183 protein-coding genes and 1 riboswitch (2 of these 184 running past the window's edge) are annotated in these 230,686 nt (G+C 63.2%); of the genes, 81 read left to right on the top strand and 102 right to left on the bottom strand.

All coding sequences use genetic code 11. The annotated features are described in order from the left end of the window. A protein-coding gene (locus SH412_RS19725) for a DinB family protein (protein ID WP_336519731.1) crosses the window boundary here: on the top strand, window positions 1-467 show its 3' portion. It extends 19 nt beyond the left edge of the window; only the last 467 of its 486 coding nucleotides appear in the window; its start codon lies off the left edge, out of view; its stop codon occupies window positions 465-467. A 75-nt stretch (window positions 468-542) separates the two neighbouring features. Here SH412_RS19725 and SH412_RS19720 read toward each other — a convergent pair whose 3' ends face one another. The 3 genes from SH412_RS19720 to SH412_RS19710 all read right to left on the bottom strand — a co-directional run bounded on the left by SH412_RS19720 (window position 543) and on the right by SH412_RS19710 (window position 3,300). Further along, entirely contained in the window at window positions 543-1,451 is a 909-nt protein-coding gene (locus tag SH412_RS19720) for a DUF1559 domain-containing protein (RefSeq protein ID WP_336519730.1), read from the bottom strand. 78 nt (window positions 1,452-1,529) lie between these two features. Next, window positions 1,530-1,922 (bottom strand): hypothetical protein, encoded by a 393-nt coding sequence (locus SH412_RS19715; protein ID WP_336519729.1) that lies wholly within the window; start codon window positions 1,920-1,922, stop codon window positions 1,530-1,532. Between the two features lie 301 nt (window positions 1,923-2,223). Further along, window positions 2,224-3,300: an FmdB family zinc ribbon protein gene (locus SH412_RS19710; protein WP_336519728.1), complete on the bottom strand. Its 1,077-nt coding sequence runs from the start codon at window positions 3,298-3,300 to the stop codon at window positions 2,224-2,226. Between the two features lie 232 nt (window positions 3,301-3,532). Between SH412_RS19710 and SH412_RS19705 the strand changes: the two genes are divergently transcribed. Genes SH412_RS19705 through SH412_RS19695 form a run of 3 tightly spaced genes read left to right on the top strand, consistent with a single transcriptional unit; the run spans window position 3,533 to window position 9,148 of the window. After that, window positions 3,533-4,708: an ROK family transcriptional regulator gene (locus SH412_RS19705; protein WP_336519727.1), complete on the top strand. Its 1,176-nt coding sequence runs from the start codon at window positions 3,533-3,535 to the stop codon at window positions 4,706-4,708. Window positions 4,709-4,728: 20 nt separating this feature from the next. Next, window positions 4,729-7,671 (top strand): DUF1553 domain-containing protein, encoded by a 2,943-nt coding sequence (locus SH412_RS19700; protein ID WP_336519726.1) that lies wholly within the window; start codon window positions 4,729-4,731, stop codon window positions 7,669-7,671. Then, window positions 7,661-9,148: a DUF1501 domain-containing protein gene (locus SH412_RS19695; protein ID WP_336519725.1), complete on the top strand. Its 1,488-nt coding sequence runs from the start codon at window positions 7,661-7,663 to the stop codon at window positions 9,146-9,148. The genes SH412_RS19700 and SH412_RS19695 overlap by 11 nt, the downstream gene beginning before the upstream one ends. A gap of 131 nt (window positions 9,149-9,279) precedes the next feature. Here the strand turns inward: SH412_RS19695 and SH412_RS19690 are convergent, their stop codons facing one another. From SH412_RS19690 to SH412_RS19680, 3 genes are all read right to left on the bottom strand, one after another. Next, complete coding sequence (locus tag SH412_RS19690; RefSeq protein ID WP_336519724.1) at window positions 9,280-10,233, bottom strand: endonuclease NucS domain-containing protein; 954 nt, start codon at window positions 10,231-10,233, stop codon at window positions 9,280-9,282. Between the two features lie 417 nt (window positions 10,234-10,650). Further along, on the bottom strand, window positions 10,651-11,655 hold the full coding sequence (locus SH412_RS19685) for a DUF1559 domain-containing protein (protein ID WP_336519723.1): 1,005 nt from the start codon (window positions 11,653-11,655) through the stop codon (window positions 10,651-10,653). A gap of 626 nt (window positions 11,656-12,281) precedes the next feature. Continuing rightward, window positions 12,282-14,249 (bottom strand): FAD-dependent oxidoreductase, encoded by a 1,968-nt coding sequence (locus SH412_RS19680; protein WP_336519722.1) that lies wholly within the window; start codon window positions 14,247-14,249, stop codon window positions 12,282-12,284. 542 nt (window positions 14,250-14,791) lie between these two features. Between SH412_RS19680 and SH412_RS19675 the strand changes: the two genes are divergently transcribed. From SH412_RS19675 to SH412_RS19660, 4 genes are all read left to right on the top strand, one after another. Continuing rightward, window positions 14,792-15,799 (top strand): DUF1559 domain-containing protein, encoded by a 1,008-nt coding sequence (locus tag SH412_RS19675; protein ID WP_336519721.1) that lies wholly within the window; start codon window positions 14,792-14,794, stop codon window positions 15,797-15,799. A 219-nt stretch (window positions 15,800-16,018) separates the two neighbouring features. Then, entirely contained in the window at window positions 16,019-16,408 is a 390-nt protein-coding gene (locus SH412_RS19670) for a carboxypeptidase-like regulatory domain-containing protein (RefSeq protein WP_336519720.1), read from the top strand. Then, on the top strand, window positions 16,405-16,971 hold the full coding sequence (locus tag SH412_RS19665; protein WP_336519719.1) for a hypothetical protein: 567 nt from the start codon (window positions 16,405-16,407) through the stop codon (window positions 16,969-16,971). The genes SH412_RS19670 and SH412_RS19665 overlap by 4 nt, the downstream gene beginning before the upstream one ends. Window positions 16,972-17,057: 86 nt before the next feature. Next, on the top strand, window positions 17,058-17,531 hold the full coding sequence (locus SH412_RS19660) for a hypothetical protein (RefSeq protein WP_336519718.1): 474 nt from the start codon (window positions 17,058-17,060) through the stop codon (window positions 17,529-17,531). A 15-nt stretch (window positions 17,532-17,546) separates the two neighbouring features. On the opposite strand, the gene SH412_RS19655 is transcribed toward SH412_RS19660, so the two are convergent. Next, entirely contained in the window at window positions 17,547-18,671 is a 1,125-nt protein-coding gene (locus SH412_RS19655; protein WP_336519717.1) for an NAD(P)/FAD-dependent oxidoreductase, read from the bottom strand. Window positions 18,672-18,698: 27 nt separating this feature from the next. Beyond that, window positions 18,699-19,994, bottom strand: a complete 1,296-nt coding sequence (locus SH412_RS19650) for an SAM-dependent methyltransferase (RefSeq protein WP_336519716.1) — start codon at window positions 19,992-19,994, stop codon at window positions 18,699-18,701. Between the two features lie 403 nt (window positions 19,995-20,397). Here SH412_RS19650 and SH412_RS19645 point away from each other — a divergent pair, with 403 nt between their 5' ends. Continuing rightward, window positions 20,398-21,840, top strand: coding sequence for an oxidoreductase (locus SH412_RS19645; RefSeq protein ID WP_336519715.1), 1,443 nt, complete (start codon window positions 20,398-20,400; stop codon window positions 21,838-21,840). 56 nt (window positions 21,841-21,896) lie between these two features. Continuing rightward, window positions 21,897-22,655, top strand: coding sequence for a TerC family protein (locus SH412_RS19640; protein ID WP_336519714.1), 759 nt, complete (start codon window positions 21,897-21,899; stop codon window positions 22,653-22,655). Window positions 22,656-22,684: 29 nt separating this feature from the next. Here SH412_RS19640 and SH412_RS19635 read toward each other — a convergent pair whose 3' ends face one another. The 16 genes from SH412_RS19635 to SH412_RS19560 form a co-directional block, all read right to left on the bottom strand. Further along, a complete protein-coding gene (locus SH412_RS19635) occupies window positions 22,685-23,167 on the bottom strand; it encodes a GreA/GreB family elongation factor (protein WP_336519713.1) in 483 nt (160 codons plus the stop codon). A 212-nt stretch (window positions 23,168-23,379) separates the two neighbouring features. After that, window positions 23,380-23,544: a hypothetical protein gene (locus SH412_RS19630; RefSeq protein ID WP_336519712.1), complete on the bottom strand. Its 165-nt coding sequence runs from the start codon at window positions 23,542-23,544 to the stop codon at window positions 23,380-23,382. Window positions 23,545-23,547: 3 nt separating this feature from the next. After that, the gene (locus tag SH412_RS19625) at window positions 23,548-23,931 is read right to left on the bottom strand and encodes a Uma2 family endonuclease (protein WP_336519711.1); all 384 of its coding nucleotides are present in this window, start codon (window positions 23,929-23,931) and stop codon (window positions 23,548-23,550) included. A gap of 149 nt (window positions 23,932-24,080) precedes the next feature. Continuing rightward, window positions 24,081-25,217: a Gfo/Idh/MocA family protein gene (locus SH412_RS19620; RefSeq protein ID WP_336519710.1), complete on the bottom strand. Its 1,137-nt coding sequence runs from the start codon at window positions 25,215-25,217 to the stop codon at window positions 24,081-24,083. A gap of 232 nt (window positions 25,218-25,449) precedes the next feature. Further along, complete coding sequence (locus tag SH412_RS19615) at window positions 25,450-26,487, bottom strand: sugar phosphate isomerase/epimerase family protein (protein ID WP_336519709.1); 1,038 nt, start codon at window positions 26,485-26,487, stop codon at window positions 25,450-25,452. Between the two features lie 27 nt (window positions 26,488-26,514). Continuing rightward, the gene (locus tag SH412_RS19610) at window positions 26,515-27,117 is read right to left on the bottom strand and encodes a Uma2 family endonuclease (RefSeq protein WP_336519708.1); all 603 of its coding nucleotides are present in this window, start codon (window positions 27,115-27,117) and stop codon (window positions 26,515-26,517) included. 236 nt (window positions 27,118-27,353) lie between these two features. Then, complete coding sequence (locus SH412_RS19605; RefSeq protein WP_336519707.1) at window positions 27,354-28,112, bottom strand: hypothetical protein; 759 nt, start codon at window positions 28,110-28,112, stop codon at window positions 27,354-27,356. An 86-nt stretch (window positions 28,113-28,198) separates the two neighbouring features. After that, on the bottom strand, window positions 28,199-29,422 hold the full coding sequence (locus tag SH412_RS19600; protein ID WP_336519706.1) for a class I mannose-6-phosphate isomerase: 1,224 nt from the start codon (window positions 29,420-29,422) through the stop codon (window positions 28,199-28,201). A 150-nt stretch (window positions 29,423-29,572) separates the two neighbouring features. Continuing rightward, window positions 29,573-31,192 (bottom strand): hypothetical protein, encoded by a 1,620-nt coding sequence (locus tag SH412_RS19595; protein ID WP_336519705.1) that lies wholly within the window; start codon window positions 31,190-31,192, stop codon window positions 29,573-29,575. Next, the gene (locus SH412_RS19590; protein WP_336519704.1) at window positions 31,189-32,937 is read right to left on the bottom strand and encodes a complex I subunit 4 family protein; all 1,749 of its coding nucleotides are present in this window, start codon (window positions 32,935-32,937) and stop codon (window positions 31,189-31,191) included. Before SH412_RS19590 ends, SH412_RS19595 begins: the two co-directional genes overlap by 4 nt. Window positions 32,938-32,946: 9 nt before the next feature. Continuing rightward, entirely contained in the window at window positions 32,947-34,803 is a 1,857-nt protein-coding gene (locus tag SH412_RS19585) for a proton-conducting transporter transmembrane domain-containing protein (protein WP_336519703.1), read from the bottom strand. After that, a complete protein-coding gene (locus tag SH412_RS19580) occupies window positions 34,800-35,213 on the bottom strand; it encodes a hypothetical protein (protein WP_336519702.1) in 414 nt (137 codons plus the stop codon). Before SH412_RS19580 ends, SH412_RS19585 begins: the two co-directional genes overlap by 4 nt. Before the next feature lie 27 nt (window positions 35,214-35,240). Next, window positions 35,241-35,990 (bottom strand): hypothetical protein, encoded by a 750-nt coding sequence (locus SH412_RS19575; RefSeq protein ID WP_336519701.1) that lies wholly within the window; start codon window positions 35,988-35,990, stop codon window positions 35,241-35,243. 71 nt (window positions 35,991-36,061) lie between these two features. Next, on the bottom strand, window positions 36,062-37,015 hold the full coding sequence (locus SH412_RS19570; protein ID WP_336519700.1) for a hypothetical protein: 954 nt from the start codon (window positions 37,013-37,015) through the stop codon (window positions 36,062-36,064). Then, window positions 37,012-37,356: a hypothetical protein gene (locus SH412_RS19565; RefSeq protein WP_336519699.1), complete on the bottom strand. Its 345-nt coding sequence runs from the start codon at window positions 37,354-37,356 to the stop codon at window positions 37,012-37,014. Before SH412_RS19565 ends, SH412_RS19570 begins: the two co-directional genes overlap by 4 nt. A 116-nt stretch (window positions 37,357-37,472) precedes the next feature. Then, window positions 37,473-39,008, bottom strand: a complete 1,536-nt coding sequence (locus SH412_RS19560; protein ID WP_336519698.1) for an OmpH family outer membrane protein — start codon at window positions 39,006-39,008, stop codon at window positions 37,473-37,475. 171 nt (window positions 39,009-39,179) lie between these two features. Here SH412_RS19560 and polA point away from each other — a divergent pair, with 171 nt between their 5' ends. The 11 genes from polA (at window position 39,180) to SH412_RS19505 (ending at window position 54,155) form a co-directional block, all read left to right on the top strand. Continuing rightward, window positions 39,180-42,290, top strand: coding sequence for a DNA polymerase I (gene polA / locus SH412_RS19555; RefSeq protein WP_336519697.1), 3,111 nt, complete (start codon window positions 39,180-39,182; stop codon window positions 42,288-42,290). Window positions 42,291-42,346: 56 nt separating this feature from the next. Further along, the gene (locus tag SH412_RS19550; protein WP_336519696.1) at window positions 42,347-43,615 is read left to right on the top strand and encodes a glycosyltransferase family 4 protein; all 1,269 of its coding nucleotides are present in this window, start codon (window positions 42,347-42,349) and stop codon (window positions 43,613-43,615) included. A 226-nt stretch (window positions 43,616-43,841) separates the two neighbouring features. Continuing rightward, the gene (locus SH412_RS19545; protein WP_336519695.1) at window positions 43,842-45,491 is read left to right on the top strand and encodes a hypothetical protein; all 1,650 of its coding nucleotides are present in this window, start codon (window positions 43,842-43,844) and stop codon (window positions 45,489-45,491) included. 417 nt (window positions 45,492-45,908) lie between these two features. Next, window positions 45,909-46,454: a 3-hydroxyacyl-ACP dehydratase FabZ family protein gene (locus tag SH412_RS19540; RefSeq protein ID WP_336519694.1), complete on the top strand. Its 546-nt coding sequence runs from the start codon at window positions 45,909-45,911 to the stop codon at window positions 46,452-46,454. An 88-nt stretch (window positions 46,455-46,542) separates the two neighbouring features. After that, window positions 46,543-47,298 (top strand): 3-oxoacyl-[acyl-carrier-protein] reductase, encoded by a 756-nt coding sequence (fabG, locus tag SH412_RS19535; RefSeq protein WP_336519693.1) that lies wholly within the window; start codon window positions 46,543-46,545, stop codon window positions 47,296-47,298. A gap of 205 nt (window positions 47,299-47,503) precedes the next feature. Further along, on the top strand, window positions 47,504-47,890 hold the full coding sequence (locus SH412_RS19530; RefSeq protein ID WP_336519692.1) for an acyl carrier protein: 387 nt from the start codon (window positions 47,504-47,506) through the stop codon (window positions 47,888-47,890). 171 nt (window positions 47,891-48,061) lie between these two features. Continuing rightward, window positions 48,062-48,553, top strand: a complete 492-nt coding sequence (locus SH412_RS19525; protein WP_336519691.1) for a 3-hydroxyacyl-ACP dehydratase FabZ family protein — start codon at window positions 48,062-48,064, stop codon at window positions 48,551-48,553. Between the two features lie 107 nt (window positions 48,554-48,660). Next, on the top strand, window positions 48,661-49,944 hold the full coding sequence (gene fabF / locus SH412_RS19520) for a beta-ketoacyl-ACP synthase II (protein ID WP_336519690.1): 1,284 nt from the start codon (window positions 48,661-48,663) through the stop codon (window positions 49,942-49,944). A 32-nt stretch (window positions 49,945-49,976) separates the two neighbouring features. Then, the gene (locus SH412_RS19515; protein WP_336519689.1) at window positions 49,977-50,951 is read left to right on the top strand and encodes an alpha/beta hydrolase; all 975 of its coding nucleotides are present in this window, start codon (window positions 49,977-49,979) and stop codon (window positions 50,949-50,951) included. A gap of 104 nt (window positions 50,952-51,055) precedes the next feature. Next, window positions 51,056-52,321: a glucuronyl esterase domain-containing protein gene (locus SH412_RS19510; protein ID WP_336519688.1), complete on the top strand. Its 1,266-nt coding sequence runs from the start codon at window positions 51,056-51,058 to the stop codon at window positions 52,319-52,321. A 418-nt stretch (window positions 52,322-52,739) separates the two neighbouring features. Beyond that, window positions 52,740-54,155 (top strand): FG-GAP repeat domain-containing protein, encoded by a 1,416-nt coding sequence (locus SH412_RS19505; protein ID WP_336519687.1) that lies wholly within the window; start codon window positions 52,740-52,742, stop codon window positions 54,153-54,155. Between the two features lie 40 nt (window positions 54,156-54,195). Here SH412_RS19505 and SH412_RS19500 read toward each other — a convergent pair whose 3' ends face one another. Together SH412_RS19500 and SH412_RS19495 are read right to left on the bottom strand one after the other, a co-directional pair. After that, window positions 54,196-56,604, bottom strand: coding sequence for a glycoside hydrolase family 2 protein (locus tag SH412_RS19500; RefSeq protein WP_336519686.1), 2,409 nt, complete (start codon window positions 56,602-56,604; stop codon window positions 54,196-54,198). 329 nt (window positions 56,605-56,933) lie between these two features. Then, a complete protein-coding gene (locus tag SH412_RS19495; RefSeq protein ID WP_336519685.1) occupies window positions 56,934-57,974 on the bottom strand; it encodes a polyprenyl synthetase family protein in 1,041 nt (346 codons plus the stop codon). Window positions 57,975-58,186: 212 nt separating this feature from the next. On the opposite strand from SH412_RS19495, the gene SH412_RS19490 reads away from it, so the two are divergent. The 5 genes from SH412_RS19490 to SH412_RS19470 all read left to right on the top strand — a co-directional run bounded on the left by SH412_RS19490 (window position 58,187) and on the right by SH412_RS19470 (window position 62,641). Beyond that, complete coding sequence (locus SH412_RS19490) at window positions 58,187-59,392, top strand: alpha/beta hydrolase (RefSeq protein WP_336519684.1); 1,206 nt, start codon at window positions 58,187-58,189, stop codon at window positions 59,390-59,392. 34 nt (window positions 59,393-59,426) lie between these two features. Further along, the gene (locus tag SH412_RS19485) at window positions 59,427-59,678 is read left to right on the top strand and encodes a hypothetical protein (RefSeq protein ID WP_336519683.1); all 252 of its coding nucleotides are present in this window, start codon (window positions 59,427-59,429) and stop codon (window positions 59,676-59,678) included. A gap of 230 nt (window positions 59,679-59,908) precedes the next feature. Further along, window positions 59,909-60,922, top strand: coding sequence for a sulfotransferase (locus SH412_RS19480; protein WP_336519682.1), 1,014 nt, complete (start codon window positions 59,909-59,911; stop codon window positions 60,920-60,922). A 146-nt stretch (window positions 60,923-61,068) separates the two neighbouring features. Continuing rightward, window positions 61,069-61,482, top strand: coding sequence for a hypothetical protein (locus tag SH412_RS19475; RefSeq protein ID WP_336519681.1), 414 nt, complete (start codon window positions 61,069-61,071; stop codon window positions 61,480-61,482). Window positions 61,483-61,519: 37 nt separating this feature from the next. Next, a complete protein-coding gene (locus tag SH412_RS19470; protein ID WP_336519680.1) occupies window positions 61,520-62,641 on the top strand; it encodes an SGNH/GDSL hydrolase family protein in 1,122 nt (373 codons plus the stop codon). 103 nt (window positions 62,642-62,744) lie between these two features. Here SH412_RS19470 and SH412_RS19465 read toward each other — a convergent pair whose 3' ends face one another. Together SH412_RS19465 and SH412_RS19460 are read right to left on the bottom strand one after the other, a co-directional pair. After that, window positions 62,745-63,314 (bottom strand): hypothetical protein, encoded by a 570-nt coding sequence (locus SH412_RS19465; RefSeq protein ID WP_336519679.1) that lies wholly within the window; start codon window positions 63,312-63,314, stop codon window positions 62,745-62,747. A gap of 107 nt (window positions 63,315-63,421) precedes the next feature. Further along, a complete protein-coding gene (locus tag SH412_RS19460) occupies window positions 63,422-64,141 on the bottom strand; it encodes a hypothetical protein (RefSeq protein ID WP_336519678.1) in 720 nt (239 codons plus the stop codon). A 588-nt stretch (window positions 64,142-64,729) separates the two neighbouring features. Here SH412_RS19460 and SH412_RS19455 point away from each other — a divergent pair. Then, window positions 64,730-65,080, top strand: a complete 351-nt coding sequence (locus tag SH412_RS19455; RefSeq protein WP_336519677.1) for a hypothetical protein — start codon at window positions 64,730-64,732, stop codon at window positions 65,078-65,080. 139 nt (window positions 65,081-65,219) lie between these two features. Here the strand turns inward: SH412_RS19455 and SH412_RS19450 are convergent, their stop codons facing one another. After that, the gene (locus SH412_RS19450) at window positions 65,220-65,957 is read right to left on the bottom strand and encodes an alpha/beta hydrolase (RefSeq protein WP_336519676.1); all 738 of its coding nucleotides are present in this window, start codon (window positions 65,955-65,957) and stop codon (window positions 65,220-65,222) included. A 208-nt stretch (window positions 65,958-66,165) separates the two neighbouring features. Between SH412_RS19450 and rsmA the strand changes: the two genes are divergently transcribed. The 7 genes from rsmA to SH412_RS19415 all read left to right on the top strand — a co-directional run bounded on the left by rsmA (window position 66,166) and on the right by SH412_RS19415 (window position 72,941). Continuing rightward, window positions 66,166-67,071, top strand: coding sequence for a 16S rRNA (adenine(1518)-N(6)/adenine(1519)-N(6))-dimethyltransferase RsmA (gene rsmA, locus SH412_RS19445; protein ID WP_336519675.1), 906 nt, complete (start codon window positions 66,166-66,168; stop codon window positions 67,069-67,071). A 78-nt stretch (window positions 67,072-67,149) separates the two neighbouring features. Next, complete coding sequence (gene guaB, locus SH412_RS19440; protein WP_336519674.1) at window positions 67,150-68,634, top strand: IMP dehydrogenase; 1,485 nt, start codon at window positions 67,150-67,152, stop codon at window positions 68,632-68,634. After that, window positions 68,612-69,649 carry a hypothetical protein gene (locus SH412_RS19435; protein WP_336519673.1) on the top strand — a complete coding sequence of 346 codons (1,038 nt, stop codon included), beginning with the start codon at window positions 68,612-68,614 and terminating at the stop codon, window positions 69,647-69,649. Before guaB ends, SH412_RS19435 begins: the two co-directional genes overlap by 23 nt. 165 nt (window positions 69,650-69,814) lie before the next feature. Then, on the top strand, window positions 69,815-70,213 hold the full coding sequence (locus tag SH412_RS19430) for a hypothetical protein (RefSeq protein WP_336519672.1): 399 nt from the start codon (window positions 69,815-69,817) through the stop codon (window positions 70,211-70,213). A gap of 191 nt (window positions 70,214-70,404) precedes the next feature. After that, on the top strand, window positions 70,405-70,659 hold the full coding sequence (locus SH412_RS19425; protein ID WP_336518717.1) for a hypothetical protein: 255 nt from the start codon (window positions 70,405-70,407) through the stop codon (window positions 70,657-70,659). Window positions 70,660-70,747: 88 nt separating this feature from the next. Then, window positions 70,748-71,998, top strand: a complete 1,251-nt coding sequence (locus SH412_RS19420; protein WP_336518718.1) for a hypothetical protein — start codon at window positions 70,748-70,750, stop codon at window positions 71,996-71,998. A 214-nt stretch (window positions 71,999-72,212) separates the two neighbouring features. Continuing rightward, a complete protein-coding gene (locus SH412_RS19415) occupies window positions 72,213-72,941 on the top strand; it encodes a DUF4058 family protein (protein ID WP_336519671.1) in 729 nt (242 codons plus the stop codon). Between the two features lie 135 nt (window positions 72,942-73,076). Here the strand turns inward: SH412_RS19415 and SH412_RS19410 are convergent, their stop codons facing one another. The 5 genes from SH412_RS19410 to SH412_RS19390 form a co-directional block, all read right to left on the bottom strand. After that, window positions 73,077-73,382 (bottom strand): hypothetical protein, encoded by a 306-nt coding sequence (locus SH412_RS19410; protein ID WP_336519670.1) that lies wholly within the window; start codon window positions 73,380-73,382, stop codon window positions 73,077-73,079. A gap of 79 nt (window positions 73,383-73,461) precedes the next feature. Continuing rightward, window positions 73,462-74,310 carry a formyl transferase gene (locus SH412_RS19405; protein ID WP_336519669.1) on the bottom strand — a complete coding sequence of 283 codons (849 nt, stop codon included), beginning with the start codon at window positions 74,308-74,310 and terminating at the stop codon, window positions 73,462-73,464. Window positions 74,311-74,552: 242 nt separating this feature from the next. Further along, window positions 74,553-76,199: a DUF4198 domain-containing protein gene (locus SH412_RS19400; protein WP_336519668.1), complete on the bottom strand. Its 1,647-nt coding sequence runs from the start codon at window positions 76,197-76,199 to the stop codon at window positions 74,553-74,555. An 8-nt stretch (window positions 76,200-76,207) separates the two neighbouring features. Continuing rightward, the gene (locus tag SH412_RS19395; RefSeq protein ID WP_336519667.1) at window positions 76,208-76,648 is read right to left on the bottom strand and encodes a hypothetical protein; all 441 of its coding nucleotides are present in this window, start codon (window positions 76,646-76,648) and stop codon (window positions 76,208-76,210) included. 113 nt (window positions 76,649-76,761) lie between these two features. After that, window positions 76,762-77,655, bottom strand: coding sequence for a DUF1559 domain-containing protein (locus SH412_RS19390; protein ID WP_336519666.1), 894 nt, complete (start codon window positions 77,653-77,655; stop codon window positions 76,762-76,764). Window positions 77,656-77,954: 299 nt separating this feature from the next. On the opposite strand from SH412_RS19390, the gene SH412_RS19385 reads away from it, so the two are divergent. Beyond that, a complete protein-coding gene (locus tag SH412_RS19385; protein ID WP_336519665.1) occupies window positions 77,955-78,398 on the top strand; it encodes an Ig-like domain-containing protein in 444 nt (147 codons plus the stop codon). A 123-nt stretch (window positions 78,399-78,521) separates the two neighbouring features. Then, window positions 78,522-79,331, top strand: a complete 810-nt coding sequence (locus SH412_RS19380) for a hypothetical protein (RefSeq protein ID WP_336519664.1) — start codon at window positions 78,522-78,524, stop codon at window positions 79,329-79,331. A gap of 77 nt (window positions 79,332-79,408) precedes the next feature. On the opposite strand, the gene SH412_RS19375 is transcribed toward SH412_RS19380, so the two are convergent. From SH412_RS19375 to SH412_RS19330, 10 genes are all read right to left on the bottom strand, one after another. Beyond that, on the bottom strand, window positions 79,409-80,494 hold the full coding sequence (locus tag SH412_RS19375) for an alpha/beta hydrolase family protein (RefSeq protein WP_336519663.1): 1,086 nt from the start codon (window positions 80,492-80,494) through the stop codon (window positions 79,409-79,411). A 272-nt stretch (window positions 80,495-80,766) separates the two neighbouring features. Beyond that, on the bottom strand, window positions 80,767-81,213 hold the full coding sequence (gene tnpA, locus SH412_RS19370; RefSeq protein ID WP_336519662.1) for an IS200/IS605 family transposase: 447 nt from the start codon (window positions 81,211-81,213) through the stop codon (window positions 80,767-80,769). A 292-nt stretch (window positions 81,214-81,505) separates the two neighbouring features. After that, window positions 81,506-82,630 (bottom strand): DUF4350 domain-containing protein, encoded by a 1,125-nt coding sequence (locus SH412_RS19365; RefSeq protein WP_336519661.1) that lies wholly within the window; start codon window positions 82,628-82,630, stop codon window positions 81,506-81,508. After that, window positions 82,627-83,634 carry a hypothetical protein gene (locus SH412_RS19360; protein ID WP_336519660.1) on the bottom strand — a complete coding sequence of 336 codons (1,008 nt, stop codon included), beginning with the start codon at window positions 83,632-83,634 and terminating at the stop codon, window positions 82,627-82,629. Before SH412_RS19360 ends, SH412_RS19365 begins: the two co-directional genes overlap by 4 nt. Beyond that, on the bottom strand, window positions 83,631-84,488 hold the full coding sequence (locus tag SH412_RS19355) for a hypothetical protein (protein ID WP_336519659.1): 858 nt from the start codon (window positions 84,486-84,488) through the stop codon (window positions 83,631-83,633). The genes SH412_RS19360 and SH412_RS19355 overlap by 4 nt, the downstream gene beginning before the upstream one ends. After that, entirely contained in the window at window positions 84,478-85,518 is a 1,041-nt protein-coding gene (locus tag SH412_RS19350) for a stage II sporulation protein M (RefSeq protein ID WP_336519658.1), read from the bottom strand. The genes SH412_RS19355 and SH412_RS19350 overlap by 11 nt, the downstream gene beginning before the upstream one ends. After that, window positions 85,515-86,402, bottom strand: a complete 888-nt coding sequence (locus tag SH412_RS19345) for an RDD family protein (RefSeq protein ID WP_336519657.1) — start codon at window positions 86,400-86,402, stop codon at window positions 85,515-85,517. The genes SH412_RS19350 and SH412_RS19345 overlap by 4 nt, the downstream gene beginning before the upstream one ends. Window positions 86,403-86,545: 143 nt before the next feature. Further along, window positions 86,546-88,591 carry a hypothetical protein gene (locus tag SH412_RS19340; protein ID WP_336519656.1) on the bottom strand — a complete coding sequence of 682 codons (2,046 nt, stop codon included), beginning with the start codon at window positions 88,589-88,591 and terminating at the stop codon, window positions 86,546-86,548. 207 nt (window positions 88,592-88,798) lie between these two features. Further along, on the bottom strand, window positions 88,799-89,683 hold the full coding sequence (locus SH412_RS19335) for a hypothetical protein (RefSeq protein WP_336519655.1): 885 nt from the start codon (window positions 89,681-89,683) through the stop codon (window positions 88,799-88,801). Window positions 89,684-89,861: 178 nt separating this feature from the next. Beyond that, entirely contained in the window at window positions 89,862-90,830 is a 969-nt protein-coding gene (locus SH412_RS19330; protein WP_336519654.1) for a sulfotransferase, read from the bottom strand. A gap of 305 nt (window positions 90,831-91,135) precedes the next feature. Here SH412_RS19330 and SH412_RS19325 point away from each other — a divergent pair, with 305 nt between their 5' ends. The 3 genes from SH412_RS19325 (at window position 91,136) to SH412_RS19315 (ending at window position 97,912) form a co-directional block, all read left to right on the top strand. Further along, window positions 91,136-94,192: a PSD1 and planctomycete cytochrome C domain-containing protein gene (locus tag SH412_RS19325; protein ID WP_336519653.1), complete on the top strand. Its 3,057-nt coding sequence runs from the start codon at window positions 91,136-91,138 to the stop codon at window positions 94,190-94,192. Between the two features lie 185 nt (window positions 94,193-94,377). Further along, window positions 94,378-95,850 carry a DUF1501 domain-containing protein gene (locus SH412_RS19320; protein ID WP_336519652.1) on the top strand — a complete coding sequence of 491 codons (1,473 nt, stop codon included), beginning with the start codon at window positions 94,378-94,380 and terminating at the stop codon, window positions 95,848-95,850. Window positions 95,851-96,328: 478 nt separating this feature from the next. Then, a complete protein-coding gene (locus SH412_RS19315) occupies window positions 96,329-97,912 on the top strand; it encodes a RuBisCO large subunit C-terminal-like domain-containing protein (protein WP_336519651.1) in 1,584 nt (527 codons plus the stop codon). A gap of 158 nt (window positions 97,913-98,070) precedes the next feature. Here the strand turns inward: SH412_RS19315 and SH412_RS19310 are convergent, their stop codons facing one another. The 3 genes from SH412_RS19310 to SH412_RS19300 form a co-directional block, all read right to left on the bottom strand. After that, window positions 98,071-98,616, bottom strand: a complete 546-nt coding sequence (locus SH412_RS19310) for a phosphonate degradation HD-domain oxygenase (protein WP_336519650.1) — start codon at window positions 98,614-98,616, stop codon at window positions 98,071-98,073. A 162-nt stretch (window positions 98,617-98,778) separates the two neighbouring features. Continuing rightward, window positions 98,779-100,119, bottom strand: a complete 1,341-nt coding sequence (gene bioA, locus SH412_RS19305; RefSeq protein ID WP_336519649.1) for an adenosylmethionine--8-amino-7-oxononanoate transaminase — start codon at window positions 100,117-100,119, stop codon at window positions 98,779-98,781. A gap of 133 nt (window positions 100,120-100,252) precedes the next feature. Next, complete coding sequence (locus SH412_RS19300) at window positions 100,253-100,534, bottom strand: ferredoxin family protein (protein ID WP_336519648.1); 282 nt, start codon at window positions 100,532-100,534, stop codon at window positions 100,253-100,255. Window positions 100,535-100,927: 393 nt separating this feature from the next. On the opposite strand from SH412_RS19300, the gene SH412_RS19295 reads away from it, so the two are divergent. The 5 genes from SH412_RS19295 (at window position 100,928) to SH412_RS19275 (ending at window position 108,869) form a co-directional block, all read left to right on the top strand. After that, a complete protein-coding gene (locus SH412_RS19295) occupies window positions 100,928-101,509 on the top strand; it encodes an RNA polymerase sigma factor (RefSeq protein ID WP_336519647.1) in 582 nt (193 codons plus the stop codon). Window positions 101,510-101,991: 482 nt separating this feature from the next. After that, the gene (locus SH412_RS19290; RefSeq protein ID WP_336519646.1) at window positions 101,992-102,477 is read left to right on the top strand and encodes an MraZ N-terminal domain-containing protein; all 486 of its coding nucleotides are present in this window, start codon (window positions 101,992-101,994) and stop codon (window positions 102,475-102,477) included. Between the two features lie 722 nt (window positions 102,478-103,199). After that, window positions 103,200-104,111 carry an alpha/beta fold hydrolase gene (locus SH412_RS19285; RefSeq protein WP_336519645.1) on the top strand — a complete coding sequence of 304 codons (912 nt, stop codon included), beginning with the start codon at window positions 103,200-103,202 and terminating at the stop codon, window positions 104,109-104,111. Between the two features lie 213 nt (window positions 104,112-104,324). Continuing rightward, window positions 104,325-106,727 (top strand): polymorphic toxin-type HINT domain-containing protein, encoded by a 2,403-nt coding sequence (locus SH412_RS19280; RefSeq protein WP_336519644.1) that lies wholly within the window; start codon window positions 104,325-104,327, stop codon window positions 106,725-106,727. 69 nt (window positions 106,728-106,796) lie between these two features. Beyond that, on the top strand, window positions 106,797-108,869 hold the full coding sequence (locus SH412_RS19275; protein ID WP_336519643.1) for an FAD-dependent oxidoreductase: 2,073 nt from the start codon (window positions 106,797-106,799) through the stop codon (window positions 108,867-108,869). Between the two features lie 256 nt (window positions 108,870-109,125). Here SH412_RS19275 and SH412_RS19270 read toward each other — a convergent pair whose 3' ends face one another. The 5 genes from SH412_RS19270 to SH412_RS19250 form a co-directional block, all read right to left on the bottom strand. Beyond that, the gene (locus SH412_RS19270) at window positions 109,126-109,455 is read right to left on the bottom strand and encodes a rhodanese-like domain-containing protein (RefSeq protein WP_336519642.1); all 330 of its coding nucleotides are present in this window, start codon (window positions 109,453-109,455) and stop codon (window positions 109,126-109,128) included. Beyond that, the gene (locus SH412_RS19265; RefSeq protein ID WP_336519641.1) at window positions 109,452-110,402 is read right to left on the bottom strand and encodes a cobalamin-binding protein; all 951 of its coding nucleotides are present in this window, start codon (window positions 110,400-110,402) and stop codon (window positions 109,452-109,454) included. Before SH412_RS19265 ends, SH412_RS19270 begins: the two co-directional genes overlap by 4 nt. 32 nt (window positions 110,403-110,434) lie before the next feature. Continuing rightward, window positions 110,435-111,049, bottom strand: coding sequence for a DUF6580 family putative transport protein (locus SH412_RS19260; protein ID WP_336519640.1), 615 nt, complete (start codon window positions 111,047-111,049; stop codon window positions 110,435-110,437). 104 nt (window positions 111,050-111,153) lie between these two features. Further along, a complete protein-coding gene (locus tag SH412_RS19255; RefSeq protein WP_336519639.1) occupies window positions 111,154-111,486 on the bottom strand; it encodes a hypothetical protein in 333 nt (110 codons plus the stop codon). Between the two features lie 49 nt (window positions 111,487-111,535). Beyond that, window positions 111,536-112,423, bottom strand: a complete 888-nt coding sequence (locus tag SH412_RS19250; RefSeq protein WP_336519638.1) for a DUF1559 family PulG-like putative transporter — start codon at window positions 112,421-112,423, stop codon at window positions 111,536-111,538. Between the two features lie 187 nt (window positions 112,424-112,610). Next, window positions 112,611-112,809: riboswitch (cobalamin riboswitch) on the bottom strand. Window positions 112,810-113,156: 347 nt separating this feature from the next. Between SH412_RS19250 and SH412_RS19245 the strand changes: the two genes are divergently transcribed. The 4 genes from SH412_RS19245 (at window position 113,157) to SH412_RS19230 (ending at window position 116,847) form a co-directional block, all read left to right on the top strand. After that, on the top strand, window positions 113,157-114,206 hold the full coding sequence (locus SH412_RS19245; protein ID WP_336519637.1) for a DUF1559 family PulG-like putative transporter: 1,050 nt from the start codon (window positions 113,157-113,159) through the stop codon (window positions 114,204-114,206). Window positions 114,207-114,459: 253 nt separating this feature from the next. Continuing rightward, entirely contained in the window at window positions 114,460-115,503 is a 1,044-nt protein-coding gene (locus SH412_RS19240; protein WP_336519636.1) for a DUF1559 domain-containing protein, read from the top strand. A 99-nt stretch (window positions 115,504-115,602) separates the two neighbouring features. After that, window positions 115,603-115,803, top strand: coding sequence for a sulfur carrier protein ThiS (thiS, locus tag SH412_RS19235; protein ID WP_336519635.1), 201 nt, complete (start codon window positions 115,603-115,605; stop codon window positions 115,801-115,803). Between the two features lie 207 nt (window positions 115,804-116,010). After that, on the top strand, window positions 116,011-116,847 hold the full coding sequence (locus tag SH412_RS19230; protein WP_336519634.1) for a thiazole synthase: 837 nt from the start codon (window positions 116,011-116,013) through the stop codon (window positions 116,845-116,847). 59 nt (window positions 116,848-116,906) lie between these two features. Here the strand turns inward: SH412_RS19230 and SH412_RS19225 are convergent, their stop codons facing one another. From SH412_RS19225 to SH412_RS19205, 5 genes are all read right to left on the bottom strand, one after another. After that, a complete protein-coding gene (locus tag SH412_RS19225; RefSeq protein ID WP_336519633.1) occupies window positions 116,907-117,467 on the bottom strand; it encodes a hypothetical protein in 561 nt (186 codons plus the stop codon). Beyond that, a complete protein-coding gene (locus tag SH412_RS19220) occupies window positions 117,454-117,663 on the bottom strand; it encodes a hypothetical protein (RefSeq protein WP_336519632.1) in 210 nt (69 codons plus the stop codon). The genes SH412_RS19225 and SH412_RS19220 overlap by 14 nt, the downstream gene beginning before the upstream one ends. A 97-nt stretch (window positions 117,664-117,760) precedes the next feature. Next, on the bottom strand, window positions 117,761-118,393 hold the full coding sequence (locus SH412_RS19215; protein ID WP_336519631.1) for an NYN domain-containing protein: 633 nt from the start codon (window positions 118,391-118,393) through the stop codon (window positions 117,761-117,763). Between the two features lie 181 nt (window positions 118,394-118,574). Continuing rightward, on the bottom strand, window positions 118,575-118,811 hold the full coding sequence (locus tag SH412_RS19210) for a hypothetical protein (RefSeq protein ID WP_336519630.1): 237 nt from the start codon (window positions 118,809-118,811) through the stop codon (window positions 118,575-118,577). Between the two features lie 766 nt (window positions 118,812-119,577). Continuing rightward, window positions 119,578-121,467, bottom strand: a complete 1,890-nt coding sequence (locus SH412_RS19205; RefSeq protein WP_336519629.1) for a DUF3732 domain-containing protein — start codon at window positions 121,465-121,467, stop codon at window positions 119,578-119,580. A 123-nt stretch (window positions 121,468-121,590) separates the two neighbouring features. Here SH412_RS19205 and SH412_RS19200 point away from each other — a divergent pair, with 123 nt between their 5' ends. Then, window positions 121,591-122,622, top strand: coding sequence for an IS630 family transposase (locus SH412_RS19200; RefSeq protein ID WP_336518647.1), 1,032 nt, complete (start codon window positions 121,591-121,593; stop codon window positions 122,620-122,622). 119 nt (window positions 122,623-122,741) lie between these two features. Here the strand turns inward: SH412_RS19200 and SH412_RS28665 are convergent, their stop codons facing one another. The 3 genes from SH412_RS28665 to htpG all read right to left on the bottom strand — a co-directional run bounded on the left by SH412_RS28665 (window position 122,742) and on the right by htpG (window position 126,782). Next, window positions 122,742-123,224: a three component ABC system middle component gene (locus SH412_RS28665; RefSeq protein ID WP_419555745.1), complete on the bottom strand. Its 483-nt coding sequence runs from the start codon at window positions 123,222-123,224 to the stop codon at window positions 122,742-122,744. 20 nt (window positions 123,225-123,244) lie between these two features. Continuing rightward, window positions 123,245-124,504: an ABC-three component system protein gene (locus tag SH412_RS19195; RefSeq protein WP_336519628.1), complete on the bottom strand. Its 1,260-nt coding sequence runs from the start codon at window positions 124,502-124,504 to the stop codon at window positions 123,245-123,247. Window positions 124,505-124,901: 397 nt separating this feature from the next. Next, on the bottom strand, window positions 124,902-126,782 hold the full coding sequence (htpG, locus tag SH412_RS19190; protein WP_336519627.1) for a molecular chaperone HtpG: 1,881 nt from the start codon (window positions 126,780-126,782) through the stop codon (window positions 124,902-124,904). A gap of 494 nt (window positions 126,783-127,276) precedes the next feature. Here htpG and SH412_RS19185 point away from each other — a divergent pair, with 494 nt between their 5' ends. The 3 genes from SH412_RS19185 to SH412_RS19175 all read left to right on the top strand — a co-directional run bounded on the left by SH412_RS19185 (window position 127,277) and on the right by SH412_RS19175 (window position 133,199). Further along, window positions 127,277-130,321 carry a PSD1 and planctomycete cytochrome C domain-containing protein gene (locus SH412_RS19185; protein WP_336519626.1) on the top strand — a complete coding sequence of 1,015 codons (3,045 nt, stop codon included), beginning with the start codon at window positions 127,277-127,279 and terminating at the stop codon, window positions 130,319-130,321. A gap of 150 nt (window positions 130,322-130,471) precedes the next feature. Next, a complete protein-coding gene (locus SH412_RS19180; protein ID WP_336519625.1) occupies window positions 130,472-131,905 on the top strand; it encodes a DUF1501 domain-containing protein in 1,434 nt (477 codons plus the stop codon). Between the two features lie 229 nt (window positions 131,906-132,134). Beyond that, window positions 132,135-133,199 carry a DUF1573 domain-containing protein gene (locus tag SH412_RS19175; RefSeq protein WP_336519624.1) on the top strand — a complete coding sequence of 355 codons (1,065 nt, stop codon included), beginning with the start codon at window positions 132,135-132,137 and terminating at the stop codon, window positions 133,197-133,199. Window positions 133,200-133,287: 88 nt separating this feature from the next. Here SH412_RS19175 and SH412_RS19170 read toward each other — a convergent pair whose 3' ends face one another. After that, window positions 133,288-133,914 (bottom strand): hypothetical protein, encoded by a 627-nt coding sequence (locus SH412_RS19170; RefSeq protein ID WP_336519623.1) that lies wholly within the window; start codon window positions 133,912-133,914, stop codon window positions 133,288-133,290. Between the two features lie 202 nt (window positions 133,915-134,116). On the opposite strand from SH412_RS19170, the gene SH412_RS19165 reads away from it, so the two are divergent. The 3 genes from SH412_RS19165 to SH412_RS19155 all read left to right on the top strand — a co-directional run bounded on the left by SH412_RS19165 (window position 134,117) and on the right by SH412_RS19155 (window position 145,142). Then, the gene (locus SH412_RS19165) at window positions 134,117-141,337 is read left to right on the top strand and encodes a beta-ketoacyl synthase N-terminal-like domain-containing protein (RefSeq protein ID WP_336519622.1); all 7,221 of its coding nucleotides are present in this window, start codon (window positions 134,117-134,119) and stop codon (window positions 141,335-141,337) included. A gap of 90 nt (window positions 141,338-141,427) precedes the next feature. Next, window positions 141,428-142,591 carry a 3-oxoacyl-ACP synthase III gene (locus SH412_RS19160; RefSeq protein WP_336519621.1) on the top strand — a complete coding sequence of 388 codons (1,164 nt, stop codon included), beginning with the start codon at window positions 141,428-141,430 and terminating at the stop codon, window positions 142,589-142,591. A gap of 400 nt (window positions 142,592-142,991) precedes the next feature. Next, a complete protein-coding gene (locus tag SH412_RS19155) occupies window positions 142,992-145,142 on the top strand; it encodes an arylsulfatase (protein WP_336519620.1) in 2,151 nt (716 codons plus the stop codon). Window positions 145,143-145,278: 136 nt separating this feature from the next. On the opposite strand, the gene SH412_RS19150 is transcribed toward SH412_RS19155, so the two are convergent. From SH412_RS19150 to cphA (SH412_RS19135), 4 genes are all read right to left on the bottom strand, one after another. Next, window positions 145,279-145,689, bottom strand: coding sequence for a hypothetical protein (locus SH412_RS19150; RefSeq protein ID WP_336519619.1), 411 nt, complete (start codon window positions 145,687-145,689; stop codon window positions 145,279-145,281). Between the two features lie 116 nt (window positions 145,690-145,805). Beyond that, the gene (locus tag SH412_RS19145; protein ID WP_336519618.1) at window positions 145,806-147,050 is read right to left on the bottom strand and encodes an amidohydrolase family protein; all 1,245 of its coding nucleotides are present in this window, start codon (window positions 147,048-147,050) and stop codon (window positions 145,806-145,808) included. Window positions 147,051-147,197: 147 nt separating this feature from the next. After that, entirely contained in the window at window positions 147,198-149,849 is a 2,652-nt protein-coding gene (gene cphA / locus SH412_RS19140; RefSeq protein ID WP_336519617.1) for a cyanophycin synthetase, read from the bottom strand. A gap of 228 nt (window positions 149,850-150,077) precedes the next feature. Next, complete coding sequence (cphA, locus tag SH412_RS19135) at window positions 150,078-152,735, bottom strand: cyanophycin synthetase (RefSeq protein ID WP_336519616.1); 2,658 nt, start codon at window positions 152,733-152,735, stop codon at window positions 150,078-150,080. A gap of 698 nt (window positions 152,736-153,433) precedes the next feature. Between cphA (SH412_RS19135) and SH412_RS19130 the strand changes: the two genes are divergently transcribed. Then, window positions 153,434-154,087: a DNA-3-methyladenine glycosylase family protein gene (locus SH412_RS19130; RefSeq protein ID WP_336519615.1), complete on the top strand. Its 654-nt coding sequence runs from the start codon at window positions 153,434-153,436 to the stop codon at window positions 154,085-154,087. A 46-nt stretch (window positions 154,088-154,133) separates the two neighbouring features. On the opposite strand, the gene SH412_RS19125 is transcribed toward SH412_RS19130, so the two are convergent. Next, window positions 154,134-154,619, bottom strand: coding sequence for a helix-turn-helix domain-containing protein (locus SH412_RS19125; RefSeq protein ID WP_336519614.1), 486 nt, complete (start codon window positions 154,617-154,619; stop codon window positions 154,134-154,136). A 504-nt stretch (window positions 154,620-155,123) separates the two neighbouring features. Between SH412_RS19125 and SH412_RS19120 the strand changes: the two genes are divergently transcribed. The 5 genes from SH412_RS19120 to SH412_RS19100 all read left to right on the top strand — a co-directional run bounded on the left by SH412_RS19120 (window position 155,124) and on the right by SH412_RS19100 (window position 162,919). Then, window positions 155,124-156,566 carry a CmpA/NrtA family ABC transporter substrate-binding protein gene (locus SH412_RS19120; RefSeq protein ID WP_336519613.1) on the top strand — a complete coding sequence of 481 codons (1,443 nt, stop codon included), beginning with the start codon at window positions 155,124-155,126 and terminating at the stop codon, window positions 156,564-156,566. 59 nt (window positions 156,567-156,625) lie between these two features. Next, the gene (locus SH412_RS19115) at window positions 156,626-157,735 is read left to right on the top strand and encodes an ABC transporter permease (RefSeq protein ID WP_336519612.1); all 1,110 of its coding nucleotides are present in this window, start codon (window positions 156,626-156,628) and stop codon (window positions 157,733-157,735) included. Between the two features lie 190 nt (window positions 157,736-157,925). Continuing rightward, window positions 157,926-158,762, top strand: coding sequence for an ABC transporter ATP-binding protein (locus SH412_RS19110; protein WP_336519611.1), 837 nt, complete (start codon window positions 157,926-157,928; stop codon window positions 158,760-158,762). Further along, window positions 158,759-159,676: an ABC transporter ATP-binding protein gene (locus SH412_RS19105; RefSeq protein WP_336519610.1), complete on the top strand. Its 918-nt coding sequence runs from the start codon at window positions 158,759-158,761 to the stop codon at window positions 159,674-159,676. The genes SH412_RS19110 and SH412_RS19105 overlap by 4 nt, the downstream gene beginning before the upstream one ends. A gap of 516 nt (window positions 159,677-160,192) precedes the next feature. Beyond that, the gene (locus SH412_RS19100; RefSeq protein WP_336519609.1) at window positions 160,193-162,919 is read left to right on the top strand and encodes an MGH1-like glycoside hydrolase domain-containing protein; all 2,727 of its coding nucleotides are present in this window, start codon (window positions 160,193-160,195) and stop codon (window positions 162,917-162,919) included. Here the strand turns inward: SH412_RS19100 and SH412_RS19095 are convergent. The 3 genes from SH412_RS19095 to SH412_RS19085 all read right to left on the bottom strand — a co-directional run bounded on the left by SH412_RS19095 (window position 162,886) and on the right by SH412_RS19085 (window position 168,070). After that, window positions 162,886-165,846 carry a PVC-type heme-binding CxxCH protein gene (locus SH412_RS19095; RefSeq protein ID WP_336519608.1) on the bottom strand — a complete coding sequence of 987 codons (2,961 nt, stop codon included), beginning with the start codon at window positions 165,844-165,846 and terminating at the stop codon, window positions 162,886-162,888. The genes SH412_RS19100 and SH412_RS19095 overlap by 34 nt on opposite strands. A gap of 95 nt (window positions 165,847-165,941) precedes the next feature. Beyond that, on the bottom strand, window positions 165,942-166,964 hold the full coding sequence (locus tag SH412_RS19090) for a polysaccharide deacetylase family protein (RefSeq protein ID WP_336519607.1): 1,023 nt from the start codon (window positions 166,962-166,964) through the stop codon (window positions 165,942-165,944). After that, window positions 166,961-168,070, bottom strand: a complete 1,110-nt coding sequence (locus SH412_RS19085; protein ID WP_336519606.1) for a cysteine hydrolase family protein — start codon at window positions 168,068-168,070, stop codon at window positions 166,961-166,963. The genes SH412_RS19090 and SH412_RS19085 overlap by 4 nt, the downstream gene beginning before the upstream one ends. Window positions 168,071-168,267: 197 nt before the next feature. Between SH412_RS19085 and SH412_RS19080 the strand changes: the two genes are divergently transcribed. The 4 genes from SH412_RS19080 to SH412_RS19065 all read left to right on the top strand — a co-directional run bounded on the left by SH412_RS19080 (window position 168,268) and on the right by SH412_RS19065 (window position 170,738). Beyond that, a complete protein-coding gene (locus SH412_RS19080; RefSeq protein ID WP_336519605.1) occupies window positions 168,268-169,608 on the top strand; it encodes a Gfo/Idh/MocA family protein in 1,341 nt (446 codons plus the stop codon). A gap of 11 nt (window positions 169,609-169,619) precedes the next feature. Further along, window positions 169,620-169,808 carry a DUF542 domain-containing protein gene (locus tag SH412_RS19075; protein WP_336519604.1) on the top strand — a complete coding sequence of 63 codons (189 nt, stop codon included), beginning with the start codon at window positions 169,620-169,622 and terminating at the stop codon, window positions 169,806-169,808. 115 nt (window positions 169,809-169,923) lie between these two features. Beyond that, a complete protein-coding gene (locus tag SH412_RS19070; protein ID WP_336519603.1) occupies window positions 169,924-170,148 on the top strand; it encodes a hypothetical protein in 225 nt (74 codons plus the stop codon). Continuing rightward, window positions 170,145-170,738: a hypothetical protein gene (locus SH412_RS19065; RefSeq protein WP_336519602.1), complete on the top strand. Its 594-nt coding sequence runs from the start codon at window positions 170,145-170,147 to the stop codon at window positions 170,736-170,738. Before SH412_RS19070 ends, SH412_RS19065 begins: the two co-directional genes overlap by 4 nt. Window positions 170,739-170,759: 21 nt before the next feature. On the opposite strand, the gene SH412_RS19060 is transcribed toward SH412_RS19065, so the two are convergent. The 18 genes from SH412_RS19060 to SH412_RS18975 all read right to left on the bottom strand — a co-directional run bounded on the left by SH412_RS19060 (window position 170,760) and on the right by SH412_RS18975 (window position 195,487). Continuing rightward, window positions 170,760-171,731, bottom strand: a complete 972-nt coding sequence (locus tag SH412_RS19060) for a hypothetical protein (protein ID WP_336519601.1) — start codon at window positions 171,729-171,731, stop codon at window positions 170,760-170,762. Continuing rightward, window positions 171,728-172,558, bottom strand: a complete 831-nt coding sequence (locus tag SH412_RS19055) for a hypothetical protein (RefSeq protein ID WP_336519600.1) — start codon at window positions 172,556-172,558, stop codon at window positions 171,728-171,730. Before SH412_RS19055 ends, SH412_RS19060 begins: the two co-directional genes overlap by 4 nt. A 32-nt stretch (window positions 172,559-172,590) precedes the next feature. After that, window positions 172,591-173,448 carry a hypothetical protein gene (locus SH412_RS19050; RefSeq protein ID WP_336519599.1) on the bottom strand — a complete coding sequence of 286 codons (858 nt, stop codon included), beginning with the start codon at window positions 173,446-173,448 and terminating at the stop codon, window positions 172,591-172,593. Window positions 173,449-173,504: 56 nt separating this feature from the next. Next, entirely contained in the window at window positions 173,505-175,658 is a 2,154-nt protein-coding gene (locus SH412_RS19045) for a M56 family metallopeptidase (RefSeq protein ID WP_336519598.1), read from the bottom strand. A 33-nt stretch (window positions 175,659-175,691) separates the two neighbouring features. After that, window positions 175,692-176,111: a BlaI/MecI/CopY family transcriptional regulator gene (locus tag SH412_RS19040; RefSeq protein ID WP_336519597.1), complete on the bottom strand. Its 420-nt coding sequence runs from the start codon at window positions 176,109-176,111 to the stop codon at window positions 175,692-175,694. 168 nt (window positions 176,112-176,279) lie between these two features. Next, on the bottom strand, window positions 176,280-177,137 hold the full coding sequence (locus SH412_RS19035) for a hypothetical protein (RefSeq protein ID WP_336519596.1): 858 nt from the start codon (window positions 177,135-177,137) through the stop codon (window positions 176,280-176,282). A 112-nt stretch (window positions 177,138-177,249) separates the two neighbouring features. After that, window positions 177,250-178,152, bottom strand: a complete 903-nt coding sequence (locus tag SH412_RS19030; protein WP_336519595.1) for a hypothetical protein — start codon at window positions 178,150-178,152, stop codon at window positions 177,250-177,252. Between the two features lie 28 nt (window positions 178,153-178,180). After that, a complete protein-coding gene (locus SH412_RS19025; RefSeq protein ID WP_336519594.1) occupies window positions 178,181-180,745 on the bottom strand; it encodes a glutamine amidotransferase in 2,565 nt (854 codons plus the stop codon). A 58-nt stretch (window positions 180,746-180,803) separates the two neighbouring features. Next, entirely contained in the window at window positions 180,804-181,673 is an 870-nt protein-coding gene (locus SH412_RS19020; protein ID WP_336519593.1) for a hypothetical protein, read from the bottom strand. 76 nt (window positions 181,674-181,749) lie between these two features. Then, complete coding sequence (locus tag SH412_RS19015) at window positions 181,750-183,228, bottom strand: hypothetical protein (protein WP_336519592.1); 1,479 nt, start codon at window positions 183,226-183,228, stop codon at window positions 181,750-181,752. Between the two features lie 45 nt (window positions 183,229-183,273). Beyond that, on the bottom strand, window positions 183,274-185,637 hold the full coding sequence (locus tag SH412_RS19010; RefSeq protein ID WP_336519591.1) for a DUF4175 family protein: 2,364 nt from the start codon (window positions 185,635-185,637) through the stop codon (window positions 183,274-183,276). Window positions 185,638-185,674: 37 nt separating this feature from the next. Next, window positions 185,675-187,762 (bottom strand): BatA domain-containing protein, encoded by a 2,088-nt coding sequence (locus SH412_RS19005; RefSeq protein ID WP_336519590.1) that lies wholly within the window; start codon window positions 187,760-187,762, stop codon window positions 185,675-185,677. A 107-nt stretch (window positions 187,763-187,869) separates the two neighbouring features. After that, window positions 187,870-188,766 (bottom strand): DUF58 domain-containing protein, encoded by an 897-nt coding sequence (locus tag SH412_RS19000; RefSeq protein WP_336519589.1) that lies wholly within the window; start codon window positions 188,764-188,766, stop codon window positions 187,870-187,872. A gap of 16 nt (window positions 188,767-188,782) precedes the next feature. Next, window positions 188,783-189,649: a hypothetical protein gene (locus tag SH412_RS18995; RefSeq protein WP_336519588.1), complete on the bottom strand. Its 867-nt coding sequence runs from the start codon at window positions 189,647-189,649 to the stop codon at window positions 188,783-188,785. Further along, window positions 189,646-190,677 (bottom strand): AAA family ATPase, encoded by a 1,032-nt coding sequence (locus tag SH412_RS18990; protein WP_336519587.1) that lies wholly within the window; start codon window positions 190,675-190,677, stop codon window positions 189,646-189,648. Before SH412_RS18990 ends, SH412_RS18995 begins: the two co-directional genes overlap by 4 nt. 50 nt (window positions 190,678-190,727) lie before the next feature. After that, window positions 190,728-192,413, bottom strand: coding sequence for an EF-hand domain-containing protein (locus tag SH412_RS18985; RefSeq protein WP_336519586.1), 1,686 nt, complete (start codon window positions 192,411-192,413; stop codon window positions 190,728-190,730). A gap of 139 nt (window positions 192,414-192,552) precedes the next feature. Further along, complete coding sequence (locus SH412_RS18980) at window positions 192,553-193,854, bottom strand: DUF1501 domain-containing protein (RefSeq protein WP_336519585.1); 1,302 nt, start codon at window positions 193,852-193,854, stop codon at window positions 192,553-192,555. A 58-nt stretch (window positions 193,855-193,912) separates the two neighbouring features. Continuing rightward, entirely contained in the window at window positions 193,913-195,487 is a 1,575-nt protein-coding gene (locus SH412_RS18975) for a DUF1549 domain-containing protein (RefSeq protein WP_336519584.1), read from the bottom strand. A gap of 245 nt (window positions 195,488-195,732) precedes the next feature. Between SH412_RS18975 and SH412_RS18970 the strand changes: the two genes are divergently transcribed. Then, the gene (locus tag SH412_RS18970) at window positions 195,733-196,233 is read left to right on the top strand and encodes a DUF1569 domain-containing protein (RefSeq protein ID WP_336519583.1); all 501 of its coding nucleotides are present in this window, start codon (window positions 195,733-195,735) and stop codon (window positions 196,231-196,233) included. A gap of 75 nt (window positions 196,234-196,308) precedes the next feature. Here the strand turns inward: SH412_RS18970 and SH412_RS18965 are convergent, their stop codons facing one another. Further along, window positions 196,309-197,388, bottom strand: a complete 1,080-nt coding sequence (locus SH412_RS18965; RefSeq protein ID WP_336519582.1) for a formylglycine-generating enzyme family protein — start codon at window positions 197,386-197,388, stop codon at window positions 196,309-196,311. Between the two features lie 380 nt (window positions 197,389-197,768). Between SH412_RS18965 and SH412_RS18960 the strand changes: the two genes are divergently transcribed. Continuing rightward, entirely contained in the window at window positions 197,769-197,897 is a 129-nt protein-coding gene (locus tag SH412_RS18960; protein WP_336519581.1) for a hypothetical protein, read from the top strand. Next, complete coding sequence (locus SH412_RS18955) at window positions 197,897-198,391, top strand: hypothetical protein (protein ID WP_336519580.1); 495 nt, start codon at window positions 197,897-197,899, stop codon at window positions 198,389-198,391. The genes SH412_RS18960 and SH412_RS18955 overlap by 1 nt, the downstream gene beginning before the upstream one ends. Here the strand turns inward: SH412_RS18955 and SH412_RS18950 are convergent. The 12 genes from SH412_RS18950 to SH412_RS18895 all read right to left on the bottom strand — a co-directional run bounded on the left by SH412_RS18950 (window position 198,373) and on the right by SH412_RS18895 (window position 212,581). Beyond that, window positions 198,373-199,773, bottom strand: coding sequence for a PepSY-associated TM helix domain-containing protein (locus SH412_RS18950; RefSeq protein ID WP_336519579.1), 1,401 nt, complete (start codon window positions 199,771-199,773; stop codon window positions 198,373-198,375). The two genes, SH412_RS18955 and SH412_RS18950, sit on opposite strands and share 19 nt — an antisense overlap. 61 nt (window positions 199,774-199,834) lie before the next feature. Continuing rightward, window positions 199,835-200,314 carry a hypothetical protein gene (locus tag SH412_RS18945; protein ID WP_336519578.1) on the bottom strand — a complete coding sequence of 160 codons (480 nt, stop codon included), beginning with the start codon at window positions 200,312-200,314 and terminating at the stop codon, window positions 199,835-199,837. 142 nt (window positions 200,315-200,456) lie between these two features. Beyond that, the gene (locus SH412_RS18940; RefSeq protein ID WP_336519577.1) at window positions 200,457-201,368 is read right to left on the bottom strand and encodes a DUF1559 domain-containing protein; all 912 of its coding nucleotides are present in this window, start codon (window positions 201,366-201,368) and stop codon (window positions 200,457-200,459) included. Between the two features lie 218 nt (window positions 201,369-201,586). Beyond that, a complete protein-coding gene (locus SH412_RS18935; RefSeq protein WP_336519576.1) occupies window positions 201,587-201,766 on the bottom strand; it encodes a hypothetical protein in 180 nt (59 codons plus the stop codon). Between the two features lie 66 nt (window positions 201,767-201,832). Then, a complete protein-coding gene (locus SH412_RS18930; RefSeq protein WP_336519575.1) occupies window positions 201,833-202,549 on the bottom strand; it encodes a tetratricopeptide repeat protein in 717 nt (238 codons plus the stop codon). 659 nt (window positions 202,550-203,208) lie between these two features. After that, entirely contained in the window at window positions 203,209-203,586 is a 378-nt protein-coding gene (locus SH412_RS18925) for a low affinity iron permease family protein (protein ID WP_336524174.1), read from the bottom strand. 750 nt (window positions 203,587-204,336) lie between these two features. Next, complete coding sequence (locus tag SH412_RS18920; RefSeq protein WP_336519574.1) at window positions 204,337-204,939, bottom strand: sulfotransferase domain-containing protein; 603 nt, start codon at window positions 204,937-204,939, stop codon at window positions 204,337-204,339. Between the two features lie 27 nt (window positions 204,940-204,966). Next, the gene (locus SH412_RS18915; RefSeq protein ID WP_336519573.1) at window positions 204,967-205,803 is read right to left on the bottom strand and encodes a hypothetical protein; all 837 of its coding nucleotides are present in this window, start codon (window positions 205,801-205,803) and stop codon (window positions 204,967-204,969) included. Window positions 205,804-205,807: 4 nt separating this feature from the next. Further along, entirely contained in the window at window positions 205,808-205,993 is a 186-nt protein-coding gene (locus SH412_RS18910; protein WP_336519572.1) for a hypothetical protein, read from the bottom strand. A gap of 18 nt (window positions 205,994-206,011) precedes the next feature. After that, window positions 206,012-208,060 carry an alkaline phosphatase family protein gene (locus SH412_RS18905; protein ID WP_336519571.1) on the bottom strand — a complete coding sequence of 683 codons (2,049 nt, stop codon included), beginning with the start codon at window positions 208,058-208,060 and terminating at the stop codon, window positions 206,012-206,014. Beyond that, complete coding sequence (locus tag SH412_RS18900) at window positions 208,057-210,192, bottom strand: alkaline phosphatase family protein (protein ID WP_336519570.1); 2,136 nt, start codon at window positions 210,190-210,192, stop codon at window positions 208,057-208,059. Before SH412_RS18900 ends, SH412_RS18905 begins: the two co-directional genes overlap by 4 nt. Before the next feature lie 100 nt (window positions 210,193-210,292). Further along, window positions 210,293-212,581: an aryl-sulfate sulfotransferase gene (locus tag SH412_RS18895; protein ID WP_336519569.1), complete on the bottom strand. Its 2,289-nt coding sequence runs from the start codon at window positions 212,579-212,581 to the stop codon at window positions 210,293-210,295. A gap of 134 nt (window positions 212,582-212,715) precedes the next feature. Here SH412_RS18895 and SH412_RS18890 point away from each other — a divergent pair, with 134 nt between their 5' ends. The 5 genes from SH412_RS18890 to SH412_RS18870 all read left to right on the top strand — a co-directional run bounded on the left by SH412_RS18890 (window position 212,716) and on the right by SH412_RS18870 (window position 219,057). Beyond that, window positions 212,716-213,378 (top strand): site-specific integrase, encoded by a 663-nt coding sequence (locus SH412_RS18890; protein ID WP_336519568.1) that lies wholly within the window; start codon window positions 212,716-212,718, stop codon window positions 213,376-213,378. Window positions 213,379-213,702: 324 nt separating this feature from the next. Continuing rightward, window positions 213,703-214,476 carry a hypothetical protein gene (locus tag SH412_RS18885; RefSeq protein ID WP_336519567.1) on the top strand — a complete coding sequence of 258 codons (774 nt, stop codon included), beginning with the start codon at window positions 213,703-213,705 and terminating at the stop codon, window positions 214,474-214,476. Further along, window positions 214,463-215,296: a hypothetical protein gene (locus SH412_RS18880; protein WP_336519566.1), complete on the top strand. Its 834-nt coding sequence runs from the start codon at window positions 214,463-214,465 to the stop codon at window positions 215,294-215,296. The genes SH412_RS18885 and SH412_RS18880 overlap by 14 nt, the downstream gene beginning before the upstream one ends. Window positions 215,297-217,257: 1,961 nt before the next feature. Further along, window positions 217,258-217,443, top strand: coding sequence for a hypothetical protein (locus tag SH412_RS18875; protein WP_336519565.1), 186 nt, complete (start codon window positions 217,258-217,260; stop codon window positions 217,441-217,443). Between the two features lie 750 nt (window positions 217,444-218,193). Beyond that, window positions 218,194-219,057: an HK97-fold major capsid protein gene (locus SH412_RS18870; protein WP_336519564.1), complete on the top strand. Its 864-nt coding sequence runs from the start codon at window positions 218,194-218,196 to the stop codon at window positions 219,055-219,057. Between the two features lie 129 nt (window positions 219,058-219,186). Here SH412_RS18870 and SH412_RS18865 read toward each other — a convergent pair whose 3' ends face one another. Then, window positions 219,187-222,909, bottom strand: a complete 3,723-nt coding sequence (locus SH412_RS18865; RefSeq protein ID WP_336519563.1) for an ATP-dependent DNA helicase — start codon at window positions 222,907-222,909, stop codon at window positions 219,187-219,189. Between the two features lie 147 nt (window positions 222,910-223,056). Beyond that, a complete protein-coding gene (locus SH412_RS18860) occupies window positions 223,057-225,597 on the bottom strand; it encodes a helicase-related protein (RefSeq protein WP_336519562.1) in 2,541 nt (846 codons plus the stop codon). A 365-nt stretch (window positions 225,598-225,962) separates the two neighbouring features. Between SH412_RS18860 and SH412_RS18855 the strand changes: the two genes are divergently transcribed. The 8 genes from SH412_RS18855 to SH412_RS18820 form a co-directional block, all read left to right on the top strand. Further along, window positions 225,963-226,280: a DUF932 domain-containing protein gene (locus SH412_RS18855; protein ID WP_336519561.1), complete on the top strand. Its 318-nt coding sequence runs from the start codon at window positions 225,963-225,965 to the stop codon at window positions 226,278-226,280. After that, on the top strand, window positions 226,237-226,941 hold the full coding sequence (locus SH412_RS18850; RefSeq protein ID WP_336519560.1) for a DUF932 domain-containing protein: 705 nt from the start codon (window positions 226,237-226,239) through the stop codon (window positions 226,939-226,941). Before SH412_RS18855 ends, SH412_RS18850 begins: the two co-directional genes overlap by 44 nt. A gap of 57 nt (window positions 226,942-226,998) precedes the next feature. Beyond that, window positions 226,999-227,469 carry a hypothetical protein gene (locus SH412_RS18845; protein WP_336519559.1) on the top strand — a complete coding sequence of 157 codons (471 nt, stop codon included), beginning with the start codon at window positions 226,999-227,001 and terminating at the stop codon, window positions 227,467-227,469. An 83-nt stretch (window positions 227,470-227,552) separates the two neighbouring features. After that, complete coding sequence (locus SH412_RS18840; RefSeq protein WP_336519558.1) at window positions 227,553-228,119, top strand: hypothetical protein; 567 nt, start codon at window positions 227,553-227,555, stop codon at window positions 228,117-228,119. An 11-nt stretch (window positions 228,120-228,130) separates the two neighbouring features. Then, window positions 228,131-228,376: a hypothetical protein gene (locus tag SH412_RS18835; protein WP_336519557.1), complete on the top strand. Its 246-nt coding sequence runs from the start codon at window positions 228,131-228,133 to the stop codon at window positions 228,374-228,376. Next, on the top strand, window positions 228,369-229,223 hold the full coding sequence (locus SH412_RS18830; protein WP_336519556.1) for a RecB family exonuclease: 855 nt from the start codon (window positions 228,369-228,371) through the stop codon (window positions 229,221-229,223). Before SH412_RS18835 ends, SH412_RS18830 begins: the two co-directional genes overlap by 8 nt. Then, window positions 229,208-229,951, top strand: a complete 744-nt coding sequence (locus SH412_RS18825; RefSeq protein WP_336519555.1) for a hypothetical protein — start codon at window positions 229,208-229,210, stop codon at window positions 229,949-229,951. The genes SH412_RS18830 and SH412_RS18825 overlap by 16 nt, the downstream gene beginning before the upstream one ends. Window positions 229,952-230,550: 599 nt before the next feature. Further along, window positions 230,551-230,686 carry the start of a transporter gene (locus SH412_RS18820; protein ID WP_336519554.1) on the top strand. Its footprint extends 803 nt past the window's final position, so 136 of the gene's 939 nt are visible here — the first part of the coding sequence; its start codon is at window positions 230,551-230,553; its stop codon lies off the right edge, out of view.

Here is a 230,686-nt window from a genome sequence, read left to right as displayed (position 1 = left end):
GACTCTACGAATTTCTGGGAGGCTATGGGGCGTTGTTGACCGCCGACCTGAGCGATGACCAGCTCACGGTTCAGCCGTCGCCCGGGGTCAATCCGCCGCTGTGGATCCTCGGACATCTGTGCGTGGTCGCCGACGGGGGGCTGAAACTGCTGGGAGCGCCGCGACTCCGTCCGCTGACGTGGCATCGCGACTTCGGTCGTGGTTCGGAACCGGGCCGGCATCAGATCGCGACTCCCGGCCGGGCGGACCTGGTGGCGGCGTATCAGGAGGGGCACGGAGCGCTGACTCGCGCCGCAGCGGCTGCAACGGCCGAGTTTGCGAATGCACCGAATCAGACGGGAATTCTGCCGCAGCTCGGAACGCTGGGAGACCTGCTGGCGCACGTGCTGACCACGCACGAAGCGATGCATCTGGGGCAGCTTTCGGCATGGCGCCGGCAGATGGGGCTGACGGGCGTGCTGGCTTGAGGGAGGCTATCGCAGGGGCCGGGAGTCTTCGAGAAGACTCCCGGCCGTTCCTGGACCGTTCTCGTAACCGTGGAATCAGAAGTCGGACAGGACCTCGGCGCCCATCGTCGTGCCGAGACCGCGCCAGATGTTGAGGGCGATGTTTTCGGAGACGAACCGGACGCTGCCGTCGGCGAGCAGGGATTGCACGCCGCCGGTGTGACGGCTGCGTGAACCGTACATGGAGGGCTGCGTCGCCGTGGGCGTGCCGATGCATGGCGGATTCGCCGGCGTGTTGTTGCAGTAGCTGGTGGTGTAGACGACATCCGGCTGCGGGCTGTTGGGCGTGAGATAGGTCTCAAACCCGGAAGCATCGCCCCACCACGAGAAGCCCCGCAGATCCGAACCGACGCCCTGGCGGACTTCGCTGACCAGCAATGTGTTGCTGGTCCCGTCGACGATATCGCTCATGCGGTAGGCGACCGAAGGATTGCTGTTGCGGAATGGCGCGCCGCCAAAGACGACCCCGTTCAACGTGGCCTGCTGTGCGAGGCCGGTATTGCCGTAGTTCACGGCGTAGTTATGCGAAGTGATGCCGCCGATGGGGGCCTGCGGAATATCGCTTGGGCAGGTGTAGGCGGCGAATCGATGCTTCGTGACTGGCAGGTTGGTCGCGTTGCCATAACGGGCGTCGTCAACCGGGGTGCCGAATTTCCGGTTGTGATTGTAAAGATTGAAATACGCGGCCTGCTCGATGTAGGGCATGATGCCGACCTGCCAGGTCCCCCAGCAGCAACTGTAGGCGCCGACCGGCCACGTCAGAAAGACGTCGTGGTAGTTGTGCATCGCCAGGCCGATCTGCTTGAGATTGTTTTTGCATTGGGTCCGTCGGGCGGCCTCCCGGGCCTGCTGCACCGCGGGCAGCAGGAGTGCGATCAGGATTGCAATGATGGCGATCACAACCAGCAGTTCGATCAACGTGAAGCCTCGCTTCGATCTGAACATGACCTGACCTCCTTCAAAAATTTCGGAAACAACAACTGCTCCGCCGATTGGCGGCTTGACGACAGCGGATCGCATCCGTCACTGGGCCGGGATGTCGAAGACGAAGTGATTTTTCTTTGAGTCGGAGACGTCGATCGTCTCGCGGCTCTGCGTGTTGTATTTGGCCGGAACTCGCTCTTTGGCGAGCGGGGCGTTCATCGTGTCGCCCGGCATGGCATCTTGAATGGCTGCGCCCGCCTCCGGGGCGAAGATCATGATCCGGTATTGCCCGGCGGGAAGCCCCGCTTGCTTCGCGATCGCGAACTGTCCGCCTTTGATCAAACCGCCGCTTGCGATGCCCTTGTCGTCGAGGGGTTCGAACTGAATCGTTCCCTGGTCGAGGGGCTGACCGGCGAGCTTGACCTCGCCGGACAGGGCCTGTCGACGGAGCGGATCGCTCTTGCCGCAGCCAGAAGTCAGTAAAACTGCCATTAGAAGGAGGAAGATCCACGAATGCGCGCGAGGAATAACCAGCATCTCAGCTCTCTCAAATCGACAAATTGAGACATGAAAGACTGATGATGCCTCACATTCCCTTCACAATCAAGACTCAAATTCCGGGACAGAATTTTCCACGGACGGGAGGGAAGAATGTCTCACAGGATACAGCGAATTCGCGCCCCGTCGGGCTCGAATTCGGCCGGGGAACGAGTCGCACCGGCAGCGCGGGAGAATCGACCGGACGATGCTTCACAGGCGGCGCGGTTTCAGGCCGGCGACCGAACGGGGATGCTTAATAGTCCTCGTATTCGTCGCTCTTGGCCCGGCGTTTCCGACGTTTGGGACGATCGCTCCCCGAGCGATTGGCCGCCATGACGGCTCCGGCCAGGAGGGCAATTCCGCTGACGGCGGCAGCGACGAGTTTGCCGGCGCCGCGGGGAATTCGGACCCAGGAACTGCTGCCACTGCCAGACTCGGTCGTTCCGCTGGCAGAACCTGCCAGAGCTCCGGCCTGGGCCTGAGACGGGTGGCACTTCGGACAGGGAGTTCCCCCCAGGCTGGGGTCGGCGGTCCGAAAGGTATGGCTGCAATGCCGGCAGCGGTATTCGTACTCGAAGACCTGCCGGCCCCCTTCCCACCGCTCCTGCCGGGATCCGTCAAGCTGTTCGCGAATCTGCTCGAATGCGCGATTGGCACTTTGCCGGGCGGAGTTCATCGTTTCCTGCTGCCGCCGCTGCATGTCGGCCATCTGCTGGTGAGCTTGGCCTTGCGCATTCTGCATCCCCTGAGCGGCGTTGGATGGAGACTGGTGCGCGCCGGAAGGGCCTCCGGGTGAAAACGGGCTTCCGCCGAATGGCGATCCGCCCATTGGCCGGGAAAATCCGGGAGGCGGCCCGGGGAAGGCTCCGCGTCCCGGAGCCGTCGCCGCCGGGCTGGAAATGACTTCCGGCGCCTGACGAACGATCTTGGGAAACGCGAGTCGGGCGGCAGCGACGGCTTTTTCCAGTTCGTCTTTCCCGGGGCTGTAGGAGAGGCGTCCGTCCAGCGTTCGAATTGTCCGGACCGTTTTGTTTTCGTAGGTAAATAGAGCGCCCTGTTCGGTTTGAAAGCGAACGCCCTCGGGCTCGATTCCCAGCCACAAGCCGCGGAGGACCGTGCCGCTGGTTTTGCGGACGGTTGCGGGCATCGGCGGATCGAACGTGTGCCGATCGAGCGGCAGCAGTTCTTCGTCGGGTTTGACAGTCGTCGGTTCGGTGTGCGCGGCCGACGGCGGGATGGGCGTCGCCGGCGCCCCGAAGTCCTGCCCCTGCGCGGGGTGGCCCGTCAGCGTCATCAGGCCCAGAAGTCCGATCGAAGTGCAACGAATCATGGCCCGATCCCAGCTTGCAACGAATTTCCGGGCGCATGATGCGGCCTCGCGGTTTTGCGCGTCAATCGGGACTTCCCCGACCTGCGTGAAAAACCGCCAATTCGTCGAATGTCACTGGTGCAGTCTGCCAGACGCCTGCTGAGGAACGGCCAGGTTGTTGACTTCGTTCGCCAGAATTGCTAAACACTCGTTAGAAACTATGGCCCGCGTGGGCTTTTCAGGGAGCATCTCCGTGACCGGATCGGCCCTCCACACTGAAGTCGCTCCGAGCCTGCTGCGGAAGATCAACGATCGCCGCGTGCTGGAAGTGATCCGTCAGCTCGGGACGGCCTCGCGGGCGGACGTCGTGCGGGCTTCCGGACTTACGGCTCCTACGGTCTCCAAGGCGGTGGCGTCGCTGCTCAAAGGGGGGCTGCTGGAAGAACGCGACCAGGTCGCGCCGGGCGTCGGTCGCCCCGCCAGGGTTCTGCGACTCGCCTCCGAGCAGACCAGCGTCCTCGGCGTCGTGATCGACACCCCGACCTGCTGGGTCGGCGTCGCCGGTCTGAGCGGTGAGATCCTTCCCGCGAACGAATCGAGCTTTGCACTCCCGCCGACCTACGCGGGGTTGCTGTCTGCCATTGAGGCGCGGATTTCCCAGCTCGTGCAGCAGTATGGCAGCCCGCCCCGCGGGATTGGACTGAGCGTCCCCGGACAGGTGAATTCCTCGCTCCACGAGGTCGTCTTCTCGCCGAACCTGCACATGCTCGACGGCCATCGACCCGGCGTGGATCTGGCGGAGCGACTCGGGATCCCCTGTGCCATGCTGCAGGAATCGCATGCGCTGTGCCTGGGCGAGCGGATGTTCGGCGCTGCGCGGGGCCTCAAGAATTTTGCAATGCTCGACGTCAGCACCGGCCTGGGCCTGGGGGTTATGAGCGGCGGCCAGCTCCTGACCGGGCACAGCGGACTGGCCGGCGAACTGGGTCACATCACGGTCGATCCCGACGGTCTTCCCTGCGGCTGTGGAAACACCGGCTGCCTGGAAACCGTCGCCACCGACTCGGCTCTCTGCCGGCTCGTCTCGCAACGACTCGGACAGACGCTGAACATCGAGGACATCGTCCGGCGTGTGCAGGCCGGCGAACTTGACGTCCGCGAAGAGTTGCAGCGGACGGGAGAGTACCTGGCGATCGCGATCGCCGCGGCGATCAACATCTTCAATCCGTCGACCCTGCTGATCCACGGTCGGCTGTTCGAACTGGGGGACGACGTGTTCGCCCGGATCACTCAGCGGGCCCGGCAGCGCTCGCTGCAGCCGTCACAGGCTGACTGCCGCCTGCTGCGGGCGCGGGGCAGCAAACGCAAAGGGGCGATTGCCGGGATGCTCCAGCACTTGAATGACAGCCTGGCCCCCGCGTGGACATGACATTGCTTCGAGGTCCGACAATGCTCGCACTGACGCTCGCCCGACTGACTGCAATCTGCGGCACGATCGCCCTCGGCACCGCGGCCGCGGTCGCCGCCCCGCCCGATTTCGAACGGGAAGTGGCGTCCCTGCTCGTCCGTCGCTGTCTTGAATGCCACAACACACACGACGCCAACGGCGGACTTGTGCTGGCGAACGCCGATGGCCTCAAGCGGGGCGGCGACGGCGGCCCGGTCCTGACCCTCGACAAGCTGCACGCAAGCCCGCTGATCGAACGCGTCCTGGCCGGCGAGATGCCCCCGCCGCGACAGGGAAAGCCGGTCGTACTTCCCCCGGAGGAAGTGGCCGTGCTGAAGGGGTGGGTTGCGGCCGGCGCCCCCTGGCCGTCGGGGCGCACGCTTGATCTTTATGAGCGGACCACGGACGTCCGGGGCGGTCGCGACTGGTGGTCGCTGCAGCCGGTCCGTCGGCCGGCTGTCCCCGCGACGACGACGGCACAGAACCCGATCGACGCCTTCATCGCGCGGTCACTCATGCAGGCAGGCCTGGAAGCGGCCCCGCCCGCCGATCGCGCAACGCTTATTCGCCGGGCCTATGAAGATCTCTGGGGGCTGCCAGCGCCGGCTGAAGAGATCGAAGCCTTTGTCGCCGATCCACGACCGGAGGCGTGGGAGCTGCTCGTCGACCGTCTGCTGGCGTCGCCGCACTTCGGCGAACGCTGGGCGCGGTACTGGCTGGATCTGGTCCGCTATGCCGACACCAGCGGCTACGAGCGGGACCAGGAGAAGCCGGGCGCCTGGCGCTACCGCGACTGGGTGGTGCGGTCGTTCAATGACGATCTGCCCTATAACCGATTCGTCATCGAGCAGCTAGCGGGAGACGAGCTTCCGGACCGGACGGAAGATTCCGTCGTCGCGACCGGCTTTCTGCGGCTGGGAACCTGGAACGACGAGCCCAATGATCCGGAAGAATACAAGTACGATCGTCTCGAAGATCTGGTTCACGCCACGACGACGGCGTTTCAGGGGCTGACGGTCAAGTGCGCCCGCTGTCACGATCACAAGTTCGACCCCATTCCCCAGGTTGACTATTACCGGATCGGGGCCGCCTTCTGGGCCGGCCCGATTGAAGCCCGCGGAGGCGAGCTGCTGGGAGGGCCGTCGAAAGAGGAGCTGGGGAGCGATGCTCTGGGCTGGACGGATCTCTCGAAGACACCGCCGCCGTTGCGTCTGCTCGCAAAGGGCGATCCGCTCCGACCGAAGGACATCGTCGAAGCGGGCGTGCTGTCGTTTGCGCCGGAACTGGACCGGCCGCTCGATCCTCCGCCTGCCGGCAGCCGGACGACGACGCGCCGGCTGCAGCTTGCCGAATGGATCGCCGACCCGCGGAACCCGCTGACCGCGCGTCTGGCGGTCAATCGTCTCTGGCAGCACCACTTTGGGGCGGGACTGGTTCGTTCTCCGAACAACTTCGGCTACACGGGCGACAAGCCGACGCATCCCGAACTGCTCGACTGGCTTGCCGCGGAACTGGTTGACCACTCCTGGAGCCTGAAGCACATTCATCGGCTGCTGCTGACGAGCCGGGTCTATCAGCAGGCTTCGGTCCATCCGCGGGCGGCAGAGTTCCAGTTGAAAGACGCTGCCAATCGCCTGTGGTGGCATGCGGAGCGCCGCCGGCTGGATGCCGAAGCTCTCCGCGATCGCCTGCTTGTGGCCGGCAGCGGTCTCGACGACCGGCTGTACGGTCCCGGATTCCGGCCGACCGTCAGCAACGAAGGGCTCGAAGGGCTCTCGCGCAAAGCGGGCGCGTGGCAGGCGGCTCCCGAGGCCGAGCAGCATCGCCGGTCGTTGTATCTTTACTCGCAGCGGAGCCTCCTCTCGCCGTTTATGACGGTGTTTGACCTTGCCGATTCCACCCAGCCGTGCGAACAGCGGGATGTCTCGAACGTGGCTCCGCAGGCGCTGGCGCTGCTCAACAACGACTTCGTCCACGCACAGAGCGACGCCCTCGCCGAGCGGCTGCTGGCACACGGCGATTCGCCGGCCTCGCAGATCGAGTCGGCCTGGCGGATCGTACTCGGCCGCCAGCCTTCGGCGACGGAACTGCGGGCCGGTCTGGACCACCTGGAATCACAACGCCAGCGTTTCGTCGCTCAGCAGACCGTCAAACCGGCCGACGATCCGGTAGAGATGGCCTTGCCCGCCGCCGATGCGCTGACGCTGCATCTGACCGCCTCGACCGGCGTTGAACTGGATGACAATGGACGCGTGGCACGCTGGCTTGATCAGTCCGGCCGCGAGCACCACGCGGTGCAGTCCGATCGCAACAAGCGGCCCGTCGTCGCAAAACTTCCGGGCTCCGAACGACCCACCCTGCAGTTCGATGGAGAGGCCCGGTTTCTGAATTTCAGCGACGAGCTTCTGCCGCGGACCGAGTTCACGTTCGTCGCCGTCGCCAACGACCGCGCGAAACACACCAACCACCGCGAGATTCTCTCCAACTGGGCCTTCGGCCCCGATCTCGGCAAGACGATCTTCTTCGGGCTCACCGGCACGAATACCGTGCGACTGTCGGATGACTACATCGTCGGCGCCAACGGCGTGCAGACTTCGCAGACCGCCGTCTGGATGGCCCTTGCCGATGAACACGACGCCCAGGTCTTTCACAACGACCGGCTGATCGGCAACAAACGGGGTCCCCTCTCGCCGCGGAAGCTCGGCACGCCCTGGGTGATCGGCCAGCAGGGGAACATTCAGGGGGAATACTGGCACGGCGACATTGCCGAGATTTATGTCTTCGATCGCGCCCTGTCCGATGCCGAACGCCTCGGGCTCTGGCGGCAGCTCGCCCTCAGTTACGGCTTCACCGCCGCGGAGCCCGTCCGCAGCCCCGAATTTCTCGCCCTCGCGTCGCTCTGTCACGTTCTGCTCAACTGCAACGAGTTCCTCCATGTCGATTGAACCCACCCCCGGCAGGTCGCAGCAACCTCACACCCCGACGTTCCCCTGCGGACAGACCCGTCGGGAGTTCGTCTGGGAGATGGGCGCCGGGTTCGCCGGCGTCGCCCTTGCCAGTCTGCTCGACGGCCAGGGCTTTTTCACGCGGCAGGCGCGCGGCGCGACGGCCGAGAATCCACTGGCTGACCGGCCGAGCCAGCTCCCGGCCAAGGCGAAGCACGTCATTTTTCTGATGATGAACGGCGGTCCGAGCCAGGTCGATACGTTCGACTTCAAGCCGGAACTGCAGCGGTATGCGGGGCAGCCGTTGCCTGCCGGCCGCAAGTTCATCAACTCGGGGGGACGGAAGGTCGGTTTTCTGACGCCGGCGTTTCGGCCCTTTCGACCGGGGGGCGAGAGCGGGCTGCTGATCTCGGACTTCTTTCCCAACGTCCGCAAACACGCCGACAAGCTGGCGGTGATTAAGTCGTGCCACGCCGACAGCCACGCGCACGGTTCGGCCCTCGTGCAGATGAATACCGGAAAGACGCTCATCGGCCGGCCGTCGCTGGGGAGCTGGGCCGTCTACGGACTGGGGACCGAGAATCAGAATCTGCCCGGTTACGTGGTGATCCTCGACAAGCGGGGCGGGCCGATCGGCGGGCAGCCGAACTGGTCGAGCGGCTTCATGCCGTCGACCTACCAGGGAACGCTGTTCCGCCCGTCGGGCAATCCGATCCTCGACCTGCAGCGGCCGGGGCATATCACCCAGGAGATTCAGCGGGAACAGCTCGACCTGCTGGCGAAGATCAACCACGAACACCTCGCCAGTCGGCCGGGCGGAGCCGATCTCGCCGCGCGGATCAACACGTTCGAGCTGGCCTATCGGATGCAGGCCGCCGCTCCGGAGGCCGTCGATCTCGCCCAGGAAACGCAGGCCACGCTCGACTTGTACGGCGTGGGGAAACAGCCGACCGATGAATACGGCCGGAACTGCCTGGTGGCCCGCCGGCTGATCGAGCGGGGCGTCCGGTTCGTGCAGCTCTATTCGGGGGGCGGGCATCTCGAAGAGACGTGGGACGCTCACAAGAGCATCGAGACCAACCACGGGCAACACGCCGGCGAAGTCGATCAGCCGATCGCGGCGTTACTGACTGACCTCGAACAGCGCGGGCTGCTCGACGAGACGCTGATCATCTGGGGGGGCGAGTTCGGCCGAATGCCGTTCAGCGAAGGGCAGGGGGAGCCGGGGCGGAATCACAACCCCTACGGCTTCTCGATGTGGATGGCGGGGGGCGGGATCAAGGGGGGCATTTCTTACGGCGAAACGGACGACTTCGGTTTTGAGGCGGTCACGGACAAAGTCCACGTCCACGACCTGCATGCGACGATGCTGCACCAGTTGGGGCTGGATCACGAGCTGCTGACGTATTTTCATCAGGGGCGGGATGAGAGTTTGACGGATGTGGGGGGGCGGGTGCTGGGGGAGATTCTGGCGTGATTGGTCGGAAAGTAGTGCAAAGTGAAAAATGCAAAATGAAAAGTGCAAAGTTAGGCAGGGCGATTCGCTGAGTCTCCGCCTGACGATGCGCTGGCCGCCTGCGGCCTTGCATCGGTGACAATACCCCGCAATCAGGGCGAGTCCTTAAGTTTGAATGAGACTGAATAATATCGGACATCGATGTTGTTCGTCATTTCAATCGCGTATGCCAGTTTGGCATCCGAGTCGCGACAAATTACCAGTCCTCGAACGCTTTGCCCGTCTGAACAGAGATTTCTTTTAACCCATCCCATATACCGTAGAATTTGTCCCACGACTTGATCTGATGAACGCCCCTTCTTGAGTTCAATAACGACGAATCCGTTTGAATCTCTGGTGATCGCAAGAATGTCAATTGGACCGATGTCGGTTTGATATTGTTGTCCAAGCTCGCCATCCGGGTCTTGATAGATCTGAAGTTCGCCTTTGAAGATGCCCTGAAAATTGCTCACGATGAACTCCTCGAGATACTTCTCAAGGACAAACTCGCTGGGATCTTCAACTGCGCCATTCGATTTTGGCTGGAGCAGTTCGCGATCCAACTCCTCGCCGAGATCAGTACCTCCCAAGAACCCGCGGTACTGTTCTTCAGACACCTCAGACAGAGTTATCATTGGAAAAACGACTGTAGGGAAGCCTTTGTTCTGGGGTGAGTCATGCCATTCAACGCCAAGAGAATTGGGGTGTGAATAGCCCGGTGGTGATAAATGCGGATTCTTTCCCTGTGCAAAATAAGCCGTGCTGGTGACGGTTCCCAATCCGGCAAGTAACTTGCGACCGCGCCGGGCAAGGATGATGTCTCCCGGCTTGATCTCGTGATAGAAGTCCCAAAGCATGTTGGCAAAGAGTGATCGTGTTTGAGGCGGCCTCTCAGGATATGCAGAAGCAACCGCATCTTGTAACTCTTCGCGGGTCAATTTGGAGAAGTCTCCGAGCTCGCCCCAGCCGATGGAGATCACCTCATTAGTGCGATCGAATGACCAGACATTGTCGAACAAGTCGGCATGCTTTGATTCCACCGGAGCAATGACCCAATAACGTCGCATTGACGGACCCCAGGAGGATGAACTTAAATCAGATTCTGCGAATGATCGCGATGCCGCACGCCGAAACCCCGCGTGCTGATTCTAGCCGGCTTTGCCTCATCGATACAGACGTCTTGTCGTCGGTTGGTATCGTGTGAACAACCTCGCTGGAGGACTTGTCGATGACATTGACTGCTGAACAGTTCGTCGCCCTGCGGCGCGGCGAACCCGTGATGGTCTTTGACTCGGACGACGGCGCGGATTGAGTGCCGATGCCTTCTCAACGATGAAGGACGCGACGGAGAAAGTTCGGGCGAGGTCGAGCGCACTTTCAACGCCGCCGATACGGCCGAACTCATCCTGCGGTGAAGCGGGGCGATGTCGGTGTCGCGGATCAGAGCCTGGCACTTGTTGCGGGAGCAAATTGCCGCGCAAGCACTACGGGAAGCTGACGACTTCGCCGCCCTGCGTCGTCGACAGATTGCGGTAGATGGCTTGATCCATGTTTTCCGAGAGGAAGTGAACGGAGCCGTCTCCCATCAGGAAGTGACCGCCGCCGACGTGGTCGCTGCGAAAGTTGCTGGTGCGGTCGTTTCCGCCGGTGCAGTTGCTGAGAGCCGCCTCGTCGATGGATGTATCCACGACGGGCTTCAGGTTCATCGGCACGAAGGTCGTTCCATACAAACTCGCCGAAAACAGGCCGCTGGCGTTAAAGACCGTGCTGGCGGGCTGGGCGATCAGCCAGGCCTGTTCCGCGAGGAGCGGCTGGCCGGTGATCGGATGGTTGTGGCTCAGTTTCCAGTTGGAGCCCGAGGCGCCTTCGCCCATGGCGATAGTGTTGGTGGTCCCGTCGGTCAGGTCGCGCATGCGCGTCGTCAGATTCAGGTCGAACATCCCCTTGACGCTTGCCGGGATGTTCGCGGGAGCGTTGCACCAGTAGGGGGCCGCGCCGCGACAGAAGATGTAGTTGCTGATGGCGAACGTATCGCCCGACGGGTAGCCGAGCGAGCCGAGCAGGTCGTTGCGGACCGGATTGCCGCCGGTGTTCGACGGGCAGACGAACAGAGGGATGACCGTTCGCGCCACCGCGGCGCTCTGCTGCTCCCATTGGAGCGAATCGTTGTAGATCCCCTTCAGATTCGACTGTTCGAAGTAGGGCAACAGGGAGGTGATGGCGCTGCTGTAGACATCGACGCCGCCGAGCGTTCCCGGCGAGAATTTCGCGCACCCGCCGAGCGGAAACGTGTTGAACGCGTCGTGATAGTTGTGCATCGCCAGGCCGAACTGCTTCAGGTGATTCTTGCATTGCGTCCGCCGGGCGGCCTCGCGGGCCTGTTGAACGGCGGGGAGCAGCAATGCGATCAGAATGGCGATGATGGCGATCACCACCAGGAGTTCGATGAGCGTAAATCCCTGACGTCGACGGCCCGAGACGTGCAGCATGAGAAGCAATCCTTCGCAGGAGTCCACCAGTGGCAGCCGGTGCGGAACGCTCGCACGAAAGCACACTACCAGGCGCACAAAAGGGAATCCAAGCAAAAATCACGGGATTCCCGCCGGGGCAGCTTCACTGCTGCCGCGGGCGTCGATATGCCAGTCTTTTTCAGGCCGATCGCGAATCGCTGTTCGCCAGAGAAAGAGGCTTTCCGGCTCACTTTTTCTCTGGCTCTGAATCACTGGCAACAAATGCGAGGCGTGTTGTCTGTTCTCCGTGGACGACGCCCCGACATCTTCGAAGACCCTCACCCTGGCCGTCTCCCGCTGAAGACAGCGGGAGACGGGACAAGACGAAACGACGGACTGTTTCAGAATCGATGCCGCTGACTTGGAGCTTTGTCAGTGCTGAAATTGGGATTGCCATCTCCGTCACCCAAGAGCACTGGCGGACAAGCCGCCAGCGGCGCCCAGATTCCTGGCGTTGAAGCGACTCTCGACTTCCTCCGACAGCTCTTCCGCTGCGTCGTTGCGTCCTCGTCGCACCGTTGCGTGAAATCTTCTCTCTTCTGTCTTCTCTGCGAGTTCCTCTTCCCGCTACGACTCTGCGACTCTGCGAGAGGTCTTCCCTGCCATTACGCGTAGCAGCGCACCTCGTACACGCGAGCTTCTTCGCTTCCGTTGGTCGCTGTCACGTGCAGTCGCAGGCTGCGCACGGAGACCGGCTCGAACCTGTGTCGGCGGAGTCGCTGGTAGTTGCCGCGGACTTCGGTCAGCACTTTCTGGCTGCCGTCCGCCAGCGTGGCGATCAGTTCGTAGTCGCGAACCGTTTCCGGCTGCGGCGCGCGGACCATCCGCTTGGTCGCGCCGTCGCTCGCTGAGAGCGTCAGCTCGCGATGGAAGCCGGTGTCGAAGGTGAGCTGCACTTCGCCGAGCGTCTGCGGCTGATCCCAGGCTAGGTCGAGCCAGGGGCCGGTCCCATCCAGCGGGGCCGCCCAGCGGTGCTTCAGTTCGCCTTCCATGTCGCGGACTTCGCCGTCGATCACGTTCTCCGGTTTGGCGTCCTTGTAGACGGCCGACGCAGTGACTTTGGCTTTGCGGGCGAAGTCGTTCGAGTCTTCGTTCTTGCGGCCTTTGATCGTCTGGTCGTCGCGGAGGAGCGTCTGCGTCAGCTCGGTCAGGCGTTCGGGCTTGCGGGCGAACTCGTGCGGCAGCTCGCCGTGCTCCAGGCAGAGGGCCGCGGCGGTCCCCATCCCCTGTCCCATCACGGCGCAGGTCGCCATCACGCGGGTCGACGTGAACGCCACGTGCGAGCAGCTCGCGTTCCGGCCGGCCATCAGCAGGTTGCTGACATCCCGGCTGTAGAGGGAGCGGAAGGGGATGTTGTAGACCTCGCGCAGGCTGATCTGCACGCAGGGGCGGATCTCGAAGGCGTCGAAGCCCCCCGGCGGGTGATCGTCGAGCGACCAGCCGCCGATGGCGACCGCATCGTCGAAGTCGCCGTTGAAGCCCATCAGGTCCTGCTGGGTGAGGAGATGGTCGCCCTCGATCCGCCGGCTTTCGCGTTTGCCGGGGACCATGCCGACCCAGTCCATGCCCCAGTTCTCGGCCCCCTGGACTTCGCCACTGTTCTTGATGTAATCCCAGACGCCGGTGACGATCGCCAGGAGCTCGAAGCGAATTCGTTCGTTGTCGCGAATCGTGTCGAGCTTGCCGCCCCATTCGATCCACCAGTAGCCGTATTCCCAGCTCCCGACCGGCCGGAACCGCAGGTGCTTCTTTTCGATTTTCCGGGCCCACTTCGGCGGCGTGTAGGGGACCGGCTTGCCGTAGTCGCGGCCGGTAAAGAGCAGGCTGCTGCCGAGCGTCTCGCGGGTCGGCTTTTCGACGGCTAGCGATTCTCCCAGTTCCTGCCGGGACTCTGCGCCCCAGCGCATTTTCGCGCCCGCTTCCAGCGCCAGCCGGCTGTCGCCCGTACAGTCGGCATACAGCTTGGACGTAATGCGGTAAATGTGCTCGGTCTTATCGCAGCGGGCCAGGACCCGCTGGATCTGTCCGTCCTTCACATCCGCCGCGTAAACGACCGTATCGAGCAGCAGCGTCAGGTTGGACTCGCTGACGCACTTGTCGTAGAGGAGCAGGTCCCAGAGTTCCCACGAGCGGTGCGGGTTGTTGACGGCGTCTTCCAGCCGCAGCTCCTCAATGATCCCCCCTTCGCGCCAGCCCGGCCGGCTGCCGTGGTTGTTCGCCCCGACGATATGCATCTTCACTTCGCTGGAGGAATTCCCCCCCAGCCGCGACCGGTCCTGCACCAGGACGACCTTCGCCCCATGCCGGGCGGCTGCCAGGGCCGCACAGACTCCCGCCGGTCCGCCCCCGGCGACGAGCAGATCGCACTTCAGATCGACCAGCCGCATGTTCGGTTCGCCGGCAAAGCGCTCGGCGCCCGACGGGGCGATCGTTTCGAAGGCCGACCGGATCTCGTCCGGCGTCAGGTCGGCGGCGCCGGCGGACGGCATCAATTCTCGACCGTCGATCAACAGGCTGTATCCGGCCATGCCGGCCCCGAGGCCGGACAGAAAATTGCGACGTGAGACCGTCATGCTGTTCGCTCCTTGATGTGTCCCGCGCTGATTAGCGAATCTGGAGGATTTCAATCGCCTACAGCCTAGTCGCGAGAATCTTGCAGAGCAAATCCCAGTGCTGCGCGGCGAACGCTTCGCCCGACATGTCGAAGTCCCAATTTGACGCCCTTCGATCGCGATCCGGTACGGCGTTTGCGTTCGATGCTTGGCCAGCGACGACTTGGGCCAAGTCGAAGGCGGCGCCCGAATCGAGTCGTAACCCCTTCAGCCGTGATTCCATTCGAACGAGTTCTACCGTCCATGAATCCCGGAACGGCGTGCGAATGAACGTCGTCCGTATGTCGGAATCCCGGTAGCGAACGGACATCCCTTTCCCGGTTCACATTGCCTTAATCTTCAGCGTGTTTGCCTGCGGATATTGCATATCGGGAACGCGATCAGACCACGACCGTCCCCGAGGAAATTCTCCGATCTCGCCGGTGCTCACGCATGCGGATGCATCGATCTTTTGCCGTTTGTTCGATTCGTGATTTGTCCATTTTGTCAGGAGGAGAACGAGTATGAGAGTCCATCGTCGTGGTTTTACGCTGATCGAGCTGCTGGTCGTGATTGCGATCATCGCGATTCTGATCGCCCTGCTGCTGCCGGCCGTCCAGCAGGCTCGGGAAGCGGCCCGCCGGACGCAGTGCCGCAATAACCTGAAGCAGCTCGGGCTGGCCTGTTACAACTACGAAAGCACGTTCAGCCGCCTGCCGGCGTCGCGGATGAGCATCGGGTATTGCGTATACGGCTCTACCAACGGAAGCCGCCCCGATCCTCAGTCCAAGAATACCTCGGGACTGACGCTCCTCCTCCCGTTCATGGACCAGGCGCCGCTGTACAACAAGATCAACTTCTCGGGTGCGATGGGGACCTATGTCACGACAGGCAATCCGATGCCGGTGGGGTTGGATCCCGTCGCGACGGGTCACGCCGAACTGGCCAAGACCATCATCACCGCGTTCTTGTGCCCGTCCGATTCCGGTGCAACGATCCATTCTGACAGCAGCATCTATTACATGCCGGACGGCGGCGCCGATCCGTCGCGCTATTACGCCAAGTCCTGCTATGATTTCATCGTGCCGGACGAGCAGTTGTCCTACTGCAATCTGCACAATGCGACGACGATCGAAACGCGTTATCTGTTTGGCGACAACAGCTATGCAAGGCTCTCGTCCTGCACCGACGGGCTGAGCAATACCTTTGCGATGGGCGAACAAACGCTGGAGACTTACAACGGCAAGACTCCGGGCTGGCTGCATGCGGGATGGGTCTCTGTCGGGATTGACCCGGTCGGAAACTGGAATCTCACTTTTCCGGCGAAGGGAATCAACGTCTGGAAGTACAGCACAGCACCCGCGATTCCGGGACGGCGGGCTTCCTGGTACTCCTGCGCCAGCCTGCATACCGGCGGAGCGCATTTCCTGATGGGTGACGGCGGCGTGCGATTCGTTTCCGAGAATACCGATAATGGACTACTGGAGCGTCTCTCCAAGATGGCTGACGGCCAGGTCATTGGCGAATTCTAATTATCCGTTCGTCGTGTGGACGCGAGGGGTGGACCGGAGGATTTCCAAAAGATCCGCGGTCCGCTCCGGTCATCGCTCTGCGGCCGCAAAGAATCGCGGACAATCAGGCCCCGTTCTGATGGTGCTATCATGCCTTTGAGATTTTGCAGAATCACGTCCGTTGTCTTGTGCCTGAGTGGTTTCGTCTGCCTGGGCTGCGGGGGCGATGGACTCGACCGAGTGCCCATTACCGGCCTGGTGACGATGGAAGGGACGCCGCTGGCAGGCGCATCGCTCTATTTTGTCCCCGGCGAGGGTACGCCTGGAGAAGGCGCGATCGGGGCGTCTGACAAAGAAGGCTATTTCAAGGTCATCAGTTCCCGGCGAGATGACTCCGGAATTCCTCCGGGCGAGTACACCGTTCGGGTGAGCCGCCTGGTGATGCCCGACGGAACCGCGGTTCCCCCCGATGCGCCCGATGCGGATTTCCCTGAGAGCCGTGAATCGATCCCGAAACCGTACAGCGGAATGAATTCGCCGCTGAAGGTCACGATCTCCGCCGACGGCGGGGGGCTTGAGGTCAATGTGCCGGCCAAGCCGATCGATCCCAAGGCGAAGAAAAAGAAATGAAATCGAGTCCGGTCTCTCAACGATTTCCGGAGGCCGGCCCTCTGCGGCTCCCGAGCAAGGTTGCGGTCGTGATTGAACGAAGCAGGCGTCTCTTCAAGATCATCGGAGCGTTCGGCATCCTTGCGGCGGCAGGCTGCCAGGCGGAGCCTGCTTCCAGCTCAGCAGGGGCGACGACCGGCAGTGCGGCTGTGAAATCGTCCGTTGTCGCCGATTCGGGTCCGAGTGTCGTCGAACTGCAAAAGGCGGACGCGTTTGTCGATGCGGAGGGGATCGCCCGCTTCGAGATTCATTACAAGTTCACTTCGGGGGCTCCGACCAGGCATTACCTGTGCAATATCGTCTTTCCGAACATTGATCGGACCATTGCAAAGTTCATGTCCGCCAGCGAGCTCAGTCAGGAGGGGGCGTTCAAGACCGCGATCGAAGCGGGGGAAACGCCGCCCGATGCGTTCGAAGTCGTCCTGTCTGAGGCCGAATCTCCCGATGCCGGATTTCAGCCCATCTCAAATACGCTGGCCGGTCCCATTTTGAAGCTGGCCGCGGCCGATAAGCCGGCCCCCTGATTGCAGCGAGGCCGGGGGAATCGGTTTCGCAATGTGACGAAATCCGCCTTCACGGGACATTCAACACGCCGCTCGAAGCCCGCCAGATGGAGCCCCAGCTCTGCCAGGCGTTCGATGCCCTCGCGCCGGAGGGGAAGCTGCTGGTCCATATCCTCACTGCCGAGAAACCGGTCGCCGGCGAATTGAGCCTTCCCGGCCGGGCTGCGTATGTGAAGCACACTCCGGTCCGTACCGAGCTGCTGGCGGCCATCGAAGCCGCGGGATTCGCCGACGTTCAACTGACGACGCTCCGATCGGGCGCCTGCTTCGAACACGCCGGGCAGCCGCTCCGCGAAACGCAGATCGCCGCCCGCCGGCCTGCTGCCGAGAGCGATGAGCTCTGCACGGTGGTCTTCAAAGGCCCCTTCCACGAAGTGGCCGACGACGAAGGGCATGTCTGGCGTCGCGGCGAACCAACCGCGATTTCCCGTTCCCGCTGGCAGTCGCTGCAGGAGTCCGCCGTGGCGGATCTGTTTGTCGAGCTGCCGGAAGCGGCGCCGGTCAGTCATTGCGGGTTGTAAACGGGCATTGCAGCCCTACACGACGAGCGCCGGCTGCTGCACGTGCAGAAACCACCGGTCCAGCAGCACGTGCCGATGGAACCACCGCGACTGCATCAGCCGGGCGGCGGCCCATTGGCGCAGGCGCGGAGAAAACCGGTCGGTCCATCCGCCGCGCTTCGCTCCGGCTCCGAACCGGGCCATGCAACGTTCTTCGAGACGCTGCATCAGGGGGCCGGAATAGTCTCCGTTCGCCTGCACGATCAGTTCGCCGGCCAGCATCCCCGACTCGATCGAGGGACGGATGCCTTCGCCGCTCTGCGGATAGGCCAGCCCGATCGCGTCACCGATCAGCATCACGCCCCGCGGGACGTTGATCGGCGGCGCGAACCGCCGCAGCCGGTAGGCATGCCCCTTGAAGGCGTGCGGAATTTCCATCGTCAGCCGGCCGGTGTCGCGGAGGAACTTGACGAAGTCGTCGACATGGCTTGAAAGATTGCGCTCGTGTTCGCGTCCCAGGCCGATGTTGAGATAGTCTCCTTTGCGGACGATCCAGCCGTAGCCGGACAGATCCGGGCAGAAATACAGTTCCGGGAACTCGCCGGAAACCGGGAATGTCGCCCGCAACTCCTCGGGGATCAGAAACTCCGCTTCCTGCGCCAGCACGACCGGATCGTCGGTTGCGTCGTCGCGCTGCGCGACCAGCTTCGACACCGGGCAGAAATGTCCTCCGGCTCCGATCACCAGCCGGGCGGAAATCGCGTCGTTCGCAATCCACCGGTCCCCGTCCGCTCGCAAAGACTTGAGCGATTCCCCCAGCCGGAGCGGCGCTCCGGAGCGGTGCAGCAGGTAGTTGTCGAACTCGCAGCGGCGGATGCCGTAGCTGACCGGACGCTGGTAGTCGGTCCGGATCCCCCGGCGGCCGATCAGCCCGGTGATGAACCCCGTGAAGGGCTGCAGCACGTTCTCGCGAGCGAAATCCTCCGTGTCGATCTCCAGCGAGGCGATGATTGCCGGCGTAATCCAGCCGGTGCAGACCTTGTCGCGCGGAAACTGCGCCCGGTCGAGCACGACCACATCGATCCCATGTTTCCGCAAGTGCCGGGCGCAAGTCGAACCCGCCGGCCCGCCGCCAACAATCAGGACGTCGCACCGATCCATGGGAATCTCCAGCGCGTGCAGCGGCGGTCAGTAGCCGTTCCGCGGGGTTTCTTGGGCGGCCGTCAGCCGCGACCGCAAAAGTCCGTCGGATTTTGACGCGGCCCCCGACGGTCCTGCCAGATGTTCGTAAATGTCGGCGCGCGTCCAGGGAACGTCGTTGCACTCGGCCCGGTTAAAGTGGACTTGAAAGAGCTGCAGATAGCCGGATTCGAACGCGGCGATCGATGCCGCCAGGTAGAACCTCCACATCCGCACGAAGCGTTCGTCAAACATCCGCAACACCTCGCCGGCGCGCGCGTCGAAACGCTGCAGCCAGTGCCGTAGGGTCTGGGCATAGTGCATGCGGAGGTTTTCGACGTCGAGAACCGAGAATCCGTGCGGTTCGAAGATCTGCAGCATCTGCGAGAGGCTGGGAGGCTCCGCGCCGGGGAAGATATGCTTCGTCGTCCAGGCATCCAGCGGGCGGGCGACGTTCCGGCCGATCGTATGGATCAGGCCCCGTCCGCCGTCGCTGAGGACGCGATCAATCAGCCGCCCCAGCGTGTAATACTGGTCGACGCCGACGTGTTCGAGCATTCCCACCGAAACAAAGACGTCGAACTTGCCGGTCATGCTCCGGTAGTCGTCCTCGACGAACTCCACCCGGTCGGCGAGGCCCTCCCGCTGAGCCCGTTGACGGGCAAAGGCAATCTGCTCCTTCGACAGGTTGTAGGCGCGCACCCGGACGCCGTACTCGCGAGCCATGTGCAGTGCGAATCCCCCCCAGCCGCAACCCGCTTCGGCGACGACGTCCCCGGCTTTCAGTCGCAGTTTCCGGCAGATATGGTCGAACTTGGCGACCTGGGCCTGCTCCAGCGTGAATCGCGGATCCTCGTAGTACGCACAGGTGTAGGCCAGTTGTTCGTCGAGCCAGAGGCGGTAGAAGTCGTTCCCCAGATCGTAGTGGTGGTAGACGCTGGACTTGGATTCCGCGAGCGAATGGCCCTTGCGGCGCACCAGCCAATCCCGCAATGACCAGCTCGGACCACGCTCCCGTTCCAGCCGCCGCATGGCCTGCATCACCGAGGTCAGGACGCCCGGCAACTCTCCCTGAATCACGATCTCGCCCGACGAGAAGCCCTCGCCGAAGCCGAGTGAAGCGTCCCATAACAACCGGCGGAGGGCCGCCGGGGAGCGGAACTCGATCCGTCCGAGCGAGGACTCCTGCGGTCCCCCCACCTCGAACCCGTCCCACAGCGCCAGCCGGACGGGGGGGCCGCCCACGCCGATCCAGATCCGTTTCAGAAACTCCCGCTCCCAGCGATACGCCCCACGGTCAGCCATCAGAACGACTCCCGAAGACTGCAGGTTGGAAATCGAAGCGCAGACTCAACCCTGCCGGGAGACTGGCGCAGCCAAGTCCCGACATTCCACAGCACAGAGATCGTTTCCGATCCGGCCTCAAACAGTCGCGATCCATCGCTCGATGCAGTGTAACCCGTGCTGAACACGAGACTCCAGTGGTTGTTTTTCAAACTCCGATTTCATCGAGAAGACATCCGGCCATCAGCATACCAGTCCGCCCGCTCGGAGCAGTCGCTACGGCAGTCAAGGTCTGGCTGGCCTCTCCGGATTCACGCTCGCTCGATCATTCTGCCGAACCCGCAGCATGGCCCCGATCCGGATACAAGTCTATACTGGCACGGCAGATTGTGTCGCCGCCCCGCGTTCCCGAAAGCCCATCGGCATGGCCCGCTATTTCAAGTTCAAGTCTCCTGCGGAGCTGATTGCGGAGGCCCGTTCGCTGGGTGGCGATCTCGAACTTACGGAAGACATGACGCCGCTGTTTCGGCCGATCGCCGTCGGCGGGCGGACTGTAGCCAACCGGTTATGCGTCCAGCCGATGGAAGGGTGCGACGGAACGCTCGACGGACTTCCGGGCGAATTGACTGTCCGGCGCTACCAGCGGTTCGGGGCCGGCGGGGCCAAGCTGATCTGGGGCGAAGCCACCGCCATCGCCGACGAAGGCCGGATGAACCCCCGTCAGCTCTGGTTGCACGAAGGTTCCGCTTCCGCCATCGAGCAGATGCTCGCGGAATGTCGCAAAGCTCACCGCGACGCCTGCGGATCGGACGACGGGCTGCTCCTCGGATTGCAGCTCACGCACTCGGGCCGGTTCAGCTTTCGCAAACCCCTGATCGCCGTCCACGACCCGATCCTCGACCCGCTCACGCTCGACAAATCGACGGGCAAGCGACTGGACGCCTCCTGCCCGCTCCTCACGGACGACGACCTCAAGCGGATCGAAGACCAGTATGTTTTCGCCGCCAGGCTGGCGGCGAAGATCGGTTGCGATTTCGTCGACGTCAAACAGTGCCACCGGTATCTCCTTTCGGAGCTTCTCGCGGCGCGAACGCGACCTGGCGAGTATGGCGGCTCGCTGGAGAACCGCACCCGGCTCGTCCGGAACGTGGTAACCCGCATTCGGGAAGAGCTGCCGCACCTGACAATCGGCACGCGGATGAACGCCTACGACGGCATTCCCTATCGCGGCGACGGCGAGGAATTTGTCGGCACGCCCTGTCCGCACGAACTGCCGCTGACCTGCGCCTTCGGCGTCGATCCGCAGAACCATCTCGTTCCGGATACCACGGAGCCGATCCAGGTCGTCCGCTGGCTGCGCGACTGGGGCGTAGGCCTCATCAACATCAGCCTGGGAAATCCCTACGCCAACCCGCACGTCGTCCGACCGGCGGAGTTTCCCCCGATCGACGGCTATCATGCTCCTGAACACCCGCTGCTTGGCGTCCTGCGGCACTTTCAGATCGCCGGCATGATCCAGCAGGCCGTGCCGGACGTTCCGGTCGTGGGAAGCGCCTACACCTGGCTGCAGGATTACTCAATGCAGGCGGGTGCGGCGAACGTGGCCGCCGGCCGGTGCGCGTTCGTCGGTCTCGGACGGGGGACGCTCAGCCAGCCGGACTTCGCCCGGCAGCTCCAGGAACACGGCAAGCTGGAACGGAAGACGGTCTGCCGGACGTTTTCGTACTGCACGAACCTGATGCGGACCAAGGATCATCCGCTGGGCCAGTATCCGACCGGATGCCCGCCCTTCGATAAGGAGGTCTACGGCCCGCTGTGGAAAGAAATCGAAGCGAAGCGCAAAGCGGCTGCGCCGTCGGAATCGTGACCATCCGCGAGGCTGTGCAGCGTCTCTGAAATCCTCACCGGAAGTGAATTGCCCGCATGTCTGAACTGCTGACGACCGAGAATCTGATCGCGTTCCTCACGCTGACCAGCCTGGAAATCGTGCTGGGAATCGACAACATCATCTTCATCGCGATCCTTGCCGGTCGGATGGAAGAGAAGAAACGAAATCTGGCCCGGCAGCTCGGGCTGATGATCGCCGTGATCTCGCGAATCGGGCTGCTGCTGGCGATTGGCTGGGTGATGCAGCTCAAGGAGGAGCTGTTCGCGCTGTTCGGCCACGCGGTCACCGGCAAGGATCTGGTGCTGATGATCGGCGGCCTGTTTCTGATCGGCAAGTCGACGGTGGAGATCCATCACAAGGTCGAGGGGGAGCACGACAGCGACATGGCCACGGGGCCCAAGATGTCGATGGCGATGATGCTGGCGGAAGTGGCGGCGATCGACATGATCTTCTCGCTGGATTCCGTCATCACCGCGGTCGGCATGTCCAAGAGCGTCCCCGTCATGATCGCCGCCATCCTGACTTCGGTCGCCGTCATGCTCTGGTACTCGGGCTTCGTGGTGCGGTTCGTCGACCGGCACCCGGCGATCAAACTGCTGGCGCTGTCGTTTCTGCTGCTGATCGGCGTCCTGCTGGTCGGCGAGGGATTTCACTACGAAATCCCGAAAGGCTACATCTACTTCGCGATGGCCTTCTCGCTGACGATCGAGCTGCTGCAGATGCGCGCCGAGCACAACGCGCACCACAAGCCCAAGGTGTCGACGGGGGCCAGCGACGACGGCTCGGCCGTGTAGCGAGCCGTCGCACGCAGCGGTCCCGGGAACTACTCCGCGTCGTCAATCGCCAGAACTTTGTACCGCATTGTGCCGCGGGGGACGTCGACCTCGACCGTTTCGCCGACCTTCTTGTTCATCATGGCCTGCGCCAGCGGGCTGGAGGTCAGGATTTTCATGACGTCGGTCGTGTAGTCTTCTTCGCCCGGACCGACGAATTCGTACTGCTCTTCGTCGCCGCCATCAAGGTCTTTAACCGTCACGCGCGTGCCGAACGCCACGACCCCCTTGGGCATGTTCGCGCGGTCGACGATGTAGCAATCCGCGAGTTTCGTTTTCAGGGAGTTGATTTTGGCCAGGAGCATGCCCTGGGCTTCGCGCTGACCGTGGTACTCGGCATTTTCGCGGAGGTCCCCCTCGGCCCGCGCGTCGGCGATCGCCTGCGTGATGCGCGGCATCTCTTCCTGCTCCATACGACGCAACTCTTCCATGAGCCGGTCGTAGCCTTCCCGCGAAATCGGCTGTCGTTCCATCGGATGATTCTCCCCACACTCTGCGCATCGCAGACGCGGCGAATGCCGACGTGCCGCCCCCGAATTCAGGGGCGGGTCCGTCGGACGTTCGCAGTCAATCGGTCCAGACCAAAAACAAAGAGACGGGCGGCAAACAATGGCCGCCCGTGCTCGGAAGTGTTCAAAGTATACACGTGGGGGAGCGAAATCTCCACCCCCTGTTTGCCGGGAGATCAAGCGGAAGCCGGGACCGGAATCAAGTCGCCGATGTTCATCGACCAGCCGGGAATCAGCGAGGTCTCGAGCGTGTCGGCGGCCGTCAATTTCCGCACGGATTCGGGAGCCGTGTCGACTTCTACAAGGCGATCCTCCGGGCTGATCAGCCAGACCTCTTGCACGCCCTAGTGAAAGTATTCGCGGAGCTTGCGGGCGACGTTCTGATAGAGATCGTTCGGGCTGAGGACTTCGACGGCGAGATCGCGGACGACCGCCCAGTCGCCGGTCAGGGGCGGAGGGCCGTTCAATGGCCACGTTTCCGCCGAGAAAAACGCGACGTCGGGTCTCCTGTGAAGTCCATTTGCAGCGTCCAACACCAGGACGGTTTCGATCGCCAGCGTCCCGACCGGATGCGTGTCGATGTGACGCTGTAATGACAACAGCAGCCGGAGCGCGAGCCAGGATGCGAATCCTCCCACGTTTTTCTCCACGATCTGGCCATCGACGATCTCATACAACGAGTCGTCGGAAGGAAGGACCGGCGGATGCTCGGAAATGACGGATGCCACAGCAGTTTCCTGCTCAAAACGTGCGTACAGTCATTAGACCAATCGACGTCATCCCTATCAAGGCCGCTTCGCACCTCGCGAGGGCGCAGCAAAACAGCCAGGGGCCTGACGGTCCCCGGCTGCTGAACTCTCGAACCGGCAATGACCACTCAATCGATCGTCTGCCACGCGCCGTCGCGCGCGCTGTTGAGGACTGCGTCGCAGACTTTCTGAGTCTCCAGCGAATCGCGGAAGGTCGGGCCGATCGACTCGCCCTTCGCCACGCCCTGCAGGAAGTCGGCGACCTGATGCACGAACGTGTGTTCGTAGCCGATCTGCAGGCCGGGCACCCACCAGTGGCTCATGTAGGGGTGGTCGCTGTCGGTGACGTGGATCGACCGCCAGCCGCGGAGCGAGCCTTGGTCGCGGTGATCGAAGTACTGCAGCCGGTGCAGGTCGTGGAGATCCCACTTGATCGAGGCGTGCTCGCCGTTGATCTCGAACGTGTAGAGAGCCTTATGGCCGCGGGCGTAGCGGGTCGATTCGAACAGCCCGAGCGAGCCGTTGCCGAACCGGCAGAGGAAAGCGCAGGCATCGTCGATGCTGACCTTTTCGACCTTACCCGTGAGCGTGTGCGTCCGCTCTTTGATAAAGGTTTCCGTCATGGCGTTGACGGTGGTGATCCCGCCGTTGAGCCAGAGGGCGGTATCGATGCAGTGCGCCAGCAGGTCGCCCGTCACCCCCGAGCCGGCGGCCGCCGCGTCCAGCCGCCAGAGGGCATTCCCCCCTTGAGGCAGATCGGCGGAAATCGTCCAGTCTTGCAGAAAATTGGCGCGGTAGTGGAAGATTCGCCCGAGCTTGCCTTCATCAATCAACTGCTTGGCGAACGTCACGGCGGGCACCCGCCGGTAGTTGTACCAGACGGTATTGAGGACTTTGGCCTTCTCGACCGCCTGACACATTTCCTCGCCTTCGGCGACGTTCATCGCCAGCGGCTTTTCGCAGAGGATCATTTTGCCGTTGGCCGCCGCGGCGAGGGCGATTTCCTTGTGGAGATTGTTCGGCGTGCAGATGTCGACGGCGTCGATATCCTTCCGCTCGACCAGCTTCCGCCAGTCGGTCTCGACCGATTCGTAACCCCAGGTATTCGCAAACGTCTGCACCTTGGCGGCGTCGCGGGCGCAGACCGCCTGCAGAACAGGGGTGTATTCGAGGTCGAAGAAATTCGGCACCCGGCGATAGGCGTTCGAGTGCGTCCGCCCCATGAAACCGTAACCGACGAGACCGATACGAAGCGGCTTGGCCATCTGCTGAAACTCCTGAATTGCTCTAGAGAAAATCTTGATTAAGGCGCCAGGGCAAAGCAACGGATCAGGCCATCGCCCCGACAGGGAATCACTTTCAGGGGAGAATGAACGGTCGAGGCAGGAAAGGGGACAGCCCACCTTTATAGGATCTGAGCCTTATGGACTTTCTCCCTCATTTCTCCGTGTCCTCCGCGTCTCCGCGGTGGAGCCTCTTCACTCGTCTTACTGAAGCCTACGCTTCCCAGCCCGCAGCGTCGCGAACCTTCAGCATGACGTCCAGAATCGTGTTCCACGTCTGCGGATTCTCCAGCATCGCGTTGGGGAACATGCAGCCGTCCCAGCAGATGTGCTTGATTCCGCGCTCGGCGCCCCCCTTCAGCCAGTACCGCGAGCAGGCTACGATATTCAGCTTGCCGTTCGGATCGTCGGCGGGGCAGTGCCGGCCGGTCTTGTCGTGGCTGCCGGTGCCGTGGACCGACCCGTCGTTCTGAGCGACGTGGAAGTCGATGGTCCACGGCCGGAGCGCGTCGGTCATTTTCTCGTAGGCGGCCCAGAACTCGGCGTCCGTGTAGCCGGCCTTGAGCAGTGCATGCTCTTCGGCGTTGTAGCCCATCAGATACAGATAGGTATGGGCCAGATCGGCCTGGAAACCGACGGTCGATGGCATATCCACCGCTTCCAGCAGGTCGACCATGTCCTTCCAGGAATGCATGCCGGCCCAGCAGATCTCGCCTTCGGCAGCCAGCCGCTCGCCATAGCCCTGGGCGACCTTGGCCGCTTCACGGAAGGTCTCCGCGATCTTCGCGGTGTTCCCCTTGGGATCATCGCGCCAGTGAGCGGGACCGTCGGCGGCGTCGATACGGATGATGCCAGACTTCCGCACGCCGTGCTCGTTCAAAATCTTGGCGATGCGGCAGGCCTTATCGACCGCCAGCACGAACTTCTGACGGGCGTCCGGGCCACCCATCGCGGAATCGCCGACGGTGCCCGGCCAGACCGGCGCCACCAGCGAACCGACGGCCAGCCCGTAGCTGGCGATCTTGTCCGCCATCGCCCGCAGATCGGCTTCGCTGGCGTCGGGATCGGTATGCGGATGGAACAGGAACAGGTCGACGCCCTCAAACTTGCGGCCGTTGACGCTGGCGGCGGCTGTCAGCTTCAGCATGTGGTCGAGGCTGATTGGCGGATGGTCTGTGCCGGGCTCCTTGCCAACAAGTCCGGGCCACATAGCGTTGTGCAGACGGGGCAGCGCGTGTTGAGGCGTCGTCATGGAGCGGGTTCTCTCTGAGTCAGAGGGTCAGGCGGATTTGCGAGTGGTCTTTGATGGGAAAATGTCAGCGACGGCCAGGGTCAGACCCGGGAGGGCGGGGTCTTCGGGAATCGTCTGCCGGGAATTGTACATGACGGGCGGTGCGTCGGGACTATAGATCCGAACCGTTTCACAATCGGGATCAATGTACCAGACGACGGGCACTTTTGCGTCCAGAAGGTACTGAAGTTTCCTCGTCAAGTCGCCGTATTTATCCGAGGGCAGAAGGACTTCGACGGCGAGCCGCGGCGGAGAATCGTAAAGTGGAGGGTCATTCGGGGGGACGATGAACTTCTCGCCAATCCACACGCCACAATCGAGGTTCACAACTCTCTCTGGGGCGCGCGAGAGTCGGCAACGAGTTTCCGAAGCGTCAACGCCTCCCACCAGTTCAGGGCGATGTTCCAGCCAGGTCCACAGCAGGTAGCACAGGCGTGCGACCACCCGGCTCTGACGAGGGCCGCGTGCTTTCTTTCCGGAACGCAGATCAACGATCTCCCCGTCGATCAAAGCAAGCTCAGCATCCTCTGCCGCCTCCGCTTCGGCACGGAGAAAATCTTCCAACGTCGCGCGGGTCGAAGCCGTCACCATTGTGTATCTCAGATAGCAATGCTGAGCAATCTCAGCGCCGATCCAGACTGCAATTCAAGGAGATCTTACTTCTGTCCCGCATCGCTTTGGCAAGTCGGGAATGTCCGCCCAGAGATTTTTCAATCGGCAGTCGGTTGTCGCCCAGTCAAACGCCAGCCCTTACTTTGCGAGTTGAATTGTTGCGAGTTTCCAGTTAAGTCCCTCCAACTTGAGCAGCAATACGACGCTCCACCATTTCAGTCCATCCGAAAGCATCGTTGAAGCGCGGGGTTTTCGGGACGCGTTCCAAGACGAATTCCCACAACGGTGACTTCCCGGCCGATCTCATCGTCTTTCGGAATTCTCGGCGCGGTTGGTTCAAACTGACACGAAATCAAATCATCAGTTGTCGTCGCAAAGTCGATTTCCGTTAACCGGCTTGTACTTTCCCCATTGCCAACTTTTCGAACTGCCTTCACGATTCCAGTCACGACAACGTGAGGCGGATCCCAATAGTTCGGCGGGTGTTTGCGACTGAACTCTCCGGAACGTAGCTCCATTGAGAACTCGTCCGCGGTCATTTTGGGGCAAGGTTCTCCCGAAACAGACTCAATCGTACAGTCCGTCAGAGTAAACCACGATGATTCCAGTTCGCAGTAGTAGCCGAGAATCACGACTCTCTGATTTGGATAGACCGATTTCCACGGAGTCGTGTCGCCGAAAAGACAATTGACGACCGTAGTGTCTCGCTTGGGGCCGCACATCACAATATCCGCTTGCGGAGTCCTCGTTTCCAGATGCCTCTGAAACTGATAGACTTCGCCCGAAATCGCAACTCGCCTGCCCCTCAGTTTGTCGACCAGCCCCTTCTTGTCCCGTTCCCATTCGCTCAGGAACTGCTCGAAATCGTAATGCGGAACGTTCTCCTGCGCGGCATTGATGCGGAAAGAACGATGCGGCACTTCCTTTGATATTTCGTTAAGAAGAAAAGCTGTAATCGCCCCCGCAGCAATCACAACGATCCCGAATTGGACGAATCGCCGATTCGGCTTTGGGGGCGATGACGGAAGCTTAGATTCAGGCGAAGCCATTTGACGGCGACCTAACTCTTGTAAGTCCCTACTGCCGGAGCTCCCGGCTGCGCTTCCGGCCCGAAGTACCGCAGGCCGACCAGCGGTTCGCTGCCGGTGTTCTCGAAGACCACGCCGTCCGCCGCCGCCTTGGCGGTGACGAAGACTTCGTCTTCGGTCATCTGGCCGAAGCGGATCATCGCCGGCGTCTGCAGCTTCAGACCGTTGACGCGGCCTTCGCCCTGGACCGTGATCCAGCCGTAAGCGCCGCCGTCCTTGATCGTCACCTTCGCGCCCGGATTGACCGTCAGTTCCTTGGCGGTGAAGAGCTGCTCGCTCTTGATCCGGCCATAGACGATCCAGCGATCGACGTAACCGTCCTTGTCGCTCCCCGAAGCCACGATCGGCTCCAGGTAGTGGCTGTCCTTGAAGTTTGGATTGACGTTCCCTTCCCAGTCGAGCGCGTCGACCAGGTACTGATTGTCGTCGTGCTTCTCTTTGGGGAAGTCCTTGACCAGCAGCGAGCGGGGGACCGCCCGGCCTTCGACCATCGACTGGTACATGCCGAACACGTCGCTGCCCCACTGCGGTTCGTAGGTCAGCAGCGAACCGGGAGCGTGCAGAATGCACGGCGGAATCAGCCAGCCGGTGCCGACCTGCAGGCGGTAGGCTTTCGACAGATCGAGAATGCGGTTGTCGCCGTCGTTCCAGCGATTGAGACACTCGACAACCTGATCCTTCGTCGTCCCGGGCTCCAGTCCCATGAACGTGTAAGGAAAATTGTTTCCCACGTTGTTGAGCTGCGGCGGGAAGTAATAGCTCTCGGGCTTGCCTTCCTGCCCCACCAGCTTGGCCTGCTCGGCGTTCTGGTGCATGTGGTGCGGAATCGGCCCCATGTTGTCGAAGAACTTCGAGTAAACGGGCCACTTCTTGTACTTGCCCCAGATATGGTCGCCGACCATCTCCGCGCCCAGCTCGGCGACGGCGTCGCGCAGCAGGAACTTCTCGCCGCCGGCAACGCAGTAGCTCAGACCTTCGTCGTGGCTGCGGCCTTCGTTGGCGGCCTCGGTCGTCGAGGCGAACCAGCGTTCGTCAATGCCGCCGCGGTGCGTGCCGAGTGCGTAGTAATCGTGCGGGTGCAGTTTCAGCCGGCGGCCAGGCTGCAGGAACGAACGGGGCACCCAGGTCGGCGACAGGCGCAGCACGCCTTTGCCCTCGGACAATGCGGCAGACGCCAGGGACTTCACACTGGCCATGAAAACTCCTCAATCCGTCAGATGATGCGAAACTACGAAGCGTCCCGGCAATACGCCGGACGAAACCCTCGGCGGGACCGGACATTTTGACGAGCCCCGATGCGATTTGCAAAGCCTGTGCTCTCTGCAGCTTGCGGATCGAAATTTCGATCAGGATCCGTGCGGAGACTTCCCCGCGAATTCTCCGAACGGTCGCCCGCCTGGAACAGGCGCCCGTCCGTCAACGGAGCCCAGAGATTCGGCGGAACCGGGCCGTCCTGCCGGGTCAATCTGCCTCGCCACCGGACTGCGAACCCCGGCGAGCGACACCCAGCGGAGCAGCGGGGAGGGGTTCAGGCCCCCCGCGATCAGGACCGCCGCCAGCAGCCCGGCGGTGCTCGTGGCCAGCGTCAGCGGCGGCCGTTGCGGCCTGGCGAGAGGCGGCTCCAGCAGCAGCAGACGACACCAGCGGAAGATCACAGTGGCTGCGACTACCGTGGGAAGGACGAGCGCCAGCAGCAGCAGGCGGACGCCACCGTGCGGAGCGGGTTCCGAGGGCGACTGGACCGCAGACAGGCCCGATAGGAGAGTTCCCCAGCGCGACCAGCCGGCAAGGGACGGCCACAGTCCCATCAATGACACAGCGAAAACCAGCAGCAGCCCCGAACGGAGGGGCGTCAGCGAACCCCATCCGGTAAAGTCGGCCGCGTGTTCGATCGGACGATCCCACGGCCGCAACGACTGCCAGACTGCGGTGAACCCCAGCAAGGTGACCAGCGACGTGAGCTGAGTCAGCACTAGCCAGCCAAGTGCGCCGGGCTGCCCGGAATGACCGCCGACCGTATGGACCGGCAGAGCTTCGGCCGCGATCACAGCCGCCAGACCGGCGAGTTGCCAGGCCCAGAGAACTTGACCCAGCCCGAAGAGCTGCGATCGCAGACGGTCGTGGGCGGAGGCCAGCGCGCTGCCGCCGAATGAGGCCGCCAGGGCACAAACGATCAATATTGTGATGGCTGCCGGCTCAAGGCCGGCCAGCGTATCGACTTCCAGCCGCTGCAGCGTCGCGACCCCGGCGAGCTGCCAGAGAACGAGCCAGCAGGCCCCCCTCCAGAGCGGGACCGTCGTACCGCCGTCGAGGGTCCAGATCGACCAGGGAAGCACTCCCATCCGGAGACAGAGACCGGCGACAATCAGGACCGACGCGGCAGTTCCCAGGATCGAGGGACTGCCGACCGGGGGATGGTTTCCGTTGACGGCGTAGCTGTCGACGAACAGCGCCCGTGCCGACTCAAAATCCCAGGTTCCGGTCAAGTTCAGGAGCAATGCCGCTCCCCACCAGAAGAGCAGGCTGCCCAGCCACGCCGGCCACAGCCGTCGCGGCGCGGGAGTGGAGCGATCATCGATCAGTCGCAGACCGGCGACCGTCAGGCCGTCCAGGCAGACGCCAAGCGCCAGCCAGTCGCGAGCATGGCAGGCGACAACCACGAGACCCCCGGCGAGCGCCGCCACACCCGTGGCATGTCCGACCGATCCCCCTTGGCGGCGCCAGTCACGGGCCAGGAGCAGCGTGACTGCAACAACCGTAACAACAAGCAGATCCCACGCGGCGGTCAGACGACTGCTGTCGAATGCCGTCGAGACCGCGCTGGGTCGTAGCAGCGCGGCCGCTGCGGCAGTGACTGTCAGCAGTTCGAGAGGGGCAATCACACTCACGATGCGCCGCCTGACCGCGACGCACAGCAGGAGTCCACCGGCGAAGAGGTACAGAGCGGCCTCGGGGAAAGGCATCATTCCTCCTCCCCCCCGGCCTGGCCAGGAGCGACAACTCGTGGCGGCGGCACTTCATACGGCGAGACGGACAACGTCAGGCCGGATTTGAGGGTTTTCACAAAAACTTGCGGGGCCAGCGAGAGGCCCAGAGACACTGCCAGCAGCATGATCGCGGGGGCGATCTCGCGAAAGCCGAGATCCGGCAGCCGGCCGACGACCTGCGCATCCGAGGGCGAATCGGTTTCGGACGTGGACCAGGCGGCCTGCCGTCCGTCGGGAGCAATCGACATCCAAGACGCCGAGAACTGGAACCCCTGGAGCGGTTCGCGGAAGCGACCGAACAGCGTCCGCTGGAGGATCCAGATCGCTCCCCAGGAAAGACTAATCATCGCGGGCAGGAGGACAGTCAGCGGTCCGCCCGAGCTGGCGACGGCAGTCACGATCAACAGGAACGCGGCCCAGCCGCCAAGCCAGGGAAGTCCGGACAGGCTGAGCAGCGCGGCGCCGAGGCAGAGTCCGAGTCGTGGATAGTGGGCCGCCATACCGCCAAACGCGTCGATGTCGCGCGTGCGGTAGCGATCTTCGAGCGCGCCGATCAGCAGGAATGCCGCGGCCGGACTGCAACCGAGAGCCAGGTTGAGCAGGGCTCCGCCGGCAAAGCCGCTGCTGGACAGCGTCCAGAAACCTGCAACTTCGAGCTGCACGAGCGCCGCCGCCGCGCAGCCGACAAACCGGCGGAGATCGTTCTGTGCCAGGGCCACCAGTCCAAGCTGCAGAAATCCCAGCACGGCCAGTCCGCTGAGCCATGGCGCCCAGGCGACACACTCAGCGGGGAACAGCGGAGCCACGAAACGGAGCCATCCATAGAGTCCGACCTTCAGCAGAATCCCGGCGGCGAGTGCAGCGACCGGTGCGGCGGCCTCAGCGACCAGCGATGTCCACCAGGGATGCAGTGGAAACGCGGGCGTCAGGATCGCGAACCCGGCCAGCAGCGCCAGAAACAGGTACGGGGCGACGGCAAACCAGTGAATCGCCGTGGTTTCGCTCCACGTCGAAAGCCGCTGGCCATCCGCAATGAGCGTCGGCAGATCGAACAGCAGCGCCGTCCGGCGGGGATCGAGTTCGCCCCGAATCCAGGTCACGGAGATCACCAGTCCCGCCAGGCCCAGCAGAATCAGCGTGCCGCCAGCGGCATAGTACGTGGCGAACTTCATCGCAACGGCACGTCGATCCGCACCGCCCCACCAGCCGATCAGCAAAAAGAAAACGCCCGCCACGCACTGCAGTCCGATGGCGAACGGAACAACATCCTGGGCGGCAAACAACAGCATCGCGCCGGATGACAGGCAGAGGACGAGCACCTCGAACGCCGTCGATTCCTCCATCGCGGCAGGACGCCGGCTGGAGAGCACGGCACAGACGATCAGCGCGGTCGTCACCAACGGCCACAGGCTCAGACCGTCGACTCCCAGGCTGAAGCGAATATCCAGGCCGGTGATGCCGCCGGGCGCATCGATCGGGGCGTCCGCCAGCCAGAGGACCGTCGTCCGCATCTGCGGCGACGCAGCACGGCCGTCTTCGGACAACCGATCGTCGAAGCGGGCAGCCATCAGCAGGGCGAGCGCCAGCGTCAGAATCGCGTTCGAGCGGGCCAGTTGGCGAGCGATTGGCGCCGAACCAAAGTGCGCGAAGACCCCGGTCAGCACGGCTCCGATGAGGGGCAGCGCGACGAGGATCAGCGGCAGATGGTCGAGAACTGAGACCAATGAAGTTCCTCAGGGGCGAATCTGCAGCAATGTCATCAGCAGGGCTCCAGTGATCAGGACCGCGGCCAGGGCGTAGAACGACGGCTGCCCCGTCTGCAGTCGACGCAGTTCCCGACCGGCCCGCACCGGCATCCGGGCGAGCTCGCCGTAGAACAGGCCGTCCAGGACAAACCACTCGCAGAACCGCCCCAATTGAGCCAGAGCCCGGACCGGAACATTCACCAGCAGGAACACCGCTCCGTCCAGGTGGAGCCGCTGGCGACTGAGCCGGCTCAGAGAATCCCAGCCGGCGGCTCCCTTCGCCACGAATGGCCGCAGCAGGATCGCAGCAACCGCACCGAGCAGGACGGCTCCCGCGATCATCCCGCTGGAGACGAGCAACGGAGTCCATCCTCCGGCAGGTATTGCAGACAGCCGGAGCCAGGCCAGCGGGAACAGAGCCGCCATTCCAGGCAGCACCAGGATCCAGGCCGCCTGGTCGCCACGGGCACGAACGGCCGATCGCCGGGCGAGCAGGACTGCGGCGGCGCCCTGCAATGCAATCGCGATCCCCAGCGCGCCAGCGACGGCCATCCCGGGGAGTACCGGGCCCGCCTTCAGTGACTGAGACGTGGCACTTGGCGCGTACGGCAACCAGTTCACCTCCTGCCCGGCGACATTCAGCAGCAGTGGTCCTGCGACGAACATCACGGCCGGACAGAGCGCGAGAATTGACGTCGTCCAATTCGAGAATCCCTGCCCGGAGGTCGGCTGGCGGGCCAGGCGGAGCTCCGGAATTGTTCCGGCATCCACGCCTTCGACACGTCGCCAGAGCAGGACCCCGGCGCCCATCAGCCCCAGCCCGGCCAGCCCGCTGGCGCCTGCAAACTCCGGCGACAGCGCCAGCGCGGCCACCAGCAGACCTGAGTTTCCAGCAAGCAACCAGCCGACCATTCGTCGGGGAGAGGCCTGGCTGAGGGCGAAAAATGGAGCGGTCACCGCGGTCAACAGGCCCAGCCCGGCCGCGACCAGTTGCGCAGCGGGAGTTTCAGTGAGCCACGGCCCCGCCAGGACAAGCCAGCATAGTCCGGAGGGCCAGGCCGCAGTCGCGACAAGCAGCGTCGCCCGCGGATCAGGCCCTTCGGTGACTTCGTGCATCCAGTCGTTGAACGGCCAGAGTGCGGCTCTTGCCAGAGAACCCAGCACGAGGGCTGCCGCGATCACTCCGGGCAACGGCGGCAGTCGTTCGCCAACCTGCGCCAGCACCGTCGAGCTGTTCCAGTTCGACCCGACATCCACCGACGGCAACAACACAACAATCACAGCCAGGAGGAAGGCGTCGCCGACGAAACTGGTGACCAGCCACTTCCGCGCCGCCGGACCGGCCGTCGGGCGGACGGATCCGGCTCCCAATGCGCAAAATGTTGCGACGCCAACCACCGCATGGAGCAGCAGCATCAGCCAGAGCTCCGCCGCGAGCCACTGGGCGGCGCACGCGGCGTGTGCGGTTCCGAAGCACAAGAGATGCCATCGCGAACCCGATCCCTGGGAGTCCCGCATCGGCCCCGTCACCGTGAGCGCAGCCAGGCCCAGAATGCCTGCAACCCACCACAAACGAACCGGTTCGGCGCGCCACCACCAGTGGGCATTCCAGGCGACGCGACCCGGAACGCTGAGCCATGTCCCGGCGTTCCAGTCGACGGGAGCGGCGTCCGTTCTAACGACCATCCAGACCGCCAGACCGGCGGCCAGCCAATAACAAGAGGTCAAGCTGCGCGCCGCGAATCGCGAACTCTTCGGCGACGACAACCCGCTGGCGATCAGCGTACCAATCGCCGGCAACGTGACGAGAACCGCCAGAGAGACGACATCCGACGGGAACGTCATGACGGCCGCCCATCCTCGCCGGAACGATCGAGACCGGATATCGCGCTCTGCCGAAAACCGGTCATCAGTTCCGTCGACCAGTCTCGCAGGGGAACGCGATCGGCCAGGACGTCTTTCCCGGTGAAGTCGCTATCGACATCGCCGACTTCGGTCTCGTCGAGACCGTTGCCGCGGAGGCCGGCCCCCAGGACCAGGTAGACCGAAAGGACGGCCAGCAGGACGGGGATGGACGCGGTCGTCTCCACATCGGGATGCAGGAGTCGCGCCGCTCCGATCAGGATTGGCAGACCCAGCCAGGCGATGCTGAGGCTGACCAGTCCCGAACGACCGTCGCGGCGCAGCAGCAACCCCGCCACTCCCGTCGCGAGCAGGGTGGATCCCAGGAGCAGCGTATTGTTCCAGGCGCCCATGCGGTTCCGTGATGTTTCGAGGCGGAGTCAGGCCGGATTGATGTGCTGCCGATCCCCCGCCGCAAGATTCGAGTCGCTGCTCGTTACCCCCAGCATGCCCACGAAAAACAGGATTCCTAAAGTGCCGAGCAGCTCGGGGCGGGACCAGGCCGACACCCGTTGAGGGGCGGCCGCGAGAACCGGGAGTTCGGTTTCGGAAACGATATCACGCGGCAAAGCCGAATGCTGCCCTCCGGGCGAGACCCTGCCCGCCTCGTGAATTGCCGCCGAGTGAATCGCTCCCCAGATCCCCAGCGTGAGGCCGCTGAGCGCGGCAATCGTTGCGACAGGGGCGGGCGGAACGGGCTCGATCTGCTCCGCGCCCGCAACTTCCGCGACATCACGACTGTTTATGCTCGTCGCCCACCAGGGAAGGAAACCGCCGGCGCTGAGAATCATGGTCAGCGCCGCTCCCGCGGCCTCGCCCATCGCAAGCAGTGCGCCCGATACGGTCAGCACGACTGTCAGCCACGCCGCCAGGAGCAGCCGGGACGAATTTGCGCCGATTGCGAGAGCGGCCGTTCCGCAGCCGACGGCCAGCAGAATCGAAGTCGCCGACGAACCGGACGGCGCGGGAAGCTTCAATTGCAGGCCCAGCATCGCCAGATAGGCCAATAGCGAAAGGCCGGCCACAGACCGCCAACCCGCATGGCTTGCGGTCCAGCGCCACGCAACAACCGCTCCCCAGACCATCGCGGCGAGGACGATCAACCAGACCGGCAGGCGGGCTCCATCCATTGGCGGTCCTTCGGGGAAGTTCCGGGGCGGGTCGAAATGCGGAACTGCTGCTCGACCGATTCCCATTCAGACTACCGGACCGTGCGGCGACTGTCGCCAGCCGCATGCCCGGAATTCAGCCGGGCGAACCGTCTCGCGATCAGCACGCCGCACACGAGCACCAGCCATTGCGACAAGGCGACCAGCAATCGATCCTTCCCGAGTCCGTCGATCAGCGCGATCGTCAGCGGCCCGCCGGCCAGACCGATCAGCGTCGCAATCAGCCAGACTTCCGGGGAGGGAGTCCCCTTTCGCCAGCGCCAGACCGCCAGCGACAGCAGGAGCTCCAGGGCAAGGATTTTCCCCAGTAACACCAGACATTCCATCGTCGGACTGATCGACGAGACGCCGGGCAGCCGGCCGCCGCCCCAGAAGACGACGATTCCCAGACCGAACAGCAGCCAGCGCCGCAGGACTCCCGCGAGCCGGGACAGGCCGGGATCCGTTTCCACGGAATGCAGATCGGCGGTGCACGCCAGCAACCAGACGGCGGCGGCGGCGGGAAGCCAGAAAACAGACCACTCGGCGCGATCACCCCCGGTCCCCGTCAGTCCGCCCCACGCCGCGGGAGCGGACCAGGCAGCAGCGGCGCACCAGCCCTGCCAGGGCGCCGCCGTCCCGCGAGTCTCGCCACGCGCCTGCCGTGAGCACAAGTCGCTCAGGAGCAACAGCCCAAGACTCGGGATCCACGGCGCAACTCCGGAGATCGACAACCCCGGGATCGCGTCAGGTCGGAGCCAGCCATCCGGAAATGCGACCAAAGCCAGCCACGCGGCCGTCAGGCTGGCTCCTCCCCAGGCGACCGCGGACGGGTCGTGAATACCAGCCCCCCGGACGACCGACCAGCCGGAACGCCAGAGGAGACGACCGTCGAACCCGCGCGCCTGCTGCGGAGCCTCCGCCGTTCCGAGACGGAGCACTGCCGCGGCGCTCCAGGCCGCCAGCCACAGGATCACTGCCGTGGCCTGAAAAAGCTCCTCGTTCACGCGGCATCCCCCGGCGGCGATTCATCCGCCGTCGCTGGGAGACAGGCCAGCGCGAGCGGAACCGCCAGCCATGCCACGCCGGTCCAGGCCCCCTGCGTGGATGCGGTGTCATCGCTGGCGAAATTGGAGACCAGCAGAAGTCCTGCCGCAAGAATCGGCCACCCGGCGAGAAACAGCGGTTCGCCACCCGAACCGCGCACCGACACGACGGACGCAACAGTCCGGGTTTGCCAGTTCCGCCAGCGTCCGTCTGCCGCGACGCGGCGGACGGCGACGGCAGTGATCGCAGCGCCGGCGACGGCAGTCACCAGAAATGGCAGGAGTGACGACATGCGGAGCATGCTGTCACACCAGGTGGACTTTCGCCAGAGCGGACGGCTCCGCCATTTCGCGAAAACGCCCGGAGACTTCAGGACAATCTCCGGGCGTCCGATGGACCGTCGATAATCTGACCGGGCTATTTTTTCTGACCGGAAGTCACACCTGTCGACGTCTTCTGCGGCTGGGGGCGATTCCGGCTGCCGGTGCTCAGAGCGCCGGAGACCTGTCCCGTGCTGACCGTCGGCCGCTCCGGCCGACCGGCCTGCAGGTTAAACGGCTTTTCCTGGCCTGCCTGGAACAGACGGCGCTTCGGCTGGAATCCGACGTACGACAGGAACTCGTTCAACTTGATGATGTCAACGCCGTTGATGATGGCCTCCGCCTGCAGTCGCTTGGCTTCCTTGTTGATGGCGCGGGCGGCTGCCTTGTCGTCGTCGTTGACCAGCGTCGTTTCGTCCGGAATGTCGCCCAGAATCAGGAACTTCGTCTGTTCCGAAACGTGGCCGGCTTCCTCTTCCGTCAGAACATCGCCGTTCGCGTCGACCGGCTCTCCCTTGTCGTTGATCTCGTTGTCAAACTTGGCGTTGTTCACGGCCATAATCTGGTGCAGGGCTTCGCGATCGCTGCGTCCGTCGCCGTCGAGATCGATCAGACCGACGATGGAGAAGACTTCGACGCGACCCGGCTTCCAGAGCGGGGTGTAAATCAGGTCGCCCTGCGTGATCGGTCGCTTAAAATCTTCGTCAACGATCCGGGCTTCCGCCGTGGTCTGGTCGAGAATCCGCGTGACTTCGATCTTACCTTTCACATCCTGGGGACCGCGGGCGACGCCAGGCACGTCCTTGGCATAGACGCTGAAGCTGATCCGCGGACGGAGGAAATCCCGCTCGCCGAGGTTGATCCAGACCAGGTTGGTCGAGCTGTCCACGCGGACGATCTTGCCCTGCGCCTCGTCGAATGACTGACGCGTGGTATCGAGAAGCTGCCGCCGGAGACGTTCGATATTCGCAATCAGCTTCTGGACGTCTTCCGCCGCCTTCTTCCGCTCCGCTTCGCGACTGTCCTTCTCCTGCTGCAGTTCTGTCTGGGCCTGATTGTAATCGTTGCGGAGCTCCGTGACTTCCTGCTCTTTCTGATCGACCTGTTCTTTGAAGCGGGTCTGTTCGGTCGTCAGATCGGTCTTGGCTGTCTTGTACTTATCTTCGCTGGAATCGACCGTCTTCTGATACTGATCCCGCAGGGCGAGGAGCTCGGCGTTAGTCTTTTCGAGCGTCGCCTTGATATTGTCGCGATCGGCGATCGCCGTGTTCAGCGCTGTTCGCAACTTGTCGAGCGTGTCGAGACCGTTCGCTCCGCGGTGCTCGCCGCCAAGTTCGGCGAGCTTCTGATTGAAGAGTCCCACCACCGTGTTGGCGTTTGTCGGGTTCTGGGCATCGTAGGGTTGCTCGAGCAGCGCCCCCATCGCGGTCTTCATGGCCTGGACCGCCTCGTCAAGCTGACGACGGGCCGTCTCGCTGGTCTGCTTCTCGGCGCCCAGCGAGATCAGCGTCGCACCCTTCGTCGAGGCGTCCTTCACGGACAGATACGTCGTGATCCCGAGAATCACGGTCGTCAGGAAGAACGTGATTGCGGTGTAGTGGGGCCAACCGGGTTTGTTGGTAGCAGCCGCCATGTACTTGCTCCAGAGGGGTTCGCCATTCCGCCGTCGCGCCGGTGGAGAACCTCTGCATCAGATTGAAGATTCAGAATACGCTGCGATGTGACCGGAACTGGCAAAGCACACCGCTCCCCGCACGGCTCCTGATTCCGGGAGGATCTCCCCGGCTCAGGACTTCAGGGAGGCTTGAGTCAACTTCCCAGTCTGATCGTCTCGAATACGGTCGTCAAGAACTTTCGGGGCGCCCGAGGGGTCTGCGGGGCCGGACTTCGTCGATCGGCGGCGAATGTTCCGGTCGGAGCAGACACGCGGGCGCACGTCTCCAGACTCTGTTTCGACGAACCGGGCGGAGGACTCCGTTCGAAACCGGGAGCAAAGATCGACTCCGCCGCGAACTCGATCAGCGTACCGATTCTGACGGTGGCGCTGGTGGAAACGCGGCTGCGGCACCATAATTTCCTGCGAGACTTAAGTATTTACCGGGCTTCCGGTTCTGCCGTTGCTCCCCCATCGAGAACCGCCCCCATGGCCGAGACCGTCTATCTTGTCGACAGCTTCTCGCTGATCTTCCAGGTTTTCCATGCGATCCCCCCGATGACCAGCCCGGCGGGACAGCCCACAAACGCCGTGTTCGGGTTCAGCCGGGATCTGGTGACCCTGCTGAAAGATCATCGTCCCGGCTGGCTGATCTGCGCCTGGGATTCCTCCGGGCCAGGTGAACGCCTGGGGATCTTTCCGGATTACAAAGCCAACCGTGCGGAAATGCCCGAGGATCTGCGGCCACAGATCGGACTTGTCCGGGAAGTGATCGAAGCCTTTCGGATTCCGCTGATCGAGTTTCCGGGGTGGGAAGCGGACGACGTGATCGCCACGCTCACGCGGGAAGCGGTCGAGCACGGCCGGGATGTCCGCATCGTCACCAGTGATAAAGACGCACGACAGCTCCTCGGCCCGCAGGTCAAACTGTTCAATTTTCGCAAAAACAGCTACCTCGACGAAACGGGGCTGCTCGAGGACTGGGGAGTCCGCCCCGATCAGGTCGTCGATTTTCAGTCGCTCGTCGGTGACGCCGTCGACAATGTGCCGGGGATTCCGCTCATCGGCCCCAAAAAAGCGGCCCAGCTCCTGAAGGACTGGCAGACCCTGGAGGACGTGCTGGCCAATGCCGAGCATGCTCCCGGAGCCAAATTGCGGGAGAACCTGAAGAAATTCGCGGATCAGGCCCGCATGAGCCGGGAACTGGTCCGGCTGCGGACCGACTTGCCGCTGGTTTTCGACTGGGAAGCCTCTCGATGCACCCAGCCGGACGTGCATCACCTTCAGGATGTCTTCCGCCGCCTCGGCTTCCGCAAGCTCGTTGATGACGTGAAACAGTTTGCGCCGCCGGTGGCGAAGGTCGTCGCACGCGGATTATTTGACGACGAACCGGAATCGGAGCCGGCGCCCCAGCCCGAGCACCCGGGCCAGGTCGCTCAGGATCGATGCTGGGAGACCGTCGACACTCCGGAAAAACTGACAGCGTTCGTCACAGAGCTTTCGTCGCAAAGCCGCTTCTGCGTGGACCTTGAGACGACAGGACTCGATCCGCTGCAGTCGCGGATCGTCGGCTGGGCGTTCAGTTGGACGGCTGGAACCGGCCACTATCTGCCGGTGCTAGGCCCTGCCGGAAGCCAGCTTCTCAACCACGACGACGTGCTGAGATCGCTCCAGCCGATCCTGGAACGGGAAGACATTGAGGTGATCAATCAGAACATCAAGTTCGACTTGATCGTCTTGCGGGCTGCCGGGATCCGAATCCGGAATCTCGGGCTGGATCCGATGGTCGGAGACTATCTGCTCGACGCCGGAGCCAGGTCGCATAATCTGGAAACGCTGATCGATAAGTACCTGCATCGCCCGTCGATTTCGATCAAGGAGCTGATCGGCAGTGGTGCGAAACAGAAGCGAATGGACGAGATCGCCGTTGAAAAGGTCGCCGAGTACGCGACGGAAGACGCAGACTGCTCACTGCAGATCGCCGACCTGATCCGCCCGCAGCTTGAGGCCGATCACCTCTGGAAACTGTACTGGGATCTGGAACGACCGCTGATTCACGTCCTGGCGGATATGGAATATCGCGGCATCCGCGTCGACGCCGCAGAACTGCGGGCGCAGAGCGAAACGCTGACGCTCCAGCTCGAAACGCTGATGCACGAAATCCATGATCTGGCGGGCCATCCGTTCAACATCGACTCGCCGATTCAGTTACGGACGGTCCTGTTCGAAGAGCAGGGACTGCCAGTCCGCAAAAAGACGAAAACCGGCCCCAGCACCGATCAGGATGTGCTGGAAGAACTGGCAACGCTCCGCCCCGACAATCCCCTGCCGCTCAAAATCATCGAGCATCGGCAGATGTCGAAGCTCAAGGGAACCTACCTGGACGCGCTGCCGGCGCTGATCAACCCGCAGACCGGCCGGATTCACGCGTCGTTCAACCAGGTGGTCGCGGCGACCGGCCGGCTCAGTTCGAGCGACCCCAACCTCCAGAACATTCCCATCCGGACCCCGGCAGGACGCCAGGTCCGCAAAGCGTTCGTCCCGGAGAACCCCGACTGGCGGCTCGTGTGTGCGGACTATTCGCAGATCGAACTGCGGATGCTGGCCCACTTCAGCCGGGACCCGGTGCTGGTGGAAGCCTTCGCCAACGGCGTCGACATTCACACGGCGGTCGCGGCGGATGTGTTCGGAGTCGACCGGCAGGACGTCGACAGCGATATGCGCCGGGTCGCCAAGGCCGTCAACTTCGGCGTAATTTACGGACAAAGCCCCTATGGCCTGGCGGCGGCTCTGGGAATCACCCAGGACGACGCCGCCCGATTTATCGACGAATACTTCAGCCGGTATGCCGGAGTCGACGCCTTCCTGGATCAGACCCTGGTCGAGTGCGCGAAAACCGGCTATGCACGGACGATCCTCGGGCGACGGCGGGCGATCGAGGGATTGCGCTCCGAGCGGTCGCGCAATCGGACGATGCCGGAGCGGACTGCTATTAATACAGTCATTCAGGGCTCGGCGGCGGACCTGATTAAGCAGGCGATGATCCGAGTCCACAACCGGCTGGAGCGGGACCAACACCCGGCCCGCCTGCTGCTCCAGATCCATGACGAACTGGTGCTGGAATCGCCCGTGGACGCGGTTCCGTCACTGGTCGCGCTGGTGAAAGCAGAGATGGAACACGCGCTGACTCTCGACGTACCGCTGATCGTGGACGTTTCCGTCGGCCAGAACTGGCTGGACATCGAAGACGTTGAGAGTTGAGGGAAACGAACAGCGTCCGGCCACTGACGACGGACCACTGACGACGGACGAATCTCATGCGCATCGTGATCGTCACGGCCGGAGGCGCCGGCATGTTCTGCGGGTCGTGCATGCACGACAACACCTGGGCGCGGGCGCTCCAGCAGGCCGGACACGACGTGGTGCTGCTGCCGCTCTATACGCCCCTCACGCTCGACGAGGAGAGCCTGAGCGACCGCCACGTCTACGTCGGCGGCATTAACGTCTACCTGGATGCCCGGTTTCCCTTCTGGCGGCGGCTGCCGCGGATCTTCAAGCGCTGGCTCGACGCGGCGTGGATTCTGCGACTGGCGAGCCGCGGCAATGTGAGCAATAGCGCCCCCGAGCTCGGCGACCTGACGATGTCGCTGCTGCAGGGGAATCATGGTCCGCATCGGGCCGCCCTGGGGGACCTGAACCGGCACCTGCTGGAACTGGCGCCCGATGTCGTCTGCTTCAGCAATCTGATGCTCGGCGCGGGAGCATCCGCCCTGCGCAGTCACTTTCGGGGGCGGATCTGGTGCGTCCTGCAGGGGGACGACATCTTTCTGGACGCCTTGCCGGAACCCTGGCGGACGCAATCCTGGACCCGATTGCGGGAGATCACCGGCGACTTCGACGGCTTCATCACCCATAGCGAATACTACCGCCGGTTCATGGGAGAGCGGCTGAAATTGCCGCAGGAGCGGATTCATCGGCTTCCGCTAACGATCGATTGCGTCCGACACACCGGGACTCCGAAAACTCTGCTCGGATCGCCGCCGACCGTCGGCTACTTCGCCCGGATCGATCCGGCCAAGGGGCTGGATCTGCTGGTGGAGGCGATCGTCCTGCTGCAGCGCGAGTTCCCCGACGTCCGATTGCGAGCCGGAGGCTACCTCGGAGAGAGCCATCGGGACTTCTTTGATCGCGTCGGGAAACTTGCCGCCCCGCTCGGCGATCGGTTCCAATATGTTGGGAGCCCTGGCACGCTGGCCGCGAAGATTGGATTCCTCGAAGGACTCGACGTCTTTTCCGTGCCGACGCGCTACCACGAGCCCAAAGGGATTTTTCTGCTGGAAGCCTGGGCCAACGGGCTGCCCGTCGTTCAACCTGCGCACGGCGCGTTTCCCGAACTGGTCCGTTCCACGGGCGGGGGGCTGCTGGTGACGCCGGACGATCCCGCCGCACTGGCCGAGGGATTGGCGCAAGTCCTTCGCGATTCGGAGCTGCGCCGGACCATCTCGACTGCGGGAGCAGGCGGCGTCCGACGGCTGCACGACCTCTCGGCGCTGGCCGCCGCCACGACCTCACTCTGGTCGACCTGAAACGGAGCGTTCGCATCCCAACCGGCAGCCCCTGCCGGTGCGGCGCCCGCCTCCATCGATACGATCGATTCAGGCGACAATTTCGGAAACTTCCGAACAATCGATACAGCTTGCCGCGCCGCCCATCCGATACATGCGGCAGGCGCTGGATCATGCGCGCTGGCGGCGTCATCACTGACTCGCTCCTATCCCACATCGCGTGGTGTTCAAAGTCAGGGAACGACTGATGCGGACACGGAACTGGCTGTCACGTCTCCTCGGTGGAATGCTCGCACTGGCTGCGGGTGCAGAGCCGCTTTTGGCTCAACAAGGCCCCGAGGGCGCGTACTTTTACGATGGTCCGCCCGGTTACACCGGCGGCTATCCAGGAATGGAATCCCCCGGATTTCCACCCGGTGCTCAACCGTGGCCGGGGGTGTCGCCATACGCCGGGCCGGCGGTGGACCAGACCCGGTACGAAAACGGGAACTGGTTCCGCAAGCAGAGCTTCGGAGGGCGGAAATTCTTCTTCGACCTCGAAGCCCTCGTGACGCTGACCGGACAACCGCCCCACAGCCCCATCGGGGCCAGCGGCGTCAACCAGCTCATGGATCTTCCCGGGGTCCAGAGCCCGTTTCACAATCAACAGTTTTTTGAGAAGCCGTTCATCGATCTCGGGCCGAACCGGGAGAACAACACCGGTTCCACCGGCGGTGGCGGCGGCGGCGGGACGACAGGAACCCTCGACGTCCAGGTGTTTCCGAACCAGAACGTCGGAGTGATCGTCGAATCGCTCCTGACCGGCGGTCTGCGGGGCCGGTGGGGCTTCTGGAATCCGGACGACACCGGCTTCCTGATCTCGGGATTCTATACCGGCAATGCGCAGGCCGACCTGCTGCTCTCGGACCCGCTCCTGAATCTGGACCCGAACAGCTACGACAACATTGTGCCGGGAAGCTACAACTTCCACCTGCACGCCTGGATGGGGCTGCCGCTGGCCGGCTATGACTCGGACGGCGACGGCCAGCCGGGGACTGTGATCCCCTTCGACATCTCCGTTTATCTGCAGCTCAAGTCGCAGCTCTACGGAGGCAACGCGGACTACTACTTCAACAGCTTCGTGGACGGCGACTCCGTCAAACTCCGCGGGCTGGCCGGCGGTCGCTACATCAATCTGCAGGAAGACTTCCAGTTCGCCGGCGTCGACAGCGGCATGGGTTATACGATCCAGAACGCAACGGCCACGACGGGCAGCGGCGGCGGCACTGGCGGCGGTACGACGACGACTCAGCCCGTCGGCACCCCCACGACGTTCGAACCTCTCTTCAGCACGCCCGATGTGATGAAGTCCTATCTGCGATCCAATCTGCGGTCACAGCTCGGCGGCCCGGAGATCGGCGTGCGAATGGATCTCGGCGGCGAGGGCTTCTCCTTGTGGACCGAGACGAAATTCGGACTCCTGGCCAACAACGCCCGTCGCTATGTCGAGGGCTACAACATCGGCGACGCCTGGTCGTACATCCAGGATCCGGGCGTCATCGCCTATGACGCTCAGGGCAACGGGACTTTCGGCGGAGTTGGAACGGTCATGCCGCGGCACGATATCGCCGCGACCCGGTTCCGCCAGGAGAGTACGACGACTTATATTTCGCCCATGTTTGAACAGTCGATTAACGCTCGCTCAAAGATCTTCTCGTATCTCCCCGGCTTCCGGAAGTTGCGAGTCTTCAACGAAGCCAGCTTCCAGATCGGCTACACCTTCCTGTTGATCGGCGGAGTCTACCGGCCCAGCGACAACATCAACTGGGACGCGTATCCGGTGAATCCGAGCCTGGCGAACAATCGGTCGAAGTACTACACCAACAACCTGAGCCTCGGTTTTGAGTGGACGTACTAACGGACCTCGAACGCTTCCTGCGAATTTCCACGACGGGGTGCAGTTGCTGCGGCACTGCACCCCGTCGTTCGCATGGATGAGCCAGCCCGTTCAGAGCACTGGTGTCGCCGCCTTCTCGTGTTCTTGCGAGCATGTGCAACGGAGAATCACCTCCCAAGTTCCCGCAGATTCTCGCCCGACGCCGCGGGAAACCGCTCAAATCCTCCGCAACGCTTTTAGCCGTCACGCGTTGCAACGCAAAACCGCCTCAGGATCTTGGAATCCCCCAGGCTGGCCCGCAGGCTTTCTCCAGACTGCAAATCCTTTCCCAGTAAGCGGATTCGGCGAGATCCCCTTTCCTGCAGCTTGAGACGACCGGTCTTCCCGCCCGATGGTAGGGGGGAGTCGTGGTTGTGTGCGTTATGCGATTTCCCTAACATGGCTCGATTCTCCCGGCCGACGGCGCCGGGTTTTCTGCTCCGGGAATGGACTGGCATGCGGTTTCTGCTGATTGATCGCATTACCGAACTGACGCCTTACAAGTCGATCAGCGCGGTGAAGAATCTGTCGCTGGCGGAGGAATATCTGGCCGACCATTTCCCAGGATTCCCCGTGCTGCCGGGCGTTCTGATGCTGGAATCGCTGGTGCAGGCCGGCGCCTGGCTGGTGCGTTGCAGCGAGGATTTCGCGCACAGCACGGTGATGCTCAAGGAAACCCGGGCGGTCCGGTATAACAACTTTGTCGCGCCGGGCGATCAACTGCAGTTGCAGTTGACCGTCAAGAAAACAACCGGCAGTCTATGGGATCTGCAAGGATCGGGAACCGTCAACGGCGGATCGGCAGTCTCCGCGCGGATCACTCTGGAAGTGCTGAATTTGGCCGATCGGCATGCCGATCTCGCCCGAGCCGACGAATTGCAGATTCAGACCTGGCGGGAACTGTTGCCGCAGATCTGGCGTCAGCCGGTCGAACAGTCGGCCTGACCGGGTCGCGGGCAGGCCAGAGCCGCAAATATCACAAAGCCGGCGGAACAGCCGCAGCGCTGAAAATACTATTAAGGTCGAGCTTTCCATGAATCTGACAGGTCGTGTTGCGTTGGTGACTGGAGGCAGTCGCGGGATCGGTCGGGCCATTGTCGCCCGCCTGGCCGGCGCCGGCGCTAAAGTGGCGTTCGTCTACCAGTCGAACCAGGAGGCCGCGGAGGCGCTGGCCGCGGAGCTCAAGGCTCAGGGCTCCGAAGTTCTGGCCATCAAGGCCGATGTCAGCAGCAAAGAAGAAGCCGATCAGGCAGTCGAGCAGGTGACGACGGCCTTCGGACGCCTGGACATTCTCGTGAACAACGCCGGCATTACGCGCGACGGCCTGCTGGCCACGATGACTTCGGACCAGTGGCGGCAGGTCATCGACACCAATCTGACCGGCGTGTTCAACTTCTGCCAGGCGGCGACGCGGACGATGATGTCGCAGCGCTATGGCCGCGTCATCAACATGTCGAGCGTCGCAGCGGATTTTTCGAATCCCGGGCAGGTCAATTACGCCGCCAGCAAGGCCGGCATCGAAGGGTTTTCGCGGTGCATGGCGACAGAACTCGCCAAGCGGGGCGTAACCGTCAATTGCGTTGCTCCCGGCTTCATTGAAACCGATATGACCGTCGCCGTCGTGAATTCCTTCGGCGACAAGATCAAGCAGTCGATTCCTGTCCGCCGGCTCGGCAAGCCCGAGGACATTGCGAATGCAGTTCACTTCCTCGCCTCCGAAGAGTCGAGCTACATCACGGGGCAGACTTTGAAAGTCGACGGGGGACTGACGCTCGGCGGCATGGGATAAGCGCGGATCTTGAAGACGACTTGTTCGCGGCTCGGCTGGGGTGGTCGGACTGCGGGCGATCGAGTGCGAAAATTTTGTGGGTCAAACGGTCTGCTGCCTCGCCCCGGCAGGCTGCTGTTGACGAGTTAACTCGGCCGGGGCGGGAAAGATTGCACGAGCAGAAAGCGTCGACTGTCGACGCGACTGCCATGCAGGAGAATCTGGGATGACTCGCGACGAAATTCTGGACAAGGTGCGGAGCACGCTGGTCGATGCGCTGGGCGTTGACGACGACGAAGTCAGCCCCGAATCCACGCTGGTGGGCGACCTCGGAGCGGAATCGATCGACTTTCTCGATATCGTCTTCCGCCTGGAAAAGAACTTCAGCGTCAAGATTCCGCGCGGCGAGCTGTTTCCCGAAAACTTCGCGTCGGCCGATTCCACGTTCGTCAAGGACGGCGTCGTTACGCCGGAAGGCCTCGTCGAACTGAAGAAGCGCATGCCGCACGCGGACGTCGACTCGCTGGCGAAGGATCCGAAAGTGGAGAACATCCAGGATCTGTTCACCGTCACCATGATCGTGAACTTCCTGGAACGGAAGCTCGCGGCCTAAAGAGCTGCAACGCCGACGGCGGCAACGACGGCAACTCCTCGCGGCTCGTTGTGAGCACGCGAGGAGTTCCTCGAACTGCCGAAATGCATCAGCAATCGCAGGTGTTTCACCGCTTTGAACGGGCAGGCGCGTGAACATTGAGACCATTCTCGCCAACTGAAGACTGACCGCATGCGCTGGATGTGGATCGACCGATTCGTCGAATTCGAACGCGGGAAACGTGCGCGGTCGATCAAGAACGTCTCGTTGGCCGAGGAACACCTGCACGACCATTTCCCGGGCTTCCCGGTCATGCCGAACACCCTCATTCTGGAGGGGCTGGCTCAGACCGGGGGGATTCTGCTCGGGGAAGTCTACGACTTTGAACACGTGGTCGTCCTCGCCAAAGTGCCGAAGATGACCTTCCATAGCTGGGCGACGCCGGGCGATACCCTCACCTACGAAGCGGTACTGACCGACGTCCGTTCCGAGGGGGGCATGGTGGAGGTCAAGGCGACGGTCGGCGACCGGCTGGTGGCCGACGGGGAAATCGTGTTCGCCCACGCGAACGAATCCGCGGTCGGCGGGGTCAAGGTCGATCAGAGAAGTTTCGTCTTCTCCATGCGGCTTCTGGGAGTCCTCGACGTCGGGAAGGCCGGCGATGGAACGAATGCAGCGGGCTGACCGCGGTTGGTGAGCGACCGACCGCGGGTTAAACTGTACACGGCCAAAGCGACCGCCTGACTGGGGCGACGGTCGGCGATTGGTCGAACGAGAACACAGGTCAAACCATGAGACGGCGTGTGGTGGTGACGGGCATGGGCGTGATTACGCCCGTGGGAAACACCGTGGAGTCGATGTGGCAGTCGCTCCGCGAAGGGCGCAGCGGCATCGGTCCGATCACGTATTTCGACGCCAGCGGCTTCCCGACGCAGTTCGCGGCGCAGGTCAAGGGATTTGACCTCAGCGATTACGTCGACGATACCCGCCGCTTCGAATTCTCCGGCCGGAATATTCGCTTCGCCGTCGGGGCCGCCCGGCAGGCGTTCGACGATTCCGGTCTGGGGAGTCACGCCTACGATCCCGCCCGGTTTGGCGTCTATCTCGGAGCAGGCGAAGGCCAGCAGGACTTCATGCTCGTGATGAGTATGATCGCCGATTCTCAGAAGGACGGCCAGGTCGACCTGGAGGAGTTCACCCGGCGGGGGCTGGCCAGCCTCCACGCTCAGACGGAACTGGAGCAGGAACCGAACATGCCCGCCGGGCATCTCGCCAGCCTGTTCGACGCGCAGGGACCGAACCTGAACTGCCTGACCGCCTGCGCCGCCTCCAGCCAGGCCATCGGAGAAGCCACCGAGCTGATCCGCCGCGGAGACGCGGACATCATGCTGTCCGGCGGCGCGCACAGCATGATCCATCCGTTCGGCGTGACGGGCTTTAATCTGCTGACCGCTCTCTCCACGCACAACGAGAGCCCGCAGGAAGCGTCCCGCCCGTTCGATAAGGACCGCGACGGCTTCGTGCTGGGCGAAGGCGCCGGAATGGTGATTCTCGAAGAGCTCGAACACGCGAAGAAGCGCGGCGCCCGAATCCACGGGGAACTGATGGGTTATGGGTCCACTGCAGACGCATACCGCATCACCGATATTCATCCCGAAGGCCGCGGCGCCGTGGCCTGCATCCGGATGGCCATGAAGGACGCCGAGCTGAACCCGTCCGACATCCACTACGTCAACGCCCACGGCACCAGCACCGAGGTCAACGACCGGGTTGAGACCGCGGCGATCAAGCATGCGTTCGGCGAAATCGCCTACAAGACCCCGGTGTCGAGCATCAAGAGCATGCTCGGACACCTGATTGCCGCGGCCGGAAGCGTCGAAGCCATCACCTGCCTGCTGGCGATCCGCGACGGGGTCCTGCCGCCGACGATCAACTATCGGACCCCGGATCCCGATTGCGACCTGGACTACGTCCCCAACGCGGCCCGCGAGGCCCGCGTCAAGGCGGCGCTGTCGAACAGCTTCGGTTTCGGCGGTCAGAACATTTCGCTGATCTTTTCGGAGTTTCACGGCTAGTTTCCGGGCGTGATCGCACGAGGGTGTCGCGCGTGATCTGGTACGTGCTGTCCGCTGTTGCGGTGCTGGTCTTCGTCGACTTGCTGACCCGGATCTATTTCGGCCGGATCGTGCTGCGGCATTTCGAGACGAAGCCCGCTTTCAACATTGCCCCGTCCCCCGCCGACCCGCGCGGCGAACTGATCGAAATCCCTGCGTCTGGCGGGCTGACCCTTCGCGGCAGCCTGTATCGGCAGGCGTTTCGAACGCCCGTCGGACTGATCGTGTTCTTCCCCGAACTCGACGGCAATCACTGGTCGGCTCTCAACTATTGCGAAGCCCTGTTCGAAGCGGGATTCGACGTCCTCTCCGTCGACGTCCGCAATCAGGGAGACAGCGACTACGAACCCGGTTACGAGCCGCTGCAGTGGTTCACTTCCCGTGAAGCGGAGGACGTACGAAGCGTATTCCGCTGGATTGAGAACGAGTCCGAATTGAAGGCGCTGCCGCTCGGAGTCATGGGTGTCAGCCGCGGCTCAAACGCAGCCATGCTGGCCGCTGCGGAACATCCCTCTGTCAAAGCCGTCTGCTGCGAAGGGGGCTACCCGACCGCCGGCCTGCAATTGCGCTACTCGCAGCGCTGGGCGGTTCTATACATCCCCCTCTGGCTGGTCCGCATTCTGCCGGAGTGGCATTATCGATATACGCTGGCCCTCGTGCGCCTCATCAGCGAATGGCGTCGCGGGCATCGGTACGTGATGATCGAACGCATGCTCCCGCGGCTCCGCAATCGACCGGTGCTGCTGATCGGGGGCGAGCGCGACAACTATGTGCCGCCGGACGTCGTCGAACATCTGGCACAGCGGATCGGCGGAACCGCGACGCGCTGCTGGATCGTCCCCCGGTCGCGGCACAACGGCGGACGCGTGGCGGCTCGCGAAGTCTACGACCAGACGCTGCTCCGCTTTTTCCAGACGTCGTTCGGGCACGAGCCCTCCCGCGATATCGCAACGGCCCGGACGGCCTGACGCCGGCTTCACGTCCTGCCGAAGGTCGCCAGCCTCTTTCTTTCGCAGCCGTTCCCGGGGATGATGGGACCAGACCACTGGATTCCTCTTCTCGGAGTTTCGGCATGAGCCTGCGGATGTGGACGGTCTGGGCCGCTCTGGCGGCGGGAGCAATCGTGACACCTGCGAGCCAGGCCGAGGACCTGCCGCCACCGGATCAATTGCCGCCCCAGTCCGGGCTGCCCGATCCGCTCAAACTGCGGGACGGCACGCCGGTCGCCACGCAAGGAGCCTGGCTCGAACGGCGCAAACCCGAACTGCGGCGACTGTTTCAGCACTACATGTATGGCTATCTGCCCGCGCCCGCGCCGATCGAGGCGCGGGTGACGAAGACCGCCGACATTCTCGGCGGCAAAGGAACGCTGAAAGAAGTCGAGATCCGCTTCCCGACGCTGGGCGACAAGGCCCCGCGGATGCACCTGGCGATCTTCTTGCCGAAGGGAGTCGCGAAGGCGCCGCTGTTTCTGAGCCTCAACAGTTGCGGCAACATCGAGGCCCTCGACGATCCGGCCATCACCGACCACGCCGAAGTGTGGCGGCGCGAGAACTGCAAATCCGGCCAGCGCGGAACCGCGACGAACTTCTGGTGCGTCGAGTATCTGATCTCCCGCGGCTACGGTCTGGCCCTGTTCCACGAGAGCGAAATCGATCCCGACCGGCACGACTTCACCGACGGCATCCATCCGTTCGTTTCCGATCCGAAGGTCCCGGAAACGTCCCGCCCAGGCACCATCGCCGCCTGGGCCTGGGGCCTGCACCGGGCGATCGACTACCTTTCGACCGATGCCCACGTCGATCCGTTCCGAATCTGCCTGATCGGACACTCCCGACGCGGCAAGACGGCATTGTTCGCCGCTGCGATGGACGGGCGAGTGGCGCTGGTGGTTCCGCATCAGTCGGGAACCGGCGGCATGGCTCTCAGCCGCGACAGTCAGCAGGAAACCGTCGAGCGAATCAACCGCGTCTTCCCGCACTGGTTCGACGACGCCTTCGTGGCCTTCGGCGGCAACGAGAACAGACTGCCGTTCGACCAGCACTGCCTCGTGGCGCTGGTCGCCCCGCGCCCCCTGCTCGATACCGAAGGGGCTCAGGACGCCTGGGCCAATTTCCCCCGATCGCTGGAGTCCCTGCAGGCCGCCGACCCGGTCTACCGCCTGCTGGGAGTCACCGGCCTCCAGGGAACCGGCCTCGTCCAGAACGACGAGCCGATCGTCGGTCCGAATTTCGGCCGGCTGATGCAATACCGCCTCGACGAGAAGCACACGCTGAATCAGAAATTCTGGGAAAAGATCCTGGACTTCGCCGATGCGCAGTTGAAAGCATCCAACTAGCCGTCGCGCCGGGCCGGCGTCCGCCACTTCGACGAGCCCGGCGTCGAGCAGCCCTCGAAGTCTCTGCCAGAGAGCATCTGCAAACGACGGACTTGCGCGGCCCCGTGGCCTGAGTGCCGTCGCATCTGTCCGTCCGAGGGCGCGCGGCGCTGGAAGCGGCCGGTTAGAATCGCTTCCTGAATTCTCAGCAGCCGACGCAATCGTCGATCCACAGCAACACAGGATGGAACCGATGCCGGAATTGCAGTTGGCATTCCGTGAGCCACATCAATTCGCGAACGTCGCCCACGATCGCAGGCGGCTTTCGAAGCATCGCAACCTGCCATGGATTCTGGCCGGCCTGTTGTGCGCCGGATGCAATTCCGCCACAGGACCTGACACTCCGCCATCGGCCAAGGGCTCACGCTCAAATAGTGCAATGCCCGCGCTCAGCGAACGAGAGGTCTGGCAATTCTGCGGCGATTGCCATCAGTCTCCCGATCCGCAGAACTTTGCAAAGCGAGAGTGGCGCGAGGAGGTCGCCAAGGGCTACGGTTTCTATCGCGCTTCGGGTCGCGTCGATCTCAAACCTCCCCCTCAGGAAGCGGTCGTCGCATACTACATCGGCCTGGCGCCGGATGAAGTGGAATTGCCGTCAACGGGGCAGGTCGCCTTGAATGACGCGCCAAGTCCGATCGCATTTGAGGCGACGCCGCTCGACGTGGCGGAAGCCTCGCCCGCCGCCATCTCCCGGATCGAGCCCGACTCGTCCGTTCCTGGGCGATGGTGGTTCTCGGACATGCGCGGCGGGCAGGTCTGGGAGTTCGCAGGCTTGAACGAACCGCTCCGCAAGCGGTGGACCATTCCGAACCCCTGCGGCGTCTGCCGCATGAGACTCGGTCCCGACGGAACGCCGGGTTACGTGGCGGCCGACCTGGGAAGCTTTCGACCGGAAGATCATCAGCGCGGGGGCCTGTGGTGGATCCCAGATGGCCCGGACGCAATTCCGCGTCGCCTGGTGAGCGGACTGGGACGCGTCAGTCATGTCACTTCCGCCGATCTCGACGGAGATGGCGACGAAGACCTGGTCGTCTCACAGTTCGGCTGGCGCCGGACCGGCCGGCTGCAGGTCTTCTGGAACGACGCCCCCTCCGGCGAGTGGCCGCATCTGCGCGGGGCGGAGATCGATCCCCGTCACGGCGCCCTGCGGGCAGAAATCATCGATTTCGATGGCGACGGCCGCCTGGAGATCGTGGCGGCGTTTGCCCAGGAGTTCGAATCCGTCGAAGTCTATCGAATCCGCGAAGACGCCACTTTCGAACGCTTCACGCTCTACCGGGCGCCCGATCCTTCCTGGGGAACCAGTGATTTCGCCTTGGCGGACATCGACGCCGATGGAATGCTGGACGTCGTCGTCTGCCACGGCGACAGCTTCGATGGGGGACACCTGAGCCCGCACCAGGGAATCACCTGGCTCCGGCAGACCAGACCGATGCAGGTTGTCGAACGACAACTGGCGGCCATGCCCGGCGTCCACCGGGCGGTCCCCGCCGATCTGGACGGCGACGGCGATCTCGATCTGGCAGCCGTATCACTCCTGCCGGACCAGATCTTCAAAGGCGGCCGTCGACCGCGACTGGCGAGCGTCGTCTGGCTCGAGCAGCAACCCGATCTGAAGTTCGTTCCGCATGTCCTGGAATGGGACACCTGCCACCATGCAACATGCGCCGTCGGAGATGCGGACGGCGACGGCGCCCTCGACATTCTCGTGGGGCGGATTTCCTGGTCCGGGGCCGATCGCACAATCGGAACGATCTATCGAAATCGAGGCCCGTCGGCCGTCTCAGCCCCCTGACCGAAGTCAATCCAAGCTCGACAAACAAGACCGTCTTGCCCTACTCCGCCACCGCAAACCCCACGTCGATATACTGCCCGCCCCCCGTCTGATGGCAATGAACCGCCAGCGTGTTCTGTCCCTTCCGGAAGTGCTGCCGGGCTTGTTCCGGCAGACGGACGGTCTGGTATCCCGTCGTGTAGCCGACGACTCGCTTGATCAGCACGCCGTTGAGGTAGATCTCTGCATCCTCGTCGTGGTGGATCATCAGCCGTAACTGGCCGGCCGGGACTTCCTTCAGCTCGAACGAGCGCCGCGCCCAGATATCCGGCGTCAACCACTCCGTCCGGACCACCGTCCCGGGCGTCGTTTTCTCGCCGAAGCCACCCGGACCGGGTTTCCACGCGGAGTCGTCGAAGTCGGCCTTCGCCCAGTCGTCGCCCGCGGGCTTCTCCGTCGTGTATTTCCACGTCTGAGCGGATTCCTGTGACGTCGGCACAAGTGCGCGGACTTTCGGCGCCGGCCCCCACAGCTTGCGGTGGGCCTCGGCGACCGCTTTGACCGGGATCTTTTCCACGTCACGGTCGTAAGTCAGCAGCCCGTTGACTTCGATCTCCACGTCCGTAGTCTGCGTATAAATCGCGGCGGCAAGGCCGTTCTCGATCATCGGATGCAGCTTGTCGAGCAGGTCGAGATAGGCCTCGGCCAGGTCGGCCTGTGTCGTAAAACTGCGATAGCCCCAGTTCTTCTCGTCCTGCCAGGTATGCCCCTTCATCGGCAGCCCCAGGCCGCCGTATTCCCCCAGCACGGCCGCCCGCTCCGCGGTTGGCTTCGGCGCGAACGGGCCGGGGTAGCGATGGACGTCGATCACGTCGCCCACCGGAAAATCGTTCCCCCCCGACGCGCAGTTCACGAGCCGGCTGGGGTCGTACTCCTTCGTCCACTTCGTCACGGCGACCGTGTCGAACTGGCCCCACGCTTCGTTAAACGGAACCCACATCACGATCGACGGATGATTCCGCCGGGCGTCGATGATCGCCTTCCACTCCTTGCGATAGCACTCGGCCGATTCTACCGAACGAGTCAGCTCGGTCCCGTCGAACTTGCCGAACGGGTCCCACTTCGCGTTCGTGTCGCCGCTGGGCATGTCCTGCCAGACGAGCATCCCCAGTTTGTCGGCCCAGTAGTACCAGCGGGCCGGTTCGACCTTCACATGCTTGCGGATCATGTTGAAGCCGTACTGCTTCGTGATCTCGATATCAAACTTGAGCGCCTCGTCAGTCGGCGCGGTATAGAGCCCGTCCGGCCACCACCCCTGGTCGAGCGGGCCGTACTGGAACAGCGGTTTGTTGTTGAGGAGCAGGCGATTGACGCCGTGTTCGTCCTTGCCGAGAGAGATCTTGCGGAACGCCGAGTAGGTTTTCACCCAGTCGGCCATTGGGATCTGCGGCGCAGGCTTCGGTGCGAGCGGACCAGTCAGCTTGGGCATCCACTGCTGCGCAAAGCCTTCCAGGTCGGCATTTTTGTCGGATACCAGTGCAACATAGACATCGATCAGGTGCGGATGCTCGGGAGACCACCAGTGGCGCTCGATCTCGATTCCGCGCGTGTCGATGTCGATGACGTGTGGTTGATCGATTTCGAACTGCCAGCTCTTGCCGTGGAATCCGCCCGCTGGCGACTGACCAGCCCCGGACTTCGGCTGTGACGCCACATAGACTCCCAGCTTCCAGCCGGGTTGCGGATTGACGACGTCGGCGGCGATCGTCAGCGATGACTGATCGAGATTCGGCGTAATCGTCACGCCCCGGATGTACGTCTTTGGCACCGGCTCCAGCCACACCGTCTGCCAGATCCCCGTCACCGGCGTGTACCAGATCCCGTGCGGTTTCTGCACCTGCTTGCCGCGCGGCTGATAGCCGGCGTCGCTCGGGTCCCAGACGCGGACGACAATCTCGTGAGGCTTCGCACCGGACTTGGACAATGCCTCCGTAATGTCGAGCGAGATTGGATCGAAGCCCCCGCGGTGCTCGCCGACTTTCTCGCCGTCCACCCAGACGGTCGTCTCCCAGTCCACGGCCCCGAAGTGCAGCAGAATGTTTTTCCCCTGCCAGTGAGTGTCAGCAGGGAGGCTCACCGACCGGCGATACCACAACGCCTTGTCCGGGCCAACGAACTGCTTCACCCCCGACAGCGCCGACTCCACCGGGAACGGCACCAGAATCCTGCCGCTCCAGTCCGTCGGCTGCCCGGCGTCCTTCGCAACGATTGCGTATTCCCATAGCCCGTTGAGGTTCAACCAGTGCTCACGCACCATCTGCGGCCGGGGATACTCCGGATGGACCTTGTCCGGCGAGACATCCTTCGCCCACCGCGTCAGCACCGGATTGGGCGCGATCTTCCAGTCCTGGGCGAAGAGCGGTCCAGCAAACAAGCTCAGGGTTAGCGCAAGACCAACAGACGGGCGCATAAAAATCTCCTGCGGCGGATGCTCGGCGAAGTCGTTTCAGACTAGCGAGCAACCCGGCAGGAGTCGATGACGTTCCGGCCTGCAAAGAAACTCAATTTGTGACGGGGAACGTTCCATTGACGGCAGGGGGGGAATGTCGAATGTCGAAGGCGGAATGTCGAATGGAAGTCGTCGGGATGAGGACCTCCAAAGAAGCCCCGCCAGGGGCGGTTCATCGTGGCCCAGCGGCATTAGCCCTGGGCGGCCCCGCACAACCCCGCCGTTCCATGTCTGGCGATCAGCGATCAGCGATTCGCGATCAGCCCTCTTCTCCGGCTACTCGCTTCCCCTCAAAACTGCCTCTGCACCGCGAACTCCGCAATCTCCGCCAGAATCCGGCGGGCCTTCGACGGCGGGACGCAGTCGAGCTGCGATCGGGCGCCGGCTGCAAGCTGCAGCGCACGGTCGATGCTGTACTGCAGAGCGTCGCTCCGTTCGAGGAACGGAGCCAGCTTCTCCCGCGTCTGCTCGTCGGGGTGCGCCAGGAGCTGGCGGATTTCCGCGACGGCGGGCTCCCCCGCCGTCGCCAGCAGCCGGATGATCGGCAGCGTCAGCTTCTGCTTGGCAATGTCCGATCCCAGCGACTTGCCCGTGCTCCGCTCGTTGCCGGTCAGGTCGAGCACGTCGTCGGCAATCTGGAACGCCAGTCCCAGCGAACGACTGTACTGCTCCATCGCGGCGATGACGCCGGGCTCAGCGTCGGCGTACCGCGCGCCCAGCTCTCCGCAGACCGCGCACAGCTCGGCGGTCTTGCCGTCGATGATGCGGAAGTACGTCTCCTCGGTCAGGTCGAGGTTGCCCCGTTCCTTGATCTGCGACAGCTCCCCCTCGCAGACCAGATTGGTGGATCGACCGATGGCCCGGCAGGCATGCGTCGTCGACAGGCTGCTGGCCAGATGAAATGCGTGCGTGAACAAAAAGTCGCCAAACAGTACGCTGGTTTCATTGTTCCAGCGGGCATTGACAGTGGCGACATGCCGGCGGGTATCCGCTTCGTCGAGCACGTCGTCGTGAACCAGCGTGGCCAGATGGATCATCTCCACCACGGCCGCCAGCACCTTGTGCTCGTGGCGGATGCCGCCGCAGGCATCCGCCGTCAACAGCAGCAGCATCGGCCGCAGACGCTTGCCGCGGAAGCGGGTCACATGCTGTAAGATGTCGCTGACGTAAGGGTTTACGCTGCTCAGCTCTTCGACCAGAATCTGCTCGGCTTCGAGCAGATCGGGGCCAATCGCCTCTTCAACCAGCGTAAGAACGCCGGGAGACTTCGTCGGGGGATCACCTGCGGTCCGTTCCATCTTCGGCTGCACTCGGCGCGTGGAATGAGTCACCCGAGGGAGTCTAGCCGGAGCGGCTCATCGCCTCTCGGAATCTGAGAACCGCAACCCCCGTCGCGGGATTAACGCAGGTTAACCGCTGACCGGTAGAAACGCTACGGATCACGTTGTGCAAAGCCAGGCCGAGGGCGGTATCCTGCGAGAAACCGTCCCCGGCTGCGGGAAGCCCGGTTTCCCGTCCGCCGATCACCAGGAGTCACCCGCTCATGACGTCTCTCGTTCGCACCTGGTCGTGCCTGCTCCTGCTGGGAGCCGCCTGCTGTTCACCGCTGTCCGCCGCCGACGAGCCCGCCACCATCCTGCTCTGGCCGGACGGAGCCCCCGGCAAGGTCGGCGACGACGAGACTGACAAACCCCTCCTGTGGTACTACCCCGCCCCGCAGGACAAAGCCTGCGGCACGGCCGTCGTCGTCTGCCCGGGCGGCGGATACGGCGCCCTGGCCGTCGATCACGAAGGCGCTCAGGTCGCCCGCTGGTTCAACAGCTTCGGCGTCACCGCCTTTGTCCTCAAGTACCGGCTGGCCCCGCGCTACCGCCACCCGGCCCCGATGGACGACGTCCAGCGCGCCCTGCAGTACGTCCGGTCCAACGCCGGAAAGTACGAAATCGCCCCGCACCGGATCGGCGTGATGGGCTTCTCGGCCGGCGGCCATCTCGCCTCGACCGCGGCGACCAAGCACCTGGCGGCGCAGGCCGACAATCCCGATCCCGTCCGGCGGGTCAGCTCCCGGCCCGACTTCGCCGTCCTCTGCTACCCCGTCATTACCATGAGCGAACCGTGGGGACACGGCGGCTCAAAAAACAATCTCCTTGGCAAAGACGCCCCTCCGGCGCTGGCCGAACTGATGTCGAGCGACAAACAGGTCTCGGACCAGACGCCCCCGACATTTCTGTTCCACACGGCCGAGGACTCCGGCGTCCCCGTCGAAAACAGCCTGTCGTTCTACGCCGCCATGCGCAAGCACAAAGTCCCCGGCGAAATGCACATCTACCAGTTCGGTCCGCACGGCGTCGGCCTCGCCCCCGGCGACCCGGCCCTCTCGACGTGGAAAGAACGCCTGCACGACTGGCTGCGGAACTCGGGGTTCCTGGCGGACGTCAAACGTGCGGCCGTGAAAGGGCAGATTCGAGTCAACGGCCAGCCGCTCAAGTGGGGGCAGGTCCGCTTTACGCCGCGCGGAGCGCCAGAAAAGCCGGTCGCGTTCGCGATGATTCGAAACGGAAATTTCTCGCTGGGAGCCGGGCAGGGGCCGGTAACCGGGGAAAACACGGTAACGGTCCACACAATGGGAGACGTCGTCCCCCATCCGACGGTGGCGGACGCCACAGTCGTCGCCAGCACCGCCCGCGGACAGATTACGTTCGACGTGCGTGAGGCCAACAACGAAATGACCCTCGAACTGCCGGAATGATGCTGAAGTCTGCTGACAAAGGGAATCGTCGAAGATGTTGTTCGCCGTCTACGTAGTGTTCCTGGTGGCGCTGATCATCGGCAGCTTGTGCGCGTTGTTCTGGTTCGTGATGAACGAGGATCTGAATCTATCCGTCAAGATCTTCGCGATGCTGATCTTCGCCGCGCCGCTGGCCCTGCAGTTCTTCGATCCGCTGCCGGACAAAGTTCACTTCGCGATCCCCTGGGCCATCCAGGTCGCATTCATCGTCTGGTGGGCCATTCTGTACGACAAGGAGGCGGCGTGAGACGAAATTCGGGGCAATCCCTCATTCCCTGAATTCCGTGACGCTTTCGGCTGAATTCCGGGCTCAATCGGAGCCGATGGAAAAAAAGTCCCTCTCAATCCCCAGACTTGCGCTTCATCCGGGCCGCCGCCGCATCTGGGTTCTCAGTTGCCTGTTGCTTTGCGCGGCTACGGTCCGGTCCGCAAGGCACGTTCGTCGACGCTGCGCCAGGACCAACCTGGAGCAGGCTCATGGACGCGCCGGCGAAGACAATCCTGGTGACCGGATCGCACAGGTCGGGAACAACGTGGGTCGGCAAGGTCCTGGCCACCGCCCCGCAGACCGCGTATGTCCATGAGCCCTTCAATGTCATTCATCCCTGCGAATTGACATCGTTGCGGATGCAATACTGGTATCAGCGCTTGAACGGCGGTCCGGACCATCCCGACTGGCAGGAGTTTCACGACCTGCTCTCCTTCCGCTGGAATTCCCCGAAACTGGCCTGGAGCGATCTGCTGCATCCCCGGACTGCACTGCGCAAGCTCCGGACGAAACGGCGTCGGACGCGACTGTGCGATCGCTGCCGTCAGATCGTGCTGAAGGACCCGATCGCTCTCCTTTCCACCGAATGGCTGGCGGAGAATTTCGGCGTGCAGCCGGTAATCATGATCCGGCATCCCGCGGCCTTTGCCTCCAGCCTGCAGTTGAAAGGCTGGACCTTCGACTTTCAGAACCTGCTGGAACAGCCCGAGGCCATCGAAGAATTCTTTCCCGAAGAACGCGAAGCCATTGAGCAACAGTCCGAGCAGGGCCACGACGACCTGATCGGCGAAGGAGCATTCTTGTGGCGGCTGCTCCACAAAGTGATTCTGGAATTCCGCCGTCGGCATCCCGAGTGGATCTATCTCCGCCACGAAGATGTCTCACGGCATCCCGCTGAAGAATTCCCGCGGCTGTTCGACCGAGTCGGGCTGCCATACACCTCTCGGACCGACGACTTCCTGCGGCAGACTTCGACTTCGACGGATCCGCACATTCCGGGAGTCTCTACCTCCATCCACAACGTCGTTCGCAACAGCGCCGCAAATATTAACGTCTGGCAGCAGCGATTGACGGAGGAGGAGGTCGAGCGGATCCGGCGAATCACCGGCTCGACGGCCGACGCGTTCTATCGCAATGAAGACTGGCAGATCGCCCACGGCTCTTCTCCGTTTCAAAGTAGGGTGAGTCGAGTCCGCGAGGCTCACCTCTGCGATAACAACTGATGGTGAAAGACTCGACTCACCCTGCAGGTTGCCCAGACGGAACTTGGAAAGAGCCGTGGCTGATCGCCGCCAGCCCATTGCGTCGCAGTGAAGGTCGCGCGATGATTGCAGGAGTCTGACTTCCCGCAATCCCCACGGCGGCCCCGATGTCCGCGCCCGAGAGATCTCCGTTTCTCGACCACCTCGAAGCCGCGATCGCCCAGGCGGCGCGGCGCGAGCGTCTGTCCGCCCGTTGGCTGACCGTCTTTCTGATCCTGACGGTCCTCTCTATGGCGGCCTGGGTGCTTTGGATGGCATTTCTGGCAGGGCCGGTCGGCATCTTCGACCATCGCATCTTGATCATGGCGGGTTCCGGGCGATCGGTCGAATTCCATCTCGACTGGCTGCCCCAGGTCCTCCCCTGGGCGGTCGCCCTCTGTTACGGCGTCCTCGGCGCGGCAGTCCTGCTGCATTTCGCCCTCTTCCGCCGGCAGGCGCAGCAGCTCCGACGGCAGAAGTGCCTGGCGCTGCTCGTTGAACTCGAAGACACCGTCCGCCGCCGTGCGGCCGGCCCACCGTGACTGTTTCGCTCGTCCCGACAACCTTTGCGAGGTCTCCATGAAAATCGCCGTGCTCTGGAGTGTCTGCTGCCTGGCCCTCTGCGGTCCAGCCCTGAGCCACCTGTCGGCCCAGGACAAGCCCAAGGACGACGGCGTCCGCTGGATGGACGTCAAAGAACTCGGCCTCGAAGGGCAGGGCTGGACCGACACCAAAGCCCCCTACGACCGCCTCCCCGCGCGAGCCGAAGGCAAAGTCCGCGACGCCGTCTGGAATCTCAGCCGCCACTCGGCGGGCCTCTGCGTCCGGTTCGTCACCGATTCTCCGAAGATCCACGCGCGCTGGACTGTCACCAGTTCGAACCTCGCCATGCCCCACATGGCCGCCACTGGAGTCAGCGGCGTCGATCTCTACGCCCGCGACGACCGGGGCCGGTGGCGCTGGGTCGCCGTCGGCCAGCCGAAAGCCGTCACCAACGAAATCGTCCTGGCGCAGGGACTCCGACCCGGAAAACGCGAATACCTGGTCTACCTGCCCCTTTACAACGGCACCGCCTCCGCCGAAATCGGCGTGCCGACGGGGGCCTCGCTGGAGCAGGCCCCCGCCTATCCGCCCGAACGCGCGAAGCCGATCGTCTACTACGGCACCTCGATCACGCACGGCGCCTGCGCATCGCGGACCGGCATGGTCCACGCCGCCATTCTGCAGCGCCGCTACGATCGGCCCGCCATCAACCTCGGCTTCTCCGGCAACGGCCGGATGGAGCCCGAAGTCGGCGCATTCCTCGTCGAACTCGATCCCGCGATCTACGTCATCGACTGCTGCCCGAACATGAGCGGCGAAGAAACGGCCGCAAAGACGAAGCCGCTGGTCGAGCAGCTCCGCAAAGCCCGCCCCGAGACGCCGATCGTGCTGGTCGAAGACCGCCGCTACACCGACGCCTGGCTCAACGAGTCCAAAGGCCAGCGGAACGACGGCAACCACGCGGCCCTGAAAAAAGCCTACGAAGAACTGATCGCCGCCGGCGCGAAGAATCTCTACTACATCCCCGGCGACGATCTGCTGGGAGAAGACGGCGACGGCGCCGTCGACAGCTCCCACCCCAACGACCTCGGCTTCCTGCGCCAGGCCGACGCGTTCGACAAGGTCCTGGGCCCAGTGTTGAAGAGTGCAGGGCGGTAGCCGCATGCACGCCGTCAGCCAACAAAGAGAGCCGCACCCGACTTCCGGGTGCGGCTCTCTTTGACTCGATCGACAGGGGCTGAAAACAGCGTAATCGCCGTGGCTACTTCTTCGCGTCGCTCTTTTCGAGCTTGAAATCCGCCGTGTTCTGATTCGGCGCAACCGTGAATTTCAGTCCGCTGGTCGACGTCGAACCGTATCGAGACGGGAATGGGCCGCTTTCGCTGGCTTCCTTGCCGGATTTGCGATTGAGCTTAAGCTGCCCGGCCATCTGACTCGGGTCAACCGGCGCCGCATTCTCTGTATTGACGATCGGAGGCGCAATCTGCACCGAGTACTCTCCCACCGGTAATCCGCTCCCCCCGCCGTAGACGAGAGTGTACTTTCCGCCGTCTTGAATGACGCCCCCGGCGGTGTACCCTCCCGTGTCGGCAATGAACAGCACCTGGCAGCCAGTCGCGAGCGGCTGGATTTCGGGCAAGTCCCAGACCCGATGCCACCACGGCTGCGGGGCGTCGCCCGTCAGTGGTTCGTCGCAGCAGCGGTCGGTTTCGGGTTTGACGTTGACGACCGCTTGGCACCAGTCCGCGAGGATCAGAGCCCGCGCACGCTTCGAATGACCGAGCTGCCTGCCCCGCTTTCGAGCTTGGAACGCAGCACTTTGATCAGTCACCGGCTGGCTTCTATACGCACACACTTGCTGCGGGTGCTATCGTGTAATAAACAAGGAGAACACCAGCCCGGTCGTGCCAGGCTGGCGTTGGCTTTCAACTCGGATCGCTAGTCCTCTGTGTCGTAGACGACTTCTGTCTCACCATCCACGATCTTTTCCACGCGGAGACGTCCAGCACTGTAAGGTGGGGTTTCCCCGGTGCCATAGCCCGTAGGCATGAAGGACGCTTCAACGCCCATGGTTCCTACCTTCGTCCCAGGGGTTGTCAACCTCACATCTTGCCCGGCCGAGATATCGAATGGAACAATGTCATTCACTGCGGCAGCCTCTGTGAAGAAGACCACGATGTTGACTCCCTCCGTCCCAGTGTTAAACGTGGCAACAGTGGATCCGCCGCTCTGGACCTGGATACTCCACACTCCGGTAAACGCGCCACGAGTTCCTATCACTCGCGTCGATCCAACAGTGATGTCAAAACCCGCGGCCTGAAGAAGCCCCGGTGGTGAAGTCACAATGATCGACATCTGGCCGTCGATAAAGACGTTCGTATTTGATGGATTTGACGGCGCTTGAATCTCAAAATCGGCAGTCCCGGCTCCCGATCCCGTTATCGTATAAGTTCCGGTGCCAGTCATTGTCCCGGAAGCAGTATGAGTGCTGAATGCCTGCGCCCCAAGCATCGGTGAACCAGACCCGAGGTTGTATTGAATGTCTGCCGTGGCCGTTCCAAATATCGACCGCAGCATATCTGAATATGACGCTGATGCACTGACTGGGGGGCCGCCAACTGTAGAGTTTGAGTCAGTCCAGTAAGTCGGCGGATCCATCAAGAAATTCTTGGCCAGCCGAGATTCGGTTCCGCCGGTCTGTCTTACGCAATAAAGTGTTTCCGAACAATTCCCAATATTTGCAATCGAAATTGCAAACAGCAGAGCGGTCCAACGCAGTACTCTTATGTGCAGATCCTCCTGTTGAAGACATCGTAAGCCATAACGGAACTTTCTCGTTGCCAATCGTAGGTCCATGTATATATCAGCGGCTCAGGCGGCCGTAATTCGCTGCACACGCAAATGACCGACGGAGCGAAAGCGCAACACAACAACCGGGCTTCCAGCTAGGCACAACGCTGCCGGCCTAACCGGCAGGCGGCGCCCAGCAGCGACACAGAGACAAGCGATCAAAAGAACAAAAAAGCAGGGTCGCGTACGCTGCGCGAGGCATCCTTCGAACGAAGAGTCAAGACGAGAAGCACGATCAGATGCGATTAGATCTGGAAGCGACGGGAACGTTTTCAAAAACGAAGAATAATAGATGCCGCTGCCGGGCACGCTGGCAACGTAAACTGAACCGCAATCTGGATCGCGGTGTGATCAGAAAAAGCGAAGCCGAGTGGGAATATTTGGCAAAAATGCAAAATGCAGGATCCATCGGCCCTCCCCAGCTCCTTTCTGATGCAGGTTCACAAGATCCCTCCCTCGTTGAGACTGGGCACGACAATGGAGTCTTCGGGAACAAACCCCCACGGCCGGGTCGATGAGCGATCATACTTCCTGACGAAGGTTCCGACGGAGGAACCGGTCCGACAGGACTGGCCATCGGCGAATGTGATCGGCTATGCGCTGCGAGTGACGCAAGCAGGCAATGCACCGGAAACGGTCGAGGTGTGGTGCTACATCGCGAGTCGATATTTGAGCGGCAAGCGGTTCTCGGTGTCGCTGCTAAAGCGTCCCGGCCAACGACAGTCTCCGCGGCCTGATGAATCCTGACTTCCTGGCGGATGTCCTCACGCTGCAGAGGAATTGATATGCGCTGGCCGTTGGGTGGAGATGGTCTTTGTCTCAAGTGTTCAGGTGGGATCGCGTCGCGACTCTGTACAAAATGTCCGGCCCTCGGAAGCCCCCCCCCTCACACCAGCCGCCGCGATTCCCGTTCGAGACTCTCCCCCACGAACCGCACCACCCGGCCCGCCAGGTGATTCGCATACTCCCAGCCGAAGCCCCCGTGCGATTCCTCCAGCTCCCGCGCGCACGGGATCCCGCTCGATCCCAGCTTCCCGACCAGTCGCTCCGTCGCGTCGAAACAGTACGGGTCCGCCGGGTCCGCCGCCAGAAACTGCGACTTCGGCCAGTCCAGCGGATGGAGCTGCAGCATCGCCCCCGCCTGCCGCGCCCCTTCCCGGTCCGCAAAAATCTCGTCCAGCGTCAATCCGTGCCCGTACCACGTCTCCAGGTCCAGCTTCGGCGAGACCGCCGCGACCACCGGGTACTCCCGACCATATCGATACGCCAGTTGCAGCGCCCCCTGCCCCCCCATCTCGTATCCGCCCAGCGCCAGCATCCGCGGCGGCAGATTCCACCGCCCAGCCGTAAACTCCCGGACCGGACCGTGCAGAAACGCCAGCGGAGAAACAGCCACATCGAACGGGGGATAAACTCTGTCCAGCCACCAGCACCCCGGCCCGTGCGGGCAAAGGCACGGCAGCCGGTGTTCGGCCAGCGCCGCGGTCCACGCTTCGTTGCCCGCCAGCGTCAGCGAATCATACCCGTGCAGAAACAGCAGAGCCCGCCCCGCCGGGGCGACCAGGTCGTCCGGCTCCCACAGATCCGCGGTTTTCCCCGCAATTTCAACCAGCCGCCAGCCCATGCCACCCCAATCTCACGACCGAGTTTTTCCTGCCATCAACGATCGATGATCGACCATCGACGATTTTCCCACAGCCACGTTCGCAAAGCGAATCCCCGCTGGCTACAATTCTCGATTCAACATTCCACGGGGTTTGCCTGCCAATTCAATGAGAGACGCCGAGCGTCAGACGCGATCGCACCTGATAGCCTTGTTCCAGAGGCAGGGGTTGCACCCGCGCGGCGACCTGGGTCAGAATTTCCTCATTGATATCAATCTGATCGAGCTGGTCGTTCGCGAAGCCGAACTCAGCCCCGTCGATGTCGTCCTCGAAGTCGGCGCCGGAACTGGCAGCCTGACCAGCTATCTGGGCGCCGTCGCCGGGCATGTCGTCTCGGTTGAATACGACCCCAATATGTACGCCTTCGCCTCCGAAGCCACGTCGCACTACGAGAATATCACCCTCCTCAACTGCGACGCCCTGAAAAACAAGAATCACCTGGCCCCCGCCGTGCTGGAAGCGCTCGACGCCGCACTGGCGAAGGTGGGCGCGGTGACGGGTGCAGAACCGGTCGTCAAACTCGTCGCCAATCTCCCCTATCACGTCGGCACGCCGATCATCTCCAATCTGATCTCCACCGGCCTCCCCTGGGGCCGGATGGTCGTGACTGTCCAGTGGGAACTGGCCGTCCGCATGGCGGCGAAACCCGGCACGAGCGACTACAGCGCCCTGACCGTCTGGCTCCAGTCCCAGGCGAATCTCAAAACCATTCGCAAACTCCCCCCGTCGGTTTTCTGGCCCCGGCCCAACGTCGATTCGGCGATCGTCCGCATCGATCCGGCCCCGGAACGAACCGCGAATATCGCCGACAGGGAGTTTCTTCACACATTCCTGCGCGAAATCTTCACCCAGCGTCGCAAGCGTCTGGCGGGAGTTCTCGCATCAATGCATCGGGACCGCTGGTCGCGGGCGGAAATCGAGGCCCTGGTTCAGGCCGCCGGCATTCCGCTCGACGCCAGAGCCGAGCAACTGCAGGTCTCGCAACTGGTGGAACTGGCCAATCGTCTGGTCGTCAGCGCGGGAATGACGCCGCCCGCGGCCGGGCTTGACGGCGCTGACGCCGTGGAACAGTGACGGATCGATCGGGTTCGAGGAGCAGGGGACACTCCCGGCGGGCCATCGTCCGGGACGTGCCTAATTGGGGAGACTGACATGGAAGACCGCATCGTCTATCGCGGAGTGACTTTCGACGACGTCCTGCTGGAGCCCGGCTACAGCGAGCTGATGCCGTCGGACGTCGACGTCGCCACCCAGTTGACTCGCAACATCCGGCTCAACGTCCCCATCCTCAGCAGCCCGATGGACACCGTCTCTGAAAGCGATATGGCCATCGCCATGGCCCAGGAGGGGGGCATCGGCATCATTCATAAGAACATGCCCGCCGTCCAGCAGGCCCTCGAAGTCGAACGGGTCAAGCGCAGCGAGCACGGCGTCATCGTCGATCCCGTCACCCTCCCCCCGGAAGCGACCGCGTCGGACGCCTGGGAAATCATGGAGCAGCGGAACATCGGCGGCGTCCCGGTCACCCGGAACGGATTGCTGATGGGCATCCTGACCCGCCGCGACTTGAGGTTTTTACCCTCAAAAGACACGCCGATTTCCGAAGTCATGACAAAGGGAAAACTGGTTACGGCAAAAGAGGATACGACGCTTGAAGAAGCGCAGAGGATCCTGCTGGAAAATAAGGTCGAGAAACTTCTGCTGGTGGACGAAAATTATCAACTGAAGGGCCTCATCACGATCAAGGACATCGACAAAAACCTCCGTTATCCCCGGGCCAGCAAGGACGCCCGCGGACGACTCAGGGTCGGAGCCGCGATCGGAGTGTTCGATTACGACCGCGCAGCCTGCCTGATCGAGAACGACGTCGACGTCCTGTGCGTCGACAGCGCTCACGGTCACTCGCGGAATGTCATCGAGACCGTTAAAGAATTGAAAAAACGCTGGTCGATCGACGTGATCGCCGGAAATGTGGCGACAGAACAGGGGGCGCGAGATCTGGTGCGGGCCGGCGCCGACGCCGTGAAAGTCGGCATCGGTCCTGGATCGATCTGCACAACTCGCGTTATCGCAGGCGTCGGCGTCCCTCAGCTCTCCGCTGTAGCGAACGCCGCGAAAGCGGTCAAAGACTCTGACGTGCCAATCATCGCCGACGGAGGAATTCGATACAGCGGAGACATGGTCAAAGCTCTCGCGGCCGGCGCCCACGCCGTCATGCTCGGCGGCATGCTCGCCGGGCTCGACGAAAGCCCCGGCGAAGTCATCCTCTACCAGGGACGACGCTACAAACGCTACCGGGGCATGGGCTCTCTGGGAGCAATGGTCAAAGGAAGCAGCGAACGGTATCGCCAGGGACCCAGTGACGACGGGAAATCCTCACAAAAACTGGTCCCCGAAGGAGTCGAAGGTCGAGTGGCCTATAAGGGCTCGCTCCACTCCGTCCTGTATCAGATGATCGGCGGACTGCGGGCTGGCATGGGATATTGCGGCGTTCGCTCGATCGCCGACCTGCGCACGGAAGCCAGGTTCATTCAAGTCTCACCGGCCACGGTGAGGGAGAGTCATCCGCATGACATCACCATCACGGAAGAATCGCCGAATTACTCGGTGGAACATGTCCCTGTGGAGTCGGTCTAGCCTCCTGGCGACCGGCTCATGGCTCGTGCTGACCATGGGGCCGCTCGCCTCAGCCGCCCCCCCGCAGCCGCTCAACGTCGCCGCCGGACCTCTCGATGCGCTCCAGCAGCGCTCCGCCGAGGAACGCTGGCAGCGACTGAAGAACCAGTACCCGGCGACGGAAGCGGTCCGTCCGGATCAACGCGCGCTGCGCGACGGCGACTCCATCCGACGCATCCCGGACGACGACGAACCGCAGCTCACGCCTCCCGGCGCCGCCGAAATCGCGATCGAGAACCGGCAGTCCGCTCCCGCCACCCTGCCCGCGGAAGGTGACTCCGCCGATCTCCCCTTCCCCCTCCTTCCGTCCGAACCGGTCTGGATCGTCACAGTCGCTCCACCCGGCGAAAAAACCGCTCCGCCCGCCGAAGCGATCCCCGAAGCCCCCTCGGAACCCGCCGCGACTGCGCCGCAACCCGCCGAGGAAGCCGTCGGGCGAGTCGCAGTCCAGGAAGATCGCTCCCCCGTAACGACCCTCCAGGACGATCCGCTGGTGCGGAACGCGGCGCCCGCGGAGCTCCGCGTCAAGAAGATCGGCGAGATCCGCATCGGAGGCATCGCCATTCCCGACACCGAGTTGCGCGACTACTCGCGGCAGGAAGCCGAAAAGTACCATGTGTCGTTCGGCAACCAGACCTTCGTTCCGCGAAACTTCGTCCACGCCGCAGCAGTCTTCGACGCCCCCGACCTTTCGTACTACCCGCTCTACTTCCACGATCCCGCACTCGAACGCTACGGCCACACATACGGCGGCCCCATCCTGCAGCCTGCCGTCTCCGTCGCCAAGTTTGGCGTGCAGTTCATCGGACTGCCGTACCAGATGGCGATCGATCCCCCCTGGTGCCTCCAGTCCAGCCTCGGCTGGCTCGACCCGGGGGACTACAATCCGAAGCTGTGCTACCAGATCCCCTGGAACACCAAAGCCGCCCTCGTCGAGGCCGGAACCATCACGGGCCTGATCTTCCTCATCCCGTAACGCCGCCGCCACATTTCGACGCCACGACGCCCCGCTCCCCTGCCGACCCAGACAGGTGGGCGGGGCGTCGTCTTTGACCGGTCGGTCGGGTTGCAGCCGGCCCCGCGCGCGGGTATTCAGGGACAGAGACGCCGTACGTTTCCCCCTCCGCAGGATACGCCCGCCATGTCCGCCGACGACCCGGATCCCTCCTCACTCGCCAACCGGATTCTCCGGCGCGTCGACGAACTGATCCAGGAAGCGGACCGGCAAACCCGCCCGCTCGAAATCGACCCCTATCACTCCCAGCTCTTCGAGCTGTTCGTGACCGCGGACGGCGCCGGCTATACCCGCGAGGACGCCGAGGAAGATCTCACGCCCGACGGCCTCTGCCGAGCGCTGTCCGCTCGCTGGGGACTCACCGACGCCGCCCGCAACGCCGTCACCCGTCAAACCGGCCTGCCCCCCGAACACCTCGCCCGCATGCGACTCCTCTGGTCCGTCATGCGGATGTGGATGGAATGGACCTACGCCTGGCGACGCTGGGAAGAATTCCACCGACCGCAGCCGGATGCCAGCGAATAGGAAATGGGGAATTGCGAGTCGCCAGAGCAGAAGGCTGATCGCGATTCCTGTTTCGCGGACCGCCAGACACAGACCTCCTCCTTCCTAGGCGGAGCCTGGGCTGCGCGAAATCCGTCGTTTTCAGGGGCAATTGGCCTCGGCGAATCGTCGCGTTTTTGTTCCACTGGGCTTTTTGTTCAAGGAGGAACGTCATGACCTGCGAAACCAGCGAAACAGCCGTCGCCCGGTATTCGTCGCCGGCGGGCAAGTTGGTGCGGTTCTTCGAGCGGAGTCGCAATCGGTGGAAGGCGAAGTCCGGCCAGTGGAAGCGAACCTGCAAGCTCCTGCAGAACCAGACCCGCGCCGTCGAGAAGAGCCGCGCGATGTGGCGCACGCGGGCCGCCGCGGCCGAACGCCGCGCGGCGGACCTGGAACGTGAGATCGCCGCCTTAAAATCCGGGCGCTGACCGGGTCGCCGACGCAGCCCCTGGCCCCCTCCCGGACGCCGTCCGACCGGCCCATCATGCGTATTCGGCAGCGGCCATCGGCCTGACGTTGCAGTTCTGTCTGGCCGGAGCGGTCAGCTTTCGCGGCTGCCGGGCGGTGGTCGAACTGCTGCGGGACAGCCTGCCCCAGTTCCGGGGGGCTCCTGCGGCCAATACTGCGGAAGCGTGGCTGCTGCGGCTGGGACTGCACGAGTTGCGGCGGCCCAAGGAATTCGCCGCCGACTGGGTGTTCCTCGTCGACCACACGCTGCAACTGGGGTCGCGGAAGTGTCTGGTCATCGCGGGGCTGCGATTGTCGGCGTGGAAAGCGCTGACGGCGCCGCTGACGCACCAGGATCTGACGCTGCTGGCGCTGCAGCCGGTCGAAAAATCCAGCGGCGAGATCGTCCAGCGGCAGCTCGCGGCTGCGGCCGGGCTGGTCGGCGTGCCGGCCGCCATCCTCAGCGACGAGGGTTCGGATCTTCTCGGCGGCGCTCAGCGTTTCCGCGAACAGCACCCGACGACGCAGGTGCTGCACGACATCGCCCACAAGACGGCGATCGTGCTCAAGCACGAACTGCTCGCCGATCCGCGGTGGATCGCGTTCGTCAAACACTGCGGGCAGACGCAGCCACGGGTGAAGCAGACGGAACTCGGACACCTTGCTCCCCCCACGCAGAAAGTCAAAGGGCGTTACTTGAACTTGGGGCCGCTGATCGGCTGGGGCGCCCGCATGCTGCGGCTGATCGACACGCCCGCGGCCGAACGTCCCGCGGGTCTCGACCTGACGCGGCTCGAGGAGAAGTTCGGCTGGATCCGCGACTTCCGGGAGGCGCTCGTGGACTGGAACGACTTGCAGGCGGTCAAGGACCACATGCTGGAGTTCCTGCGCGTGGCGGGCTACCACGCCGCCGCCGGCGAGACGCTGCGCCGGCAACTGGAGACGGTGGCCCGAACGCCTGCCGGTGAGCGTGCGGCGGCGCGGCTGGTGGAGTTCGTGAGCGAGCAGTCGAGCGGCGTGCTCCCCGGACAGAGTCTGCCGGCCAGCAGCGAAGTGCTGGAATCGCTGATCGGCAAGGGCAAGCGTTTGCAGGGCCAGCACAGCCGCGGCGGCTTTACGAAACTGATTCTGGGGATGGCCGCGTCGGTCGTGCGGATCAGCGAGGAAAAGATCTGCGAAGCCCTGAACGCCGTGCGGCATCGCGACCTGCTCGCGTGGATCGACGACCACTTAGGCAAGTCGCTGACAGCCCAGCGCCGCCAGGCCCTCCCCGTCCTTCCAGGAACAAAAGCCGGATCAACCGGGACCGCCAACAATTGACGATTTCGCGCAGCCCAGGCGGAGCCTCGCTGCCGGAGAATCCCAGACGGAGCCTGGGAACCAGAGAGCGTTGGGAATTGTGCGTCACAATGGGGCGAGTCTGGACTTGCCCGGGAGAACGCAGTCGCCCGAAAAACGCCGCCGCGTTCGTCCGGTCGGGATTCTCCGTCGCCTGTCTCCGGGTAAACTTGCGGGCGACAAAGGAGACGCCCCGATGGCGATGCACAACTGGAAAACGGTGGACGCCGGGATCTTCCACGCGTTTCATCATGTCTGGATCAGTGCGCTGACCGATTTCCTGAACTCAGGGGCCTTGCCGGCGAATTATTATGCACTCCCCGAACAGATCGCGGCGGGTGTCGGTCCCGAGATACTCAGCCTGGAGTCTCGGCTGCCGACGAATCCTGAAGTGCAAAAGACGCTGACTCAACCCCGCCCGGTGACTCGCTTCACTGCGGAAACGGCGACCGAATTTTACCGGCGCAAGAAAAGCTCCGTTGTGGTGCGGCACGTCAGCGGCGATCGGATGGTCGCCGTGCTCGAAATCGTATCGCCGGGAAACAAGTCGACGCGCGACGCCTTTCGAGCGTTCGTCAACAAGGCCAGCGAACTGCTTGAACATCGCATTCATCGGCTTCTGATCGATCCGTTTCCGCCGACGAAGCGGGATCCCGAAGGCATTCATGCCGCGATCTGGGGCGAAGTCTCCGATAACCTGTTCCAGCCCCCTGCGGACAAGCCGCTGACGCTCGTGGCTTATGAAACCGGTTTGACGACGCGGGCCTGTATCGAACCGTTCGCCGTGGGCGATGCGCTGCGGGACATGCCGCTGTATCTCGAACCGGACCGCTATGTCATGACACCGCTCGAACAGACGTACGCGACGGCGTTCGCCGCCATGCCGCTCCGCTGGCGTCGCGTGCTCGAAGGAGAAGCGGCGTAGCGGATCAGGGCGCGACTCGAACCAGAACGTCTCCGGCGATTCGCGATTCCCCGCTCGCTGTTCGCTCCGTGACACGCAATCGCTTCAGTCGCAACGGCGACCAGTCATTGTCATCACGTGGTGCATCGTTCGAGGCTATGCAGACCGCCCGAAGAGCGACAGCATCACGTGCTGCTCCCAGGCGAGCACCAGCCCGGCGAACTCGGAACGCTTACCAAGCCAGAAGACCGGGCGATAGACGTCCTCCGCCATCAGATAAACCTGTGAATGTCCGGTTCGATTCGCAATCTCGATCGCCAGCGTCACGAACGGAACGGCCGAGAGAAAATAGACGGCCGGCAGCGAAACAACGAGCAGACACCACGCCCACCAGGGGCGTTTCCATCGCCAGACTGCGAACCGGGCGCTGCAGGAAACAGCCGTGGGCTTCGACTCGGACATATTCTTATGTCTCCAGGGCGCCTTCTACGAATTTGTCTCGTTCCCTATTCCCTACTCCCTATTCGCTCCGTTCCACCCGCTACTCAACTTCCCGCAACGCCTGCCGCCATTCTTTCAGCCGGATCAGTTCGCCGCCCCCTGCCACGAATTTCCCCACCTCCTGCGGCGTTGGAAAAGTGGTGTAGTCGCCGGCGCCGGGCTCGGACGGCTCGGGCGGTTGCGGCGTGACCTTGTCCTCCAGCCAGCGCGCCAGCAGATCGGCGCCGTCGCGGATCAGCAAGGAGTAGAGTCCAAAGGCCGACAGGCCCGCGGGAATCTCGCGCGATTCCTGATGCAGAATCCGCCCGCCGTCGATCTCGGGGGAGACTTCGTGGAGCGTCAGGCCGGTGGTCGTCAGACCGCGCTGAAGAGCGCGGAAGATCGGATCGGGGCCGCGCAGCTCCGGCAGCAGGCTGGGATGCATGTTGATGCACGCTCGGCCGGCGATGGCGCAGACTTCCGGGCCAATCTTCTGATTGAAAAAGAACGACGCAATGACATCCGGCTGCAGCTCCCGCAGCCAGTTCCGCGTGGCGGCGGCATTGATGTCCTCCAGACGGCGGACTTTCGCGCCGCTGCGACGCAATCCCCCGGGACGGCGAGTCAATTGCAGCAGTGACCAGGCGATGTCCGACTGCAGCGCATTGTACGCGAGGTACCGCCAGCCGGTGCGGACCCGGAACGTATGTATGGCCGCCAGCTTGCTCTTGTTGCGATAGATTCGATCGGTCAAGCCGACGCCGACCAGTTGGAGATCTGCGGCGGAGAGGCGGTTGATGATCTGCGCGCCAAACAGACCGGGAGACGTCAACAGCACGACGCGCAGGGCGGGGTTGCGGGCAGGAGTCGGTTCGGGAGGACTTGAAGACTGGGTGTGCAGCGTTGACACGGCGGGCTCACGGTCGACAGGGAAGTGACGCAGACCGTGCACGACTCCAGTCGTGGTGAATCACAGGTCCGCCGACCAGCAGCGTATTGCGTGCCGGGTCACTGAACCAGCGAGTCTCTCAAAAAGCACACGCCCGCGGGCTCGGTTCCCGCGGGCGTGCTGGTCTCGGGGCGAGCGCGTCCCGAGAATCGGAGGCAGATCAAATTGCACAGACAGGAATGTCTGTGTCACAGCGCCAGTCGTCAGTTCTTCGTTGCAGCCGGGAGAGCCTGCACGTTGAGCAGTTCCACCTTCTCAAACTTGCCAATTTTCATGTTGGCGCCGCCGACCATCACCAGATGCTGCTCGTCGACCGGCAGCATGCGGTGGAAGAAGCGGGCGGTGGGGGTCTCAGCGATCACTTCCCACGCAGCGCCGTCGGCCGACAGCCGCTGGAGGCTCCCCTTGATCGTGCTGACGTAGAGACGTCCTCCGGTGGCGAACGCCGAGGCGCCGAAGCCGGTCATGCCGTCTTCGCCCACCAGGCTCGGCCCCTGCGACCAGGCGTTCGTTTTCGGATCGAAGATGTCGACGCGGGTCGTCGGACCGCCCTCTTCCTGCATGCCGCCGATAACGTACAGCTTGCCGTTCTGTTCGGCGAGCGCGAGCGCCCGGCGGTGGAACGACGGGGCCGGCAACGGCTTCCATTCGGGCTTCGCGGCGGCCAGATCGAGCTGCCAGGCGGTGCTGTGCCACTGCTGGTCGGTTTCGCCGCCGAGCTGCCAGCCGCCGACGACGTAGACCACATCGCCGACCACGGCGGCATCGTGCGAGGAGCGGGCTTCGGGGAGCGGGGGCAGGTCGGCCCACTGCTTCGTCTTCGGATCGAAGCTGGCGACGCTCGCCTGGGACTGCAGGTCGCTCTCCTGGCCCTTTTCATTCATCGCGGTGAAACCGCCGATGCGGTAGAGCTTGCCGCCGTGGGCCACGAGGGCCAGTCCCTGCAGGCCGGGGCCTTCGGCGACTGTTTCCCACGCCCCCCCCTTGAGGGGCAGTCGGCGCAGAACCTTCGCCTGGCCGTCCCTGGAGTAGGAGTGCGCGCTGCCGGTGTTGCCGCCGTAGATGTAGACGGATCCGTCGAGGATGGCCCCGCCAAAGCTGGTGACCGCTTCGGGGAGATCGGGCAGCGACGCCGCCACTGGCTGACCGGCGACGTTCAGCGCCACAGTGGTGTAGTAGCGGGTGGACGGATACTTCTTGCCGTCGAGTTCTCCCGGAACTTCTTCCACGTGGCGGGCTCGCAGCGAGTAGGTGCCTGGCTGGCTGGCGGCGAAGGCCGCCCGGCCCTGAGCATCCGACGTCGCTTCGAAGTCGTCAAGCCCCGGTCCGCTGGCCTTCACTTCGGCGCCGCTGACCGGCTTGCCGTCAAACAGCACCTGCACGTTGACCTTGCCGTCCGCGAACTGCGGAATAACGTCGAGCCGGAGCTGCTTCGAGCTGTCGATCGAGGTCCAGGCCTTCGCCCCGGCGGCTGGGCCGGACTTGGCGAAGTACTTCAATCGGAAAACGTTGTTGCCCCGGTCAAGCACGCCCAGATCGTGAGCTGCGACAACCAGGCTGTCGCCGATGCCCGGAGCGGGGACGACGGCCGCGAGAGATTTTTCTGTCTTCGCCAGTTCGAGAACGCGGGGCTCGTTGCCGGCGGTTAGTTGCCAGACCTGAATCCCCTGCAGCCGCTTGAGCAGGTCGGCGTCGTCGGGCGACGCATCTTCGCTGAAGTAGATCTGGACCTGGGCGCCGTTGTCAGCCGCCTGCGGCACCAGCCAGATGAAGTGCGCCCACCCGGCGGCGGGGGACAGCAGGAGGGCCGCCGCACAGGCGAGGGCCAGTTTGGGAATTCGGAGCAGCATGAACTCTCTCACTTCTTCGAGGGGGCGGGAACGTCGAGGTTGAACTCGAGGATGTTGTTGTCGCCGGGGGCCACGCTGGCCGTCAGCGTACTGTTGCGATTGAACTTCGGAGGGACCGGATTCGGGGGCAGGGGCTTTCCACCCCGCTGGGCGAAGGCAACGTCGTCGTCGATCTCGAAACCGAGATCCGCCGCCGCTTCAATCTCCACCCGATAATTCCCGGGGGCAAGTCCATCCTGGCGAGTGACGGTGAATTCACCCTGCTGAATCCCGGCGCTGGTGGCTTTGCCTTCCGTGCCATCGAGCGGCCGGAACAGAATCCGGCCCGCCTCCAGCGGTTGCTGATTGACGGTGACCACCCCGCTGACGGGTTGCAGCTCGGGCCCGGAACGCCCGCAGCCGACGGCCAGGGCGAGCAGCGGAATCATGAGCGAAACACGAAGGAGCATGGTGAAACTCCAGAAGAAGTGGTTGGTGGATAGTGGTTGGTGGCTAGTGAGGAGGGAAGACGCCATGCAGGACACGGTCTTCTCAACTCTCAACTCTCAACTCTCAACGCACCTCAAAACTCCCCCACCACTTCGCCGCCGGCGCGGGTGGCGAGGCTGTCGAGAAGCTGGTGGCTGATGTTCTCGCTGAGGAACCGGACCGCGCCGTCGGCGAGAACGATGTGGACGCCGCCGACGTGATCGCTGCGGAACGTCGCCAGCCGCATGGAGTCGCCGTTCATGAGTTTGGGGTTGAACGGTCCCGCGGTGGTGAAGAGGGTCGCGAGCGGGTAGGGGGAGGACCAGTAGGTGAAACCCCAGCGGATCTGGCCGTTACATGGACCGCTGGTGAAGAGATAGTCGGGGAAATTCCAGGCCGACTCGCCGGCCATGATCGTGTTCGACGTGCCGTCGGTCACATCGCGAATCCGGGTGGTGCCGCTGCCGAAGTTGGTGAAGACGCCGTTGTTGGGGTTGCCGCCGGCCGAAGTCCCGTAGGGGTCGCCCGAGCCGCTGCAGACCGCGTAGGTTCCCGGGGCGCGATTATTGGTGTCGCAGCCGCTGATCGGCACCTGTCGACGGATGACGGCGGACGGACAGAGATAGACGGGGAGGAACTGCTTGACGACCTGCTCGTTGGAGGCGTGGGTCGCCGCCACGTTGAAGTTGTAGAGGTTGATCATGTTGGCCTGATCGAGATACGGCAGGATCGGCACAAATGCGCTGGTCTTGCTGTAGGTTCCATCAAGTTCCCCGCGCGGGAAGGCGAGGTGGGCGTCGTGGTAGTTGTGGATCGCCAGGCCGATCTGTTTGAGATTATTGCGGCACTGGGTCCGGCGGGCGGCCTCTCGGGCCTGCTGGACGGCGGGGAGCAGCAGGGCGATGAGGATCGCGATAATGGCGATCACGACCAGCAGTTCGATGAGGGTGAAGCCGCGCCGGGTAGCGGGGCAGGCGGGACCGGACATGAGAGGGCTCCTCGAGCATCCACGGGAAAATCGACGCCGAGTCACACGGTGTGACGGAGCGGAGTTTCCGAGCGTGGCTGGCTCACGGGGAGCGTGTGGCTGCTGGCTGCGGCCTCGGAGTGAGACTGAGTCTCAATGTCAGTATGGTACTCGGGGGTGGAAGAATTTCAAGGAGTCGATTTCAGAATTTCGACGGCGAGCGAGGAACATTCCCGTTGACGACCTGATTTCGCTGTGTAGCCTCGTGACACATGGTGCAAAAATCCACCAGTTCAACGTCGCACTCCAGGAGCCTGATCATGAAACGCGTCGCGATCCTCCTTGTGGCCCTGAGCGGAAGTCTGGTTCCCGGCGTCGCACCGGCCGAGGATGTCACGCTCGAATCTGTCCCGCCGGTCGTCGTGAAGACGGTTCCGGAAGCCGGCGCTGGCGACATCGATCCGCAATTGACGGAGATCAAAATCACGTTCAGCAAAGAGATGCAGGACGGCTCCTGGTCGTGGTCAACTCTTTCGAAGGAGAGTTTTCCCGAACTGAACGGGAAGCCGAAATATCTCGACGACAAGCGGACGTGCGTGCTGCCGGTCAAGCTGGAGCCGGGGAAGACTTACGCCATCTGGGCGAACAGCCAGAAGTTCCGGAACTTCAAAGACGCCGGGGGCCGGCCCGCCGTGCCGTATCTGCTGGTGTTCAAGACGGGGAAGTCCGAGGGGGCATCGGCTGGCGGCGGTCCGGGCAAGTAACCTGGCTCGGGTGACCGAGTCGCCGGACGACTTTGCTGGCAATCGCCGGGTGTGGTCCGTGATCTTCGTGCGATCCGGTGGCGTTGCACTTTCGTGGCGTCACCCGGATTCCGGATCTGTCCAATGAATACTGCGGCCTCTCGTCGATCTCCAAGCTCGTGGATTCGTTCCAGCCGGTGCTGGACGATCGCCGCCGGGGCATTGGCCGGGCTGTGCATGGCGGTGATCTTCGTCTGGTCGGCGAATGATGCGAGCTTCCGGTCGGCTCTGTTGCAATGGGAGGTTTCGCTGGGGCTGCAAAAGCTGCTGCTGACGGCCCCCGTTCCGGACGGCGACTGGGGACTCAATGATCCCCTGCGGTCAATTCGCTGGGATGGGCTGGGCAAACGGGTGATCGCCCTCCATCTGCTCGTCTGGACGGGCGTCGCCGCGACCGCTCTGCTGGCGGTTCTGGCGTTCTGGCCGAAGAAATCGTCGCGGCGGATGCTGGCGGCGGTCGGACTGGTCGTCGGCTGGGGGCTGCTGTGCGGGACGCAGACGCTGGTGGATGACTGGCGGGCGAGGCGGCAGGTGGCGGCGATCTTTCCGCGGATCGAAGAGGCGGGGCTGGCGCTGAGCCAGAAGTGGCCGACGGAGTCGGGGCGGATTTCACCGGATGTTGAAGTTTGGGTTGGTTCCGGGCTGGTTTCCATACGCGGTCAGCGAGAACGATATCCGTTCCGAGAAGCGATGGGGACATTTGTCAGGCGTTGGAAGAACGGCGCCATCAACTTCGAACTGGCGGCCACTTACGAAATGAGCGTGGAGTACCATCCCCACGGCACGCTGCCCGCGATGCAATTGGACGGAGGGTTCGGATTTCCAACGCCGCCGGTCGCCCGGTATTACCGGATCAAGGAAAACTGGTATCTGGTGCGGTATGGGGGGATGTGACCGAGGAAGATGGTGGGCACAGCCCACCCTACTACGAGATGCCTCACTTCTTTTCGACATTCCGCCTTCGGCATTCGTCATTCCCGCAGATAAACCTCCAGCCACTCCGCCATCCGTTCCTGCGCCACCTGCGGAATGCTGTGGCCCTCGTGGTGATTGAAGATCCCCAGTCGAACCGGTTCGCCATACAGTCTCGCGATGTCCTGCGCGGGTTCGAGGACCGGCCAGCTTCGGTCGCCGTCGGCAGAGCCCGACCCCGCTTCCCCCGCGAGGACCAGGAACGGTCGCGGTGCAATCAGCGCGAGCAGTTCGTGATGGTTGCGGGGGAAGTCGAGCTGTCTCACCGCGGGGCCGAGATACCAGGGGGCTTCCCAGTTCGTCGACCAGAGCCCCAGGCCACCTTCGCTGGAGACCGTCGCTTGGATCCGCTCGTCGAACGCGGCGAGGTACAGGACTTCCTTCGCGCCGAGCGAGTGGCCGACAGAGCCGAGCCGCTGCGGATCGACATCGGGCTGCCCGGCGAGAATGTCAGTGGCACGCTGGGCGTCGTAGAGCATCTTGTGCATGCCGAGCGTCTGGGGATGGCGGGCTTTGAACTTCTCCACGGCTTCCGGAAGCGACTTTGCGTCCTGCCAGAGGAAGTTCCGCGGGCAGATGACCACGAAGCCCTTGCGGGCGAGCTGCAGGCCGGTCTGCTTGGCTTCGGGACCGCTGAGGCCGGCAATCGGCTCGATGGTCTCGGCCGTGGTCGGATGGAGCGCGACGATGCCGGCCCGTGTCTGGCCGGCCGGTAAGGCTTGCCGCGGACGCAGCAGATACGCCTGCAGCGTCTGGCCCGGTTCGTTCTCGTACTCGATGAGCTGGCGGACGACGTCGGGGAGCTCATCGGTGCGCAGGACTTTGATCGTGGTGTTGGCCGGTCGCTCGGGCATGGGGCCAAGGAAATCGAGCCAGGCTTTGCGAAGCTCGGCCCGCTTTACGTTCCAGCCGGCGAGGTCGGTGATCGGTTGGCCGGTCGAAGTTTTGGACAACAGAGCGAGGGGCGGGCCGTCGAGCTTGGGGAGCGATTTGGGCGGCGTGGTGATTTCGGTGAGCCAGGGGACGTCTTCGGCGTGGGCCGTGGACGTGATGAGCAGGAGAGCGAGTGCGACGTGGCGAAGCATGGAGCGGGCCTTTCATTTTCTGGGAGCGCGGTCTGCGATGTCAGATTGCCGGGTGGGGCGCTGCGTGAGAATGCCGGGGGGGTCGTCGCTCCGCTCCTCAACCCCCGGCTACACTCTGCGACCCCTGCCGAGGTCAAATGCTTTTTCAGCCCGGAGGGCTGACAGAGTGTAGCCGGGGGTTGAGCGTAAGCGACACCCCCGGCATTCTTACGCGACAACACCACCGGATGCGATGCAACGACGAACCGACCCCGGCGGGGTCGTAGAGTTCGTCAATCAAGAAACTTCGGATTGTATTCGATGCCTGAGCTGGTCAGGAGACGGATCAGCTCGTCGCGAAAGGTCGAGCGTTTGTGATGCTCGACTTGATTCGCGATGTATTTCCGCACGGAGGGCCGTGCCGTGGGGCTGACCGAAAAGGCCGCATAGCCTTCCTGCCAGGCGAACGACTTCTCGCCGATCTGTTGATGGACCCAGAGAGAGGACGCTTTCTTGAGTTCCTGCAGAACATCACACGGGCGATGGGTGGCATTTAGGCCGACGAGCAGGTGGACGTGGTCGGCGACGCCGCCGATCTCCTGCGGCGAGCCTCCGAGGGCGACGATCGTGCCGCCGAGATACTCATGAAGTCGCGTTTGCCATTCGGGAGTGATCCAGGGGATACGCCCCTTGGTACTGAAGACGAGATGCAGATGCAGGCTGGTGTAAGTTGAGGACATGGTGAGACTCGCAGGGACGGACGTTCTCTGCGAGGGTAGATTAGGCAATTGCAGGGTGCAAGAGAAATCCTGGTCTGCGACCCCTGCCGGGGTCGGCCTGGCGTCGTGTGGTGACCGGGGGTGTCGTCGCTGCGCTCCTCAACCCCCGGCTACATTCTGTCAGCCCTCCGGGCTGAAGCTTGCATTTCGACCCAGGCGGGGTCGCAGAGTGTAGCCGGTGGTTGAGCGTAGCGACACCACCGGTATTCGAGCGCAGCGACGACACTCTCCCGGAATGCGGCGATTACTACTGCTACTTCCCCCGCCGCGCCGCCCGCAATTCCGACAGCTTCCGGATCCAGTTCGCCGCGGATCGGCGGGTGAGTCTGGGTTTCTCGGCGGCGCTGCGGGCGGTATCCAGCACGCCGAGGACTTCGTCGACGGTCAGGTTCAGCCGGCGGGCGATCGGTTCGAGCCGGCGGCGTTCCTGGGCGGCGGTCGCGTGGCCGCGGAGCTCCGCGAGAGTCTGTTTGAGATAGGTCTGCAGGACGCCGCCGCCGTCGCGGGACTTCCAGTACCAGCTTCCCAATGCATCGGTGTGGTCGACGATGTTCTGTCGCGGCGTGAGCAGCTTCGGCAGCAGCGGCCCGAACCGACGGCTGTTCCACCAGCCGTAGAGGAAACAGAGCAGAATGAGCTGAATTGTGATCGGGCGGATCGTGGGATCGAACAGAATGCCGACCGACTTCGGCGTGCCTGAAGCGTTGAGGGATTCGTCGAATTCGATGTAATAGACTTCGTCGAACTGCTCCAGCAACCGGATCGCGAGGATGCTGTTGTCGCCGTAGGTGAGGAGCTGGTTCGAGAAGATCAGCGGCGAGGCGACGAAGACAATCTGGCCGGCGCCCCAGGTCATTTTGACCGCCTGCGGGGCGCCGCGGTGTTCGACAAGCAACTCGGAGCCGGGGGCGAGCAGATGCCCGTCGGTCCACCAGGCGAGGTCGGGAGAGTCGAGGAGCTTGGACTGCGGGGCGGCCGCGTCGTCGGCGTCTTCGTCCAGGATGTAGCGGACGCCAAGCTGCGGGACCGCCTGGTCTTCACCGCGGAAGGCATAGAGCAGTTTTCCGCCGGAGGCGACCCAGTTGAGCATGGCGTCCCATTCCCCGGCGGTCGGCTCGCGGGCGGGCCCGAGGACGCAGAAGGCGTATTCGGTGTCCCAGCTCTGCAGCGCGCGCGGGAGGGGCTGGGTGTTGCGGGTTGCGAAACTCCAAGTTTCTCCGGCCAGCCGGTAAAACGCTTTCTGGCCTTCGGCCGTGGTGCTGTAGGTATCGCGACCGGTCCCCGAATCGAGAGGCGGAAACCAGAAGTGGAGTGATAGCGTCCCGAGAATCAGGGCCGGCCAGAGGAACGCGGGGAGGGACCGCAGGAGGGCCTTCATAGCGTGGCCTCCTGGGGGAAACCGGTGCGGTAGCCGTCGAGGGCGATATCGAACGAGTCTCGAGTAGCTTCCCGCCGGCCGAAGTTGACCGGTTCGTACTGGTCGACCATCGCCCGGAAGCCTCCGTAGGCAGACTGATTGCCGCGGAGGACGCGGAGATAGTCGCGGAAGGTGAGACCACGGCGATAGCGGATCAGCCGCTCGCGCTCGATCCGGCTCATGCCCCCCAGCAGCAGTTGCGCGATGGCCTCGCGGAACTGGCCCGCCGCCGCGAGTTCGAGCGCCTGGCGGATGAATTGGTCAGCCGGGGTCTCGCCGGGCGAGCGGTCGTCGGCGAAGAGGGAAACATCCCCCGTCGCCAGGTCGGAGCCGCCGGGCTTGCGGCGTTCCCAGGAGGCGACGGCCCGTACGACCAGATACACGATCAGCACGACGGCCAGGGCAATGCCGACGTAGGCCAGTCCCTGCAGCAGGTGGCCCAGGGCCGAGGCGAATCCGCCCAGGCCAATGTCGGGGATGTTGAACTTCGGCCCGCCCGAATCTTCGTCGGCTTTGGGACGCGAACGGGTCCGGTCGCGGGTTGGACGGGGAGTCTTCGGAGCGGGGCCGGTCTCGGCGGGCCGGGCTTCATCGGGGGCGGGCTGGCCGGCTGCGGGCTGCGGTCCCGGTTGATCACCGGGACGTGCGGGGCCGTTGCCGGGTTTGTCGTCCTGGCCGGACGCTCCTTGCCGGCCCGATGCCCCCTTGCCCTTTCCACTTCCGCGAGCGTCGCCGGCCGGGGAGCGTGCCGGTGCTTCCGAGCCGGACCCTGACTTCCGCCCGCGGAGCTGGCCATCTTCGGAAAAGTGCTCGAAGTAGCGGAACTCGGGTTCGGAGAGGATGCGGTCGGCGCTGGCGCGCACGTCGGCAGCCGGGAGGAGCTCGTCCTGCGCGACCGCGGTCGGGAGACTCGTCGACGCCGCGAGAATCAGCAGTCCGAGCGTTCGTGAAGTCAGGCCGCTCATGGGCTGGACTCCAGTTGCCGGGTGGCGTGCTGCAGGGCCAGCTCCATGTCCCAGCAGTCCCGGCGGACGCGGAGATCGATGTAGCAGAAGTACCAGGCGATGCGGATTACCGGATAGACGAGGAAGAAGGCGACCACCTGCAGGATCAGGGCGGCCCGGTCCTGGAACATCAGCGTGCCGAGATCGGTGAAGAAGACTTCGCCGTCGAAGCCGATGCCGATGTCCTGCCCCAACTCCGAAAGCCGGCCGACGAGGGGCGAGCCGCCCCAGACGACAGTCACGGCGGCGTCGAGCGTCAGCAGCATCAGCAGCCAGAGGAAGCCGCCAAAGGCGATCAGCAGGGCCAGTCGGAGAGTCAGATCGGAGTAATCGGCTTTGATCAGCTCGCCGGTGCGGCGGTCGTGTCCCTTGCGATGGAGCTTCGCCAGGACGCGGCTTTCGGCCAGGAAGCCCCACCACGACGCGGCCAGCAGTCCCGGCAGAACGCAGAAAACCAGTCCGATGGCGATCAGGACGCGGGCGCCCAGGACATTCGCCATGACGTCGGTTAATGCGGCGGGCGTGCGGAGCAGGCTGGACCAGGTGAGCCGGTCGCCGAAAGTCGCTTCCGCCACGCCGCGGGTCAGGATGACGCCGAGCGGTCCGGTGACGAGCAGGCAGGCCCCGGCGGCAATGAGCCAGGCGTAGGGCCGGTCATGGCACCAGAACTGGACGAACAGAACGACGGGCAGGGCGGCGAGGAGATTGAGCGCCGCGAGGATCGGGGCATGGGCCGCGAAGAACGACGTCGCCAGATCGATGCAGTGTCCGACCGAGCGGGGTTCGAGCGGGATGGTGGCGCGATCAAGCCGCATGGTTCCTCCCGGCGAGGAACAGGTAGGCGTAGACCACCAGCCAGAGGAGCGTGCCGACCACGTACTTGTAGATCGCGGGAATGGGGGCGGGCGACCAGAATGCTTCGATCAGGGCGGCGATCATCAGCATCACCGCCGCGCCGGCGGCGATCTGCACGGCCTGCGAGGAGCGTTCCAGGAGGGCTTCGCCGCGCGTGCGATTGCCGGGATGGAGCAGGGCGTCGCCGAGCATCAGTCCCGCTCCGCCGGCGATGGCGATGGCGGTGAGTTCGAACGAACCGTGCGAGATGATGAAGCTGACGAATTTTTCCGTGTGTCCCAGCGAGAGAACATAGCCGCCGACGGCGCCGATCACGATTCCGTTGTAGAGGAGGGTGTAGATCGTGCCGATGCCGAGCAGGACGCCGCGGGCGAAGCACTGCAGGGCAATGCCGACGTTGTGCTGCACGTAGAAGCCGGCCATTGCTGCCCGTTCTTCGCCGAACTGATTGGAGTCGTCGTCTTCGTCGTCGCTCCATTCAGACGTGGAAGTTTCCTCAGTGTCATCGCCATCGCTGTCCGGGTCCGTCTTGTCTGTCGGACCATACATCTGGTCGAACTGCTCCATCGCCTGCGGCGGCAGGATGCGGGTTGCCAGCGAGGGATCGTTCTGGATGACGGTCCAGGCGATGGCCCCCGGCAGGAAGAACAGGGCCGCGGCGACCAGGAAGTAGCCGACATTGGCCCGCAGCAGTCGGGGAAACCCGGCGGCGAGGAACTGCGTGACCTGATTCAGGCGGCCGGGCGGCGCGCTGTAAAAGGCGTTGTGCCCGCGGGCGAGGAGGCCGTTGAGATAGTCGACGAGGCTCTGGCCCCAGTCGCGGGAGCGGATGGTGGCCAGGTCGTTGGCGAGTTCGCGCATCAGGCGGGAGAACTCGGAAATCTCTTTGGCGGTCATCCTCTTGAGCGAGATGCCGCGCAGGTGATCGACCCGTTTCTCGAATGCTTTCCAGACCGGTCGGCGACGGCGGATAAACTGCTGCTTGTTCATGACGCGGCAGCTCCTGCCTTGCGGGGCCGGCGTCGCGCCGGGGAATCGTCGTCGCCGTCCGCGTCGCGCTGGCGGGCGAACGTCACGTGGACTCGCGCGAGAAAGGCCATCGGATATTGTTCGACGAGCTGCGGATCGCCGCGGTATCCGAGCGAACGGGCCAGGGCTTCAGCGAACGGACCGGCGAGGGCGTGGCCCCGCTCGTAGGAGAGAACTTCGCGCCGCGCCAGGAATTCGTCGATCAGCGCCAGCGTGGCGGGACGCGGCAGGCGGCTCCCCAGCTCGTCGCGGGGGATGGCGTCGATCTTGTCGAGGATCATCGGCGGCCGAGGCAGCTCGGGGCGTTTTTCGTGAACGACGACGGTCCGGGCTGCGAGATCTCCCAGCCGCTGCAGTCGCGGCGCGAGGAGCATGGCGATGAGGGCCGGGCCGTAACAGGGAATGAGAATCAGCAGCCCCGCGTGCTCGCCGTAGATCAACAGGAAGGGGATGGTGTCGCCGGCCCGGAGCAGGTTGCGGAGCGTGGCGGACCACCACGAGAGGGGCTGGCCGTTGTCCTGAATAACGCGGAGGCCGCAGAGTCGCTTGCCGGGGGTCTGGCCCTGCCAGAAGTATTCGAAGCCGATGGTGTAGCCCCACTCCAGCAGGAACATCAGCAGGAGGAGCGAGCCGATGGCCGTCCCCGGCAGGACCAGCGCCACGACGGTCATCGCGATGCAGCCGGCGACGAGGAACGATGCGCGGATGGCGAAGTCGACGGCATACGCGGCCAGCCGCCAGGCTGGCCCGGCGAGCTGCCAGGTGAGCAGGACGTTTTCGGGCGTCTCGATCACCAGATCGAGCGAGCCGCTGGATACAGAGGGTGAAACGGCCGCCGACGCCACGCCGCGAGGTCTCCGCAAGAATCGGGTGCTTGTGGAGACAGCGTACCGGGTTGGTGGGTGGGGGGCGAGGGTGGGGATTTTGGCGGGTGGTTGTGGAGGGGAGATGTGACGGAGCGACTTATACCTTCAGTCCGTCCAACCGGTCACTCGCCGAAACGGAGGATGAATTCGGTGGGAGTGCTGGTCGCGTCCGAGGATTTCAGTTCAATCACAACCTCGTCGGCGGAGACGCCGGTGATGGCGGCGGTTCCGCGGCCGGTGATGGGCTGGATGGTGGCGGTGAAGAGGAAGAGGTTGCGCGCGGTGACGCGGGTGACGCCGCAGTTGGGGAGTATGGGGATTTCCTGCGGCTTCCAAGTGACGTCATTCAGTTGAATCGACGCCGGGACCGCGGCCTCGCCTTCCGGTTCAAACTTCAGTTCTCGCGAGCTGAGACGCAGGCGGGCCGTGCCCGAGAACTGAGGAGCTTTGATGCGGAGCGTGTGGCGGGGCGACGAGATGTCGTCGAGTTTCTTGCGGATGGCCGCCTGTTCGAGCCCCTGCGATTTGGCGGCGGACCGGGAGTACCAGTAGGCGGCGCGGCGATTGAGAGCGACGGCGCGACGTTCGTCGTCCTTGGCGATCTGGCTCCAGAGATCGCCGACGGCAGTCATGTCAGTCGCCAAGTCAGTTTTCCCCAGATCCAGTTCGCGCGAGGCGGCGTTCTGCAGCTTCGGGTCCTGGCATTCGGCGAGGACTGTCAGTCCGTCGGACCAGCGGCCCAGGAGACAGCAGAGAAACAGGCCGAGCTCCGTGCGGGCGACCGGGTCCGCGGGATCTTTCTCCAGTTGCGGCAGGAATGGAGCAAGGCGGCTCCATTCCTGCCGGACAGACTCGATATAGGCACGTTCTTCGTCGACATCAGCAATCAGGCGGCGACTGCGAGTGGCCTCGGCCAGTTCACGGGCGACGTTGATCAGTTCAATCGCGGTGTCGAATTTGCGGCGATCGCAGTCACGGAGACTCAGTTCAATGGACTCTCCGACGAGAGCCTGCGTCGCAGAAAATGAAGGCCGCATTGATTTCTGGAGTCGGCGGAAGATCGTTACGGCGGAATCGTGGTCTGGTTCGCCGAAGTCGGTGCGAAACTTGCGGAGTGTCTCGACGGTCCTGGCTGCATCGCCGTCCGCGGCTGACTGCCTCGCAGCGCGGAGCAGCAGCAGATAGCGGGCGGCCGAGTCCGTTTCCGTCTCGGCCGTGTCCCGGTATCGTTGCGCCAGTTCGCGTGCCGAATCCGTCATTGGATTCGCGGGCTGATCACTGCCAAAGACCTGGCTGATCAGTGCTTCCGCGGCCTTGCGGGCAGACTCGTCGGGGATTGGCAGTCGACTCCGGGACGGTATGTCGGCGATCGGAATCACAATCGGCTTCCCCGATTCGGCATCTTCTGCGGTGACCGGAGCACCGCGGGCCGCCCAGTTGACGAGGACCTGCAGGAGCCAGTAGCCGGTCTGCTTGCCATGCCTCGGTTCGGCAGTGGTGAAGGTGACGCGTCCGTTGTGCCAAGGGATCGTGGCGAGGCTGGGATGGCCGGCGTGGTAGCCTTCCCCACGACGCAGGATCAAGACATGGGGCGACGAGACCTCGAAGCTGCCCGAGTGTCCCAGATAGTTTCCCGGAGGAATGAGGGACTCGGAACCCGCAAAGACGACGTCTGCGACAGGTTCGACAGCCTCATACTTGTCCGCGTGGAAATAGCTGGTCTTGACGCCAAATTGTCGCATGTGCTCCATGTGGCTGCCATTAAAGACGCCAAACACCATCAGGTGGCCGCCATCGCGAATGAACTTTTCCAGATGCTGAAAGGCGGGCGGTTCACTCAGCGGGGGATCCCGCCAGTAGACCATCATGTGGGACCCGGAGATGATGAGAAAGTAGCGGCGATAGTCGTCGCGTTGAGCGTCGAACGTGCGGACGACATCAAGGCCGACATTGTGTTCTTTACAGGCCGCTTCCACGACGGCCCGTTCTTCGGGGAGCATGGTTACCAGGAGGACTCGCTGTCCGATGGAACGCTGCAGTCGCGGACAGTCGATCTTCTCGGATGCAGTCTGTCCGGAAACGGAAGAGACGAACAGCAGAAATCCCAGGAGAGATGTCGACTGAAAGAGGCGTTTGCGTTTCTGACTGAGGCGCGGGGAGTGGGGCATGCATCAACCTCGATGATCACGAGTCACGACGTGCGGGTGACTCCGCTCCGGCAAGAACGAAGGTCACGAGTATACCCCGCAACAGGTTGCGACTCTACTTTGTGCATGCGAAACCGGCGCAGTCGAACTGTTTTCCAAGGTCATTCCAACTCTCAAACCGTGACGAAAGTCCGCCAACCCCGCTGGAATCGCACGCCTCCATTTCCTTCACGGAAATCCCCGCTGCAGAAAAAAGTAGATCCAGTTCTCGAACGCGGCGCTCGCGACCGACTTTTCGGCCCAGACTTCTGCGTCGTCCAACCGGAAGCGGATGGAGGCCGATGTCATCCGTGCGTGGGCGTATTCCCAGCGCAGCTTGCTGTCGCTGGCCTTGCGGGCTTCGATCAGCAGCAGCAGGTCCGGGTTTGTGCCGGTGGAGGTCATCCCGAAAATCGCGCCCACCGGGAGCTTCGTCTGCGGATCGGAGTACTCGAAGATCGGCTTGGGAATGGTGCGCGTTTCCGCTCCGCTCGTGCCGTCGTCTTTGACGTTGAGCCGGGCCGTAAACCGGTCCTTGAGCGATTTGATCTGGGCGATCCGGAGCCGGGGATTGTCGGCCGGAGCATCGGCTCCGGGGATCGGGGTGAACGTCACTCCCGGCTTGCGGGCCGCGTACTCCCGATTGCCCGGCCAGCGGACCTTCACGAGCTCTTCGGAGAGAGAAGCGAAGCAGATGGTCCACATCTGGCCGCCGCCGTGGTTGTTTCCTTCGACCTTCTGAAAAGCGACGGGCCGGGCGTCCCGCGTCCAGACCCACAGCGTCGCGTCGGGAATCAGCCGTTCTTCGTCCGAATAACGAAAAACCGGATTGGGAACCAGTTCCACTGTCTGCTCGTCGCTTCGGTCGCCAGGGGGGAGCGAGATGCTTGTTCCTTCCGCGTAGGTCCGCATCCAGTTTGTGTAGCGATCCTTTCGCGCCTGAGCGGCCTGCTTCTCGGCGTCGTCCTCAGCGTGCGCCGTTCGCACGGGGAGGCCAGACAGCAGGACCCCGGCGGCGATGGCTGCGAAGACGCCAGAACAGACCCAGGTTACCAGTCGAGGTGAACGCATCATTGAGTGCTCCGGATTGCAGAAACGAAAGACACCCGTCAGGGTAGGGACAAGCGATCATAAGATGAAGGGGGCCGGATCAGCAACCGCGGAGCGGGACGGGGCCGGCGTTGTGGGTGTGTGAACTGCCGCTTTCTGGTCCGCGAGACAAGTTGCTTCGACTCCGACAGCCGTCTTCGCGTCATTCGGACGAGTAGAATCTGCCGGCCGTCGTTCCGCGAATAATCTTTTGCACCCGTTCTTGCACTCCCCGCGGAATCTCGCGTCGCCATGTGTCGACGCTCTCCGGTTTGCGATGGAGACCGTAGAATCTGGGCGAAGTGGTTGTCGTACTGCGACGGATAAATCGTTCGACCTGCCGATCCCAGGGCAGGTCAATCGCCGCCAGGATGCGACGCATTTCCCGTTCGGGATGGGCGCAGAGATCTTCATACCGGACGATCAGGCGGCCTGGCCGATCAGCGATCTCATTGATGGCCTTGCTGTAGAGCAGCGCCCATCGGAACGTCTCCACGTCGAACTGGTCAGCGCGGTCAATTCTGGCAAGCAGTTGTGTTGCCGTCTGCGACCGATCGGCAAGCAACTCGTTGATCTCTTCGCCGGAAACAGGCGACATCTTGCGTTGTTCGATGCCTCGATGACGCGAGGCAAAGACTCCGCACGGGTGTCGCAGCAGCAGGATGATGTTGTCCGGCCGAGTCGCCTCCGCAATCACCCCGAGTCTGCCGACGGACCAGACCGATTTCCAGACCAGGCAGAATCGGTCCGACGGTCGGTACTGAAGAACCTCAGGCAACCGAATATTTCCCAGCATCCGTTCCGTAAGGCGGAGGGTTGCGGTGAGCGTGCGGCGCGTGTGAAACTTCAAGCTCGATTCGTTGGCCTTGCGAAACACCGGCAAAGTTCCTGATGTCCTGATGCGATGGAGATCCGGGAGAGCCTGCGTAAACTGCCGAAGCTGGTCGCCATAGCGACCGACCTGCTCGAGAGCGACCAGCACGGGCATTTTCGGAAACTGTGGGGGGCGATCCGGTTCGTGGCGATACAAAGTTGCCGGATGACTGTCCAACAGCTTGGCCAGCCAAGTGGTTCCAGAACGCGCGAGACCGGCGACCAGAGTCTGCGAATCGACGAGGTTCGTTGGCGACATGAATTCTCGATTACGCAGGAGATTCTGCAGTCCGCGATGAGTTCGGTGTGGTGACGAGAGACGCCGAAGACCCGGTACCGGGAAGAACGAGAAATCAAAGTCAACGTATCGACTCAGATGCCGTCTGAGCGGCGCCCCACAGATTGCAGGTTGCGATGGGCGGAGCTGTGAATTTCGAGCATATCGCCGGGCGGCGGGCGCTGGAATTCGGTCGATCGGGAATTCGATCCCGCCCGGTCACGGGTTGCCAACCCGCCCCGCACCCGGCGATAATCGCATCGACAACCGTTTAAGCGAGGTGCCGGATGCGCGACAGGGCTCTGAGTCTCGGGCTGGCCGTTTGTTTTGTCCTGGCGGGGGCGTCTGCCCAGGCCGCGGAACGAGGGCCGCTCAATTTCTCGCGGGACATCCGGCCGATTCTCTCCGAGCATTGCCTCGGCTGCCACGGGGCGGACAAGCCGCAGGCCGATTTCCGGCTGACGTCGCGCGAGGCGGCCCTCGGCCAAGGCGAAAGCGGGCACGTCGGCATTGTGCCGGGGAAGCCGGCGGAGAGTGAGCTGGTTCGCCGGATCACCGCGGCCGATCTGTCGGAGCGGATGCCTCCCGAAGAGAAAAAAGCCCTCAAACTCGCGGAGATCGAGCTGCTGAAACGCTGGGTCGCTGAGGGGGCGCACTGGGGCGGACACTGGGCCTTCGAGCCGATTGCGTCGCCGGTTCCGCCGGAGGTGCAGCACGTCGCGAACGTGCGGAATGAGATTGACCGGTTCGTGCTGGCCCGGCTCGATCAGGAAGGGGTGACGCCGTCGCCTGAGGCGGATCGTTATACGCTGATCAAGCGGCTGTCGTATGACTTGCTGGGGCTGCCGCCGACCGTCGCCGAGGTCGATGCCTTCGTGAATGATGCCTCGCCGGGAGCGTACGAGGCGCTGGTCGACCGGCTGCTCAAGTCGCCGCATTTTGGGGAGCGCTGGGGCCGGCACTGGCTCGACCTGGCTCGCTATGCCGATTCGGACGGTTACGAAAAAGACCGGGCGCGGGGGGATGCGTACCTGTTCCGCGACTGGGTGATCGAGGCCATCAACCGGGATCTGCCCTACGACCGGTTCACGGTGGAGCAGATTGCCGGTGATCTGCTTCCCGGAGCGACGGCCCGGGAGCGGCTGGCGACGGCGTTCAACCGGCAGACGCTGACCAACGAAGAAGGGGGCGTCGATCAGGAGGAGTACCGCATCAATGCCGTTTTCGACCGGACGGAAACGCTGGGGACGGTCTGGCTGGGAATGACGGTCGGCTGCGCGCGGTGTCACAGCCATAAGTACGATCCCCTGCCGCACGACGAGTACTACCGGCTGTTCGCATTCTTCAACAACGCCGACGAAACGTCGACCGACTGGCCGACGTCGGCGAAGGATCTGGAAGAATACGATCAGCTCGCCAGCGACCTGCAGGCAGCGCTGGACCGCCGGCATCGGGCGCTGGCAAAGGACGAACTCGCCTGGGAGACAGCCGAGCGTGAGAAGATCATGTCGCAGTCGGTCGATCCGCTGGCCGAGCACGAGGTGACTATCGTCGAAGCGACGGCCGAAGCGAGCAAGCTGGAATTCGAGAAGGGGAGCGCCTGGGCGGTTGCCGAGGGGCCGGAGAAGGAGCGGGTTCCGCCTCCGGACAAGGACGTCTATTCGGTGGTGTTCGAATCGGGGCAGACGAGCATCACCGGCCTCAAGCTGTGGACGCTGGCGAACGACCTGCTGCCGGGCAAGGGGCCGGGGCGGGCGCCGAACGGGAATTTCGTGCTCACCGGTTTCAAGGCCACAGTCATCCGCCCGGATGGAACGGAGTCGCCGCTGGAGCTCCATCGGGCGTCGGCCGATTTTACGCAGGCGAAGTTCTCGCCCGAGCATGTGCTGTCGCCGAAAGGCGATGGACCGAGCGGCTGGGCGATTGCTCCCAAAATGGGAGAGAAACACTGGCTGCTGGTACGGACGGCGGGGCGGGTCGATCTGGAAGCCGGCTCCAAGATCCGGCTGGTGCTGGAGCAGAACTATGGTGGAGCGCACACGCTGGGAAGGTTCCGCGTGATGACGCTGACGGGCGACGAACGAGGCATCCATTTCGCGAGAAAGGACATCGCTGACGCGCTGGAGATGTATCCCGAAAAACGGGTGGCGTCGGTGCAGCGGAAGCTCTTCGACTACTACGTCAGCGACGTCCTGAAGGACGCCGAGTCGCAACGGATGGACGGTGAACTGCGAAAGCTCAAAGAGCAGTACGCGGCGAAGGTCATGTCAGCCCGGACGCTGACGGCGCCCCTGCTGGAGCGGACGACGTATGTGTTCGATCGGGGTGACTTCCAGCAACGGACTCAGAAGGTGGAGCCGGGAACCCCGGTCGTGCTGGGGTCGTTCCAGCCGCGGAGCACGCAGCCGGATCGGCTCGATCTGGCGCAGTGGCTGATCTCGCCGGAGCAGCCGCTGACGGCCCGCGTCGCCGTCAATCACGTCTGGCGGCATCTGTTCGGAGAAGGGCTGGTCCGCACGCCGGGCGATTTCGGACTGCGGGGGGAACCGCCCTCGCATCCGGAGCTGCTCGACTGGCTTGCGACGAAATTCCGGGGCGACCTCGGCTGGAGTCGGAAGCAGCTCATCCGGTTGATCGTGACCTCTGCGACGTACCGGCAGTCATCGGCGCACCGGCCGGAACTGGTGGACCGCGATCCGCTGAATGTCTGGCTGGCCCGGCAGAGCCGGTTTCGGGTGGAGGCGGAGATTGTGCGGGATCTGAACTTGGCGGTCAGCGGGCTGCTGACGCCGAAAATCGGCGGCCCGAGCGTTTTCCCGCCGATGCCCGCCGACCTGGCGGCGCTCAGTTATGCCAACAGCTTCTCGTGGAAGAACAGCGAGGGGGCGGATCGCTACCGGCGGGGGATGTATACGTTTTTCAAACGGACGGTCCCCCACCCGAGCCTGATGACGTTCGATTCGCCCGACGCGAACCTGACGTGCGTTGCCCGGACGGTCTCGAACACGCCCCTGCAGGCGCTGCAACTCCTCAACAGCGAGGCCCACGTGGAGGCGACGCAGGCGATGGCTAAGTGGTTGCTGGAAGAATCGGCAGCCTCGGATGCCGAGCGACTGACGCGGGCTTGGCGGCAGTGCGTTGCGCGCCCACCGACCGAGGGAGAACTCGCGGCCCTGGCCGAGTTGCTGGCGAAATCGCGGGCGGTCTATGAAGCGGACCTGCCCGCGGCGAAGGAGGCGGTCGGGACATACGCCGCGAAGGACGTGGAACCGACCGAGAACGCCGCCTGGGTGGCGACGCTGCGGGTGGTGCTGAACCTGGATGAGTTTGTGACCCGGGAATAGGAGAAGAAGGTTTTGTCCTCGTTCCCAGGCTCTGCCTGGGAACGCCGTCTTCGGACGCTCCGCGTCCTCCGGAAGGCTCGTTCTGGCCGGATAGCAGACGAGGCAGAGCCTCGAAAGAGTTCATTCCCAGGCGGAGCCTGGGAACGAGAGTCGGATTTCGGATCTTTCCCCGAAGGGGGTGTTTGATGTGGTCTGAGCAATTGGCAAATCTGACGCGGCGGCATTTTCTGGAGAGTTCCGGCTATGGGCTGGGGCTCGCGGCGCTGACGTCCCTTCTGGAGCGGGAAGGGCGGGCCGGCGATGCGTCGACCAATCTGCTGGCGCCGAAGCCTTCGCACGCGACGCCGAAGGCGAAGAACTGCATTTTCATCTTTCTGGAAGGGGCGCCGAGTCAGCTCGATCTGTTCGACCCCAAGCCGAAGCTCAACGAGCTGCACGGGCAGCCGCTGCCGGAGTCGCTGACGAAGAACGTGCGATTCGCCTTCATCAAGAAGGAGACGGCAGTCCTGTACGGAAGTCCACGGAAATTTACGCCGCACGGCGAGAGCGGGATGGTCTTCAGCGACTTCATGCCGCACCTGGCGACGTGTGCCGACGACATGCTGATGATCCGTTCGATGCACACCGATCAGTTCAATCATCACCCGGCCCAGTTGTCGCTGCTGTGCGGCCGACCGTTCTTCGGCCTGCCGACGGCGGGGGCATGGTTGAACTACGGTCTGGGGAGCGAGTGCGAAGACCTGCCGGGGTTTGTGGTGCTGAGCGCCGGTCGGGGGACGAGCGGCGGGGCGACGCTGTGGCAGAGCGGTTTTCTACCATCGGTCTACGCCGGGGTGCTGTTCCGCAACCAGGGGGATCCGGTCCTGAACCTGGCGAATCCGCCGGGGATTTCCGCGGGACTTCAGCGGGCGGGGCTCGATACGCTGCAGTCTCTCAATCGCCAGCGATACGACGTCGTTCGCGATCCGGAGATCGCGAGCCGGATCGCCAGTTATGAACTCGGATTCCGGATGCAGTCGGCGGCGCCGGAGCTGATCGACCTGTCGGGTGAAACGAAGGCGACGATCGACGCCTACGGACTGGAGCGCACGGAACCGAGCACGGCCGGGCAGGCGCGGGGCGGCGGACCGGGGCAGTACCGGCAATTTGCGCAGGACTGCCTGCTGGCCCGCCGGCTGGTCGAGCGGGGGGTGCGGTTCGTGCAGATTAACCATGCGTCGTGGGATCATCACTCGAATCTCGATGCGGAACTGGGGCACAACTGCGGCATGGCCGATCAGCCGGTCGCGGCCCTCATCAAAGACCTCAAACAGCGCGGTCTGCTGGAGGACACGCTGGTTGTGTGGGCGGGCGAGTTCGGTCGGACGCCGCTCGGTGAGAATCGCCAGGGGCGCGGCGGCGTGACGGGGCGCGACCATCATCCCTCCGCGTTCAGCGTCTGGATGGCGGGGGGCGGAGTGAAAGGGGGCATGACCTACGGCGCGACCGACGAAATCGGCTGGTCCATCACCGAGCATCCAGTCCACATCAACGACTTCCACGCCACGATGCTGCACCTGTTCGGTCTGAATCACCTGAAGCTGACGCATCGCTTCCAGGGCCTCGATGCCCGGCTGACGGGGGTCGCGGGGAATGTCATTCATGACTGGGTGGCGTAGCGGAGGTTGTCATTGGTCAGTTGTCAGTGGTTGGTGGCAATTTTGATGGAGCGTCTCGTCGCCCACAGCTCCCGCTCTGGGCTACTGTAAATCGCCCCTGCCGGGCAACGCAGGCTTAGGCTGAGATTCGGATCCGCGGCAGGGGTGGATTACGGTAGCCCAGGGTGTCAACTCTGGGCGGCACTCGGTTGAACCGGACGCCCGCGAGAGCGACGCGAGCGGTTCGACTGCGGGATTTGGGAGGCTCTGTGTGAGTCTGCTTCACTCATGACCAATTGTCTTGGCCGGGCCGTTCAGGTTGTTCAGTGGATTCGCAGTGGCCCTGACGCAAACTCGTGGCTTGGAATGCAGGTTTCTGCGGCTAAAATCAGGAATTGACGAGACCGATCAGCGGTCGTTGATTGAAGTTCCGCGAGGACTGCGGTTACTCTATGGCTCCTCAGTGCCGGTCGCCCTCCCGCCAGAGATTCCTGCCAATATGGCCTGTCTTTCCGCCGTCTATCGCGTGCAGTGTCCACCTGCCGAAGTTGATGCGGTCAGCCGCGCAATTGCTCTGGAACAGACGGTCGAGGTCCCCGAGGAACTGGTGACGGATCCCGGCATCCGGGAACGGATCGTCGGTCGCGTGGAGGGAATTGCTCCCGTCGCGAACGTTCCCGACACCTTCGATGTGCAGATTCACTACGCCGAGGAACTTGCGCACGGGGGATTGGGGCAGTTCCTCAATCTGATCTACGGCAACATCTCGTTCAAGCCGCGCATCTGCCTGCGGGAGCTGGGGCTGACGCCGGAGTTTCTGGCGAGGTTTCCCGGACCGAAAGCGGGGATCGACGGCATCCGCCGGGCGCTGGGTGTTTATGGCCGGCCGCTGCTGGCGACGGCTCTGAAGCCGCGCGGTTCCACTCCCGACCAGCTCGCAAAGCTGGCCTGCGATTTTGCGGCGGGGGGCGGAGACGTCGTCAAGGACGATCACAACCTGGTCGAGGCGGACTTTGCGGCGTTTCGCGAGCGGGTCGAACGCTGCCAGGCGGGTGTGCTGGAAGGTTCCGCGAAGTCGGGCCGGCCGTGTTACTACCTGCCGAATCTTTCAGCCCCGGTGGGGGAGCTGGAAGAGCGGATCGAGTTTCTCGTGCGGATCGGCGTGCGGGGCGTGCTGTCCGCTCCGCTGCTGCTGGGACTCGATCTGCAGCGACATCTCGCCGCGAAATTCCCGCTGTGGTTCCTGGCGCATCCGACGTTCTCCGGCGTTTATTTTCAGGATCGCGGGCACGGCATCGAGCCGGGGCTGCTGCTGGGGACGATCTTCCGTCTGGCTGGCTGCGACGGGACGATTTTTCCCAACGTGGGGGGCCGGTTCTCGTTTACTCGGGAAGAGTGCCGGCAGATCGTCGATCACGCCCGCGCGCCGCTGGGGAATCTGGCGCCGGCGATTCCGGCGCCGGCTGGGGGCATGTCGTTCGACACGATTTCCGCCATGGCCGAGGCCTATGGCGCCGATTCCATGTTCCTGATTGGCGGCAAGCTCCTGTCGCATTCGACGGACCTGGCGCTCAGCACGGCGAAGTTTCGCGAGGCGATCGAGCAGGTCTTTCCGCAGCAGCGGCTGGGGACGCCCGAGGACGTGGCGATCGTCTCGGCCTGCGAGCTGCCGTCGATGAACGGTGCGCTTAAGTTGCTGCAGCATCTGCAGCACATGGCCGAGTTCCGCTGGACGGGACGACCGGAGACTCCCTACAAAGAAAACGGCGCGCTGCCGTTTCGCGATGTCCGGCGGACTGAGCTGATCGGCCGGGCCGGCGAGCGGACGGCGTTCGATCTGCGGTACTTTGAGATCGGCCCAGGGGGGCACTCCAGTCTGGAGAAGCACGCTCATACGCACGTGGTGATTACCGTGCGTGGGCGGGGCGTGCTGCAGAGCGGCGAGAACGAACTGGTGCTGGGTGAATTCGACGTGGCCTACGTCCCGCCGCTGCAGGTCCACCAGTTGCGGAATCCGCACGCGGAGCCGTTCGGCTTCTTCTGCATCGTGGATCGCGAGCGGGACAAGCCGCAGGCCCCGTAGGGGACGTTGACGGTTGAGTGTTCCGCGTTGAGAGAGACTGGGGTGGCACGCCCAGAGTCTGCGATGGGCGCGGTTTTCCTCTGGCCTCAGTACATGGAAGACACGCCCTTCGAAGACTCAGGGACGTGCCACCCGAATTCCATTCCGCATTGTGACGATCAGAGAACGGCGAATTCCGCGATCAGTTCCCGATAGGCGTCGAGTCCCGGCGTCTTCATGCCGGGGACTTTGCCCATATCGTCGTAACGGCGCACTCGGACGGCCGCCTCGAAGTGCGGATGCGATTCGAATTCGCGAAGCTCGTCCGCGGTCATCGGCCCCCCCTGGAGCTGCAGGCTAAGCTGCGATGAGGGAGACAGCCCTTCCAGGTACTTGGGATCCTTGCCGCACAGGTAGCGCTTGGCGGCGACGTGCAGCCGGACCGGCTCGACGATCTCCGGCGGAAAATTCTCCTGCAGCAGCTCCGCACCCAGTTCTTCGTGCTGAGCGTCAATTCCGTCGTTCGCGACGGTCTCGCCCAGGTTGTGGAGCAGGTGGCCGTAGTCGTGGAGCAGGCAGGCCAGGACGACGGCGTCGGACTCGCCGAACTGCCGGGCAAAGGCTGCGGTCTGGAGGGCGTGTTCCAGTTCCGAGACGTTCTCGCCGTAGTGGCGGTGTCCCTTTTCGGCGAAAACGGTGCTGATCTGGTCGACGATCTCGGACATCGGAAGAGCCTTGCAGCGAACAGAGAGACGCAACGGAATTATCGACGTCTGGCGACTCGAATGTCTATCTTCGGCCAATCTCCTCGCCAGGTCTTCGCGGAGAATTCATCGTTTCTGCTGCGCTGCGGCTCAGCGAGCAGTGGCTGAAGAATTGCGCTTGGTTCACGCGTCGGGCCGCAGCTCGGCCAACGCTTCGCGGACAGTCTGACAGAGCTCGCGGACCAGGCCGACCGGCATCGCCGGAGCCGGATAGAGCACGACCGTGTCGCCGATGTTGCGCAGAATCACGCCCCGCTCGCGACAGGCGAGCATGACTGCATGGCCGGCCCGGCGCTGGGGAGGGAAGGGCGTCAGTTGGGCAGGATCGAGGGCGAGGTCGATGCCGGCCATTGTACCGCGACGCCGGATGGCCCCGACATGCCGCATCCACGCTGCCGAGCCGTCTGCCGTCAGTTCTTCGGCCAGAACTCGTTCGATCTTGCGGGCGTTGAGCAGCACCTCATTCTCTTCCAGGAGCTTCAGCGAGGCCAGGGCCGCGGCGCAGGCGAGCGGGTTCCCCGTGTAGGTATGCCCGTGATAGAACGTGCGGCCCGCCCACGGATCGCCCAGGAAGGCTTCGTAGATTTCCTCGGTGGTCAGCGTGGCGGCGAGCGGGAGGTAGCCGCCGGTCAGCCCCTTGGACAGGATCAGGATGTCGGGGTGAACGTCTTCCTGCTCGCAGGCGAAGAGCGTTCCCAGCCGGCCGAAGCCGACGGCGATTTCGTCGGCGATCAACAGCAGGCCGAGCCGCTCTGTCAGTTGCCGGAGTCCGCGTAGATAACCCGGCGGGTGAACGAGAATTCCCGCCGCCGCCTGGACCAGGGGTTCCACGATGACGCCCGCGATGCGGTCGGCGTTAGCGGTGAGGATTTCTTCGGTGTGGCGCAGGCAGTCATCGAGCGACAGGCCCGGCGTGGCAGGGGTCGGAATCCGCAACGTGGGAAACAGCAGTCCGCCGAAGAGGCTGTGGAACTCGTCGATCCCCCCCACGCTCACGGTTCCGACGGTATCTCCGTGATAGGCGTGGCTCAGGCAGACGAACAGGTCGCGGGATTCGGGAGAGGCTTTCTGGCGGTGGTACTGCCAGGCCATTTTCAGCGCGACCTCGACGCCCGCCGCCCCGCAATCGGCGAAGAAAACCTTCGTCAGACCCGCGGGCGCTCGCTGGACGAGCTGCCCGGCGAGTTCGATGGAGGGGAGGTTCGCCAGTCCCAGCAGCGTGCTGTGGGCGACGCGATCGAGCTGGTCGCGGATCGCGGCGTCAATCGCCGGCACGCGATGACCGTGGACGTTACACCAGAGGGAAGAGTGCCCGTCGAGATACCGGCGACCGTCGGTATCGATGAGGTGAAACCCCTCCGCAGCGGCGATGACGGGAAAGTCTTCGTCCTCCCAGGCCGACATGGCGGTGAAGGGATGCCAGACGAGCTGGCGATCGAGCTGGCGGAGGTGTTCGGTTTGCATGGGACTTTGCAGGGCCACTCCTGTTCGGGGTGGATTGGTCATTTCAGCTCGCCGTACATCCCCAGCCAACAAAATCAGCCCGTCGGTTCCCGACGGGCTGTGAAAACTGGAAGCGACGATGCGGGCGGGGCCGCTACAGTGGGCCGCCCAGAGGGTCTTTCTTTTCGGTGATGTTCGGGCACTGCGGCGACATCTCCGCGTTCAGCGCGATGTAATCTTTCCACTTCTCGGGGAGATTATCCTCGTGGAAAATGGCCTGGGGCGGGCATTCCGGGACGCATGCCTCGCAGTCGATGCACTCCTCCGGATGGATGAAGAGCATCGACTCTCCCTCGTAGAAACATTCGACCGGGCAGACCACCACGCAGTCGGTGTATTTGCAGTTAAAGCATGGCTCCGCAACGATATGCGTCATTCTGATTCCTCGACAATCCGGCGCCCGCGGCCCCCCGCCAGCGCCGCAAGAATTTGGGTGTTCCGGTCAACCGGATTCTAGGCCCGCAGACCCGCGAATCCTAGTCGGGGGCAGAAGATGCGTCAAGAAACGGATCTGCCGGCTGCGCAGCCATTATCGTCGGTTCCACCGCGGAAATGCAGTTTCGGGAACCTCCAGCCGGGAAAACGCGTCTTGTCGCTCGGGAAGACGTCCCCTAAACTTGGACAGGTGCTTCGGGATCGGCATTTTCTGCCCATGCAGGTGCAGAGTCCCCGGCGGAGAACGAGGTTCGGCATTCGTGTCGGATTGTGAACCGGCCCGGGAGGTCGCCCGTTGTCCGTGGAGGGATCCGCCTGACGCTGGAGAATCACCGTGCCGCTGACCGATGTCGATCGAGTTCTCCTCAAACGCTGCCTGACTTCCGAATCCGGCGCGTGGAGAGACTTCGTCGAGCGGTACGCCGGGCTCTTCGTGCATGTCATTCAGCACACCGCCCAGGCCCGTAGCGTGCGGGTGACGGCCGACGACATCGACGATCTCAGTTCCGAAGTGATGCTGGCGCTCGTCGCGAATGATTGTGCCGTGCTGCGAAACTTTCGCGGAGAGTCGGCGCTGGCGACTTATCTGACGGTTGTGACCCGGCGTGTCGTCGTGCGGGAAATGTCCCGTCGACGGATGGCCGAGGCCCTCGGGCACGTCAAATCGCATGGATCTGCGATCGATCAGGCTGCCGCCCCGGTCGAGAACGGCAGGATCGAGAATCAGGAACTGGTGGAGCGGATGCTGAGCGGACTGCCGCCGCTGGACGCGGAAGTCGTGCGGCGCTATCACCTGGAAGGCCAGAGTTATCGCGAGATCAGCAGCCGCCTCGGGGTGCCGGAGAATTCGATCGGCCCCACGCTGACGCGCGCTCGGGAAAAACTGCGGCATACCACCGCATCCGGCCTGGCCTGAATTCGCCGCCGCGGGCGTGCAGAGCCGGCTCCTGTCGGCCTCCGCCGCTCCGAACCTCTGCCGAACTGCGCTGGTCGCCTCACCGTCTGTTGACCAGTCGTAGTGACCTCCATTTCGGTGCAGGCTGCCGCTGTTCAGACCCAGGTTCGCGCGGCCTCGGCCCATCCGCTCGGGTGTGGGATTCCTGCCCAGACCGGGCAACGGGACTGCCCGTTTCACGCCCCGGTCTCATTCCTCGCGGCAGCAGCCGGCCCGCAGGACTGACGCACCTGGAAAAGTCGCAACTGCAGGCGCAAACGGCATTTCTGACAAAATCGGAAAAACCGGAGCTTTTCTGATGGATTCCCGCCACAGCCGCCAGTATGCTTTGCCTCCGTTGTGGGTTTCACGCCCAAACGCTCTTTGAAAACTTGATTGACTGTGGGTTTTCTGCCCATTAGCTTGGATGCGTCGGCCGGCTCTCTCGAACCCCCGCGGACGCCATGGCACCTGTGGAATCTTTCATCACCGGCGAACTGAGGCGAACGGTCGACGACCGTTTTCGCATCAGCCTCCCGCCGGAGATGGCGCAGGCCGTGACCGACGAGACGGGTGATACGATTGTCGCGAAGGAACGCTTCGGCTGCCTGAGCCTGTGGCGGGCGGCCGAGTGGCAGAAACGGATCGACGAGGGGGTTTCTCTGATTCGTCAGAAAATCGCCGCCGGCCGGATGGATCAGCGGTGGGGCGAAGTTCAGCAGTTGGGTCGGTTGCTGTCGACGCGGTCTCAGACCGTGCGGCTGGCGAACCGCTCCCGGTTGCTGCTCCCGGAAGGCTTCCGGGAGTTTCTGGATATTCAGGTGAATCAGGACGTGGTGGTGGTCGGAGCGGTGATCTGCGTGGAGATCTGGAATCCCCGCGCCTGGATGGAAACGCTCCGCGAAGAGATGCCGGGCTTCGGGACGCTGTTCAAGGATCTCAGCGCCTGACGTCCGGAAGAACTCCTGAAGGATCGGGAGTGGCCTGTCGCTCGAAAGACTCGACGGAACGCGGGCAAAAATCCCACAGTCAGCGACGAAATCCCGCGATTAAGAAGCGTTGTTACGGTGCAGGTCGGGGAAGTCCCCCCTCCCCGCCTGCCGGCGTACTGCCGGAGAGAAGCGCAGACTCACTCGGAACCTTCCAGCCGATTCCCCATCAGCTCTCTCAATTGGTCTCAGGGATGGTCTGTGGGCATGGACGCCACTTCTCTCCAGCAGTCGCTGTTTGAATAACGAGTATCGGGCATCGGGTATCGCAGAGAAGAGGGGCGTTGGCGGAGTTTCCCCTTCCGGCTCTCGACTCTAGTCTCTCGACACTCGACTCATCAGCAGATTTCGTCGCATTTGCAGGTGCTTGCACTCACTGCCGAGGGATTGGAATGCAGTGACGCCGACGCGGAGGCTGTCCTGATGGACCGGGGCAGGCCTCCTTGAGTCGGGTATCGGGCGCCGGGTTTCGGGGATCGCAGAGACGGAACTTTGCATGATGCTCGATTCCGCGGGATGTTCCACCACTTGGCACTTGTCTCTGAACACTCGGCCTTCCCCCGACATTCTGACCTCTGACGGCGGACCGCGATCGGAGGATGCGTTACACTCTTCAAGCCGACGGTTGGAGAGGCTGCGAGCCTCCCCTTGGCCTGTGCCCCTCCTTCGTCTTCCAGAGCGTCATGTCTTCGACTTCTCCGACCTGGCCCGACTACTCGTTTGCGTCGCACTTCGCCGAGATCGGCGGACATCGGCTGCATTATCTGGACGAAGGTCGCGGCGCGCCGGTCGTGATGGTCCACGGCAATCCGAACTGGACCTACTACTGGCGGAACCTGATTCCCGCCCTTTCCGACCATTATCGGTGTCTGGCGCTCGATCACATCGGCTGCGGCCTGTCAGATAAGCCGTCCGATCGCGACTACGAATACACGCTGGCCCGGCGGGTCGCGGACTTCGACGCCTGGATCGCCGGCCTCAACCTGACCGAACCGATCAACCTGGTCGTGCACGACTGGGGCGGCATGATCGGCTGCGCGTGGGCCGTGCAGCATCCCGAGCGGATTGCCCGGCTGGTGGTGCTCAATACAGGCGCATTTCCGCTGCCGAAGACCAAGCCCGTGCCGTGGCAGTTGCAGTTGGCGCGCACGCCGCTGCTGGGCGCCCTGCTGGTTCGCGGCCTCAGCGCCTTCAGCTTGGGAGCGGTGCGATCGTGCGTGACGCGGGCGCCGATGCCGCAGGACGTCGGACGGGCCTATTGCGCGCCGTACGATTCTTGGGCGCATCGGATCGCCGTGCATCGCTTCGTGCAGGATATCCCCCTGGAGCCGGGCGATCGCAGCATGCCGGTGGTGGCGGAGACCGCCGCTGGACTGCACAAGCTCGACCACCACCCGATGCTGATCGGCTGGGGAGAGAAGGATTTCGTCTTTGACGACCACTTCCTGCAGGAGTGGCTGGTTCGGTTTCCCCGAGCCGAACTGCACCGGTTCCCGGACTGCGGTCACTACGTCCTGGAAGACGCCGGGCCGCAGCTCATTCCGCGGATCCGCCAGTTCCTGGACACCACGCCTGCCGGACGACGCGAGAGCTGAATCGGGATTGCCGAGGCGCGGAGTTCCGACGACTGAGCGAAAATCTTCTTGCAATTCTGTGGACTGCTTGCGGATACTTTTGAGCAGGTCGGCCGCTCTGGATTGAGGGCCCTCTGCAGAGTTGCGACTGACCTGTCTGGCGGACTCTCTTGGTCGCATTCGCGCGCCGCCGGACCGTCATCAAGGTGCGCACACTTCTGACGGAGAGGCATCATGACATTCTCTGTGGCGGCGCGAGGGCTCCTGGCGGGCTGGTTCTGCAGCCTGCTGCCGATGGTCTCGCCGAGTACGGCGGCGGAGCCGTCGGCGGAATCAGCGTATGAACTGGTCCGACAGGCGCTCAGGGCCGAACTGGCGGGGGACAACCAGCTTCGGCGGCAAAGGCTGGAAGGCGCCGCTGCGCTGGACCCGGAGTACGGACCCGCCCAGTGGCAACTGGGGAAAGTGCGTCTGCCCGGTCAGGCGACGTGGCAGTCCGCGCGGGAGATGACTGCGATTCCAGGCCAGGTCTGGCAGGCTTACAGTCAGATTCGTGATGAATATGTCAGCACGCCAGAGGTTATCTGGTCTTCCGGAAACGGCCCCGGACCGAGAACCTTTCGCCTGCGGATTGCGCTGACCGGCAAGCCTCATGCCGCCGAAATCCGCGTGGTCGCGCTTCGCCCGCTGTCGCTCGCCGTCAACGGGAACCGTCTGAAGACCAGCCCGGCGCCCGGACAAGTTGGAGTTCACTCGGTTGCCGGCCTGCTGAAATCGGGTGACAACACGCTGGCCATTCACGTCGAAGATGCCGATGGGCCGACCGGGCTGATCGCCTGGGGCGGAGTCACGTTTGGCGATGATCGTGTCCTGGTGATTCGCTCCGGCGCCGCATGGCAGGTGCATGCTGGAGAACTTGCCGACTGGTCAGAACCGTTTTCTACGGACGTGGGCTGGCTGGATGCTGCGATCGCCTCCACTCTCGCTGAGGTCTGGGAGACGTTTCGCGAGCCGATCCTGTCCCCGAAAGTCGACGCAGCGCTCGCGCGCTGGTGCCGGCGGAATCACCTGGATGCCCAGTCTCGATTTCACTGGAGTCGCGTCCTGGAAGCCAATGCGTCGAACAAAGAGGCGATCAAGTCTCTCGATCTGGTGCGGGAGGACGGACTGCTGTGGACTCGCGATGAGGTCCTTCAGCGCCGCCAGGAAGAAAAAGAGGCGAGTCTGACGACGACTCGCTGGAAGTCTCACCTCGCTCGCCTTCAGAAGCTTGTGCAGAGCAACAATTCCGCGGAACTTTCGACATTTGTTGACGAATCCGGACCCGATGCGACTGCCGCTGCGGGGCCGATTCTCGCCCAGGCCGCCGTGCAGTCCGGAGAACCCCGATTTGCCGCGACCGTGATCGAACTGATCGAGCGCGTTCCGGAGCCAGCCGCGAGCCGTGCTCTGGCAGACGTGTCGATCTTTGCCATGTCGGCAGACGTCCGCAACAGGGCTCTGGCGTCGCTGAAAGAACGAGACTCTGTCGGCGCCGCGGGGATGCTGCTCCCGCTGCTACATCTGCCTCTGCAGATTCAGATCCAGCGCACCGAACGTGACGCCGGATCAGTTTACCAGGCAGCCGACCAGATCGCCTTCCGAGATCGCCGGGTTGATCACGACATCATTCATCAGGATGTGCAATCCATCCAGATTCGGCCGGTGCGCGGGCATGTCTATCGCATTCGAGCCCACAAGATCGACCTCAATCATGACGGCAAGAACAACGAACAGGATCTGCAGATCCTGCAGCGGATGCTGCCGTCCATCAACGCGAATCTCCGCCTCGAAGCGGAGTCGCACGCGGCCGAAAGTCTGGCGGCCCGGGAAACGGCGGCACGAGCCCTCGTCGACAGCGTGAATCTGCTGCGCGAGCAGGTGAATCTGCGCTCGTTCGAAGCGCTCGAAGCGGTGACCGGTCAGAATCCGGGACGCAAAGTGGCTTCATGGTGGGACTGGTGGCGAGAATGTAATTCGCTGATGCAGTCTTCGCGCCGTGGAGTGCGCCTGACGCGCCGCAGCGTCTGGGGAGTCCGGGCTTGCGAAGTCCGTTCGGCCATCCCCAGTTGCTTCATCGCCGGAACGCCGGTCTGGACCCGCCAGGGCCTTGTTCCCGTGGAGCAGATTCATGCCGGCGACGAGGTCCTGTCGCAGGATCCCGACACGGGCGAACTGGCGTACAAAATCGTCACATTCACGACGATCCGACCGCCGAGTCCGGTGCTGACGCTGACGGCGGGGGGCGATTCGGTGACGACGACGCTGGGCCATCGATTCTGGCGGACGGGCGCCGGCTGGATCATGGCGAAGCAGGTTTCGCCGGGCATTCCGCTGCACCAGATGGGTGGGTCGTTTCCGCTGGATCTGGTTGCTCCCGCGGGAGACGCTCCAGCCTATAACCTGGTGGTCGATGACTTCCATACGTACTTTGTCGGCCAGGCCGGCTGGCTCGTCCACGACAACCGCCTGCCGGCGCCGGGAAACGTGCTCCTGCCCGGCCTGCTTGCAGAACCCGGGGAAGTCGTCGAAGCTGTTCCCGGCTGCGGACTGCACAAGGCTCTGATTAACGCGACCGAGGCGCAGGTTGCGAACTGAGTTGCAGCCCATCGCCCCGGAAGCTATCACGAAGCCTGGAATTCGTCGTTCTTCCGGGAGGTGTCTGCAATGTTGCGACTATGGCTGGCTGGTCTGGTGCTGGGCCTGGGGGGATTCTCTGCGGCCGACGCCCAGGAACCGACGTACGATGTCGTCGTCTACGGCGGCACGTCGGGCGGAATTGCCGCCGCCGTCCAGGCGAAAAAGATGGGCAAGTCGACGGTGATCGTCGAGCCGTCTCAGCATCTGGGCGGATTGACCTCCGGCGGCCTCGGTGCGACCGACATCGGCAACAAGGCCGTCATCGGCGGACTGTCGCGCGAGTTCTATCAGCGGCTTGGTCGCTACTACGCCGCCGACTCGGCCTGGAAACACGAACAACGCGACGCATACCAGGGAAAGCGAAAGGCGCCCGGCGAGAAGGAAATGTGGACCTTCGAGCCGCACGTGGCGGACCAGGTCTATCACGACTGGATTCGGGAACACGGTGTTGTCGTGGTGACCGGCGAACGTCTCAATCGACGCAGCGGCGTGAGGAAAGTCGCGGGGCGGATCGGCTCAATTACGATGGAGTCCGGCAGGACGTTCCGCGGGCGGATGTTTGTCGACGCCACCTACGAAGGGGATCTGATGGCCGCCGCAGGCGTGAAGTATCACGTCGGTCGCGAGGCGAACAGCGTCTACGGCGAAACCATCAACGGCATTCAGGTCGCCCATGCGACTAAGCACCAGTTCACGAAGAACGTCGATCCTTACGTAACGCCCGGCGATCCTGCGAGCGGGCTGCTGCCGCTGGTGCAGTCTGAGCCGCCGGGGAACGACGGCGACGGCGATCACCGGTTGCAGGCGTATAACTATCGGATGTGTACGACCGACGTTGCCGCGAACCGCGTCGCCTGGCCGAAGCCGGAAGGCTACGACGTCAAGACTTACGAGCTGCTGTTGCGGAACTTCGAGGCGGGGGACCATCGCAGCCCGTGGAATCCGGTCTGGATGCCCAACCGCAAGACCGACACCAACAACAATTTCGCGATCAGCACCGACTATATCGGCGCGAACTACGACTACCCCGAGGCCGACTATGCCAAGCGCGAGACGATCGTCGAGGATCACAAACGCTATCAGATGGGGCTGATGTATACGCTGGCGAACAATCCCCGAGTGCCGGAGAAAATCCGCGAGGAGTTTCAGCGGCTGGGGCTGGCGAAAGACGAATTCGTCGATAACGGGAACTGGCCGCATCAGCTTTACGTGCGGGAAGCCCGCCGGATGATCTCCGAATACGTCATGACGCAGTCTCACTGCCAGGGAAAAGTGACTGCGGAAGACCCGGTCGGCATGGGGGCCTACAACATGGACTCCCACAACTGCCAGCGCTACGTCACGAAAGACGGATTCGTCCGGAACGAAGGAGACGTGCAGGTCGGCGTGTCTCCCTATCCGGTCAGCTATCGCAGCATCCGCCCGCGCAAGGAAGAGTGCGAAAACTTGCTGGTCCCGGTCTGCCTGGCGGCGTCACACATCGCCTACGGCAGCATTCGCATGGAGCCGGTTTTCATGGTCTTGGGACAGTCGGCGGCGACCGCCGCCGTGCATGCGATCGATAGCAACGCCGCCGTGCAGGATGTCGACTTCGGCAAGCTGAAGGAACGCCTGCTGGCGGACGGGCAAGTGTTGGAATACACGGGGCCGAAGCGGAACGCCGCGGCGAGCCTCGATCCGAAGTCGCTGCCGGGCGTGGTGGTCGATACGCACGACGCGAAGCTGACGGGGGACTGGTCGTCGAGCGCCAGCGTCGGAGGCTTCGTCGGGGCCGACTATCTTCACGACGGCGAGGCGGCCAAGGGACAGATGCAGGCCGTTTTTACGCCCGAGCTGCCGAAAGCGGGGACGTACGAGATCCGCTTCTATTACACGGCCAATTCGAACCGCGCGACAAAAGTGCCGGTCACGATTCAGGCCGCCGACAAGAAAACGTCAGTGTTCGTCAATCAGCGCGAGACATCCAAAACGCCCGGCTACGCGGTGCTGGGAACGTTTGCATGCCCGGCGGGGAAGCAGACCAGCGTCACGGTTTCGAATGACGCACCGGGCTACGTTGTGCTCGACGCCGTCGTGTTCGTGCCGGTCGAAGGTAAGTAGTCGACAGGCCGTGTGGCCCTGGTGGTCTTCGGCCACCAAGGCTCATTCCAGCGTCACGTGATCGTCAAACTCCAGATTTCGCTGACGGCGGAAGTCGCTCAACGGTTTCCATTGCCAGCGACGTCAGCACTTTCAATGCCTCGCACTCATTCGCGTTCATTCGTGCGATCTGTGGTTGAACTCTTCTCCCGCCTTTCTCCGCGTCCTCCGCGCCTCCGCGGTAAAACTCTTTCTTTCCGTTTTCGGAGCGTGCCGGTCAATACCGCGGCACCGTCGAATCGATCTGCTGGGACCATTCGTCGATGCCGCCGGTGAGGTTGAGCACGTCCGTGAAGCCCTGACTGCGGAGCCACAGGGTGACCCGCAGGCTGCGGCCGCCGTGGTGGCAGTGGACGACGATCGGCTTGCTGCGCCAGGCTTCGATCTCCTGAACGCGATCCGTGATTTCGCTCATGGGGATCAGCACCGAGCCCTCGATACGAGCCGTCGCGTACTCGGTGGATTCCCGGCAGTCGAGGAGCAGAAAGTCCGCTTTGTCATCGAGCCGTTGCTTGACCGTCCGGCAGTCGATTTCGAGCGCGCTCATACGAGGGCCTCCTCGGCCGAAACGAAAGGAATCCACCCCGTCCCGCGGTGGCCGTAGCTGGCGGCGTCGCCGTAAAGGAGCTCGCAGAGAATCTCTGCGGATTCGACGACACGCGGACCGGGGCGGTTGAAGTACTGATTGCCGTCGGTCAGGGAGACTCGTCCCGTGCGCACAGCCCGCAGCTCCGTCCACTCCGGACGGCTCGTGAGCCAGTGCATCTCGTCGTGGGCGCGAGGAATATCGAAGCCGCAGGGCATGATCGCAATCACGTCGGGATCGGCGGCGACGAGCTCGTCCCAGGTCATCCAGGGGGAGTGCTTGCCGGCTGCGCCGAACAGATTTTCTCCGCCGACCAGTTCGACCAGCTCCGGCACCCAGTTCCCGGCGGCCATGAGGGGCTCCTGCCACTCGATGCAGGCCACTCGGGCCGGCGGAAAACTGCCCCGCCGCGTCAGGGCCTGCTGACGAATCGCCTGCAGCCGCACCTGTGATCGAGCAATCAATTCGCGACCGCGATCCGGAATCTCCAACGCGTCAGCAACATGCTGGATATCGGCCCAGATGTCCGCCAGGGAATTCGGCTCCAGGGCCACCACTTCAGGGCGCGACGAAACTAACTCGCAGACGGCCGCTTCGACATCTTTGAGGCTGACGGCGCAAACCTCGCACTGGGACTGCGTGACGATGACCGTCGGCTGCAGCGACTCCAGCATGGCCGTATCGACGTTATAGACTGAGACCGCGCTGGTCAGCGTTGCCTTCACCCGCTCGTCAATCTGCCGGCTGTCGCCGTGAATGTCGAACTTCGGCGACGAGCACGGCGGCAGCGTCAGGATTTCCGGCGGATAGTCGCATTCGTGAGAGCGGCCGACCAGGCGATCGGCGCAGCCCAGAGCGGCCACGATTTCCGTCGCGCTGGCGATCAGCGAAACGACGCGTTGAGTCATCGGCAAGGCTCCGGAGCCAGAGTTGCATCGGCTCAGGAGGCGGCGACAGTCCGACGTTCCGCAACGGGCACCACTCCCGCCTGGCGAAGCCCCAGCGGGCTGAACAGCAGTCCGGTGAAGATCGCCGAACTCGCCAGCGAGCGACCGAAGAACGGCAGCGCCGCAACGTAGCACGCCGCAAGGCCGGCCGCCGTCTGCGGGTAGCGGACGTGCTCGGCGCCGGCCCAGACGGCAAAGTTGGTGACCAGGAAGAAGAAGACCTCTCCCAGGAACACGGTCGGATAGGCCCGCGTCCAGCCCGGGCGCTGGCTCACCCACAGGAAACTGGCCGTGCCGATAGCGAACAGGCACAGATAGACGGGTGCCCGTTGCATTCCGAACGCCCAGTCGGCGCGTCCCGTCAGCGCCCAGATGCCCAGGTCCGTCGCCAGCAGCACGCCCGGCGCCCAGAGGGTTGAGAGACTCTGCGGGCGCGAGCAGGCCCCGCAGAATACAGTCACCGCCATCAGCGGCATGAAGTTCCACGGATACCAGGTACTCTCCGGGTTGATATCCACGCCCGCGGCGTACAACCCGTACGGAATCAACCGGACCACAACCGTAAACAGCGTCAGGGCCAACAGGAAACGGACATTTGCCCGCTGCATTCGAGTCACCTTTCGATGGGGAACTGCCGGCTTTCGAGACCGGCGTGTGTCACGTGGTACCATATCGGTTCAGGAAAAGAAACTTTGGCCGCCGCCGCGACCGCTTATCCGTTCTCCGGAGGCGGGCCGTGGGGCGTCATCAATTCCCCAGTTTTCGGGCACCGCAGAGACTTCGGTTCGCGCTGACGGACCTCGAGCGGCGGGGACGGATACCAGGCCTGGCACTTCGCGCAATAGAGCCCGGGCATCAGCGTCCGCTTGCCAGACTCGGGATGAACGGCCGGTAGTTCGTCCGTCGGCTGACGCAAAAACGTCTTGCGGGTCAGCGTGTCGACAAAGACCATTTGGCCGTCGAGAGGGTCCGGGGGTGGAGGGGGAGCGCCGCTGCAACCGACGGCGGCGCTGACGACGAGGACAATCCAGTAACAAGCACGCATGGACGAAGCTCCGTCAGGGAAGAGAACGGCGGCGAACGGAGTCTCGCGGCTATTCCCGGTCGTACCATTCGTCCTGCTTGGCAGGGTCGGTGAGATTGTCGCCGACGTAGCCCAGCCGCTTCTTTTCCATGAGATCGACGTCGCCGAAGGCGGGCGGCTTCCAGCCACGTCCGCGGGACTCGACGTGCCCGTCGAGAAAGGCGACGTTCGCCGAGTCGAGATGGCGGAAGTGGACCGTCGGAAAATCGTTCGACGGCGGTTCGAGCAGCCAGTTTTCGCGAAGCTCGCTGGACGAGCACGCGAAGTCGACGCAATAGGCGCCGGCGCTGTCGGCGAACGCGATGGTTTGCGTGGTCTGTGTGATGTCGCGCAGCTTGCGGGCCAGCGGCGCCGTGGACGGACCCGGCGCCCAGGACGGCGGGGCATAGTCGATGCCCGAAGCGCGGGCCAGATAGTGACCGTTGTAGGCGAAGCCAGTCGCCGGGCGGTCGAAGCGGACCACGTCCATCTGGGACGGGCCGAAATTGGGGCACTGGAACGAGGACCAGTTGGTTTCCATGTAGGGCGAGAGGGGGCCGCGCTCGAAAATAAGCTGTTTGGTCTTATCCGGTTCCGCGTGATTGACCAGCCCGAACCAGTATTGGGCCTGTCCTTCGCTGCCCGAGTAGTTCGTCAGATAGTTCAGACGGGCGACGTCCTCGACAATGTACGGGACAAGGCTCTCTGCGTACGTATCTGCGTAGTTGTGGAGAGCCAGCACGAGTTGCTTCAGATTGTTGCGACACTGCGTCCGACGGGCGGCTTCGCGCGATTGCTGCACCGCCGGGAGCAGCAGGGCGATCAGGATGGCGATGATCGCAATCACCACCAGCAGCTCAATCAGCGTAAAAGCAGAGCGAGGGGCGCGCAATGGCGCCGAAGCGGGACGGCGGAACATGACAGGACCTCGTGTCACGAAACCTGCCGACGCAACGATCGCGGGGACGCATTCTGGAATCAGCGGCGCTGCGAGAGTCCCGACGGGATCTCGTCAGACGAAACTGCCGCAGGGACGCACCCACGGACGGATGCCCGAACGGCAGGCCGCATGAGCCACGTTGCTTCCCACGAAAGACACGTCGGCGTACAGGGACGACAACTGGGCAGGTCTTCTGACTCCCGGATCGGTCTACTGGCCGCGCCTTCCCATCTCAGTCGAGACAGTGGCAGTTGCGGCGTTCGTCCCCGGATACAGCGGCGGGACCGTGACGGATTCGCACCGTCTTCCCTATTCTCCCCGTCGGACCACAAGTCCGGCGAAGCACCCATGTCGAGCGGCCATGCTACCGACTGCAGAGACGCATGCAAGCCTGCAATTGGCAGGATTTTCACGGATTGAAACGGCAAGGCCCGACTGGCGATGAGCAACGTGCTGCTGCGGCGCGAGTTAGCGTCGCCAGTGAATTCTGAAGGTCGCCGAGTGTCGGCATCGGACGCTGGCTCATTGCGGCAGTCCGCGGCCCCGCCCGCGGACGTCAAACAGAAATTGCAATTCCCGGTCCGCAGTGATAGGGTTTAACGGTGATCCCTTGCATCGTGCGGTGGAAGAAGAGCCTTCCCGATGCGGCGAGGGCTCGGGCTCTCTCTCAACACTGTCAACGCCTGCCTCGGAGATCCTGCGGATGACTGCAATGTCACGGACCCGCCCTGTCGGCCAGCAATGCCACGGCGACCAGCGCCGACCCGGTTCTGCTGCGGGCTTTACGCTGATCGAACTGCTGGTGGTGATGGCGATTATTGCCCTGCTGGTCGCCCTGCTGCTCCCCGCAGTCCAGCAGGCCCGCGAAGCCGGACGCCGGACGCAGTGCCTGAACAACCTGCACAACCTCGTCCTGGCGATGCACAACTACGAAAGCGCACATCGCGTCTTTCCGCCAGGGCTGGTTTCACCCGGGCTTCTCTGTGAAACCAACCTGCCGGCGGTCCTGCCCGAGCCCTTTCTAACGCCGATCAAGGCGGCCGGAAATCCGCCCCAGCAGGTGACCCCGATCACCCAGTGGCAGGTCAGCAATCTGTGGGGGTGGCATGCCTTTCTCCTGCCGCAGCTCGATCAGGGAACGGTCCAGTTGCAGTTCCCCCCGGTCGGCAAGTTTTCGGTCGACTGCAACAACGCCGCCGCCTCCCCGAACGTGCAGTATCTCCGGAATGAGATTCCGACATATATCTGCCCGAGCGCTTCGTTGCCCCCGACCCGCCCCTACGTGAATCTCCCCTCCGGCCAGGTGTCGCTGGGCTACGCCACCTACCGAGGAAATTTCGGCACGCTGGTCTGGGACTCGACCAATTCCCAATGGCTCGGCGGAACCAACGGCATGCTGTATGCCAACAGCGCCGTCGGGTTCCGCGACGTGACCGACGGCACTACGACGACAGTGATGATGGGAGACTCGTACTTCGGCTTCTGGGCCGACGCCGAAAGCTGCTGCGTCGGCATCGCCACCGCGGCCGACCGGCAGACGGCAGGCGAGCCCGTCCAGGGAGACCCGATGACCGGCGGCCACTGGCTGTCAAACGCCAACGGCAACCATCGGTTCTCCTACGGCAGCATGCATGGCGACGTGATTGCGTTCGCGATGGTCGACGCGAGCACGAAGACGATTTCCAAAGGGATTGATAAGAACGTTTTCATGTCCCTGATGACCCGCAACAATCGCGAGAACATCTCGAACCAGGACTTCTGATCGCCCCGATCGGTCGAACCGAATGCCAGTTGTCTCAGAACCCCGGGCCAGATCGCCCGGGGTTCTTCGTTTCAACAGCATTTCGGCCGCGATGCTGTGAATTCTCTGCGAATGGAGAAGGTGGATTTGTATTCTGGTGGTGGTTGTTGATCATCAGGTGACATTTGCGTTTCTGGCGGCGGACGGCCGCCGCGATCGATACGCATGTCGGAAGCTGTTGCCGGTTTCCCATTCCCCTGCTGGAGCGACTCCCATGAGAGCCCGACCAACCATCGCACCCCCTCGGCGAGCCTTTACGCTGATCGAACTGCTGGTGGTCATGGCCATCATCGCCCTCCTGGTCTCGCTGCTGCTCCCGGCCGTCCAGCAGGCCCGCGAAGCGGCACGCCGGACGCAGTGTCTCAATAACCTGCACCAGATTGTGCTGGCCATGCACAACTTCGAAGCCGCCCACAAGCACTTTCCGCAGGGGCTGGACACCAAACCCGCCGTTCCCTGCGACCCGATCTCGCTGACGGCGACGTTCCCGGAACCCTTTACGCCGCCCTTCAATTCCGCGGCCGGACAGGCGCCCCCCCAGACGATTTCCTGGTGGATCTTCACCCGCAATCGCCCCTGGCCAACCTATATCCTCCCCGAAATGGATCTGCTGACCGCCCAGTGGTACAGCGATCAGGGAACGTTCTATGCCAGTTGTCCCTCCGGGGCGCCGCCGTTCCCGCCGTCGCAGAACATTCCCTGGCAGGAAACCCATATCGCGGCTTACCTGTGCCCCAGCGCCGCCCTGCCGCGGTCCCGGCCGATCATCAATGTCCCCGACACCGCCCCTCCGACGTCTTACCGTCCCGGCTACTCGTCCTATCGCGGCGTCGCCGGCACGCTGGTCTACGACTCCGCCACCGGCGGACTGGTCGGGGGCGTCAACGGAATGCTCTATCCCGACAGCAAAGTCCGATTCAGCGACGTGACCGACGGCACCACCATGACCATCATGCTCGGCGAGACCTACCTCGGGGGCTGGGCCGACGGCGACAGTTGCTGCATCGCGCTGGCCAGCCCGCAGGATCGAAACTCCGCGGGCGAGCCGATCTCGGGCGACGCCTATACCGGCGGACAATGGGTTTCCGCCGGCAACGGCAACCACCGTTTTTCGTTCGGCAGCTACCACGGCGACTCCCTGAATTTCGCAATGGTCGACGGCAGCACCCGGACGATAAGCCGCGGCATCGATCGAAGCTTGCTCAGCAAGCTGGCGACACGGAACGGCCGGGAGAACATTTCCAACCAGGACTTCTGAGTCCCTGCTGGTGCGTGACTTGCCGACTGCCGGGCGGCCTGCGACAGTGAGACGGGCGATGTGCCCCCGGTTCTTGCGTCTGTCAGGGAATTGGCCCCCGTGCACGTTTCAATCAACGGCGAACCGCAGCAGTTACCCGACGGCCTGACCGTCCGGGAGCTGCTGGCCACCCGCAGTCTTGATCCCCGTTATCTCGCCGTCGAACTCAACCGCCAGGTCGTCTCCCGCACCAACCACGCCACAATCGTCCTCAAAGACGGTGACGTCGTCGAAATCGTCACCCTCGTCGGCGGCGGCTGACAACGTACGACGGGCGTCCACGTCCGTCGTTTGCTCGGCCGAAGTTGCCATGAGGAGCCGACGGACAAGGATGTCCGTCGTACGTGACACGCGTTTCCACTCCCGCCGGTTCGGCAGCATTTCCACGTCATCGCGGTTAAAATCTCCTTTTGGCCCGCCCGCAGGCGCGTGGGGAAATCCCCTGCGCCGACCGACTGGAGACCGTCCGTGACTGCCGCTGCATCGTCCGCCGAAGCCCCCCTCGTCGTGGGGACGCACACGTTTCAATCCCGCCTGATCGTCGGGACCGGCAAGTACGCCACGTTCGAGCTGATGCAGGAGTGCCTGGAGGTCAGCGGGGCCGAGGTGATCACGGTCGCCGTCCGCCGGGAACGCCTCGTCGACGCCGCGGGCCGGAACATTCTCGACTTCATCGACCTCTCCCGCTACACGATCCTCCCCAACACCGCCGGCTGCTTCACCGCCGAAGACGCAGTCCGCGTCGCCCGGCTGGGGCGGGAGATTCTCCTCGGCCTCGAAAACCCCGGCGCCGACTGGGTGAAGCTGGAAGTCCTCGCCGATAAGAAGACGCTGCTCCCCGACCCGGTCGCGACGCTGGAGGCGACGCGGGATCTGGTGGCGGACGGCTTCCAGGTCCTCTGCTACACCTCCGACGACCCGATCATGGCCCGGCGGCTGAAGGAAGCGGGGGCCACCTCGGTGATGCCGGCCGGCAGTCCCATCGGCAGCGGGCAGGGGGTCCTCAACCCGAACAACATCCGCATCTGCCTGGAATACCTCAAGGACAACGACCCCGACTACCCGGTGATCATCGACGCCGGCGTGGGGACGGCCAGCGACGTCGCCTTCGCCATGGAGCTCGGCTGCGACGCGGTCCTGCTCAACACGGCAATCGCCAGCGCCCAGGACCCCCGCCGGATGGCCCACGCCATGAAACTCGCCTGCCAGGCCGGCCGCGAAGCGTCAAAAGCCGGCCGGATTCCGCGAAAGCTCTACGCGACGGCCTCCAGCCCGGAGACGGGCGTGATCGGCACGGGCCGTTGAGCGTTGAGAAGAGTGGGCGACCCCGTGTGCCACGGCCGTCCCGGCCGTGCTCCTGGGGCTTATTTCATCGAGTCCAGCACATGCTGCCACTGTACCGTCAGATCCAGACGCGCCACCCACGTTTCAATGTACCTGCGGTCAATCTCGCTTCCTCGCAACGACAGGACCCCGATGATGTCGCGGACGTGCTTGGGTGAGCCGCCTTCGCGAAAGTAGGCGAGCTTCTTCAGGATCACGTCTTCTGGAGACGCAAAACAGACCGATCGATCGCTCAGCAGGGGGAGCCAACGTCCGCGTGAAAGTCGCGAGGCGTCAAACTCGGACTCGCTGGCGATGATCACGTCGATTTTCAAGCCCGACTTCGGATGGATGATGTTGAACTGATGTCGCCGACTGATGGCGTCTTCGATGGCCGGGAGGCTGACGTAGTAGTCGGATTCGGGAAAGGCGTCGTGCAGAGGGCGGGCCAACTCAGGCGGCAGGTTCACGACAATATCGATGTCATTCGTAAAGCGAGGCTCGCCATAAGCGATCGTGGCCATCGAGCCGGTGACGAGATAGTCGATTCCCAGGCGTTCGAAAACCTCGGTCGCAAAACGCAGCAGGTCAATCGGTTCCATCCGCCAGCCTCCGCGCGACCGCCGCATCCACCTCGTCGTCGCTCCACTCCGGATGCTCCGCCCGCAGCAGGTTCCGCAGCATGTCCCGCGCGGAGCGCCACATTCCGTTCGCGATCGCCAGCCGCTCCGCCGGCGTCTTCTCGCGCAGGATCCGGACCATCTCCGGCTCGATGTGATCGACTTGCAGCGGGTTCATGCGGTCCTCGCGATCGGGCGGACTGATGCCATTGCCTCAGGATACGCGAGAACCGCCTGGAAGTCTCGTTTCCGGGGCCAGCCGCGACAGATCTCGTTCAGGGTGCCCCTCGTGCCCGATAGTCCCGCGTGTCGAGACAGGCGTCGTAGGCTGCGCGATCGAGGCGCACCCATTCGGTCTTGTGAATGCCCCGGGTATTCGGGTAGGTCGGACTCGTGGGGAACGCGCAGGCCAGCTTGATCCAGCGGGCTTGCTGCACCGAAATGGCTCGGACTTCGTCAGCCACTTCCGAGAGGTCCTGATCCTGGCTGAAAATCAGGGCGACGTCGCAGGTGCCGTCGCGTGCAACGGCGACGATATCGAGTGCGAGGCGAACGTCGATCCCCTTCTCGCTCCCGACAAGCACCGTCGTACTGCCTCCGCCGGGAAGCATCACTGTCTGGTTGCGATACTTCAGGTGGCGGGAGTAGGTGCGAATGCCCTCCCGACCCATCTGAGCGAGCTTCGCTGTCCAGAAGTGATTCCAGAAGGCATCGTCTTGCGGGTTTGGAAACCCGGTGTAGAACCGGGTTTCCTGAAGTTGCCAGCCCTTTGCTGTGCAGACGGACTGCGCCAGCAACCGCGGGTTGTAGTTCGGCCACGTGTAGCCGAAGGCGTATTTCGCCGCGTAGAAGAGGTTCTGGCCGTCAAAGAAGGCGATGGCGCGCTTGACCGGGGGCTCAGCAGGCATGGGGAACCTCCCCAGCCGAACCCACCAAAACAGAACCCCGCCGGAGGCCTTGCAGCGTGTCCGACGGGGAGTAGATAGAAGAAGTATCGGCTGACGTCATGGGAAAGTCAATTCAAAAGCGATTGCCTCTGAAACGGGAGGGCGATCACGGCAGCGGTGGAGGCAGACCTCGACGCGGTGGTTACGTTGATGCCGGTGGCCACGGTTCGTCCGCGGGTTCTTCCAGATCGAGCCCGGCACACGAACCGTAAACCCGGTTCACAATCTCGGCCCATTCGGCCTGGCCGACATCGCCCGCCGATACCGCGGGAGTGACCGTCACATTCACCGGCCGGTTGGCATCTTCCGGAGCGAACGGCAACTGCAGCGTCAGCACGCCATCCGGCCCAATCCGGGACTGCACCTGTTTCGTTTCCATGCCGCCGCTCCGGTCTGGCCGCGAGCCAAAGGTTCTGACTCCCACCAATTGTAGGACGGGAACCTGACACGCGTCCAGTCTTCTCTTCCGCGACCTCAAATCGCCCGGACTCGGTGCAAGTACGATGGACGTCCACGTCCGTCGGTCCGTTCGAAGTGAAGAGTGTCGACGGACGAGGACGTCCATCGTACGGGCGAGGCGGAGCCAGCATCGCGCAGCGATGGGAAGCTGGCAACCCGCCGCTCCGTCGAGAAACCAACCCTCCCGCGTCTCCGCCACCCCGGCCGGACGCAGACGTCCAACCGAGGCCGCTGGCGGGAAAATGCCCCGGACCAGATTCGGGCCGGAGCGAAATCGCCGGCAGCGCTGCGGAAACAGGTCCTGTTTGCGTCTTGTCCCCTCTCCCGCTGTCTGCAGTGGGAGAGGGCCAGGGTGAGGGTCTGCGAAGCGGTCGGGGCGTCGTCCACGGAGCAAAGTCAGCCCGCCTCACCCTCGCGGCCGGCGATCGAGCCCGAGTCAGCGGAGCCCCACGCTCCCGCCACCCGGCGTCGCAACCTGGGTCCTGGCAGGGCCAGACTCGGAGCGTCCGCCGCTGAGGTGGCCGGGGATCAAATCGTGCCGGGATTCGGTGCGCGGTCTACGCGAGCGGGCGATGGGAGAGGAGTCGTCGCCGGGGTGGGAAGCCTCTTGTGCCTTTGGAACCTCGGTAGGGTGACGACGTCTAACTCGCCGGACACCTTACTGCGGATGCTCGCGACGCCTTCTGCTAGGGCTGAAGCCATTCACTGGGCACCAATTTCGTTCCGCCACGCCATTCCTCCACGAGATGTACACCGCTAGAATGCCCCCATACCTCCGGACCAGCGTGATCCAGCACGATCACCTGCAACTCGCCCCTCAAAGCCGCTACGGTCCTTGCAAACGTCGTAAAGACCTTCTGGACCGCTAGAACATCCTCGTCCAGAAGTCTTGGATCGCTCTCTGCATTATCGTCTTTGCTTCGGGCAAGTCGACGTGGAAAATACACTTGGCTCGGCTGATCATACACAACAAAGCTCGGTACCGGATTTGGTTCGTTTCCGATGAAGAACTGTTGCAGTGCGAGCGATACCGCAACGTGGTACGACAACCAATTCGCGCCACTTCCGATTTCCCACAGGTAGTCGTCGCGCTGCTCTCCGCGAACCTTTATCGTTAAATCGGTAATCGACAGTTCTACAGGGTCGTCGGGACGCTCCGCTTCTAATCCCGGCAGCAGACGCCCGGCGTAATTCCCAATTCGCTCTAGAGCTCGCCGCATACGCAAGTCGATGCCAGCTTGTCCTACAAGATTCTGCAATTCGCCTTGCCGAAGCTTGAGGGTCTCTACTTCATCTGAAAGCGATCCGCCGTCTGCGAGGGCGCCTTGCATCTCAAGTGCGCGATCAAGGCGACCCAAGTAGCGTGACACCGCAGTTGCACGATACTGAGACTCACTCGCCGCAGTAGACCTGCGCTGAACTTCTTCCTGCCGAATTGTGATCCCCTTAAGCCGTTCGATGCTTTGATCAAACTCCTGCTTGACCCGCAACAGTTCGCGATCGAACGATGCTGGTGTTGATACCGTCCGCTCCAATGTCGCTTCTACCTCTTCCAAGGCCCCGACAAGCTCTTTTATCCCTGCCGATTCGTCGTCGACCGTGCTGGCGCATATCGGGCAGACATGCGCGGCGTGCATCCCTTCAATCCAGCGAACAATACCTAGTCGTTCTCGCTGGACAGTTAGTGCCGCTCGAAAGTTCGCTGAATTCTCTTTGAGCTTGCTCATCTCTGCCAATCTTCGACGAAGCCGTTGAAGAGTTGCATCAACCTCTGACTCTTCACGCTGCAATGAGACGAGTTCGTCCATTGCTTCTGAAACCCCAACTGAATCGGATATCGCTACGGCCTTCTTCTGAACTACTACCCTGAGAAGATCAAGCAGGTCATCGCGGGAGGCATCAGGGGGAAGTGGCTTATCAATCAGACCAAACTCTCTAGCCTGTACAGCCGAAGCCCGCAGCTCTGCCTGCCATCGCTCAGATACTCGTGTGATACTCTCCAGCTCTCTCTCCTTTCGCGCGAGCTGCCGGCTTACGACCTCCAACTCATGCTTTGCCGCAAGCACTTCCGGAGTTACGGCCCTCAAGACGTACGGAAACACAGTCTTGAGCTTTTCACGATGCTCATAGGTATCGGCTTTAAAAAAAAGTACGTCAGGGTTTGCGACGATATTCTGCGACTGAAAAGTGAACGCCATAAGATCGCGAAAGCTGGGACGTCCTCGGAATCCGCTCCCAGTCTTCTCAAAATCGAAATCCAGCCGACTCAGCCCGGCCAAATCATCAAGCTTTGCCTTGACTGCATCTGAAGTGGTGTTCTTCGCGGCTATTTCACTTGGAATCGCTATTGAGTGTCCTTCAAGCACAAACATATCGGACGTCGACTTCTGCTGGCCGGGTTCTCGACGGGCAAAGAGCTTTTGCCCTTCATCTGAATGGATAACGACCCCGAACCACGAGCAGGCGTTGCGAATGGTTTCAACGGGAATTGCGCATTTGTCCGCGCCCAAGCAGTAGTCAATGATCGGAATGATCGCTGATTTGCCAGTCTTCGACGCCCCGCTAATGACGTTCACCGCTCCTAAATCACCGGCCACGAATGTGAGGCGCGCGGCAGAGCGGAGGGATTGCAGTGGAAACGAGATGGGGAACCCTTACCTTGGAGGTATCACAACTCCAAACCAAGGAAGGAGTTCCCCATGGAAGGCATTCTTTCACCCCGGGCGGAGCGCGCCAAGCAGCGGTTGTCCGAGCAGTTGAAGTTTCTGAAGGACGCCGGGCTGAGAACGCGGTATCTGATCGTGATCCATCGACTGGAAGGACGTTCTCCCACCTGGATTGCCCGCTCGCTCAAGGTCGGTCGCAGCACCGTGTATCGGACCGAGCAGCGTTACGGGAAGGACGGCGAGATCGGTTTGTTCGACCGGCGGGGCGGCAACGGGCCACGGAAACTGACCGAGGAGTACCTGACGCAGTTGCGGGAGGTCGTGGCCGGCGATCCGCTGCAGGACGGCTGGAAGCGGCCGACCTGGACGCGGGAGATGCTGATCACAACGCTCCGTCGACGGACGAGTGTGAAGATCAGCCTGTCGACGATGAGCCGGGCCTTGCGGCTGATCGGGGCGCGGCGCGGACGACCGAAGCCAACGGTCGAGTGTCCGTGGCCGGAGGCCGAAAAACAGCAGTGTCTGGAGCAGATCGAGGAACTGGTGGCGCATCTGCCGACGGGCGAAGTGGCGGTCTGGGAGGACGAGATCGACATCCATCTCAATCCGAAGATCGGCGAGGACTGGATGCTCCGCGGGCAGCAGAAACAGGTTCTCACGCCGGGGAAGAACGAGAAGCGTTACCTGGCGGGGGCTCAGGATGCGCGGACGAAGGAGTTGATCGCGATCGAAGGCGACCGGAAGGACACGGCGTTGTTCGTACTGCTGCTGTGGGAGCTGACGCAGCGCTATCCGCAGGCGAAGAAGATCCATGTCGTCCTGGACAACTACGCGATCCATACGACCCGACTGGTGCGGGAGAGTCTGGCGACGCCGCTGGGGCGCAGGCTGCGCCTGCACTTCCTGCCGCCGTACTGTCCGGATCACAACCGGATCGAACGAACGTGGGAGGACTTACACGCCAACGTGACACGGAACCACAAATGCTCGACGATGCCGCAACTGATGCGAAACGTCCGCTCCTACATCCGCCGACACAACCACCGGCGACCGGCGGCGCTGTAGGAACGACCATCGAAGTGTTTCAGAATCGTGGCCGGTGATTTAGCTTGAATGGAATGATGCGCGGCGCGATGTTCGCTGACCGGGACCACAGAACGATGCTCTCAACTTGGAACTTCATTCTACAGGCCCACCTTAAGTGCGGTTGCAATCTCAAACGGCGTAAGCTGCGCACACCACATCCCGAACTTTTCGGCACCATCAAGCAACGGCCTGACGGAACTGGCCAACCCGGAAGGGCGCGTCGTAGAAAGAGCGACCAATGTCGCATCTGTAGTAGAGATGGATAAGAGGCTGTGGCGGACTCCTTCTTGCAGAGATTCGATTGTCAAGTATCTCATTGATTCGGCCCTCGAATGAATCGCAAGGAGAAGGTCGGATCGCTCTACACCGCTCCGACTGAACTTGTCAACGAATCCGTGTAGCCCTGTTAGTCGCTGTGTCGCCTTCAAGATTGCAAAGGTCTCGTGGTGCAGCAGAATCGGAAGGACTACAAAGGCAAGCGGTAGAATCGGTGCATCACTAGTTTTGTGTGCCGCGGAGTAGGCGGTGACAAAACGCCAGAGCAGTATCGCTCCAAGCGCAGGATTCTGGACATATCGCATCTCTCGGGTCAATGGCGTAGTCACGAGTTGGGCCCTTGCGACTGGTGCGTATCAACAGAGGTGCCAGCAGAGACTCCAGTGGCTACAGTCAGTATCTCTGAATATCGCGGATGCCATCCGACGGCGAGATCATCTGACAAAACCTGCCAGCTGCCACGAATAAAGTGCGGAGGCGTGCTGAGTCCATCTAGGCTTGCAGAATGCTCAATGCAGTCGGTGTATAGTAGCTGGCCGCGATGCTCCTCAGGCAGCGTGGCGTGCGTCAATGCAACTCGCCTGGTCTTGTTGCGCCAGGTAGCGACAAGTTCGTCAGCGAGAGCATCGAGCGCGTTTGACGAGATATGCCCTTCTTCCGACCATCGGGTGCGGTCAACTACTGCGCGGAGATAATCGTTAACGGCCGAGAGTATCGAATCTTCATCCAGTGCAATACATTGCAACTGTCGGACGTATTTGCGAAATGCGAGTTCGAGCTGTACCTCCGTATGATCTGGAGTGCCCGCGATACTTTTGAGGATCGAAATGCGATCGTGGTGCCGGACATAAGTGATTAATGCGTCGTGAAACTCGCGTTTAGTGATGTAGCAGGGCTGATTCTGTGAGATCTGCTTGTCGATTCGTTCCTTGATCCATCCTTGTGACCATTGTATCGTTTCATCGACGCTTTCGGGTCCGATAATCTGCGAGGTGAAGAGCGATTTGAGTTCGTCAACGCCTGCAAGCGAACCACAGATGATCGAAATGCGCGGGGTCACCGCAACAAATACGCCAGGAGGTGCGTTGAGAACGGTAAGCATATCATCGCGAACGGAGGTCGAGTCACTCAGGCCATCGGGGTACCGTAGATGAGCGCGAATGCTACTGAGGGCGGCAAGTGCGCTTGCGTCGTCGATCGCGTCGTTCAAGAGTCGGGCGACCTGGCCCGGTGCAGTCGTATGAGCGTAGAGCACATACTTGCTGTTGGCTGGCGGGAGTGTTCCATCCGAAGCCAATCGAAACCAGTTGGCAAGCGTTTTCCAGAGCTGAGCGGACCGATCTGCCAATGGGTTGCTGGTAAGGAAGCTCTTGTTCTGCTCAGCAGTACGGCTTCCGGACGAATTCTGCACACCGACGTCCTCGAATGCCTCAAGCGAGACTGTTGAATCGAGGTCTGCCTGCATAAGATGAAAGAGGAAGCGATTCGCCTGTAGCGAGAAGCCTCGATACGTGCCCGGGACGCTCGATGATCGGCGGACGCGCCGGGGTGCACCGGGTGACGCGGATGAGCGGTTCTTCGCCATTGGCGCTAGTCCGTTGAAGCGTGGGGAGGGCTGCGTACCGTGATTCGCGGCAGATTCAATGCACCGTTGGTAAGTGCCGCATCTATGGATGCAGCGATTGTCGTCACTGCTGCATTCTGGTCGATTCGGCAATTCCCCTTGAACGAGGCAGTGAACACATCATCTGGGAGCTGAGGGGAAATCGCCATATCGTTCTCGTCCACGATCGCGAATATGCGAATTACCCGTCAGCAAAGCATATCAGTAGCCGGCACAGGGTCGGCGGTCCCTGATTCACGTAAGTCGCAAATAGGAAGGTAGTAGTCGTCCGTTCTATCGAGTCTACAAACCTCCCGCGTCTCCGCAAACCCCGATCGCAGATCTCTTCACCCCTCAACGCTCAACTCTCACCCCCCCCTCACACCACAATCCCCGACCGTTTCTGGGCCGCCTCTTCCATGAACCGCAGAATCCGCCGCGTCGTCTCTTCCGGCTGCGCCACCAGGCCGTCCAGGAACAGCGCGTTCGCAAAAAGCTGCCGGCCGCAGTCCCGGATGAACTCGTCGTTGTCGCTGTTCGTCGACAGCTCGCTCAGCCGGCCGATCAGCGCCGACTGCGGGTTCACCTCCAGAATCCGCTTCGCCGGCTGATAATCCGGCGAATTCTGGCTCAGAATCTTCTGCAACTGGCTGCTCAGCCCCCCCTGCGCATTGATCAGGCAGACCGGGCTGTCCGTCAGCCGGCTCGACTCCTTCACGTCCTCCGTCTGCTCGCTCAGCGCCCCCCGGAACAGCTCGATCACCCGCGGCAGTCCCTTCGGCGACGGCTTGACTTCCTCGTCCGGCGGGTTCGTCGACTCGGGGAACTTCACGTCGACCGAATCGATCGAAATGAGCTGCTTCTCCTCGTACATGCCGACGTGCGTGATCGCGAACTCGTCGACCGGATCGGTCAGCAGCAGCACTTCCAGGTTCCGCTTCCGGAACGGCTCCAGCAGCGGATGCTTCGCCAGCGAAGAGAGCTCCGGGCCGCTCAGGTAGTAGATCTGCGTCTGCCCCTCGGCGGCCCGCTTCACGTAATCGTCCAGCGAAACCAGAACTTCGCGGTCGTCGCCGAACGTCGAGTGGAACCGCATCAGCTTGGCGATCCGCTCCCGGTTCTCGAAATCCTGCGCCAGCCCGGTCCGCAGAATGCTCCCGAACTGCTGGTGGAACGTCTTGAAGTCCTCCGGCCGCTCCTCGGCCAGCTCCGCCAGGAAGTCGAGGACCTTCTTCGTGAGGACTTTTTTCAGCTTGGGGAGGAGCTTGTGATCCTGCAGCGTCTCGCGGGAGACGTTGAGGGGCAGGTCGGCGGAGTCGACGACGCCGTACAGGAAGTGCAGATAGTCGGGGAGCAGATCCTGGCAGTTGTCCTGGACGAGAATCCGCTTGGCGCACAGGTTCAGGCCGTGATCGACCCGGCCGAACCCGAGCTGCTCCAGGTTCTTCGGCGGCGAATAGAGAATGGCGTGGAACTGCAGCGGGGAATCGCTCTGCAGGTGCATCCGCCAGAGCGGTTTTTCCTCGGCGTGGTGCGTCAGCCACTGGTAAAAGCCGTCGTACTGCTCGTCGGTGAGCTGGTTCTTGGGCTCGACCCAGATCGGTTTCTGCTCGTTGAGCGTTTCGCCGTCCAGCCGGACGGGGTGCGGCACGAACGTCGAATACTTGCGGATGATGAACTTCAGCCGGAAGGCGTCGGTGAATTCCTCGTAGCCTTCCTTCAGGTGCAGGCGGATCTGCGCCCCGCGGGGGACGTCGCCGGCGGGCTCGATGGTGAAGCGGCCGGTGCCGTCCGATTCCCACTTCCAGCCGGTCGTTTCCTTGTAGCTGCGGGTGATGACTTCGACCCGGTCGGCGAGCATGAAGGCGGAGTAAAAGCCGACGCCGAACTGGCCGATCAACGACAGATCCCCCTTGGCGTCGCCGGACAGCTTGTTGAGAAACTCTTTCGAGCCGCTATGGGCGATGGTGCCGAGGTTTTGAATCAGCTCGTCATGCGTCAGGCCGATGCCGGTGTCCCGGATGATTAGAACGCGATCGTCCTTGTTCGGTTCGAGGACGATTTCCAGCGGGACGTCGTCGCGGAACTGGTCCTCGGCGAGCTGGATATGCCGGAGCTTGTTGAGAGAGTCGGAGGCGTTGGAAACCAGTTCGCGGATGGCGATCTCGCGGTTCTGGTAGAGCGAGTGCGACAGGATGTGCAGCAGTTGCTTGATTTCGGTCTGAAACGTGAATTCCTGAGGGGCGGCTTCGGTGGTCATGCTGCAAGAACTCCGGGAAAAAACGAGGAATTTGTAGGGTGAGTCGAGTCTTCGAGGCTCACCATCACTCCCGACGGAAGAGACGATCTTCGCGGACTCGACTCGCTCGACTTTGAAGCTGGGGACCGCTCGGGTGGCCGGGGTTGGAGCGTCTTCGCGAAACCCCGGTGAGTTCAGACCGCGGCTTCCCTGCGGTCCAGCCCCGGCCACCCGCTGCTCTTTCGCCGGACCCGAAGTGCAACTCGCGCACCGAAACGCGCTGCAGTTCGTAAAGCGATGTCCAGTCATCAATTACGCTGAATGGCAGTCTCCGCGAATGTCATGGCCTGCTGCCAATCTGGCAGTCTCTCTTCCGGGAATCTGATATTTGGGATCGTCGATCTGTTCCCAGCCGCGACTGGTTCCCGGAGAATGGGAGGCGAACCATCTCGCGATGCGGGAGGGTTCTGCCTCACGCGCTGCTGCTCTGAGACTTCACCGCCGGGATGCGATTCATGGTTCGCGGATGTTTTCACTGCGCCGGTCTGCTGGTTGGGCTTACCCTCGCGGCGCCGTTGCTGGCCGCCGGGCCGGACTTCACCCGCGACGTCCGCCCGATCCTCGCCCGGCACTGCTTCAAGTGTCACGGCCCCGACGACCTGACCCGCGAAGGGGGACTGCGGCTCGACGACCGGGCCAGTGCGGTCAAGGCGGCCGATTCCGGGGAAGTCGCCATCGTGCCGGGGCAGCCGGGCCGGAGCGAACTGGTGCAGCGGATCACCTCCGCCGACGAAGCGGAGGTCATGCCCCCCCCGACCGCAAAACAGCGGCTGACCGACGCCGAGAAGGAGACGCTCCGGCAGTGGATTGCCGCAGGCGCCGAGTACCAGGCCCACTGGGCCTTCGAACGCCCCGTTCGACCGGCCGCGCCCGCCGTCAGCCGGCCGGAGTGGGTCCGCAACCCGATCGATGCGTCCATCCTCGCAAAACTTGATCGCGAAAAGCTGTCACCATCCGCCGAAGCCGATCGCGAAACCCTGATCCGCCGGGTCTCGCTGGACCTGATCGGCCTGCCGCCGACGCCGGAAGAGGTGGATCAGTTCGTCGCCGACCCCGCCCCCGACGCCTACGACCGCCTGGTCGATCGGCTCATGGCCTCGCCCCGGTACGGCGAACGCTGGGCCCGGCGCTGGCTGGATCTGGCGCGGTATGCGGACACCAACGGGTACGAAAAAGACCGGCAGCGGTCGGTGTGGCCGTGGCGGGACTGGGTGATCAACGCGATCAACGCCGGAATGCCATTCGATCAGTTCACGATCGAGCAGCTCGCCGGGGATCTCCTCCCCGACGCGACGCTGGAGCAGCGAATTGCGACCGGGTTTCACCGCAACACGATGACCAACGAAGAAGGGGGCATCGACCCCCAGGAATTTCAGTTCTACGCCCTGTGCGACCGCGTCAACACCACCGGGGCCACCTGGCTGGGGCTGACCCTTGCCTGCACTCAGTGCCACACCCACAAATACGACCCCCTGCCGCACCAGGACTACTACGGCCTGATGGCCTTCCTGAACAACGCCGACGAAATCAAGCTCGAAGTCCCGACCCCGGAGCTGCTGCAGCGACGGGCATCGCTCGAACGGACGATCGCCGAGCGAACCGCGAAGCTGGGGGAAAATTTCCCCGGCACCGACAGCGGTTCCGACCCCGCCACCCGTCAGCAGTATCTCAAAAACCGCTTCAGCGCCTGGCTCGCCGAACAGCGAAACGCAGCGGTCGACTGGACCGTCCTGCAACCGGTCTCGGCGAAGGCCGATCTCTCCCGCTTTGAAATTCTCCCTGACGGCTCGCTGCTGGCCTCAGGCGATCAGACCAAGCGGGACGAGTACGACCTCGTCCTCCGCGGCGACCTGCGGGGCGTCACCGGTCTCCGGCTCGAAGCCCTCCCCGATCCCTCCTTGCCCAAGGGCGGCCCCGGTCGAACCTACTACGAAGGCCCCGAAGGGGACTTCTTCCTCAGCGAATGGACCGTCGACATCGACGGCCAGCCCCTCAAGTTCGCCAGTGCGACCGAAACCTACGGCAAGCTCGGCATCGGCGGCGGCAAGGCGGCTGCCAGCCTGACGTATGACGGCGAATTCCAGACCGGCTGGTCCACCAGCGGGCGGGAAGGGGAGCCCCACGCAGCGTTCTACACCCTCGCGGCCCCGCTGCAGACCGCGAGTGATGCCTCAGAGGTCAACATCCGGATGGTCTTCGAACGGCACTACTCAGCCGACCTGGGGCGGTTTCGGATCTCCGTCACCCGCGATGTCCGACCGCTGACCGCACGCGAGACGCCCGCGGAGATCGAGTCCCTCCTCGTTCAGCCCCCCCAGCAACTCATGCCCTCCGACATCGACCGTCTGCAGCGGTACTTCCTGCAGACCGCGCCCGAACTGACGATCACACGGGCCGAGATCGAGCAGTTGCGAAAACAACTTCCGGCTCCACCGACCACGCTCGCGTTCGTCGAACGCCCGGCCGATTTCCCGCGCGAAACTCACCGCCGCCACCGCGGCGAATTCCTCCAGCCCAAGGAATCGGTCCCGGCCCATACCCCGGGTGTCCTGCCGCCCCTGTCAGCGGACGTTCCCCGAAACCGCCTGACGCTGGCACGGTGGCTCGTCAGCCCGGAAAATCCGCTGACGGCGCGGGTCGTGGCCAATCGCGACTGGTCGGCGTTCTTCGGGCGGGGAATCGTCAAGACACAGGAAGACTTTGGTCTGCAAGGGGCCGCCCCGACCCACCCGGAACTGCTCGACTGGCTGGCGACCGAGCTCGTCCGCCGGCAGTGGTCGCTGAAAGAGTTTCACCGGCGGATCGTGACCAGCGCAACCTATCGCCAGGACTCGCGCGTCTCGCCCGAGCTGGCTGAACGCGATCCGGAGAACCTGCTCCTTGCCCGCGGGCCGCGCGTCCGGCTGGAAGCGGAACTGGTCCGCGACACGCTGCTGGCGACCGCGGGGATGCTGTCAGACAAGCTGCTCGGCCCGAGCGTCTTCCCGCCGCAACCCGCCAACGTCACGACCGAGGGAACCTACGGCGGCCTGGCCTGGACGGTCAGTCCGGGCGAAGACCGGCACCGCCGGGGGCTCTACACCTTCACCAAGCGGACGTCCCCCTACGCGATGTTCTCGACATTCGACGGCCCGAGCGGCGAAGCCTGCATCCCTCGACGGGATGTGACCAATACGCCTCTGCAGGCGCTGACGTTGCTCAACGATCCGGTCGCCCTGGAAATCGCCCAGCACCTGGGGAATGAGTTCGCCGGCCGGACCGACGCCGAGCCCGAGAGATTGCGGACCCTCTTCCGCCGCTGCCTCACCCGCAGCCCGACCCCGGAAGAATTGACGCTGCTGCAGAAATATCTCGATCACGAACGCAATCGGCTGCAGACCAATGCCGAAGCCGCCGGCCAGATCGCCGGATCAGGAGCCGGGCCGGCCGCGGAGCGGGCAGCCTGGACGCTGACGGCCCGGGCACTGATGAACTTGGACGAGTTTGTGGTGAAGGATTGACGGCGGTGGTGAATTCGAACAATGACAAGCCGGGTGGCCGGGGCTGGACCGAAGGGAAGCCCCGGCTTTCGATCACCGGGGCTTCGCGAAGACGCTCCAGCCCCGGCCACCCCGAGCGAAACGACAAACTGCTGCCGAGGAGACGCCTCCATGATCCCCGCTGAAATCTCTTCGTTGATCACCCGTCGCCATTTCTTCGAAAACTGCGGCGTCGGTGTCGGCAAGGTCGCCCTCGCCTCCCTGCTGGCTGGTGGAGCCGCGCGTCCGAGCGTCGCAGCCCCCACCGCTGACTTCGCTCCGCGCGACCCGCATTTCCCCGGCAAGGCGAAGGCGGTGATCCACCTCTTTATGGCCGGCGCGCCGAGCCATCTGGATCTGTTCGACTACAAGCCGCAGCTTGCCAAGTTCGAAGGCAAGCCGATTCCGCCGGAGATCATCGGCGGGCAGCGGTATGCCTTCATCCGCTCCGACGCCGCCGCTCTGGGGCCGCGGTTTCCCTTCCACAAGCACGGCGAATCGGGGATGGAAATCGCCGACGTCATGCCGGGGCTGGCAACAGTCGTCGACGACATTTGTCTCGTCAGGTCGATTCATACCGACCAGTTCAACCACGCTCCTGCCCAGATCTTCCTGAATACGGGCTTCTCGCAGCCGGGACGGCCCAGCCTCGGTTCGTGGGTCGTCTATGGACTCGGAGCCGAGGCCGAGGATCTGCCGGCGTTCGTGGTCATGTCGACAGGTGCAGGGATCAGCGGCGGGGCGGCCAACTGGTCGAGCGGGTTTCTGCCCTCGGTTTACACGGGCGTCCGTTTTCGGAACCAGGGCGATCCGATTCTGAACCTGTCCAGCCCGGCGGGAATCGATTCCCAGACTCAACGGGAGTCGCTCGACCTGATCGGACAGCTCAACCAGCGCCGTCTGGAGGCGGCCGGCGATCCCGAAATCGCGACCCGTATCTCCGCCTACGAAATGGCCTTCCGGCTCCAGACTTCGGCGCCGGAACTCATGGACCTGAAAGGAGAAACGCCCGAGACGCTGAAGCTCTACGGCTGCGATCCCGACAAACCGTCTTTCGCCCGGGCCTGCCTGCTGGCGCGGCGGATGGTGGAGCGCGGCGTGCGGTTCATCAATATCTACCACGAAGGCTGGGATGCTCACTCGGACCTGCTGGGAAATCATACGAGAAACTGCCAGGCGACTGATCAGGCCTCCTCAGCGCTGGTGCGGGATCTGAAACAGCGGGGGATGCTTGATGAGACACTCGTCGTGTGGGGGGGCGAGTTCGGGCGGACGCCGATGGTGGAGTCCAACCCGGCCCTGGGCCGGAGCCTGGGCCGGGATCACCACCCGCAGGCGTATTCCATGTGGTTCGCCGGCGGCGGTTTCAAAAGAGGACTTTCGTACGGACGGACCGACGAACTTGGTTTTCATGTCGCGGAAAACCCGGTCCACATTCACGACGTGCAGGCGACAATTCTGCACGCGCTGGGGCTGGATCACGAGCGGTTGACTTATACGTATCAGGGACGACAATTCCGTCTGACCGACATTCACGGCAACGTTGTCAAAGACCTGCTGGCGTGAAACGGCGGCGCAGTTGCCGTGAAACGCCAGTTCAAGGATCCGGAAAGTCGACGTAAGCCGATCCACCGAGACGACTTTGGACCGTGATTGACATTTTGGTCAGTGCCCATTAACTTCGCGCGTGACAGAGCCGATTTTCGCAACGGCTTGCGCCCCAATACGTTTTGAGTTTGGGCCACGATGGCGCACTGCGCCGGTTGCGATGTGGTATTTACAGCGAGACTCGCCAATGTCGTTGCAGACCAGTTGGCTGGCGCGGTGTCTGGTGGTGGCATGGATGGCCGCCCCCGCTTGTGTAATGGCACAGCAGGATCCGCGATGGGCCGAGAAGATGTTCGAAGTCGACAAGCTCGATTTCGGCGTCGTCGCCACAGGAGCTGAGTGCAAGACGCAGCTCAAGATCACCAACAGGTACGTGGAAACCATCCAGATCACGGGGGTTGCCACGGGCTGTCGTTGCGCGCAGGCCAGCACGACCGTGAAAGATCTGGCGAGCGGGCAGACCGGTATCATCGATGTTTCGATGGACACGCGGAATTTCAGCCGGAAACGCGATTCGGTCGTTACGATCAGCGTCTACGAGCCGAGCAAGGGGGCGCTGGCGACGGTCCGGATTCCGGTGTCGGTCTATATCCGGACGGACGTCGTGGTTGAGCCGGGCTCGGTCAATTTCGGGACCGTGGACCTGGGGCAATCCCGCGAGCTGAAGCTGTCGGTGGCGTACGCCGGGCGGCCGGACTGGAAGATTCTGCAGGTGCAGAACCGGAATCCGAACATCGAGGCCGTGGCGAAGGAAATCGGTCGCGGCGGGCAGCGGGTGGATTATGAGCTGCTGGTGACGTTAAAGCCGACCGCTTCGGCGGGCGTAATTCGCGAGACGCTGACTCTGGTCACCGACGACGCCAACAATCCTCATGTGCCGATTCCGGTCTTTGCCCAGGTGGAATCCGACCTGACGGTGACGCCGTCTGCGATCAATTTCGGCACGGTGACTGCTGGTCAGGTCAAAACCCAGACAGTCGTGATTCGGGCGAAGAAGCCGATTTCCATTGAAGGATTTAATCAGGGGAAAGGGGACAAGGCTCTGACCGTGCAGATGCCCTCTGATGCCCGACCGGTGCATCTGCTGCCGTTGAAGTTTACGGCCCCCGCAGACGCTGGCGATTATCAGAACGACATCCAAGTGATCATTGAAGGTCGTAAAGAACCGATCACCCTTCGCATTCAGGCGAAGATCGTCGTCCCGGCCACTCCGGCCGAGGCTCCCGCGGCTGAGGCCAGCGACGCAAAGTAGGCGTGTCTCTGCCGAGAGATCACAACGACAGAAGCCTCCGAGGGATCTCGGAGGCTTCTGTCGTTTCATGCGTGCAATTGAAGGTTCCCTACGGGAGCAGGGACCGGGTTTTCTGTGGAGCCGGTGCGGGAGCCGTGTGTTTGGGTTTGTGGTCCGGGCGGCGTACCGGGTTCGGAGCCAGAACCTGCGCCGACGCCGGGATGACACCGGAGCTTTCCTCCTGGCTGGCCGGGCGCCGAGTGCTCGGTTCCGGGGCCGGGGGGAGCGGCTGGCGCGGCAAGTCGAGCTGCGGCGAATCCGGCAGCATTTCCCGCTCGACTTCTTCGCTTTCGTTTCGCAGTGGGTCGGCCAGCGGAGCGGGCTGCGGATAGGGCGTGCCGGTCGCGGGATTGACGACCGTACCAAAGAAGCTGCCCGGATACTGGTACGGGTAGGCCGGCGGATAGAGATTGCACTCGTCGTACCGGTCCCAGGTGCCGTTGACGCAGCGGCAGGGGCAGAGCCGGCTGTTCACCGGGCCGCACCAGTCGGGTCTGCCGGCCCGGCTGATATCCAGCCGGGGGCAGTAGACGTTGTCCAGCGGATGCCACCAGTCGGCGTCGGAGACGTCGTCGATGACATTGCCATAGGCATTCAGCCCCGGCAGACACCGGCAACCGACCGAGCTGGTCACAGCCCCGGCCAGACACAATCCCAGACCCCAGCGCTTCAACATGTCTTCCCCCCCCCAGCGGGCACGAAATCGCCCGGCGACTTCGCGCCCCTGTCGTTTCGAATCGTCGTAGCGATCCCGCCGACTTGACCGATTCTGCGGGGAGGCGGGTGGGTTGGTGCCACCCGCCCGGCTTGCCTATCATGGCGGGTTCCCCCGGCCGAGACATTGGCCGGTTTGCGCAAAGTTTGCACCCGGCGGATGCATGACGAGTCAGGAACGGATCGCGATCGTTGGATGGGGTGGAGTTTTTCCCGGCGCGGCAGATCCCGATGCCTTCTGGAGGCTGGTGGCCGCCGGGCGAGATGCCGGCCAGACCGTTCCACGCGGGCGCTGGGCGCTCCCCGCCGAGATGGCGCACGCCCCCGGCGACCTGCAGGCCGATCGCGTCTATTCGAACTGGGGCTGCTTCGTCGAAGGCTTCGAATTCGATCCGACCGGACTGCGACTCGATCGCGACTTCCTGGCCCGGCTCGATCCTCTCTGCCACCTGGCCCTGCATGCGGCCCGCGCGGCCTTTCGGGCCGGCGGCTGCGAGGCGGTCGATCCGTCCCGGATCGGAGTCATCCTCGGAGCGATCGCCCTGCCGACAGAGTCGACGTCGGCCTGGGCCCGGGACGTCCTGGGGCGGCAGATTGCCAAACGAGTCTTCTCGCCTGGACCAGCGCCGTGGTCGCCGGCAAACTGGCACCCGCGGAATCGGTTTGCCGCGGGGCTCCCCGCAGCGCTCGTGGCCCGGGCGCTGGGACTCGGCGGCACGGCGTGGACGTTGGATGCCGCGTGCGCGTCCTCGCTCTATGCCCTCAAGTTCGCCGTCGATGAACTCCAGTCCGGGCGGCTGGATGCCGTGCTCGCCGGCGGCCTTTCCCGTCCCGACTGCCAGTACACGCAGATGGGCTTCGGCCAGTTGCAGGCATTGTCGCGACGCGGACGCTGTGCACCGTTGAGCGCTGCGGCAGACGGTCTGGTTGTCGGCGAAGGGGCTGGCGTCTTTGTCCTCAAACGCCTGAGTGATGCCATTGCGGCCGGCGATACGATTGCGGCGACACTTGCCGGGATCGGCATATCGAATGACCGCGGCGGGAGCCTGCTCGCTCCCCGGACCGAGGGGCAGTTGCGGGCGATGCAGGCGGCCTATGCTGCGGCCGGCTGGCAGCCGGAGTCGGTCGAACTGATTGAGTGCCACGCGACGGGAACGCCTGTCGGCGACGCGGTAGAAATTGAGAGCGCACATCAGCTCTGGCACGGGCGTACCGGACGGGCGGTGCTGGGGTCGGTGAAGTCCAACGTCGGGCACCTGCTGACCGGCGCGGGTGCGGCCGGGATGCTCAAAGTTCTGCAGGCTCTGCGGCACGAGACGCTGCCGCCAACCGCGAATTTCGCCGGACCCGCAACGGGCCTGCAGCGCGCCGGCAGTCCGTTCCGTGTGCTGGCCAAGGCGGAAGACTGGGAGCGGCATCGGGATGGTTCGCCTCGACGGGCGGCGGTGAATGCGTTCGGCTTTGGCGGAATCAACGCCCATGTGCTGGTCGAGGAGTGGAATCTCGCGACGGAGGCTGCGCTCGCACCGCGACGCACGCAGTCCCCCGGCTTTCGCGTCGATCCGCCGGCCGTTGCGATTGTCGGCCTGGCCGCTCGTGTCGGGACGGCGGAGTCGGCGGATGAATTTCTGGCGGAGCGGCTTGGACGTGTCTCATTCGTTGATACCCAGCCGCGGTGGTGGGGCGTCGAGTCGTCGGAGCGCGTCGACGGGGCAACGCTGCCGCGGTTCAGCGGGATCGCTGAGACGGAGATTCCGCTGGGAGAGTTCCGGATTCCGCCGCTCGAAATCGCCGACATGCTGCCGCAGCAGCAATGGATGCTGCAGGTGGCGGCGGAAGCCCTGGCGGATGCCGGGCAGCCGCGAACGCTGGAAAACCGGACGGGAGTGTTCGTCGGGATCGAGCTCGATCCGAACACCACCAACTTTCACGTGCGGTGGATGCTGGAACCTCTGGCCCGGCAGTGGGCGGACCAGCTCGGGCTGGAGCTGAGCGAAGAGCAGTTTGTGCAATGGGTCGCCGAGCTGCGCGAGCGATTCAGTCCGCCCCTGACGCCGAACCGGGTGATGGGGAACCTGGGGGGGATCGTCGCCAGCCGGCTGGCACGCGAGTTCGATGTCGGCGGACCCTGCTTCACGATCTCGGGGGAAGAAACTTCGGGCCTGCATGCGCTGGCGGCGGCGGTATCGCAATTGCAGACCGGGCAACTCGATCGGGCGCTGGTCGGCAGCGTCGAATTAGCGACGGACGTCCGCATCGTGCTGGCGGCGCTCGCCGACGGCGTGTCGCCCGAGAAGCGTTTCGTCGATGCATCGGTCGCGCTGATACTCAAACGAGTCGACGACGCGGTCCGCGACGGAGACCGGATTCATGCGGTGATCCGTGAGATCGACCGGGGCGAACCAGAGCCGGTGGCTCAGACCGCAGCGCGAGACCCTGCTCCCATTTACGCCGGTGCGGCGACCGGAATGCTCGAACTTCTGAGCGGCGTGCTCTACTTGTCTCGCGGGCTTCTCCCCGCCGGCAGCGGAACCGCGCAGCCCTGGCTCAGCGACCGGCGGAACGGGCCGCGGCAACTGGCCGTGACGACCACGCCAACCGACGGACCGTCCATACGCGTGCTGCTTGAGGAGGGGCCGATCAGCAGTACGCTCGCTGATTCTCTGGTTCGCGGGGTGGCTGGGGTCGAGTCTTCGAGCCCCCAGCCTCTCACCCACGGACTGGGAGCCGCCCAGACCGGCCGACCCCAGCCACCCCACCATTCTGCCATCAGCGCCAACTGCATCGTGAGAACCGTCCTCGGGCAGGGGCTCTTCGCCTTCGGCGCGACCGATCGAGACACGTTGCGTCAGTCGCTGGGGAACTGTGAATCCCTCCTGGAGACCAACCATTCAATCGATCGGTTGGCGCGCCGCTGGTGGTGCGAGCATCGATTCAATCCGGAGTCGCCGGTTGCAGCCGCGATTGTCGCTCGCGATGTCCAGGAGCTGCGATCCGCTTTGAGCGGCTTGCAGCGTCGACTGGCGGGCGAGTCCTTGCCGAATGATTCACGGTTGCGAGTCTGGCTGCGCAAAACCCCCGCGGCCCCAGGCGAGCTGGCGTTCGTCTTTCCCGGTTCGGGCAATCACTTTCTCGGGATGGGGCGCGAACTCCTCGCAGCGTTTCCTGAGATCCTGCAACGGCAGCACGCCGAGAACGCAGAACTCCGGGGACAGTATCAGCCCGATCTGATCTGGAATGGCCCTTCGACCGAAGCTCTGGGCCGCGATCATAAGGCGATGATCTTCGGGCAGGTGGCGCTGGGGACTGCGCTCTGCGATCTGCTGGCGGAGTTCGGAATCCGGCCTCAGGCCTCCATCGGCTATAGCCTGGGGGAATCCGCGGCGTTGTTCGGCCTGAGGGCCTGGCGGGATCGCGATGAAATGCTGCAGCGGATGCGGCGCTCGCCCCTCTTCGGCAGCGATCTCGTCGCTCCATTTGACGCCGCACGTGCAGCGTGGAAACTTCTCGCCGGGCAACCGGTGCCGTGGTTGTCGGGCGTCGTAGATCGCTCTGCAGACGCCGTGCGATCCGCGCTGTCAGGTCTGGAGCGGGCTTATCTGCTGATCGTCAATACGCCGGGACAGTGCGTCGTCGGGGGCGAGCGAACGCATGTCGACGAACTGATCCGCCGGCTCGGGGCGACGTTCGTGCCGCTGGCGACGCCCAGCACGGTCCACTGTCCGGTTCTCCGCCAGGTTGAGCCCGCCTACCGCGAACTGCATCGGATGCGGACGACTCCCCCCGCGGGCGTGCGGTTCTACAGCACGGCGTGGGGACGTGCGTACGAACTGAACCACGAGTCCGCGGCCGAGGCGATTGTCGCTCAAGCCGTCGACACGATCGATTTTCCTGCAGTCATCCGCCAGGCGCACGCGGACGGCGTGCAACGGTTCCTGGAGATCGGTCCCGGCGCGAGTTGTACGCGGATGATCGAGGCGATCCTCCCGGAGACGCCCGTCTGGTCCGGAGCGGTCTGCCCGGCGACCTCCGATCCGCTCGGCGTGTTTCTGAATGCGTTTGGACAGTTGATGGTTGAGGGCGTCCCCGTCGACCTGTCGCCGCTCTATGGGCCGCGAACGCTGAAGCCGTCGGTAACGCGGACGATTCGTACGCCGGTGGGTGGTGCGCCGTACGAGGCTCCGCCGCTGCCAGCGATTCCAACTCGTCGGCCAGTCGTCGAACGGGACTTGTGTGCCACTGGCGGCTTGCCGCCAGTGCGACCGGCTGTTGACGAGGTCCGGGCGGACGAGCCGCCCGTGGCACACGGAGCGCCCATGGAATCAAAAGACTCTGGCAACGGCGCTGGCGTCGCTTCGGATATCGCTGATCTGTTGGGGGACGACTTCGTTCATCCAGCCGCTCCGATCGGCGATTTTCAATTGTCCCAGCCTGTTTCATCGATGCCCGCGGGCGTCGTCGAGGATCTCTCCGTGACTGCACCTGTGCCTCAGCCGCTACCGTCTGGACTTTCCGCCGTCGCCGCCCCGGATCGCGCCGCGGCACTGCAGATGCTGAGCGATCTGGTCTCGGCCCAGGCCGCCGCGCATGCCGCCTATCTGCAGGTCGCCCGCCAGACGTTCGACCTCGCCGCAGCCGAACTTGCACGCCAGTCGACGATCGTCGCCGCGCCGCCGACAACTTCATCGCAAAACGTAGGGTGGGTCGAGTCTTCGAGGCCCACCATTCAGACGATCAAGGATGGCGAACCTCGCGGACTCGACTCACCCGACATGGGAGCTGCAGCGAACGACGACTTGCCTCGACCGGCACCCATCGACGATCCAGCGGCCGGCCGGCACAGCCGGCCCAACGTCTCTGCGATACCCGATACCCGATACCCGATACCCGCACCGCCCGCCTGGGACTCCCCCCAAACCTCGCCCCGGTCCCTCAACCGCGAGCAATGCCTCGAGTTCGCCATCGGCAAGATCGGTCGCGTTCTTGGGGAGCAGTTCGCGGCGATCGACGAATTCCCCACGCGCGTCCGGCTGCCGGACGAACCGCTGATGCTCGTCGACCGGATTCTGGAAATCGACGGCGAACCCCTCTCGATGACCTCGGGACGCGTGGTGACCGAACACGACATTCACCCGGACGCGTGGTATCTCGACTGCGGCCGCATTCCCACGTGCATCGCCGTCGAATCGGGACAGGCCGACCTGTTCCTCTCCGGCTGGCTGGGGATCGATCTGCATGCGCGCGGCAAGGCGGTCTACCGACTGCTGGACGCCGTCGTCACCTTCCATCGCGAACTCCCCGGCGCCGGCGAGACCATCCACTACGACATCAAAATCAATCACTTCTTCCGCCAGGGGGAGACGTATCTCTTCCGGTTCGAGTTCGACGCCACCGTCAATGGCGAACCGCTGCTGACAATGCGCGAAGGCTGCGCCGGATTCTTCTCCGAGGCCGAACTCGCCGGCGGCAAAGGCGTCATCCACAGCACCCTCGACAAACGCCCGCAACCAGGCAAGCTCCCCCCCGACTGGTCGGAACCCTGCCCGCTCGCCCCCGAAAGTTTCTCCGACGTCCAGCTCGCGGCGCTGCGTCGCGGCGATCTCGCCGCTTGCTTCGGCCCCCGCTTCAGGAACCTGCCGCTGCACCATCCCGTCACGCTGCCGGACGGGCGCATGCGGCTCGTCGATCGCGTGCTCTCGATCGAGCCCGGCGCCGGCAAATACGGTCTCGGCGTGATCCGGGCCGAGATGGATATCCACCCCGACGACTGGTTCCTGACCTGCCACTTCTGCGACGACCAGGTCATGCCCGGCACCCTCATGTACGAGTGCTGCCTCCACACCCTGCGCATCTACCTCCTCCGCCTCGGCTGGATCGGCGAAGCCGGACAGATCGCCTACGAACCAATCCCCGGCATCCGCAGCCGCCTCAAGTGCCGCGGCCAGGTCGTCGCCTCAACGCAAAAGGTCTGGTACGAGGTGACAATCAAGGAGCTGGGGTATGGGGGAGTTGAGAGTGGAGAGATGAGAGTTGAGAGTCAGAAATGCATTTCAGAGCAGACTCCCTTCTGCCTCGCCGACGCCCTCATGTACGCTGACGGCAAGCCGATCGTCGAAATCACCGACATGTCGGTCCGACTGACCGGATTGACCCGCGAGGCAATTGAGGCGCTGTGGCGCGGAGTTGAGAGACGAGAGTTGAGAGTTGAGTGTCAGACGGAGACTCCATCTGATTCCGGCTCTTCCTCTCAACTCTCAACTCTCAACTCTCAACCGCCGGCAAAGCCCGCCCTCTTCCCCACCGACCGCATCACCGCCTTCGCCATCGGCAAACCCTCCGACGCCTTCGGCGACCGCTACAAAGTCTTCGACAGCGAACGAAAAATCGCCCGGCTGCCCGGCCCGCCGTTCCAGTTTCTGGACCGGATCGTTTCCATCGAAAACTGCGAAGCCTGGAAACTCGAAGCGGGCGGCGTCATCGTCGCCGAGTACGACGTCCCCCCCGACGCCTGGTTCTTCGCCGCCAATCAACAGCCCCGAATGCCGTTCGCCGTCCTGCTCGAAACCGCCCTGCAACCCTGCGGCTGGCTCGCCGGCTATCTGGGCTCCGCGCTCACCAGCGACGTCGATCTCTCCTTCCGAAATCTCGGCGGCACGGCGACGCAGCATCGCGCAGTCACGGCGGACTCGGGAACGCTGGCCACGACGGTCAAGATCACCCGCGTCTCGCAGTCCGCGGGAATGATTATCCAGCACTTCGACTTCGACCTCCGCTGCAACGGCGAATCGGTCTATGCGGGGAACACCTACTTCGGGTTCTTCTCGAAGGCGGCCCTCGCCAATCAAGTCGGCATCCGCGACGCGAAACGCTTCGAGCCGAGCCGACTCGACCTGCAGCAGGCCGAGAGTTTCCCCGTGCCGACGACCGCCCCGTTCGCCAGCGAACGGTTCCGGATGATCACCCAGGTCGACCAGTTCGCAGCCGACGGCGGTCCGCATCGGCTCGGCTTCGTGCGCGGTTCCGTCCATGTCGATCCGGACTTCTGGTTCTTCAAAGCCCACTTCTACCAGGACCCGGTCTGGCCCGGTTCGTTGGGGCTGGAATCGTTCCTGCAGCTCATGAAAATCTACGCTCAGCGCCGCTGGAACCTCGGGCCGGACGCCGTGTTTCAGACCGTCGCTCTGAATCAGCCGCACGAGTGGATCTACCGCGGTCAGGTGATTCCCCGCGACCAGGCCGTTACCGTAGACGTGGTCGTCACCGACGTCGACGACGCCGCCCGCCTCGTCACCGCCGCCGGCTTCCTGGTCGTCGACGGCCGGGTCATCTACGAAATGAAAAAATTCACGCTGCAGACGGTGAAAGAGTTGAGAGTTGAGAGTTGAGAGCCGGAAACGGGAAGAATTGCGATTTCAACGCAACTGACAACTGACCAATCACCAATCACCAATCACAAAGAACCAATTACCAACTCCATGAAATACCAGCGCGTCTTCATCGAAGCGATCGGTTACGAGCTGGCGCCCGTCGTGGTCACCTCGGCGGAGCTGGAGCAGCGCCTCGCGCCCCTCTACGAGAAGCTCAAGATCCCCGTCGGGCAGCTCGAAGCCTGGACCGGAATCACCGAACGCCGGTGGTGGGAGACCGATCAGACGCTGACCGACGGCGCCACCGAAGCTGCCCGGCGGGTGCTGGAACAGACACGCGTCGCCGCTCGCGACGTGGAAGTCCTGATCTACGCCGGCGTCTGCCGCGAACGCTTCGAACCGGCCACAGCCTGCGGCGTCGCGGCCAATCTCGGCATCAGCCCCGACGCGGCGGTTTACGATGTCAGCAACGCCTGCCTCGGCGTGCTGAACGGCATGCTGGAGATCGCCAACCGGATCGAGCTGGGGCAGATCCGCGCCGGCATGGTGGTCTCGTGCGAGTCGTCTCGGGAAATCGTCGAATACACGATCCAACGGTTGCTCGAAGACATGAGCATGGAGTCGTTGACCCAGTCGCTGGCCACGCTGACGGGGGGCTCCGGGGCCGTGGCGGTCCTGATGACCGACGGCTCGTTCGGCCGGGAGAACGCCCACCGCCTGCTCGGAGGGGCCATCAAGTCCGCTCCGGAGCATCACGGGCTCTGCACGTGGGGCTTCGAGTCGACGCTCCCGGCGGCGGTCGATCGCGTCGGCAACCTGCTGCCGTCCGCCGTCACGCAGACCCGGCTCGGCAATCTCGTGCCGCAGCTCATTCAGCAGAAGGTCAGCGGCCTGCTGCCGGCCCGGCTGTCGCACGCGTTTACACAGGTGATGCAGACCGATTCGATTTCGGTCCTCAAGTTCGGCGTGGAGCTGGGGCACAAAACGTGGCAGTCGTTTCTGTCCCGCGTGGGGCTGGCGCCCGAACAGATCGACAAGGTGATCTGCCACCAGGTCGGCAAGGGGCACCGCGATCAAGTGCTCAAGTCGCTGGGAATCCCCGTCGACCGCGACTTCTGCACGTATCCATACCTGGGAAACATCGGCACCGTCTCGCTGCCGATCACCGCGGCCATCGCCGACGAACGGGGTTTCCTGCAGAAGGGTGACCGCGTCGCCCTGCTGGGGATCGGCAGCGGGCTCAACTGTATGATGCTGGCAGTCGACTGGTAGGCTTTGCGTTCTGACGTGCGGAAAGAGACAACCACGAATTGCACGAATGAACGCGAATGAATGGGAAGAGTGTGAACCACGGAATGCACTGAGGGCACGGAGAGAGCAGGAAACGAGTGGCTGAGTGGCTGGCGTCGGAGTCTTCGACGACCCAGTCTCCTGAATCACCGGCATCGATTCTCGAACAGTGCGTCTTTTCGTCGTGTCCCCTCTCCCGCTGTCTTCAGTGGGAGAGGGCCAGGGTGAGGGTCTTCGAAGATGTCGGGCTGTCGTCCACGGAGAACAGACGACGCGTCACATTCGTGGCCGGTGATTGAGGTGGTCTCACTGGCGCCGATTCGTCGAAGACTCCGCCCCAGCACCCCAATGTTCGACCCGAGGATCAACGAGGAGTAACGCCATGTGGTCCCGCCTGCTGTGCTGCCTGCCCATCTTCCTCGCGTGCATCATGCCCCTTTCCGCCGCCGACCGGCCGAACGTGATCGTCATCCTGTCCGACGACATGGGTTACTCGGACCTCGGCTGTTACGGCGGCGAGATCAACACTCCGAATCTGAATGGCCTCGCCGCAAATGGCCTGCGGTTCTCGCAGTTCTACAACACCGGCCGCTGCTGCCCGACGCGGGCCTGCCTGCTGACGGGACTCTATCCCCATCAGGCCGGCGTCGGCCACATGACGGAGGACCGGGGCCATCCCGGCTACAGCGGCGGGCTCAACGAACACTGCGTCACCATCGCGGAAGCCCTCCGCCCGGCCGGCTACGCGACCTACGCCACCGGTAAGTGGCACGTCGTCCGCAACGATCAGGTCAAACCGGAAGGCCCGAAACACAACTGGCCGCTGCAGCGCGGGTTCGACCGGTTCTACGGCACGATCACCGGCGCGGGCAGCTTCTACGATCCCGGCACGCTGACCCGCGACAACACGATGATCTCCCCCTTCGCCGATCCCGAGTACAAGCCGGAAACGTACTACTACACGCACGCCATCAGCGACCATGCCATCCGGTTCGTAATGGAGCATCGCCAGCAACAGGCCGACAAACCCTTCTTCCTGTACGTGGCCTACACCGCCGCCCACTGGCCGATGCACGCGCTGGAGGCCGACGTCGCCCGCTACCGCGGCAAATACGATGCGGGCTACGAACCAATTCGCAAACGGCGGTTTGAACGACTGCGAGAACTGGGCCTGATTCCTCCCACGGTCGAACTCAGTCCGCAGACAGGAGACTGGTCTCGCCAGGAGTACCCGGAATGGGAAGCCCGCTGCATGGAAGTCTATGCCGCCATGATCGACGCGATGGACCAGGGGATCGGCCGCATCGTCCAGACCCTCCGTGAGCAGGGGCAGCTTGATAATACGCTGATCTTCTTCCTGCAGGACAACGGCGGCTGCCAGGAGACCGTCGGCCGGAAAGCCCGCGAGGAAACGATGCATCCCGTCATCGCCGCCGACGCCGTCCGGCTGGACGTGATTCCGGCCCAGACTCGCGACGGCCGGCCCGTGGTGATGGGGCCGGGACATCTGCCCGGCGGTCCCGATACCTACATCGCCTACGGCCCCGACTGGGCCAACACGAGCAACACCCCGTTCCGTGAATACAAACACTTCGTGCATGAAGGGGGCATTTCCACTCCGTTGATCGCTCACTGGCCGCAGGGGCTGAAACGAACGAACGAGATCGAACATCAGCCCGGACACCTGATCGACCTGATGGCCACTTGCATCGACGTCGCCGGGGCGAAGTATCCGACCGAGCGAAACGGGCAGCCCGTGACGCCGCGCGAAGGAGTCAGCCTGCGCCCTGCCTTTGCGGGAAAGTCGCTGGACCGCCCGCAGCCGCTGTTCTGGGAGCACGAAGGGAACCAGGCGATCCGCGACGGCCAGTGGAAGCTGGTCGCCAAAGAGAACCGCCCCTGGGAACTGTATGACCTGGCGACCGATCGATCCGAGTTGCACGACCTCGCGGACGCCCATCCCGGCCGCGTTCAGCAGATGTCGGCCCGCTGGAATGAATTGGCGGCGCGGGCCAGCGTCCTGCCTCTCGGCGGCTGGCGGACAGGCTCAAAGACCAGGGCCGCTCGCAGTCCTCGCAAGTCGTTCGAGCTGAAGGCCGGCGACGCGTTGAAAGGAGCCGACGCCCCCGACATCGAAAACAGACGCCTGGAGATCGTCGCCCGCTACTCCGCCGAACGACCCGCCGGCGTACTCCTCGCCCAGGGCGGCAGCGCCCACGGTTATGCCCTCTGGTTCGACGACGGCAAGCTGCACGTCGGTCTCCGCCGAGGCAACAGGCTGAGCGAACAGGTCATCGCCGCCGAATTCGGCGGCGAACACACGCTGTCTGTCGTCCTGGAGACCTCTGGCAAGCTGTCCGTTACCCTCGATGGTCAGCCCTGCAAAACGGGCAAACTGCCGGGCGGCGTCCTCTCGCAGCCCGCGGATGGTCTGCAGGTCGGCCGCGACAGCGGCGGTCGCGTCGGCGAATACACGGGCCCGTCGCCGTTCGCGGGAAAAATCGAGTCGATCCAGTTGAAGCTCGGCGAATAGATCCCGAAGTCGCGTCTCGTGCAGATGAGATCTGACATCGGGTGGCTGGGGTCGGCCGCCTTGGGCCGCCCCCAGCGAGGTCGCAGGAAGCGGCGGCTCGAACGCTCGATCCAGCCACCCCGTTACTGGCCCCCCCTCAGTCTTTCTCGGCAGCACTGATTCGCCGGCCGGGCTTGCCGTCGTCCTTGTAGAGGACGATCGCCGGTTTCCCCGCAGACGTCAGCGTCATCCGCGGCCATCCCCGTTCGTGCAAGGCAATCATTTCCGCAGAAAACTGACTCCGCGGGATGCCGTCGGGATCGAGCATCATCAGATGCGGATGATCGTTGAGCAGGAACATCTTAAGGCGCACATTCCCCTTCGAATCCCGCAATGTCAGTTCTTCCAGGTCGAGTTTGCGAGGGAGATCGACCGCGCCCATCAGAAATGCCAGCAGCCCGGCGGCCCCCAGAGATAAGGCAGCCGTCCGCCAGCGGCGCTGAACACGCTCCAGCTTCCCGATCCGAGTTTGCAAATCTTCCAACGGTGACAGCGAAAGATCAGGCACTGGATGTCTCCCTCGGAACTGCAGCGGAACCGCCCCGGCGAACTGGAAACCAGTCTCTGTTGAACCTCCCCACGATCCGTGTTCATTCGTGCGATTCGTGGTTGTCTCTTCCGAATTTACACAGTCTCAACCAACAACCCCGGTGCGCGGTGCACCCATTCGCCTCCCAGCATCGTGCCGACGATTCGGTTCCCCGGCGCAAAGAGGTCCCGTTCCGGATGCGTGAACGCCGGATCGTCCAGCGCCACGATCGCCAGGTCCGCCCGCTTGCCGGGCGCCAGCGAGCCGCAGCTCTTGCCGCGTCCCAGCGCCCGCGCGCCCGACTGAGTTGCCAGGTACAAGATTTCGAGCGCCGAGACGTCGGAGAACTGGGCCTGCAGAAACTGCAGCTCCGCCCAGAAGTCCAGATCCGGATTCGACGCCCGGCTGTCGGTCCCCAGTGCCACCGAACCGCCAAGGTTCAGCAGCCGGAGCCACGGGTGCGGCGGATGCCCGAACGCCGCGTGCGTCCGCGGACAATAGACCAGTGTCACGTGCGGATTCTGAGCCAGAAACACCAGGTCCTCTTCGGTCAGGTAGTTCCCGTGAATGGCCAGCCCGTGGTCCGCTTCGGACAGCAGCTCCAGAAACTCCCGCGGCGAACGCCCTCCGAAAAGCCCTTCCTCCCAGACGCCGAACTGCTGCAGCAGGTCGCGGAACTCGCCGTCGCCCGATTTGAGCAACTGCAATTCTGCGGCCGTCTCGGCCACATGGATGGCGACCGGGATGGTTCTGTGCTGCGCGGCCCGCTGAACGATGCGGCGGCAGAGTTCGGGATGGACGCTGTAAGGAGCGTGGGGACTCCAGCCCGGGGTAATTCTTCCGTCGAATTCTGCCCAACGGCCCAGATGGGCTTCCGCAATCGTTACCAGTTCGACAATCCGGTCCGGATCGAGCCCGAGCAACTCCTGAAACACGACCGCCTGCGGGCCCTTCGCATAGTCGTCGGGTTTCCAGCCGGCCGTGGCGATCTCCCCCGCCAGCGTCACCCCGGATTGCAGGCAGGCATTCAGCCCCTGACGGATGGCGGAAGCGACGCCGTCCGGATGGGAACGCCGATAGCCGACGACGGCCCGAATCCAGTCGGTGAAAGGGAGGAACGGCTGCAGCGGCTGCGTCAGGTCGGAGAATTCCAGGTGGGTATGCGCGTTGACCAGACCCGGCACGATCGCCACGTTGCCGAGATTAACCGCGTCATCCGGCGCGTGCCGCCAGATCCGGAGCAGCTTTCCGCCGGCAATCTGGACGGCCCCGTTCTCGACGGGCTCGCCCACTGCGGGGAGGATCCAGCGGGCCTGGTACGTGATCGGGGCAAAAATCATGCGGGGGGCATTCTCCAGATCAGGGCAAGAGTGCGGGACGATTCTACACCCGTCACCACAAGTCGTCGCATCCAACGAAAACGCCCTCCGGTCGTATCGGGGAACCAGAGGGCGTTCGGAATCTCCTGCCGCAGACTCCAACCAACGTCACCGGGAAGTAACGGTCTGCGGGCGGGGTTCGCGCACCAATTCTTCCGGGAGCGACGCCAGATGGCGTTCGACGAAGCGGATCGCTTCCTCGACCTGATCGGCCTGAATCAGCACGAGATCGCCCGGCTGCATCTTGCGCAACACGATTTCGATGGCGATCATCTCGCCGCGAGTTTCGTCGACGTGCCGCAGACGCGTCCCCTTCTGCAGACCTTCCCGCATCAGACGAATGACCTCGCCGTCCGCCCGGCCCCGCGTGCACTGATCTTCGTAAAGAACCAGCTCGTCGAAGCCCTGGGCGATCAGCTCCGCCTGGCGGATGATGTCTTCATCCCGGCGGTCGCCCGCCGCGGTGTAAACGATCAGCCGGCGTTCGTGCGGCAGAAACTGAAAGGCATCGAGCAGCGCCAGCAGGGCCGATGAGTTGTGGCCGTAGTCGATGATGATCGTCGTGCCACGGAACTGCACGCAGTTAAAACGGGCCGGGACGCGCTGGGCGTTGTTGATGAACGATTCCAGTCCCAGCCGGATGACTTCGATCGGAATGCCCAGATTCCACGCGGCCGCAGTTGCCGCCAGCGTGTTCTCGACCTGAAAACCGATCAGTCCGCCGAACGTGAGCGAAACCGACTGCAGCGCGACGATCTTCGCTTCCCAGCGACCTTCCGCCGCGAAGATGGCGTTCTGTTGCACGAAGACCACTTTGCCGCCGCGCTCGCGATGGGCCAGCAGGGCGGGGTGGTCGGCCTTGCGGGCAAACAGCACCACCTGACCCGGACAATACGCGGCCATCGCGGCCGTCAGCGGGTCCTCGGCATTCAGCACGGCGCAGCCGTGCGGGGCGACGCTTTCGACAATCACCCGTTTGACGCGGGCAAGTTGTTCAAGAGTGTCGATCCCGTTCAGCCCCAGGTGATCGCCTTCGCCGATGTTGGTGACGACCGCGACGTCGCACTGATCGAAGCCGAGCCCTTCCCGCAGGACGCCGCCGCGGGCGGTTTCCAGCACGGCCGCTTCGACCGCCGGATTGGCGAGGACGGTGCGGGCGCTCTTCGGGCCGCTGCAGTCGCCGGTGTCGATTCGGCGATCGTTCAAGTAAACGCCGTCGGTGCACGTCATGCCGACCCGCTTGCCGAACGTCCGCAGGATGTGGGCGACCAGGCGGGTCGTGGTCGTCTTTCCGTTGACGCCCGTCACGGCGACGACCGGAATCCGTCCGTTCGAATCGGGTGCGAACATCGAATCCACGATCGCTTCGCCGACCGGACGTCCCTTGCCGGACGATGGTTCCAGATGCATCCGCAGTCCGGGAGCGGCGTTGATCTCGATAATCATCCCCCCCTGGTCCTCCAGCGGGCGGCTGATGTCCGAAGCGACAACGTCAATGCCGGCGATGTCGAGCCCAACCATCCGCGCCGCTTCAACGCACCGCGCGGCAACTTCCGGGTGGACGAGATCGGTGGCGTCCGCGGCGCTCCCGCCGGTGCTGAGGTTGGCGTTGCGACGCAGCAGAACAACCTGGCCGGCGGCCGGAACCGCCGAAACCGACAGCCCCTGGCTGGCCAGCACCGCGTCGGCAATCTCGTCCAGCGGAATCTTGCTCAGCGGAGTCGCGTGATCCTCCCCCCGGCGGGGATCGAGGTTCGTTTCCGCGACCAGCTCGGCGATCGTCCGACGTCCGTCACCCATCACCTGCGGCGGTTCGCGGCGGGCGGCGGCGACCAGCTTGCCGTCGATGATGAGCACGCGGTAGTCGGCTCCGGCGGCGAACTTCTCCACCAGAACTTCGTCCTCTTCCTCGCGGGCGGCGGCGTAAGCGCGCTGCACCTGCTCGCGGGTCGTCAGGTTCACGGCGACGCCGCGCCCCTGATTGCCATCTTTCGGCTTGACCACGACCGGCAGGCCGATTTCCTGGGCAACCTGCCAGGCGTCCTCGGCATCCGACACGGGACGGCCGGCAGGAACGGGAACGCCGATGGCCCGGAGCAACTGTTTCGTCAACTCCTTATCCTGCACGATCGCTTCAGCGACGGCGCTGGTCCGATCAGTTTCGGCGGCCAGAATGCGATGCTGCTGGCAGCCCTGTCCGAGCTGGACGAGGCTCCGCTCGTTCAGCCGCCGAGCCGGAATGCCCCGGGCCTGCGCGGCCCGGACAATCGAGCCGGTGCTCGGTCCGAGCCGGATGTTCTGGTCGAGCGAGCGCAGTTCATAGACCGGGCCTTCGACGTCGAACTCGCGGCCCTCAACGGCCGCAGCAAGCAACTGCAAAGCGGTCTGCAGCGCCATCCGTCCGACAGGCTCTTCCCGATACTGCACCGCAAGTTTGCAGACCCCGTGCTCCTGCATTTCGGAGACTCTTGCAAATTCGACCAGGGACCCTGCCGCATTTTGCAACGCGAGCGCTGCCGAGGCCAGCAGGTCGGCCAGTGCGAGCCCTGTCGACGCGGGAGACGTCCGAATCGCCTCGTGCTCGTGAGTCTGCGCCGTGCGCAGCACCGCCGGGAACAGCCGCCGCAGTCGGTCCCGCAGTGTCTTCCATTGAGTTGTCGAAAAGTCGCCTTCAGCGCGGAAGTCTACGACGACTTCCAGGACGGTCGCCCGCGTCCAGATGTTTGGACCGCGCAGCGTACGCGTCGTCTTCAATTCCATGATCGTTCCTTGGTCGGACGCGATTCGAACTTCGTGACCGGACTGCGGGAGTGCCGTCTGGCATCCGCCGCTCAATGGGCTGAGAGTTGCTCAACCGTCTGTCCCTGCGAGCCCCCGGACTGGCGGGGAATCCATCGCGAAGCTGGAGTTGCGTCGATAATCCTCTATGGTGTCTCTGCGGTTGTGTGACCCGGGCCTGAGCGGTGCAGAATCTGCCAGGCCGTTCTTTCAGTTCGCACTGAACGCAATCGTCGTGCCGTTGGCTCCGCCCACGGTCGCCGCATCGGGAACCAATCGTTCCATCCCCGCCAGCAACCGGATCTTGCGCACCGTCTGCGAAATGCTGGAGGACTGCACGACGAGCAGCTCTCCCCGTTCCAGACTGTTCCACGCCACGTCCACTGCAGCATTCCACTCCAGGAGTTCTTCGATACGTTCGGCCCGCGGTTCCGGCCCGATACCCTGTCGAAGCAGTTCGATCACTTCTCCAGCCCGCCTCAGACTCCCCCGCTCAAACTCGCACAGATACACGCGGTCGAATGCCGCTCCCAGCAACTGACCCTGCGTTTCGATATCGGCGTCCCGCCGATCCTCTTCAACCGAGTAGACAATGCTCCGCCGGGCATTGGGAAATCGGTTCAGCGTGGCGATCAGCGCCTGCAGCGCCGACGCGTTCCGGAGGTCCGTGACCACCAGCGTCTTCCCCGCCACTTCCAGAACATTGAAACGGGCGGGATCGTCCATCAGATTTCCGCTGAACGCCCGCAGGCCGGCCCGGATGAACTCCAGATCGATTCCCAGCCCCCACGCGGCGGCGGCTGCCGCCAGGACATTCTCGACCTGGAATTCTGCCCGACCGCCATGCGTACACGGAAGTTCGGCCACGGCGACCAGCGGCCGTCGATCCGGTCCGTCGAAAAATGTCACCACGCCATCCAGCAGCGCGACAGCCTTGCGACCGGCGGACCGGTGCCGGGCCAGAACGGGCTGTTCCGGATCCATCGCGAAGAAAATCACGCCGCCGGCGCACAGCGATTCCATTTCCGCCACGACCGGATCGGCGGCGTTCAGAACCGCCGCCCCCGTCGGTCGAACGACATCGACCGGCGTCCGTTTGACTTTGAACATGTCTTCGGCGGTGTGGATGTCGTACGCGCCGAGATGGTCGCCGCCGCCGATGTTGGTGACGACGGCGACGTCGCATTTGTCGAAGCCAAGCCCCTCCCGCAAAATCCCGCCCCGCCCCGCCTCCAGCACGGCGGCGTCGACCAGGGGGTTGAGGAGGATGTTGCGGGCGCTGCGCGGACCGGCGCAGTCCCCGGTTTCGATGATGCGGCCGTCGACGGAGATGCCGTCGCTGCAGGCCAGCCCCACCGTTCGCCCCGCCAGCTTCAAAATGCCGGTCAGCAGGCGGGAGACTGTGGTCTTGCCGTTGGTTCCGGTGACGCAGGCAATGGGGATGCGTCCGGTTTCTCCTTCGGGGAACATGGTGGCGACGATGGCTTCGCCGACCGGCCGGGGCTTGCCTTCGCTGGGGCGGAGGTGCATGAGCAGGCCGGGGCCGGCGTTGACTTCGACGACAACGCCCCCCTGTTCTTCGAGGGGCTGGGAGATATTGGTGGCGACGACATCGAGCCCGGCGATGTCGAGCCCGACGACGTGCGCGGCGAGGACCGCGTGTTCGGCGACGGAGGGGTGGACGTCGTCGGTGACGTCGTGGGAGAGGTTGTCGTTCCGCCGGACCAGAACTCGCGCTCCGCGTCGCGGAACGCTCTCCGGACGCATGTCCTGGCGGTCCAGCTCCGTCAGCGTCATGAGGTCCAGCAGCACCGGGTTCAGGGGGCACATTTCGTCATCGCCGCGGCGCGGATCGGAATTGATCTGCGATTCGATCAGTTCGGCGATGGTCTGCTGGCCGTCGCCGATCACGACGGCGGCGTCGCCGCGCGCCGCCGCAACGAGCTTGCCGCCGATGACCAGCAGGCGGTGCTCAGCGCCGGGGGCAAACTGCTCCACCAGCACGCCGGAACCTTCTTTCAGGGCCTCGTGGTAGGCGCTGGTGACCTGGTCCCGGCCGGTCAGATTCATGAAGACGCCGCGGCCGTGATTGGCGTCGAGCGGTTTGACGACGACCGGTCCTTCGATTTCCTCGGCGGCGGCCCAGGCGTCTTCCGGACTGTCGACCTGCCGGCCTTCGGGGACCGGAATGCCCGCGGAACGGAGCATGACCTTGGTCAAGTCCTTGTCCTGGGCGATCGATTCGGCGATCGCGCTGGTCCGGTCCGTTTCGGCCGTCCAGATTCTGCGCTGGTTGACGCCGTGGCCGAGCTGCACGAGGCTGCCGGCGTTGAGGCGGCGGACCGGAATTTCGCGCGCCCGAGCCGCTTCGACAATGGCCTGGGTGCTCGGACCGAGGCAGACCTTGTCGGCGAGCTCCCGCAGGGGCTTCAGTTCTTCGGCAATGTTGAACGGGAGGTCGTAGACTGCGGCCAGGCAGAGTCGACGGGCGGTCTCCAGGCAGGCTCGCGCCAGGGACTCTTCCTGGAATCGGATCGCAACCTTGTAGACGCCTTCGACTTGCGTCTCGCGGGCTCGGCCGAAGCCGACTGGCGTGCCGGCCAGCGTCTGCAGCTCCAGCGTGACGTGCTCCAGGATATGGGCAAGGTAGGTTCCCCGGCGCAGTCGCTGAAAGAATCCACCCCGTTCGCCGATGCTGCAGCGATGTTCGATCATTGTCGGGAGCCAGGCCATGAGCCGGTCGTTGAATCCGGCGATCTGTTCCGACGAGGTGTCCTTCAGCGGGCCGAGATCGACCCAGACTTCCAAGGCCGGCTGGCGGGACCAGATATTCGGGCCGCGGAGGGTGAGGACGCGAAGAATTTCCATAGCGGGCGGTTCGGCAATCGGGAGAGGCGGGCAGACGGAGGTTGCGCGCCGGTGCGGGATCTCTTACAGTTGACAGGAAGGGCCGGGAGGTTTCACTGGGGATCACGGAATCTCTCGGCGATGTCAGCCGGTTCCGGATTCAGCGGGCTCAGATCGGGAGAGCTTGATCCCAGCCGGGGGGGGCGGCCGCGTCAGGCGTACCCTTGCGGCAGATGGGGCGGACGGAGCGTCAGCGGGTGTTGCAGCATGATGGCCTGTGGTAAACCCCTGGGGACGAATCGGCCGCAGCCGATCGATCGGGCACAACATCCATGCGACCCACGGCACCTATTATTACGGCCCGATGCAGCCGACTCCATGATAATTTCCCCTGCGAATCGGTTTCCGCGTGAGTCAATGGCGGCGACCCCGCTTAATCGCTGCGGAAGGTGCCGATGGATTGCATCGCCGAGACGATTTTCGCACTCTTCCAGTCTGAGCCGACTGCTCTTGCTGCAAGTCTTGGCGAACCGGAATTTCGAGTTGTGAACTCGATGCGAAAGGCTGTCTTAAGTCTCGACACCGAATTCGGTTGCGAATTTCTCTCACTCTGGCCGAAGGTCGCCGGGCCTGGTTCGGCCGGTTGAAGTCGCGGCCGGCGCGGGAATTCCGAAGACGGTTGTCCGCTGGTCGCCGGAAAATCCTGGAGGGCTGCCCGTATGAGAATTCCGAATGAGAAAATCACCGCCGCCCGGGAGCACTTTCTGGCGTCCGACCCGGCGATGCACGGTCTGATGCTCCGGGTGGGACCCTGCACGCTCAAACTGCATCGCGACCGATTTGATCTGCTGGTTCGCAGCATTATCTCGCAGCAGATTTCGACGAAAGCCGCCCGGTCGATCCGGCTGAAGCTGCTGGCGGATCTGCAGGTGCAGCAACTCGATCCGCAGGTACTGATCCGGGCCTCCGATGCGGCGCTGCGCGGCGCCGGGCTTTCCGGGCAGAAAGTGGCCTACATTCGCGACCTGGCGGATCATGTGTTATCGGGTCGGTTGCCGCTGAATCGGCTCGGGCGTTATTCCGACGCGGAGGCGATCGACCGCCTGACGGAAGTGCACGGGATCGGCAAGTGGACCGCCCAGATGTTCCTGATCTTTGCGCTTGGGCGGCTGGACGTCTTTCCGGAAGCGGATCTGGGGTTGCGGTCGGCGATGCGCGAGCTCTACGAGTTGGCGGAGACTCCCGGCTTGAAGGAGAGCCGGGAGCTCGCCGCCCACTGGTCGCCTTATGCGACGCTGGGGACCTGGTATGCCTGGCGGCTTTCCGATCTGAAGAATGATCCCGGCCAAGCCGCTACGGTTTATCCCGTTTGATGGACGGCCAGAATCCGGGAGAGCGTTTCCGTTTTCAACGCCGAGATCAATGGGCGCCGCACACCGCGAGGCCGCTGACGGGGGCGCCATTGACGGTCGGGTCGACGCGGCGTTCCCGCGGCCCGGATTCGGCTTCGGGGGGCGTGATGCCAGCTTCGCGCCACACGCGGTGAACCATGGCGCGGGAGACCCCGAGCGTCTGCGCGAGGAGCCGCGTCGTCCAGCGGCGGCCGTGCGTGGGTGGCTCGTGAAGCGTCGTCTCGATGATTTTCGACTCGACGCTGCGGCGGATGGTCGGCTTGCGACCGCTGCGTCGCGGAATTCGGGTCACTTCTTCCATGCCCCCCCGGTCAAAGCGGGTTCGCCAGCGCCAGACCGTTTTTCGAGAGACTCCCAACGTCGACGCAATTTCTGCCGTGGCAAAACCCTTTTGCGAGAGCAGAACGATTTTTGCCCTCAGGGCTGTCGTCGGATTGTCGGAGTCGGCCAATTGTTCGAGCTGCGCACAATCAGTCGTCTTCGCAGGTTCCATGAACACCTCCTTCGTTCTGTTTGAAACACCCCGAATCACCAAAGGTGTCGGAAAAAGTTTTTGCCGGGCACGTAAGGTGTTGCGAGGTCTCGATCTTCGGCTTGACCTGTCTCAGAATCCGGGGCATTGGCCGGCTCCCTGATCCCGGGCGTGCGGGCAACCGAGCGTGAAGGACGCTGGCGATTGACGGAATTGGGTCGTCGACGCGTCACTGCCCAGATTTCTGGCACGCCTGCCGACGCGATCGGAAACCGGACGGTCCGCCGCCGGTCCGCCCTGCGTTTTCTGCTGGGAGTACCGCGTGGAATGCCGCGTCGCCGTCGTGGATCGCCGCAAGTCCGGTTTCGGCTATCCGAATCTTCCGCCCTGCGGAGTCGACGGTCTGCCCGATCGGGCGTGGTCCTTGCAGTTCAAGGTCCAGCGAGACCCGTCGCAATGCGTCTTTGAAGCGTGTGCGCCCGTCCGATCCACGGAACTGCGTTCCCCGCCAGAAAGGTCTGCAGGATGCCTGATTCGCCGTTTTTGCTGACAGCCTGGAGCCGGGTGGTGCTGTGCTGTGGCGTGCTGGCGGCTGCGGTCGGGTGCGGGGGGTCGACTGCAGCGACTCCGGCGCCGTCGGCATCAAGAACGGCGGCGGTTGGGGATGCGGCTGCACTGCTGGCCAAAGAACAACTCGATCTGGAGAAAGACGAGCTGAAGCTGGGCTTCATCAAGCTGACCGACTGCGCTCCGATTGTGATCGCGAAGGAGCTTGGCTACTTCGACGACGAAGGGTTGTCGGTCACGGTCGAAGCGCAGGCCAACTGGAAAATTCTGCTCGATCGCGTCATCAGCGGCGAGCTCGACGGGGCGCACATGCTGGCGGGCCAGCCGATCGCCGCGACGGTCGGGTTCGGCACGAAGGCGCACATCGTCACGGCCTTCAGCATGGATCTGAATGGCAACGGCATTACCGTTTCCAAGTCAGTCTGGCAGCAGATGCAGGAAGCGGATCCCAAACTGGATTCCCCGACGCCGCCGCATCCGATCACCGCCGCCGCGTTGAAGGTCGTCGCCGACCGGCAGAAGGCGGCCGGAGATCCTCTCAAGCTGGGAATGGTGTTTCCGGTCTCGACGCACAATTACGAACTGCGGTACTGGCTGGCGGCGGCGGGCATCCATCCGGGCTTCTATACCGCGGACGACACGCGCGGCGTGATCGACGGCGACGTGCTGATTTCGGTGACGCCTCCCCCGCAGATGCCGGCCACGCTCGAAGCCGGCACGATTCAGGGTTACTGCGTCGGGGAGCCCTGGAATCAGCAGGCGGTGATGCGAGACATCGGCGTGTGCGTGGTGACCGATTCCGAGATCTGGAAGAACAACCCGGAGAAAGTGTTCGGCGTGACGAAGGAGTGGGCCGGGAAGCATCCACAGACCCATCTGGCGGTGGTCAAGGCGCTGATCCGGGCGGGAAAGTGGCTGGATGCGGTGGACGAGAAGGGGGAGTTCCTGAATCGGAAGCGGGCCTGCGAGATCCTGGCCCGCAAGGACTACGTCGGGGCGGACTACGATGTGATCGCCAACAGCATGACGGGAACATTTCTATTCCAGTCGACCGACCGGCAGGAGCAGAAGGACTTCAACGTCTTCTTCGAGGGTTTTGCGACTTATCCGTACTACAGCGACTGCATCTGGTACCTCACGCAGATGCGGCGCTGGGGGCAGATCGACGAGCCGCGGGACGACGCCTGGTATCACGAGACGGCGAAGTCGATCTACCTGCCCGAAATCTATCGGCAGGCGGCGCAGTTGCTCGTCGACGAGGGGCAGTTGACGACGGACGACGTTCCCTGGGATACCGACGGCTACAAGTCCGCGACCAGCGAATTCATCGACGGCATGGAATTCAACGGGCGCCGGCCGCGGGAGTATCTCGCAAAGTTTCCGATCGGCCGCAAGGACTGAGCGGGGCGGGCAGGGCTTCAAATGATTCCCAGTCACTCAGAGGGAACCGCGAGACCATTATGAAACAGTTTCTCATCAACGGTCTGCAGTTGACGGGCTTTTCGGCGTTCGAACCGGTCGTCCGGTTGTGTGCGGGGGAGAATCGTCCCGAGCAGGTCCGCAAGATCACGCAACTCCTGGTGATGCCGGCGGTGGCGTTTCTGATGTTTCTGGGGCTCTGGACGATCGGGGCCGCCAGCGTCGAAACTCGCTTCGGGAAGATCCCGAATCCGCGGCAGGTGTGGGTGGCTGGTCAGAGTCTGTTCGCCGCGCATCGCGAGACGGTGCAGCAGCGAGCGGCGTTCTACGTCGAGCGGGATGCCAAGGTTCGCGTGCATACCGCCAAGGCGGCGGAAATGCGGGCGGCTGCTGCGGTTCCTGCCAATGCAGCGCTGAAGGAGCGACTGGAAAAGAATGCGGTCAAGCAGGACGAACTGGCGTCCAGAACCGCCCGTCGCAAGTTTTCGGGGAGTCCCTCCTATCTCGATCAGATTCTCACCAGCCTGAAGACGGTCTTCACGGGGTTTGTGCTGGCTTCGCTGGTGGCGATTCCGGTGGGCATTCTGTGCGGACTCAGCCCGACGTTCATGGCCTGCGTGAATCCCTTCATTCAGATCTTCAAACCGGTTTCGCCGCTGGCGTGGCTGCCGATCGTGATGATCGTGGTCGGCGCCGTCTACACGACCGATCCCTCGGAAGCGTGGTTCGAGAAGTCGTTCATCAGCTCGGCGTTGACTGTGGCGCTGTGTTCGCTCTGGCCGACGCTGGTCAACACGGCGCTGGCGGTGGCTTCGATCGACAAGGATTACATCAATGTCGCCCGCGTGCTGCGGCTGGGACCGGTGACGCGCGTCTTCAAGATCATTCTGCCGGCGTCGCTGCCGCTGATGTTCACCGGACTGCGGATTTCTCTGGGGGTCGGCTGGATGGTGCTGATCGCCGCCGAGATGCTGGCGCAGAATCCGGGGCTGGGGAAGTTCGTGTGGGACATGTTTCAGAACGGTTCCAGCGAGACGCTGGCCCAGATCATGGTGGCGGTCTTCACGATCGGCATCATCGGATTCCTGCTCGACCGCGTGATGATTGTCTGTCAGAAGCTCGTCAGCTTTGACTCCGCTGTGTCGGCGTAGTGGATTGCCATAGGGTGAGGGAATAGCGAGTAGCGAATAGGGAGTAGCCAGACAAAAGAGGCCGTATCGACGCGACTTCCTCTGGCCATTCCCTACTCCCTGTACCCTCTCTTGAAGCACCCCGTCAATGTCGCGGTGACAAAGCAGTCACGGACAGGATTCCTCTCTTCCGGGCGGCGAGAAAATTACCATGTCCTATCTGGAAATGAACGGCGTCTCGAAGTCGTTTCAGGCGAACGGCCGGACGACCGAGGTGCTGAAGAACGTCAATCTGCAGGTCGGCCGCGGCGAGTTCGTGGCGATCGTGGGGTTTTCCGGCAGCGGCAAGACGACGCTGATCTCGCTGATTGCCGGGCTGCTGACTCCCGACCGGGGCCAGATTCTGCTCGACGGCAAACCGATCGCCGGTCCCGGTCCGGAGCGGGGGGTCGTCTTCCAGAACTACTCGCTCCTCCCCTGGCTGACCGTTTTTGACAACGTGCGGCTGGCGGTCGATCAGGTCTGCAGCGGCTGGTCGCGCGAACGCAAACGGGAACGAGTGGAAGAATACCTCAAGCTGGTGAATCTGGCGCCGGCGGCCCAGAAGCGGCCGGCCCAGCTTTCCGGCGGCATGCGTCAACGGGTTTCGGTCGCTCGGGCGCTGGCGATGGATCCGGACGTGCTGCTGCTGGATGAACCGCTCGGGGCACTCGATGCACTGACGCGGGCAACGCTGCAGGACGAAATCGAGCGGATCTGGGAGCAGACCCGCAAAACCGTGGTGCTGATCACCAACGATCTCGACGAGGCGTTGCTGCTGGCGGACCGGATTATTCCGCTGACAGCGGGGCCGGGGGGGACGCTGGGGCCGGAGTTTCCGGTCCATGCCGACCGGCCGAGAGATCGCAAGGCGATTGCCAAAGATCCCGTCTTTCGACACCTCCGCCGGGATCTGACGGACTGGCTGCTGACGGTCGCGCGCGGCAAGCCGTCTCGAGCAGCCGAAGCGATTCCTTCCTACACCCTGAGTGCAGCAGGTGCCCGATGAATCCCGCCGTTGATCGTTACCTGGAATTGTGGCGCGTGACGAAGTCGTATCCGGGGCCGAAAGGGCCGGTGGCGGTCGTCCGGGACTTCAACCTCGTCGTGAAGCAGGGGGAGTTCGTCTCGCTGATCGGACACTCGGGTTGCGGCAAATCGACGGTTCTTTCAATGGTGGCGGGGTTGAACGAGATCTCAGAAGGGGGCCTGGTTCTGGCGGGCCGCGAAATCGACGGTCCCGGTCCGGACCGGGGCGTCGTGTTCCAGTCTCCCTCGCTGCTCCCGTGGCTGACCGCCCTGCAGAATGTCACGCTGGGAATCCGGCAGGTCCGTCCTCGGAACAGTCGCCAAGAGATCGACGAGACGGCGATCCATTATCTGGAACTGGTCGGTCTTGGCGACTCGATCCATCGGCGGCCGGGGGAGTTGTCGCAGGGAATGCGGCAGCGCGTGGGCCTGGCCCGGGCGTTTGCCCTGAATCCGAAGCTGTTGCTGCTCGACGAGCCGTTCGGGATGCTCGATTCGCTGACCCGGCTGGAGTTGCAACAGATTCTGATCGATCTCTGGCAGAGCGATCAGAAGACGGCGCTGATGGTGACGCACGACGTCGACGAAGCGCTGCTGCTGTCCGACCGAGTGGTCATGATGACCAATGGGCCGGAGGCCCGCGTCGGGGGCATCCTGGAGATCCCGTTTCCCCGACCGCGCAATCGCGTTGCGCTGCTGGAAGATCCCGAGTTCGAGGCTCTGCGGGAACAGCTCGTGGGCTTCCTGGAAGACCACGCCGTCGGACACATGGCGGACCGGGTCGCCGACCAGCGGGCGGAGGCGGAGGCGGGGCTGGCGGCGGATCCTTCGGAAGGGGCCGGGGAGGCTCCCGAAGTTCGCTGCGACCGGCAGGTCGAGGCGGTCGTTTCCTGAGAGCGGGGCGGTCGACATCTGGCGGTCGAACGACGAACGCTGCGGATGTTTCGACGGTCGGTCGGCGCTTCTTTGCGCCCGAAGCGGCAGAGGACTCAATCATCGGCCACGGATGTGAGTCGCGCCGACTTTTCTCCGTGGACAACGCTCCGGCACATTCGAAGACCCTCACCCTGGCCATCTCCCACTGAAGACAGCGGGAGAGAGGACAAGATGGAAGACGCTCTGTTTCTGAATCGATGCCGGTGATTTCCGCTGCAGGTTGAGCTGCGGACGGACTTGCGGTTGCGCTGCTCCTTCGGAAATCTCCGCTCTTGTGCATTCATCGGTGCGTAGCGCGTCCCGGGCGATTGCGCCGGTCGACTTGAATGCCGGCTTCCCCGGACGTTTTGGCGTTCCGGTCCCTCTCTACCGCTGCGGCGGCGGTTTCGTCTATTCTTGAAGGACACCTGGAATCTGCAGCATGCTCGTCCTTCATTCTGCATTCTGTTGGCCCGTCGTCTGTCGGAAACTGGCATGCTTACCGCTGAAGAAGTTCGTCTGGAGGCCTCTTACAATCGCACCGCCAACTGGCATCGCTGGGGGCCGTACCTTTCCGAGCGACAATGGGGGACGGTGCGCGAGGACTATTCCGCCGGGGGGAACAGTTGGACTTATTTTCCGCACGACCATGCGCGCAGCCGGGCCTATCGCTGGGGCGAAGACGGCCTGTTGGGAATTACGGACCGGGAATGCCGGCTCTGCTTCGCGCTGGCCCTCTGGAACGGCAAAGACCCGATTCTCAAGGAACGCCTGTTTGGGCTGTCGGGACCGGAAGGGAATCACGGCGAGGACGTCAAAGAGGCGTATTTCTATCTCGACTCCACTCCGACGCATTCGTACTTGAAAGCTCTTTACAAGTATCCGCAGGCTGAGTTTCCGTACGATCTGTTGCGAACGGAGAACGCCCGGCGGGGGAAGCTGGAGCCGGAGTTCGAACTGGTCGATACCGGCGTGTTCGACGACAGCCGGTACTTCGACGTCTTTGCGGAGTACGCGAAGGCGTCGCCGGATGACATTCTAATCCGGGTGACGATTGCCAATCGCGCCGCGGAGGCTGCGACGATGCACCTGTTGCCGACGCTGTGGTTCCGCAATACGTGGGCGTGGGGCTGCACGCACGAGGGTTGCGAGCGGAAGCCGCGGTTGACGCTGCAGCGGGACGGTTCTCTGCTGGCCGACCACGCCACGTTGAACCGATTCCGGCTGTATTTCGAACGGCCCGCGAGCGCCGGCGAAGTTCCTGTGTTGTTTACGGAGAACGAATCGAACCAGATGCACCTGTACGATTCGCCGGGAACGATGCAGCCGGCGAAGGATGCCTTTCACGACTATGTCATCGACGGCAAGGCGGCGGCGATCAGCCTGACGCCTCGCGGCACCAAAGCAGCGCCGCATTATGTGCTTGAGATTCCCGCGGGGGGCGAAATCGTTATTCGGTTGCGGCTGGCGTCCGAGGCCGCGCTCCCGGAGACGCCGTTCGGTTCCGAATTCGACGAGGTTTTCGCCGCCCGGGTTGCGGAGGCCGATCAGTTTTATGCGTCGAAGATTCCGGCGGGGACGCCGGCCCAGGAGCGACTGATTGCGCGGCAGGCGTATGCGGGGCTGCTGTGGTCGAAGCAGTTTTATCACTACGCGGTCGACGACTGGCTGAAGGGGGATCCCGATCAGCCGAAGCCGCCTGCGAGTCGTCTGGAGGGGCGGAACGCCGACTGGAAGCACCTGTTCAATCGCGACGTGATTTCGATGCCTGACAAGTGGGAGTATCCGTGGTACGCCGCGTGGGACCTGGCGTTCCATATGATCCCGATGGCGACGGTCGATCCGGAGTTCGCCAAGTCTCAGCTTCTGCTGATGCTGCGGGAGTGGTACATGCATCCGAACGGGCAGATCCCGGCGTATGAATGGGCGTTTTCCGACGTGAATCCGCCGGTGCATGCGTGGGCCTGCTGGCGCGTCTACAAGATGACCGGGCCGAAGGGCGGGCGCGACCGGAGTTTTCTGGAGCGGGCGTTTCACAAGCTGCTGATCAACTTCACGTGGTGGGTGAACCGCAAGGACGTCCACGGCAAGCATCTGTTCGCCGGGGGCTTTCTGGGGCTGGACAACATCGGGGTCTTCGACCGGTCGAAGCCCTTGCCGAAGGGGGGGCATCTCGAGCAGGCGGACGGCACGGCTTGGATGGCGTTCTACTCGACGACGATGCTGGCGATGGCGCTGGAGCTGGCGGTCGAGGATCCGGCCTACGAAGATGTGGCGTCCAAGTTCTTCGAGCACTTCATTTCGATTGCGGACGCAATGAATCGCCTGGGGGGCTCCGGGCTGTGGGACGACAAGGACGGATTCTACTACGACCAATTGCATACCAACGGGGATTCGATTCGTCTGCAGATCCGGTCGATCGTGGGGATTATCCCGCTGTTTGCGGTGGAAGTGCTTGACGACGAACTGCTGCACAAGCTGCCGGGGTTCGCCCGGCGGTTGGAGTGGTTTCTCAATCATCGGCAGGATCTCGCGAGGCAGGTGTCGTGCCTGGAGCTGGAGCACAACGGTTCGACGCACATCCACCGGCTGCTGGCGATTCCGTCGCACGATCGGCTGGAGCGGGTTCTCAGCTATGTGCTGGATGAGGCGGAGTTCCTGGCTCCGTATGGCGTGCGGGCGATGAGCCGGTTTCATAAGGAGCATCCGTACGTGTTTCGTGCGGACGGGGAGGAACAGTGCGTGGAGTACAATCCGGCGGAGTCGACGTCGTGGATGTTCGGCGGCAATTCGAACTGGCGCGGGCCGTTGTGGTTTCCGGTGAACTATCTGCTCATCGAGGCGCTGGAACGGTATCACCACTTCTATGGCGATTCGTTTCAGGTCGAATATCCGACGGGGTCGGGAAAGCGGCTCAATCTGCAGCAGGTCGCGGCCGAACTGGCGCATCGGCTCGTGGGGCTGTTTCTGCCGGACGAGAAGGGGCGGCGGCCCTGTCACGGCGACGATGTTCGATTTGCGTCAGATCCGCACTGGCGGGATCTGGTGCTGTTCCACGAGTATTTTCATGGAGACGACGGACGCGGACTCGGCGCCAGCCATCAGACCGGCTGGACGGCGCTGGTGGCGCGGCTGTTGTCGTCGACGGCAGTCAAGGTCCCGACCAGCGGTGCTCATATTCCGGGCGGTCAGGGGGCGAGCGTTCCGGGGGATTCCAGGTAGGAAAACAAGTCCCGCAGTTCCTGCGGCGCGAGGGGTTTCAGCAGGTTTTCGGGCATCAGCGAGACGGTGGATGTTTCGAGCGCTTCGATGTCGGCGCGCGGAATGGTGATCAGCTCCTGCTTCGCGGTTCGCAGCGCAACCGCGGCGGCGTTCTGTTCGACGAGGAGGCCGGTGTAGACGCGGCCGTCGGTCGTCTGCAGGACGTGCTGGACGTACTCGCCGCGGATCTGGGCGCTGGGATCGACCAGGCTGGTCAGCAGAAACTGGCGGTCCTGCCGGTTGGCGTGGGCCAGGTCGGGGCCGACGCGCGTCCCTTCGCCGGCGCGGGGGTGGCAGGTGGCGCAGAGCTTCTTGTAGATCAGGGAACCATTCGCCGGGACGCCCGCCGAAGCCCGCAGGTCGTTGTTGAACCGGCGGACTTCCGCGAGGCGCTCCTCCGGCGTGCCGCTGGTCACGATGCCCCAGTGTTTGCGGACGAGCTGATCGAGTTGCTTGTCGCGGTGCAGGGCCACGCGGGTCAGGTCGGCGACGGGGATTTCCGTGGCCGGCAGCCGACCGGCATCGACTTCGTTGAGCAGCAGAGCGGCCCAACTGGCGCGGCTGAGGAGTAATTCTCGGGCTTGCGCCTTTGCGGATGATGACCACACGGGATATTGGCGCAGGATTTCCCGGGGGATGGATTCGTCCGAGATGCGGGAGAGCGCCTGGATTGCCGCCAGTCGCACGGGATCGGGCGACGCCGGTTCCAGCAGGGCCAGCAGCGTCCGGGCATCGCGATCTCCGCCCGATGCCGGGGCCAGTGCGAGCAAGTCTGTCTTGGACTTCGCCGGGATGGCGGGATCGGCCAGCAAGCTGCTCCAGCGTTCTCGCGCCCCCGGCAATTGCGCCTGCAGGGCCAGGGCGATCAGTCGGGGGCTGCTGGTCTCTGATCGCCACAGCGGCTCGATCACCGGGCGGAGGCTTTCCGCAGTCGCCGGCTGGCTCGCCAGTTGCAGACCCTGCTGCAGTTCGGACAGGGCCGATTCCTCGCCGAGAACCGGGATCAGTTTTTGAACGGCGGCCAGAGCGTCAGGCGTGGCTTGCGCGGCGTAGCGTCGCAGCAGCCGCGGAGCCAGAAACGTCTTTGCCGTCGCGGATTCCCGACCGGCGGGTGACGTGAAGAAGTCCACGAGAGGCTGCGGGGCCGTCAACGCATGCTGCTCGATGGCCCACCAGAGCAGGAGCGGGATGTGCTGATCGTTGCGTTCGAGATCGCGCCCGACCAGTACCAGAGCAATCGGCAGACCCTCCGCCGCGGGGAGACGCCGGGCGGTCGCCGCCAGTTCCGCCCGGACTGCGGGGACGGATTCTTCGCCGGCCAGTTCGCGAAGTCGTTGAGCGAGCGGGGCGGAAACGCGACCGCGGTCGCCGAGGAGTCGGACGGCCCAGGCCCGGACCGCGGGGGCCGCATGCGACAGGCAGGTCAGAGCCGTGGCGTCGTCGAAACCGCCACTCACGGCCAGCGCCCAGAGGACTTCCGCCTGCGGATTTTTTTCGATGGTGACGGCCTGCGCGGGTTGCGTCAGGCGTTCTCGTAGTGTTCCCCAGACCGCGGGATCCTGGCGCTCGCTGAGAATTCGCCGGGCACGGCGGACCAGCCAGTCGTTCGAACTGTCGAGAAGCTGGACCAGATCGGCCGATGACAGCGTGTTGGGATCGAGGACGGGCTTGCGGACCGATTGCGTGCCGGAGATCCGCAGGATGCGTCCGTTGGTCCGATCCCATTCGGCATCGGGATCGGGGTGCGCGGTCCGCTGGTCGTGCCAGTCTGCGACGTAGATCGCGCCGTCCGGTCCCAGCGCGAGGTCCGACGTTGCAAACCAGGTGTCGTTGGCGGCTAGCAGCGTTCCGCCATAGGACGAACGGAAGGTCGAGCCGTCCGGCGTAACGTCGTGCCACAAAACCTGATGCCCCAACAGATCTCCGCCGAGATATTTGCCGCGGTACTCTGCGGGGAGATTGTCGCCGCGATAGAGCAGGCCGCCGACGGTGACGTGGCCTCCGTGGAAGTTTGTGTGCGGGACGTGTTCGAAGTAACCGAAGGCGTAGGGATGGTGCAGGGCGCCGTGCTTGCCGAACTGTTTCCAGAGCGAGGCGCCCGGTCGGGCGTGCAGCATGACCGAGCCGCCGACGTTGGTGCTGTAGAGGAGCTGCCCGTCGCGGTCGAAGTCGAGTCCCCAGGAGTTCCCGCCTCCTTCGGAGAACAGCTCGAACTGTCGCGTGCGCGGATGATACCGCCAGACTCCCTGCTGGAATTCACTGCCGCGGATGTTCGCCGTGACCGTGCTTCCCTGGCAGCCGTAGAGCCAGCCGTCCGGTCCCCAGGTGAGCGAGTTGGCCACCGAATGGGCATCCTCCATCCCGAAGCCGGTCAGCAACACTTCCGGATCGCTGTCCGGCACGTCATTGCGGTCGCGATCGGGATAGAAGAGGAGGTAAGGGACGTTGAGGACGAAGACGCCGCCGTGGCCGAAGGCGAATCCGCTCGCCAGATTGAGCCCGCTGACGAAGTCGTGCGAGGCGTCCATCCGCCCGTCGCCGTCGCGGTCTTCGAGGATCGTCAGGCGATCCGCGCCGACCGGTCCGTAGGGAGGCGGATCGGGGACGCGGTCGTACTTCGTTCGTGAGAAGCGGTCGACCTGCACCCGCTCCAACCCCGCAGGGTTGGGGTACTGCAGGTACTGGATGACCCATAGGCGGCCGCGATCGTCGAAATCGATGGCGACCGGCTGCCGCACCAGCGGCTCGCTCGCGACGAGCTCGACCTTCAGTCCCGCCGCCGGCGTCATTCGCCCGGGAGCCTCAGCGGGCGAATGGCCTTGAGCGCGGGCCACACCGTCTGCCGTCATCAGGCTGACTGCAACAATCAGCGTCCGCCATTGCGCCATGCTCGTTTCCACCTGGAGCTCTAGTTTCAAGGATGGTCGGTTACTCCGTACGACGGACGAGGACGTCCATCGTACGAGGAATCTTCGACTTCACTTCACGGTTTCGGCACGACCAGTGCCCGCTCCGCGATTTCATCGAGCGAGGCCAGCTTGGCTTTCGCACCGGCCTGATTGGCCAGCTTGCAGATCAGATCGATCGACTCGAAGTCAGGGTCTTCCACGCACAGGCACGAAGGATGCGCCAGGAAATCGAAAACCTGGCCGGAATCGATGGCGCATGTCACGGACCGGCGAATCGCCTCCAGGAACCACTCGCGTTTCCAGCGATTGCTGCGGAAGGCGGTCACATCGCTGATCGGGCTCATCGGAATTTCAACGAGCCCGCTCCGATAGACGAAGGGTTGCGCTGCGTAGACCGAACCGGTGATGGAGTCGTAGACGGCTTCGGTCGGGGCTTCGCCGGGTTTGCCGGTTTCGTGAACGGGATACTTTGAGCTGACCCAGCGGAAGCCTTCGTCGAGCAGCCACTGCTGCACGTCGGGGCGGTCTCCTAGGCTGTCGTGGAAGCCTCCGGGGGTCCGGAAGCCGCGGGCGGCGATACCGCAACGTTCCTTGAGGGCGAGGGTTGTCAGCCGGATGTTTTCGCGGATGACGTCTTCCGCGCTGCGTCCTTCGACGAGCCAGGGCGAGCGCTGGAAACGGAACTGCGATTCGACGGCGGTCCGGGCCTTCACGTTGACGTGGTCGTAGGTGTGATTGCCGATCGGGTGGCCTTCGGCGTGCAGTTCCTTGAGCCACTCGACGTCGGGCTGTTCGAGAACGCGGCCTACGCAGAAGAAGTGGATGACGCCGCCGGCTGCTTTGACTCGCCGGGCCGCTTCGACGGCGTACTGCTTGGTGGCGTCGTCGAGGTTTCCCTTCTGGAAGTTCCATTCCTTCAGACCGCGTTGCGGGTAGTCCTGGCTCATTTCCAGATCGAGCGTGATGGCGATCAGGGCCGGCGGTTTGGGCTCGTCGGCGGAAAGTTGACTGGAAAAGAACGGGAACGTCGCCGCGACCGCTGCGACACGGGCCAGCCAGTCGCGCCGCGAGAGTTTCGGGAGGTCCTGTTCGTTCATTTGGCTGCTCCGGCGGGTGCTGAAACCTGAATCCAGGATGCCTGCGTAATCAGCACCTTCAGGGAGGCGAACGCGACGGCGGCAGAGGTCGGCACGGCGGGCGTCGGCTGGGCCGGAAAGGTTGCGAGCGTGGCGTCGCCGACCAGGAAGACATTGAAGTCCTGCCGCAGGTTATCGAATCCCGCCGTCGTCGCGCAGACGCACATGTCGGTGTTGTAGCCGGTCAACAGGATGTGGCGGACGCCGTTCTGCCGAAGGAACTCCCGCAGAGCCGGGTAGCCCTCGCCGTCGTAGATCACGACGTCGTTCCGGGCCACGTCAATCGCCTGGTGGACCGGCACGGGCAGCGACCAGAAACCAGGATTGTTGTACTTCGGTCCCGGATCGAGGGCGGGAATCTGTGCATAGTAATCGATGACCGCGCTATCGGCGGACAGCGTCAGAGACGTGGGGAGTTCACTGGCCAGGTACTTGAACGCGGTGAGCTGCTGCTGGAGTTCTCGTTTGCCTTCGGGAATGTCGGCCAAGGCCGGCGTTCCTCGAAAGGAACGATACATTTTCTGCCGGGCGGGATCTTCCTTGCCCGGCAGGCTGTACATGACGAGTTTCGCGTTGTTCCGCAGCGACTTCAGCAGCGGATTGACGACTTGCGTCAGATGTTTCGTCACGACGCGATTGCGTTCGGGAGTGCATTGAAAGGCCGCCCCGGCGGGTTCGGGAGTCTGCCAGCCCTGGCCGTCGTCGATCCCCCAGGGATGGACGACGATCACCGCGGTCCGGTCTCCTCGCAATCGATTGGGCATCTCGATCACGCCGCGGGCGTTGTACGAGAACCGCCAGGCCCGTACCTGCAAGTCGGCCCCCTCTTCGTCGATCAGCGGCGGGGCTTCGTAGCGATGGGTTTCGCGAACCGGATCGACGAACTCGGGAAAGTCCGCCAGCAGCGGCGGGGGATTGACCAGCTTCTTCAGTTCGTGGCGGTAGGTTCGCTTTTCGACCGTGGCAGACGCGTTCGGTTCCGCAGCCAGGAGGTAGAGATTTGCTGATACAACGATCGCGGCAAAGGCGAGCGCTCGCGGGCTGGCACGATGGGGAATTGTGGGCATGGGCCGTGGCTCCCTAGGAAGTGCAGGGCGGGACTGTCCGGCAGTCTAACCGAGCACACTGCGTGCCGCAGCAGGCGATTGGCGTTCGGACGGATTTTCGTTCGCAGGTTGCAGACCCCCGCCGCCGCGGGCGACAATCAACCGCGTAAACCATTGCTGACCTGCCCGCCCTGAACTTCAGCCTCGGGAATTTCGCCATGCCCGCGCAGCCGCACCGTCGTCAGTTCCTGCAGAGCACTGCTTTCGCCTCGGCGGCCATCGCCCTCGGTCCCTTCGTGCATGTTGCGTCGGCCCAGGAACCGACCGAGCCGACCTCGCCCAACGAACGCTGGCGGATCGGCTGCATCGGCATGCGATATCAGGGCTCGGTGATTACTCGCGAAGCGCTCCCGTACGGCGATGTCGTGGCGATTTCCGACGTCGACAAGAACGTCCGCGAGCAGGCCCGCGCCAGCTTCGGCAGCACGGCGGCGATCTACGAAAACTATCGCGACATGCTGGAGAAGCAGAAGCTCGACGTCATCCTGATCGGCGCGCCGGATCACTGGCACACGAAGATGGTCCTCGACGCAGTCCGGGCGGGCAAAGACGTCTACTGCGAGAAGCCCCTCACGCTGACCATCGACGAAGGGAAACTGCTCTGCAAGGTGGTCGAAGAGACCGGCCGAGTCGTGCAGGTCGGTTCGTGGCAGCGGAGCGACGCCCGGTTCCGGCAGGCGGTGGAGATGGTTCATGCCGGCCGAATCGGCAAGCTGGAAAAGGTCACTGTGCTGATGGGGAAGAACACGCAGGGGGGCCCGTTCGAGACCGCTCCGATTCCCAAGCAACTCAACTGGAATCTGTGGCAGGGGCAGACGCCCGACGTCCCCTATATCCCGGAGCGGTCGCACTACACGTTCCGCTGGTGGTACGCCTATTCAGGGGGGGAGATGACCGACACCGGAGCGCATCACCTCGATATCGCCCAGTGGGGAATCGGCGCCCAGCATTCCGGCCCCGTGGAGATCGAAGCGACCGCCAAGTACCCCGATGTTCCCAACGGCTACGACGTGGCGGTCGATTACCACGCGAAATACCGCTACGCGAACGGCGTCGAGCTGGAAGTCCTCGACTCGCCCCGCGGCGATCACAATCGCAACGGGGTGATGTTCGAAGGGACCGGCGGCCGGCTGTTCGTCAACCGGGGCGTGATTGCGGGCAAGCCGGTCGAAGAGCTGGCGACGAAGCCGCTGCCGCGCGAGGCGTTTCAGCTCTACGGCTACGACAACACGGCCCGGCCGGAGCGGATGGGGAAGATCGATGCGATCAAGAACCACATGGGGAACTTCTACGACTGCACGAAGTCGCGGAAGACGCCGATCTCGGACGTCGTCAGCCAGCACCGCTCGGCGAGTCTCTGCCACCTGGGGAACATTGCGATGCGGGTGGGCGCCAAGCTGACGTGGGACCCCGCCGCGGAGCAGTTCACCGGCGAGCACGCCGCCCGGGCGAACCCGCATCAGAGCCGGGAACAGCGCTCGGGATTCGAGACGGTGTAGGGGGGCTGGGGATGGAGTGCGGGCTGGAGGACAGCGTGGTCGACTGGGTGCTGGAGCACCCGGCCGCGCTGATGGTCTTCGAGCAGTTCGGCATCGACGCGACGTGCGCGGGGAAGTCGCTGGAGTACGTCTGCCGGCAGGCGGGGATTGATCCGGCGGTGGTGCTGGCGGAGCTGCGGCGGGTGGTTGGGGCCGTGTAGCGCTGGCTCTTTGGCTCCGAGTTGCCCCGTCGAACGTCGTGAAAACCTTGTACACCTGCCACCGGCCGCGATTACGATGGACTCAGAGTTCTCCAACCGTTGCGGAGTGTGTTCCATGTCGGCGACCGTCGAAGCCCCTGTCGAACTGGTGGAGGCGATCGCGCATCTGCGATTGCCGTCGCATGTCGACGCCGAGCTGCAGAAGCTCATGGACGCCAATACGCGCGGCGAGCTGACCAATCCGCAACGGGAGCGGCTGGACTCGCTCGTGGAATGGAGCGAGTCGGTGTCGCTGCTGCGGGCCAGTGCGCTGCACCTGCTTGGGGAGCCGCCGGCATGAACCGGGCGGGTTTCTCGTCTTCCTGGAACGCGACGATGCGATGGGACTCACCGATCTTCTGCGGGCAGCATGGCACTTGGTACTGGGCTTTGTGTCGCGAAAATGTCCGTGGACTGCCCCGGTTTGTTAATGAAGTGTTTGCCGGCCAACGGCTCGGAATCGCAACGTTCGACAGCGGCAACATTCAGCCGACTCCCGAGGAACTGGCGCTCGGCTGGCATGTCGTCGATCGAGTCATGCTCAGTCCGCCTCTGAGTGCCGGCCTGGAGATACCGTGCGACTGCTACGACGAATGGTATGTGTTTGAACGACTTCCATCGTCGCTCCCGGCTCTTGAACGATTCGTGGGGATTGGAGGCTTCAATCTGGCAGATCCCCGGCAGTTGGCAGAATCCTTCGAGCCGACTTGGGAGCGGTCAGGCTTAGACTGGCTTTATCCAGTGCAGAAGTGCTTCTGGAAGCAAATGGATGACATTCAGCCGATGGCCTACATTGGCTCCGGCGACGATGATGTTATCGTCTGCCGCGAGCAGCGAATCATTGACGAGTTCTTGAGAATTGCAGCAATTGAAGCAAGCGGCAGGCTGTAGAGAGTACTGATCCAACAAGTCTCAGCGATTCGTCGCATCCGCACCAATCTCTAGATCCCGCAACCGGATCGTCTTCGCCAGCTCTCCATCGCCGCCAGGTCGATAGGCGACCTTCAGCGCCCGGCCCGGCCGGACTCGACCTCCCTGGTCTTCGGTGAGGTAGTCGATCTGAAGGTCGCTGCCCCGGCCGTCGCCGTTGTCGTCGAGCAGCGGGTGCTCGGTCGCCAGGAACTGGCGGTCGAGGTACGACTGGGCCAGCCGGCGGTTGAGGGTGATGTAGAGGTCGAACAGCGTCAGCATGCCGTCGGAATCGGCGTCGAACTCTTTGAGCGGGATCTCCTCCGTCAGCGCGGCGGCCAGTTGCAGGGGAAACTCGGTCTCGTTCGTCTCCCAGTCGGCTTCCGTGGCGGAGATGATCACTCGCCCCTTGGCGGACAGCGGCTTGATGAAGAAGCCGCTCGCCGGGGTGGCGATCACATAGACCTGCTCGGCCGCCTCGACGCCCTGAAACAGTTTCGCGAAGTCTCCTTCGTGCAGATCCGGACCGGGCAGATTCAGCCAGGTGTGGGTTCCGTCGTAGTGACTGTGTCCCAGGACGAACACCCAGAGCGAATCGTGCGGGCTCAACGTCTGTCGCATTTCTGCGACGGCTTTTTCGAGGTCCTCCCGCGTGGACAGGCCGGCGTCCTGAATCTCGCGGGGATCGGCGTCGTTCGGTTCGTCGCCGAACAGCAGGCGGATGTTGTCCGAGGCGATGCCCATCCGGGCGGACAGGCCGGCCTGCAGCTTGACCAGTGTTTCGGCGAACAACGTGTGATGCGGTTCGTCGCCGCTCAGGCCGCAGACGATCAGCACGCGTCGCGTGCCGGGCTCAGCGGTCTTCGCCGTCGCGTCGCGCGGTGCGGAGGCCTCCTGCGCGTCGGTGGGGCGGGACCACGACAGGCAGGCGACGCACGACAGGGCCATGAAAAGCAGGCATTGGCGGCGGATCATTTCTTCTCCAGATCGATGTTTACGCTGGAATCGAACGCGCGGCCGATTCCAAAGTGCGTCCCCAGGGGATCTTTGCCTTCGGGAAATCCGGGAACGTGCCAGACGACGGCGTCTTTGTGTCGCCCTTCCAGCTCGCCGGAGGTCCGCCGGGCAAACGCAAACTGCCATTCGAAGCCGTTCCCCTTCTGAAACGCTTCCAGGAGCAGCAGCGATTCCGGATCGGTCCCCTGGACGAAGGCAAAGACTGCGCCGTCGAGAACGTCGCTCCGCTGGCTCTCGTAGCGATAGAGGGGTTGCGGCAGCATCCGCAGTTCTTCCCGGTCGCTCTTATTCGCGCGCCAGCCGAGCATGGTCGACGAGAACTGGCCGGCGAGGGTTTTCATCTGCCGCAGACGGGCGGCGGGGGAATCGGCGGGGGCGTCGGCGCCGGGGACCGGCTTGAACACTGGCCCGGGCTTGGCCGGTCGCCAGAAGACGCCCCCGTCACGTCGCGCGACGAACGTCCCACGCGACAGCGAATCGAATTCGTGGATCAGCTTGTTGTCCCACGGGTAGACGCAGCAGACCGCTTCGGGCCGGCCCTGCGAGAGATACAGCATCGTCAGCCCGTCTTCCGACCCGCGCGCATTGTTCGCCCAGCGCATGACCACCCGGACGGTCATCGGCTCGGCGGAGTCTTCGCTCGTCAGCAATTCGTTCCACGCCAGCGATTCGTCCATCAGCTTCCGCAGGGGCGAGACGGCCCTGGTTTCGGCGGCATCCTGTGCGACCACGGCGGACGCCGTCAGGAACGCGATAGACAGGAAAGACCGGGTTGCCAGTCGCATGGTGATTTCCTGTCAGAACTCGCGCGGGACGGTCAGGGCCGACGGAAGAGGAAACTGGTGTAAGTCGACTCGTGGGCCCCGACTTCCGGAAAGGGCATGACCTCGCATTGCCAGACCTGCCGCCCCTTGTGCGTGGCGGAGAAGGCGATGCTGTTCATGCGTGCGAGTGCGTACTCCCAGCGGATCGCCGACCCGGAGTCGGTGCGTCGGGCTTCCAGCAGCAGCCAGGTTTCCGGATCGGTGCCACGGACGAAGGCGAACAGCGCGCCGTCGACCAGATCGGTCGTCGTCTGTTCGACCTCGTAGCGATAGACCGGCTGCGCCAGACGGCGCAATTCGAACTTCTGGCCTTCGCGGTCGGTCGACTGGACGGCGAACTGTCGCGCCAGTTCCCGCATCTGAAGCAGCCGCCGGGCCGCCTCTTCCGCCACGTCCCCCGCCTCCGGGACGGGAGCAAAGACGACGCCGGGATCGCTGGTCTTCCAGGGCGACGCGCCGTCGGAACTGCCAGTCACCGGGGTCGTCGACAGCGACTGAAATTCGTGCGACGTGTGGGTGTGCGGGGAAAACCATCGGAAGAGCGATCCGATGATTCGCGGCCGGCCTCCTTGGGTCCACAGAAAGACGTTGCCGTAGATCTGTCCGACTTCGGGATTGGACCAGCGGAGAATCGGCTGCTGGCGCAGGACCAGGGGTCGGTCGTCGTCGAGGGTCTGAAAGTCGTACCGGGCCGCCGCGGCAGAGGTCTCCTGGAGGGCTGCTTCAACGTTCTGCTGCTCGCTGGCCGCGCTGTTCGGGGGGGCGTTCTGCGCCGCGAGAAATCGGGGCGAAACGACGGCGGCGGCAACCAGCAGGATTGCGATTCGCAGGGCGAGCGGGCGGAGGTTCATGGTCAAACCCGACTTTTACTGCGCAACAGATCGGAATCCGGGACGTTGGCGGTCGGTCACTGGAACAGATCGAATAGCGCAGTCGGCAAGTTTCCGGCGTCGCGTCGGAGCGGATCCTGGAGGGCGTGCTCGCCGACGAATACGACTTCTCTCAGGGACGGGTTGTCGGGAGAAAAGGCGGCGGTGGCGACGACGCTCTTGTCGGCGTCGGCGGTCCCGACCAGCGTCCGGCGGGCCAGATTCCAGAGCTGGGTTTCGCCGTTCCAGAGTCCGATGATCAGCTCGTCATTGCTGGCGAAGGCGACTGCGCCTGGTGCGGAACTGCAGCGCAGCGTCGTTCGCGTCCTTCCCGTATCGACGTCGAGCAGAACCACTTCGCGAGGGCCGCTCGACATCCAGTCGCCGACCGAGACCGCGAGCTGTCGACCATCCGGCGAGAATCGGACGCAATTGACGGACGCCGGAAAACGAGGAACATCGATCATCGGCTCGCCGGACACTGCGTCGATCAGCAGGACGGAACCGTCGCGTCCGCCGGCGGCGATGATCGTCCCCTGGGGCGAGACCGCCACGGTTTGCAGGCTGTCGCCGTGGGTCAGCACGGTTTGTACGGGAACCCCGCGTGCGGAGTCCCAGGCGACGAGGGCCCCGTCCTGGCCGGTTGTTGCGAACCAGTCGCCCGCGGGGCTGAAGGCGAGCCCGGTGATCTGGCGATTGGACAGATCACTTTCGAGTTCGGTTTTCAGGTCAGTCAGCGTCATGCGACGGGCGGTCGACGTCCGGACGACGTACCGCCCGTCGGGAGAAACCGCGGTGGCCCAGACCTTTTCGCCGCGCGCCGCCCGCGAGCGCGTCTTTGCCGAACGTGTTGCAGGGGCGTCCGGCTGCGCCGCCGGGGGTTCAGATCCCTGACGCGGAGGCGCGGCTTCGCCGGCATCGCCCGGCGAATCTGGAGTCGTTCCGCTGAATTCGCGAAGTCCATTCTCTGAATCTCGCGGCGTCGCGAGGAGCGTGATCGGCGTGCGCTGCAGGTCGGGGGTCGCAAACACGAATGGCTGCATGGGCAGCAACACGATGGCTGCCGCGGCGACGGCTCCCCGCACGCGTCGAGAGGCCACGGGGGATGTCCGACCTTCCAGAATTTTCGCCAGCCGGCGTCGCAGGAAGGGGGCCTGTCCGAGTCCGCTGGCGACTGGCGGGAGCAGTTCGCGCGATTCGCACAGGAAGTCGATGGTGTCGAGCAGCGCTTCCGCATAGCGGCGCGGGGTCTCGCGGAATTTCTGCACTACCCAGGCATCGCAGCATTCTTCTTCGGACTCTTCGATCCGACGGCGCGCCCACCAGACGACCGGGTGCCACCAGAACAGGGCCGTCGTCACCAGCTCCAGGAGACGTACCCAGTGATCGCCCCGGTTGAAGTGGGCCAGTTCGTGCGCCAGCAATGTGCCGCGGGCCTCGTCGTCCAGCCGCTCCGCCAGCTCGGCCGGAAACAACAGCCTGGCCCGGCTGCCGCAGCCCCACAGCATCGGCGAAATCGCCGCGTCGACGACCAGGACCGTCGGAAAGCGGCGCAGCCCCAGGCGCGACGCCAGTTCGGCAGTCTGTTCCTGAAGTTCGGCGGGTGCGATGGTCTCGCGGAGGACGCGCCGGCGGAACTGGATCGTCCGGACGACTTGCCGGAGCAACCAGGCGACAGTCCCTGTCAGCCAGATTCCCAGCAGCAGGAATTGCAGGTCGGGGCGGGATCGCCAGAGCGCGGCGGCGGAGCCGGCAAGGTTCCGGGATCGAGCCAGAAACTGCTGGAGCATCCCAGGCTCAGCCGCGGCCGCGTGGCGAGTCGGGTTGAACTCGGCGGCAACCGCCCGGGATGTGCCGAGTTCCGGCGGCTGATTGACCTGCAGTTCGGGGTCGATCGATTCCGTCCGAACGTCGATCAGCGGATCGAGAATGATCGCAGGCGTCGGCGCGGCGGCGGGGACTGCGGATGGGAAGTCGGGGGACTGTTCCGGGGACGTTGCAATCGCGGAGGGGAAGGACAACTCCAGCGGGAGGTGGAACAGCGGGGGGGTGACGAGTTTGACCAGGACCAGCACCCACAGCAGGTGAGTGAGAGCCGGTCGTTGCGCGCGACGGCCGACGATCGCGGCCGCTACCGCGAGCGGCAGGACGGTCAGCGCGTTGATTGCGGCGATGCAGACGAGCGACATCATGCATGGGGCCTCTGGCTGCGGGGAAAAGTCGGACTATTGTGGAGGAGCCTTTTTCTTCTTCTTCGGACTTCGGTCCAGCTCATCCAGCAATCCTCGCAGCGACTGCCGATCGGCGGCGGACAAGCCATGCACCTTGACCAGGCAGGTGAGCAGCGGTTCGAGTTCGCCTTCGCAGAGCTTGTCCGCCGTCGTCTGAAGCTGGCGGGCGATCAATTCCTCGCGTTTGAGCGTGGCCGTAAACTCGTGCGGCCAGACTTTGCGGTTTCTGGCGACGCACTGCTTGGCTTCGAGGCGCTGGAGCAGTTTCTGCACGGTGGCGTACAGCGACAATGACGGCGACGGGTCGCCGTACAGTTCGGGCGTCAGCGTGCGGACGGTTGCGGTTCCGTGCTCCCACAGCAGTTGCAGGATGGAGAGTTCGGCGTCGGTGATGTCTTTCGAAGTTCGGGCCATATTCGGGTTCACCGGTTCCGGAATGGAGAAGAGTGACAACGGAAGATTATCGCCAATGTACAGACACTGCGTCTACACCTCAAGCGGATTTGTTCCTCGAATTCTTCAATCTCAGACTGCAGACTCCTTCGTCGTCGGATTCGCGTCGAAACGTCCGGCAAGCCGAGTTCATTCGCCGATCTCCGCCCCGTCCGGCCCGACGCCCGGGATGTTCGCCGGCGAGTTGGACGCCGTGTACGGCTGATTCGAGCCGTACTTGACCGGGTCTCCCACCCATGCCGGTTCTCCGGCGAACGTCAACTGGACTTCAGATGCTCCCGTCAGCCGGCCTGCGGCGTAACTCCAGGTTTTGCCGTCAGATTCGATCAGCAAGGCGACCTCGGGGTTCGTGCCGAACGCCAGCAGAAAAATGGCGCCGTCGGCACGGTCGGTCGACAAAGGGGTGTAACGATCGATCGGCTGAGGCAGGAGACGGAGTTCGGCTTTCTCCTTGCCCACCTTTTCCGTCCCGGCAAATTGTCGGGCGAGCGCCCTGATCTGCAGCAGGCGGCGTTGCGGCGTCTCCTCCGGAGCCGGCGCGTCCGGGATCGGCTTGAACCTCAGGCCGGTTTCCTGGGGAGACCACCGAATGTCCGGTGACGTCGCCGAGAAGGCGGTCGGCGACAGCGACAGAAATTCGTAGACGATGCGAGGCTGGCCGTAGTACTGCCGATGGAGTTCGGTCGTAATCAGCGCTTTCGGCCGTCCTTGTTCCCCAAGTTTCCAGACTGCCGCCGCGACGTAGTGGCGGACGGGATCGCTGTATCGGAAGACCGGCTGCAGGCTCAGCCGTTCCGGGAAATCCGCTTCGTCGGAGCTGATGACGACCGGCTTGATTCTGTCCTGCATGAGTGCGAACCGCTTTGCTGCGAGCGTGTCGACTTCCGGCGGCGGGGCTTCTTGGCCGGACAGGCCGCCGACTGGCAGAACCGCCAGCCCCACGGCAAAAAGATGCGCCAGCCGAGTGGAAAGTCTGCGGGTCATCATCAAAGATCTCCTGGCAACTGGTTCGCGGTGGACCGTGGTGTGACGAATTCTTCGTTCAGTCGGCGGGAGCCAATCTCCCTGTGGTGCTTCCGCCGGATCCGGGTCGCAAGAACTACCGGTTGGCGCCCTTAGCATCGATCGAACCGGCTCCCCCAAACGGATTGCCGAACCGGTAGCCGGTCATCGGGAGGGCAACATGGAAGTACGTTTCCGTCGAGGGCCAGGCGTCCAGGCGTGGAAAGGCCGTCAGTTGTGCGTCTCGACGGGAAAATGTGACCTGAAAGCGAGTGCAGCGCGCCGCCGCATAGCGCCATGCCAGGCCCGCATCGGTCTGGTGCGCTTCCAGCAGCAGCAAGGCTTCGGGGCCAGACAGCGCGTAGCCGAAAATCGTCCCGTCGATGACGCCTTCGTCGGGCGCTTCATAGCGGTACAGCGGCGCGGGCAACAGCCGCAATTGCCAGTCGGTCGGATTCTTGACGCCCCAGTTGTCCACGACCTGGAACTCTCGCGCGATCGTCCGCATCTGGACCAGTCGGGCGCCTGGCTTTTCGGCCGGGGAGGAGACATCGGGCAGGACCTTGAACTCGACGCTCCCTGTCTTCGGCGTCCAGGCAGGCTGGTCGTCCACCCGAAGTTCGAGCGGCTGAGTCGCCAATGACACGAACGTCCGGCCCCAGGTGCCGTTCGGCAGATTGTAGTAGCTCTTCAACGCCGCCACTGGACGACCGTTGTCCGTCCAGAGAAACAGCATCCCGTCTCCGATCCGACTGACGGGGTTGTCGAAGCGCATGAGCGGAGTTTCAACCAGTTGGCAGGGGCGATCCGGACGATCGGCCGTGAAGAGACGGTGGTCCTGCAGTCGCTGCCGATAGAAATTGATCTTCTCGGCGGAGTCCGCTTCGGTCTCTGTTGTGTCGACGGCGCGCGCAGCATCAGGGGCATTGTCCTGAGCCGGCACGGCGTTGCCGTCAGTTCCTGCCAGCAGCAGAAGTGTGAGAGCGATCGTCCGGTGCATTGCCGTTCCTCAATGGACTGAGCCGCTGTCAGGCGAGCCCCACCATTCGTCGCCAGAGCCATTCGACGGTCAGGAGCCCGAGCAGCCACGTCCAGAGCCACCACGTGCTCCAGATGGGCGACTGATGGATGACTGGCGCTCCGACGGTCAGGGTTACATCCTTCAGAACGTCGGCCAGTTGATTGCTGTCGCGAATAATCCGGCCTCCCGAACCGCTCGCCAGCCGTTCCAGCAGTTCGTGATTGGGGAACGGATTCTGCTGTTCGAACGGATCGTGAAGGATCTGCAGATCCAGCGACGTGCTGTCGACTTGCGTGAAGTCCTCCATCGCCGTCATTTCGATCCGCAACGACTGGCTGGCGGACCCGACGAGCAGCGCGTCGGCGACCGGCAGCGTCAGCGCGAACGCCGGACGTCCGTCCGACAGATCGGCACGCGGCAGCTCGAACTCTTCGCCCCAGGCGATCAAGGGACCCGTTTCGCCGCTTTCGCGCGGCTTCCCTTCCGGCCAGCGTATCGGCGAGTCGTTCGACTCAAGTTCGCTCAGTGAAGACTGCGGCTCGATCATCCCCGTGATCCGGTAGTTCCCCGTCGGGGTCGCGGCCTCGTCGAAGGCCGAAGCCGTCAGCCGGATCGGTTCGCCCGGCCGGTAGAATTTCTTGTCGGCGCTGACGACCAGCCGGCGACGGCCGATGGAAGAACTCTCCGTCAGCCAGTAGATCGTGTTGCGCCAGAACTTCCCGTAGTAGCGTCGGTCGCCGTCGCCCCATTTCGTCAGCAGGTCGTTCGCCCACGGAGGAGTAATGGGCATTGCCATCGCCATCGTCCGCCCGCGGCCATAGCGCCCCGCCACGATCGCCGGCTGGCCCGCGGGGGCGACGTCCGGACTTGATCCCGGAACGAGCGATCGACTCGGCTCGTTCTGTGCGCCCGTGTCCAGCGTCAGCGTCGCCAGGACCGTTGTCAGGTGGGGTTTGACGCCGAGCCAGCGATTGGCGGCAAAGAACGACGGAAATGCCGCGAGGATCTCAGCGTTCTGCCTGGCGTCGGTCACAATCGACCAGACGGGATGGGCGGCGGCCGCAGGGGCGGGGCGAACTTCCACCTGCGTCCCCGGCATCCAGTCGGCGTCCGGTCGCAGATCGACGGGGAGCATCTGCGCAAGCGGAGTCCCATCCCAGTTGCCGGATGCAAAGCTCCGCTGGCCGCCGACCATCAGCAGGCCGCCGCCGCGCTGGCCGATCCAGTTCTCAATCCATACCAGTTGCTGATCCGTCAATGCGTCCGCGGCGACGTCGCTCAGGATCATGGCGTCAAACGCCGCCAGCTCAGCCACGGTCTCCGGGAACCCGCGTGCGGTTGTGATGCCGCCGGCGTCTGTGACCCGAGTCAGCCGGCCCTGTCCGCCAGCCGACGCCAGCACGACGCATTCGATATCCTCGTCTTCAATCAGGGCCTGCTGCAGATCGGAGTAGGGGCCGCGGACTTCGTATTTCGCGCCGCGCTGGACGGGCTGCAGCGGCTGCGAGCTTCCTTCGACGTACAGCACGCGGATCTTGGTCCGGTCGATGCCGACTTCCGTCTGAAACCGGTTATTCGCCGTCGAGACTTCTTCCGGCTGCGTCGACACGTCGATCTGCAGCTTCCGGGTCCGGGCATCCGACCGAAAGCTCAGTCCGACCGACTGAAATCCGTCGTGGAGCGTGATCGGGACCGGGGGAGCCAGTTTGCGGTCCACTTCCGGATGTTCCGGATCGCCGGGAGCGGTCAACGAGACTTCGCAGCGCCGGCCCTCGTACCCGTAGCTGCGCAGGAAGACCTGGACTTCCACCTCGGTGAATCGCCGGACTCTCGGCGGCGCCACGACCGCCACGATCGCGACGTCGCCCCCTCGCCCCAGATCCCCCACAGGGACGACATGCACGGGGGCCTTCAGCCTGGCGAATTGTTCGGCCAGCGGCTCGACGCCGCTTTCATCGCGGGCTCGACCGTCGGAGAAGACTACAATCCCGGCGGGAGGGCGGCGGCCGAAGCGGCTGGAAACCTGACGCAACGCAGTCAGGAGCTGCGTGTCGGAATCGGTCGGCAGCAACGGTTTCCGGGACGTCCCGTCGCGCGGACTCTGTGCGCGAATTTTGGTCGAATGGCCCGCGGCGAGTTTGGCCTCATCGGCCAGTCCCAGTTGCGAGACGTCGTCGATCGCTGTCAGGCGATGCCCGAAACGGAACAGCTTTCGCGCGGCGTGCGGGGTGTCTCCGGCGATCTGCTCCGCTTCGCGCATCAGGCGGACGGCGTGATCGAAGCGGGTTTCGCTGTCTCCGACCGACATGCTCTGCGACGTGTCCAGCAGGTAGAAGATGTCGGGGCGCTCGATCGGTCCGGGCGTCTGCGTGACGTTCGACGGATTGAGCAGGATCAGGATCAGCGTGGCGATGGAAGCCGTCCGCAGTCCCCGCAGTCCCCACCGGCGAGCCGCCCCGGCGGGCGGCCCGGTCCACCAGCGCAGCAGGCCAAAGCCGGCCAGGATCGCGCCCGCCAGCAGCAGGACCGCGGTCAGCGTCAGCGGAGTCAGCAGTGTCAGAGTGGCGATCATGAAATCCACGGAGTGAGAGCGTTCGAAGTGATCAATGAGTCGGGGAGGTTGGCAGCCCTTACGGCGTTAACGACTTTTCTGCAGGCGGATAGGGACCGAGATTGGCTTCCAGATACGAATCCTCTGGGCTGCGAGGGTTCCTCCAGTAGCGAATGACCGACCAGATTTCCCGGTCATCGAACTTCACCCTCATCGGCCAGGACGTCATCCGGCCCAGCAGGTAGTGCCAATGGTTCTCGCCGGTCCCGGCATCGCTACGAACCTCCAGCGTCATCAACAGGACCGGATCGGTCCCCTCAGAGAATCCAAACAGCGCACCGTCGACAACTCCATGTTCCGCGTCGCTCCACCGCAACAGCGGCTGCGACAGCAACCGGTCGGTCTGCCACTGGTTTTCCCGGGCGGACTCCACTTGAAACCGCCGGGCCAGCGCCCGGAATTGCGTCAGTCTCGCGGTCGGACTTTCAGCGGGCGCCGGGGCATCGGGGAGACGATCGAACTTCCGATTGGCAGTCCTCGGAGCCCAGACCCGAGCGCCGTCGCGCGTCGCCTGCAGAGGCTGGTCAGACAGCGAAGTCAGTTCCCACCACTGGTCCCCCGAATCGCGAAATGACAGACTGACGGCCGCCGCCGGATGAGGGCCGTCAAGCCACAGAAACGTCGCCCCGTCGCCGTGCGCTGAAGCTACGGGATTCGTGTAGCGCAACACTGGATGCTCTGTCGCGATCATCCGGCGCGGCGGGTCGTCGGTCGTCTCCAGAACGACGCGATCCAGCGTTGCTTTCATGAACTCGAGGCGTTCACGCCGCGCTTTCACGATTTGCGGATCCGGTTCCTCGGCGGAAACGCCCGCCGCCGACAACGTCCACCCCGCGATGAAGATCATCGCGTTGCGAGCTGCCGTCTGAAGTCGTCCGTCTGACTTCATCTTCGGTCGATCTGTCATTGGGAAACCCGCAACCACAGGACTCTCAGCACGAAACAGACTGCAGTCCGCGAGATGTCTAACGACCCGATTTCGGTCCGCCGCGTTCCTGCGACAGGACCTTGAGGTATCGCTCTACGAGATCCTGATACATGGGGGGCGTCGCCTCGTCGGCGATCGACGTCAGATCCGACAGCACCAGCGACTGGATGCGCGCCTGAAGCTCGTCCTGCACCTGAGCCAGCAGGCGGTCATAGTTCTGCGGCAGGACGAAGTGTCCTCCGTCCAGGTTCCACCTCCGGACCTCCTGCTGAAACGCCGGAGTCCCCCAGCCCGCCTTCTGAAACGCTTCGAGCAGCAGTTCGCGCTTCTCGCTGTCAGGATGCAATTCTTCGAGCTGCTGCAGCAGTTGACTGACGTCTCGATGCCAGGCCGCCACTTGCGCCGGCGTCTTCAACTCCTGCTGCCGGTCGCGCAGCTCCGCCAGTTGCCGCTCGATCTGCATCAGCGTTTCGGCCTGAGGCGCCACAATCGCCTGGTAAGCCGCGTCCAGCCGCTGCCCGGCAATCTCCAGTCGATCGGCGGCGTCCAGCGCCGCCAGACGGACTTCTTCCAGGGCTCCGCCCCGAATGCGGGTCTCCGCCTGCTTCAAGCCCGCAATCGTCTGGTCCAGTTGCGTCTCTTTGATGATCTCCGCGACCTTGCGGGCGATCTCCTGATCTCCCGGCTCCGTCGACTCCGCAATCGACCGCAGCACGTCCTGCAATGTTCGAGCCGTCTCCGCCAGTTTTGCGGCCTTCGCGGCGAGGGCCTGCCGCTGCTCGTCCTCTGTCATCCCAACGTCTGCTGTCCCGCCGCCGGAAGGCTCCTTCCGCTGCTCCTTGTTTTCACCCCCACCCCCACCGCCGGCGCCGTCTTTCCGTTCCTTGTCGCCGCTGTCACCGGCTGCGGGCTGGCCTTCGCCCCGGTCGCCCTTCTCCGCCGATTTCCCCCCTCCCGCTTCGGTCTTCTCCGTCAACTTCTCCCCGGCCTTTGGCGGCGATCCTTCACCCTGTCCACGAGTCTGGTTGACGGATTTTGGATCCACCTTCCCTTTGCCGCCGCTCGATTCGGAATTCAGGGCCCCCGGAAACTCCTTGGCAAATTGCCGCTCCAGCGCCGAGAGCTGTTCGGCCAGATTCCGCGCCGCCGCGACTTTCGGCGGCGTTTCCTCCTGCAACAACGCCTCCAGTTGCCGTGCAATTTCGCGGAACATCTCGGCCGCCTGCCGCGCTTCATCTTCGGCGGATTTCGAGTCTCCCCGCTCGATCGCCGCGGAGGCTGACTCGGCGACCTTCGCGGCCTCGGCGATGCGCTCCTTCGACAGATCAGAGGCTCGTTTCAACCGCGTCAGAATCCGCTCGATGTCGCGGGCCTCAAGCGTCGCGTCGAGCTGCTGATCCCGCAGCTCGTCCCGTGATGGCACCGCCGGTCCGTTCGATGCCGGCGACTCCGGTTGCGCCAGCGACGCAGAGATCGACCCCAGGACGATCAAGAAGGGGAGGGGAGTGATGCGCATGGCGGTCTCAAACTCTGGGGGGCGTTGATCGGGTTGACGACTGCGTCAATTCTGCGGGACGGCTGCTTCCGGCTTCTCGGCCTCGGATTCTGGCGGCGGCTGTTCTTCGTCTGACTTGGCGGGGGAAGCAGTCGTGCTGGACTTCAACGTGTTCGACACGGCCGTTTCCAGGCCGGCCAGTTCCTCCAGCCGGCGAATCAGCTCCTTGGCTTCTTCCTTGTCCGTCTTGGGCCGCCGCAGCTTCTGCGCCTGCATCCTGTCGAAGGCGCGGATCGCCGCCACCCGCGCCGGATCGGGGTTCTTGAGAATTCCGAGCGCCGCCAGGTCCCGTTGCTCGACCAGGAACTTCAGCGCGTCCCGCATCTGCAGCGTTGCGTTCTCCCACTTGCCGACCGACAGCGAGTCGACAGCCTGCAGCATCGCTGCCTCCGCCTGGTAGAACAGTTCGGTATCGTCGAAGCCCCGCGACTCAAGGCCCAGGGCCGTGTCTCGCGTGCTCTTCGCCAGTTCCGTTTCATACTGCATCAACTGATCGATCGCGTTGGCGTCGGACGGGCGTCCCGCGGCGGCGCGTTTTTCGATTTGTATCGTCCGGTTCAAGGCGAAACGCTGCCTTTGAATCAGCTCCGACAGCGACTTGAGCGAGAACCCGCCGCCCATGCCGTTCATGGGGTCGGGGTCGAAGACCTGGTACGTTCGCTTGAACGGGCGGATGTCGATGAACCGCAAGTCCGTCTCCGTCCGCTGCGGCGCGTTCGGCCGATTGTCCTCGGCATAGGCGAAGTACATGACGCTGTCCTTCTGCGTCAGCTCAAAGTGCTCCAACGGCAGCAGCCGTTCCAGGGCCGTGCGCGTCGTCGGACTGACTTTGCCGGTGGTCTCGACTTCTTTGGCCGCGGCTGCGACCACCGCAAAATCTTCCTGGACGAGGGGGACTTCCTGCTCGTTATTCACCTGAAAGATGATGCCCGCCTGAGTCAGGCCATAGTCGTCCTGCACGCGCACTCGCATCGGCAGTTCGGCCAGCGAGTGAACTTCCACGGCGTCGGCCGGCGACTCGAACGAGATCTCCGGAGGCTGGTCCTCGCGCACGCGGATCCGATACCACTGTTCCGGAAGCCGCGTCCCGTCCGCAGCGTCCGCAACGACTCGAAAGTTGGCGTCCTCGTTGAGCGTAATCGCCGCATGGCCGGTGCGACGGTCGAGTTCGTCGTCGCCTGAGGGGAACTCCAGCGAAAGGACCTCGCGGGGAGCGGCGGAGCCGTCCTCAGCGAGTCGTTTACGCCACGCGAATTCCAGCGACGCAGACTTCACCGGCTTGTCGAACTGAATCCGATAACTCGCCTGCGTTCCCTGCAGCACGCTCAGATTGCCGTCCAGCACCGTGCTCGTCGATTGACCGGTGTACTCCGGCGGCGTGAGCTCCACTTGCAGCTCCTCCACCTTCAATGGCCTGCGCAGCGAAATCCGGTAGATCGGACTGAAGATGTCGCCCGTGCTCGCCTGATATTCCAGCTCCCGGGTGAGTCGGTCGAGCCTCGCCGTCTGACGGACCTGCGGCCGCCCGGCATCGTCAGGGAAGCCGGGAGCAGCGGCCACGGACGTCGGCGGGACGTCGTCCGAACTGCCCACGGCCTGCTGCTCCCCGGTTCCCGAAGGTGGCGTGTCATTCCACGGCTCCAGCACCCGTTCCTGCCAGGTCGAGTCGAGATGACTCGACGATCGCGTATTGAGCACGATGCCGTGCCGATTTCGCCCCGTCACCTGGACCGTGACAGCGACGGCGCCTCCTTCGTCCACGGTCACATCGCCAGGCAGCACCGCCAGTTCCGAGTAGGGGAACTCCGCCAGCAAGGATCGCTGCAGCGCCGTACGCCATTCCCAGCTCGCAACGGCGGCCCCCGCCAACAGGGCGGAGACAGTGACCAGCACCCCGGCCATCAGCCACAACGTCCGGGTCGGGACGACTTTTTCCAGGATCAACGGCCGCGTCTGCAGGTTGGTCCGCTCGGCGAGCGCGGCGACCAGCGTCGTCGCAATCCCTTCCGCCTGGACCCGGCTTTCCGACCAGTCCCCAAACTGCACCGTCGTCCGCACCGCCTGACCCAGTTCCGGAAACGCGTCTTCAATGTCCGCTGCCGTCGACGGCCGGCGCCATTCGCCCACGAGCGCCAGAAGTTGATGGCCTGCGTATGCGACCGCCGCGACGACAATGGCGATCAGCCCGGCGATCCGCAGCGGCCGTCCGAGTTCCCATGCGAAATCCGCCCAGGCCAGCAGTCCCCAGCCCGCGGCGACGATCAGTAGAACGCCGCACACGATCTGCGCCAGCCGAACTCGCAACGCATGCGTCGATACGGATCGATAGCGGTCCAGAAATTGCGGCGCCGCTGGTGCTGCTGCGATCATGATTCGACTCCCGTCAACGAATCGGCCATCTCGTCCGCTACGCCGTTGTGCGATTCCCGACAAATCCTTCCAGCAGCAGGACGCACAGCAGGCCGCAGGCGACCCACGGCCATAGCTCATCCTGCTGGAATTCGACGCCAGCCGGCGCCGCCTCCGCGCCGGCGTCAGCCGTTCCAGTTTCGTCCAGGAACTGCACCGCAAACCGATCCTCGAAGTCCTGCTGCGAGCACCGTTCCGTTTCCGACTCCCGCGGACTGACATTGGTCACTGCCGCAAATCGTGGAAACTGCCGGATCCCAGGCAGATCCCCGGATGTCACCGCAACTGCAGCGGCGCCGGCCTCCGGTTCGCCCGCATCGACCAGTTGCGAACGGACCCGTCCGCCTTGCGCCAGTCCAACCTCGTAGCCCAGCAACTGATGAATCGTGGGCAGGTACATCCGGCTCAGATTCCAGTCGCCCCACCGCCGACCGCAGGAGGTCGTCACCCACAATACCCGTCCCTCGCCGACCTGCCGTTCGAGGATCGCCGGCAGCCCTGAGCTGAACTCTGCGAGAACCTGGGCATCGGCCGCGGGTTCGATCGGCGTGCATGTTGAGAACTTCCAGCGCCGCAGGTCGCCGTGCTGCGGATCGCTCATCGGCTGAAAGATGGGATGCTTTTCGTCCCAGCGCGACAGCCGCCACGGCAGATCGCGGGCGCAGCGGGGCTCGCCGATCGTTCCCGCATCCAGTCCCGCCGCCCGGAATGCGTCACCGGTAGCGGGCGTCACGAGTTCTCCCGTGAAGACCAGCAATCCACCCCCGGCTTTGACGAAACTCGACAACCGCGACAGCTCGTCGTGGGACAATCCCGCCACGTCGGCGAGGATCACCGCGTCGTAGTCGTCCAGGGTCGGCAGACGTCCGCCTCCATCAAGCGAGACGGCGTCCGGGGCGAATGGGCTGGCGGCGTACATTTCGCCGGGCGGCGCCAGTCGCAGGACGGCCTCCAGAAAGTAAGTCTCGCTGAGCAGCGGGTTTCCGGCCTGCTGACCGGAGGCGACCAGGACTCGATACGGCGGAGCGGCGGAAATGGCGAAGTATCGTTCATTGTCGAATGGCAAGTCATCTTCGTGTTCGATGAAGACTCGCCCCCGCCACAGCCCGGCCTCCAGTTCCGGCAGGTCGAAGTCCAGCAATACAGTCGCTCCCGGTTCGAGTTTCACTCGCTCCCGGAGGGTGATTCGTCCGACTAACTTCGAAAAATCCGTGGCAGTTTCCGTCGTTTTCTCCGCGGCTCCGGTCGTCAGGGCCGCCGTCGGCGCCCGACCGATTTCGACCACGACCGAGACCTCCTGCTGGGCAAAGCTTCCTCCGTGCAACAGCGCCGCCTGGAGTCGCGTCGATTCGTCGGGGCGGATCCACGTGCGCGGCACGCGGACTTCTGTCACGGCGAGATTGTTCACCACGGCCCGCCCCAGATCGTGCAGATGGGCCTCCGTCCCTGCGGGCAACGGCTCGACTTCGGTCCAGTTCAAACCCGACTGCTGCAGATCCGTAAACAGGTGCAGTTGTCGGGAGACTGCCGTGGACTTGATGAGAATGTCGCGCGCCCAGCCGAACGCGGCGCCGTAGTTTGTCGCCCCCCACAGTTCCTGCGGCGCAGCCAGTCGCGGCAACTCCGCTCTGGCCTCCGGATCGGTCTCGGGGTTCCGCAGCGGATGCACCTGATGATCGAAGAACGCCACCTCCACACGCGCCCCGCGGCCGGCCCGGTCGATCAGGTCCTGAGCCTCCGCCACAGCCTGATCGATCAACCGCCCCTGCTCCCCTTTCAACTGCATCGTCGCCGACCGGTCGATCAGCACCACGACCAGTTCCTTGTCGCTTCCTGTCGCGGCGGAGGTGAAATAGGGCCGGGCAAACAGCATGGCCAGCAGCGCCACCAGCGCCATGCGCAACGCCAGCAGAAACCACCGCATCACTTTTCGCCGCCTCGCATTTTCCTCCAGCACGATCCGCAGAAAACGGAGCGTCCCCAGCTCCACCCGCTTCGTCTTCAGACGGAAGAACAGATGGATCAGGATCGGCACCGCCAGCGCGGTCAGTCCCGACAGAAACACGGCTTGCAGAAAGGAAGGCATGGATCAGCAGTTTTCCGTCAGATCTCGGTCCTGGAGAGCCCGCAGCCCTCCGTCTCGGTTTTCGTCCACGAATTCACTCGCCAGTCCGAAAGTCCTGGTCTCAGACTTCAGATCATTTGCGAACGCCGCACCAGGTAATCCAGCAGCGCCTGATCGAGCCGGTCGTCGGTCGTCAATTCCACCCGGTCCACTCCCCGGTTCAGACACTCCTGCTGAAGCTGCCCGCGCCAGTCGTCGACCGCCTGCAGGTACTTCTCCCGCACCCCTTCGGCATGCGTGGTGATTTCCCCGCGCGTTTCCAGGTCTGTGAAGCAGATATTCCCGTCGAGCGGCAAATGCCGCTCCCAGGCGTCCCAGATCTGAAACGCAACGACTTCGTGATGTCGAAACCGGAGCTGGTCCAGCCCGTGTGTGATCGCCGGCAGATCGTCGAAGAAGTCGCTGATCAGCACCACCAGTCCGCGATGCCGGCACAATTCCGCCGCCTGCGGCAGCGCCCTCGCCGCATCCGACTTCGGCCGCGATCTGGTCGTCGCAATCATTCGCAGAATTTCATCCAGTTGATGCGGTTTGGCCCGCGGTTCAATGTGAGCAATGACCTCGTCGGCATACAGCGTCAGCCCGACCGCGTCGTGCTGCTTGAGCGCCAGGTGGGCCAGCGCCGCCGCCAGCGTCGTCGCATACGACAGCTTGCTGCAACCCGTGTTCGCGCATTCCATCGAACCGCTCACGTCGACCAGCAGTTGCAGCTCCAGATTGGTCTCGGCGTCGAACTCCTTCACGTACAGCCGGTTCTGCCGCGCGAACAGTTTCCAGTTGACGTGCCGCAGATCGTCTCCCTGCACATATTCGCGATGCGAGGCGAACTCGACGCTGAAACCGACGAACGGACTTCGATGCAGCCCGTGCAGAAATCCCTCCACGATCCCCCGCGCCCGCAGCTCGAGATTGTCGAGGCGGGAGAAAAAGGCCGGGTCAGTCGCTGATGGCGTGAGGTCGATCATGGTCTCTCTGCGGCGATCACTTCGGATCGACCGGTTCGCGGGGCGCATCGAAAAAGGCCCACGTCGGCAAGGGGTTGTAATGCGAAATGAAAGGAACTTCCCAGACGGTCTGGTCCAGGTGCTTGACGGTCAGGCCTCCTGTGGTCAGGCGTGCCGCCGCGTAGTGCCAGGCAGGCCCCCCGGCCGTCGGCCGCGATTCCAGCACCAGGACGAAGTCGGGGTTGGTTCCATTGGTCGAAAACGCGAAGACCGCCCCTTTGGGCGTTTTGGCGTCCGCGTCGTCGTATTCCAGCAGCGGCGTGGCCAGCAGTCGCATTTCCTGGGAATTCATCGTATCGGGGTTGGTCAGAATGCGGGCCGTGAAGTTCCGGGCCAGCTCCCGCAGTTGTCGCCGTCGCACAAGGCCTTTCTCCGCAACCGCGGGTGCGCCCGGGACTGGCTGGAAGCGGAGGCCCGGCTCCCGCGTCTGATAGCTGCGCCGCTCATCCCAGACCACCTTGATTCGCTGGCTCGCGAGTGAGGTGAAGCAGTAGCCCCACTGCGCGACGCCGGTATTGATGTTCTCTCGCGCTTCAATCTTTTCGAGCGCCACCGGTCGCCCTTCGTGAGTCCAGACCCACACGGTGGCGTCGATGAACCGTCGCGGCTGATCGTCGTAGCGGAAGACCGGCTGGTCGACAAGGCGCGGCTGCCCGCCGGCGGAATCATTCACGAACGTCACCACGGACTGCCCGGCGATCTCTCGCATCTGCGACAGCAGCTTCGCGCGCGTGCGCTCGCGATCTGCGTCCTCATCCGCCGAGGCCAGAATCGAAAAGCCCGCAACGAAGCACAGGAAGCTCCCGAGGATCAGCGAGCGACGCAGACGGATGGAAGCAGTCACTTGGGGTCCTCCGTCGGCACCGCTTCCAGCAGCCGGTTGATCAGCCCGTCGCTGTCGATGTTGTCGGCCCGGGCGTGGAAGTTCAGCACCAGCCGATGCCGCATCACAGGGTGTGCGACCTCTTTGACATCCGCAAAGTCGACATGATATTTGCCGGCCAGAATGGCCCGCGCCTTCGCCCCCAGCACCAGGTACTGCGAAGCCCGCGGACTCGCCCCGCACGAAATGTACTTGTGGATCGCTTCCAGCGACCTGGCCCCGATCGGCCCCGCCGGTACTCCCGGACGCGTCGCCGAGACCAGCCGCGCCGCATACCGCACCACGCCATCGGCGATCGGCACTCCCCGCACCAGGTCCTGCAGCCGCAGCACGTCTTCGGAGGTCAGCACCGGCGACGCCTGCGCCGTCACCGTGCTGGTCGTCCCTTTGACGATCTGCACCTCCTCGTCGACGGTCGGATACTTCACTTTCACGTTGAACATGAACCGGTCGAGCTGCGCCTCGGGCAGAGGATACGTCCCTTCCATCTCGATCGGATTCTGCGTCGCCACCACGTAGAACGGCGGCTTCAGCCGGTACGTCTCCCGACCGACCGAAACTTCCCCCTCCTGCATCGCCTGCAACAGCGCCGCCTGCGTCTTCGGGGGCGTCCGGTTGATCTCGTCCGCCAGCAGAAAGTTCGTGAAGACCGGCCCCGGCATGAACGACACCCGGTGCTTGCCCGTCGTGGGATCCTCGTCCATCACATCCGTGCCCGTGATGTCGGCCGGCATCAGGTCGGGCGTAAACTGAATCCGCCGAAACTCCATGTCCAGCGTCCGCGCCAGCGTCCGCGCCATCAACGTCTTGCCCAGCCCCGGCACGCCGTGCAGCAGAATATGCCCCCGGCACAGCATGCCGATCAGCAGCGAGTCGATTACGTCGTGCTGGCCGACCACCACCCGGGCCAGCTCCTGCCGGATCTTCTGTCGCGCCTCGCCCAGCCGGGCAACTGTCGCGGCGTCATCATTCAACGGAGCATTCGTCATGGAACTCGATTCCGCGAAAGCAGGGTCTGAAACTACAAAATTTGCGATATTTACCGTGAATCATTCGAGGTCGGTTCTGATCGGCCATCGTCTTCCAGCCGGTTCTCATTCAAAGTCGTACCCGGCGATTGAGTCCCTGGGCTCGGTCGCCGCATTTGTTCGGCGGCCTCCGCTTCCCGTGGATCGATCAGGTCGTCGCCATCCGCGTCGAGCTGCTCGAAGGCATCCCGCGGCCCCAGAAATTCCCGGAACGTCAGATCGCCATCGTTGTTGCGATCCCAGCGCTGAAACCAGATCGGACCCACCGGGCGCGGACGCGCAGCAGCCGTGGCGACCTGCGGATCCGCCGAGCGATCGCTCACGCCGAACGGGTTGAAGACCCCGCGCGAAAACTCGATCCGATAGTGCCGCGCCGGCTCCAGTTCTCCCAGCCCCGGCTTCTCGTCCCGTTGCATGGTCGCCAGCGACTTGTCCGCATACCGCATTTCCCGGACCGAGATCCGCCGATCGCTGTTGACGTCCAGGGCTGAGAAAAATCCCGCTCCGTCGTCGAATACCGTAATCTGGCACGTCGTCGCCACCGGTTCGCCCCGCGTCCGGATGAAGGTCTTCATCTCTTCGCCGAAAATCTTCTCGTCCCCGTCGGCGTCGATCTGGTCAAACAGGCCCCGCCCGAACCGCTCCCGGCTCATCGTTTCGTCCCGGTCGAGGTAGCCGTTACTGTCCCCGTCGAGCTCGTTGAATGTTCTCAGCGCAATCGCCATCGAAGTTTCAAAGGGATCGACATCCCGCGCAGTGAATGAAATCACCGCGGTCGGCAGTCGCACGGTCGCCGCATCCGGATTGCGGTCGCCGTCCGTCCGTGGTCCCGAAGAGGTCAAGACCCTCAGCATCGACCGCCCTTCAGCCCGCACCACGTCGACCGCCAGTTCCGCGTCGACTTGCGAGTCATTCAGCCGGCCCAGCTCCCGGACGGTCAGCTTCCCGTCGCCATCGGTGTCGCAGCCGGCGAGTCGTTGCGGCGACCAGCCCAGCTCCTCCGCCGTCAGCCGCTGGTCCCGGTTGCGGTCGTACTTGCGGATCATCTGCGCCGGCAGCAGCGTCTGGTGCGTATCTCGCAGGATGTCCGCCACCGTCGCCGTGGGGGCCACCGGCTGACCGAGCAGCGCCGCAACCGGCGCCACGGCGGGATCGAGGGGGGGCGTGAACTCGTCGAACGTCACGCATTCGTCGTCGTCGGAGTCTTTTGCCAGCAGCAGGTCGACCGCTTCAAACATCTCATCTTCGTCGATCACGCCGTCCATGTTCGCATCCAGCAGCTTGAAGACCGCCGAATCGTTGCTGGAAGCGGTCGAGTTCTGCCGGTACACGACAGTCTCGCCCCCCAGCCGTTCAAAGCGCCGCTCGACATCCCGCCGCGACACCGCCAGCTCCGCTCCCAGCGACTTGAGAAACTCTTCAGCCCGCGGACGCTGTTTCTCGCGGAACAGCGGCGAGCGCTGCGCTTCTTCCCGAGAGAGTTTTCCGTCCCCGTTCGCATCGAGCTCCTGCAGCAGCCGATCCACGTGATTTTGCCGGGCATCGGCCGGAGAGACGCCACCTACCGCCACCGCCACCCGCAGATGAACCGGTCCGCTCTCCAGCATCAGAATCACATCCCGCGTCTCCGCGCTCGGCGAAACCTCGGCCGCCGGGACTGCATTCGCGAGACCGAAACTTCCCGCAAGTACGAGCATCGATCCCCCGCACAGGCGGCGGCACCGCCCGGCGTTCGTCCATCTCGTGCTCGCATTCGTCCGGCCCATTGAATCCATTCCCGTTGGCTCATGCTCAGGGCATTGGCTCTGCTGCTCTGTCGGAAACGTCCACCGCCTGCTACGCCTTCACAATCTCCTCAATCACCTTGCCGCCCCGATCCACCACCGCAATCGGCCGCCCCTCGGGCGAAATGTTTTCCAGACCGGGGTCGATCCCGATCGCCGCGCAGAGCGTGGCGTACAGATCCGCCAGTTTGACGGGGCGCTCCGCCACTTCAGTTCCCGCTTTTCCGGTCGAACCGACAACTTGCCCTCCCCGGACGCCCCCCCCTCCCAGCACTGTCGACCAGGCCAGCGGGTAGTGGTCCCGTCCCGTCGTCCCGTTGATCTTGGGCGTTCGCCCGAATTCCCCCATCCAGACGACCAGCGTCGACTCCAGCAGGCCCCGGTCCCGCAGGTCGTCCATCAACGCCGACCACGCCGGGTCGAGCGTCCCGCATAACCGCTGGACGGCGTTGAAGTTATCAGCGTGCGTGTCCCATCCCTCAAGCGTCACTTCGACAAACGCCACGCCTCGTTCCACCAGCCGACGCGCCAGCAGACACCCTTGCCCGAACCGGTTTCGTCCGTAACGGTCCCGCAGCTCCGCCGTCTCTTCGTCGAGCTTGAAAGCCCCCTTGGCGTTCGTGGCGATCATCCGCATCGCCCGCTCGTAGTTGGCTTTGTGAGCTTTCGCCGACGGGCTCGTGACCCGGCTCGAAAAATCATTCTGCAGAAACTTCGAGACTTCGAACCGCCCGGCCAGCGTGGCGGCGGAAACCCCCGCCGCGGGCTTCAGGTTCTCGATGGTCAGATTCGCCCGCGCCTCCGGATCGCTGCTGTCCCCTGAGACCACCAGCGGGGCATAGTTCGGCCCCAGAAAGCCCGGTCCACCGGCGTCTCCCATCCGGAACGGAGAGACGCTCACATAATGCGGCAGGTCCCCCTCGTCATTGCCCAATTCCTTCGCAAACAGCGACCCCAGACTCGGGTAATTGACCCCTTCCTGGCCCGGACGATGCCCCGTCAACATCAGCCGCGTCGCCCGGTCGTGATCTCCCTCCTGCGTCGTCAGACTCCGGATGATCGCCAGATCCTTCATCTGCCGCGCGACGCCCGGCAGGTGCTCACTGATCTCAATCCCCGCAACCGCCGTCTCGATTGTCTTCGATGGTCCGCCGTTCTCGTGCCCCGGCTTCAGATCGAATGTGTCCGTCTGCGTCGGCCCCCCCGCCATCCAGAGCAGGATGCACGCCCGGTGGTTTTTCTCCTGGCCCGCCGCCTCCGCCAGCGCCGGCAGCCACGCGGAACACGTCACCCCCAGCGCACTCGCGAGAGACGTCTGCAACAGATCGCGTCGAGTCAGCTCACCACGTGACATTGCCAATCCTCCACCGGACGGCCCGGACAGACCTGCCCGCGCCGATTTCCACGAACGGTTACCGCTCCAGCACAAACTCCGGACTGTTGAGCAACCCCCAGAAAATCTCGGCAAATGCTTCCTGCTGCCGTCGCTCGTCCGTTTCTTTCCGCACATGCGCCAGCAGAAATTCCTGCTCCTGTGGACTCGGCCGCCGGCTCAGCGTCGCCAGATACAATGTCTCCAGCTTCGCTTCCGCATTCAGGAACGGGGCGTCAAGCACCCCCCGCAGCGTCCGGCTCTGTTCCAGATCCGTCGCCTCCGCCGTCAGCCGTCCGTTCATCATCAGCAGCGCTTGCGGAATTCCCGCCCGATATTCCTCGGGAGCGTTCGCCGCCGCCTCGTTCATCCGGGAAATGAGCTGATCCCGCAGACCGTTGAACCGCGCCCCTCCATCCGCCCGCGAAATTGGCAGCGCCAGCGCCTGTTCCAGCGAATCGAAGATCTGCTCCGGCTGCAGCGCCTTGACCGGTCGAAATCCCGGCGGCGGAATCTCCCCCTCTTCCAGCGCGACGCAACCCCGCTGATAAACCCGGCTCTTGCAGATCCCGGTCATCAGCCACCGCAGATCGAATCCCGCATCCACAAACAGCTCCGCTAGCTCGTCCAGGATCTCCCGCTCCTCGGCCGACGCCAGATCCAGATCGTCGACCGAATCCGTCAGCCCCCGGCCAACGAGCTGCTGCCACACCCGGTTCACGGCAGTCGCCGCAAAGTGCGCGTTTTCCCGCGAAACCATCCAGTCAGCCAGCGCCTGCCGCGGCGTCTTCCCGGCCGGGACTTCCGCCGGCCCGCCCCCCAGATAGGCCGCCGTGTAGTCTTCCAGTCCGTTGAGCGGCCGGATTTTCGCGACCGCCACATCCGCCACGGTTCCGTTTTTCACCCCGGCAAAGAACGCCGCCATCCCCCAGAAATCCTGCTGCTTCCAGGAGGCAAACGGATGGTTGTGACATTCGGCGCAGCCGATTCGGACGCCGAGAAACACGCGCGAGACCGCACTCGCCGAGGTCTCCGGCTTCCCGCCGGTCGCCAGATAGAACACCGCAGGGCCGCCCGACATCCCCATCTGGGGATTCGTGGCGACCACGGGCGTTCCGTCGGTGCTGCTCGCCGTCACCAGTTTGCGGGCCAGTTCGTCATAGGGGACGTTGGCCAGGAACTGCTCCCGCAGCCACGGCTCCAGACCGATCGCCATTCTCGCTTCGGGCGTATTGCCGGGCGCCATCATCCGCCGCCACAGCGTGGCCCAGTGAGCCGCCGTCCGCGCCGCATGCTTTTCCGGCCGCCGGGTCTCGTTCAGCAACTGATCGACCAGCGCATCTCGTTTCTGTTCGCCGGCATAGTCCAGAAACTCGCGCGCCTCCGAGACGCGCGGCAGCGTTCCCCCCAGATCGAGATAGGTCCGCTTGAGGAACGTGGCGTCATCCACGACGGCGGAGGGCTCGATTTTGGAACGTTCCCACTCCCCCTCGAACCGGCGGTCGATCCACTCGGCCAGATCCCGCGTCGACAGGCGCATCGCCGGCTCCTGAGCCGCCGCCGCGCCGCCGAGCAGCGTCACTGTCATCAACAGGGAGGAGGCTTTGAGGAGCATGGCTGTCGCTCTCCGCCGGTCGGGATTTTCTGTCGCGATTCTGCCGTGTGGCGAAGGAAGCTCGCAACCACGATGATGCAGAATGAAGAACGGAACTGCGATCCAATGTAGTCGGAATGTCTGTAGCGTCAAGAGGCAAGTCGATTTTTTTTGAGAAGTGGCGGCCGACGGCATTTGTGTGTCGAGGTGTCGCCAGCCGACGGACTGAGGCCGCCGTCAGCATCATCCGCCGCAGGAGCCCCGCCGTGACTGCACCGAATTCCCGCCGGGAACTCCACTTCGAGTCTCTGGACGACGTCCTCCGCGACGTCGAATCGCTGCAGGCCGGCGGCTGCGAATCGCTCGGCCGCTGGGAACTCTCGCAGACCTGCCTGCATCTCGCCGACTGGATGCAGTTCCCCCTCGACGGCTTCCCCCGCCAGCCGGCCCCGATCCGCGGCCTCCTCTGGCTCCTCCGCCACACGATCGGCCGCCGCCAGTTCCAGCGGATTCTCGCCACCGGCCGCATGCCCGCCGGCGGCCCGACCATGCCCGAGACCGTCCATGTCTCAGGCGGCGAAGACGCTGCCGCCGTCGAAAGGCTGCGCCACGCCGTCGCCCGCTTCGAAGCCCACACCGACTCCCTCCATCCGTCGCCTCTGTTCGGTCCGATGGACCACAACCAGGCTCGACGGCTGCAGTTGATTCACTGCGCGCATCATCTGAGTTTTCTGCGGCTGCGGAATGTGGGTGAGGCTTCCTCGTAGTTGTCGATAATTCGCGGGGTGGACCAAGCTAGCCCACCCCGCGAATTGCTCCGGATTTCAACGCAGCTCGTCGCATCACTTGTGATCGCGCGGTGGCGCCAGGCAGATGCGGAAGCCATCCCGGGAGTCGGAATAGTGGGGACCGGCAAGTCCCAGGCGAACCGCGCAGCGGGCATTGCCGGGAACGTCGAAGTAGTTCCCCCCCCGACAGACCGGGCGCGGATTCTCTTTGACCGTGTACAGCTCTTCGTGGCCTCCCTTGGGATCAAAATGGTCGAGGATGACTTCCCAGACTCCGCCGCACATGTCGGCGACGCCGAAACCATTGCGGCCTCGTTCTTTGTAATGATCCACCGGTGACACAAAGGAAAACCCGTCGCTCCAGGGGGCGCTGGACAGCGGCCATTTCTGTTTCCGGTCGGGCAGGAAATCGACCGCCGAAATATTGAATCGTCCTTCGCCTTCGCTCAGTTCGTTCCCCCACCAGAAATACTGGCTCTCCTTGCTGCCGCCGCGGCAGGCATACTCCCACTCCGTTTCCGTGGGCAGGCGGTACTCCAGGCCCTCCGGCAGGCGTCCCGCCGCGCGTTCGTGTTTGGTGAGCCACGCGGCAAACGCCCGCCCGTCGGCCCAACTCACGCACACGACGGGAAAATCGTCGCGCAGGGGGAATTGAAAGTTCGGATCGCGCCAGCTCTTGCCCGTCATCGGCTCCCAGGGATGAGTCACTTTGGTCGTCAGGTTGTAGCTGGTCCATTTCGGATTGAAGCACTGCGTATGACCGCCGGGCCGTTCCGCATCGGTGACGTATCGGGTCTCGTCGACGAAGCGCCGAAACTGCCCGACGGTCACCTCTGTGCGCCCCATCCAGAATCCGTCCTTCACGCGCATCTTCCGCGGTTGCTCGCCTTCATACGATTCGCGTTCCGTCCCCGCCTGAGCGCCCCCCTCGATCCCCGTGGCCCACAGTTTCTCCTCCGGCGTGCTCCCCATCAGGAACTCGCCGGGCGGGATGTAGACCGATTCCAGCACGATCTCGCCGCCCAGGTCGGCCCGGATCGCATCGCCCTGTTTGGGCTCGCCGCCGCTTGCCGAAGCGGCTCCGATCATGATGATCGTTAGAGCGTACCAACTCGACCGACTGCGGTTCTGCATGAACTTCTCCAATCGTTTCCGGGACGTGTGGCAGAGAAAATCAGTTGCCAGCAAGATCCACTGGACGAGTCATTTCGTCGGCGCGGCCTCGACACTCTGCGGAAAGCGGCCGGTCACAGACCGTGTCTGTTCGCAGCCACGGGGGTCGGGGTTCATGGTCGGGGCAGAAAACTCAGCCGTGCTCCAGACGCGTTCAGTCTCGGAAATTGCGGCGGTTCGAATTCTTACATGTCCGTCGCTTGAATTCACCTGATCGGCTCGGGATGTCGGCCGATTTCCTTCGGTGACGATGTCTTTCTCACTCTGGCTCTCGTCCTCGCCGCGTCGCGCAGGCTCAGGCCGATGCCGACTGGGCGGTCGTCACAGAAGATAACCGCGCCATGCAGGTCGAAACCGACAGGCTCGAAGCCGTCATCTCTGATCGCAGCCCCGAGCCGTGGATGACCGGCATCGAGAAGGGGCCTTTCTCGACAAAACCACCGGCTTCCGCGAAGTCAGGAGCGGGCTGATGGTCATCGACTGGCTCCTGGAAGCCGGCAGCGACGAAGCCTGGAACGACCGGGTCATCGCCGCCCGCAACGTCGACTGGTTCGACTCGATCGACGACACGCACAAACTCCGCGACCGCGACAAAGGCCACCCCGCGCTGCAGGCCGACAAAACAGGCTGGAAGCTCCTGGAGTCGCAGTCGTCCGCCGGTCGCGTCGGACCCGTCGAGGCTCAGCCGGCCGCGGAAACCTCACCCGCTCGATCGCCGCCCGTCACCTCGATCAGTTCGCCCTCCGCCACGCGGATTACCCGCGTGGCCAGCCGCAACGTGCTCTGTCGATGCGTCACCATGATCATCGTGCACCCGCAGCCCTGTTCCAGCAGGGCTTCGTGGATCAGGTCCTCGCTTTCGACGTCGATCTGGCTGGTCGCTTCCCGGAAGAGATCTCAGCTCCGGAACGGCGGACACCCCATCCGCCTCCGCGGGCGATTCTGTCACACGGGCTGGCTCTGAACATCGGCTATTTCCGCGGCGTCGGATTTAGATCCGTTGGACTCTTCCCGTCTGCCGCGGCCACTGCGCCAGACGGCAACCAGGCCTTCGAACATGGCGAGCGCGACAAAGGACACGCCGATCGTGGGGAACATGACCGACACGACAATCAGCGACGCCACGAGCCACTTCGAGATCGGCTCGGAGTCGCGTTCAGTTCGTGACGCCGCCGTCGCCAGCGGGCGATTCGCGATCTTCTGCTTGCCCCGCCGTTTCCACCACCAGATCAGGTATCCCGTGATGGACAGCAACGGCACCCCCAGGCACGCCAGCAGTGCGATGACCTTCGTCGGCAACCCGAAGATGGACCCATAGTGGATCGTCAGACTCAGCCGCGCGAACTTCATCATCGGATGCAGATCGTCCCAGGTTGCACTCGACAGCAGCGCACCCGAGTATTGGTCGAAGGTCCAGGACCGGTAACCTCCCCGGTTCGACCACAGCGGACGCGCTTCTTGATTGGCGGTCACCGTGATGCAGTCGGTCGGACCCCGCGGCAAGGTGACGCTCAGCGGCGCGTCGTCGGCGACATCGCGCCGCACGACCGCCAGCACCTCGTCCATGCCGATGGTTCCCCGGCCCTCCATCGGAACGGATCGGGGTCTTTCAGATTCCGACCGGCTGCTGCCGCCGGTGGCGTTCATCAGCGTAAAGTAGAGCTTTCCGGAGTACGTCGAGAACACCATCCCCGTCAGGCACATGAGCAGCACGAACAGCGAAACCCACGCCCCGACGGTGTTGTGAAGGCGCCAGTTCACCTTGTACGCCGATCCGCGCAACGACAACGTCAAACCGTGCCACAGCGTCTTGATTGTCTTCGGCCACCACAGGAAACAGCCGGTCAGCGTCAGCACGATTCCCCAGCCCGTAATCAGCTCGATGATCGAGCTCCCTGTCTCTCCCGACAGCAGCCGCCGATGCAGTTGCTCGACGATTCGCAGGAACGACGACTCCCACATCCGCTCGCCGACAATCTCGCCGGTCCGGGGGTTGACCCACACGTGACGGAATCCCCCCCTTCCGGTCGCCGAGAACCAGTACTGATGCGGTTCGCCGCCCTTCCGGTTCTGTCGATACAGCACCAGCGTCTCCGTCGGATAGGCGCGCCGGACTCCATCGATCAGCGACTGTTCCGTCACCGGCGCAAGCGCGGACTCCGAAGAAGTCGGCGGCAGCGTCCAGAGATCGGGCCGCAGCCAGTGATCGATCTCCGGCGCAAAGACCAGGATCGATCCGGTGACGGCGATCAGCATCAGCAGCGGCCCACCCAGCAGGCCCGCGTATTTGTGCCATTTCCAGAACAGTTGCCGGTAGTTGTACCGACGGAGGCGTTCGACATTCATGGATCGAAGGTTCTCTCTTCCGGCAGCTCATGCGGGATCGCCGTCCAGGCCGCTCCGAACGTCAACTCTGCGGAGCCCTCGCCGCCGCGCCGCTCAGAATCTGCTGAGCCTCCAGAACGTCGGTCGGAGGAGCTTCGAGGTCGAACGGAGGCAGCAGCGTGTTCTCCGGATCAATCGTCACCCGGAACGTCGACGCCTCCGGCCGGACGTACTTCCCCTTCAGGAAGTCGCGCGAACTGGTCCCCCCCTCCGGCCAGAAGAACGTCACGATGTACGTCCCTTCGACGGCCCCGTCGGCGGGGCCGTTGGTCGAAAGCTGGAACTCGCCGGCCTCGTTCGTGACCGCGACCGGCCGAGCCGCATTCGCCGTCACGCCGGGATCGGTGTGATTGAACACGATCGCGACCCCTTTCTGCAGCTCTCCGTTGATCCGAACGCTGCCGGACACCTGATACTTCACAAGGCCATCGTCGCGGCCCCGGCCGCACCCGCCGGCGAGAGCGACGGTCAACACAGAAACGGTGAGAACGCTGGCACGCATCGGTCGGAACTTTCCTGTCAGATTCCAGAAACCAATCGAGGGACCGGGAGTTGGCTCGCGCTCGGCGACTACTCTCGTGTCGCCGCGGACGACGCCTTGCATTCGTCCGCGACAGTCCGCGCGACGACAGACCATGCGCGGTTCAGAATTCGCCCACGGGCTGACCGTCGTCCCGGGTGACGACGCGAACCATCGTGGTCAGGTCGATGTTCTGTCCGATAAATCGGACCGAACCGTCCCCCAGCAGTGCGAAGGCCCCGCCAGGATGAAAACTGTAAAGATTGGCGCCGTCGCTGTTGCAGTTGACGACGCAATTGCCGCCATGCTGCACCAGCCCGTCATAGCTGTAGCCCCGCATCGAAAGACGGCTGAATCCCGCCCAGATCCGCCAGTGCAAGCTGGTGTTCGTGGAGAGGACCTGACGGTCTGCGCGATACACCACGCCCCCTCCCGCAATCTCGGTCACGAGCAGCGTGTTGCTCAGGCCGTCCGTGACCTCGGAAATCTTGGTCGAGAAGCCGTTGTAGGGCATCAGCCCCACCGTCGACACGCCATTGACCGCCGTGTTGGACGAGCACGCGTATTCGTTGATGCCGACCTTGATCACCTCGCCGTTCGTGGCTCCGATCCAGTTGAAGGCCGCCGTATCGACGGTCATTTCCACCACGGGTTGCGCAGGCGACGACGGGCATTTGAACAGCGGCAGCGAAAGGCCGACGATCGGTCGATTCGCGGGATCGAGATGGCTCAGCGAAGAATTGTACTGGTTGAAGGCGCCCGCCTGATCGACGTACGGCAATAGGCTCCGAGCCCAGCAGGCCGAGATCGCATACTGCGGCCCCAGGCTCGACCAGCTCTGGCTGATCGGAAAACGACCGTAGACGTCGTTGTAGTTGTGCATCGCCAGTCCCATCTGTTTGAGATTGTTGCGACACTGCGTGGCGCGCGCCGCCTCGCGGGCCTGTTGCACCGCGGGAAGCAGCAGCGCAATCAGAATCGCAATAATCGCAATCACGACCAGAAGCTCAATCAGTGTGAAACCGGCGCGACGCATATGCGTCTCCTTTCTCGCGGGAAAGCGGCAGGGATGGAAGAATCGGTCATCGAATCGGCGTGCTGGCGGACGGCTGGCAGTCTCAATTTCAGGCGTTTGGAATGTTCGTCGCGGACTTCACCGCGCTGGCAGGACTCCTCGCAGGCGGCGAATGACGTCGCCGACCTGCCATGCAATGGCGGAACTCTCGCCCGGCCCGCGGCCCGCGTCTCTCTGGTTCATCGGGGCAGGTCGCGAGCCGGACGACGCAGTTCGGAAAACCCCGACCGGCGTCGTTCTCCAGGCGGAGCGGTCTGCGCTCGCAGGATCTGGCGAACGGCCCGCAGCAGCAGGTCCGCCGCAATCACCCCCGCAAAACTGATGCTGAACCAGAACAGATGGATCGCCAGCAGGATCATGAAGCGCCGCCTTCAGCACGAGTGGCCCTCTCGACTCAGCAGCAGCACTTCCTGACGCTGCCGGCATCAGCATGCCCGCTCGTCGTCGCTCACCGCTTCGAAAACGCCGATCAACCGCGCCAGGCAGCATTGGCATTGCATCCCTTGCACATGTTCGTGCGTCAGTCCGCCGATCAGCAGCGCCCCGTCGGCGGAGCGTCCCTGCGTATGCAGGAAACCCGCCAGGCCGATCCGATACGTGATGTTGTCGGGCGCCAGTTGGATCGCGTGTCGCGCGGACGCTTCGATGCGCGAAACCGGCGCTCCGCAGCGCCCGAGGTAATACGACAGATCGAAATACGGCTGCGCCGCTTCGGGTTCGAATTCAATGGCCCGTCGGCACGCAATGACCGCCAGGTCGGGTTCATCCAGCACGTCAAGCCCCGCCGCCGTTCCGAGCAACGCCGGCAGCGTCGCCGAGTCGCGCCGCAGCACCTGGTGGTACAGGCTGCGGGCCCACTCCGTGGGGCCCTCGGCCAGATAGCAGTCGGCGAGAGCGCACTCCGCCACGGAACTCAACGGCACGCGCACCGAAGCCTCCTCCAGCGCGGCGCGGGCCTGCCCCCACTGTCTCCAGGCATGATAGACCAGCCCCAGCAACTCCCAGCCGCGCCCGCAGTCTCCGTTGAGCGAGAGATGCCGGTGCAACGTTCGATGCGCCACGCCAAGATGCCCCTCCGCATAGCTCCGGCAGGCACGTTGCCACGCAGAAACTTCAGCCGTTGTCGATTCCGTCTGGGACACGACCAGGACTCCTTCAAGTGAGTTTTCGGGTCACAGGAACCCCCCGCCGACGCCACTGCGGACAGACTGTGGCGCCGGCGCGGGCTCATTGGGTCGGGCCTCTTGCCCGCTTCCCGGCAGGCGGGTCATGCCGCCGGGGGATCGTGTCCTCCATGGCACGACCGGCTCAATGGCGGGGAACGGGCGGTCGCAGTACACAACCGCCAGCGCGCCGCGCGAAACACATTCAGAGGCGAGCGTTGGTCACACTCGCAGGTCGCGCTGGCGGGGGTCGCCGCAGTGGCAATTCACCTGGCTGGCAAAACGAGATTGAGATTGAGTCTCAATGTCAGCGAGAGTTTAGGCCCGCCCTCCCGGGATTTCAACCCAATCTCACGAATTTTCTTTCCGTACCCGCCCCGCGACGCCTGATTGTCGGACGACCGATCAGCGGAAATCTCCGCCTGATACCACTGCGCTACGAGCAGCTCGGAGAATTCACGACCATTTCGCTGCAGACAGGCATGAGATCCACGGGCGGCGAGGACTTCGGCGAGCGGGCTGCTGCTGACACTCATGGCGTGCCGCTGGCGTTGGAGATCTGAGTCGGAAAGTGTCGTGATCGGGATTCCGCAACAAGCCGACTTCGCGGCGACCGACAGTCTGACTTCGCCGTCCTGTCATCCGGGGGGGAAGGCTGAGTCGGCGCCTTCGCCGCGATTGCGAGCATCGTCTGCCAGCGCCTCGTACCGCTTGCGGATCTTGGACAGTTCGGCTTCGCCGAGCTCCTCCAGATCAATGAACGAATTGCTGGCATGCTTGTGAATGCAGATCAACTCGTCCAGTTTTAACTGGATCGCGATCGTATCCTGGTTCTGCGAAGTCTGGATCACGAAGACCATCAGAAACGTCACGATCGTCGTGCTGGTGTTGATGATCAGTTGCCAGGTATCGCTGAAACCCAGGAACGGTTCCGTTGCGAGCCAGAGGACGATGACTCCGGCCGCACAGGCGAACGCCAGCGGTGATCCTGCAACCTGCGATGCTCGTTTGGCAATGCGGGAAAACCAGTTCTCCAGGAAGTCCTCCTTCTCAACGGCTTCCTGCAGTCATTCGATTGCGAAGCGGGAAACTCGAAGATTCGAATGCTCCGTGCCCGATGTCGCCCGCGGCCGATCGCCGACAATGTGTGAGATATCGAGCGCTGGCCGGAACCGGGTACGGTCTTCGGTGTGGCCGAGATCAATATCGGCCGACGGCAGGATTCGTTGTCCCCATTGCGATTCGCGCGGATCAGGAAATCGGCAATCCCGATTCGGGGCAGAGAGACGCACTGCGGCTGCAGACGATCGGAAGAAATCGACATCCATGAAACCGTGCGTCTGCTAACCGCGTCCAAAGCTTGCGGATACATGCCGCACATTTTAAGCCCTGCCAGGTCGCGCCCCTCCGTAAGCCGCTGCAATTTCAACCGGCGGAATCGGCTCGGCTCTTCGCCGTCCTGGTCCGGTCTCGGGCGACTCGTGAGAGGGGCCGCATCGACCGCTATGGTCGCTCGGCGGCTCACCATCGCTCCCTCCGAACTGATCAAGAAGTGAGTGCTGGGGTTCCGGCCACAATTGTCAGCAGCCGGATTCAAGCCTCTCCAGCCGATTGAGGTCTCGAATCGCGGGGAGAGCGATTGCCATCGGAAAATGCACGACTGACTGCGGTCGGGGCGCCTTCGCAGAACGGACGGCGCTCACCGAGCCGAAAAGACCGCAGCGCCGCTTTCTCAACGGACGGTCCCGAAACGGCTGGCGGTTGAATCAGTTTTCAGTCTTGCCCGTGAGACTCTCGTTCGTGCTGCGATTCCGGTACAGGGCCGGGTCGATCGCCTGCAGCATCTGCTCGGTTGACGGGCGGCCGTCGAGAAACTCGGCGACGCGACGGACCTCCGTCTCTGTATCGCTCAGCACACGATTGTAGCTGACGCTGAGGACCTGCATGTGACGTTGCTGGGGTAGCCAGCGGGTGAGGCGTTCCAGATGGATGTTGAACGATTTCCGCATCGAGTCCGCCGGCGCCGCGGGACGATTGAGCCGCCGCAGCATCTTCTCCTGCGACTCCAGCACTTCGTCCAGTTCCCGTTCCATGAAGACGATTCGATACTGCTCCGTCGACGGAAGGTCGTACAGCAGCGAAGAGACCATCTTCACGACCTTGCCCCGCGCAGCGGGGAGCCACGAGGGATCGACCTTCGTTTGTTTCACCCGTTCGAACTCAAAATAGCCGCGCGGGTTGTCGGTGTCGGCGGTGCGGATTTCGTCAGTGACGACGGGGAGGCCGCCGCGATGCAGCATCTGCATCATCAGTGACGTCCCCGAACGGGGCAGCCCGGAAACGATGATGATTTCGGAGTCCAGCGACATGGGTCGGTCTCGCGTTCCAGCATTCGATCAGATCTTGACGTTCAACAGCGGCCGAGCTGCAAATCCCGCCGCCATCGAGACCAGAAACCAGTAGGCCAGCCACGAACGGCTGCCCGACGTCCAGGACAACCGCTCGGGAAAATCGACCTCGATCGACTGTACCGGCGACTCGGCGGGGAAGGGGGTCTCGTGGGGATGGAGCAGGACTTCCGTCAGGTTCCAGCCGGGGCGTTTCAGGCTCGTCGGCAGGAAACCGTCGCCGACGGCAAGTTGCTTCGTGACGGTCTGTTCGCCGACCCCAAAGGTCAGATGATGGATTCCTGGTTCTTGTGCGACGATATTCCAGCAGATCAGGTGCTTGCCGGGGACGCGGACCGGGCCGGCACCCAGTGCGATGCCGGGAGCCTCCTGCAGACGGACTTCGGGAATCGGCTGTTCGTCGCGGTTCGCCAGGTGCAGCGTGACCACGGCCTCTTCGCCGACGGCCAGCGGACGGGCCTGGTACCACAGCGAGAGCTGCCCCAGCAGCAGGCACATCGGCGCCAGCATGACGAGCATTGGCACGAAGGAAAGTGTCAGGAGTCGGACGGCCCCGGCGAGCAGTTCCCCCTGGCAGCGCAGTCCCACGCGCAGGTCGTCTTTAAACAGCGACAGCGCCAGCAGGTTCGCGCGGATGCGATTGCGCGTGCGCTGTATCGCGCTCTGGTTCGAAGTGTGCTTGAAGACGTAGAGCATCGCGATCCCGGTCGCGACGGCAATCGCGGTGGCCGACAGCCAACCCGGCAGCCAGGCTACCGGTGCGAGTGCGACGCCTGCGATGCCGCCGGCGAGCGCATTCAGCCAGACGACCAGTTGCGTAAGCATGACTTTACTCGATGTAGCCCAGACCGCGCAGTTGATCGGCGACTTGCCGCTCGGCGTCTTCCTCGCCGAGTCGCTTGAGTTCGTTCTCGATCGCCGTGGCGATCAGTTCGTCGACGCTGCTGTAGCCGGCTTTGGTCGCCGCCTGTCTGGCCCGCTCGTACAGATTCGAATCAATTCCCACCTTCGTCATGCGCGTTCCCTTCGGGGTTCAAGTCTGAAACAGGCTGCGACCGGTCATCGTGGCAGGGGTTGGCAGGCCGAACTCGTTCAAGATCGACGGCGCGATGTCCACCAGCGACGGGTCCGAGGAGGCCAGCGGCTTATTGCAGCAGAGGATGCCGGGGACTTCCAGCGCGTCGGCGCAGTGGTCGGCGCTCCAGGCCGCGGTGTTGTCGAGCAGCACGTCGGGGGTCAGTTCGCCGAGGCACGTTTCCCACGACGCCCGGTAGCCGCGCGCATAACCGATGATCAGATCGGGCGCCAGCGCGGTCGCGTTGCCCGAGTAGATTTCGCTCGCGCGATAGACATTGCGGATCACCTTCTCTCCGTTGAAGTCGCGGACCGCCCGCAGCCGGGCGATCAGTTGCTTCGTCAATCGCTCCTGCTCTTCGCCCGGTTCGACGACGCCGTCCCGTTCCCGGCCCTTCAGATTCAAATACAGGCCGTTGATTCCCAGTCCGTAGGCGCGCGTGCGCGACCAGTCGACGTCGGTCAGAATTGAGGTGCATTCGCGGGGGTTCAGGTAGCCGAAGTCGCGCAGCCAGGAATTCACGTTGAACTGCCTGCCGAAGTTGGCGAACCCGTGATCGCTCATGACGAACACGGTCGCCTTGCCGCCGTAGCGGTCGTGGATATCGCCGATGATGCCGTCGAGCCGCCGATAGAGATCCTTGACATACTGGTAGCGGCTGAGCGCTTCCGGGGTCGAACGGGACGGATGCTTCGGGTTCTCCTCGGGATTCCACCAGAACATATGCGACTGCAGGTCGCTGCTGGAGAAGTAGAAGAACAGGAGGCCGTCTTCGTAATTTTGAACGGCGTAGTCGAAGAGATTGAGCCGCTCTTCCAGCACCAGCGTCGCCTGGCGGCGGAACTCGTCGTCGTTGAACACGCCGTTGGACCGGGCTTTGTGGTCCTCCTGGAATCCGGTCGTGTAGAACAGTCCCAGATCGCGGGAGACGTCTTCGATGAAGCTGGCCGGTTCCGACACGGGAACGGCGGGGTGCGAGGGGTCGACGTTGATCGGCGTGACATAAAGCCGGAAGTTGGGGGCGACTTCCTGCAGCAGGAACCGGCAGATGCCGCCAGCGTGCTGGGTAGGGATCGGGAAGGGCGTCGACAGGGCGAAGTCCAGGCGGGTCCAGCGACTCCACTGGCCCGGCTTCAGCACGATCTTCTGGCCCTGAACCTCCAGCAGCGCCGCGTTCGAGGCGCGATCGCGATGGACTTCGAAGTCGACAGTGATCGGCGTCGGATTCTTCAACAGGCTGTTGTCGGGGCCGACGAGGCTCGCCCGCGCGGAATCGCCTTCAAATTTGAGTCGCGAGCGCCGCCCGCCCCCTTCATCCAACCCGGCGCTGGGCGAATCTTCGCTGAAGTACTGATAGGTTCCGTAGGTTCCCAGCATGTCCGGGGTTCCCATGCCGCTGATGCAGCGATGATGGCCATACTGCGAGGGGCTGGGGGGATAGTTCGACGGCAGATCGTAAAACACAGACGTAATTTTTTGTGCGTCGAGGTAGTCCCAGAAGGGCACGCCCTGCCGGCGCAGCACGGTCTCCGGCGGATGGTGATTGAACGGCCAGAAATCGAGCTGAAGCTGGTGCTCGCCCAGTTCGAGGAAGCCTTCGCCGGGCAGCGTCTCGGCGGCCGAGAAGAACGGGGCGCACTGCTCGTGCGGATGCCGGTGAATGAAGTCGAAAATGCCGTGCGACCCGGGCCCGGCGCCGTTGATAAAGTTCGCCCAGGCGACGGGGCTTTGCGGCGGAATGCTGGTCCCCAGGCTGCTGAAACCGCCAGCGGCCGCCATCTTCGTCATGTTCGGCAATTGCCCGGCCGCCATCATGCTGCGGCAGAGACGGGGGTCCATGCCGTCGATGCCGATGACGATCACCTTCTTTCCGAGGCTGCGCGAGACCCGATTGACGCTGCCGATCCAGTACGACGCGGCGGCGAGCGTCCCGGCGCCGGCCACGGCGGCAGCCCCCTTCAGGGCCGCCCGGCGATTGACTCGGGGGGAGGATGCGGGCTCAGTCATGCCACTTGCACCTCCTTGGCGGTCGATGGCGATTCCGTTGCGTCCGATGCCGGTCGTTTTTCGCCGACGGCGATCGGCTTGCCGTCCATGTATTCGGGGATCGGGCAGCCAAAGAGTTCAAGGACCGTGGGAGCCAGATCAAGCAGCCGCGGCGTCGCCGAGGTGATTTCGTGATTGCAGAACAGCACGCCCGGCACCACGGAGGGATCGACGCAATGATCGCCGCTCCAGGCCTTCGTATTGTCGTGAAAGACGTGCCGGCTGGTCCGGCCGACGGCGGCGTCCCACGAAACGCGATAGCCGCTGGCGTAGCCGACAATCAGATCCGGCGCGTTTTCCTTGTACGGTCCGCGATAGGCTTTGACGGCCTGATAGACCCGCTTGATGGCGGGGGAGTCCGTTTGCGGATCGACGAGCTGTCCGAGGCGGCTGGCGATTTCGTCTCGGAGCGCCTGGGCGTCGTCGCCCGGCTCAACGATCCCCTGTTCGAACTTCCCGCGCAGATTTACAAAAATGCCTGTCAGGCCAATCGCGAAGGCGCGCGTCCGGGGCCAGTCGACGCCGGCGAGGTAGTCCTTCCCCCGCTCTGCGTCATTGACCACGAGGTACCCGTTCTCCTCCAGCCAGCGATTGAGGTCGACGCCCCGGCGGAACGTGTTGAAGCCGTGGTCGGACAGGACCATCAGCAACGTCCCGTCGTCGTTACAGCGCTGCATTGTCCGGCCGACGAGGTGATCCATCCGCACGTAAAGGTCCTCGATCGCGTTCTGGAACTTCTCCGGAACGTGAAGGGGACGGGCCGGATGAGCTTCGTCGTGGTACCGCCAGAACATGTGCTGCATGCGATCGGTGCCGTCGAACACGCAGACGCACAGCCCGCTGGACACCTTGTCGAGACCGTCGAAGAACATCTCTTCCCGTTCGCGGTCGATATCGGTGCATTGACGAAGAAAGTGTTCGTCTTCGAGCACTTCCTCGCTGAGCCCCCAGGTGTCTTCGGCGAGTCCCAGAGTTGCATACGGTCCCTGCCGCTTCGCGAGATAGATGGGATAAACAGCAGGATAGCCGATCGCCATCGCCGGGTTTTCCGGGTCGATATTGATCGGCGTGACATACAAATCGAACTGGGGCGCCGTACTGAGCAGCATGAACCGGCAGACCCCGCAGATCGAGGCGCCCCACCCGGCCCGGAAGCGAACCGGGATCCAGTCGGTGTATTCGCCGCGCTGCAGCCGGTACTTCGAGCCGCCGATCGTCAGCGTGGCCGTCTCGACTCCGTCGATCCGGACCGTGAACGGCAGTTTCAGCGGTCCCCGGTCGGCCTGCGTTGGATGGGGCGGACCCAGCAGTTCGCCATCGACGCGATTGCCGTCGACGCGGATATGATGCACTTCGCCGCCGGTCTTGACGCCGTCCTCGCGGGCACGCGACGCGTATTGCGAAAACGTCCCCTGCGTGCCGCGCAGATCCGGCACGCACATCGCCGAGAGCTGAACGCCGTGGAGTTTCTCCGGCGGAAAGGTGATCGGCACGCGAATGATGCAGTTGAAGATGCCGTAGTCGCTGAGGATGCCCCAGAACGGCCGGCTCTTGCGGAGCATGCGGACGTCGGGAGCGCGGAGCTTCAGCCGGAACGGACCGAATCCGACGGACCGGCTCCCTTCGCGAATCTCGACCGAACTCAACTTGGGCTGATACGTTCGCTCGTCCGGCGTCAGGAAGTCAAAGATGTTGTGTTTGCCGGGGTTGACCCCGGTCTGAAATGTGGACCAGGCGACCGGGGAGATCGGCGGCAGCGTACTGGCCAGCGATTCGAAGCTGCCGCTCTGCTGCAGCGCCGCAAGGTTGGGGAGTTTGCCTTCGTCGAGCAGTTTTTGCGTCAAACCATGATCGAGGCCGTCCAGCCCGAGAATGACAACCCGCCGGAAACGTCGCTGTCCCGGCGGACGTTTCTGGAACAGCATGCGGATCAACTTGCGGGCGGGCCAGAGCAGGATCATCAGCAGCGCGGAGACAATTGCCAGGAAGACGGTCAGAAACGATCCCGCCACGGCAAAGCCGGCGCCCGGACCGATGTAAGCAAGGAGTCCGTCAGACGGCGCCAGCCACTGAGTAGGACTCCACATCTCCATGAATCGCTCCAGCGTGAATGGCATTCTGAAACTGGCAAACGGCCCCGCCGACCCCGGCGGGCGTCACGATCGGTCTAAAGGGATTCGCCCTGCCGTCGCGTCAGTTCTGCGGAACAGAACCGGGGCCGCGATCGGGACCGATCGCCGGGCCTGCCGGACGCTGTGCGGCCGCCGCGACTTCCTCCAGCTTCTTGCCCGGCTTCAGATCCTTGTCGACGAGTCCGGGATAGTCAGGTCCGTAACGATAGCTGCGGAAAATGCCGCCCGGACCTCCCGGACCGCCTGGGCCACCCGGACCACGACCGCCGGGGCCTCCGGGTCCGCGACGGTCACCAAGACGCCCGCCATCGTTGGGCCCGCCTGGCGGACCGAACCCGCCCGGCGGGCCGAATCCGGGTGGCGGGCCGAAGCCGGGGCCGCGGGCGAACATGTTCTCCATTTCGGTCAGTCGCGTTTTCTGCTCGTCGGTCCAGATTGTGTCGAGTTGCTCCCTGACGCGGTCCTGAAGTTTCTTCAATTCGTCTGCCTGAGCCTCGGTGAGCTTCAGCTCGGGAAGGAGCATCTCCGGAATCACATCGCCGACCTTCGGCGGGCGGAAGCCTCGTGGTCCGCCTGGCCCTCCACCCGGCGGACCGAACCCGCCCGGCAGCGGACCGCGCATGCCAGGGGGACCGCCAAACGGAAAGCCTTTAGGCGGCTCCAGTTTCTTTCGCTGTTCGTCGGTCAACAACGTCCCCAGATCGGCGTCGACCTCCTTCTGCAGTTTCTGAAGAGACTCTTTCTGGAGCTCGGAGACCCCCAGCATGCGGGCCAGAAACTCGGGCACCAGTTCACCCGGTCTGGGGAAACCGGGGCCTCCCGGGCCGCCGAAACCGCCTCCGGGGTATTTGAACTGCCAGACGACTTCATAGTCCGGCGTGACCTCGAACAGGAGGGCGTTATTTCCCGAGCAGACCAGCGTATTCCCGTTCGGGAGTCTCTGGGCGCCGGAGATGAGCATCGATGAGTAGTGGGGATTTTTCGGGTCCGAGAACGACCAGGCGGCCTTTTCCGGGCCGAAAGCAACGAACTCGTCCTTTTCGTACTGTCCGTTCGCGTTCAACGGCAATTCGATCTCATCGACCGAGGAGTAGCCGCCATCCGGTCGTCCCATGCCATTGTTGAAGACGAGCATATGTCCGGCGCCTGGCAGGCCCTCTCCGATCCAGTGGGCGCAGTGCTGGGCGAACAGCCGCTGATCGGCGTTGGATCCGCTGCGATAGACGCGCGGATTCCCCCAGCGGTAGAGGAGGTCTCCCCCTTTTCCGCTGCGTCCCCCTTTGTGCGAGGCCGCCTCCGCCTTAGTGGTACTGTGATCGATGACCCAGACTTCGCTGAATTCGTGCACGCTGATCATGATCTGATCGAGCTTCGCGTTGTACGCGATCGAATTCACGTGCATCCAGTCCCCTTCCATCGGTCCGCGCCCGGGGCCGCCGGGACCTGGACGCCCCGGCCCCTGCGGTCCTCGCGGTTCGGAGCGATCGCCGGGTTGACCTCCGCCCGGAGGCGGATTGTCCTTGTTTGAACGCTCGGAACCGGCTTTGCCGTCTGACGGCGGCGCTCCAGCGGGCGGGCCGCCGCCCCCCACATAGCCCAGCGAACGCAGCCGCGCAAGCTGCTCGGGATCGGCCATCATCCGGTCCATCATCTGCGTGCTGAAGTTGAGATCGACCAGCTCCGGATGCTCGGAAACGTCGCCGAAGCCGGGCTTCTTCTTGTCAAAGTCCTGCACCAGGTGATCCCAGGCGTGCCATTCCCAGACGATTTCACCGGTAGTCTTCCCGGTCGGTTTGACTTCCAGAATGCAGTCCGGCAGAAGCTGGGAACGGACCGTCTCCGGTCTCCGGCCCGCCGCCACTGCCTCCTCCGCGGTTTTCGGGTCAGACGCTACGACGAGGACGTTGCCGTTGGGCAGGCGACAGATGTCGTGATGGGGTCGCTGTTTGCTGTCCCCGAACGAGTAATCCCAGACCAGTTCGCCGTCCCAGTCGAACTCCTGAATCCGACCGCCCGCCCCCGGTCCGCCGCCGAATCCGCGCTCGGCGGCGGGACGGAGCAGGTGACCATTTTCCAGCAGGTACGCACTCAACGCCGGCGTGAAGTCGCTCTTCCATTCCTTGACGATCCGGCCTTCCAGGTCGATCAGATACGTGCTGGTTGAGTTCATGGGGGCGACGAGCGTATAGCCCTGCGAGGCGGCTGGCGCGTTGATCGAGACGCCATCCTTGAGCTTCGGGCCGGAATCGCCCGCGGCCGGCGGCTGGGCAATCGTTGGCGGAATCAGCCCGATGTGGACCGACAGCAGCGCAACTGCCGCACAGACCACGACTCTGTTCCATCGACTCATGGTGAGGCTCCGGGGGGGCTGTTTGCGAAAGGAACTGTGATCCAGACGGGCTGGCGGCCGACAGCGCGCGCCAGATTCGCACCTGGACCGACAGAAGATACAAGATTTTCGGGTTCATCCGGGACGTGATGGCGATGGCGCCGGACGCCGAGTGGCGGGTGATTATCGCTTTGGCTCGCTTCGCAGGACGACGGACGCCGTCGGAGACGATGGCTCTGCGTTGGGAGGACATCGACTGGGCACGCAACCAAATGCTGGTCCGGTCGCCGAAGACGGAGCATCACGCCGGCAAAGAGCTCCGGATCGTCCCGCTGTTTCCCGAGATCCGGGAGTCATTGGCGGAAGCCTTCGAGCCGGCCCAGCCTGGGGCGGCCTTCGTGGTCGAGAAGTACCGTCGCGGCTGCCAGAACTCGAGAACCCACATGCTGCGAATGATCCTGCGGGCCGGCCTGGAGCCATGGACCCGTCCGTTCCACAACCTGCGGGCGTCGTGCGAAACCGACCTGGCGAATCGGTTCCCGACGCACGTCGTCTCGAAATGGCTGGGCAACAGCGTCCAGGTCGCAGCGGCCCATGACCTGCAGGTCACCGACGAGCATTTCGAGCGAGCAGCGGGAGAAAAGGCGCTGCTAAAAGCGCTGCAGCAAGCGTCGGAAACGGGCGGAAAGCCGCGGAAGTCAGAAAACGAAAAACGCCAGAACCCCTTGGAGTTCCAGCGTTTGCCGATTCTTGCCGCTCAGTGCCGTGAGCGTCAGTACACCTCGCTGGGCTCGAACCAGCAACCTTCGGTTCCGTAGACGGACGTCCGGTTTCTCCAACCCTCTTTGATGGCAACGGTTTAGCAAATCGGCCTGGCCGGCAGGTGTCCGATTTGGGCACCCCGTCGCAAATGGATGGCGATGCTGACAGTGCTCGCGGGTTCTTGGCGCTCGCCGAGGCGTGGCCGCATCTGCCGGATCATCTTTGCGCCGCCATTCTGCTGATGGTGCAGCCGTGGGTCAGATCAGACCTCGACGTGCCGCAAGGGGACGCGGCTGATCCATCGACCGCGGAATCGCGAAGTTCTGCCAGCAAAGTCGACCCCAACGACTCGCCGAATCGGACCAGCAGGAAGGGCGCAAATGACCGCCCTCAATGAATCCAATCAACGCGGCAACGATCCGGAGCGAGCCAGCGTGGTAAGTCAGCCAGCGATGGCGCTGGCGCTGATTCTGGAGACTCGACCGGAACTGTTCATCAACGTCGTCGGTCAGCCAACCATCAGGCTCCCTGATGTCTCTGGACGATCGACTCGTGAGACCTGGCCGCTCCAGTCCGACCGGGTCAAAGCCTGGATCGCGGAGTTCGTGTGGAATCGAACCGGGATTGTACTCGCCGACCGAGAAATTGATCGGATCGTCAGAGTCCTCGTAGGCAAAGCTTGGCACGATTCCCGGCACGAAGTCGAACTCACCGAGGCGATGGACGCCGACCCGCTGCTGGAAGCCCTGCTGATTTTCATGCACGACCACGCGGTCTTCGACAAATCCTGTACGGCGCTCAAAGCGGATCTCGACCAGGTGGCGCGTTCGGCGGGTCTCGACACGAAAGATCGACTCTGGCCCAAGGCCGCTCCGCAGCTCAGTCGTCGGATTGAGGATCTGAAACCGCTCCTGCAGCGAGCCAGCATCACAGCCGAACTCGGTCGCCGAGCGGGCGGTACGCGTTTCGTCCGCTTGGCGAATGAAAAGCCGAGTGGCGGCGATGCGGCGGGACCGCCCCTGCCACCGTCGGTCGACAACTCCCATCACCCCACGGGATTCCGCCGTCCCGACGGTGGTGACGATGATTTCCGCAAAACACTTTTTGACCTGCTGCGAACCCCGAACGAGGAGACGAACGATGAAGGACATTGAACGCTGGATCCCGGAACGCTGGGATCAGATCGTCGGAAACCGCGTCCTCAAGGAATACTTCTGGGACATGATCTGGTGCGTCCGCAAGGACGGGCACCGGAGTGGATTCAATCTGCTGGCGACAGGACCGTCCCGTACCGGCAAGACTTCGGCGGTCACCTTTGGCATCAAGTGCCTGGGATGCCTGAACTTTGACTTCAGCACGATGAACCCGTGCGGTACCTGCAAGTCCTGCACGCTGAATCATCACCTCTACGGCAACGACGGCTGGGAAAACATCGTGGATTTCCTCGACGAGCACGAAGCGCCGACGCCCGTCCGCTACCATTACCATCCCGTCGACTGCACGCGACTCACGGAAGCAGACCTGGAAGCCAAGCTGGCCAAGATTCGGGTCTGTAACGAGGATCTGCGGATTATTTACCTGGACGAGGTCCATCGACTTTCGCGCCGGTTCATGGACGAACGGCTGCTGAAGCCGCTGGAGGACTTTCCGGCGATCTGGATTGCATCCTCTGCCTACGTCAAACGCGACGGCGACAGCGGCCAGCCGCTGGACAAGATGTTTCAGAACCGTTTTACATTCCGGATCACGACGGAGTTGCCGGATCTCGATACGCTCGTTCTCTGGCTGGCGAAACGCTGCCACGAATGGGGAATTCGCGTCGAAGTTCCAGAAACGACGCTGCCGCTCCTGGCGGAACGCTGCCACCAGATTCCGGGCATGGCTCTGCAGGTGCTCAACAAGGCCCACAAGCGGCGCAACAAGGTTCTGACTCTGGCGAGCGTAGAGGAACACGTTTTTGATCTTGAGGAGTGACTTCGTTTGCTCGTCACTTCTGGGCGGGCGGCGAATTCGAAGCTGGATCACATCAATGGTCGATCGTGGCGCGGGCGAACCGCCTGGAGAAATCCAAGCCCGCAGTCTCATACCGGAAGCGGACCGAAAACGTGAGGCCGCGGGCGGCGGCCTTCAGCTACGGCAGTTGAGCGAGGTTGTGGAAAGCACATCCGCCGTTCGAAAACTGCATCGAGGTGCTCGGCAGCGAACGGCTGACGGGCGCGGCCTTGGGTCGCCCCGCCGTCTCCGTGGCGTATGCAATACCCGCGGGGAAGTACGGTCGCACCGCCAAACAACGCGTCGCTTGCGAGGTGCAAAACGTCTGCGCTTCTGGCAGAATCCATGATTCCGGCGTTAACATTCAAAATGTCGCGACTCATTTGTCGGAATCGTGAAGATGGCCGCTCAACAAATCGGCAAAGTCCTGCTCAACAGGTTCGCGAGGCTTCATCACGCGACCAACCTCAGGGATTTCGCGGGGTACTGTAGTCGGCGAGCACTACTGTCTCGCCGTGAACTTACGAACTCGACCGTAGACTTCACTGCATTTTACAGTGATGCTTCCGATAAGCAACGCGGTGTCTGGGAGCGTGTATTCGGTAATCTTGAGGACTTCGGCGGACTCTTCTGGGCGTCGCCTGTCTGTATCCCTAACGCTTACGGTCCTATCACGTTGGTCTTCGAAAGGAGTGCTTGGGGGCAAGTCAGCGACGTTGCCGTGACTCGCAAGAACGCAGCGACCAAGGAGTTTGAGCTGGCCACTGAGCGGATGTCTGCTGAGGAACTGGAGTCCTGCTTCGAGCTACGTGATAAGAAATGGTGGCAGTTGACGTGCAACGGGCTGGAAGTCTCACTTGGAACCTCGTTTCTTTCGCTTGACCTTATCGAGAAGGTCGTTGTTGAACCCGTGTCTTCGGACTTCCTGGAGAGTGTGCGGCGGGTGTGGACATCGTCAGGATATGAGGGCAGTCTCGTCGAGGCGCGTACTCTCTGGAAGAAACCTCTTCCTCAAGAGCGACTAAACGTTTTCGTCGAGCTTGTGAAGTGGTCTGCGCACCTGGCAGGGAAAGTGCCTCTGTCGTCCGATCTAAAGACTGCGGTTCCTCCGCCATTAAAGGAGTGGGCAAGCAGGTTGCGTGATACCCAATGGGCGCCACTGCGACAATGGCTTGAGTATACATTCAATGGAAGTCTTCGGTAGCGTGTTGGCGATTGCCAACGTGAATCCATGAGACCATTGATCGCTTTGCTTCGGCGATCCATGCCGGCATTCCTTGCATCGGACACTTCGTAAGTGAGTGCCTCTGCGTTCCGAGTCATGATAAGCGCTACGTATAACGTTTACGATAGATCGCAGACTCGATGCTGCTCGGCCCGCCTTCTCGCTCCGGACTACCGATCATTCTCGATGCGGCGGCGAGAAGCTATTCATTGAGGCACGGTCGGCCAGTGAATCATTCAATTCCCCGGTAGAAGCAGAAGACTGGAAATCAACCGAAGGGGCTGGCAGGACGCCATCGCAATCCGCTCCGGTGCTCGCCCTGGCGAGCGTGGTCAACATGGTTGATCACCACCCCTCTGCTGCCGAAACTCAGACTCGTGAGATTGAGGCATAAGAACATGTTGAAGCAAACACAGGACAAGAATGAACGGGAATAGAAACAGGACTTGAATCACTTCAACGAAGCAAAGTCACAAGATCAGGTACTGGAAAGCTCAAGGGCAGGAAGAACACGCAGGTCAATCAGGGGAATTGAAGAAGGGAATTATTGTGGAGGCAAAGACCTCACTTTCAGGTCGAATCGACCGGAACATCCCTCAACACACACGAAGGACTTTGAACAATGTCTGACATTCACAGCCGAGTGCAGGAGCACCAGGCCCTGTCGCCGCCACGATCCGCGCACGGGGGTCTTCCCTCAGGATTCCGGATCGTACACGTGGCAGTACCGGAATCCGTCTTCAATCACGCCAAGGCTCAGGCCTACCTGTCAGGAATCCGGTTTGCCGTGTACGTCGCCAAAGTCCTGTCGGACTCCCGCCCGTACCCGGCCAACCGCCTGCCGCAGGCACCAGCAGGCCCACCTGAGCCCAGAACGGTCGAGGCCGACCACGGCCAGCGCTGACCCCGTCTCACGGTCAAGGGACGGCAGGAAGAAACTCAAAGCAGGAGAATTCTCAATGGCGAAGCCAACGAGCCGAACAACGGTCATGGACGCGGTACCGATCCCCCTGAAACCGAAGGTCCGGGTGGATCACCACCCCGTCGACTGGAACACCCTGGCCGAGTCTGTAGCGGAACGCATCGCAGCAACCCTGCAGCAAGATCCAACAGGTTGCCGGTACTTCAACCCGGCAGCCACGGTTTCCTGCCCAAGCCCCTGCCCAGAGTTCTTCCGGCTGGTCCGAAGTGTGCAATCCGGCTGGTGCCGACAGGCCAGCCGAACGTTCCCAAGAAAGTCTCGGCGAAGTCCAGCCCAATGGATCAGCAACGGGAAATGGTTCAACCAGAAATACCCTCGATACCTGGACCGAGGTCTCTGTTTCACCGGCGTCCTGTTCGTTGACGGCGTAATCACACCACCGCACGTGTGGCCGAGAACGGACACCACCAAGGCACGGCACCACGCCGGCAAGCATTCTGATTCGCTGACTTCGGTCCAGAATGGCCCTGAGAAGCGCTGACAGACCGAATCCGCCGAACTCAGCGCCGAGTCCGCAAACGCGGTGATTGCAGTGGGATCAGTCCTTCGGCGGATCACTTCTGCGCTTTGGGTGAACCTTGGAAGCAGACGAGAACATGCCCCCCCCCCAAATGTCCGGGGCAGGCAATTGCCAGCAATGCCCAAGGCTAATCCGGCACAGGAAACACAATCATGAGTCTGCCTCGCATCCAAACATTCAAGAACGTCATTGCCCGCTACATCGAATCGGGCGAAGGCCGTCGAACCATGGCGTCTAAAATGACGCCGTCCCTCCGACGTTTTCGCGACTACTCGGCCGTCGGCCGGAAGGCATTCTTGGTCGAAGATCTCGAAGACGGTGCACTCCCCGTATACGACAAAGATCCGATTGTTCCGGCTTATGCCGTTGGAGAGGCCGGTGACTCCATCCAGGTCCTGGTCAACAGCGAACGTGTCTTTGCCCCGCTCTACGAGTTGGCCACATGGCCACTTATTCCGCTAACGCAGATCCGCGAAAGACGCTACGACCTCATCAAACGCACGATCGAACTCGGCGTGGCCGGCGTGAAGGAAAAGGAGGACGTGCGCGTATTTGCGACCATGAATGCGCTCGCCGCCGACACCGACAATCCCCATCAGGATATCGCCATCGCCGCGCCGCTGACGGCCGACGCCATCGCAGACGCAATAGGCGCGATCGAGGAACACGGCTTGCGGGCAGCACGGATCTTCATCAATGGGCGAGATTACGCCGACATCCGCAAGTTTGATCGCGATGTCATCGACCAGGAGACGATGCAATCTCTATTCCGCACCGGCTACGTCGGCAAAATCTACGGTTGCCAAGTCATCCGGAGTCGTGTCATCGCTCCTGGCACCGTGTATATCTGCGGAGAACGCGAGTACTACGGACGATTTCCAGTTAGAACAGAACTTACGGTAATCACCGCAGACGTTCCTCAGGAGAGAAAAGTCGGATTCAGCATCTTCGAGCAGGTTGGGACGCTTTGCTACAACTTCTTGGCGTCTCAACGAATCGTGATTACAGGCCGATGATTCCGTCCCCCTCTTGTGAACTGTCCGCAGGACTGTCCACAACGGCTCCGCCAACGGCAGGACAGTCTTCTCAGCTGCTCTTGTTATGTGTCAGGGCCATTGGTGCCCAATGAATCACAGTCGCAGGTTTTATCCAAACACCGTCTGAATCAGTCGCTCGATCTCCGCCGAGTCGATTTCCCCAAGTGTCCCGTCGCTGGTAATAATCAGTCGTCGCGGCGACCTTTCCGTGGCGTCCCACCGCAAGATGCCCTGATCGGCGTACCACTGTTCCTTCTCTTCCCAACGGCGTTTGTATCCGGCATCACCGAGCATCCCCAAGTGCTCCCAGTAATACGTCACGCCTGCATCATCATCATGGATCGTAAAATCGGGGAACTTTCCAGTGAAGCTGCCGTCAATCTCCAGCGGTTGCTCATAGGCATAGTCGATCTTATTAGCGTTCAGCAGATTAGCGACGATAACTTCGGACTTGGACCGAACAAGCTCTCCACGCGTCGTATGATGGATGAGGAACTCCTCCAGAAACACGTTCTTAACGTGAATTGGCTTTGGCGGCCGGAATAGGTTGGTCAAGCGGCAGGCCGACGCAGAGTATTGATCAGAACTAAACCGATGCAGGTCGACTGCTGTGCCTTGAAGAAGCACAATCACTTGCTTCTTTTGCCGTGTCAGAGCGGTATAGAGCAATTCGCGAGTGACCATCAGCGACGATCGGGGTAGCACGAGAATGACCGTCTCAAACTCACTCCCTTGAGCCTTATGAACCGAGAGCGCGTAGGCCAACTCGAGGCTCGCCTCGCCATCATCGGAAAAGTCGCTATTGTAGAACGCAAACGTCAGACCCGGCTGAGTCGAGAACTCGATCTCCAGGTTTTCCGGCGTTGAGCTCCGAGCCTTCGTTCGGCGGTGACCTACGGCGATTCCAATTTCGCCATTGACGAGGTAACCCGATGACTCTGGCCGCGGATAGATCCGAGACTTATGAACCCGTCGATTGCGAACATTCATCACCTTATCGCCGTAGACGAGCTGTTCGTCGCCTTTAGGCGACGGGATACTTCGGTACGGTCCAGGGTTTCTCGCCTGTTCAATCTGCCGTGACTTAAAGTGCTGGTGAATGAACCGATTCAAGGCCTCCACACCCCAAGGCCTTTGTCGAACGGGGCTGAGGATCTGCCAATTCTCAGCCGCGGTGCCTGAACCATCGCGGTCTCGCCATTTGTTGTTGAACCAGAACGAACCGTTCTTGTCTTGAACTCCTCCTAAGGATTTGCAGAATGCCTGCCACTCTTCAAGTTCCGGATCGAACGCCAACGCCTCACGGAGAACGACGGGGATTAAACCTTGCAGCTCGGCCGGAGTTTCCCATGTCCTGAATTTCAGAGTATCGCTTTGAATTGTTCCGGAAAGGATCCCGAAGACATGATCGTCGCCCGCACTTGTTTCACCTCCACTAAACCACGAAGCCAGTACAAGATCCGCCCGGTCGCCGGAACCTTGGCGCCGAGGGATCATCAGTTCCGCAAAGCTCGGTGCGACATGGGGCATACCGGCAGCGAACGCCTTTTCTGGGTGCAGCCGGGCCACGATGTCGACGAAGGGGCGGCCAGCCCCAATGGGTGGTAATTGCCGATAATCTCCGACCAGAATCAGACGCTCCGCCTTTTTCAGCGATTCGAAGATCGCTGCAAGCATCTCTTCCGTTAACATCGAGCATTCATCCACGATGACAGTTCCGACCACCTCGTCGCCGGTCTGTCCTAACATTCGATACCGCTGTGAAGCAAAGTCGTAACGACAAGAGGCACTCAAGTACTGTGCCACGGTCATGGCGCGCGTGTTCGCGCTTCCTGCCCGTCGAGCAACCTCTTCCATGGTCACGCGGGCTTTGCCGGTCGGTGCCAGCAACAACACTCCCGCGTTGTTGATCTGCGGCTGAGCGCACAAGACAGACAGGACCGTCGTCTTTCCAGTCCCAGCTCTGCCGATCAGGGCGCTGAAGCGCGCGGCCGCGAGTTCGTTGAGGGCTGCTGTTTTCTCCTGCCGAGCCTGCTCTTCGATTGCCAGTTCCTGTGGATCGGTCGACGAACTCGCCTCGTTGGACGGCAGAAACTGATTGAGACACTGCCGCCAATCCATGACCAATGCATGACGGTCGGCAACAACACGTTTGTCGATCGTGCGTCGAAGTCTGTCTCCAGCAGCCGCAAGCCGCTCCAACTGGTACGCGGTGCTATCGTGGGCCATCGTGACGACTCGGATCTCGCCGTCAAACACCTCATGTTCCGCTACTTCCAGGAGATCGGCAGTCACGAGTGTTGGGCTGTCATCATCATTTGACTGTCCATCCCGCAAAGCTTGAATAACACTGGCACGCGGCTGCAGAGTGTGCCCGTCATTTGCAGCGGACTCGAGTTGTCGGATCACCATCGCTCTCAGCCGGCGCGCATCAACAGCCGACTTTACCAATGACGGTTCCGGAATAGGATTCCGGCGGCGAACGGCGGCGCTGGGGAACACGCCACGGTCAACGACGTTGATTGAAACCGGAGTCTCCATCAAACGAGTTGCTTCATAGAGCAGATAGGGGTTCTCTAGGATCGCTTCGTCGGAGATGGTAATACCGCGCGCCTGCCGTCCTTCCGGAGTTGCTAGTACCTCAGCTTGTTCGCCACTGAGTGCTAAGCGGCTGAGCAAGTCTAGGAATGCTCGCCGCGTGGGCTTCATCCGTTTCCAAGACGCTGCGATCGTCGAATCGAGGACCTGCGAGAGTTCCGAAGGCATTTCGCCGAGGTTGGAAAGAGTGTGATCCCAAACCGGCCACGGGCTCGCGCTGTCTCCCGCTCGATCAATCAGATACTGCGCCACGAAGTTTCCAAGAGCCACTCCGGTGGCACTCAACACGGCTCCGATACCGGGCCAGGCACCTCGTCGCTGCCATAGCCGCCCCAGTTCGCGATCAATCCAGCGTTCTTGATCCGCCGCCGCGTAGCCGAAGTGATCTGCGCAGTGGTGCAACGCCTCGCGGATGGACTGCAAGGCACCGATTGCTGCATCGTTGCCGACATGCTCAGTCACGTAAGAGAAGTCATAAATGTGGTCGTCGGGAACAAAAGCCACGACTTTCGCCGGATCGAATCGGCGGCCATTGTCGGATTGTTCGAGCGCCTCGTGGTAGGGCAACAAGAAACCGTCGACGAAGTCAGGGCGAATGGAATGCGTCACCATCCGTTCCCAAAGAAGACTACGAATAGCGCCCTCCTTTGATCCTTCATACTCATACTCCGTGAGCGGCCCCAGATGCTTGACGCGCCCGACGCCGATGAGCACCCGGCGTCCAGCGTCCTCGACCAAGGGAATCTGCTTTGCGTAGAAAAAGACCAGCGAGTCCTCGGTCTGAACGTGGTTCCAGAAACAGTTCAGTAACGCCGTGTGATTGCGGTAGTCCTGGATCCAATTCGTCGAGAATGGAAGCTCAGGCTCGAACTCTTCGCTGACATCGGCGAGAGGATACACCGCTCTGAATCCGCGCCGATTATTGTTCTCGGCACCGAAGACTTCCTTCTGCATCAGCCAACGAAATGGAATGGCTGCCGCGGAATAGGATGGATACCGAAGAGTCGTTGGACGAAAGTGGCCGTGTGTTTTGGGATTTGTTCTCGCGTATGGATGAGACTTTTGACGAACGAGGTCGAATGCAGCCATGAAGCTTGCATGTTCGTCAAAGCATGGGGGAAGCGACTGGCCGCACGCCAGCAGTTCTGCGAACGACCGCCCGCGCGATTGCTCTTCCGCCTGATCATCTCTGTTGGGAGCAATCGCCTTCAGCTTCAGGCAGGAGGTATTCAACGTTGGCCGATGACAGACTGAACCCGTCCAACCACCATCGTGCCATGGCACACGAAGTGAGAGGTGTTGCAGTGGGTAACTAAGAACGCGGCTAGTACGCGTCATAAGACACTCTCTGTTTAGGCGTTGATTGGCAAGAGAAGCAGCTCACGACTCTTGTGGACCCCTGCGACCCGACTGCTCGCCCCACTTGTGCAAGGCGTGGAGAGCGCGACGCTGCATTTCTTCTGGCGACGGAAGCCCCCCTCGGGGAATGACTCCGTCGAGCGCTGCATCTGCAAGCGTTTCCTTGTATTCAAGACAACGAAGCCGCTGCTCATCCCACGACCACCGGTTGCCCAGGCCATCCGTCAGAGTAACTTGAGGGATGATGATCTCAGTCTTCCCGAATGCAGATCCTTGCCGCCAAAGGCGACCGATGATCTGTTCGTACTCGGCATGCGACCACGGCAAAGAAACGAACACGATCCGGTCAAGTACGAACTGCAACCCATCAACGCCCGTACCGACCGGAGAGGACCCGATTAGAACATCGGCGGTTCCGGCACGGAAGTCCTTCACGAACTCTTCGACGGCAACTCGCTCTTTGCCAGTGAACTGCTGCACCCGCAGCCCCATGCCTTCAATCGTTTCCGTCAGTTGCTGATCAATCTGCGTCACAAAGTGAGTGTAGACCAAGGTGCCACGTCGGACCCAGTTGCCGAGATGCCGCAGCTTCGCCTTCAGCAGGGTCTGCTCCATCTGCAGGACGTCCCGAGGCCTCAGGTGATTGAGTTCTTCAAACAACTCACAGCCATCGATCTCTTCCAGGTGTTGTTCCAACTGCAGGTCGTACCGTGGTACGAACCGGATGCCGTGGCGCTTGAGCAAAAAGTGCACCCCGACGGCATTCGGAATGGTAGCCCCAACGGGGACTTGCGAGAAGTCGTCGTCCGGTCGGACTAGTTCAAGGAGTTTCACCGCCTCTGTCAGATTATTGACGACGGGAGTGGCTGACATCGCCAAGATCCGCAGATTTGGATTCTGAGCTGCGGCGGAGCGAATCATCTGGTTTACCTGTCTTCGCCGTTCCGACATCCGCGATTCCGCAGCGTGGCGTTGGCGAACGTACTGCACTTCATCGAACACGACGAAGTCAAGAACTGACCGCTGACACAAGAGCGTGATCAAGTCGTCCGTCCACTCCCGCTGAAATGCCTCATAATTCACGACCAGGAAGTTCCTGCGGCCTCTGCGAAAGCGAAACTTCAATGGATGCCCTTCATGGATGTAAAGCGACTTTGCATCAAATGCTCGGCGGATCGTCTTCTTCCATCCGGTCAGTGTCGAATTCGCAGCAAGAATCAGAGTCAATCGTGCGTCTATAATGGCCGCCGAAAACGTGGCCGCATTCGTCTTACCGGCTCCGACACCGGACCAGTTGCCGAGCCGTTTGCGATGGAGCAGGCGGTGCGCCGTCAATCGCTGCATGATATTGAGTGCTACAGGCTCATCCTTCGCGTTGATAATCCGGTAGCCGTCGGGGATGCGGAGCGACAGAACCGACTTGTACTCCTGTTCAAAGCGTTGACGAATGAGCTGGGCGTACTTTCCGTCGGGGAGCTGAGAAAGCCGTTCAAGAACCGTCGACTCACCGGAATTCATCGCTTCCTGCCACAGCATGTCAAGCCGTGCAGTAAGCATGAACTCGATTGCTATGTTGCCATCCCTGTCATCGGTGACGCCATGTTCGATGGCACGATCCACGGTCTTCAACGCTTCAAAGGTGTCGAGAGATCGGAGCCGACGCTCGTCGCTTGGGGCAAGCTCCCAAGGAGTAACGGCGTGTACGATCTCCTGTGTACGGTCCGCAACATCGTCCGCTCGTAGTCCCGTGAGAAGTGCCTTCTCTGCTTCGCGAACGTCTTCGACGGTACGAGCGTGCAGCAGGCCGCGCAGCAGCTTGGTACCGAGCAAACGCGAATCCCGAGTAAGCATCCCGTTGTGCATGAGAATGAGGTAGAGATCGAGCTCTGTCAGGGTCTCAACGCATTCGCCTAGCGAACGCAAAAAGGCGACAATTCCGTTGTGGGTCAAGCGTGTCTGGTTTCCAAGAAAATCGGCCCATCCCATCCATCCTTCGTCTCGATATCGCGTATCTGGAGAGAAAGGGATGTCAGTTGGCCGGCCGGCAGTTCTGCCCCACTCGTACCAGTCACGAGACTCCTTCAGATTAAGCGTACGAGCGAACGCCCGAGCCTCCGTAAAGCTGCGAACGACTTCGTGCCCGGACGCTCTCGCGGGGGTCTTGTTGAACCAATCGGGCCATCCTCGCCACCCTTTGTCCTTGTAGGCGTTGTAGGGATCAGCGGGAAGTGCCGCCGGCTTGTCAGCCGTTTTTACCCAGGCATTCCATTCCGCAGCGCATGTGATTCCGAACTGAACCATCAGCTGCTGCGCCAATGCGCGGGCTTCTTCGAACGGAAGAAATGCGACCCGCACTTTTGGTCGTGAGTCCTCGGAGAAGGGGCCGGTTCCCAGAAAATATGGCCATCCGCCCCAGTCCTTTTCGTATGAGATCCTTGGATTGGACGGAACGTTCGCAGGGCGACCCTTCCAAGTATTAAAGTCTTTTGAGTTCTTGAATGCCTGCGAAACAACGATGGTACGAGCCTCTTCGAACGGGAGCCAGACTCCAGCAGCGGGCATCGTTGAGTACCTCTGAAGTGTGCAGAGCGACGGGGCTCACAGTTTTCAGGCCTGGCGAATCTGGGCCACACGTCGGTCTAGTGTCTGGTGAGTCAAAATACTCAGGAGCAGTAGGATTCGGAATCCAAGTAAGGCAGCCGTTTGCACTTTCACTAAACCGACCGGGCCAAGTCGAGTCCGTTCTTCGGGTGGACGGTGCGACCTCAGGGGGAGACATTCGCATCTCCAAAGTCTATCACAGCTGGCGTGCGGCCAGAAAGCTTGAAAGATTGAAATTCACCTTTAATCGATCGCGGCAGCGCATGGCCAAGTTCTAGCGGGTAGGGAGTTCGGAGTTAAACTGTACGATCAACCGAGGGCTTACAATGGCGCACGAACTCGCAACGACCAACGGCCGCACGGCTATGATGTACGCGGGGGAGATTCCCTGGCACGGACTCGGAACCCGGCTCGAGGAACCGGCCACGGCCCGCGAGGCCATCGAAGCTGCCGGTCTCGACTACCTGGCTGAACTACGGAAGATCCAGACGGATGATGGGACGCCCGTCCCAAAGCGGAAGGCGGTCGTCCGATCCGATTCCGGGGACGTCCTCGGAGTCGTCGGGAGCAGCTACGTCCCGGTCCAAAATCACCAGGCTTTTGGGTTCCTCGACGCCATCGTGGCGGACGGAAGTCTGCGGTAACCACACCGCCGGGGCTCTCGGGATGGGAGAGCGGGTCTGGATGCTGGCGAAGTTGCCGGATGACATTCGGGTGAAGAACTCGGACGACGTCACCGAGAAATATCTGCTCCTGTCGAACTCTCACGACGGAAGTTCGTCCCTGCGGGTCCATTTCACGCCGATCCGCGTGGTCTGTGCCAATACACTGGCCATCGCGGCGAGTAACGGGAGAGGTCAGGGAGTCTCGATCATTCACAAGGGCGATTTAGCCGCCAAGGTCCGACAGGCTCAGGAAGTTCTGGGGCTGGCGAACCGCTTCTACGACGACGCCGAGGCCCAGATCAACCGTCTGGCCAGCCACTATCCGAGCCTGAGGCAGCTGGAGGAATACTTCCACCAAGTCTATCCTGACTCGCCCCACGGAGAATCCACCCGTACAAAGAATGTCCGACAGGAGTTACTCCGGCTGTTCGAGCAGGGGATTGGACACGACCTGCCGGCCATCCGCCACACGACCTGGACGGCCCTCAATGCGGTGACAGAATACGTCGACCACTATCGGTCCACCCGCGGCAAGACCTCGACCGAGCGTGCCAGCAACCGGCTGGAGTCAGCTTGGTTCGGCTCGGGAGCCCGGCTCAAGGAGCGAGCCTGGAGTCTGGCATTGCAGATGGCGGGGTAGCTGATGGCTCCGCAATCGCCGAGTAGACTCTCTTCGTCAAAGTGAATGTCATGGACATTGTATCTGCCGAAGGAAGCGACATCGCGACAGGCCATCGCGTGGTTGAAACGCTTCGTCCACGATTTCGGGCTTGGATTTCACCTCGATACGTCACCAGACGACTACTCAACTCCTGACGGGCTGCGATGCTTTAACGCAGACGAGTGTCGCATCCTTGAAGATTCGATTCACAGGCTATTCAAAACACTCGGCGATGAGCTGCCTTACGAGGTCTGCGCCGACGAAGCAACTGCAATGCTCGCGGAACTGGTTCATTCAAAGCCGCCACTGAAGCATCACAGCCCCGTGTTCCAGCAAGAACTGCTGAAATCAGGGACGCGGGAGCAGATTATTGAATGGCTATGCTGGAACGATCCAAACGGGTGCTACACCGACGATGACTCAGCTTCTGAAGGCTATTCCCCACTGACGCTTGCACAGGTGCGTCACATCATGGACGAACAGGTTCGACGTCAACGCTCAACTTGAGTCGAGTCCCAGCCACGACAGCGACGCCTCCCTGATCCGGGTAACTGGTCACGGAGGCGTTCTTCTTTTCACGGAGCACACGAATGCTGAAGGTCAACGTCGGACTCAGCCGGAAACTGTCCCGCGACTTCAATTCCACGGGATTCAGCCTGAATCTCGAAGGAGAAATCTGCGTCGGACTGGACGATCCCGAGACCATGGTCGAGAAGGTCAAGGAATTCTACGACCTGGCCGAAGAGGCTCTGAATCAGCAGATCGAACGGTACGAAGGGGAATCCGCCATCGGGAGCCGGGACGAGCGACGTTCAAACGGTTCCAACGGCCATTCCAATGGGCAGGCCGCGAAGGAACAACCGAGTGCTGCACCGTCGAATTCCCAGAACGGGAACGTTCACGGCCCCTCCAACGGGAATGGTCACTCTGCCAACGGTGATGCGGCGACGAACAAGCAGGTTCAGTACCTGCTCAACCTCGGGAAGCGGCAGGGGCTGACGCCGCCTCAACTGGAGGGCCGGATCGAGGGGCTTCTGGGCAAGAAGATCGGCGTCTACGACCTGACCAAGCGAGAGGCCGGGGACGTCATTGACGCGCTCAGCCAGAACGGGGCTCCGGTCACCAACGGCAACGGTCGCAATCGGATCAGCCGCTGAGGGAGACATCAATGGACCCTCAAGTCGCATGGGATGAGATGCTGGAGGCCATCCTCCAGCGAGACTGGGAACTGGCCGTCGAACGCGCCGAGGCTCTCCTCGAATGGATGAGAAATGGTGGTTTTCCGCCGGAGACCGCCAAGATCACCATGCGCAAGCGATGGAACCGTTCGATGGCAGAGTTTGGTTGCCTGATCGCTCTGCAGTTTGCCAGGCAAGTGCAGAGACGCCGGAATCAGAAGAGGAGAAATGACTAATCGCCCCCACTGGAGCTACAGCTCCATCAGCCAGTACCTCCGCTGCCCGCTCCAATACTACTTCCAGCGAGTGCTGGGACTGCCGAGTCGATCCATCGGCAGCGGTTTGGTTCTCGGTTCCGCCGTCCATGCAGGGTTGGCGGAGTACCACCGGCGGCTGAAGGAGCACGAATCCATCGACTCGGAGGCCATTCTGAAGGTCTTTCACGAGTGCTGGGGTGAGAAGGAAGCCGGTGAGACGGTCGTTTATCGGAATGGAGAATCCCGAGAAGACAACCGGGAGCAGGGCATCCAACTCCTGAAGCTCTATCTCGACGAGCCGCCACCCGATGGAATCATCGCCGTGGAGCAGCGAGTTCTGGTGCCGCTCTACAACAGCCGGGGGGAGTATCTGGAGATCCCCTTGGTCGCTATTGCAGACCTGATCACCGCCACGGAACAGGATCTGACGGTCCGAGAATTCAAAACCAGTGGTCGGGCCTACTCCGCGGCTGACGTGGAATCGTCCCTCCAGCCGACGTGTTACGTCCATGCTGTCCGGGAGACGTTCGGGCGAGATGCCAACGTCGAATACACGGTCCTGGTCAAAACCAAGACGCCGAAGGTTCAGCGGCTCAGGACCAGCCGCTACTCCGAGGACTGCGGCCGTCTGGGGGACGTCGTTCAGACCATTCAGCGGGCGGTCGACCTGGGGATCTTCTATCCGGTCGAGAGTCCGATGAACTGTGCCACCTGCCCCTATCGGCAGCACTGCCGAGCATGGGGACAACCGTCACGGGCGACGGAAATGCCGGAGTTGGACAAACTGGAAATCCCGCAGGAGGCGATGGCGTGCTCACTGAACTGAACGGCAAGAGCGGTTGTCTGTGTGAGCCGGCACGCAAAGGGGAGCTGCGATGCCCGTTGAACGTTCGCCCGACCAGCGAAGACGTGGTCACGGGGGAGATCTTCGGGGTCTTGAAGGTTCTCAACCCCCGCTGGTGGCTCCCCGACCTGCTCAACACGGCTCTGGGAGCCGAACGATTCCGTCGGCAGATCTTCCGGGATCTCCGAATCGAACTCTGGCAGAAACAGCGAACCTATCCCCGGCAGCATTTGAAGTGGGACGAAGGACAAACGGAGGTCGATGTCGTCATCACCTGGGAGAATCCGGCGACGACGGTCTTCATTGAGATGAAATACGGATCACCGTTGTCCTCCAAGACGGCCAACAATAATGGCTCCGGGGGATTCCCGTCCGACCAGCTCATCCGGAATGCCCGCATCGGCCTGCGGGAAAATGGCTGGTTCGAGGAGGATCTGCTGTTTGAAACCCCGCCGCGGGACTTCGTCCTGATCCTGCTGACGCCATCAACTGGCAACCCTTTGGTGCAGGAATACCGCGATCCTGACCGTCTCCGAGCGGCAATTCCCCACGGGGAGCGGCTGAAGCGGCTGCCGTGTCCCCTCTTCATCGGTGAGTTGAGTTACCGCCACGTGAGGGACCTCCTCCAGCAGCAGCGGAGATGGTTCACGCTGCCGGAACGGAAGCTCGTTGATGGGTTGAGTGAGTACATCGACTTCAAACTCAATTAGCCACGAATCCACAAATCGGCCTTCTCCATACGCCGCTCCGCTTCTCGATGGAGCCGCACGGTTCAATCAGGTTTTGTGGAGTTTCAACCGGAACGCCAGCCCGACAGTACGTCGGCTTACCGAACCGTCCTAGAAAACGACAACGCTCACCGAGGTAGGCCCCAACAGGCATGTTGATTCCGAACAAAGTCAAACCCACCCTCCCCATGCCGGACACGCACCGCCAAGGAACGGAGCTTGGTCGGTCAAGAGTTCGGCACGGAGCGGGACAGGTTTGCTTGGGTGGACCGGACGGCGCAACGGGAGTTCGTGTCGCATGGCGTCCACTAGATCCTATCGACCAGACTTCATCCGTCCTGCAGATTCAATTTCTACGAACTGCGTTTTGCGACGCCGCGGTCGCGGCAACGAATTGCGGTTTGGTTGGAGGAATTCGCTTGCCGTGACAGTCTCTCCGGGAAATCCGTAATTCGATCTCCAGCATCAACAAGCAGCGTGATGCGACAGACCATCTGATGCTTCCGAAAGCACTGAACAATACGGCATTGATCGTGTTTTGACTCATCAAACTTACGAGCGATGTCGATTGAAAACTGCGTATGAAAACCGGACATATTGCCCCAACGTCGTTGATTTCGCAATTAGACGGAGAGAACACGATGCTGCACTGCCGTCGATTGGCCGCCGGGCTGCTGCTGCTGTCTTTCGCGTCGCCTACGTGGTCACAGGACTGGG

Source organism: Planctellipticum variicoloris, from assembly GCF_030622045.1.
GTDB classification, from domain to species: Bacteria; Planctomycetota; Planctomycetia; order Planctomycetales; family Planctomycetaceae; genus Planctellipticum; species Planctellipticum variicoloris.
This window is presented reverse-complemented; position numbering and strand designations above follow the sequence as displayed.

Excerpts from the sequence above, each read along its gene's own strand:
- SH412_RS19225 (WP_336519633.1), bottom strand. The coding sequence starts at position 117,467 with ATGGAACCGATTGACCTGCTGCGTTTTGCGACCGAGGTTTTCGAACGC.
- SH412_RS19650 (WP_336519716.1), bottom strand. The coding sequence starts at position 19,994 with ATGGCTGACCGTGGGGCGTATCGCTGGGAGCGGGAGTTTCTGAAACGG.
- SH412_RS19575 (WP_336519701.1), bottom strand. The coding sequence starts at position 35,990 with ATGGATGGAGCCCGCCTGCCGGTCTGGTTGATCGTCCTCGCCGCGATG.
- SH412_RS19320 (WP_336519652.1), top strand. The coding sequence starts at position 94,378 with ATGTGGTCTGAGCAATTGGCAAATCTGACGCGGCGGCATTTTCTGGAG.
- SH412_RS19550 (WP_336519696.1), top strand. The coding sequence starts at position 42,347 with ATGCGCATCGTGATCGTCACGGCCGGAGGCGCCGGCATGTTCTGCGGG.
- SH412_RS19680 (WP_336519722.1), bottom strand. The coding sequence starts at position 14,249 with ATGACGGTCTCACGTCGCAATTTTCTGTCCGGCCTCGGGGCCGGCATG.
- SH412_RS19120 (WP_336519613.1), top strand. The coding sequence starts at position 155,124 with ATGCCTGATTCGCCGTTTTTGCTGACAGCCTGGAGCCGGGTGGTGCTG.
- SH412_RS18920 (WP_336519574.1), bottom strand. The coding sequence starts at position 204,939 with ATGTCGCTGGACTCCGAAATCATCATCGTTTCCGGGCTGCCCCGTTCG.
- SH412_RS19655 (WP_336519717.1), bottom strand. The coding sequence starts at position 18,671 with ATGGATCGGTGCGACGTCCTGATTGTTGGCGGCGGGCCGGCGGGTTCG.
- SH412_RS19365 (WP_336519661.1), bottom strand. The coding sequence starts at position 82,630 with ATGAAGGCCCTCCTGCGGTCCCTCCCCGCGTTCCTCTGGCCGGCCCTG.
- SH412_RS18885 (WP_336519567.1), top strand. The coding sequence starts at position 213,703 with ATGACCGCCCTCAATGAATCCAATCAACGCGGCAACGATCCGGAGCGA.
- SH412_RS19035 (WP_336519596.1), bottom strand. The coding sequence starts at position 177,137 with ATGATGACCCGCAGACTTTCCACTCGGCTGGCGCATCTTTTTGCCGTG.
- SH412_RS19715 (WP_336519729.1), bottom strand. The coding sequence starts at position 1,922 with ATGGCAGTTTTACTGACTTCTGGCTGCGGCAAGAGCGATCCGCTCCGT.
- SH412_RS19660 (WP_336519718.1), top strand. The coding sequence starts at position 17,058 with ATGGAGCCCCAGCTCTGCCAGGCGTTCGATGCCCTCGCGCCGGAGGGG.
- SH412_RS19480 (WP_336519682.1), top strand. The coding sequence starts at position 59,909 with ATGGACGCGCCGGCGAAGACAATCCTGGTGACCGGATCGCACAGGTCG.
- SH412_RS19300 (WP_336519648.1), bottom strand. The coding sequence starts at position 100,534 with ATGACGCATATCGTTGCGGAGCCATGCTTTAACTGCAAATACACCGAC.
- guaB (WP_336519674.1), top strand. The coding sequence starts at position 67,150 with ATGGAAGACCGCATCGTCTATCGCGGAGTGACTTTCGACGACGTCCTG.
- SH412_RS18935 (WP_336519576.1), bottom strand. The coding sequence starts at position 201,766 with ATGATCCTGCTGGCGATCCATCTGTTCTGGTTCAGCATCAGTTTTGCG.
- SH412_RS19050 (WP_336519599.1), bottom strand. The coding sequence starts at position 173,448 with ATGAACCTCCGCCCGCTCGCCCTGCGAATCGCAATCCTGCTGGTTGCC.
- SH412_RS19720 (WP_336519730.1), bottom strand. The coding sequence starts at position 1,451 with ATGTTCAGATCGAAGCGAGGCTTCACGTTGATCGAACTGCTGGTTGTG.
- SH412_RS19355 (WP_336519659.1), bottom strand. The coding sequence starts at position 84,488 with ATGCGGCTTGATCGCGCCACCATCCCGCTCGAACCCCGCTCGGTCGGA.
- SH412_RS19100 (WP_336519609.1), top strand. The coding sequence starts at position 160,193 with ATGCTTACCGCTGAAGAAGTTCGTCTGGAGGCCTCTTACAATCGCACC.
- SH412_RS19275 (WP_336519643.1), top strand. The coding sequence starts at position 106,797 with ATGTTGCGACTATGGCTGGCTGGTCTGGTGCTGGGCCTGGGGGGATTC.
- SH412_RS19310 (WP_336519650.1), bottom strand. The coding sequence starts at position 98,616 with ATGTCCGAGATCGTCGACCAGATCAGCACCGTTTTCGCCGAAAAGGGA.
- SH412_RS19020 (WP_336519593.1), bottom strand. The coding sequence starts at position 181,673 with ATGAAGTCAGACGGACGACTTCAGACGGCAGCTCGCAACGCGATGATC.
- SH412_RS19350 (WP_336519658.1), bottom strand. The coding sequence starts at position 85,518 with ATGAACAAGCAGCAGTTTATCCGCCGTCGCCGACCGGTCTGGAAAGCA.
- SH412_RS18940 (WP_336519577.1), bottom strand. The coding sequence starts at position 201,368 with ATGCGTCGCGCCGGTTTCACACTGATTGAGCTTCTGGTCGTGATTGCG.
- SH412_RS19395 (WP_336519667.1), bottom strand. The coding sequence starts at position 76,648 with ATGCTCCTTCGTGTTTCGCTCATGATTCCGCTGCTCGCCCTGGCCGTC.
- SH412_RS19025 (WP_336519594.1), bottom strand. The coding sequence starts at position 180,745 with ATGATCGCCACTCTGACACTGCTGACTCCGCTGACGCTGACCGCGGTC.
- SH412_RS19475 (WP_336519681.1), top strand. The coding sequence starts at position 61,069 with ATGTCCGCGCCCGAGAGATCTCCGTTTCTCGACCACCTCGAAGCCGCG.
- SH412_RS19265 (WP_336519641.1), bottom strand. The coding sequence starts at position 110,402 with ATGACTCAACGCGTCGTTTCGCTGATCGCCAGCGCGACGGAAATCGTG.
- SH412_RS19455 (WP_336519677.1), top strand. The coding sequence starts at position 64,730 with ATGCAGGATCCATCGGCCCTCCCCAGCTCCTTTCTGATGCAGGTTCAC.
- SH412_RS19040 (WP_336519597.1), bottom strand. The coding sequence starts at position 176,111 with ATGGCCCGAACTTCGAAAGACATCACCGACGCCGAACTCTCCATCCTG.
- SH412_RS19165 (WP_336519622.1), top strand. The coding sequence starts at position 134,117 with ATGACGAGTCAGGAACGGATCGCGATCGTTGGATGGGGTGGAGTTTTT.
- SH412_RS19560 (WP_336519698.1), bottom strand. The coding sequence starts at position 39,008 with ATGGCGGCTGCTACCAACAAACCCGGTTGGCCCCACTACACCGCAATC.
- SH412_RS19360 (WP_336519660.1), bottom strand. The coding sequence starts at position 83,634 with ATGAGCGGCCTGACTTCACGAACGCTCGGACTGCTGATTCTCGCGGCG.
- SH412_RS19665 (WP_336519719.1), top strand. The coding sequence starts at position 16,405 with ATGAAATCGAGTCCGGTCTCTCAACGATTTCCGGAGGCCGGCCCTCTG.
- SH412_RS18855 (WP_336519561.1), top strand. The coding sequence starts at position 225,963 with ATGGCGCACGAACTCGCAACGACCAACGGCCGCACGGCTATGATGTAC.
- SH412_RS19675 (WP_336519721.1), top strand. The coding sequence starts at position 14,792 with ATGAGAGTCCATCGTCGTGGTTTTACGCTGATCGAGCTGCTGGTCGTG.
- SH412_RS19125 (WP_336519614.1), bottom strand. The coding sequence starts at position 154,619 with ATGGAACCTGCGAAGACGACTGATTGTGCGCAGCTCGAACAATTGGCC.
- SH412_RS19510 (WP_336519688.1), top strand. The coding sequence starts at position 51,056 with ATGAGCCTGCGGATGTGGACGGTCTGGGCCGCTCTGGCGGCGGGAGCA.
- cphA (WP_336519616.1), bottom strand. The coding sequence starts at position 152,735 with ATGGAAATTCTTCGCGTCCTCACCCTCCGCGGCCCGAATATCTGGTCC.
- SH412_RS19330 (WP_336519654.1), bottom strand. The coding sequence starts at position 90,830 with ATGTCGCCAACGAACCTCGTCGATTCGCAGACTCTGGTCGCCGGTCTC.
- SH412_RS19600 (WP_336519706.1), bottom strand. The coding sequence starts at position 29,422 with ATGGCCAGTGTGAAGTCCCTGGCGTCTGCCGCATTGTCCGAGGGCAAA.
- SH412_RS19685 (WP_336519723.1), bottom strand. The coding sequence starts at position 11,655 with ATGCTGCACGTCTCGGGCCGTCGACGTCAGGGATTTACGCTCATCGAA.
- SH412_RS19435 (WP_336519673.1), top strand. The coding sequence starts at position 68,612 with ATGTCCCTGTGGAGTCGGTCTAGCCTCCTGGCGACCGGCTCATGGCTC.
- SH412_RS19490 (WP_336519684.1), top strand. The coding sequence starts at position 58,187 with ATGACGTCTCTCGTTCGCACCTGGTCGTGCCTGCTCCTGCTGGGAGCC.
- SH412_RS19470 (WP_336519680.1), top strand. The coding sequence starts at position 61,520 with ATGAAAATCGCCGTGCTCTGGAGTGTCTGCTGCCTGGCCCTCTGCGGT.
- fabF (WP_336519690.1), top strand. The coding sequence starts at position 48,661 with ATGAGACGGCGTGTGGTGGTGACGGGCATGGGCGTGATTACGCCCGTG.
- SH412_RS19615 (WP_336519709.1), bottom strand. The coding sequence starts at position 26,487 with ATGACGACGCCTCAACACGCGCTGCCCCGTCTGCACAACGCTATGTGG.
- SH412_RS18870 (WP_336519564.1), top strand. The coding sequence starts at position 218,194 with ATGAGTCTGCCTCGCATCCAAACATTCAAGAACGTCATTGCCCGCTAC.
- SH412_RS19200 (WP_336518647.1), top strand. The coding sequence starts at position 121,591 with ATGGAAGGCATTCTTTCACCCCGGGCGGAGCGCGCCAAGCAGCGGTTG.
- SH412_RS19145 (WP_336519618.1), bottom strand. The coding sequence starts at position 147,050 with ATGATTTTTGCCCCGATCACGTACCAGGCCCGCTGGATCCTCCCCGCA.
- SH412_RS19290 (WP_336519646.1), top strand. The coding sequence starts at position 101,992 with ATGGCACCTGTGGAATCTTTCATCACCGGCGAACTGAGGCGAACGGTC.
- SH412_RS19255 (WP_336519639.1), bottom strand. The coding sequence starts at position 111,486 with ATGCGTGCTTGTTACTGGATTGTCCTCGTCGTCAGCGCCGCCGTCGGT.
- SH412_RS19105 (WP_336519610.1), top strand. The coding sequence starts at position 158,759 with ATGAATCCCGCCGTTGATCGTTACCTGGAATTGTGGCGCGTGACGAAG.
- SH412_RS18860 (WP_336519562.1), bottom strand. The coding sequence starts at position 225,597 with ATGCCCGCTGCTGGAGTCTGGCTCCCGTTCGAAGAGGCTCGTACCATC.
- SH412_RS18990 (WP_336519587.1), bottom strand. The coding sequence starts at position 190,677 with ATGACGAATGCTCCGTTGAATGATGACGCCGCGACAGTTGCCCGGCTG.
- SH412_RS19080 (WP_336519605.1), top strand. The coding sequence starts at position 168,268 with ATGCCCGCGCAGCCGCACCGTCGTCAGTTCCTGCAGAGCACTGCTTTC.
- SH412_RS19340 (WP_336519656.1), bottom strand. The coding sequence starts at position 88,591 with ATGCCCCACTCCCCGCGCCTCAGTCAGAAACGCAAACGCCTCTTTCAG.
- SH412_RS19095 (WP_336519608.1), bottom strand. The coding sequence starts at position 165,846 with ATGGCGCAATGGCGGACGCTGATTGTTGCAGTCAGCCTGATGACGGCA.
- SH412_RS19430 (WP_336519672.1), top strand. The coding sequence starts at position 69,815 with ATGTCCGCCGACGACCCGGATCCCTCCTCACTCGCCAACCGGATTCTC.
- SH412_RS19180 (WP_336519625.1), top strand. The coding sequence starts at position 130,472 with ATGATCCCCGCTGAAATCTCTTCGTTGATCACCCGTCGCCATTTCTTC.
- SH412_RS18880 (WP_336519566.1), top strand. The coding sequence starts at position 214,463 with ATGAAGGACATTGAACGCTGGATCCCGGAACGCTGGGATCAGATCGTC.
- SH412_RS18980 (WP_336519585.1), bottom strand. The coding sequence starts at position 193,854 with ATGTCACGTGGTGAGCTGACTCGACGCGATCTGTTGCAGACGTCTCTC.
- SH412_RS28665 (WP_419555745.1), bottom strand. The coding sequence starts at position 123,224 with ATGCGATATGTCCAGAATCCTGCGCTTGGAGCGATACTGCTCTGGCGT.
- SH412_RS19610 (WP_336519708.1), bottom strand. The coding sequence starts at position 27,117 with ATGGTGACGGCTTCGACCCGCGCGACGTTGGAAGATTTTCTCCGTGCC.
- SH412_RS19375 (WP_336519663.1), bottom strand. The coding sequence starts at position 80,494 with ATGCTTCGCCACGTCGCACTCGCTCTCCTGCTCATCACGTCCACGGCC.
- SH412_RS19525 (WP_336519691.1), top strand. The coding sequence starts at position 48,062 with ATGCGCTGGATGTGGATCGACCGATTCGTCGAATTCGAACGCGGGAAA.
- SH412_RS18960 (WP_336519581.1), top strand. The coding sequence starts at position 197,769 with ATGCAGGTCGAAACCGACAGGCTCGAAGCCGTCATCTCTGATCGCAGC.
- SH412_RS18835 (WP_336519557.1), top strand. The coding sequence starts at position 228,131 with ATGGACCCTCAAGTCGCATGGGATGAGATGCTGGAGGCCATCCTCCAG.
- SH412_RS19155 (WP_336519620.1), top strand. The coding sequence starts at position 142,992 with ATGTGGTCCCGCCTGCTGTGCTGCCTGCCCATCTTCCTCGCGTGCATC.
- SH412_RS18975 (WP_336519584.1), bottom strand. The coding sequence starts at position 195,487 with ATGCTCCTCAAAGCCTCCTCCCTGTTGATGACAGTGACGCTGCTCGGC.
- SH412_RS19070 (WP_336519603.1), top strand. The coding sequence starts at position 169,924 with ATGTCGGCGACCGTCGAAGCCCCTGTCGAACTGGTGGAGGCGATCGCG.
- SH412_RS18905 (WP_336519571.1), bottom strand. The coding sequence starts at position 208,060 with ATGACTGAGCCCGCATCCTCCCCCCGAGTCAATCGCCGGGCGGCCCTG.
- SH412_RS19385 (WP_336519665.1), top strand. The coding sequence starts at position 77,955 with ATGAAACGCGTCGCGATCCTCCTTGTGGCCCTGAGCGGAAGTCTGGTT.
- SH412_RS19220 (WP_336519632.1), bottom strand. The coding sequence starts at position 117,663 with ATGAACCCGCTGCAAGTCGATCACATCGAGCCGGAGATGGTCCGGATC.
- SH412_RS19280 (WP_336519644.1), top strand. The coding sequence starts at position 104,325 with ATGACATTCTCTGTGGCGGCGCGAGGGCTCCTGGCGGGCTGGTTCTGC.
- SH412_RS18955 (WP_336519580.1), top strand. The coding sequence starts at position 197,897 with ATGGTCATCGACTGGCTCCTGGAAGCCGGCAGCGACGAAGCCTGGAAC.
- SH412_RS19485 (WP_336519683.1), top strand. The coding sequence starts at position 59,427 with ATGTTGTTCGCCGTCTACGTAGTGTTCCTGGTGGCGCTGATCATCGGC.
- tnpA (WP_336519662.1), bottom strand. The coding sequence starts at position 81,213 with ATGTCCTCAACTTACACCAGCCTGCATCTGCATCTCGTCTTCAGTACC.
- SH412_RS19060 (WP_336519601.1), bottom strand. The coding sequence starts at position 171,731 with ATGATCCGCCGCCAATGCCTGCTTTTCATGGCCCTGTCGTGCGTCGCC.
- SH412_RS19335 (WP_336519655.1), bottom strand. The coding sequence starts at position 89,683 with ATGATGCGTTCACCTCGACTGGTAACCTGGGTCTGTTCTGGCGTCTTC.
- SH412_RS18965 (WP_336519582.1), bottom strand. The coding sequence starts at position 197,388 with ATGCAGAACCGCAGTCGGTCGAGTTGGTACGCTCTAACGATCATCATG.
- SH412_RS19390 (WP_336519666.1), bottom strand. The coding sequence starts at position 77,655 with ATGTCCGGTCCCGCCTGCCCCGCTACCCGGCGCGGCTTCACCCTCATC.
- SH412_RS19075 (WP_336519604.1), top strand. The coding sequence starts at position 169,620 with ATGGAGTGCGGGCTGGAGGACAGCGTGGTCGACTGGGTGCTGGAGCAC.
- SH412_RS18830 (WP_336519556.1), top strand. The coding sequence starts at position 228,369 with ATGACTAATCGCCCCCACTGGAGCTACAGCTCCATCAGCCAGTACCTC.
- SH412_RS19115 (WP_336519612.1), top strand. The coding sequence starts at position 156,626 with ATGAAACAGTTTCTCATCAACGGTCTGCAGTTGACGGGCTTTTCGGCG.
- SH412_RS19315 (WP_336519651.1), top strand. The coding sequence starts at position 96,329 with ATGGCCTGTCTTTCCGCCGTCTATCGCGTGCAGTGTCCACCTGCCGAA.
- SH412_RS19195 (WP_336519628.1), bottom strand. The coding sequence starts at position 124,504 with ATGGCGAAGAACCGCTCATCCGCGTCACCCGGTGCACCCCGGCGCGTC.
- SH412_RS19710 (WP_336519728.1), bottom strand. The coding sequence starts at position 3,300 with ATGATTCGTTGCACTTCGATCGGACTTCTGGGCCTGATGACGCTGACG.
- SH412_RS19505 (WP_336519687.1), top strand. The coding sequence starts at position 52,740 with ATGCCCGCGCTCAGCGAACGAGAGGTCTGGCAATTCTGCGGCGATTGC.
- SH412_RS19565 (WP_336519699.1), bottom strand. The coding sequence starts at position 37,356 with ATGCTCCGCATGTCGTCACTCCTGCCATTTCTGGTGACTGCCGTCGCC.
- SH412_RS19415 (WP_336519671.1), top strand. The coding sequence starts at position 72,213 with ATGGCGATGCACAACTGGAAAACGGTGGACGCCGGGATCTTCCACGCG.
- SH412_RS19380 (WP_336519664.1), top strand. The coding sequence starts at position 78,522 with ATGAATACTGCGGCCTCTCGTCGATCTCCAAGCTCGTGGATTCGTTCC.
- SH412_RS19580 (WP_336519702.1), bottom strand. The coding sequence starts at position 35,213 with ATGGGCGCCTGGAACAATACGCTGCTCCTGGGATCCACCCTGCTCGCG.
- SH412_RS19545 (WP_336519695.1), top strand. The coding sequence starts at position 43,842 with ATGCGGACACGGAACTGGCTGTCACGTCTCCTCGGTGGAATGCTCGCA.
- SH412_RS19325 (WP_336519653.1), top strand. The coding sequence starts at position 91,136 with ATGCGCGACAGGGCTCTGAGTCTCGGGCTGGCCGTTTGTTTTGTCCTG.
- SH412_RS19690 (WP_336519724.1), bottom strand. The coding sequence starts at position 10,233 with ATGCGACGTTATTGGGTCATTGCTCCGGTGGAATCAAAGCATGCCGAC.
- cphA (WP_336519617.1), bottom strand. The coding sequence starts at position 149,849 with ATGGAATTGAAGACGACGCGTACGCTGCGCGGTCCAAACATCTGGACG.
- SH412_RS19270 (WP_336519642.1), bottom strand. The coding sequence starts at position 109,455 with ATGAGCGCGCTCGAAATCGACTGCCGGACGGTCAAGCAACGGCTCGAT.
- SH412_RS18915 (WP_336519573.1), bottom strand. The coding sequence starts at position 205,803 with ATGCTTACGCAACTGGTCGTCTGGCTGAATGCGCTCGCCGGCGGCATC.
- SH412_RS18985 (WP_336519586.1), bottom strand. The coding sequence starts at position 192,413 with ATGCTCGTACTTGCGGGAAGTTTCGGTCTCGCGAATGCAGTCCCGGCG.
- SH412_RS18890 (WP_336519568.1), top strand. The coding sequence starts at position 212,716 with ATGGCGCCGGACGCCGAGTGGCGGGTGATTATCGCTTTGGCTCGCTTC.
- SH412_RS19585 (WP_336519703.1), bottom strand. The coding sequence starts at position 34,803 with ATGACGTTCCCGTCGGATGTCGTCTCTCTGGCGGTTCTCGTCACGTTG.
- SH412_RS19645 (WP_336519715.1), top strand. The coding sequence starts at position 20,398 with ATGGCCCGCTATTTCAAGTTCAAGTCTCCTGCGGAGCTGATTGCGGAG.
- SH412_RS18895 (WP_336519569.1), bottom strand. The coding sequence starts at position 212,581 with ATGAGTCGATGGAACAGAGTCGTGGTCTGTGCGGCAGTTGCGCTGCTG.
- SH412_RS19030 (WP_336519595.1), bottom strand. The coding sequence starts at position 178,152 with ATGCACCGGACGATCGCTCTCACACTTCTGCTGCTGGCAGGAACTGAC.
- SH412_RS19110 (WP_336519611.1), top strand. The coding sequence starts at position 157,926 with ATGTCCTATCTGGAAATGAACGGCGTCTCGAAGTCGTTTCAGGCGAAC.
- SH412_RS18900 (WP_336519570.1), bottom strand. The coding sequence starts at position 210,192 with ATGGAGATGTGGAGTCCTACTCAGTGGCTGGCGCCGTCTGACGGACTC.
- SH412_RS18910 (WP_336519572.1), bottom strand. The coding sequence starts at position 205,993 with ATGACGAAGGTGGGAATTGATTCGAATCTGTACGAGCGGGCCAGACAG.
- SH412_RS19210 (WP_336519630.1), bottom strand. The coding sequence starts at position 118,811 with ATGGAAACGAAACAGGTGCAGTCCCGGATTGGGCCGGATGGCGTGCTG.
- SH412_RS19640 (WP_336519714.1), top strand. The coding sequence starts at position 21,897 with ATGTCTGAACTGCTGACGACCGAGAATCTGATCGCGTTCCTCACGCTG.
- SH412_RS19400 (WP_336519668.1), bottom strand. The coding sequence starts at position 76,199 with ATGCTGCTCCGAATTCCCAAACTGGCCCTCGCCTGTGCGGCGGCCCTC.
- SH412_RS19450 (WP_336519676.1), bottom strand. The coding sequence starts at position 65,957 with ATGGGCTGGCGGCTGGTTGAAATTGCGGGGAAAACCGCGGATCTGTGG.
- SH412_RS19045 (WP_336519598.1), bottom strand. The coding sequence starts at position 175,658 with ATGATGTCGCTCGTCTGCATCGCCGCAATCAACGCGCTGACCGTCCTG.
- SH412_RS18840 (WP_336519558.1), top strand. The coding sequence starts at position 227,553 with ATGCTGAAGGTCAACGTCGGACTCAGCCGGAAACTGTCCCGCGACTTC.
- SH412_RS19245 (WP_336519637.1), top strand. The coding sequence starts at position 113,157 with ATGTCACGGACCCGCCCTGTCGGCCAGCAATGCCACGGCGACCAGCGC.
- SH412_RS19410 (WP_336519670.1), bottom strand. The coding sequence starts at position 73,382 with ATGTCCGAGTCGAAGCCCACGGCTGTTTCCTGCAGCGCCCGGTTCGCA.
- SH412_RS19285 (WP_336519645.1), top strand. The coding sequence starts at position 103,200 with ATGTCTTCGACTTCTCCGACCTGGCCCGACTACTCGTTTGCGTCGCAC.
- SH412_RS19240 (WP_336519636.1), top strand. The coding sequence starts at position 114,460 with ATGAGAGCCCGACCAACCATCGCACCCCCTCGGCGAGCCTTTACGCTG.
- SH412_RS19085 (WP_336519606.1), bottom strand. The coding sequence starts at position 168,070 with ATGCCCACAATTCCCCATCGTGCCAGCCCGCGAGCGCTCGCCTTTGCC.
- SH412_RS19015 (WP_336519592.1), bottom strand. The coding sequence starts at position 183,228 with ATGCGCATCACTCCCCTCCCCTTCTTGATCGTCCTGGGGTCGATCTCT.
- SH412_RS19170 (WP_336519623.1), bottom strand. The coding sequence starts at position 133,914 with ATGTTGAAGCGCTGGGGTCTGGGATTGTGTCTGGCCGGGGCTGTGACC.
- SH412_RS19130 (WP_336519615.1), top strand. The coding sequence starts at position 153,434 with ATGAGAATTCCGAATGAGAAAATCACCGCCGCCCGGGAGCACTTTCTG.
- SH412_RS18945 (WP_336519578.1), bottom strand. The coding sequence starts at position 200,314 with ATGCGTGCCAGCGTTCTCACCGTTTCTGTGTTGACCGTCGCTCTCGCC.
- SH412_RS19460 (WP_336519678.1), bottom strand. The coding sequence starts at position 64,141 with ATGGATCCGCCGACTTACTGGACTGACTCAAACTCTACAGTTGGCGGC.
- SH412_RS19090 (WP_336519607.1), bottom strand. The coding sequence starts at position 166,964 with ATGAACGAACAGGACCTCCCGAAACTCTCGCGGCGCGACTGGCTGGCC.
- SH412_RS19500 (WP_336519686.1), bottom strand. The coding sequence starts at position 56,604 with ATGCGCCCGTCTGTTGGTCTTGCGCTAACCCTGAGCTTGTTTGCTGGA.
- SH412_RS19260 (WP_336519640.1), bottom strand. The coding sequence starts at position 111,049 with ATGCAGCGGGCAAATGTCCGTTTCCTGTTGGCCCTGACGCTGTTTACG.
- SH412_RS19695 (WP_336519725.1), top strand. The coding sequence starts at position 7,661 with ATGTCGATTGAACCCACCCCCGGCAGGTCGCAGCAACCTCACACCCCG.
- SH412_RS19185 (WP_336519626.1), top strand. The coding sequence starts at position 127,277 with ATGGTTCGCGGATGTTTTCACTGCGCCGGTCTGCTGGTTGGGCTTACC.
- SH412_RS19065 (WP_336519602.1), top strand. The coding sequence starts at position 170,145 with ATGAACCGGGCGGGTTTCTCGTCTTCCTGGAACGCGACGATGCGATGG.
- SH412_RS19620 (WP_336519710.1), bottom strand. The coding sequence starts at position 25,217 with ATGGCCAAGCCGCTTCGTATCGGTCTCGTCGGTTACGGTTTCATGGGG.
- fabG (WP_336519693.1), top strand. The coding sequence starts at position 46,543 with ATGAATCTGACAGGTCGTGTTGCGTTGGTGACTGGAGGCAGTCGCGGG.
- SH412_RS19160 (WP_336519621.1), top strand. The coding sequence starts at position 141,428 with ATGAAATACCAGCGCGTCTTCATCGAAGCGATCGGTTACGAGCTGGCG.
- SH412_RS19595 (WP_336519705.1), bottom strand. The coding sequence starts at position 31,192 with ATGATGCCTTTCCCCGAGGCCGCTCTGTACCTCTTCGCCGGTGGACTC.
- SH412_RS19635 (WP_336519713.1), bottom strand. The coding sequence starts at position 23,167 with ATGGAACGACAGCCGATTTCGCGGGAAGGCTACGACCGGCTCATGGAA.
- SH412_RS19700 (WP_336519726.1), top strand. The coding sequence starts at position 4,729 with ATGCTCGCACTGACGCTCGCCCGACTGACTGCAATCTGCGGCACGATC.
- SH412_RS19215 (WP_336519631.1), bottom strand. The coding sequence starts at position 118,393 with ATGCCTGCTGAGCCCCCGGTCAAGCGCGCCATCGCCTTCTTTGACGGC.
- SH412_RS19530 (WP_336519692.1), top strand. The coding sequence starts at position 47,504 with ATGACTCGCGACGAAATTCTGGACAAGGTGCGGAGCACGCTGGTCGAT.
- SH412_RS19425 (WP_336518717.1), top strand. The coding sequence starts at position 70,405 with ATGACCTGCGAAACCAGCGAAACAGCCGTCGCCCGGTATTCGTCGCCG.
- htpG (WP_336519627.1), bottom strand. The coding sequence starts at position 126,782 with ATGACCACCGAAGCCGCCCCTCAGGAATTCACGTTTCAGACCGAAATC.
- SH412_RS19000 (WP_336519589.1), bottom strand. The coding sequence starts at position 188,766 with ATGATCGACCTCACGCCATCAGCGACTGACCCGGCCTTTTTCTCCCGC.
- SH412_RS19250 (WP_336519638.1), bottom strand. The coding sequence starts at position 112,423 with ATGTTCCGCCGTCCCGCTTCGGCGCCATTGCGCGCCCCTCGCTCTGCT.
- SH412_RS19540 (WP_336519694.1), top strand. The coding sequence starts at position 45,909 with ATGGCTCGATTCTCCCGGCCGACGGCGCCGGGTTTTCTGCTCCGGGAA.
- SH412_RS19175 (WP_336519624.1), top strand. The coding sequence starts at position 132,135 with ATGTCGTTGCAGACCAGTTGGCTGGCGCGGTGTCTGGTGGTGGCATGG.
- SH412_RS19055 (WP_336519600.1), bottom strand. The coding sequence starts at position 172,558 with ATGCGACTGGCAACCCGGTCTTTCCTGTCTATCGCGTTCCTGACGGCG.
- SH412_RS19005 (WP_336519590.1), bottom strand. The coding sequence starts at position 187,762 with ATGCCTTCCTTTCTGCAAGCCGTGTTTCTGTCGGGACTGACCGCGCTG.
- SH412_RS18950 (WP_336519579.1), bottom strand. The coding sequence starts at position 199,773 with ATGAATGTCGAACGCCTCCGTCGGTACAACTACCGGCAACTGTTCTGG.
- bioA (WP_336519649.1), bottom strand. The coding sequence starts at position 100,119 with ATGCAAACCGAACACCTCCGCCAGCTCGATCGCCAGCTCGTCTGGCAT.
- SH412_RS19010 (WP_336519591.1), bottom strand. The coding sequence starts at position 185,637 with ATGATCGCAGCAGCACCAGCGGCGCCGCAATTTCTGGACCGCTATCGA.